The following is a 230,686-nucleotide window of genomic DNA, read 5'->3' on the forward strand; positions in this document are numbered from 1 at the left end:
CTGAACGGACATCTTATCAACGCAATGAATATCGATTGGAAAGCAGATGATTTCGAAGAGAAATCTAAAGCTTTGGATAAAAACAAACCGGTATATGTTTATTGTATGAGCGGACCGAGAAGCACTGCTGCTAGTACAAAACTGCAGGCAATGGGTTTTAATAAAGTCTATGTAATGGAAGGTGGAATGATGAAATGGAGAAACGCAGATCTCCCGGAGATAAAAAAGTCCAACACTGTAGGAATGAGTCTTGCACACTACAATGAATTATTGGATAGTAAAACTCTTGTTCTGGTTGATTTCTACGCAGAATGGTGTGCCCCTTGCAAAAAAATGGAGCCATACCTCAAAAAAATAGGATCTGAATTGTCGGACAAAGTAAAAGTCGTAAGAATCGATGCTGATGAAAACACTCAACTATGTAAAGAACTGAATGTTTCTGCACTTCCTGTTTTAAAATTATACAAAAATAAAAATGTGATCTGGGAAAATCTGGGATTTGTGGAGGAAGCAGAAGTAAGAAAACAAATTTTGCAATAAGCACCATACGATAACAATGGAAAAATCCAAAATGTGGCTCAAAAAAAACTGGAGTACTGTACTTTTCGTAGGAATATTTATTCTCCTCTTGGTCAGTCCGGATGCGAAAGCCTGGCTGATGCGACAAATCATTTCTACAGGTCTATTGAATTCAAAAATTGAGAAAAAAAGTGTTGGAAAACCCTTAGAGGAAATGAATCCATCCATCTCTGAAAGCTTTACTGTAAAAGATGAAAACGGAAAGATCATCAATGTTTCTGGACTAAAGGGTAAAGTGGTCTTTATTAATTTCTGGGCATCTTGGTGTCCTCCTTGCAGAGCTGAATTTCCTTCAATTCAGAAGTTTTTTGAAAAATACAGAAGCAGAGATGAACTCGTTTTCCTCACTGTAAATCTAGATGAAGATCTGGATGCTGGAAAAATGTATCTTGAAAAAGAAAAATTCACAGTGCCGTTTTTATTTCCCAATGGAAATATCCCAAAGGTATATTTCAATGGCTCACTTCCTACAACCGTAATTTTGGATAAGACAGGCAAAATAAGATTGCACCACGCAGGAATGGCAGATTACAGCAAAGATTCTTTCTATGAAGAAATTGATAAACTTTTGAAAGAGTAGAGATCTTGTATTAGTAATACATTTTTAAAAATGCAGTTTAACATGTTTTTAAAACAAAAAGTGTTGTATGTGTGATATTATTCCTTCAAAATAATCCAGATATCTATCCAATTTATCCCTGTTTTTCCGGTAGACGCTTTTGTTACTATTGTTTTACAGGCATTATTTGAATACTGCTGTGAGAAATATCGTTATCAGCATTATATTTAGATGGCTCTATTCCCAAATTAGTACAGCATTAGAAATAGAAATTTAATTCGGTATCATCTGTTAAATTTGATCATTTTTCAGATTTTGTTTAGATTGCAATAAAAATATAATGTACTTTTGTGCCCTCGGTTATGCAAAAATCTTTCAGAAACTTTTTTGTGTTTTCATTATTGCTGTTGTTTTTTTATAACGTCAGTGGTGTAGGTATTTGCATAGAACATGCCCAACACAGCAAAAACATTTCTGCAAAATCAAAAAATTCCAAGACCGAAAAACACTCGTCTATTTCTCAGGATGACGAATGTCAGTGTGAGCTTCACATGCAGATGAATCACGTTATTATAACGGATTCTTTCTCGCTCGAATTTCCTATAAACAATCTTATTAATCAAGAGATCCCTCATACGAAGGCGATTACCTATCGTTGTTTGCTCGACTATTTCAGTTCCAGAGCACCGCCATCATTGTCTTAATTCTGCAGTATAATATTCTGTATTTACTCCAACCAACCCATGCAGGTTTTCTGATCTGTAAGACAATATCTGTGGACTTTTTGTATTAAACCACTACAATAGCTCCTTTTACTAATAGTTGACATAATAACGATGTCAGTCTCATTCATTTATTCAATGACAACCAAAAATTGCATTAATTTGGGAATAATTTATTTTATTTCCACAAAAAAAATAAGGCTACCTGCTGCCGCTTTTATCTTCATATCTCCTTTTTTTAATGCGCAGAAATCTAAAATTGATTCGGTTTCTGCAACCATCCAAACCGTAGAGATCATCGGTCGAAAATCCAAAGGATATACTTCCGATTATTCATTCGTCGCCACCAAAATAGCGATCAAAAACAAAGATCTCCCATTAACTCTGAATACGGTCACCAAAGAATTGATGAATGACCGACAGGCTTTCCAGCTTGGTGATGTGATGAAAAATGTAAGCGGTGTTTCCCCCTCGAGTTATTACAATCAATATAATATTCGGGGAATCAGTCAGAACGAAGAAGGGCAGATCATCAACGGCTTGCGGACGAGACAGTTTTATTTTCTTCAACCGATGACCTCCAATATTGAAAGGGTTGAGGTCTTCAAAGGTCCCGCAAGTATTACGATGTCCAGCGTAGATCCCGGAGGCACGATCAATATGGTGACCAAAAAGCCATTGCTCAATTCTCTCCATGAGGTCAGTTTTTCTGGCGGAAGTTTTGATACCTACCGTGTGACTACAGATCTTACAGGTCCTATTAATAAGAGTAAGACCTTGTTCTACCGTCTCAACGGCGCTTATCAGGACGCAGGGTCATTTCGGGACAATGTAAATAATAATGGCATTTTAATTTCTCCATCCATAAGTTACGTTCCGAACGAAAAAACATCCTTAAATGTAGAATTGATCTTCAATAACCTGCACGGAAATCTTGACCGTGGCCAGCCCATTTTTGGAGCTGTGGCTGGAAAGACCGATTTGAAAAGTACTCCGAAAAGCTTAAATCTGGGTGCTCACGCTGATTATTTTAAAACAAAAGAACTGATCATTATGGGGTTTTTTGCGCATCATTTCAACAAAAACATAAGTTTCAATGCTTCCTACATGAAACAGTTTTGGAGTGAAGATCTGCAAGAGCATCGTACAACTAATGCTTTCGCTCCCGACATTGACAATCAACCAATTCCCAGTCTGGCAATGATGCAGTTTATCCAAAGAAGGCAAAGTTGGGAAGTTGACAATGTAAATTCCTACTTCAATTTTGATTTTAAGACAGGAAAAGTCGATCACCAGACCTTGATAGGTTATGACACACAGATCTGGGAAAAAAGGGATGGCGGACAACAGAATGCCGCAAGAGGTTTCCTTTTGAAGGATGGTTCTGTAGCCTCTTCTTATGATCCTACTAAGGCAGACAATTATCAACTGGTTAATTACAATGGATTACTGATGCCAAAACCCAATGTTTCACCATTTGACCTGACGCCGGGAGCACAGAATCATCAGGGTATTGATTTTTATCATATGAACGTGATGACAGCATTATCGTCTGCACTTACAACCACGCATGCAGCGTATGTCCAGCATCTTTTGACTTGGAAACGATTCAAAATACTATCCGGAGTTCGGCAGGAATGGTTTCAGGATATTACCAACTTCAAAAAGTCCGATGAAACATCTTTTGATAATGCTAAATTACTCTACAGATTAGGGATCACCTATAGCATCACAGATGAGATCAATCTTTACGGAACCTATCTTACAGGCTATCAGCCGCAGTCTAATACGGTGACACTGATGCCAAATACGGGAAGTTTTACTGGTTCGAATTCGGCTGCAAGATTCAAGCCTCTAACTTCTGACCTGAAGGAATTTGGTATGAAAGCACAATTATTTGGAAGGATCGCGGTGAATCTGGCTTTGTATGAGATCAATCAAAGGAATATTCTGATCAATGCCAACAATCCCGCAGAGCCAGACGAACTGATACAGCGTGGTGCCGACCGAAGCCGAGGTTTCGAAGCTGAATTCACAGGATACATTGTACCGCAATGGCATATCTACGGTGGATACAGCTACATTGATGCCAAGGTTTTAAATGATTCTAATGCTGACCTGAACGGGAAACGGAAAGAAAACACTTCCAAAAACTCGGTCAATATCTGGACAAGATATAATTTTTCCAATATCAAAGCTTTGAGAAATTTCGGAGTTGGATTGGGAATGTTGTATCAAAGTTCAAAGGTCCCTTGGTTCACCAGAAGTTTTGAGCTTCCTTCCTATGCAACCGTAGACGCCGCTTTATATTACTCACCTTTTAGATCAAAAGTTCAATTCTCAATCAACGTGAATAACATAACCAACACCTCCTATTGGATAGGCGCCCAAAATTATTTGAGGTTATTCCCCGGCGCTCCAAGAAATTATTTAATAACGGCTACTTATAAATTTTAAACGATGGCAAGATCCACTTTACAACTCATCATCAGAAAAACCCGGCAGGACCTGATGAAAGGACAACAAAACCTGCTGATCACCGCCACCATACTTCTGTTTTGCTTCTTGAGTATCGGAGTTGGTTTCATAAAATATAATGACACAAGTGCTCAGATTGGAAAATATAGGAAAGAAGTGCGGGAACAGTGGGAACACAGACCTGCAAAACATCCGCATAGAATGGCGCATTACGGCTATCTTGTTTTCAGACTGGGACATCCGCTGAGTATTTTTGATAACGGACTGGATGATTATTTAGGAAATGTCATATTTCTTGAAGCCCATAAACAAAATTCGGCCAATCTTTCGGAAGCAGGAAGCTCTGGAACCTTGGTGCGTTTCGGCACGTTTAGCAGTGCATTTATCCTTCAGTGTCTCGTACCGCTGATCATTTTATTTTTAGGTTTTGGGCTTGTAGCAAAGGAGAGGGAAGATGCAACACTTAAGATTCTTAGTACCCAGGGCGCATCTGGAAGAGAAATTATCTGGGGTAAGGTATTGGGACTTTGGCAATTCTCATTATTGTTCTTAGTACCGGTACTACCTGTTGTCTTTTTTGTTGCTGTCTTTTCAGAAGCCGTTGTTTGGACTGATGTTGTATTTAGGCTTCTGACCATTCTCCCAGCATATATGGTGTATTATTTTTTTATTTCCAGTTTGACTATTTTCATTTCTGCAAACAGTAGAACAGCGTCATCTGCATTGGTAGGTCTAATAGGTTTTTGGCTGATCCTGATTATTTTTTTACCGAAAGGAATTCAGTTTGCTGCACAAAATCTGTATCCAATACCTTCCAGGATCGCGTTTGAGACTGTCCTGGAAAAAGATATTCTGAAGGCCGGAGACAGTCATAATCCGGATGATCCTCATTTTAAAAATATAAAAGATTCTCTTTTGGCTCATTACAAAGTAAGCTCGACAAATGAATTGCCTTTCAATTACAGTGGTTTTGTGATGAAGGAAGGTGAGCGCATAAGTTCGCAGATCTACATCTCGCATCAAAAAGAATTGGAAAAAACCTATGGTGATCAGCAAAGGTTTTCTGATATCAGTGCGTTTGTTGATCCGATGGTTGCCATCCGGAATTTCTCGATGATTGCATCCGGAACAGATTATTATTCATATACCCAATTTCAGAAGCAGGCAGAGGACTACCGTTACAAAATGGCACAGAAGCTAAATGACCTTCAGATTAAAAAGATCAGCAATATAAAGCCTGAGAAAGGTGGTCCGCCAGCCATCATCGAAGGTGATAACTGGAAGAAATTTCCGGATTTCGAATACCGTTTTACTTCATTTTCAAAAAGTATTCAGCAACAATGGATGCCGGCTGCAGCCCTTATTTTTTGGTTGACAATCTGTATCCTGATGATCGAAATATCTGTTCGAAACTTAAAATTAATTTAAATGAAAAGTTATTTATACAAACAGTTTTATCGAAATAAAGCGTATATCATCGCTTTGATATTTTTGTTAATTGCTGGTTTAATGGCCATCTACACGGGAAAGAAGTTCCTGGACAAAAATCAGGAGATCATCTCGAAAACTGAGCAGTATCAGAAAGAAAGTATTGATAAAAATGTAAAATATCACAAAGACGATCTGGGATTGATCTTATATTACATTAAATTCAACTTCATCAATGAAACACCGAAACTAGCTGCACTTAACATCGGGATGCGTGATATCAAGCCATCAATTCAGGGCGTCACAATCAGAAATCTGGAAGAACAGCGCTATAATGCTGATTTTTATAATCCCGCAAATGCAGCAGTCGGTAATTTTGATTTTAGTTTCGTATTGGTCTTTCTATTTCCGCTCATCATTGTTGCATTCTGTTACAATTTGATCTCTGAAGAAGAGGAGAGTGGCAGATGGAAATTGCTTTCTGTCCAAAGCATTCATTTGGGAAAATTACTGGATGCGAAACTGCTGATTCGGTTTTTGGCTGTCAGTACGATCTATCTGGTATTGATAGCAATAGCAATCGTTTGGATTTCAATTCCTTTAAATTTACCATTGATAGTTTTCATTCTTTCAGGTTGGTTGTATATCTTGTTTTGGTTTGTTCTTTGTCGCTGGGTCATCTCATTCAGGAGATCATCAGCTCAAAATGCATTGATCTTATTGATTGTCTGGGTAGGAATGAATTTCATTATTCCAATGGGAAGCAACATCCTGATCCAAAAATATTATCCCGTTCAGGAATCTTTAAAAGCCGTGATGCAGCAGAGAGAAGGTTATCATAACAAATGGGACGAGGAAAAACTACCAACTATGGAAAAGTTCTACACTGCATATCCTCAATTTAATGGTTTTAAAGTAGAGGAAAATGATGAGTTTACATGGACCTGGTATTATGCCATGCAACATATGGGAGACCTGGAAGCTTCATTGTCCTCCAGGCAGTATACAGAGAAAATGCAGAAGCGAAATAAAACTGCGGAAATTTTGGGATACTTTCTACCAAATATCCATACTCAACTTACCGAAGCTCAATTGGCGGAAACCGGTATGAGTAATCAATTGGAGTATGGTATGGCTTTGCAGAAATTTCACGAGGAAAAAAGACTGTCATTTTATCCACTGATATTTTCCGGTCAAAATGCAGATGCTGTCAACTGGAGTTTACAAACCGCGAAATCCTTTGAAGAGCGTAAAAATATTGATTTTTTAAAGATCTTCTTACCGTATCTTATTCTTATTATTTTACTCATCATTCTTTCACAATTAAAATTTAGAAAACTATGCTAAAGACAATTAATCTACATAAAAAATACAATGATTTCACAGCGCTAAGATCACTTGATCTTGAAGTGGGAAAAGGGGAAATATTCGCTTTGCTGGGTCAAAACGGAGCGGGGAAAAGCACCACAATCAATATTCTGCTGGGACTTATCAAAGCAACTTCCGGAGATGCTTTTATCAACGGGATCTCTGTGAACGAAAATCCTCAGGAGATCAAAAAACATTTAGCGTACATCCCGGAAACAGTATTGCTTTATCCCAAACTCAGCGGGATAGAAAATCTGGATTTCTTTTCGAAGATTGCGGGTTTCAATTACAGTAAAGATGAACTGTCATCCTTCTTGATACGAACAGGACTTCAGGAGATTGCGCATCACAAAGATCTTGGAGGATATTCCAAAGGGATGCGCCAAAAAGTTGGAATTGCCATCGCGTTGGCCAAGGATGCAAAAGTGCTATTGCTGGATGAGCCGACCAGCGGACTGGATCCCATTGCTACGGCAGAATTTACAGAAATTGTTCGTCAGTTCGGGAAAGAAGGCAGAACGGTCTTTATGGCAACCCACGATATTTTTAATGCAGTGAGTGTAGCGACCAATATTGGTATTATGAAGCAGGGAGAATTGGTTCAGAATTTACCTTCCAGGAATTTTAATGCCGAAGATGTGCAGGAACTTTATCTTAAAACCATTTAAATAAGGGTAAAGCAGATCTTTGATATTAATACTGAGGATAGCAAGTTATAATGAAATGTGGATTAACTACATAAAAAAAAGGGATTGGAGAAATAAAGTAATCATCATTTTTCAAATAAGTCAGCATATTCTTATTAAAGATAAATAAAAATACCCACGCAGCGGCTGAATTAGAGAGGTATTTAGTTTAGATATTTAATAACCATACCTGTTGATAAAACTCTGTTCATCTAGAAATTGGTACTTTCAATCAATCTGAAATCGTTGACAAAGATGCTTTTATTATTGGTGTAACTCAGAGCAATATTCAAACAAATTAATCATAAGCGTGGTATACTTTCATTATGCGAGAATGCTACAATATTGATTTTCAGGGTAACAAAATGACTTTGTAAAACTTCGTAAAGATTGAATATTGAACAAAGTAAAATCAAAATTATATGATCGTCTACAGAGAAAGTATTTGATGTTTGATAATGGAATAATTAATCTTTACATACTGATAAAAAAAGCTAATCCTTCTTTCCGTATGGCGAATTAATCTCTGCAGCCTTATCACAAAGCAGGTAGGTGAAATACGATTTTTCACCGGTCTTCTCATCTTTATAAACTTCACTGTCCCATGTGATCTCCAGTTGCCAGCTGTCCCATTTTCTCATTTTATGGACATAGGGATTGAAGGAACATTTGATCTCAAAATGCCTTTTGTTTTTGTCACCTTCGAAACTGACGATGACGGAATTATGATCTGGACTTGTTTCATCAACGATGGTCGCTTTGAGTTTCATGTAAGAGATTGTTATTTTTTGTGTAAATATTTATTTTATATCATTTTCTGCCTTGGCAGTCCGATTTCATGTTCCTGTGGATAAGGTTTTCTCTGTGTCATGCTGACATCTTCGTTAAGTGTTCTTGCTGCTTCCAACGATTTTTCTTTATCCATAGAATACCTGGGATCCGGAATGAAAGGCATCTTGGCCATTTTATGAATGGTAATCGTAGGAAAGTGAAAATCGACTTCGACCGTTCCTAATAATAAATAGCAGCCTCCGCCCTGAAAAGGATAATCTTCAAGGCAGTTCGGAAAATGTGCAGTATCAAAATATTCGCCTTCAGCATCGATCCACGTTCCGAAAAACATGGCTCCTCTTTTCGTAGGAACATGTTTTCTTGAAATAAGGTAAGCCAGCATTTTGATCTGCTTTTTATGATGCTTTACTAAGTCTTTAGCCATTACACTGCCGCGGTATTTGGTCTGCAGCAGATCAAAAGGACTGTATGATACAGAAAATCCTAAGATCTCGATTTCATCAAAAGCATCTTCAAAAGGATTTCTGATAATGGTCGGAAGTTGATATTCTTTTTGTGGTTCATCAAGTAGAGTAGGATGTCTGAATGCTGACTGATCATTCCCAAACAGAAATCTTGCCTGAATCAGAAGCTCGTGTTTCTGTTTTCCGGTAAACCTGAACGCCCCGATAAATATAAGGATCTGCAGGGTTTCAATTCCAATAGGTATTCTTTTGACAAAGTTCTCCAGCGATGTATACTCACCGTTATTCCTTCTTTCTTCGGGAATCATCAGTGCAATTTTTCCTTCTACTTTCTCAATATGCATTATACCCAAATATACATCTGTTCCATAGACCGTAGTCTGATATTCGCTGAGATTGACGCAAGGATTCTTGATGGTTGCTCCCGACATTTTCGCTTCATGGACATAGACCTCAGTCCTGTAAAATCCGCCACCATTGTTGATGGCACATACCATAAACTCGATAGGGTAGTATACTTTCAGGTATAAACTCTGATAACTTTCTACAGCATAAGAAGCTGAATGGGCCTTGCAGAAGGAATAACCGGCAAAGGATTCAATCTGGCGGTAGACTTCTTTCGACAGCTGCTCAGGATGTCCCAATTCTTTGCACGATTCAAAAAAATGGTCTTTTACTTTCTGCAATGCAGACAGTGACCTGCCTTTACCGCTCATGGCTCTTCTTAAAACATCGCCGTCTGCTGCTGACAACCCTCCGAAATGTAGGGCAATTTTGATAACGTCTTCCTGGTACACCATGATCCCATACGTTTCACCGAGTTCTTCTTTAAATACATCGTGAAAGTATTCAAACTTTGTAGGATTATTATGTCGGAAAATATATTCCTTCATCATTCCGCTCTGTGCAACTCCGGGACGGATAATGGAGGAAGCAGCAACCAGTGTCTTATAGTCTTCACATTTTAATCGTCGGAGCAATCCCCGCATCGCAGGACTCTCAATATAAAAACAGCCGATGGTTTTTCCAATGCTCAAGTATTCATTACACTTCTCTTCATTTTTTGAAATCGTTGTGTCTTTAATGTTCACCGTAATCCCTCTTTTTTCTTTGATGAGTTCTACGGTATCTTTAATGGTTCCGAGACCTCTTTGGGATAGAATATCGAACTTTTCAAATCCGATGTCCTCAGCCGTATTCATGTCGAACTGGACAATCGGAAAACCTTTGGGCGGCATTTCCAATGCTGTAAAATTGGTAATGGGCTCCTCTGAAATTAAAATTCCGCAGGAGTGCATGCTTCTCTGATTCGGAAACTTTTCCAAGAGCTTACCGTATTTGTGCACCAATTTAAACACTGAATTGTAATCGTGCTCATTCATTGGTTTGGTCGCCAACACATCCAATTCCTCCTTCGGTAAGCCGAAAGCTTTTCCAACTTCCCTGAAAATGGATCGGTACTTAAATTCTACATTGGTTCCGCAAAATGCGACGTGCTCTTTACCGTATTTAGTAAAAATATATTCAAGAATGGTATCTCTGGTTTGCCAGCTCCAGTCGATATCAAAGTCAGGAGGGGTTTTCCTATTGAGGTTAAGGAATCTTTCAAAATAGAGATCCAGTTCCAAAGGACAGATATCGGTAATTCCCAAACAGTAACTGACAATGGAATTGGCACCGCTTCCTCTTCCCACATGCATAAAACCCATACGGTTGCTGTATTGAATAACATCCCAGGTAATTAGAAAATAACCGCTGAATTTTAACTGGTCGATGACTCCCAGTTCTTTTTCAACTCTGGTTTTTGCTTCGGGATGATCCTTTCCATATCTCGTTTCCAAACCTTCATATGCGAGTTGGGTCAACAGCTTAAAATCATTTTCCCGGCTGTCTGTGAAATGTTGCTTGTTTTTAGGAGTTGAAAAATCATAATCAAAACTACACTGATCAATAATATTTGCTGTATTGTGTATGATCTGAGGATAATGACGGTATTGATCCAGCAGTTCCTTTTTATTGACAAATGTTTCCGTGTCTCTGCAACAATCATCATCAGTCAATTTGCTGATGAGCGTATTGTAATCAATGGCTCGTAAGATTTTGTGGAGATTATAATCCAGTTTGGTTTTGAAGGTAACAGGCTGTAGGATGACCATCTTATCAATCAGCTTTTTGAAATCAGGCTTTATGAGATGGTTCAATTCCTCAGGTCTGATACCAATATATTCATGATCCTGTAAAACTTCAGGAATGTTATGCAAAGGATAAATGACAATAGCATCTTTAAGCATTGGATTGTGTTTTGGAATTTCGATTCCATTACAATTGTAACCGGTCAACAATCGGTTAATCTCCCCGACACTTTTTTGGTTTTGAGCGAGACATATATAATAGAATTCACTTTCGACTCTGATCTCAACTCCAACAATTGGTTTAATGTCATGGTCATTACAAAGTTTGAAGAAATCATAGATTCCTGTAATGGTATTGATATCCGTTAGCGCCAAGGTTCTGACTTGATGATCTACGGCTTGCTGAACCAGATCCTGAATAGAAATGGTTCCATACCGTAGGCTATGATAGGAATGACAGTTGAGAAACATAATTTTGTTTTTTTATCTTAAAAGTCCGGACGCTCTGCCCACACTTGCGGTTCCAAACCTGTTTTTGATTTTATCCATGGTCTGATACAATGAAATCAATTCCTCGGTATCTTCGAAAAGGTCCATCTGGTGACATCCATGTACCAGTCCCGTAAACTTGACTCCGATCAGACGGATTCGCATTCTTCTGGTATAGACTTTTTTAAAGAGTTCCAATACATACTTGAGCAGAGTATGGTCTGCTGAAGTGTAAGGAATTCTGCACTGTTTGGTCTCTGTATCGAAATTGGAATACCTGATTTTTACTGAGATGGTTGACGTCAGCCACTTTTCCTGACGCAATTGGAAAGCCAACTGCTCAACCATTCCTGACAAAATGCTTCTCAGGTTCTCAACATCAATCGTATCCTGAGAAAAGGTATTTTCAGTTGAAATTGATTTTCTTTCTGAATACGGAACAATCGGTGTATCATCAATTCCATTGGCTTTTTTCCAAAGTTCGCTTCCGTTCTTACCGATGAGTTGATGTAAAACTTCAATGGGGGTTTCAGATAAAGTCTGAATGGTTCTTACCCCAAGTCTTGATAAAAGCTGAAAGGTTACGTTGCCAACCATCGGAATCTTTTTAACGGAAAGAGGATTTAAAAAAGGTTTGATATTCTGTTCCTGAATTTCAAATCTACCCGTAGGCTTGGATTCTCCTGTTCCTATTTTCGCTACCGTTTTATTGGTGGATAAAGCGAAGCTTATCGGTAAGCCTGTATTCTTTGTAACCGCATCCACAATTTCATTGGTCCACTGATAACAACCGAAAAATTTGTCCATTCCTGAAAGATCGAGATAAAATTCATCGATGCTCGCTTTTTCCAAGACAGGTACTTTTTCCTGAATCACATCGGTGACCAGATGCGACATTTTGGAGTATAGATCCATGTCACCTTTGATGACTCTGGCTTCGGGACATAATCTTAATGCCATTTTGATCGGCATTGCACTTCGTACGCCAAAAAATCTTGTTTCATAAGAGCAGGATGCTACCACACCACGGTCTCCACCTCCTATGATGACAGGTTTTTTCTCCAGTTCAGAGTTTTTCAACCGTTCACAGGAGACAAAAAACGTATCCAGATCCATATGCACTATCGCTCTTTCCATGGTGTAAAATTATTACGTTTTATTGCAAAATATTGTATATTTGCTGCTATAATTTATAGCAATGTCAATTTTTTCAGAAAACATCAGGTTTTTAAGAGATAAAATGAAAGCATCCCAACAGAAGGTTGGCGATGAAATTTCGATCACGCGCGGAAGGTATGCGACTTATGAAGACGGAAGGTCAGAACCACCTATCGAGATTCTTATCAAACTTTCGAAATACTATAAAGTGAGTATTGATTTACTTCTGACCGTTGATCTCAGGAAGTATCCTTTGGAGAATATTGTCAATCTTCCTAATAACAGAATGTTGTTGCCGATGAAGGTAGATCATACTGGAGAAAACCGAATTGAAATTGTCCCTCAAAAAGCAAGCATGGGATATCTCAGCGGATATAATGATCCTGAATTTGTGGAAGGATTACAACATCTTTCACTTCCATTTTTAAGAAATGGAAAGTTTCGTGCTTTTCCTGCGGATGGTGACTCTATGCCGCCTTACAACGACGGAACTTATATTGTGGGAAAATATCTGGAAGATAAAAAGGATCTGAAAAAAGGAAAAACATACATCTTTATTACGAAAGACGGTATTGTATATAAAAGATATTCAAAGCAAAATGATTCCGGGAGTTTCGTGAGTTCTGATAATTCTTTCTATGAGCCTTATGAAATCAAATGGTCTGAAGTTTTTGAAATCTGGGAATTTGCATGCAGCATCAATACGAAGGAACTCAGAATTGAAAACTTAGAATACCAGGAAATCAAAAGCATGTTTGAGAAACTGCGACTAGAGATTAGAAGTTCTAACAAAAATATTCATTAGGATATATTTATAATTAATAGTAAAAAAGCTTTCCTGTTGGGAAAGCTTAAAAACACAAATGATGAAAAAAATCCCATTGTGGGATAGGGGTAAAATTAATAAAAATAGTTAATAAAACAATGGGTCAACTCAGTTTATTTAGCGCAGAAGAATTCTATACATTTCCAAAAGATCTTTTAGAGTTCAGAGAACATTTTCTAACGACGGAAGAATCAGATCGGCTTTTTTCTCAACTTTTGGAAAATACTCCTTGGAAACAGAGAACCCAGACCATGTATGACAAGAAGGTTCTGACTCCTCGTTTGACTGCTTGGTATGGTGATGGTGAAAAGTCGTATAAGTTAGGAGGAAGCGAATTTGAAGTGAATGCCTGGATCCCTGAATTGCTATCTTTAAAGAATAGAATTGAAGAAGCTTTTGGACATCAGTTTAATTCAGTTTTGTTGAATTTGTATCGTGATAATAATGATTCTGTAGCATGGCACCGGGACAAGGAAAGTGGGTACGGTGATAGACCGGTCATCGCATCTTTAAGTCTTGGACAAACCAGAAAATTCGATTTTAGAAAACTCAATCATCACCAGAGCAGACACAGTATACCGCTTCCGCATGGTTCTTTGCTTTTGATGAAAGGAGATCTTCAGGAACACTGGGAGCATCGTATCGCTAAGTCTGCTTTGCAAATGAAAGAACGTATTAACCTTACGTTTCGGTTGGTGAGTGAACTGTAGTAAACATCATAAATAATAAAATAATAGTTATATGTCAATCTCGTACTACGATTTTAAAAATCTATCCATGCAATCTCAATATGAATTGGCTTTTGCCGAAGGAAAGGTCATCAGTGAAACCTCTAAGGATGGACTAAGGTTTGTATTGTATGAGCTGTCAAGTTTTACCGTTGAGATCGTATATAAGACCATCAATAACAAGATAGAAGGCCTTAGTGTATTCCAGAATAAAGGTACTCGCTGACATGTAACTAATTTTTTATATATGTCAGCGTATTAAAATAGTGTGATCCGGATCAAATGAAAAAGTGATTGAGATCCTGTTTTTAAAACCAGATAAATTCCAACGTCGTATTAATAAATTAAAAGAGGTATAAAAATGAGTGAAAAAGTTTTACTTGTGCTTTTAAGCAAAGCGATATTACGTTAAAGTCAATTAACAATATCTTTGTAGATGAACTGGTCAGTAAGTTGTTTTATGGAAGATCAAGCAGTCACATATCCGGTCTATTCACCATCTTCAATTATTGGGATTTTCAGCAACGCCCTGAAAATCAATGCTACCGTCAATCTGATCTATCTTAGAGGCAGGTATGCTTTTGGAGGTGGTAAATCTTACGGAAACTATTATTATGACCTTTTGTTCTCAGAAGCTGATAACACTTCGATCGGCATTCGTATTTCTTCGTTGCTAAGAAGCAAGATCACCAATAATGAGATCTATACGCTCAGAGGGTTTATTGAGAAGAGTATTAAAAATTCTTCGATTGAACTGCGTTTTGTGGTTGATGAGATCGTACAGCAGGAAGAAAGGTCAATTTCTGAAGAAGAACTGCAAAGGTATGGGCTGATTCAGAAAAAACTGGAGACAGGATCAAAAGATCTTGAGACCCTGATCAGGGACAAAATGCTTAAAGATGAAAAGATCAGGATCGCCAATATTTACGGCAATAATGCAATTGTTCAAAAAGATTTTTTCGAAGGACTGGATGTTTCAAGAAAGTATTTTGATATTTCAGATTACAGCTGCAACATCAATTCCTCCACGGCAATCATTTCCAAACTAAATGAAATCTCCGCTTTGGATTACGATATCGTTGCTTTGGTCAGGGGAGGAGGTGTCAGGCCAGTGATCAAATCGATATAGCTTCCGCAAGAATCTTATTTTTCCCTCCAGCTTTGTTTTTATCAAGGGCTATTTATTAGAAAAGGGAGGGGAGTTAACCTCTTAATTGAAATTTTCGCTGCTCCTCTTCTTTCAGTCCTTGAATGTCCAGCGTAGGGTTTATCCACCTCGTGATATCATCGTCCTCATTAATATGTGACAATGCTATGTTGAGATGCCACGTATACTTACTTTCACAGTTTTTCTAACGTAACTCACTAATACGTTGTCTGCGACTAGCAGCAGGTTCAGCGAAACTTTTCCGAAACTATTCTTCTGAAGAGTTAGTAAGGTCTCGTTATAGAGTGCTTACGAAGATGATAATTATTTAGATTCATTTGACATTGATAAGCATTTACAACGCAAGCTGCCATAGTAGGTGCATAATCCATAAGTGTAAATCTTTAGCAAAAAGTAAGAAATTAGATATTGAAAAGTTTAGGAGTGTTTAGAAAAAAGAGTAATTTAATTTGTCTGCATATCCGAAAAAGCATGATCCGGATCACATGAAAATAGTGATAACAAAATACATTGATTGAAGAAGTCTGCAATTGGTTAAGCTTCTTTTGTAATACTTATGGAAAATATGTCTTATTACCTTTAATCCTTACGCTAATTCAGATTATTCATATTTCCGGAATTTAAGTTCAGCGTTGATATTGAACTATTTAGAAAAATCATTTTAGTCTTTGATCGGTTTTAATTGTTTTAAGTTCAAAATTTTCCTTTTTTTTAAATTAATTTTGAAATGGTCAACAGGATCTCCCGAAGAGAGTTTCATCAAAACGCTGAAAAACGTTTTTAGCTGATTTAGAAATTTATCAGCTGTATTTAATTTTTCAAAATTTTCGTGCAAAATTTTAAATTGTAAAAGTCTTCTTTCAGGAATATCCTTTTTGGCTAATTCGTCCGCAGACTGCAATTGATAAAGATTAAATAAAGCATCTTCAAAATTCCATGTTTTAAATTTGCCTGTATTTATTTTACTTGAATTTGTCGTGTCAATACTTAAGTAGAATAAATCTTCTCCTGAAAGTTTACTGGCTTTTTCAATAAAATTTTTTGGCCAATCTGAAGGAACTAGTCTAAGACGTACCAATTCTTTTAAGTGAAATAATGTAAAATCGTGATAATTTTTTGTTTTTAAAATATCAATATTCCAACTGTCTTTCGCGCCCTGGCTTTTTAAGGCGTCAAATTCTTTCTGATACAACGGAAACAGCTCGTCAAAACGTGGAACGTCAGTAATAGAAACAGTTTCTACATCAAAATCAGTGGGAGAATTTACTGTAAGAATTTTATATCCAGGAAGATAGGCTGCCAAAGAAGGTACCTGAACATTGACAAGCATTTTTCCGTTTTCAAACGTTTTGATTCCGGTGTCGTTGATGTGTAAATGTCCGGCAAAATGAAGTTTAAGTCCTGCATCAGCAAAAACTTTGGCAATGCTATCATGTGGCATTCTGTCAAGCTGCCATTTACTTTCACCTAATAAATTTTTAATATTTTCAGAAGCTCCGTCATTGTAATCAACCATCGGATAATGTGTAAATGCAATGAGAATTTTGTTATTTTTTTCTGCTTCTTTTGAGATTTTTTTCACCCAATCAATCAAGTGTCTTTTATTTGAAAGTATATTATTGTATCCAATGGAAGCACTATTAAAATTATCAGGATCTGTTGGATCGTTACTGAGATTTTTTGGTAAATAGGTATTTCCATCAAGTGCTAAAAGCCAAATTCCGTTCACAGGTTCTACTACGTAACTCAAATCAGGAATAATAAATCCCGGACTGACTTCATACATTCTTTTCGAGTATTCTGAACTTTTTAAGGCCTTTTTAAAGCTGTAATTTTCGTAAGAACTATGTTCATACGGCGATTCCCAAAACAAATCTTTTTCAGAAGGGTAGAATCCAAATTCTTCTAGCATATCCATAATTTCAAAATAACCGCACATCGCAATATCTTTAGTAATGAAGGTTTCCTGACCATTGTCTTTAACCGAATTTTTAGTGCTGAAAATATTAATCGGGCTTCCATCTTCGCCTAAAAAATCAGATTTTCCACCATTCTTCCGAAATGGGCTTACCGGATCATGATTTCCTGTAGTTATAAAAAACCTTATGCCATATTTTTTTTGATATTCATCCAAAATCTGCTTCAGTCCCCTAAGATTGTAGGCTTGTCCATCATCAGTAAAATCACCAGGAAGAGCAACGATTTTAATCCCCCGTTTTGCCACATCATCCAAAGCTGATAAAAAAGCAAAATAATTTTCATTAAAAATTCTGGTCGAATGGAGTTGAGAATTCATTGTTCTTAACAGGCTTTTCTTTTTAGTCTTTGGATTTTCTACTCCCTTGAATGCATTGTCTGAAAAATCTCCGTAAAGATCCTGAAAATGAACATCTGCCAAAAATGCTATTTGAATGCCTTTGTTTTGCGAAAATAGGTTGTTACAAAGTAGCAGAGCGACCAATAAAAAAATAGGAAAATGTTTTTTCAAAGCTGTATGTATTTTAGGCAAATAATAGAAAATTACTTTATTTTTAAAACTTTTAATATTTTATCGAAAATTTCATTATTCTCGTATACTCCAATAAAATTTTCAGATTTTGGTCCGTAAGAAAAAACAGGAATCAATGTTGCTGAATGATCATCTGTCGTGAAGTCCCCTTCGATAGTAGAGGTCTGCAAACTTCCATGAGGAATACTGAATCCCCCTGTTTCGTGATCTGCGGTGATTACGATCAAAGTTCCTGGATTTTGGTCAGCAAACTGTACTGCTTTTGTGATGGCTTTGTCAAAATCTATTCCTTCTGTCACTATGGTTCCGGTGTTATTGCTATGACCTCCGCTGTCGATGTGTGCAGCTTCAATCATCATAAAGAAAGGTTTCTTTTTTGAATTTAAATATTGTAGCCCATTTTCAACCAAGTCGGAAAGTATGTTTCCGCGACCTTTTAAAACCGAAGGCACACTTTTGTCGGAAATGTAATAGGCTACACGTTCTGCTTTATTCGTTCCTATTTCTTCAGGTTTTGGAACGACCGTAAATTGTGATAGGTTTGAAATTTTCGATTTTCCTCCTGCTGCGAAAAAAGTGAGTTTACTTTTTGTTAGATCTTCTGCAATTTCTTTTTCCATTCCGCGGTCTTTTTGATGGGCGTAGAAAGCAGAAGGTGTTGCGCCTACAATTTCGTCTGTTGTGATAATTCCTGTATTAAATCCTTTTTTTGATAGAATTTCGGTCAAATTTTCAACAGCTTTTCCGTTAGCATCTACCCCGATAAATCGGTTTTTTGTTTTCGTTCCTGTGGCAAAAGCGGAAGCTCCGGCAGCCGAATCTGTTGAAAAATTATCGGTGGAGGAGGTTTTAATTAAACCTATGTTTTTAAGTTGCGTTAAAGTCAGTTGTCCTTTATTTGCTAAAACCGATGATGAAATTTGTGAAAGTCCGTTTCCGTCGCCAATTAACAAGATAACATTTTCGACTGGAATATTTTTATTTTCATAAAGAAATTGCGGAGTGTAAACTTTTGAAAAAAGATTATTTTCAAAAGTTCTTGACTTTAAAGTTGAAATATATTCAACGCAATCTTTCGGTTTGTCAGTATTTATATAGTCAACTCCTGCGTTAACAAAAAATTCCCATGAAGTTTTTGAATCAGGGATTGCCCAAAAACGAATGGGTTTTTTAAAAGTTTTTGCTTCTTTAATAACATTTGTAACTTTTATAAGATCTTCTTCCGTCAATCCTCCTTTTCCGTTCCAGTTTGAATATTGTTTTATGTTTAAACTTACTAAAGCAACCTTTTCCCATTGCTGAGCCGTAAGGTTCGTTAGTTTTTGATAATCAAATTTAATAAAATCAGGATAAGAGGTAAATTCTTCTGGTTTTGGTTGATTTCCGGAAATTACAAAACTGAATATTTTTTGATTGACAATTTTAGGATGTTTCTGAATTTGTGAAACGATTAATTGAAGTGTTGCTTTTGCATCAGTTTTAATATCGATCAAAATCTGAATTGGTTTTTCCTCACTTAAATTAAGTTCAATCGCTTGTTCTGTTGTTTTTAAGTAAAGATTTTCAAAGGTTCTTGATTTTGAAATGTCTTTTTTATTGTGAGCGACAAATAATTCATTATTTTCAAGGAAAACATCTGCTTCTATAGATTGTGCTCCAGATCCCAAAGCATACCAAAACGGAATTTTCTGTTCATAATCATTATGTGAATGGGCTTTTGGACTTTGTGCGGAAATTTTTATTCCACATAGAAGAACGAAAAGTAAACTGATCTTGTAGTATTTAAATAACATAATGTTGAAATTTACAATTAAATATTATTTGAGCTGAATTCCTGATTTTTTCAACGCTTCTACCAGTTTGTGGTAAATTGTATTGTTAGCATAGACTCCTGAGAATAATTCTTCACCTTGTCCCATTGCAAAAACAGGAACCAGAGAAGCAGTATGTTGATTGTCAATAAAATTAATCTGCACTTTGTTTTTAATATTCTTCTCTTTTCCGATTGAATCTTTTTCAATGAATTTTCCGATACTCGCACCTCCTGTTTCGTGATCTGCAGTGACAACTAATAACGTATTTGGATTTTTTTTAATGAATTTCATGACCACACCGATGGTTTTATCAAAATCAAGAACTTCTTTCACCATCATATCACCGTCTTTTGCATGACCACCCCAATCGATAAATGAGCCTTCAACCATCAGAAAGAAAGGTTTTTTGTTGTTAGAAAAGTAATCTAACGCTCTTTGAGTAGCTTCAGGAAGAAAGTCTCCTCTTCCCTGAACTTTATTCGGAAGTTCGTCCTGTGCTAATAAGTAAAAATTGTTTTTATTCTGAATAGGCTTTGAAAGTTTCAGAGTATCTATATTATAGTTAAGTTTTCTAAATTCATTTAAAAGATTTTTTCCATCTTTTCTTTTGTTGAAAAATTTTAAACCACCACCTGCTAAGAAATTAACGTTGGATTTAACCAAATCCAGTGCAATATCCTCGTGAAGATCTCTGTCTTTTACGTGTGCATAATAAGAAGCAGGAGTTGCGTGAGTGATGCTCGTTAAACATACCAATCCGGTCTGATAATTTTTTTTCTGAAGTTGTTCTAATATAGTGGGTAATGCAATTGAATCTTTATTAACACCAATCGCACGTTTGTAAGTTTTCTCGCCGGTTGACAGAGCAGTTGCTCCGGCTGCTGAATCCGTAACCCAATCGCTGGTTGAAGAAGTTTCTGAAAGACCGACAATTTTAAATCTCTGAAAATTAGGTTCTGAATTTCCAAAATAGAATGCTGAAGTTACTTGAGAAACACCCATCCCATCACCAATCATGAAAATAATATTAAGAGGTTTTCTGGTTTGTGCTTCAATTAACGATGTAAAAAGAATCAAAGAGAACAATATTACTTTATTAACTTTGGTTATTGTGTAAATAAATCTCATGATAATTGGATTTTTGATAATTTTAAATAATGAAGAATCAGTGCGCAAAATTACTCACAAATCATGTTTGTAAAAACATCATGATAAGCTATAAATTCTATGTTAACAAGTATTTTACTGATTAAAAGTTTCTTATGAAATATGGCGGTTGAAAAGTTTATTTAAATTTAATTTTCGGCAATAAAATTCACATAGTATTAACTTTTTAATATTCATTTATTAAAGCTTAATTAACATATTCTGACATTCGGCAAACCTAATTTTGCACAAAAAAAGAATGAAACGTATTTATCTCGTGCCTACTGTTTTGATGAGTTGTGTCAGTGTAACATTTGCGCAAAAAAAAGAATCCGATACCATCAACAATGAAGCCAAATTGAAAGATATTGAAGAAGTGGTAATGGTAGGATACGGAAGTCAGAAAAGATCTGATGTTACAGGATCTGTAGGATCTGTAAAAAGTGAAGATTTTAATAAAGGACTGGTTGCAAATGTTGGTCAGTTACTTCAGGGAAAAATTGCCGGAGTAAATGTTACCAATATAAGCGGTGAACCTGGAGCTAATCAAAATATTATCATCAGAGGAGTTGGGAGTTTACGTTCAGGTACTACACCGCTTTACGTAATCGACGGTTTTGTAATCGATAACAGTACTACCGGGCCCGCTAATAACCCGATGAACTTCATTAATCCTGACGATATAGAATCTATGGATATTTTAAAAGATGCTTCTGCAGCTGCAATCTATGGAGCAAGGGGTGCCAATGGAGTTATTATCATCACCACCAAAAAAGGGAAAAAAGGGAGGACTCAGATGAATCTATCTTCCAACCTTACGATTTCCAATCTTGCCAACAAAATGAATGTTTTCAGTGCAGACGAATTCAGAAGACAGGTTATTGCTGCTGGCGGAAAGTTGGATGATATGGGAGGAAGTACTGATTGGCAGGATGAATTAACAAGAACAGCTGTTTCTAAAAATGTGAATTTTTCAACATCAGGAGCAACAGATACTTCAAATTACTATGCAACTTTAGGATATGAAGATCAGGAAGGAATTCTGTATAACAGTAATCTGAAAAGATATTCCGGACGTGTAAATGTTTCACAAAAAGCATTTGACGGTAGAGTTAATATTGATTTTAACTTAAACGGCACAAGAACTGAAAACAACAGACCCAATGCAACAGATGTAGTTTCTACAATGCTTACTTGGAATCCTACATATCCGGCTTATACCAATGATTCGCCAACGACGGTGTTCAATAATGGTGCTTTCAATCCGCTGATTCGTCGTGAAATTTATAAAGATTTTACTACAAACAACAGAATTTTAGCCAACATTTCTCCTTCAGTAGAAATTATAAAAGGTTTAACGTATAAATTAAATTTAGGAATTGATTATTCTACAGCAGAGAGAGTTATTCAAAATATTCCGCATGCTATTCCTTTAGAAGCCGGAAATTTAAATCTAAGCAATTATTCCAACAACAACACCCTTGTAGAAAATACATTAGCCTACAAGTTTGAAATCAACAGTCATGGTTTTAATATAATGGCAGGACATTCATATCAGAAATTACTGCTTACTTCAAGAGGATCATATTATCAAAATTTTCCAAACAATGGAATAGAACCGCAATATCAAATTCCCTCATTACTTCCAGCAGATTTAACGAAGGTAACATCGACAGTTGCTGCTAATAAAAATGAGCTGCAGTCTTTGTTTGGTAGAGTTAACTATAGCTATCAAGATAAATATCTCTTAACTGCAACCTTAAGAGCAGACGGATCTTCTAAATTTGGAGCGAATAACACGTATGGCTTTTTCCCTTCCGTTGCGGCAGGATGGAATATTTCTAAAGAAAGCTTTATGGAAAACATCAGCTCAATCAATAATTTAAAATTGAGAGCAAGTTGGGGTAAAACAGGAAATCAGGAAATTCCGGGTAAAGTAACAAAAAGAAGTTATCAGGCTGATTCCAACGGAACCGCACAAGCAACTTACCCTCTGAATGACAGTGGAAATTATCCTGTTGGAGTTTATTTGGTAAGAGCCGATAACCCAGATCTTCAATGGGAGGTAACAACACAAACCAATGTTGGATTAGACTTTGGAATTTTAAATAACAGATTAACGGGTACTTTTGATTTCTTCAACAAAATTTCTGATAATGTTATTTCAGTAATAAATACCGTAGATCCTGTAGAACCGGCTGCGACGATGTGGAAGAATATCTCAAATATGAAAATCAAAAATACAGGTTTAGAACTTACGCTGAATTACAATAGTGATACAAGTAAAGCTTTCACTTACAGCGTCGGCGGAAACATGTCTTTCATTAAAAACAAAGTAACAGATTCTCCATACAAAGTAATTTCTACGGGTGAAGCTCAAGGTCCGGGAACTACTAATGCCGTAATCAATGGATATGTCAATAATGAGCCAATCGGGACATTCTATGTCAGAGAATTTTTAGGAATCAATGCCAATGGGACAAATATTTTCAGAGATGTAGACGGAGACGGAATCATCACAGATAACGACAGGGTAGCGGCTGGAAGCGCATTGCCGGATTTCACGTACAACATCAATCTGAAAGCAGCTTACAAAAATTTTGACTTAGGGCTAAATTTCAATGGAGTAGCAGGGAATATGATTTATAACAACACAGCATCTACTTTATTTTCAAGAGGTAGACTGGGGATTTCTCAAAACACTACAGATGCTGCAACTCAGTTTCCTAATGAAAGCTTGAACAATACCAATGCAATCTCTACACGATATCTGGAAAAAGGAGATTTCTTAAGATTAAACAACGCTACTTTAGGGTATAATTTAAATCCTCGATTTCTGAGAATTGGTGAGCATATCAGAAACATCAGATTCTCGGTTACAGCTCAGAATCTGTTTATCATCACCAAATATTCAGGTTTTGATCCTGAAATCAATACTGGTCTTTCTCAGGGAGGAATTCAGTCATTCGGGATTGATTACGCAACGTATCCTAAAGCGAGAAGTTTTGTTTTTGGTGTAAACGTAGCATTTTAATTATTTAAAAAAATAAAAAATGAAAAATAAATTTTTAATCTCAATACTTAGTTTAAGTACTCTTGTTGCAGTAGGATGTACAAACCTTGACGAACAGGTCATCGATGAATCATTGGAGGCAATAACTGCCACGCCTGTAGAATCTTTTATTGCTGCTGCTTACGGCCCGCTTCCAGATGCATTTACCCATACCAAAAATTACGGTCTTCAGTTGATCAGTTCAGATCAGGCGATTCTTCCACCAAGAGGAAGTGGAAATGATTGGTATGACGGAGGTAAATATATCGAGCTTCACCAACATACAACCACAACTACAAATGTTGTGGTATCACAAACTTGGGATGCCATGAGATTGATGGTTTCGAGAACGGTGACGGCCATTGAAAAACTTCAGCCTTTAGCGGCAACAGATGCGAACGCGGCACGAGGAGTTGCTGAAATGCGTGCTTTGAGAGCTTATTATAATATGTTGATGCTTGATTATTGGGGGATTGCATTTAAAAAAGATAACAGCGGTCAAAATTCGGAGATATTAAGAAGGCAGGAAGCCGTTGCTTATATCGAAAGCGAATTTCTTGCAGCAGTAAATGTGCTTGACAATTCTAAAGGTCCGGGAAGAATGTCTCAGGCTTCAGTAAATGGTTTCTTAGCACAGCTTTACCTGAATGCAGGAGTCTATAGAAATCCTTACGGAACGCCGGTTTTCTCTGCAACGGAGATGGATAAGGTAATAGAATATACGAATAAGGTAATTAATTCAGGTTTATTTACATTATCTCCGGAATACTTTGCGATTTTTGATGATAACAACCATTCAAATAAAGAATTGATTTTTGCGATTGATCAGCGTCAGGACCTTAATACTTCACACAACAGATTGGGGTATTGGTCTTTGTCAGGAAGTCAATATCCACTGGCCGCTTTCCCCAAAGCAAACGGAACAGATGGTCCTGCAATTACATCTGATTTTTACCAAACCTGGGTTCAGGCATACGGAAGTACAGATCCTGCACAGGCTGACGCAAGATTTTATAAAGAAAACTTTACGGTTCCTGCAGATAAACAGAATTTAACAGGAGTAACGCCTGCAAATGATGCTAATCATTATTTCCTGGTAAATGGTACAACTTATGAAATCAATAGAGGAATTCAGAGAGGAATTCAGTGGGGATTGAGAAATGCTTCGAACGGACAGCCTTTTCAAACGGTAAACGGACAGTATAAAATCTATCCGATCATAGAACAGAGAAATGGTTTTGTAAGTTACGTGAATCATACCTTGGATATTGATCTGGAAAATCCGAATAATAAAGATTATACAGATGGGTACAGGGTTTCAAAATATCAGTTCAGCAGGACTTCTGATACAGGAAGAAACAGAGGAAATGCAGATATTGTACTTTTACGTTTGGCAGATATCTATCTGTTGAGAGCTGAAGCTCAACTCAGAAAAGGAAATGCGGCAGCAGCTCTGTTGGATGTTAATTTCGTAAGAGCAGCAAGAACGGCAAGACCTGCAGTAACTCCGCAACCTTTAACTTCTATTACTTTAAATACGTTGTACAGAGAAAGAGGTTTTGAGTTTTACTGGGAATATTCCAGAAGAACAGATATGATCAGATTTAGTCATTATGAAGATGCTTATACATCTAAAACGAATGCTGATGTAAGAAAAAGACTGTTCCCAATTCCTCAGTCTGCCATAGATGGAGCGTCAAGCGTACCGGGCTATCTGGTTCAGAACGAAGGATATTAATTTACTTTTTACTTTCAAAAAACTGTCAGCAGAATTTCTGCTGGCAGTTTTGTTATGAACCAATTTAATCTATTTCAGAATTAAAAATCAGTGAAAAATATAGTGCTTTAACTTTTTCTTAAAAATCTTGACAGGCATACAGTTAGGCGCTGATGAGAGGTCAATTGTTTTGAAAAAGATTACATATAAATAAACGAAAATTACATACATGATGATCCATAGTGATTATATTTTTTTCACCCTGTTTTTTGTTTTTACTTCAAGTTGCAAGTAGGAAAAAAGACTTTCAAAAGAATAAAAACTAAAAATTTCCTTATAGAAGGATATACCTATTTTAATTACATCAATAAGATATTTTCAAATGAGCTTGTTTTAATCGATAAGAATAATGGTGATACCATTTACGATTTTGTAAGTTGCTGAAGTTAAATTAGCTCGTAATTCTTAATTCACCTTCAAGTTGTATGTTGATAGTGAATTCTATCAAAAATAACAGGCTTCATATAACTAAATTATAATATACTTAGTTCCAAGAATTAAAGTAGTAATCCTGAAATCATTGTTTCATGATAATAAATTAAGCCCCGGTTAAGAGGCTTTATTCAAGCTTCAACTTGAAGTTGTTCAGTAGAAAACAGTCCCTGCTTCATTTTATCACCAACAAACCAAGTGCAGACCCAGAGTCCATTTTCAGGCTCTCTAACCGTCATTTTTGGTCCGCCAGATTTTAATTTAACGATATCGTCTTTTTTAATCATGATAATAAGTTTTTATGGTAGTTTAGTATATCAAAGATACTTATTTTCATGTAGGATTGAATAAATTGAAAGTATATATTGCATAGTATCTGTAAATTTGTAAAAACTAATACTGATTTAATAATCACCTATCAATCGAAAGCTCGTGTTTTTTTACTACACAAAGCTTCGTTTTATATTCATCACCGGAATTAAGACTTTGCTGGTCTGGCTGCTCCAACTTGTTCAGCGGTGAAAGTATTGTAAATAGCCGTAATCGAGCTGAAAAAGAAATTAGCTTTACCTTCCAACGGCTCATGGAATTTTAAGTGGTAAATTATTTTGTTTCGGTTCATTACTTCAATGAATATTTAGTTTTAATCCAATCATTGAAAACATTGCTTTGAATTATGGCAACAAAATTTCGAGCAGAAACTTTTTTATCATTAACAATTTTTCGAATCTCCAAAACTGTCTCAACATCTTTTAATTTTTTTAATTCCAAATCTATTGGAAAACCTAATTTTAAAAGATTTTCGAAATCCTCCATATCCATGAAGTTCTTTTTATTTATTTCGTCCTGAACTTTAACGAAATCCGTTTTATTAATTTGACCGTTTTCGCAAGTCAATGTAATGTGTTGATCTAAATTCATAGTATTAGTTTTATATGTAAAGGTAACTAAACTAATAGTACAAAATTACATTCCGGACTGTGTTACTGAATTTAATCAAAGGCTTGTAAGTAGTGCTCCTTTCCCTTGCCAAATTATAATTAGCCAATATTTGAGCTTTAGTTATAGCTTCACGTTTACTCCAGTTTCTTGCCTTTATGTCGGAATTTGATTATTTTCTTTTTAGAAAGTAAGATGTAAGCTTAAATTTCCTCGATTGATTTAAGCAGTTCATCTTTTCTTTTATGTAGATTTTTAAACTTTTCTTTTCTAACAGCTTCGAAAATATCAGTGCCGTTTTTAAAATTTTTATTTTCCCCAATTGCACTTTCGGAAGAAAGGCTCCATGTTTTTCGCTGTATTGTAATACTGATGATAGACTCGGTAATTTTTTTTAAAAAGCTGAAAATACTTTCTGCTTTTAAGTTTGCAGAAAAGATTTTATAATTTGAATTTTCCTATGATGATATGAATAACATTTACAGTTATTATTCTAGACCACTACACACTTACCGCCCTCAATTGAAGAAGATTTTATTTCATCAGTTCTGTATTGGCCGGCGATGTAATGGCTTGAGATTTTGTTTGTGGAGTTTTTTTTGTTCATTGATCATTAGTTCATTACAAATATAAGAATCCGTCTGAAAAATAAAACTCCAAAATATAAACGGTGTACTAAATTTATTTCTTTTGATCAATAAGTTCAAAAGCTTTCAGCAAAAGCAGATCGTGATTATTTCTGATGCTCTCAACGGTGAGGTGCACGACAATGTCTGGTTGAATACCGATTCGCTGGGTTTCATCGCCATTTGGATAATAAATGCCCAGTCCTGAAAAAATAATTTCATTTCCATCGGTCATTTTAATTGAGGTCTTATTCCCGTCAGCCCCTGCAGTCTGACTTCCTACAAAGATGACGTTGGGAACCTTTTTAAATATCATTGCCCAAAGTTCAGCTGCACTCTGTGTGTACTCGTTGATTAAAACAACAACCTGACCTTTGTAGGCATTGGGATTATTCCTGCCCGCAAATTTGTAGGATTTGTCAATGATATTATCAACAAAGCAGAATTTGCCCGGCTGGCTGAAATCTGCTTGCGTCATAATCCCGAAATGCTCTGGTTTACTCAGAAGATAGTCGAAGATCTTTATTAATGAGCCGTCATTATTATAGCCGCGGAGGTCGAAAACCATTCCTCTGGTATCTTGATACTTTTCCATTAATGAAGGAATTTCTGTTGCTTTTAAAGAGGCAAACTCAAAATACACTTTGTCATCAAGAGGATAAGTTGGATTTAGACGGCTCTCTTTCTCATTATAAGTGAGGTAGGTGTAGGTTTTGTTTTTGTAAAACAACTGATAATTGGGTATGCCGTCTTTGTCCCATTCGTTTTGAAAGATTCGCTCAGTCCTTTCCATCACCGTTTTGAAAGCCTTTCCATTCTTTTTAACACCTTCTATTACTGAATTCGGGTCATTGCTGCTGAAAAGATAGCTATAAGCCTCACGTAATTTTACTGCTTCATTGGAATATGCAAAATATTTGGAATTAATATTAAGCGATTCTAACACAGATTTTCCATTGATCTTGGTAATGAGATCACCAACTTCAAGGTTGGCGTTCATCATCTTTGCCTCATCTTTAATTCCGGTGATGACAACTTTGCCGTCGGCGATCTGAAAAATAAACGGAGCAGAGAATTTTCCGACTACATCGTACTGTAAAGTTTTCTTTATTTCAACATGGCTGTCCTGAATTTCAGCAGCAAGCTGCATCACCGCAGATTTGTAGTCTGTTTCTGTCTTTATTTTTTTGAATAGAGGAATGTACTTTTGTAGAACATGATCCCATTTTTCATCCAGAAGATATTTGTAGGGATAAAAATATTCGATCGCATTCCAGATTCTGAAGAGTTCCAGCATTTTAATATCTGCCGAAAACTGGGTGTATGTTTTTTCATTGGTACTGTTGAAACGAATGCTGTTTTCAACAGGATTGGAGTAGAATGATCCTACATTTTTGGGTTGAGCTGTCAGATCCAGCAAGCGTTTTCTGTTAGCAGGATTTAATTTATTGATCCACGAATCATCATAGTTACGGAGGGTAATGCTGTCACATTCCGATTTTCTCATAGCAATCTGATCAGATAAGCTTTGGTCTGCCTGATCAAGCCAGCTGGTGATTATTTCATCGGTGGAAGATTTATTTGGATTGCACAAAGATTTAAGAAGAGCGTCATCCCAATCTATTTTTCCCTGTGAAGCTGCCGGATGATAATATTTGATAAACCCCCAAACTTTAGCTAAGTCAAATAAATCACGGTCAGAGAATCTGTTGCTCTGAGCGTATAGGGTAGATGTTATAAATAACGAAAGAAAAATAAGAAATTTCATGCGATTATATTATTGTTTTTATTGTAATGAGTTTATTCTTCAAAAAAGTAAATTAAGTATAACATTCTGAATTGATGTGTAATCTTTATAATGACAGTTGCAAACGTACTAAAAGTTACAGGATTTTAGTTTTAAACTCAAAAAAAAATTCCATCGATTTATTTTAAGGCTGAGAAATTAGAAATTGATGATTTTTTTTCTGCCGTTTCAGCTGATAATTCATTGTCTGAAGTTATCGTTAGCTGTATTTTTCTGTCCACGGCCGAAAGTTCGGTTTTTAAGTCAGTTCTTTGAAAGATCATTATTTTTGAGATAATTAGGGATGATTTCTTAAAAACCAATGTTCCATCCCCTGTCAATAGATCTATTTTTTACCCAAGTTCCTAATGTAATTTCATCTACATTTTCAATTTCTTTCGAAAGTTCAGTCCAAACTGTTTGAATTATATGTTGCAGAGATTCGAAAACAAAATTATACTTTTGTATAGCTTAAGAACAAAAGATTTTATCACTCCAGGAAATAATAAATTGAAAAAGTGTTACCATTAATAACGTTTCGAACAATATAGTCAAATTTTATGATAAAAATAAAGTACGCTCACACCAACATAATAACGAAGGATTGGAAGAAACTTGCAAAGTTTTATGAAATTGTATTTAATTGCATACCAGTTCCACCTATACGAACTTATCAAGGAGAGTGGCTTGACAAAGGCACCGGTGTTGTAAATGCTGATATACAAGGGATGCAATTACGTTTACCCGGCTATGGCGATAATGGACCAACACTCGAGATCTATCAGTATTCAGAAATGATAAATGCTGAAAGACGCATAGCTAATCAAAAAGGATTTGGACATATTGCATTCCAGGTAGAGGACATTGCCGGACTTTTAGCATTAGCATTAGCGAATGGAGCTTCGAAGATTGGAGAGCTAAGCGAACATCATTTTGATAATATGGCTGTGTTTAAGTTTATTTATATTTCGGATCCTGACGGAAATATAATAGAACTCCTAAACTGGAGTTGATATTGATTTAGCAAGCGTGGAGATTGATGCCGAACGCTTTTCGGTTTAAATTCTTCAGTCATCATCCAGTTTAAATCGCATCACTATACGAGAGATTTCGAGCTATAATTCCAATAAAATGGTTTAAGGAAAGCATAAAGTAGAGGTAAGAGCTACCGATATGTATGGAAATCAATTTATAGCAGAACAGGAATTTGAGGTACAAAATCCGATAATGATTCCGTAATTTTAATGTTGATGTAAATTTAAGAAGCCGGTTTTCAAATCGGCTTCTTAAAAATTTTAAACGATATAAGGTAACTTTTCAAAGACTTTCTTTGTATAATTTTGTCAGTTGAGGCTCCCATTTGGAAGACCACTCAAGAAGAGCCATTAGAGGATCTGCTGTGCTTTTACCAAATTCAGTCAATTGGTATTCTACTTTTGGCGGAACTACTGGAAATGCTTTTCGTGTGACCATCCCATAGCCGATCAAAATTTTCAGAGTCTGGGTGAGCATCTTAGGAGATATCCCATCAATTTGCTTTTGCAGTTCACTGTTGCGCTTGGTTCCCTGCATCAATGCCATTAAAACAAGCAAAGTCCATTTATTCGCAATCAAGGTTAATGACTGATTAAGAATACAACTTTCATCCAAGTTGGATTTTAAATGCAATGCCTGCTGCAATTTAAAATAATTATCATCTTTTTTTGTTTGACTGATGTTGATTGGGTCCATTTCTAACTTTTAGGTGCTTACAGCACTTTAAGGTGCCTTCTTGCAAATATATATAATTGATCATAGCTTTGTTATTAATAAAGAGATTTAAATGGAAAAAACAGAAGGTTATAAAATTCTGAATGATTTGCTGCGCGCATTTAATCAGGATACAGAGACGGTATTGAAATTATTCAATTTAGAATCAACAATTGAGTATCCATACGCAAAGGAAATGGGTCTTCCTTATCAACTGACGAAAGATGACTATCGAAAACATCTCGATAATATGCTGGGACAAATGCCCGATATCTTGTTCACCGGTATTAAAGTGGATGCCTTACACGAAGCGGATTGGTATTGGGGAGAATTTCATGGTGAAACTACAGTGCCACACTCAGGCGCAGTCTACAAGCAAAATTACGTCGTCAATTTTAAACTGGAAAATGGAAAGTTCAGTTTTTACAAAGAGTATTGGAATGTCCTGCCGGTTTTGCAATCATTGATGGCAAAAGAAGAAGCGCATCGTATCATAGATCAACCAATAAAATGAGATTATGAAGAAAATAGCAGTTGCCGCCGCAACAGGAAATCTAGGCAAAAGAGTAGCACAGCAGATATCACTACAAGGCGCAGAAACGGTTTTGCTTGGCCAAAATCTTGAAAGATTGACACAATTAAATATCAGCAATTCAACTCCGGCAGTTGCAGATCTCAGCAACAGGGAGCAGATGATTGAAGCCACAAAAGGTGTAGATGCATTATTCATTCTTGTTCCACCGGTTTTAAACACAACAAGTCTGGAAGAATGGTACCATCAAGTTACCGATGCCGGTATTGCAGCGGTGAATGCAAATAAAATTAAGAAAGTAGTTCTCATCTCATCTCTCGGGGCGTCGACGACTCCCAATCTTGCAACCGTGAGCTACTGTGGAGCTATGGAAGTCGCTTTTGACAAACTCAGCACCAACATACTAGCATTAAGGCCGGGATATTTTATGGAAAATTTTGTACAACAGGCAAAAAGCATAATGAAAGATGGCAAATTCAGCTTCCCTTTCGACGGTGATCACGACATTCCATTTATCAGTACAGATGATATCGGTGATGCAGCGGCTCATTACTTGCTGGATGAAACCTGGGCAGGTCATTGGAAACTGAATCTGATGGGTCCTGAGAATATTACATTGAAGGATGCGGCGGCGCGACTGACAACGCTGACAAATAAACCTATAGAGTATGTACAGCAGTCTTTTGATGAACTAAAAGCTCAACTTAAGACTTTGGGTATTACAGATAAAGTACTACAGGAATTAGTCGATCTTCACAATGCTTTGGGAGATCCAAATGGCGCTTATGCTACTCCACGCACGCCGGAAGTTTCAACGTCCACAAGCTTTGAACAGTTTGCAAAACAGAAACTGTTACCTCTACTGTAAAGTTGTAGAATCTTTTACAATTAATAATAAATCATTGATCAAGATCATTAGAAGTTGTCACGTAAAGCTTGAATTTAAGATTGATTGAATATTAGATCATAAAATAAATACTTATATTTGATAATGAAAAATAGTACCGCACTTATCCTATGTCTAGCATGCGCTGTAGTGGCTTTTCTAGTCTTGGGATTTAATTATTTTGCCTTATATCATTTGCTACCAATCGCTGTGTTTTACATTTTTCAACTGACAGTTTTTAAGAAAATAAATGGTTCTAATACAGCAGCTTTTATCTGTTATATTTTGGCCGTATTGACACTGTTGGTATTTCCACTAACAGCACAAATTATGTGGTATTTTGACATCAATAATCTTGCTTCAAAATCATCTACGAGCGGCTTGCTTTTCGTTTGGTTACCAATTTACGCAGTAGTTCCCGGCATTGTAATATGTTTTGTTACCGGGATAATTAGCAGAAAAATCAGAAAGTAAAAATAGTATTTGCAATGAGCTAGCATTCTTATAAATAGCTATGAGATCATATTCCTTACAATATCATAAAGTTAATAGTAACAACTTTAATAATAAAGACTATCATCATTAGAAGGTGTTATAAAGGATTTGCTGGAGGATGCTGTAAATCGTCGGCAAAAAGTCTGCTATGTCAGGATGTTATTAAAGGGGGGTATTCACAAGAAAATAAGTTCTGAATTACTCGCTTCTGTATTGAATTGATGAATGTGGATTTGTATATCGCAGGTAAAATCAAATTGATTTAATGCAGTTTTAATTTTTTTAGAATTTGAAGTTTGTCAATACTTTGATACCAGTCATGATAGACAAAATCAAATTCTGCAACCTCAAAGGATCCAAAATAATGATCTCTGTATTTCTCTATGATTTCATAATATGATTGCGGATTCGTAAGAGGTTGCATAAACCTGGCTACCGTAAAATGTGCTGTTTTTAATGGGTATCTCGAATCTAAAGAATCTTTGATCTTAAAGTTTTTAAAAGCCTGTTGGATATTTTCCCTCATGGCTTGCAAGTTCCCACTCTCATCAAATCCTTGTATCATGACAGCACCTGTGGAACAGGTAACGCCCTGTAATGATATCGAAAATTTTTTTTGGTTTTTTAAAGCGTCGCTGATGATATTTGAATAATGGTCGATATCAATTTGTTCCGATTTGAAACCATCATATGCTGTAATGATCGATAGTAAAGTAATATGCAGGTCTGTTTTGGGCTGATAGTATTGTCTACTGTCGAGCTTTTGCATTTCGTCTTGAAATTTTTCCATTTGATTTGCCGTATTGCGATCAGGACGAAGAATAATACTTAGACCACGCCGATGATCATTTTTTTGATCAGACAAATTTTGGTCAATATCAATTTCTCCAGCCCGTACAAGGTGTTTTGAACTGTGATATAATTGATTGTAGATTTGTTGAGCTTCAGTTGTACTGTCCATATTATGATTTTATGATAAATTCAACTGTTGAATTTATTTCTCGATTATATCAAACTTTTGAAAAAATTTTTAATGTCATAGGCTAATAATTTTGGTTGTTCCATTGCTGCAAAATGTCCTCCCGACGGCATTTCCGTCCAATGAGTAATATTAAAACTTTCCTCAATATAGGAACGTGGCGGAGTAGGCAGTTCTTTTGGAAATTTTGCGAAACCGACAGGAACTTTTATAAAGTCGTTTTCTCCAAATTGTAATGGATGTTTGCTGTTTTCACTGTATATCCGCATCGATGAATGGATACTTTTCGTAATCCAATACAAGGTTACGTTCGCCAGTAGTTCGTCTTTTGAAAAAACATTATAAATATTACAATCATTATCGCTCCAGGCATTGAATTTTTCCATAATCCAGGCACACAATCCCACAGGCGAATCGTTTAATCCGTAAGCCAAAGTTTGAGGTTTCGTACTTTGAATATTGGAATAGGCACCTTCTCTGGAAGACCAAATCTTAACAAATTTTTGAAATTCCAACACTTCAGAAGTAATTTGTTTCCCTTCTTTCATATAAGGTTTGTAAGAACTTGAAATGTAATTCACATGCAGGCCGATTATGTTTTCGGGAAACTTCAAAGCCAGCCACGTGCTAATCCCTGATCCAATATCACCTCCTTGAGCTCCAAATCTTTTGTATCCCAATTCCAGCATTAATTTCCGCCAAAGATCAGCAATAAACTCAGAGTTGCATCCGTCAACAGTACTTGCGCCGGAATATCCAAAACCAATTATGGAGGGAATGACCAGATCAAAAGAGAGATCTTTATCTTCGGTTAACATAGGAATCAGTTTTATCATTTCAATAAATGAGCCTGGCCAACCATGCGTAACAATTAGTGGAATACAATTTTCACCTTTTCCCTTTACAAGTATAAAATGAATTTCGTGATCATCAATGGTACCGATAAAATTTGGAAAAGAATTTATTTCTGCCTCCACTTTCCTCCAGTCAAAATTGTTAAGCCAGTAATGGCATAAATCTTTTAAAAAGGATTGACTCGTCCCATAATGCCAATCAGAATTCCTTATCTCATCTGTCCAACGGGTGTTTCTGATTCTTGTCTTCAAATCGTCAAGAATTTCTTCAGAAATATGTGCCGAAAATGGTTCTATCATTGCAATTTTTTATCAAATTTACGGAATGCTCAAATCCCAGTGCACTTGTTTAAAATTCCATTACACTGTCAAGTCCTCTTCTTAATCCGTTGAAGGTTCCCACTTTTTCAATTGCCAAAAGTCCGCCTTTTACATAAGGTTCTGCACTTGATCCTGAATCGTGACGAATGGACAACTTTTCATCTTTTAATCCGAAGATTGTTTCGATGGAAATTACGTGACCCGGAAGCCTGACGGAATGCACCTGAACTTCATTAAGTTTTGCACCGCGACTGGCCTTCTCGCCAATCAGATCTTCTTCAGTAACATATTGATTGGGTTTCTGAACTTTTGAAAGTCGGTAAGCCAATTCTCTTGCGGTTCCACTTGGTGCATCTGTTTTGTCTTCGTGGGCGTAATCTATAATCTCAAAGTTTGGGATATATTTTGCTGCAATTTCGGAAAACTTTTGTAGCAAAACGACCGTTATAGCAAAGTTTCCAACAGCCAAAACAGAAGTGTTGTTTTCGTCTGCTGTTTTTTCAATTTCTGAATAGTCTTCATCGGTAAGCCCGGAGGTTCCGATAACCACATTTTTACCTCTTTTAAGAGAAGAGATCACGTTCTTCATTGCAATGTCTGGCTTTGTATATTCTACCAGTACGTCAAAATCTACTTCTTTTAATGCCGTTTCGATATCACCAAAAATTGGAATGTCTGCTGAAGCTAAATTAAGAACAGTACCTAAATTTTCTCCTTTATGTTTTCTTGAAATTGCACTAACCAATTCCATATTAGGGTGCATAAAAACGCCTTTGCTCAATTCAGAACCTGCCCAGCCGGTGCCGCCTGCAATACATACTTTTATCATATTCGCCGTGTTTTTTATATTTATCCTCTTTTGATTTCTTAAATGATGATAAGTGAACAGAACAGAATTTCTGCAATAATTAAAATTTAATATTTAAAACTGTCGTCTGTCGGTTCTCAAAAATAGATAAAATATTCAAAAGAGGATAAATGAAAAGTTAAGTTATCAATGCCATTTGCAGTTTTCTTTTGTATTCAGCCTTACTTTATTTTATCAACTACATTTTCTCTCATCCACTCTTTAATTGTTGTTGATGTGTAATTTGTTCGTGGCTCAGTATCGTAAAGGCCATTACCAATTGCCGTCAGCATTTCAGTTAAAGAGACTGCAAATGCTTCCGAAGTATGGTGTTGTCGCAACAGTGTTTTAATATAGTCCTCATTTGAAACCTGCTGAAAACGTATCGGTTTGCCTATCAATTCACTGAGTTGATAGGCAATGTCGTTATAGCTGATATTTTCAGGACCCTGAATAGCGTATCCTTCTACACCTGTCCAGGTTTTATCAATAAGAAATTCCACAGCTTTCTTGGAAATGTCTTTTACCGCGACTTGTGGCATTTTGTAATTTCCGTCAATGGGCAAAAAGAACATTCCAGTTTCTTTTAATGAAGCGGTTTGATACAAAATACTTTCGTAAAATATAGGACAGCGCAATGCTCTCACTGATGCACCTGACTGATTGATTATATCTTCCGCTTTGTGCAGTGCTGTGATAAGTCCTGCCTGCAAATTGCTTTCTTTTCCACCGCTTGACAAATAGACAACTCTTCGTGTACCTGCATTTATAATTGCATTTAAAGCCACGTTGGCGAAGTTTTCATAGTAGGCATTTACGTTTTCTTGTGTGTTGCTCTGAGGCACACAGAAATAAAGCGTGTCGCATCCTTGTAATGCTTCTGTAAATTCAGATTCATTCAAGAGTGATCCCGCGGCAACTTCTACTTTCTCTAAAACGGCAGCTGATATTTTTTCAGGATCTCTGACAAAAATTCTGACCTGCTGTTCTTGCTCTACTAATTGTTGCAAAATCATTGAGCCTGTGTTGCCTGTCGGCGTCGTTACTAAAATCATGTTTGAAAATTTTTATTGTTTGTTAAAGCGCAAAGATGACCAGAGTATTTTTTGTAAACATTGTCCTATGTTCACATTTTTACAGCTTTGATTTTAATCTGCTTAATGTCTGAGGTGTGAGCCCCAAATACGAGGCAACCATTTTGTTTGATAGTCTTGTCAACCATTTTGATTGATTTGTCATAACCCAACGAACTTTTTCTATGGCTTCTAAACTTTGAAAACAGTATATACGTTCCTGAGACTTAAGATATGCTGATTCCAGAATTTGTCTGTAAACGAAAGCGAACTGCGGAACCGTATCGACCAAATGAAAGTAGTCGTCGCGGTTGATGACCAGCAACTCCGAAGGTTCAATAGTCTGCATACATTCATACGATGGTTTTTGATTGATAAGACTTGGTAAAGCGGTTCCAAAAGCATCCTCAAAATGAAAATATCTTGTGCCTTCTTCTCCGTCCTTATTAATATTGAAAAGCCTTATACAGCCTTTATTGACAAAATAGAAATGTTTGCAAATTTCACCTTCTCTCAACAGGAATTCATTCCGTTTGGTTTTTTTTGTTTTGAAATAGGACGAGATATATGAAACTGTCTCACCGTCAATTTCAGTACTAGTTGTAAGATATTTTTCTAATTGTGTGTACACTTAAATATTTTTATAGTTACATCAGGATTGTGCTGATGAAGTTTCAATAGCAAATGCTGTGTCAATTCAATTAATATAACTTGAATTTTTCATGATGAAATATAGAAGTATAAAAATAGACTTGTGGTATAGACCTTTACGAATATATAAAAGAAAACGATTTAAAGCTCACCTGTTAAGAATTGTGCTTTACAAGCCCAAATGACCAATTTTCTTTTGTGTTTGCTGTAAGGGAAATAATAAGGTCTGTTGATGGAATGCCAATTTTCTCGAGCTTTTGACTCATCAATGAGTATATTTTTATCTTTTGTACCCTGTTATGTCCCTGGTGTGTAATCTGAATAATTGTTATTTTTTGAGTACGTGTATAGCCAACATCTATGTCAAAAGCTTTTATCAAACCTCTCTTGTTCTCGTGGATAATCTGGTAGCAGTCAAGTTCTGGAGCGGCAAAGGTTTCGATCAATACTCCCTGAATTACATCTGCAAGTTGGTCAAGTTCTTATCAGATCTTCTTTAATAATATCAAGGCTTACGAATGGCATAAATGTTTAATTTTTTTATTTTGATAAACTTTCAGCTTCATTGATTAAAATCTGTAAAATATTTTGAGTAGACAACTCACTTAAATTTTTTGCAGTTTTACCTGTCCAAATATTAACAAACTCTATATTATTATGAGCTTTTGCCACTTTTTTCAATTCGGCAGTTATCTTATTTTGAATAGGGAACGGAAGAATATTCGGCGTTTCATCAAGAGATTGAGTAAAAGTATTTTTAATTCCGTTGCATATCTTCCTGAAAAGCTTTTAGTGAGAACAATATCATCATCACTTAAAGTTTTGAGCCTGTTTTTTTCGGATTTGGTTAAAGCACTTTCCCGGGAGCATATTATGAGACTTCCTACCTGCTAACCTTGAACACCATGGTTTTTCAACCTTATCATATCTTGTCCTGAATAAATACCACCAGCATAAATAATGGGAACCGAAACTGCGGATGCCACCTCTGACAGGAGTGAAATACCCAAATCGTCAGTTGGTATTTCAGATAAGAAGTTTTCCCTGTGTCCACCTGTTTCTGAGCCTTGAAAACAAATAATATCAATACCGGATTTCTCGTGCAAAATCGCTTCCTCCAAAGTTGTGCATGTACCGATAAGAATGACGTTATTCTCTTTCAATTACTGTATGCTTACTTTGTCGGGCAGTCCGAAAGTAAAGCTTAAGATCTTACACCCTTTAGAAATAACAACATCAATTAGATCATGATATCCATTGAAGGTAAGTTCTTCTATCTCTGGAAGTTTAACTTCTAACTGATGATGATTTGCAAGATTCTCTACGATGTTTTTAACTCTCGTATAATTTTCTTTTAATTTTCGATCAATTTCAGGTAATTCATACACAAAAATATTTACAGCGAAAGTTTGGTCAGTATCGTTTTTAACTTTATCTATTAGTTTCAACGGCTTTATCTGAACTGATATCAGCTAAAGACAATGGTCCAAGGCACCCCATATTAGAAGCAGATATTACCATATCAGCTGTGGTAACACCAAACACCGGAGCTTGTATTAGCGGGTATTTAATTTTAAGAATCTCCGTTATTTCATTGTTCCAGTTCATTTTTTAATTTTATAAAGTTATCAACGAATTGTGTATACAAATATTTCGCTGTACGATCTCCAATAATTAACGACCAAATTTCGTCATAAATATTCTAATTTTTTTTATAATTTCATCTCCATCTTCTTCTAATGCAAAATGTCCTGTATCATAAATATTATAGTCAATTTCCTTTACATCTTTTTTGAAAGCAGCTGCTCCGCTCTCAGGAAAAAACGCATCGTTTTTACCCCAAACTATCAATAAAGGCGGCTGATTGTCTCTTAGGTACCGTTGCCATTTTGGGTAAAGTTTTAAGTTGTTTTGATAATCATAAAACAGATCCATATTCACTTGATGTGCATTTGGTCTTGAAAGTCTTAAATAATCTAAATGCCAAGTGTCTGGATTTATTGTTTCAATATTTCTTGTTCCGTGTGTGTATTGCCATTTCAAACCGTCTAATGAAAAGGATGGCAGTATGGCTTTTTCGGTTTCAGGGTTTCGGTCTTTCCAAAGTGCTCTGATTCCAGCCCAAGCGTCACCCAGACCTTCTAAATAGGCGTTGCCGTTTTGATTAATTATTGCCGTAACCCTTTCCGGATGAGCTGTAGCTATCCTGAAACCAATAGGTGCTCCATAATCTTGTATCATTAATGCATAAGAGTCAACTTTTTTCTTTTCTAAAAAGGCGTCTATTGTTTTTGCAATATTATCAAAAGTGTATTTATATTCACTTGCCAATGGAAAATCGCTGTCTCCAAATGAGGGATAGTCCGGTGCGATCAAGTGAAAGTCATCAGATAATTGCGACAAAACTTTCCGGTATTGATGTGAAGATGAGGGAAAGCCATGTAACAGCACTATTGTGGGGTTTTTCGGATTTCCAGCCTCTCTGTAAGCAATGTTGATTCCGTCAACATTAATGGTTTTAAATAATGTGGAGTGGTTGTGTGTCATATTTTTTGATTTATCGTTAGTTTTATTAACTGTCTGGCTTTTACATCCAAATAATGTGAATAAGATAATTAGTAGTAGCATTGTTTTTTTCATATTCCGTTTTTTTATAACCTACGTTCTGTCTCTTCAATTTTTAAATCATTAATGCTTGCGAACCTTTTTTTCATGAATCCATTTTCATCAAATTCCCAGTTTTCGTTTCCGTAAGCTCTATACCATTGACCATTTTTGTCACGATATTCGTACTCAAATCGTACAGCGATACGATTGTCGTTAAATGTCCATAGCTGTTTTTTAAGTTTATAATCCAATTCATTTTTCCATTTGTCAGCAAGAAAATCCTGTACTTCTTTTCTTCCGTTGATAAATTGATCTCGATTGCGCCATTCTGTATCAAGAGTATATGCTTTTGAAATTTGAATTGGGTCTTTGCTGTTCCAGGCATCTTCTGCCTTTTGAATTTTTTGTATCGCTGTCTCTTCGTTAAAAGGTGGGAGTGGATGTAATTGTGTCATAATTTACCGAACGTTTGTTAATTTAATAATTAAAATTTTTTTATTCTGTTGAATATCGATTTTCAATATTTTTTAAAGTATTTTTAAAAATACTGGTATCAGCTAAACCTTTTGTCACAATGAGACTGCCTTGCAATTCTATTAAGGTCTGAATAGCATTTTGTTGAGATTGCGTGGAAGATAATTTTATGGCAACACCGAAGATGCTAAAAGCAGCAATCCATTTATCCATACCGGATTTGACCTGTTGCGCAAATAATGACAATCCGCTGTGCATAGAAAAAGCTCTTAGAACGCAAGTTTCTTTTCCACTATCATAAAGAATTTCAATATTTTTCAGAGCTTCTCTTAATCTTAGTTCTGTTGATTTGCTTTCGTCCAATAGAGGAAAAAAAATATGATCATCAACCCACTCATCTATATTGGTCAATACACATTCTGCCATCTCCTGTTTTCCATTTGGAAATCGATGGTACAGACTTGCTTTTTTTAATCCGGTTACTTCCGCTAACTCATTTAAACTCGCTCCTTCATAGCCTTTATCTCTAAAAACTTTGGTAAGTCCGGCTATCATATCTACATCTAAAATTTTCTGTGGTCTCATACTGCAAATATACAAAAAGATTATTAATTACCTAACGTTTGGTAAAATATCTTTTTTCTTGATTATCCGCTGTCTTTCTTGATGTAAATAACTGAAATTAATATGTATTTTCTAAAAGTTAATCTCACGTGTTGAACCCATAACCGAAGAACTATCAAATTTTGATTGAAGATTTAGAATGAATATTAATATTAAACAAATAAATAATCCTGCATCAGGAGCGTTACAGCATATATTCAAATCATTTACCCGTAGTGCTCTTCCATAAGTATGCTTTTCTGTAGCTATCGAGTATATGAAAACCTGCAAAAGTTATTTTAAAAACAAAGTCCAAGCTTTTTCCTCTTAATGCTGATATATAATTACTAATAAAGTCAGCGTAAATTTTTATTTCTTCAATGTGCAGATTATATAGTTCTTTAGGAAACAACTCTTCGTCTACTTTCCAATCTACATTTGAGGTGCAATTCAATGAAAATTCACAGCTAATATACTGTTTATAATACTGCAGTTCGTAAATAGTGAGTTCAATAAACCCGTATTTCTAATGCCCTCGCCATTTCTGCATTCAATGACGTGGTTTTAAGTCCCAATCTATTATTTCAATATTAATCTCAAATAATCTTCTTGAATCATAGATTTTTTTACGGATAGTTTCCATTATTATTGAATTTTGATCGTTTTTTGAGACTGAATTTATCTTTTATGAACCAAAAAGTATTGACAAGGTGCAGTGTGTTTTCCGTTAAAAATGGAATAAAGATTGAGCGTAGCCAAATTATTTTACCTATTCGAATTTGCAATCTCCGTCTTTTTAAGAAGCCCATAACTAACAAATACGTAACTGGAGCTTCCCTTTAAAATGAGGCTTCATTTGGCTATACAAGCCCAAATAAAACTTGATTACTATCAGAAGTGTTTGTGGAATACCATGTTGCTTTACATTTTATAATTTTCCACTTTTCATTTTCTTTTCTAATCCATATATCAAACCCTTGTCCACAATGTTAACGGTATTGGTGTTAGTTGAATGATCTTTCCAAAAGAATGCAGAATATCTTAATACTGATGTTGAGTATAAAATTCTGTTTACCTCGTCTCTTGAAAGATTACTTCTTTGTAATTCTGTTTCAAAACCCATAACTAGCTTTCTCAAATCCTCTTTTGAAGGTTCATTTTCTAATTGAGACATTTTGTAAACATTTGAAATTAAGCCGGAAAAGCTTTCCTTCGCAGCAGGTGTCAGCGTAGAATTATTGATGACAGTTTTAAACTCTTCATTGATATCCGTTTCTGTAAAATTGAGTAATTGATAATCTACTTGAGTATAGCCATACGTTTGTATTAATGTTTGAAAATCTCTGTCATTTTTCAAAATGTTGCTTACATCTCCATAAATTGTCTTTATATCTTTGGCTGGATTAGCTGCAAGATATCTACCCAAAAACTCATTATGGTTTTGTCCTACAAAGTCGAATGAATTATTCGGATTTTCTTGAGCGTTGATAAAATTAGCAGAAAGACCTGCTGCAATTACAAATAGTTTTAAGTGTTTATTCATGGTTTAATTTTTTAATTAGTTTTTTATTTGAATATTTAGTTTTTCCCAATCTTCTGTTTTATTGAGGAGATTTTGCATTTCACAGAGATTTTGCGGGGTTATTATTTGGTTGTTTATCGAGGCGATTTCATCCCCTATTTTATAATGTTTTTGATTTTCAGATTTATTTATAAATATGATTTTTAATTTTTTTTGGTAAGCCGCGACGTAAAGTGAATTTCTACTAATAATTTGTGAATGAATTTTTTTTCCTGAAATAGGTTTAAAATAAATTTTCCCGTTTTTTTTATCTATTATCCAATTGAAGTTTTTTATAAAAGACAATCCCATCAAGTTATTTGGTAATTCTTTCAAATAGATAATATCTGTTTTTATATCTGTGAATTTTCCTATAGTCACAGTGTTCTCTTTAATAATATTCATCTCACTCGATTCTATACCACTAGCAGAAAAAACCAAAGTTTCAAAAGTGTAGTCGGCCTGTATTTTTTCATCTGGAACTTTCATATATAAAGATCCATCTGTAGCTCCTGTATCAAATAAAAATTTTTCTTTTCTACCATTTACAAATATTTCTATGAAAATATTTTTCACTAATAACCCTTTAAACTTCACATCTGCTTCAAAATAATCAGAGTAGTCTTTTTTAGTAAAATTGTCTAGAAGTTTTATTGTATTAGATTTATAATCCAGAAATACAGGTTTTTTAGAATCAAAGTAGAAATCCATTCCTAATATACCGTCGATCGTTTTTTCTGAACATGTGTAATTTTCGTATTGATCGGGAATAGAGAAAAATGTTTTATATTTTGTATTTACAATTGAAGATGAAAACTCATCACTTCTTACAATTTTCATGTTTACTTTTTCTCCAACTGCGGACTTTGTAGAACCATTTCCAAAAATATTTTCCAATTCATTTGACTTATTGAATATTACTGATTTAGGTGCACCAGTATCAAATAGTAAAAGTTTATTCATTCCATTTATATTCACATTTATATAGCTACCCTTCATAAGGGAATCTGTATTTTTTATATTGAATGAATATTCTGGTGGAATATAATTTTTGAAAATATTTTGTGCAGAGAATAAACTTGAACAAAAAAATAAAGTAAGAATTGTTTTCATTTTTCATTTATTTTAATGCAAGAGGAATTTGTTTCCTCTTGCATTATTTATATATTATGATGGATAATTAGGAATGTTTGCGTTTGGAAAAGCAACATTTATAACGTTAATAAACCAATTTACTGTTTTTGGGTGTCCCTCTATCCAAGCAATCACAGCATTAAATAAACATCCTACTTGATACCACTTACAGCCCCCCGCTTTAGCAGTTAAAGTCTGTTGAGTATTTTGATCATATCCGAAAACCTTATATGTTAAATCAGCTCTAGGATCATCATATTTAATTCTTTCACTAAGTGCAAAAACAGCTGCTATTTCTTGCCCATAAGTATCATCTTTTTTTGCTTTTCCTGACAAATAATCATATGCTTTGTCAATCATAACTTTCCCCTCTTTACTAGTATTACTGCTCACTTTTACAGCTTTTTCAAAGTCTCCGAGAGACATTCCCTCTTTGTAATTTGGCGAAATTGACTCTACAAAATTATCAGTGGCTTCACTAAGTAGTCTTTTGGTTTGAGCAACATCTTCTTGTGTTGCACCTTCTGGCAATTCTTGTCCGAAAGAAAAGCTTCCAATCAGTATCATTAGTACGCCAAATAGTTTAAATAAATTTTTCATGGTTAGTTTTTGTCTTCTCTGAAATTAGTTATTGTTTTATTGTAAGCTTTTTGGGAGTGAGAAGCTCTTGTTTTTCTCCCATTTTCCGCAAATGATTTCGATTTGTAAGAAACCTTCGGATTTATTTTTTTTAAGGATAATTCTTCTCAAATCTAATGCAACATATAAATTTTTTAGTTCTTCGTAATTTTGCCAAGCTTTTTCTTCTCTATTAAATTGATACAATGCAGGTAATTCACTTGCTTTTAAAAGGGTAATATTCGGTTTAATTTTATATCCTGTTAAGTCAACGAGTTGTTTTTTGCGATCAGAATCATTCCATTTAGTGTTAGATTTACTGTTTTTATGTAATTTTTTAAATTGCGTTCTATCATAAGATTGTATGGTATCATACACAGCGATAACAAGTTTTCTATTGAAAACTTCTTTTAATTGTTTTTTATATTCTATTTTAGCAACAGTGCTATTAAATGGCGGCGGAGGGGGAACGATAGTACAACTGTCAATAATTTCTTGAACGATTTGTGAATAAATTTCATTATAAGTAGCGTTTCTTTTTTTATGGCAACATATCACTAAAGATAAAATTATGAGAATATTTGCTATTCGTAGTTGTTTCTTCATAACATTCTTGATAACTTTCCAATTTACGCATTGCGTCAATCTGATCTCTCTAACTTTCTTAAAGCTATTATATTACTAAATATAACAACGTTTTTTGAGACTTAGCTTTATTTATTATTACACATTGAAGTTGAATTGGGGAAATTTAAACATATCTGATACCCTTGTTAGCAGAAGTTGTTTTTCTTACTCTTTAATATTATTTTTACGAACATATTCCTTATAAGATTTTTGCCAAATTGGGTATTTTGAAAACTCATTTTTTCGCTGAACTAATATTTTAGCACCTTGATCAAATAAATTTTTATCACCTAAAATTTTAATTCCGTCCATTATTGAAATTAGTCCATAAGCACTTTCGTTAGTTTTTACTTTTTCTAATAATATTTCTTTATTTTTCAAAATAATAATATTTTCGTTAAGAGATTCAATGAAATTATCTGTGTCCAAATCATCTACATTTTTCAAACTACTTCTAATTGCATTTTCATAACTTTCTTCAGATAATTTTTTTACTCTTTTCAATAATTTAATCAAACGTAAATCATCATTGTAAGTTAAATCATTTGTAACATTGTCAAATAAATCTGACATATCATACATATTATTTGCAATAATTTCAGGTTCTCCATTTTTTTCAAAACCTTTCATAAGAAAATTTATTGTTTCTTCTTTAGAATGATTTTTTTCATAATTGTCAAGAATATCAAAAGAAATTATTTTATCCGAAACCCACAAATTTTCAAGCATTGGATAATATAATTCACATTTGTTTTTATAAACTTGCTGATATATTACTGATAAGCAAATGTTCCCACATTGATCATTAATAAGTTCTGCCTTTTTTCGGTCAATAGCCTTTTGCATAATTTTTTTTGCTTCATCATTGCAAAAACTTGAAAGAGCAAACATAAAAGGAAATTTAGAAGAATATTGAACATTTTCATCTAAAAATGGTAGAAATGAATTGTCAGGAAATTCTTCGATAGCTAAAAATGATTTTTCTCCAAAACTTTTTATTAACTCAATGTCATTAGGATTTTTATATTTAGCCAATGCAATTAATAATTCTTCGGAGTTGCTTTTTAAAACTTGTTTACGAAGTTTTAGATAAGCGTCATTATCTGTTGGAATTTGATATTTGAGTTCTTCTAAAAGCCTTGTATTTATTTGTTTGGAGTTAAAAACTGATTCAATCATTTCTTTTTTTAAAATTTCCTTTTTCTCTATTGAAAAATGACTTTCAGTAACTATAGTTTCAAAAAAATAACTTGATAATAGTTGTTCACTCGATAAACACTCTGTTGTATATCGAAGTTCTTCAGTTGAATTAATAGCATTTTTAAAAATTTCGATTAATCTTTCATCATTTTTTTGAGCAAGTATTTTGAATGAAGTTGCTTTTACATAAGGATTTTTTCCGTGTTCAGAAAGATAGAAAAGTTCATCATTAGAACTTATTTCTAATAATTTTTTTTCAATTTTTTTTGGTTCATCATTGAGAGCGTAGAAATATATATACTTTTCTAAAGGTTTGATAATTCTTTCCGTTTTACTCGAAATTTGAGCATTTGTAATTAATGAAAATAGAAAAATTAAAGTGAATTGGATTTTTTTCATTTGTTTGTTGCGTATTTTTGAATACACTTTCTGCTAACTTCCAAATTTACGCATTGCGTCAATTCAAACTATATGATATTCGCAAGGCCATTTGTGCTACTAATATAAAATATTATTTTGATTAATTGATTATTAGTTTCATAGAGTTTTATTTCGGTCAAATCTATCTTTGGATTGGCGAACTTTTACTTTTTAATACCGTTTAATATAAAAGTTTATATCAACTGACAAACCACACTTAGTTATCATATTAAAACCTTCGGACTTTTATTACACATTCTCTTCTTTACCTGACTCATCAGTAACAAATTTATGGTAGCAGTTGCCTTTATGGTCATCCGATTTTCTATAGCAAATATATTCCGTGGTCACTGCGGAAAAAAATCTTTTTGGGTATCCGTAATCGGAGATTACAAACCCTCCGCAAAAAGATTTCAAGCATTATCAATGTTCTTTCTTATTGCTTTCAAGGTATTGATTGGAGTTTTCTTTGTGCCTGCCTGAATGGTAATCTGCATAGAAAAGTCAGAACCTCACAAGATGCAAATGCAGTTCATTGAAATTTTGATCCTTATTATTCTCTTGGTATAAATCATCTCATCAGATGTTGGTAAAAATCAATTGATCAGATTCTTTTATAAATCGATTAATCAGATTCTTATATAAACCACTTCGTCAGATGTTAGTATAAATCAATTTATCAGATAATATGACCAAGTAAAAGATAAAAAAGTCAAAGTTTCCTACAAGCTGCAAATGATAGAATCTACAGGTTTTTGTAATGTAAGTGCAGGAAAAACAGGTCTCCGCTGTATTTCTTCAACGTTGGTAGATGTTCGGATTGTGATGCACGCGGCACTTCTTTGTAATGCTTCGGGGATTATTGTTGCTCATAATCATCCCGGGAAATCTGAATCCTTCTACTTGTGATATTAAAATGACGACACAGATAAAAGAGGCTGCAAAAATTCTGAGTATGAATTTGTTGGATCATGTGATTTTGACATCGGATTCGCAATTTTCATTTGCTGATGATGGGATGATATGATGCGATACTGTAGTAGAATTTGACTCAAAATTTTTATGCAGTTAAAGAATTCTAAAAATATGCCTATAAATCAATGACAGGTAGTAAACTTGGTTAAAAGATTTTTATTTATGAAAAAATGCAAACTAACGAATGTCTATTGATTAAGAAAAAATAAAATAAAGAATTAGTAAATAAAATTATGAATATTAAAATTGTTTTTATCTTGACTCGATTGTATGAAATTATCGATTACTTTTGGATTGTCGCCATTCATAGATCTATTCTTTAAAAACTTACGCAAAGTAATATTTTACAATGAATAAATTCATTTTGTCTTGTGATTGTTATATAATGTTTACAATTTTTTTCATCTTAATTTTTCTTTATATTGTCAATGTCCAGTTTTTTTGCTTAGTTACAAACAAGTAAACTAATTGTAAATGTTATATATGCTAATCCATTATTTTATATTTATAAATCTATTCAGGAAAAACAGGAGATCAACTTCAACTGATTAAAAATCTACATAAAAAATCCCCGACAACTACCGAGGATAAAAACTAATAACCATGAAAACTCAATTAAACATGAGAATATCTTACAAATTTAAAGTATTCATTCAACAAACTTAGTATGCAAATCTTGCTTTATAATTTATTTAACACAATTGAGACAATAGGTTTTCAATTCATTGCGATATAGTAACTTTGAATCATGCATTATCGGAGGAAGAACTGCAGCGATATGAGCTGATACAGAAAAAACTTTAGATTGCTTCAAAAGACCTTTAGACTATGATCAGGGACAAGATGCTGAATGATGAAAAGATCAGTATCACGAACATCTACGAAAGCAATGCCATTTTCCAAAAGGATTGCTTTGAAGTTTCATGGCAGTATTTTGAGATCGATGACGACAGCTGTAATATTGCGTCTTCAACAGCCATCATCGCCAAGCTGAATGAAATTTCAGCTTTAGAGTATAACATTGTAACCTTGGTCAGGGGAGGTGGTGGCCGCCAAAGTATGGTAAAGTTCAATGACTTGGGTTTATCAGAATTATTTATTTCGATAAAAGCGGTTACCGTGACTGCCATAGGTCATACGGACGACGAGACCTTTTTGAATAAGTTGGCTGTCAAACGTTTTCATTTACCGCACGATTATGGATGTTTAGCTTGATATGTGATTTTAGGTATTCCAAAAATTATTTCTACCATATATCAACATACACTTTTCCACTATATTATTTCCACACTGAGTTCCTACAAGTCCGGTATGTTGTACTCTCAGCTGCCTCAGCCCTGTTTTTCTGTCATCAATGTATCTACAGTTTTCCAAATGGTTATACAAAAAATCAGTAATGTTAAAGCTGGTATAAAAATAACTAAAATTAGACTGACAAGCTAGTCCTGAAACTGGTATTGGAGTTACACTTTTTAAATCATGTTCTTTGCTGTTGGTTAGACTTTTTTGTTAGATATCTTTGTACTACTTTCGTTAAAGCTGGTATAAAAATAACTAAAATTAGACTGACAAGCTAGTCCTGAAACTGGTATTGGAGTTACACTTTTTAAATCATGTTCTTTGCTGTTGGTTAGACTTTTTTGTTAGATATCTTTGTACTACTTTCGACTGCTAATGCTTGGTTATTATGTTATTTTACAAGACTTTAGATAGAGCTTCAACTGCAATTTCAAGATCTTCTTGAGACAAAGAGCCAAAACCAATTCTTAACCCATTAACTTTATTTACATTACTGTAATTGTCAGGAGTAATGATTTTAATTCCATTTTTTTTCAATATCTTATCAATGGAAGACCAGTTAATTTCTTTCTTCGGTTCAATCCAAAATGCCAGACCGCCATCTGGAGTTGAGTAATTAATTTGATCATCTAAATATCTCTTTAACAGTTCGTCAAAGAAATTTCTTTTTACTTTATAGTGGGTTGTAGCTTTCCGGATATGTCTTTTTATCGTTCCATCGTTGATTAATTGCAGCACTGCTTTCTCCATAATCCCATCACCTTGCACATCGATGATTGTACGGAGCTCTCCTATTTTTTTTATGACTTCTGGATTACTGCTGGCAAGATATCCAATTCTCAAAGCCGGTGCCACAACTTTACTCATCGTGCCGATATAGATATAGTTTTTAAGTTCAGTGTTGCTGGAAAGTGGTAGAATAGGACGATACCCGTAATGAAATTCGTTGTCATAATCATCTTCAATAATGGTGAATCCATGCTCATTGGACAATCGAACCAGTTCATGTCTTCTTTGAAGGCTCATTGTGACAGTTGTAGGATACTGATGATGAGGTGTCGTGTAAATTGCCTTTATTCTTTTGTTCTTAGCTATATGATGGATAATATCTTCGGTTACCAATCCCTCTTTATCAATACGCACAGGAAGTAATTTTGCGCCGGCTTTTTCAAAAGCTTTCCATGCAGGTTGATAGCCGGGATCTTCAACCAATACAATATCGTCTTTTTCAAATAAACTTTGAGCAGTAAGATACATCGCCATCTGGCTTCCCCTTGTAATACAAATTGAGTTTTTGTTAATGGTCATCCCTCTCTGATGATTAAGCATATCTACGATTGCCTGTATAAAATCAGGATCCCCGAATGGGTTACTGTATCCCATCATTTTCCAGCGGGCACTCCTGCTGAATGTTTGTCTATAAGCTTTTGCCAATTCGTCAACCGGAGCAATCTTACTGTCCGGATAACCATCGTCGAAGGTGATTCGGTAGATTGTTTTCTGTTCTTCTTTGGATCCTTCACCAACAATAGTTTTGTTTTCCAATTCTGATGGGATAATGTCCGCTACAAAAGTGCCTTTCCTCTGTTTGCTGATGAGCCATTCTTCGCTCAGCAGGACATTAAGTGCCTGTATGATTGTATTTCTGTTGACACCTAAAGTTTCCGCTAAACTTCTGCTTCCGGGCAATGCATTGCCTCTAGCCAATCTGCCTGACTTTATATCTGCGATGATAGCATCAGCAATCTGAATATATATTGCTTTGTTACTCTGATGATTCAAACGTATTTCGATTTTCCATGGTCTTAACATGTGGACTATCTTTTATGTATTAATGGTCGTTGTTCTTATCCTCCAAATATACAATATATCAGAATCGGTCAATGCAACTTGTGATTGATAAAACAAATAACAGTGGTATCATACGAAATTTCTGGACCATGTGTTAATAAAAAATCTGTACCATTCATGTCATCCAAAATCATTTTACATTTGTTCAGAAATAAGGCAAATAATTAAATATTACAATTATGTCAAAATTAGAAAAACAAGAAAAGGTACAACAAGAGACTACCACGGAAAAAAAACAGTTCAGTTCTAAAGATTTTCATCAGACTTTCGCAAGACCGTCGTATGTTAAACCTTCACATCTGCTGCATAAAAATGTTGAAAATGCAGGAGTTCACAATCAATTTTCTACAGAAAGAAAACACCCTGTATTTTTTGTGGATCTACCGAGTAAAAATGTGAGCATGACCATCGGCGGATTGCTACCGGGACAAAAAACACATGTACATCGCCATACTTACGAAACAGTATTATACGTACTTGAAGGTAAAGGCTGGACCATGGTAGAAGATGAGAAGATAGAGTGGGAGGCGGGTGACGCTATTTATATACCTTCATGGGCATGGCATCAGCACCAGAATACAAGTAACAGCGAACCAGCAAAGTATATCGCGTGTGAAAATGCTCCTCAGTTGCAAAATTTAGGTGTTGCCCTGCGTGAGGAAGAAGGCAGAGATTTTTAGTGATATAACAATAGGTTTTATGATGTTTTAAAGATTTAGAAATAAAATTATATGAATAATATTCCATTTAAAGGTATAATAGCCTATCCGATCACCCCATTTGACAACAGTGAGAACGTTGACATTCCATTATTTAGGAAACAAGTGGAACGTTTGGTATCTTCAGGTTCACATGGTATAGCACCACTGGGAAGTACGGGTGTTCTTCCTTACCTTAACGATGAAGAGAAGGAAGCGGTTACCGAAGCAGCGGTACAGCAAGTTAACAGACGAATTCCTGTTCTGGTGGGTGTCTCTAACCTCACGACGGAAAAAACTATTTATCACGCACAATTTGCCGAAAAAACGGGTGCTGATGCGGTGATGATCATTCCTATGAGTTACTGGAAATTGACTGATGATGAAATTGTGACGCACTACGACAAAGTTTCATCTAAAATCTCAATTCCAATCATGGCGTATAATAATCCTTCAACCAGTGGTGTTGATATGTCACCTCCTCTGCTGAAGCGCTTGTTGGAAATTCCCAATGTCACGATGATTAAGGAAAGTAGCGGAGACATTCAAAGGATGCATTATTTACGTAAAGAATTGGGAGAGGAGGTTGCTTTTTACAACGGATCCAATCCATTGGCTTTAGCTGCATTCGCCGCAGGCGCTGCAGGCTGGTGTACTGCCGCCCCTAATCTTATACCACAACAAAACTTAGCACTATATGATGCGATACAGAATAATGATTTGATGTTGGCAAAGGAGATTTTTTACGGGCAGGTGGATCTGTTAAAGTTCATTGTTGCTAAAGGTCTGCCTAGAGCTATAAAGGCAGGATTGAATATTTTAGGCGAAGAAGGTGGTTATTTAAAAAGTCCTTTACAGCCAATGACAGAATCTGAGATCTTAGAGCTAAAGATTTTGCTGGAAAAAATTCCCACTACAGTTTCCGTGTAAAAACTCTGTAAAATGACAGCCTGATCAATGGATCAGGCTGTCACTTTTTATTATTTAATCTAATTTAAATGTGCTAAAAATGGAAATTGAGAAGGAACCGACGGACGGCAGCGATTTGACAATAAAAGACCAGATGAATAAAACAACTGTACAAGTTACAATCAATGGTACCACGTCTACGATTACATGGGAACAGAATATCTATCTCCTGGATGCCTTACTGGATGCCGGAATCACCGCGCCTTATTCATGTGGTCGAGGCAACTGCGGAACATGTGTTTGTAAAGTTGAGGATGGAGAGATTAGATTAAGACGCAATTTTATATTGACTGAAACCCATCTTGAAGAAGGATTGATTTTGACTTGTGTTGCAACTCCTGTATCTAAAAGGCTTACTATAAATTATGATCAATTTTAATGGCCACACCAAAATAAGTATTAAATTTTTTTAAAGATATTTTAATAAATTAAAAAACCTATATATATTTATACAGGTTTTGTTAAATGGAAAATAAGCCATTCCTTAACTCATATCTAACATTGGTCTCATTTCGTATCCTTCGTAATCTCTAACAATATCCATAGAGAGACCCAGTGCTTTGGCAATACCTCTTCCGTAATCGGGGTCGGCGTGATAACAATTTCTGATATGTCTGATCTGAATAAATTGCTGAGCAGCGCCTACAGCCGCCGCGGTATTACTGAATAATAGATCCTTCTGTTCTTCATCCATTATTCTGAAAAGATTCCCGGGCTGACTGAAATAATCTTCATCTTGCCTGTGATCCCAATGAGCAGCATCTCCAGTGATTTTTAATGAAGGTTCGTCATAAGATTTTTGTTCTAGCCACTGATCGAAACTGTTGGGCTGGTAAGAAGTTGTCCCTCCGTAATTTCCGTCAGTTCTCATAGCTCCGTCTCGGTGAAATGAATGATATGGGCATTTAGGAGCATTTACGGGAATTTGATGGTGATTCACGCCTAGTCGGTACCTTTGTGCATCTCCGTAAGAGAATAATCTGCCTTGCAACATTTTGTCTGGAGAAAAACCTATCCCGGGAACGATGTTACCAGGATTGAAAGCGACCTGTTCAACCTCAGCAAAATAATTTTCCGGATTTCTGTTGAGAATCAGTTCTCCGACTGGTATAAGAGGATAATCAGCATGTGACCATACTTTTGTGAGATCAAATGGATTGATGGTGTAATCATATGCTTCCTCTTCAGGCATCACTTGTACGTACATGTTCCATTTCGGAAAATTTTCTGTATTGATACTTTCGAAAAGATCTTTTTGATGACTTTCTCGGTCTGAGCCAATAATACTGTTGGCCTCTTCATTGGTCAGGTTCTGAATTCCCTGCTGGGTTTTAAAATGAAATTTTACCCAATACCGCTTTTGATCGTTGCTGATCAAGCTGAAAGTATGACTTCCAAATCCGTCCATGTGACGATAGGTTTTAGGAATTCCGCGATCGCTCATTACAATAGTAACCTGGTGCAGTGCTTCAGGCAGCAATGTCCAGAAATCCCAATTATTATCAGCACTCCGCATATTGGTTCTTGGATCTCTTTTCACTGCATGGTTCAGATCCGGAAATTTCAGAGGATCCCTTAGAAAAAACACCGGTGTATTGTTACCCACCATATCCCAAATGCCTTCATCAGTATAGAATTTTATTGCAAACCCTCTGATATCTCTTTCTGCATCGGCAGCACCTCTTTCACCTGCTACGGTAGAAAAACGTACAAATACCGAAGTTTCTTTACCAATCTCTGAAAAGATATTGGCTTTTGTATATTGAGAAATGTCATGCGTCACTTTGAAGATCCCAAAAGCTCCGGAACCTTTCGCATGCATTCTGCGTTCCGGGATTACTTCGCGATCAAAATGAGCCATTTTTTCTAAAAACCAGACATCTTGCAGTAGCACCGGACCATTTTTACCTGCAGTCATGATATTCTGATTATCCACGACCGGCGATCCGGTTCGTGTCGTTAATTTTTTATCAGACATATTTTTAATTATTTATTACTATTTGGTGGAATACTTTCATCATTGTCTTTCCAGTAATTATTTGCAGCGGCTATCGTTGCAAATTCCATTGCTACAGTCTGACCGATCTGTATCAGCATCAGGGAACTATCAGCATATTCGTTGCGCATCTTCTTCCTTTTGTTTTCATCCGGCTGCGTTAACCTAATGACCAGCCTTGCCATCTTTACTGCAAGATGACGTCCCTCTTCAGGAGTTTTAGTAAAAAGGGTATTGTCGGGTACCAATTGAATCTCTTCCATTTGAATTTATTTTTAAGCAGTTGATTAATCACAGTTTTGTATTTCAATAATGTGATAGCCCTGCAACTCAACATCAGCTTTCATTGTGGATGTTGCTTCCTCGACATGGCACAGGTTACATTCTTTGGAGCTTAATGGTTGCCCTGATTGATTCTGTTTTTCAAGGTATTCTCTTCCATAAGAATATATTTTCTCGGTATCTGTGATCTCGGTTGGTACAAGGATGTCAAAATGCATGATGGTACCATCATTTTTAGTCACATAAGTATCCCAAACAGCTATTTTCATTGTTCTTTTTTTATATAATTAAAAATGATTGTCAAAATACTTGTGCTTATAAGATGACAATCATCGTTGGCTATTTTTTATTTAACTTTATAGGGCAGAGTCAGTTTTTTAGACAATACACTGTACACATTGTAAACCCCCAACATGGGCTTGTCCATAGACATTCCGCCATCAGGAGCAGATACTTCCATGTAGCAGCTTACGGCATCATAATTAAAAGAAACTTTATTGTTGACACGGTAGGTTGGAACCGAAACACGGATTGCATTGTTTTGTGTCACCACAGGGAAACCCGGTGAATCCATATACATCGGCATATCGGGTGCCGTGGCCGGTTTCCTGATCTTGTCTGCTTTCTTATATTCTTTTACGGAAAGTCCACCTTTAACTCTTTTATCTTCAACCAGGACAACCCAGTGAGGATGCCAGATAATTCCATCATTATCAAACTTTCCATCTGCATTTTCATCCCAGATCGGACTGTCGTCGAAATCCGGATGTGACGTCAGTGCAAGGGCCACAATTCCTTCAGTTGCGCTAAAACCTATGTCCTCAGGCTTAAGTGTTGTTGGAAATACATATCCTAACACAGGAGCCATGTCTAATTTTCCTACCGGAGTTGGTACGGTCTTTCCTGCCTGACCTTCAACGATAATTTCAAATTCTAAGGTTCCGTATTTTTTATTGTGAATGACCTGGGCAGATTTTATTTTGAAATCCTTAGAGTCAGCAAATTTTTTACAATGATCACAAGCATATGCTTGTCCAAATGTTAATAGAGTGGTTATTATAATTAAAGCGATTTTCATTTTATGATTATTTTTACGTTAATGAATAACCAGCACATTTTAATGTGCTGGTAAATTATTTTTTAAGATTTTACTTCTTCCAACGAAGCTCCGAAGTTGATATGCAGAACATTCCCGTTTGGAGTGACCAATGCCGGAACTGATTTTACACCTGCTTTCTCAGCCTCAGCGATACTCTCGCTGTTTTCACCAAGGTGAATAATGTCTACGTTGTCAGCACCTACCAGAGTAACGATGTCATGTTCTGCACTTACACATACCGGACAGCCGGCGTGATAAAAAATTGATTTTTTCATTTTGATTTCTTTAAATTTTGACTTTATTGTCATGACAAAGGTGAAGAGAAATCTTAAAATTTTACTGATCCAGATTTGTGATTTGTAGCGGGTAATTGGATGGCATATGTAGTTATTTTAGAGACCAAGCTTTTGAGCAGCGTGCAGTCTATCGTTATAAAATTATTAGAGCTGTTGAGAAACTGATAAGGGGACTATGTATATAGTTAGTTGGTATTTTAAAGGATAATGACGATGTATCATTAGCTATTTTACACAAGATCTTTGAATCTGTGAGAACTACATTCTAATCAAAAACTTTATCAATATCCTATTTTCATTTGTGTTACATTAAACTCATAACTTTAAAAAGAGTTATCATATTAAAATTCTGGATATTATCACACATTCGTTTCTTTACCTGACTCATTTGTGGTGAATTTTAATGATGCCGGTTGCCTTTGAGGTCGCCCGATTTTCTATAGCAAATATATTCCGTTGTCACTGCTGAAAAAAATATTTTAGGGTATCCGGGATCGGAGATCCCAGAACCTCCGCAAAAATATTTCAAGCTTTCATCACTGTTCTTTCTTATTGTTTTCAAGGAAATTGATTGCAGTTTTCCTTGTGCCTGCCTGAATGGTAATCCGCATAGAAAAAGTCAGAAACCTCACAAGATGCAATTGCAGTTCATTGAAATTTTGATCCTTATTATTCTCTTGGTATAAATCATCTCATTAGATGTTATTATACATCAATTGATCACATTCTATCAAATCGATTTATAAAATTCTTTTATAAACTACTTCGTCAGATGCTATTATAAATCAATTTATCAAATGATACCACCAAGTAAAAGATAGAAAAAGTCAAAGTTTCCTTCAAGCTGCAATCTACAGGTTTTTTTAATGTAAGTGCGGGAAAAACAGGTCTCCGCCGTACTCGGAGCAGGAAATTATGAAATTCAATATTGTCAACGAAATTAAATTGAGCTACTCAAGAAAGGGGAATTGTGAAAGGTCTATATCGTCATCACGGGATGCGGTGGATGTTTTCAGGACGCATTTTGATGCGGAGGAAATGGATTACAGGGAGTCTTTCTTTGCGCTGTACCTGAATCAGGCGAACAAGGTGTTGGGAATTAAGAAAATATCCGAATGCGGAATCTCTTCGACATTGGTGGATGTGAGAATTATTATGCAGGCGGCACTTCTTTGCAATGCTTCGGGGATCATTGTTTCCCATAATCATCCTTCGGGAAATTTAAAACCTTCTGGTTGTGATATTAAAATGACGGCACAGATTAAAGAGGCTGCGAAAATTCTGAGTATGACGTTGCTGGATCATGTAATCCTGACATCGGATTCTCATTATTCATTTGCGGATGATGGGATGATCTGAGAAATAAAATAATAAGCAATCAAAAAAATAATAGTATCAGATAATATATTAAATCATAATCATGAACAAAATAGGAAATTATACGGCAGTTTCAGAGATCAGTACTTTATTGGTAATTCGTCACAGTAACAATTCTGTGGGAATTGTACAGGGAATCGAAAACAACGGAAATCTCATAGAAGTTCAGCCTGACAGGAACAAAGTTGATACGTTAATGCGGATAGATTCGTCGGAAGGTTCTTTTACGGACTTCTATTCAGATTTTTACCATCAGCTCAAAGATCCTTCTGAATATTCATTTTTTAAAGTGCGGGAATTCGAGGCACACGATACAGCTTTAGATTTACAAGAATACATTGATTGTTTATCGGAGGTTGAGAGACAAGATCTGAAAGCGGTTGAGGTTTCTATTGAAGCGGTCAATGCGATCAGAAATAAGAGAACCATTGAAAAGGAGACTTCTGTTTTGAAGAAGGGTTTTAGTAACGGGTCAGTTACTAGTAATAGTAGTTCTCAATACCGCTATCAGATCGAGGATGTTCCGTGGGATAAGATGGCTGCATTGGGTCTTGACAGGGAAACGTTCGAAGAAATCGGTGCGTTGGATTCTCTGTTGAAAGGCTATAAAACACAAATGTTGATTCCGATACTTTTTAATAATGGGGAAGCGGTTAGTCAGATTGATGCACGTTTGCAGTTGCGGATTGATGATGATGGAGAATTGGTTGTTAAGGTGCATCAGGTTTGTAAGAAAGTGGATTTCAGAAAGAAGTTTAAGGGTCATAAGTTTACAAAAGAGGATAGGGTCAATCTGTTGACTTCGGGGAATATGGGCAGAGTGGTGGATCTTGTTGATACGGCTACGGGCGAGATAATTCCTTCACTGATTAGTTTGGACAGGCTGACCAATGAGCTGATCTCTTTAAGGATAGAATTTGTACGGATTCCAGATGTGATTTGTGGGGTGAGATTGGATTCGGAACAGAAACAAACGCTTCGTGATGGTAAACCTTTGTTTGTAGAAAATATGTTGTCGAAGAAAGGAAGGCTGTTTTCTGCTGCGGTGCAGTTTAATACGGATAGGCAATGGGTGGAGTTTATGTTTGAGAATAAGTTTAGAAGTTCTGGTTTTAGCGGAGTGAATCATTCTGAAAGAGTAGTTCCTTCAGCTTTTAGGGGGATTAAACTTCGAAGATGGCAGATTGAGAAGTTGAAATCAGGGGAGACTGCTTATATCAAGGGGTTGGAGAGCAGAAAAGGGAAGGAGTATCAGGGATATATTCGTATGGATAAGGTGATAGGTAGAATTGTGTTTTCTTTTAAGAATCCGAAGAAGAAATAGGTGAGTCGTGAAATTGTTTTGAGGAACTGAAAAGAGGCAATAAGTAAATTAGAAATTATTTTTATAACCTGCAAGGTCGATTGACTTTGCAGGTTGCTTTGTTTGGGTTTTAAAAAGTAGATGGCTGATGAAAATCTGGCGGCAAAAATGCAATTCCTCCCTGTGGTCGGAAACGCATTTTTGCGGAAAATGGAGCAACCCATTTCAAAAACATGCCGGGTAGGGCTTTTTTATGTTTTTGAAAAAAGGTTGCGAGAAGTTTTAATACTACTATGTGTAATTAAATATAAACTAAGAGGTAGTAATTTTTATACTTTATTTAAATACAATAGCTGGAAAAATAGCAAATAAATAGCTTTATAATTAAGTAAAGCCTTAATAGATTTTTGAGAAATTTCAGTTGAAGAAATATATTTAAGGATTGTCATAAAATTTAAATCCTGTTTTAAATAACAGGATTTTGTTTAGTCATTGTATTGTTTCTTTATGTGAAAAAGCAAACTTAAAAATAATTAACTTTTAAGCTGTACTCTCACAGATTCTTTCAACCTTACATTTTGATGTATAAAATTATAACTGTCTAAAAGTTGGGTTACTTCGTTGTAAATATGCCCTTCGTTTTTAGTGTCCTTTATAGTTATAATCAGGCAAAATTCTTGACTGGGCGTGATTCTTTGTAGTTCAGCCTTTGTCTCTGTAAATTCTCTAAAAAGACCGTCGATTTTCAAATACCAATTCTTAGGGTTTTTCAGAAATTTTTCTTTATTTGAAGGTGTGAATTCATCAAGATTAACAGCCCATTTCTTAACTGGTTGAAATTTGTCACCATATGCTACCAATAGCCTTTCTTTAGTGTAAGGATTGTCGAAGTCTTTACTTGCAGGTTTACTGTAGAGGCTATGGGAAAGAAGATTTTTAGCTCCATCTTTTCCAATAGGATTTATAATTGTTGGTTTAGCTGTATCTCTATCAATTTTCTGATCATAGGTTCCTAATAAAACGTCTATATTTGACTGGCAATATTCTGCACCGTTTGAAGAGTCAAGAACAGGGGCTGTAACTAATGTAAGTGTAATTTCGCCGTGAAAGTAGCCGTCCTCATCAACCATCGATTGTGGGTAAGGGAAATCAAGAATTTCTATAAAATTTCCTTTCTCTAAATTATCTTGTAAAATTAAAGTGATTTCGTTTGGTTGATTAAATAAAATGTCTTGCGTATTTGATGGAATCCCAAATCCAACATGCTTCAATTTTTCAGCAATTGTCATTTTCATCTCCTGCGGATATTTAGCGGAATGAATTGTCAAAGCTTTTAGTAGTAGGGGATTAAATTCTTCACTTAACAGATTATTCAGTTGAGATAAAATTGCTGAAATTCTGGGTGTAGAAAAGCTTGTTCCTACAACACCTTTCCTTTCACCTGTTTTTGAAAAAGTAAAAACAGGGTTTAGAATTAGTCGGTTGTACGCATCCATTCCTGCATTTCCTCCAACATGCGAAATTTCAGGTTTAATTGTAAAAGAAGGACCAGGTCCTATTCTTGAAAAGGGAGAAGAATGGTTTTTTTCAGATTGATCTGTTGTATTTTTATTTTTTGATATCGATCCTACGACTAATCCTCTAATGGTATCCGCAGATTGAGAAATTCTACTCCTGGGGATACCGCTCTTAAAATTAGAACAATTTCCAGCGGATTTGCAAATGAGAACGTTGTGCTGTTCTTGGATTTCATCCAAAGCTTTTCCGAAATCTGAAAATTCCGTTGCATCTGCCTCCTTATTTGTTCCTAGGGATAAGTTCCATATCTTAATATGATCGTTTTCACTGATAGCCTCTCTGATATTTTCTATTAATTCATCTTCGGATAAGCCTTGTGTCGTATTATTTGGGAATACAATAGCTTCAAACAATTTCGCACCTTGAAATCCGGTGTAATTTTCCTTTTCCAACTCATCGCCGTATATAATTATTCCCGATACAGCAGTCCCGTGACCTTTATCAACATCATCGTCATGATATTTGGTAAAATTGTCCTCTAGTAACCACGGTGCTAAATGTGGAATTCCTGCAATTCCACTATCTAAAACTCCGATAATTGGATATTCTTTGTCTTGTTCTGGTATTTTAATATCAATCGCCTCGTCCCCTTTTATCTCATCTAAAGTTACGTGGTAAATTGGCATTTCGGAGATTAATTGTATACCATCAAAATCTTTTAATTCATTTAAATCATCGAGTGTTAAATGCTGAATTTTAAAAATATTTAAATCCGCAGAGTATAAGGTTCTGCTGTATTCAATTTCTCTTTCTGTGCAAAATATTTCAAATAGCCTGATTGCTAGGATATTAAGTTCTGGATCTCCATAATTGCATAATTTGACCTTGATGATGTCATTATCTAAGTTTTCGGAATCGATATCTATTTCCGGGTCATATTCTTCTATATCATCAATTGCTCCAATTCCAAGTTTAAGTGCTTGGCTGCCAAAAGTCTTTTGACCTACTGCAATTTTTTTTGAAATTTTGTCTACTTCATCCTCGTTTTCAATTTTAACTAAAACCTCGTCATTATGGCTTAAGCCGATAACATTCATTTTTTGAGTGTTAAAAATTTTGCCAATCTCTTTGCGGTAAGTTTTTGCTAATGCCTCCTCATTAATCTTTAATTTAATAACGCTAGGTAAATAATTGCCTTTCTTCCTTTTCTCTATAATTTTCTCAGAGACCGTATTTAAGGTCTGTATAAAATATTGTGCTTTCTGTGGGATGATTTCCTCATTGTACCATTTTGGGGGCGTTGAGTTTCCCCCTCCTTCAGTATTTCTTTCATCATTAGTTCTTTTCTGAAAGAACTTGATTGGTAAATTCCTTTCCATATCTATTTTGTTTTTAAGTTATTTCTTACCTGTCTAATAGAAATATTCATTATTTGGGTAATACGTTCTTGTGAGATACCACTCTCGTTTAGGAAAACTATTAATTCCTCGTTGCTGAAATCTTTGTGATTTGATTCAAATATTTCTATTAGGACATCTTCATATGACAGTGTTTCTTTTTTTCGAATAATCTTTTGCGCAAGTATATTGTTAAATAGTGTTTTTATGAAGGAAGGGGTTTTCCCTTCCAAATTATGAATAATCCTATTTAATTTTTTTTCATCACCTAAAAAGTCATTGTCCAGTCCCCGAATAAAGTTAACGACTAAACGTTCGGTTTCGTTTTGATTAGGTAATCCAACTTCAATAACAGTATTGAATCTTCTCCAGATTGCTTTGTCCAATAATTCCGGATGGTTGGTAGCGGCTATTAATAGATTAGATTTTGAAAAAGTATCAATATTTTGCAGCAAGCTATTTATAACTCGCTTTAGTTCTCCCAATTCATATTGATCATCTCTTGCTTTTGCAATGGCGTCAAACTCATCTAAAAAAAGAATACAAGGTTTTTCGTCAGCAAACTCAAATATCTTTCGGATATTTTTAGAAGTATTACCTAGCAAGGAAGATACAATAGCGTCAAACCTTGCTGTAATCAATGGTAGTCCTGTTTTATACGCAATATATTTTGCTATGGTTGTCTTTCCGCCTCCTGGTATTCCATAAAGCAATAATGAGTTAGAAATTTCAAGCCCATTTTTAATAAGTTCATTTTGATGGCTGTAAAGATTGATATAATCGTTAACTTTATTTGCAATATTTGGAGGTAAAACAACCTCGCCATCATTTTTGATTGGCATTGTAATATCAACAATGCTCATCCGACTTTCTTGATCCACAGGACTTGAAAGTAAAGAATCCATTGATACCATTGATGATGGTTTGTTATCTAATGCATTAATTATCAATTTCGCTAATTTTCCATCCCCATCCTTTTCTAATTTGTCTGCTAAAATTCTAGCGTAATTGTTTATTTTTTTAATATCCTTATTTAACCCCCCTTCAATAATTCTTAAAATTTCCGTGTACATTTTGATTGATTTCTGTTACAAATTTAATAATTATTGTAATATAAAAACCGATTAATGTAATTTTTTTTACAAAAAACGATATTATTTTAATTTAACTAGTTATATTTGTTCTAAACTTTGTAAGATGAATGGTAGATTAAAATTGATAGAACAACAGTTAATAGGTATTGATAGCGCAGCGTTTCAAAACCTATGCGATGTATACCTAAATTTTAAAGAAAACGACTTACAAAGTATTAGTAGAGCAGGAAGTCAGTTTGGTAAACAAAAGCCCATAAAAGGAACTCCTGATACTTTTTTCAGAAACGGTGAAGGGAAATTAATATTTGTTGAATTTACAACAACAAATATTGGTATAGTAAAAAAATTAAAAGGAGATATCAGCAAATGTATTGATTCAAGTTTTACAAAGATCGATTCTCGGGAAATTGAAAAAATTATTTTATTTTTTAACTCACGCTTGGCAGTAAAGCAAGAGCAAGAGATATTTAGATTTGCAAAAGATAAAAATGTATTCATTGAGCTGATAGGTCTTGATAAATTAGCTTTAGATATTTATATCAACTATCCCATTTTATCCAGAGACATCCTAGGAATAGCTTTGGAGACAGGTCAAATCCTCCCATTGTCATCTTTTATAAAAGAATATAATAATAAGGGAGGTAATCTCTCGACACCACTAGATAATCCTTTTTTAAATCGAGGTAAAGAATTATTGCGGATAAAAAATAGCCTGGCTAATAAAGATATCATTGTATTATCTGGATCTGCCGGAGTCGGAAAAACCAAACTAAGCTTAAAATCAATTGAGGAGTTTAAAGAAGAAAATATAGATTTCACGTCTTATGTTATTGTGAACAAGGATGCAGATATATGGGAAGATGTCAGGATGCAATTACAGAAAAATAAAAATTATATATTGTTAATTGATGATGCAAATAGACAACTTAATAATTTTAATCAAATTTTAGGGATTCTAAACGAGGAGAGAAGAGGTAAAGTTAAGATAATTATTACGGCACGAGATTATGCTATAGATCACTTATTCAATGCAAGTGATAATATTGATTATGATTTAATTGAAATTGAAAAATTTTCGGATGAAGAGATTAGAGAGCTTATAAGTAATGATTTCTTTAATATAAAGAATTCAAAATACCAAGATAAGATTATTGCCCTTGCCGATGGCAATAGTCGTTTAGCTATTATGGCTGCAAAGCTTGCAATGGAAAAACAATTGAATTTTTTACAAGGAGGAGTTTACAATCTGTACGATCATTATTTTCAGACATTTATTAAAGACTTTGATTTGTTCAATAACCCAATCCTTTTAAAGACAATTGGTATAGTTTCTTTCTTTTTTACCATCCAGAGAGATGACAAAGAATTTATAGAAAAATTAATTAATGATTTTGATATTAATCATATTGATTTTCACGAAGCCATAGATGAACTCCATCGGCGAGAACTCGTTGAGATAAAAGGTTCGTACGTCAGAATCTCTGAACAGGTCATGTCAACGTATTTTTTTTACAAAGTTTTTATTAAGGATAAGGTTTTGCCTTTTAAAAAATTACTTTTTGAGTACTTTGAAAAATATAATTCCCGTTTTAAAGAAACTGTTATTTTATGCAACAATACGTTTGGCTACCATGAAGTTTTGGAAAAGATCCAACTTGATATTGATTTATACTTCCAAACTCATATTAGCAATGAAGAGAAAATAATTCAGTTTATCAAATTATTTTGGTTTTATAAACGTGAAGAGACATTATATTATATTTACAATAAAGTTGTAAATACAAAGCAATTAGATGATCCTTATTATATTTCTACATATGGTACCAATGAATTTGTTTATGAAGAGGATATAATCATCTCCTTACTTAATCCTTTTTTTACACATTACACGGAAGACAGTTTTATTAGTTCCGTAGAGCTTGCATTTGAATATGTAAAGAGAAATCATGAAGCATTTCCAGAACTTATAAGAAGGCTTAAGGAAAATATTAGCTTCGATGATGATGACGAGTTCAATAATAACTTTGAAAAGCAAAAGGAGTTTTGTAATTTATTGATCTCCAGATCAAATGAAGGACAAATCCATTATAAAGAGGCTTTTTTAGGACTTGCTTCTAATTTTTTGAAACACAGCAACAGAGTCTTCAAGACAGCCCGTAATGAAAATGCCTTTACGCATTACAATTACAGTATCCCTCTAAATGAAACAGTTAAGTACATCAGGACAAATGCTTGGAAACACCTTTTTCTATTATATGATAAATATCCAGAACGAGTATTAAAAATTATCAATGACTGGAAACCCTTTTTTGGTGATATGAATAAAAAAATGTTGACTTACGATCTTTCACTTATCTTACCGTTTATCGAAGAGAAATTAGATTCAAAAAGTTTTACTGATATTAATTTTGTGCAAAATTTTGTCAGTTGGCTTCGATATAATAAGATCACAAATATAAAATATCTTCATTTAAATAAATTGTTCAGCAATAGTGAGTACGACGATTTTAAAGTGTTTGACTGGACTGGGGGAAGCCGGAAGAAAAATATTGAAAATCTGAGTCACGCTGATTACAAGAAGATGAGGACTACAGAAATATCAAAACATTTTATTTTTAAGAATACTTCAGATTTTAAAAGATTTGGCACCCTACTTAAAAATAACTTTTTAGCTTTCCAAGATAGTGGAAGAAACCTGGATTCTGTTAATGTGATCATAGAAAGTACATTTAAAAGAAATAAAAAAATTGGATTTGAACTCTTAAAATATTTTTTAAAGAATCATGCAAAAACTCGAATTTCCATTCCTTACAAAGCCGTTTCTTTGGTTACAAATGATGAAGAGTTCAGTTCTTTATTTTATAAATTTTTAAAAAGTTGGAAACACCTTGATTGCTATCGCTTAAAATTTGTATTTTTTGAAGTTTTGGAAGAACATCTTGTAACACAACTATACGTTAAGGAGCTGTACAGCCTTGTGAAAAATATCGACGATCGTATTCACTTCGGTTTCAGCTGGCTATCCAAATTCTCCAAATATCAAGAATCCATATTTACAGATTTTCTCCATATCATTTATAAAAAGAAGGTTGAGGGACTACCTATTTCTATTGACGATGAAATTTTTGAGAATTTTACCTTCCAGCTTAAAGATGATATTACTATTCTTCAGAAACTATACCTTTTAGAAATAATTGCGAATCCTAATCATTTTGATTATGAAAGGGATGGTTTGAAATCATTATTAGAGATTGATAAAGATTTTATTTTTCGCTATGTAGAATTGCATTATTACACTGCGGGCAGAAAGAAAATCAGTAGTAGCGATAACCTAGGCTTTGTCTGGGAGATGTATAATGACGATTATTTAGAAGAATTATTCAAAAGTATCATTAAAAACACTTTAAGCATTGGTTTTGGAGAAGAAGAAATAGATATGTTTTTTAAAAATATCTCAGAAACTGGCAAAGCAAAAGCCTTAGTTTTTCTACGCAAAATGATTGTGAAAAAGGCAAAAAATGTTCCTTTTGTCAATTGTGTGATCAGATTAATAAGACGTTATTATTCACATGAATTCGAAAATTTTCTATTGCTTTATGTCGAGCATAATGCTAATACAGAAGATTTTTCAAGAATTTGGTGGAGGGGGAATGGCGGAACTTATTCAGGAGATGTCAATATAGGCGAGGTTCATAGAAATGATTGGCAGAGAATTTACAAAATTATAGAAAAGGGGAAAAATCAGCTGAATCTTATTCCGATTAAAAACTCGATTAAAGAAGAAATTAACTCATCTATAGAACAAGCAGAGAGAGAAAGATTGAGGAAATTTATACGGTCAAGGTAGTACTAGAGTGTAGGTGTTTTAATATTAGCCCAAGAACTCATTTAAATGTTGTCAATTTCGTTGCAGACATTAATAATGTGATCCAATCCATAAAGCAATTCAGACTCGTTAATGTTCATCCATCTAAAAAATTGAACAATTAGATTATAGCTTTGCCTAGTATAATTAGTGTTAATTACAGCATTATTAGGAACAAAGCATATGGGTTCATGATGTGCAATCCTATTTCTAAGGTCATTTATCTTCGCTAATTCATTGAAAATAAAGGTGTGATTATACTGTATGGTTGGAGTACTTGTAGGTTTTGAAGGAAAAATCTGCAATAAATTTTGTCCTCCAGCTAAAAACTGTGGCTTAGCAAATAAATACCTCCATAATCCAAAGTCTAGTTCAGCAACCAACTTTGGATGGGTATATGAGACTCCAAGTTTTTGTTTCGTGTTGGAAATTATGTTTTTGGTTGTTCTGGATTGAACAGTGTCGAGCTGTCCACCGGCTAAGACAAAATCTTTCAACCACTCCGGTCCAAAAAGGTTCGTGTAATGACGATCGATGGCGTTTCTCAAAGCTACTTCGAAACAACTAACTATAGTGAACATTTCCTGAGATAGTTTTAAATTTTTTCTATATAATGTCATAGCTTTTCTTGTATCAAGACTAACGGCATTTAGATATCTATTGATCCGTGGTTCCGACATTATATTTTTAAAATCTTCAAATCTCATTTATAAACTTTTTTAGGAATAGTTGCTAATATAAAAAAATATTACTATATTTGCTACATATTATTCCCGATATGCCCCTGAGTTTTACTCAAGCTATCGGGTTCTGTTTTTATATACCCTTGCTTGTTCGCAGTAAATTGTGAAAGTTCAGTATTTTAACTAATACAATTTGCCAGATTTTGTGGCAAATATTTCTTTAGTGATTTCACAAATTTAAATTCTTTTCCAATTATCATCTATATTTTTTGACCAACGCTTTAAAACTAACTTCATCACCGATTGAAATTTTATTTGTTTCAGTAATATTTTCAAGTTTTTCATCATCAAAAATATTATTCATTTCACTGAAAAAATGTTGAGTAATAAAATTATTGATAACGACAGTTAAATACTCAAATGTCAATAATTTTTTTGCACAATTCGTTTTATTAAAACTATTTACATCTACTCCATGCAATATCAAGTTTCTTTCATTGTATAATTCGTTACAGAAATACGAAATGAAATGTTCATCGAAAAAATCTTTAATTGCTGTTTTATTCATTAAATCACCAATAGTAAAATTCATCATTTCTTTTCCGTTCGATTGAAGTAAAACTCTTTTACTGTTTACTGTTTTAAACAGAGGTTTCTCAAACTTATCATATAAATCTGCAAAGTCCCATAAAATTCCTTCTATCGTTGGTAGTATAGAGTACATAACACTTGAGAAAAGTCCCTGGGAATATGTCAGAATACAGTTTTGGATTATTATTGACCGTTCTGAAAAACTATTTAAGATATGATTATCAAATCGTTTTTCGATTACGTTCTTGTTGCTTTCGATGTATTGTTCGATAAAATCTGTTAAGGAGTCACCATCTTTAAATTTGTAATATAGATTGCGATATTCACCAATCGTGAGTTTATCAATAAACCATTTGAATGGAAATGTCAACCATTCACTTTCGATTTCAATATTACAAATCGATAATCGTTCAGGCTTTTCTATAATGGATGCGAGCGACTCTAATATTAGTTCAGGATTGCCATCAATGTTAATGTTCAGAAGCTTCTCATTAATCTCAAATTGGTTGATTTTTATTTGCAAGATGATCTGTTTAGTAACATCGTATTGCCTGACAAATTCTTTGTTTTCGGATTTATTAAAACAAGAAGTAATTATATTAGCTGCTTCAGCATTTTTTGATTGTTCTTTTAGATAATTTATCTGATCAACTTTACTGCTCGTAATGTTTTGATATAAGCTTTTTTTTGTTTGATAAAATTTTTTAAGCGTTTTTGTTTTGCGATCTTCAAATAAATTTTCGATTTTATCAATTCTCTTTGATGTTTTATAATTACTTATTGCTAAATAAATCTCTTTAAGTTCAGGTGTGTGAGTATACTGTCTATCATATTCTGATAGAGAAAGAATGGTAATGCCGTTAGCTAACAAAATTTTATTTGTATCTGATATTTTAGATACTGATCTTAATCTTACTTTTTCTTTAAAGTAATGCTCAACTAAATATTCTGGAGTCAACCTTTGATAATTTAAAGTTTTTAATTAGTTTGACACTTTTTCAAAGCGATATTTTTTTTCCCTTAAAATAAAAGCATCTTTACCTCCTTCAACAATATCTGCAATATGTTCTCTGATTCCCATTGATTTTAACAAATCTTTCTCTTCAGCATTTAACGATGATGTATTTTCAATAGCACCGTTTACATAATCAAATAAAAATTTACTTGAAGAATCAATGTCATTTTGACCTTTTTGGTTTGCAACGATAATGTTTTCCGAGTCTGCATTCACAACTATATTTGCGTTATGTGTTACTACAATAATTTGTCTTTCAAGCTTCTTATTTTTCAAATAAAAAACTAAATCTTGGGTTATAGATCTATTATCAAGATTGTCCTCGGGTTGGTCGATTAGAATTGGGGACTTAGATTTACTTAGTCCAATAATCAGCATTAAAATAACAAAACTTGCCTTACCAGTTGACATCTCTCCAAGTTTATCATTTTTATAGGTAATTTTCCAATAGTCAAAGAAATAATCCTCTAATAATGTTTTAATTGCTTGCTTTTTGTCAACTCTCGGAAGAATTGCATAATTTTCGTTACAAATCTCATTGAAAACTTTTTCAATTTCTACCTTAATTACATCATATTCAAAATCTGATGTTGCTTTTTTATTCTCATTAAATATTTCAGGATAATTATTATAATGCGCTTTTCTTCCATCACTAATTGCATAAATGTTTTTGTATAATTTCGCAAAATTAAATTGAGAAATACCATCTATTTTTAATCCGTCTTTTTCAAGCTCTGTTGTTCTATCTTTCAGGTCATTAATGATTTGTTGGTATTCCACAAAAACACTATCATACATTTTAAAGATGTCATCCCTACATTTAGTGATTGATTCAATTTTTTCTGTTTTGCTTTTATTTAGCTGATCAATTTCTGTGAGAAGCTTTTTATCTGACGCTATTGAATCATTAAGTATTTTAACTTGTTGTTGAATTTCTTCATTTTTTTGAAAAGGTTTTAATTCTTCGTCAGTGATTTTGATATCATTTTCAATTGAGGTAGCAAGTTCTTTATATTTATTATCGTGGACAAATATTCTAATACCCTCCTCATTAGTTTCAGTTTTAATTTCTTTAGCCAGAGAATCAATCTCATTTTTAACAGTTGTAATTATATCTAATTTTTGACGATAATATTCTCTAATATCTTTATTTTTAATTCCATCAAGAAAAGTTTGATTAGAAGCTGCTAAGTTGTCAGTGTGTTGCCCAAGTTCTTTTAATGAGTCAACAGTATGCCTATAATCATTTCTAAATTCTTCTTTTTTCTGTGTATTGAGTTCATGTTTTTCCTGAATTTCTTTATATTTTTCCAACTCTTCATCAGATAAGCCAGCTTCTTTATTTAACTCAACAACTTTTTCATCATTAGTCTTGATATTTGTCTCCAAAACCTCTTTGTTAGACTTTGTTTTAAGGTCAGTTTCTATTTTATTAATATCATCATTTAATTCAAAATACTGATTTATCAAATCTTCTCTTTCTTTATCAAAATCTCTAACATTTTTAATAAATATATCATATTTTGACCTTGAGTCAGGGTCTTCATTAATTAGTTCTCTAACTAATTTATTAAGTGGACGTCCTTTTTTATTAAGTTCAGGCTCCGCTAGTTTGACCAAATAGTTCTGAGGAATATATTTTAAGTCAGGAATAATAGAGTTTTCGTCTTCATCTCTGAACATGGACTGTGAAATGCTTGATTGTGAAGTAACTTCAAAATTAAAATGTACGTCCATTGATTTTAAATTATATTTTTCTTCATCATTTTCGTTTAACAATATTTCTTGATCAGGAAGAAGTGTCTTTGCAATTGAATACAATAAAATTGATTTGCCTGAAGATTTACCACCAATAATAACATTTAGGTTTGGATGAAGGTAAATATATTGATCTGAAAAAGTCTTTTTTGGTGAAAAAAACTTAACCCTATCAATGATGACCTTGTCTTCTTTGAAGTCTGGCCTAGATGGTTGTATTTTAACTCTTTGTTCAGGCTCAAAACATATCTGACGTAGTCCTTCAAAAGTAAGATCTGCTTTAACCCAAGTAAATTTGCTAAATAGAGTAGTCTCTGAATGAGAGTCACATCCTACAAGACAAGCTTTTAAGGACCCCCTCTGACTTATTACATCTTCTACTTCTTTTTTATAAATTTCTTCAGTGTAACCTTCAGTTCCTTCAAGTCTTTTTCCTAAAAAATAGTTTACATCCTTTGTATTGTTTGAAAAGATACATTGTGAAATTTTATATATTGAAGTTCTTAAGCCGTCTAATGAACCTTCTTCATTATCAAACAAGTCATAATGCTTTTGAATTCCTGAAGCTCCATCATTGTTAGAATTACTCACGACAAATATGCAGTTTTCGTTAAACCTGTTATTGTTTCCGATAAGTTCTTTCAAAGATTTTAAATCGATCACAAAATTATCAACTCCCTTTTTGTATCGAAGGTCATCGGTTTGTAAATTTCCATCTAACTCTCTGCCGTAGTCTGTCAAACCATGTCTGTTCATTTTTTTTCCTTCTTGGTTTTCGAGATGACCAAAGAAATCATTTTCAAGATGTACAACATAATCCGGATTAAATATACAATGTATATTGATTAAACGGGCTCTATCCGTTGCAGGAAGCATTCTCAATTCGACGTTTGGAAATAAATATATTTCTTTCAGAAAATTAATTTCATCTTCTGAAAATAATTTATTTCCCGTAGTAGGATTAATCTTAAAATCTATCTCTGCTAAGTAATTTACAGCGTCCTTATATCTGTCAATTGAAAAATAATCAGTTATTCCAATCGCCTGAACATTATTTTCAAATGCTTTTTTAAAAAATCTGTAAAAGAAATCCTCCAAAGTTGCAGAAGTAAATTGATCATTTTTATTTGTTCCTTTCGTATGAACATGAAAATTCCATTTTCTCCATTCCGAGCCTCTTTTTATCATAGTTTTTTAGTTTTAATGGTTATGACAATTGATCAATTTTTGATCAAAGAAAGTTTTTAAATGTACGGATTTGATGATAGTCGGATTTACGGAAAACCGTAAATATCAATTTCTATTACAATTTTTTACGTAACGTCGTTACTGAAATATTTACTACATATAATATTTCTAGCTATTATAAATAAATTTATCCATTTAGATGTTAAATGGTTTAAAATTTTTGGTACTAAAGTCTAAATAAACGTAGCTATGAAGATCGCTTTCAATTAAAAATCGATTTATTTTTTCGTCAAATTCTTGATTATTTGTACTAGGAAGGGGAATGTCTAATTGTACTGATTCATTATTGTCATTGACAATTCTAACATTTATATCAAGTTCATCAATAGAATACACTTTCCCTTGTTTGCAACTTATTATATCAAAAATTATTGAATAGAAATTTTGAGAACTTGTTATAGACAGATCGGAAAGATTTTTAGTTTTCCAAGGAGTAAATATTAAAGTGTTAGAATTCATATGATTATATGAATTTAAGTGCCAAATACATGTGCTTCCAAAAAATTCAAATGGTGATGATAAATAACCATCATTTGTTTCATTAAAGAACATTTCCCAGATGGCGAACTGATCTAACCAGATATGCTGTTTGCTAATTTGTTCAGAAAAATGAGACATGTTTCTCTTCGATAGATAGTCCCATGGATAATTATCCTGGGTTATTTGAGGTCTTTTGCCTTCAAATATTCCAACCTTAATGGAATTGTTGTGTCTAAAAACAAAAATTCCGTCAACACCGATTTTTTGCTCATCTTCACCCCTGATAGATTGAGAATGGCTCCTCATTCCGTGTCTTGTAAAAGCATCTCTAATAAGAGTAGTTAGGCTCGAAACATAATCTCTTTCAGAAGTAATTATATTATTTCTTAGCTCTTCTCTACAACGGCAATCTATATTATAGCAAATAATTGCGATGTAGTCAGCAGTATTGAAGTCTCCAAACATTTATTAATTTGATATGGTTATTAGTTATAACAAAAGTAATCATAAAAACATTATTTTTAGAAGTAGAAAGTAAAATCATTCTAATAATCAATGTTTAAGAAAATATTTTTGACTAATTATTTTTTCTGAATAGAATTAAAAATATAAAATATTTCTATTTTTTGTCTACAAAAAGATTATAAATAAATTCCAGGTTTGTAACTATTGCTCCTAAAACAAATGCTATAATTGAGTAGATAATATACCGCGTAAATTGTTTGTTTTGAAGCTTAAGATTTTCAACTGTTAAATCATCAATTTCTTTCTGCTTTGTTATTGCAGAATTTTGATATTCTAAATTCTCATTTTGTAATATTAGATTTTGTGTTGTTAATTCATGTAAATTTATCTGTTTGTCCTCGTGCTGTTTGAGATACGAGAATGATATAAAATTCCATCCTTTCTGTGTTAGCTTTATGGATTCTGAAGGTTTATATTCAGCATATTCTAATTGCTGAAGACGGTCTGCAAGAAATCCAGCTTCAAAATAAAAAAGATTAGCTTTGGTAAGCATTCTTTGCAATCCATAATAGTCTGAATATCCACTTCTCTCTTTTAAGAATTTTATTATTAATTCTAATGTAAATTCCTGTTTTTGAATATTATCCATAATATTTAATTTTCTCTGCTATAATTTGAATGAATCTGATTTTTCCGCGGTTGATCTTTTGAGTATGATTACTCGCTTACGCCCCATAAAAGGAAATCAAAAAAATAGAATCTCTGTTTTTATATAGATATGTAATTTAAAATAGCTTTAATATTAATATTTTCAATTCTTATATATACAACAAAAATAAAAAGCTTTCTCAAATGATGACTCAGTATTATCACTGAATCCTTATAATTTGAACAATTATTTGCAGTTATGTTAAAAAAATCTACTTTCATTTTCAATTCACAACTATTACATAACTATATTTGCTCTTTTTTATAACTTTATAATTTTTTCAATTTCATTTGACTTTATTACCAATGTTTTTAATATTCAGTTTTCCAAATGTTTTTTCGGCTTTATATTGACATCTATCATCATTGGTGAAGAAAACGTCACAATGTGAAGCATAGATTTTATTAGACTGTCATCAAACATATTATTAAAATTTGCATCACCTTTACATTGATAGTATATTTAATCACTATAATATCGAAGATAAGTCTACTTTGCTACTATTGATACATAGATAGCGCAAATAGCAACAACTAATGAAGCGATAGCAATGATAATCATTAAGATATTCATTTTCTCAGATCTTTTACTCAGATTATAAGTATGATAATTAAAGAATGATGCAGATGCTAAATTTTGTAGGGTTTGTTGTCTGAAATGGTCTATTCCGATATCAGTAATTTTGAAAATAGGATTGTGAGTATCTTCTTCAATAATTTTAACTTCAACATATCCTAGTGTTATTAATCTCTTGATAGAATACTTTATATCAGACACTGTTAAATTGAAGTACAGATTATTTGAGATGTTATTATAAAGTGATTGTGTCAAATATCTATAATCAAACTCATTTTTTTCAATAAAACATTCTATAATTGACGTCATTATGGAATATTCTCTGTAGTATTTTAACGAAATGTCTTTACTTTTAATTATTACTGATTTATCTATTACATAAGGTTCAACACTCTTCTTTAATAGATTCACTGATTGAATTAGTTGATTAACATCATTTAAATCCTCCTTGTTCCAATCATCTGGATTGTTTGTTAAATCTCGTAAACTTTTTTGTGAATTCATCATTATATATTTTAAGATTAGTAGCTAAATATACAAACTATAAATCATCGCCATAATAAATAATTTATCGGTTAATAAAAGTATAGATAACTGTGTTTGATATCAAATAATTACGGTCTTCCGTAAAACAAAAAATCCCGACTTTTCGTTGGGATGAATTTAAATTTAAGTGAAAAATCTTTAGTCTTTTTTTACTTTGTGATTCTTTACGATCACAGCCTCTGGTTGCTTTATTACTTTTGGCGCAACAACGGGTTTTGTCTCACTTTTAGGTTTTGATTTTTTGCTCATATTATTGAAAAAATATAAATTACACAGCTAGTTAATGATAATATAACACACAAAAATAAGAAATTTTTTGCATTTGCTAATTGTTCTGTTCTTTCTTTATTAATTTCAAAATTGTGTCCGGATATTTCGCATAATATCTTTTTTATGTAAGGTTCGAACTCGCTTGATCTCTTTTCAGATTTCAATTCTTTTTCATAATCATATATTTCATTTGGGTTAGCAAGTTCTTTATAATTATGATTTTTAAAAAGATTATTAAACGATTTTAGCAAAAAAAACAAACATAATATGAAACCAATTAGGTTTAGAAAAAGTACAATTTGCAAAATTTTAAACAGGCAGTCATTATAATTTTGTTTTGCAATATAAATATTCACAGTAACTAATGTCGTAAGAATGAGTATTGGAAGTTGAAATGAATTATTTAAAGTGTGTTTTCTTTCAATTTCTTTGAAGTGAATCTCTTTATAAAAATTTGTTGTATCCATAGATAGTAGTTTATATCATATTAGAATTTTAAAAATCTTTATTACAAGAACAATCAACAATATAGTCTACTTTATAAAAATTAATTAATTTTTTAACAGCTTCAAAAGAATCGTCATATTTGAATTTTAATAAATCTCTAAAGATTTCAATCTGTAATTCGCCTGTACTATCAGATTTCGTATGTATTATTTTATCACGAAGTTCCTTTAACTTATAAATATGTTGATTTGTTAATGTCTGATGCAAGAAGAAATTTTTATTATAGAATTGAGGTAAAACTTTTTTTAGCTTGTCAAAAAATGAAATATTTAATTGTATCTGTTCTCGGTTATAAATTTCAGTTTTATTATTCAGAACGTTTTTATATTCTTGATCTACAGGTAGCATAGAATTAATAAAAGATTCTATCGAAGTAAACAAATTTATAATGCAAGATGATGAATAACCATAAAAATTATATAATAAGTCACTATTTACTTCTGAAAATTTCGAATAGTCATTTAATTTCTCGAAAATATCTTTTGAAAGTTGCTTTCTTTGAGCATTCAATTTATAAGCAAAATCATAATAGACTAAGGTGAAATCAGGTATAGGGATTGTGATATGCTTTCCATTATTGTCGTAGATGAAAGCGAAGATTTTCTCATCTAAAGATGTTTCGATAATTACATTGCGACTTTTTCTCGCTTTTTTGAAATATTCGTTATTGAGATCTTTAATTTCAACTACGTCATAATCTGGGTGATCTTCCAAATTATGTTTCTTTAAATTATCTTCAAACAGGTATTTCTTTTGGATATGTTTCATAATTGGGAAACGAGATTTTGATTGTGTTCAGATTTACTCTTAGTGGTTTTTTTAGTTTTCTAGTAGAAAGTATCGGTAATTTTACTTATAAGTAGAACTGTTAACTTTCATTTAATAAAATTTTCATCGAAAATTTATCCATTTCTATTTTATGTAAATTAATCTCATTTACTATGGAATTAATTTTTTCGTTATCAAAAATTAAAGTTTGATCTAATAAAAACTGTTGTAGCTCCTTTTGTTTTTCAAAACAGAACAATAATTCTTTATGAATATCCTTTTTATGTACAGGAACAGTGATGGATTTTAACTTTCTAATTGTATCATCTAAATATGAAATTAGAGAAGTTAAATTTTCTGTAACCTTTAATAACTTTTTCCCGAGATCTAACTCATTTATAATTTCGAGCTCGCTATAAATTGATCTATATCGTCTTTCATTCATAATCTTTTTAATTTTTATTCTCCAATTTTCTGTTAAATAAACAGATTGAAAGGATTTTAAATCAATTAAGACCTTTGACAGTAAATCTTCGTGCAATTCCCGAAGATTTACCAAGTCGAAATCTGAAATAGGTCTGTTATGTGCTTCCTCTCGTCTCAATTTATTTAGCTGATCCATTGAATTTTCAAATTGAGTAGGACTCTTAAAATAAGATTTAAATAAATTAAAATGGGTTAAAATGATTTTTTTGAGTTGTAATGTAAATGTATATGCAATTAAAATATCACCGTCGGTACAATCCATCCCAAATTGATTAAAATAAATTTCCTTGACATCTTTTCCTAGTTTGCTGTTCAGTCCTATATCCCACCAATTTTCTCCATACTTATCTCTGAGTTTATCTTTTACAATTTCTCTTAATCCGTTTTCAATTTCAAATATTATTTGCTTTGCTTGAGAAAGTCGATAATCTTCTGTGTTTTCTTGAAAAAGGGTTAATTTGAGCCACTCAATTGATTTTTCTGTTCCTATGTTTTCTGCAGCTGATTTAGTTGATAGAGCGTTCAATATTTCCATATTGTTTATATCGAATGCTCGAACTGCATAATAATTGAGATTAATGTTTTCATAAGAAGTGTCTCTAAAAAAGCCGTTAAAAAATCCCATAATTGTAGCAATCTCCAATTTGATATCATTAGATCTTTGCGAAACAGGATAAAAACTACAGCAAAGAGTATCCTCATTTAACAAACTAACATCTTTGACATTTAGTTCATCACAATTAGTATTCAAAATATGAATCATTTTAAGCCCACCAGAAACAGTATTAATTAAGTTTTCAATTGTCATCATTGTCAATAAAATTTTGAAATATTCATTTAAATAGTTTAGTAATAATTTAAGTTATTAATTGCTAAATCTATTTTAAAAGTTGTATTTAAAATGTAGGCTACTTATTCTCAATTTTAGATTTTGCTACAACTGCAATAAGCCTATCTAAATCTGATAAAAATATATTCGTTAAATCTTCTGTGCCTTTAATTCTGTATTCTGCAATTGTTTTAATCTGATCTATGTCTTCAGATTCAATTATTTGGGAAGGGTTATAACTGCTGCCATTGTGTATAAATGAGTATAAACTAAGGTTTTTTAGATTATTTAATTTGTCAATTTGTTCTTTAGAGTATGTTGCATTTTCGAGTATCTCATTACTTAAAGCTCCATCTTTGGCCCAAAGTGCAAAAACGTCGATATTTGTTGATAAATCAAGTTTAATTTTGTGTTGCCTAAATTCAATATCAAATTTTTTCAGTTTTTCATCTGAATAATCGTTGGCTAATAAATATTTAAATATCACAAATACTTTTCCAACTTCCTCAATTGCCAGATGGAATAGTGTATAGGATCTAGCGTATTTTTTTTCACGTTTAAGTATTTCAGCTTCCTCATAAAGTTCCTTTGCATTAATCAATGCATTTGAAATCGCTTGTTCTAAAGTCTCTCTACCGACAGTCATCTTTTACACTTTTAAAAATTAGTATTAAAATCTACGTTTCTTTTCTAATTCAATTAGATAATCCCAATAATCTTGTCCCATTTCTTCTGGGGTAGTCAACATTATGGAAGGAACTTGTAATTCTACGGAAGCAATAAGGCCGTCGAATTCTTGCCTCAAATCTTCTAAAAAACTATAATTTGATCTAAACTCTTTACTGTAATCAAGAAGAGCGTCAAGAGCATTGTCGATAATTAACATCTTGATATATATTTTTAAATCTTTGTCCTGTAGACTATCATTTGATTTAAGCTTAAACAACTTTATATCCGAGCTATAATCAGGTCGATATATATAGGAGATAGTATATGGGTTTCCATGCTTAATACTACTTAAAACAGTATATTGCATATAAAAATTCTTTTCTTCAAAAGGACGTTTGGTTGTAATGTTTTTAATTCTACGTTCATTCTCTAAAACATCACAGACCATGTCGTAAACTCTCCAAGGTGTTTTCTTAGTTAATGCATGATCTGTATGAAGTTGAGCATTTGGAATAGGCTCAATTAAAATTTTCCTTAGGGTTAAAATACGCTCCCAACATGCAGTAGCAATTGAACCAGCACTTTCGATATAACCTTTATCCATTAAATCACGCAGTGTATGTAATAGTTCCACAATCGAACTCAAATAAATTCCACAGGTTCCTAATACCTTTTGTCTTTCTTCATTAAGATTGTCAACGTCAATGTAACGTAAGGCATCCTCGAACTGGTCTAGAATTATATCATACATTGAATTGTAAACTGTTTTGTTTTTATCGTTTACTAATAGCTCTAAGTCTCTAACTGTTATATTCATAATGCAAAGTAATTACTGATGTGCGCATTCTTTTTGCGCACTAAAAAATATTTACTAATTGTTAATTATTTTTTAAACCCTTTTGATTTGTTTTTAATTATAACCTTATTTTCTAATTAGCAACAACAAAAAGTAAGTTTTTATATTGAATAAAATTTTTTATTTAAATGTTGAAATATATCGATCGTAATTAATAACTCTTTGCGGATTTAGAGAATTCAAAATGATATTTTTCAGGTCGTCTTCAATACCATCGTAATATTTATCCAGCAATCCCAAAAATATAAATTGAAAATCTGTGTACATATAGCTGTAATGCTTGTCTGGATACACTTCCTTTCCAAAATATTTATCATTATTTTCTTCCAGAAACCTTACAGAGCTTCGCATCTCATCGTCAAAAATTTTATTTAATTCTTTTGCAGAATTTATTTCCATCTTATTTTCATATAACCTTTCAAATAACTTCCATCGTAAATCAGCAAATTGTCTCTTAAAAAAATTATTGTTTTTTTCGACTTCAATAATTCGTATATCTAATAAATTTTTCCACTCATTAAATCTGTCCTGTTTTACCTTTTCTCTGTTGGCAACCTCGGCGGCAGTTAATCTTAGTATCCCAAAGTAAGCGACGATTAGTGTTATTGTTGCAGCAAATAATTCTTTGAATTCACTAAATTCTTTAATGTAATTATTTAATCCTAGGATACTAGGATCAAAATAGTCATTACAGAGATTTGTTTGAACAATAAATAAGGCACTCGCTGATACTCCTACTAGTATTAATGATGTTGTTATAATTATTATGTTGAAAAATGACTTTATAATAGTGAATATTTTAGTTGACATTTGCTGATTAAAAGTTTTTATTATTCTCAAATGTACATTTTTTTAGAGCTATTAATTGTATAGTATTTTAATATATTTGTCAAAAACGCGTTTGTGAAAACATTTAAAAATTACAGCATTATTTCAACGATTGCAATATTTGTATTATCGATTAGTCTTTACAATAAAACTAATGATTACAACAAAACTTAAAGCAATATCAGGAGACAGAGGACGTTCTTAAACAATGTTCTGATAGATATTACAAAGAAATTGATAAATAAAACGAAATCCTAACTAAGAGCTAGGATTTCGTTTATCTATTCATCAATTTTATATTTCTCAATATCAAAATCAAAGTCAAAAAGTTCTTTAGGAGAAATACCAAAAGCAGATGACATTTTTAACATTGTTTCAATGGTAGGATTGCCTTTTCCATTTTCAAATTTATTGTAATTACTTGAATCGAAAGTTGAATTCTGCGCAACTTCGTCCATTGAGTTATATTTTTTAGCTCGAATCTTTTTCAAATTTTCCGAGAATTCTAGCATAAATAATCTTAAGACTTCTTTGCTATCCATAAATAAAATATTTACAAGCAATTTTGGATTTTCGATTTAAAAATTCGTGGTAATATATTACCAGGTAATAAATAAAATTATTATATTTGTAAAATAAGTTACAGAAAATGTAATTTTGCGATACTTCAAAGAAAAATAGAAGCTATTGCTTAGAATCTCATTCTGAAAACTGGTAATTTAAAGTATACGAGAGGATAAGTACAATAGCTCACGACCGCGGCGTGAGCTCTCTTATCTGTATACAAGGTATACCAGTACCTCAGAATGGATATGTAGAGTCTCACGCTGTTTTTATTCCAGCATTCTCATATTCTACATCCTAAGCCGCTTCCTCAAAATACAGTATCAGACTGAACGATACAATGGGGTGTACAACTCATTGCGGCTTTTGAAGCTTTTATAGGACACAATTTTCATTCATATTAATTTTTTAAGATGTGTTGGGGCAGGAGGTTTTGCTATGTTCTTACTGAGGCTTCCTCCCAAGCATCATCGCAGTAAACTATGTCTATGCTAAAAATAAAACTGAATTTTAAGAAACAGAAAGTGTAAAGAATAACTAACCATAGAAACAAGAAAGCCCTCTTAGCACTATAAGTATTGTGGAATTTACGCAGTGCAGAAGAGAGCCTAAAATTTAACGAATTAAATCTTTTCAAAAGTATGAAAAAAAACTTTTGCAGCCTGAGTCATATTCAATTGGCTTTTGGCTTCACCTTGCTCGCCTCCGGCGTAGCAATAGGACAGATGCGTGTGATTACAGGCACTGTTACAGATAATACTAATAATAAACCGATTTCAGGGGTAAGTATATTTCAGGAGGGTAGTGATGCGGTTGCTACTACCAATAGTTCAGGTATTTATAGAGTTCAGGTATCAGGTGAGAATCCTGTCCTTGTCTTTAAGCACCCTGATTATCCTGACCGAAAAGTTTCTTTAAGCGATAAAGTAGCTGTTAATGTCTCATTGGGTAAAGAGAACGACAAAGAGAAATCAATAGAGGAGGTCGTTCTCAATGCAGGATATTATAAGGTTCGGGATAAGGAGAGAACGGGGAGTATTGCGAAGATTTCTGCAAAGGATATTGAGAACCAGCCTGTGACGAATGTTCTTTCGTCTGCCCAAGGAAGAATGTCTGGGGTGTCGATTACTCAGAACTCGGGTGTTCCGGGTGGTGGGTTTGATATTCAGATTAGGGGAAAGAACAGTATTCGTAGGGAGGGGAATGAACCTTTGTATATTATTGATGGGGTGCCTCAGGCTTCTGAAACGCCTTCTCTTTATTCTGCGACGATTCTTCCGTTTTCTTCTATTAATCCTTTGAACTCGATTAATCCTAATGATATTGAAAGCTTTGAGATCTTGAAGGATGCGGATGCTACTGCTATTTATGGGAGCCGCGGTGCGAATGGGGTGATCATTGTGACGACTAAGAAAGGGAAGAAAGGCAGGACTGAGGTGAAATTGAATACAAGTTATTCTTTAAGCAGTGCTGCCAGGCGGATGAAGTTGTTGAGTACAGAGGAGTATCTGGATATGCGTAGACAGGCTTTTCAGAATGATAATATTTCTGTTGTTCCTGCTGCTAATTATGATATTAACGGGATTTGGGATCAGAGCAGATTTACGGATTGGCAGAAGGAGTTGATTGGGAATACCGCTACGGCTTCTGTGGTTCAGTTGTCATTGAGCGGTGGTTCTGAAAATATGTCTTATCTGATCAGCTATAATCATAATGAGCAGTCGACGGTCTTTCCTGCGGATTTCAGGTACAGGACGAATAATTTCAGTGGGAGTTTCAGTTACAGGACACCGGATAAGAAGTTGGAATTGAATATGACGAATTCCATTTCCTTTCAGAATAATAATGTGCAGAATGATGACCTGACCCGTAGAAGTTTGACTTTGAGTCCTAATGCACCGGCTTTGTATACTTCGTCAGGGGAGATCAATTGGGAGAATTCTACTTTTTCGAATCCGATTGCAGGGTTGAAAAGCGAGTATCTGAACAAGACCGCTTATTTTAACAATGGGCTTAATGTTTCCTATAAGCTGTTTCCTTTTCTGTCTTTAAAGATGAATGGGGGAATCAGCTATCAGAATTTTGAAGAGCAGTCTCTGAAACCGCATACGATGTATAATCCTTCATCGGGGCTTACGAGTGCCAATTCGATCTCGTCTAAAAACAAGCAGACCAACTTTTCTTATATCATCGAACCGCAGGTGGTAGGAACCTACGGGTGGAAAGAGCACCAGTTTGAGCTTCTGTTAGGAACAACCCTGCAGCAGACGGTCTCTGATCAGGGTGCAATACAGGGATTGGGTTTTGAAAGCAATGCACTGATTGGGAATATCGGAGCTGCTAAGACGAAGGTAATTCCTGACCAGGTCGTTACCCAGTACTATTATACTGCTGCTTTTACAAGGTTCAATTATCAGCTGAAGAAGAAATACATTGTGAACCTAACGGGTAGAAGGGACGGTTCAAGCCGCTTCGGTGCCAATAACCGTTTTGGGAATTTCGGAGCAGTAGGAGCAGCGTGGTTGTTTTCTGAGGAAGGATTTTTGAAAGAGAGTCAATGGCTGAGTCTTGGTAAGATCCGGGGAAGTATCGGAACGACAGGGAATGATAAGATCGGGGACTATCAGTATCTGAATACCTATATCGTCTCTGCGAATATCTATAACGGAATTACGGGGCTGAATCCTGCTAGGCTTTATAATCCTTATTTCAGTTGGGAGAAAACGGTGAAGAAGGAGATTGCCCTTGAATTGGGAATGTTTAGGAACAGGCTGGGTTTTTCTGCGGCGTATTATGAAAATACCTCATCGAATCAATTAGTGGGAATTCCACTTCCTGCAACAACAGGGTTTTCTTCGATACAGTCGAACCTTCCTGCTAAGATTCAGAATACGGGATGGGAATTTGATGCGTCTTTCCAGGTACTTCGAAGTGGTGAGTTTAAGTACAATACATCGCTGAATGTAAGTATTCCCAGAAATAAGCTGTTAGAGTTTCCGAACCTTGAAGGTTCTACGTATGCGAACCAGTATATGATCGGGCAGCCGGTAGGGATTGTGAAGTTGTATCAGTATGATAGGATCGATCCGGTGACCGGATTATATAGGTTCAGGGACTTTAACGGTGACGGGAAGATCACCAGTCCTGATGACAATAAGCTGGCTGAGCGAGTAGGTGTTGAACTGCATGGGGGCTGGAACAATAGTTTCAGGTTTAAACAGTGGTCTGCATCTTTCTTATGGCATTTTGTCAAACAACGGAATTTTAATTACAACCGTCAGATATCGCTTCCGGGTACGATGAACAATCAGCCTGTAGAGGTGTTGAATGCATGGTCGCCCTCTAATCCTGATGCGGATTATATGTCTTATACTGCTGGAACGAATGCACAGAAAAATGCTTTGAATTTATTCTTTCAGAATTCTACGGCTGCTGTGGGTGATGCTTCTTTTATCAGGCTGAAGAATGTTCAGCTGAACTACAGCATCCCGGTGCAGAAGTTTGGGTTCAGGGAAGCGATGATTTATGTGCAGGGGCAAAACCTGCTGACGCTGTCGAATTATTTCGGGCTCGATCCTGAATTCAACATTGTCGGTTACCTTCCGCCGTTGAAGACGTATTCTATGGGATTCCAGCTGACTTTTTAATGGATTTACTTGTATTCTACTTAGTAATAAATAAAATAATTAAAAGAATAAAAAAATGATCAAATATATTAAACTACCGTTCTATATCGCGTTATTGGTGGCACTGCTGCTTGCTGTGAACTCGTGCGAAAAATGGATAGAGACTGATTTTCCGAATAACCAGCTTCCTACGGAGCGGGTATTCGAAGATGAGCAGACGGCCGAAGCTGCTTTGGCGGGATTGTACGGAGCTTTATGGAATAACAGTATGCTGGCGGGTTCTTCTGACGGGACGGGGTATTTTCTGGGAAATTATACTGATGATATTACGTGTATTTTGACGACAGCCAACAACGGGATTGTTGATATTTTTAATAATCAGCAGGTTCCTACCAATACCGTTGTTAATTCGGTTTGGACGAATGCTTACCAGCAGATTTATATTGCCAACAGCATTATTTATGGGGTGGAGCATTCAAAAATTCTTCCTGTTGCGGTGAAAGACCGTATTCGGGGTGAGGCTGTATTTGTCCGCTCGTTGCTGTATTTTTATCTGTATCAGATTTATGGTGAGGTTCCTTATACGGATACGATTGACTATACTGTTAACATGAATTTGAAAAGAATGCCTAAAGAGCAGTTTTTGGTGAGGCTTGAAACGGATATGTCAGAGGCGGTGAATCTGATGCCGTCCAATTACCGCAGTGCTGAAAGAATTTATGCGAATAAGGCAGTGGGAACGGTACTGTTGGCCAGGATGAAAATGCTGATCGGAAAATGGAGTGAGGCAGAAGTCTTGTGTCAGTCCGTGCTTCAGACTTCAGGGTATGCATTTCAGAATGATATTGCGAAGGTTTTTCAGAAGAATGGTTCTCACATTATTTGGCAGTTGAAGCCAAGGAATAACAATGATCCGACGAAGGAAGCTACGCTGTATAGTTTTACAACAGCTCCTACATCTTACGTTCTGAATGTCAATCTGGTGAATTCTTTTTCATCAGGGGATTTGAGAAGGCTGCATTATTTTACGGGTGTAACTTTTAATGGGCAGACGAATTACCGTTCGACGAAATACAAGAATATCTCGGCAGGAAACAATACCACCGAATATTCTGTTGTTTTCAGACTGGAGGAGGTGCATCTGATGTTGGCTGAGGTTCTGATTCAGCAGGGGAAAGTGGCTGAGGCGGTTCCGCATCTTAACAAAACAAGACAAAGGGCGGGTTTGACCGCGTTAAGTACCGGGATTGCGGCTCCGGTGGCAATGAATGAACTGAAAGCGGAAAAAAGAAGGGAGTTCTTTGCTGAACATGGTCAGCGGTTCTTTGATCTTAAACGCTGGGGGGATCTTTCTTTATTGGTATTGATAAAACCCAACTGGAAAGCTTTCCATCAATTTTGGCCGCTGCCTCAGAAGGAACTTTTGGTCAATCCTAATCTAAATCCTCAGAATGATGGGTATCAATAGGGAGTGTGTGGAAGTTGTTTTCAGATCCGCTTTCTGTATGAGAAAGTTTATAAATATTGCATTTTCGACTATTGCTGTATTGATGGTTATGATGCCCTTTGTTACTTTGCAGGGGCAGAAATATCCGGAGCTTGATGAGTTGGTACAAAAAACGGAGAATCTCATGAGTCCGAAAATATCTGATAATGGTAAGTGGGTCGCCTGGTATTCTTCGAAAAATGACTTGCGGGAGATGGTGGTTTATGTGCGCAGTATAGATGATCCAAAAAAACAATTCATGCGGAAATCTGTTAAGAAATGGATTTTTGCGAAGGATAAAATAAGCCTTTTGACAGGCAGCAGACTTGAAGTTCTCAACTTACTTACGGGTAAATCAAGGTATTTCGATCATGTTAAATCCATGGAATATCTCAAAGGTGAGGACTTACTGGTTGTACATTATAATGAAAAAGGGGAAGGGAGGTTGGAATTGTACAATGATAAGATGAGATTGCAAGACATATTGGAGAAGGTTAGTTTTTATCTTAAAAAGGAGAATCATCTTTTTGTGATGAGAAAAGATAAAATTGTGAATGAGGCGTTTGTTTTACAAAACGAAAAATTGCAAAAGATATATTCGACATCTCATGCAATCCAGGATATTTGGTTGTCGGGAATTGCAGCTGGCGGATATATTCTCAGCGAAGTTAGGGAAGAAGGGATTGCAGCGGTCTATGTTTCTAAAGATTATGAAGCTGTTCGTATGGAGGACGACCTTGCAGGATTTCAGAATATGACTTTGGAAACCTCACAAGATGATGAAAATGTGTTCCTTGTTTTTTCGAAGATTGCGTATCCTGAAAAAGAAAATGTGCAAATATGGTATGGCGAGGAAAAGCAGCTCGGTAAATACATTAGAGGCCACTTGGAAAAACATAAATTGATATGGAATCCTGTAAATAGGACTAAAACTCCTGTTAGCAATGAGATGTATAGCAGCGAAACTCGGATCGGGAAGAAAGGTTTTTTCTTAAAATTATTTGAAGACGACTGGTTGACTGACAAAGCAGACCGTAAATCGGGAAAAGGTTACGACCAGTTGGTCTTGTGGAACAGTAGAAATGATAGTCACTCTTTACTTACAGAGTTTAACGGAAAAATGGTAATTGATCCCAAAGGTAATTCTGTATTAGTAGTCAAAGAAAATAGATGGTGGCTGTTTGATCTTGATTCAGGGATGATTCGTGATAAGAAGATGCCTGCGAGTGCTGCTCCGTATTACACATCGAAGGATCAGATACTATGGATATTTAATGGGAAGTTGATTTTAGAAAATATCCTTTATTGTAGTACAAGAATTTTGGCTGAATTTGATCAGTTCGAAGTACAGATAATCAATGCTGATGTTGAACAGACTCCATTTGGTTACGGAAAACATTTTGGTTCGGTAAATCTGGATCAATTACTGATTATAAAACTCTCCGATGTTGAAAACGCTAGATTTAAGTATGTATCTGTTGATAAGAAGGGGAGAGTAGATTTGATCGTTGCCGAGACGTCTGATCATCTATCTGAATTTAAGAAGGCTGAAAATGCAGAGGCTTATGTTTGGCTATCTGAAAACTTTAATAAAGCACCTGTACTTATGGCAAAAAGAAAATCAAAGGCTGCAATGGAGATTTACCGATCCAATAAAGAAATGCAAGGTGTGGAAAATTTAAAAAGAGTGGTAGTTCGCTATAAAGGTTCTGGTGGTGTTGATCTTTCTGGTGCATTGTATTTGCCGCAGAATTTCAATTCTTCTTTGAAATATCCTGTGGTAACCCATATTTATGAATCGCAGCATCACTTGACCAACCGTTATTTTAAAGCAAGCTATCTGAATGGATTGGGAATGAATGAAGCTCTTTTATTACATTCCGGGATTGGTATTTTTCTTCCTGATATTTCATACTCAGAAAAAGGACCAGCATTGTCAGCTTTGGAAAGTGTGAATAGTGCAATAGATGAACTGGTTAAAATCAAGGAGGTTGATAGTACAAGATTAGGATTGGTAGGACAGTCTTTTGGTGGATATGAGACTTCATTTATTGCCGGACATTCGAAAAGATTTGCTGCATATATTGCTGGGGCTGCAGTTACAGATCCGCTGCGAATGTTTTATTCACTTAATAAAGGTTTTGATGCGCCGGAATACTGGCGTGTGGAAGGAAGGCAGTATGAGTTCAAAACTCCGCTGGCTGACAATCCTGAAAAATATATCAAAAACAGTCCCATCATGTTTGCGCAGGATGTCTCATCACCAATGCTGTTGTGGGTGGGAACCGGTGACACCAATGTGGATTTTGAACATACAAGATCTCTTTTTATTGCTTTACGTAAGTATAGAAAGCCTGTTATTGCTTTACTTTATAAAGATGAGCAGCATGCGTTAATGCAGCAAGATAACCAAAAGGATCTTACTTTAAAAATGATGGATTGGTGGAGTTTTTATTTGAAGGATGAAAAGGATTTCCCATGGATTAAACATTTTGTGAAAACTAATCAAGGCGAGCTGTATCGTATTTGCGCAGATTGATGATCTTAAATTATATGCTTTTATACATTTTGAAAAGTAAGTTGATAATCTTCAATGCAGGTGTATACTAAAATATTGTTGTCATTAAACTTTACAGGAATGTGGATATCTCTAAAAAAAGCCATAATCTGTTTAATAGAAAAAGCAGGCAAAATCTGCCTGCTTCATTAGATTATTGATTAATAATTACTTTACCATCACTTGATGATTTTCAATTCCTTCGCCATAATTTATCTTCAATGTATAGATACCAGGTAATAAGCCGGTGACGTTAATGGTACCCTTGTTATTATTAAGAACTGTATTTCCTTGTCTGGCTCCAATATTATTATAGAGCTCTGCAGTGATTTTTGATGTTTTATTGGCTTGATTATTTGCAGTGATTGTAATGATATCACTTGCAGGATTTGGAGAAACAGTAAATAGTTTTTCTTCAACAACTGCAATTCTGTTACCATAATTATTAAACAAGATATTCTTCCAAGGCCCCCATCCACATTTATTTTTTGCGCGCGCACGGACTTGCATACTGCTTGCTCCTGTAGTGGGAGATAAAATAGCCATTCTTCCGGTTACCTTTGTACCATTATTGCTGACCGTTGAAATATATCCATTTCCCGAACTGACAAATGTAAAGTTACCATATACTTTTTCCCACTCGTAATCTGTGCTGATACTTGGATTACCTTCCATTCCAACACCGTCAACAACGGCATTAAATAGCTGTCCATAGCTTCCACTGTTAAAACATACCGTATCATAAGGATTTCCGCAAGAAGCGTTTGGCATTTTAACTCTTGGACCGCCAATCCATACATTTTTAGTTACCGTATTAGATCCGCCATCTCCCTGTAGAAAAGCCTGTAAGGTCACATTTCCGTTTGCATTAGGTTTAGGGGTTAATATCAATTGAGGCAAGTTCGTTGGTCCGTTGATATCTACTAAGGAAGCTCCGTCAGTAATGATCCACGTAATGGAAGGTGCAAAGCCTGTTGTATAAGCTAAAGGTGACCCTGTACCGCAAACTATATCTTCCCCACCAATTTTAATTTTATCCCCACAAAGATATGCCGAAGCACGTACCGTATTTTGAACACTCAAATTTGAAGAAAGTTGATCTTGTACAAACAACCCGCTTCGATTGCTGAATCTGATATGCCCATTATTTTCATTGACAGTTTCTGCCATAAAGTTTGCAAACGGTATTTGGTTGACATCACTTGGCTCATTAGCACTAAATGGTTTCTGATAGTCAGCTTCTGTAAGGACCGAGTTACCTCTCTTGTAATCTAAGGCACTTGGGGTAGGAATGAAACTGAACTCATTTACTGTAAGGTCATTAGATATAGATGATGGGATCTCATTCATAGCAAGCATAAATCTTCCTCCTCCATATTTGTCAAAAGGTAGAATTCCTGATGGCTGATTAGCCGACCCGTTGAGTAGTTCGACCTGGGCATTGACCAGCCATAGTATTTTTTTCTTGTATTTGATACTGCCATTATAAATTTGATTGGAAGCGTTTAACTGCGTCATGGGTTTTGCTGTAATATCAAAGACGTATTTTGAGCTACCCGGTAGAGAGGCTAAAACAATCATATCCAATCTGTGTGTTGCCACCCCGATCAGTGAACCCAATATATCAGAAAACATATGCTGGTTAGGAGTTTCTTTGTACAATCTCAAAAGGTTCGAAAATGTTTGATCGGTACCGCATTCACTACCGTTTGATATAGCCACATTTCTTGTTTGCTGAGGATATCCCTTAGTCTTAAGTGTAATCTGCCAGTCATCATGCATTGAATTATTGATTTGATAGTTCCTGTTGACATAATTAAGCAACATCTGTCTCGCAGCTGGTGTATCAGTTAAGGTCAGCACGTCCCCAACAGATATTCCTTCATTAAAGAATGGTACAACAAATTCACCAACACCCAAAGCGATCGGAGTTTTAACATATGCGCGGGTAACATTGACCAACATATTTTGGATTGATAAAGGTATATTCGCTCCGAGGTGCGGACTGTCGTGTGAAATGAAAAGTCTGGTCTGGTGAGCAATCCCGTGGTCTTCCATATCTTTTAAGGCATACCTGGCAACAAGTCCTCCCATGCTTTGCCCAACTACAACATTTTGCTCTGTACCTAGTTTGTTAGCATTCACCCAAGAGATAGCCGCTGCTAATAGTCCCGCATTATTTTGTATATAGTCTACACCGTTATTCCAGTCAACATAAATGATATCATAGTCACTGTTAATCATGCCGGCTAAAGGTCCCCCTTGTAGTAATGAATTTTTAAAAGATTGAATATCACTTAAACCGGCATCTCTTGTGGGCGCTACAATAACACCCATATCAAACCCTTCTGCAACAATAAGGGGCTTGGTCACTCTATTTCTTCCAGGTGCTAAGTGGATATACATTGTAGCCCTGTTGTTGCCACTGTAAAGAGTCCTCTTACTTTGCGGCTCCAAATTCGCATTTTTCGTAGCAGTTGAACTTGTGTCGACATAAGAGTCTAGGCTGCCATCAACAACAAAGCGGGTATGACTGTAGAGTATATGACCATTTGTCAGCGTTATTTTAAATGTCCAGGTATAGGTTCCCATCGAAGGATAGCTCACATCAAGCACTTGATTTTGGATTAACGGCTGATAAGATGCTGCATCTGAAAGCTTGTATTCTATGGATTGAATTAAAGAAGCTTGATTGCTGATAAAAAGATTGCTAGGCATCTTAATCTTGAAAGAAAGCTTGTTATGCGAGTTAACAGATGGTGCAATTGCAAAAACTTTCTTGAGCTCATAAGGATTACGCCATACACCGTTTCGATATTTATCTCGGAATTTCCCATTAACGAGCGAAACAGTAACCGGGTCTCCAAAAGTCTGAGCATTATTAACTGTTTCAGCAGAGAATTGGCTGTATTCGTAGAAAAGACCTCCTAAAGGTATTACATCAGTTGCCTGAGCAGTTTTCCAGTCCGACACAAAATCTGCTGGTGACTTAGGGGTATACGCTGAAGCATGAAGACGGCTCATTAATAAAGTATTATAAATACCGGCTATTAGTTTAGAGCTGGTGTAAGAACTGTCAGGCAGGCTACCATCGTACTTTTGTAGATTGGCAAATTCAACCGCAGCGTCCAATAAAAATCCTGATGGTATCCTATCCTTTTCTAATTCCGTGAATGCGGATTCTAAAACATTATCCTGTAGATCAAAAGGCTGTGTCTGTGCACGCAGGAGGTAAGTTCCTGTTAATAGCAACAGAATTAAATAAATCTTTTTCATAGTAATTTTAATTAATTGTAAGTTGGTTCACTATTCATAATTAATAGTAGTTGAAAGGCTGATCGAATGTTAGATTCTACTCACTTAAGGAGCGTTGGATAAATTCATTGTTGTTTGATTTATGGTGTTCTAAAGTACAAATAAACTATTGTGACAAAAGAAAAAAAATGATAACAGATTCAAGTACCAGTTATAATTTATAAATTTTTACTTCTAATAACTACTTAATTATTTACTGATACAAAGCAATTATCATGATGCGACAGAACTTGACGTGTTTAAAAGTTTTTTTACCTCAAATTTTGCAAAATGTTTTTTTTGATACTATAATCTCTATGATTACAATTTCTAGATCTGTTTTTCAATTGAGATGTTGTTAAACTTTTGTTCCCAAAAATTTTTGTAATTCTTAAATACAAAATATTGTAGCAGTTTTGTTCCATACCCAAACTACAGTAATTTGATACTTAAAAATTCTTTATTGAAGGACATAGCTATATAATCCAAACCTAATGCTGCTGCTTACACAATAAAAGTTTAGGAAACTTGTGTTTGGAAAAGATGTTTTAACGCCTGTAGAGTTTGATGGTCTTGGAAGGCGGGCTAATTATGTCGGTTGCTAAATAGGAAAAATACATGATGACAACCCATTTATGTGCATTACATATTTTCTCACCGATGGTTTGGAGGTCGTAAGCATTTGGTACTGGATGTAGATTTTGAATGCGCTCATGCTCCTTCTATTGATTATGAAGTAGTAATTAGGGAATTCAAGCAGCAGATTAACATTATAAAGTTACAGAGTACACTCTGATGATGCAGGACAAGAATAGAAATCTTACCCAAAAAGGGTGGATGGAGGAAGTATTATTTGAAAGGTAAAAGGTATCTTTTGGATTGATCAATAAATAGAGGATGCTAAAAACAACCTCTATTTATTGTAAGTTTTATGGTTTTAGTTAAAGACATAGCCTACGCCAGCCTGTAAAAAACCAATCTTAGTAGGGAGATTTCCATTGTTGATTTTTATGAAATTAAAATTATACCGAGCGTCTACAAAAAACTTATCATTAAGTTTGTATTCTGCGCCAAGAAATGGAAAGAGATTCAAGCTTTTAATGCCGTCATAGTTTTGAGAATCAGTCCCGTTAATTATTTGCTCCGTTCTTACTTTTTCCGAAACATTAAATGCTAGATTCATTCCCACAGATGCTGAAAATTTAGGGATAAAGTAATATTTCATAGAAATAGGTACTTGTATTTGAGTTAGCTGATAATCAAGTTCCATGTTGATCATCTGAGGATCATTATCAGTAATTTGAACAAAGGGTACATTTTGCTTTCCACCAATCTGAGTATAGAGCAGTTCAGCCTGAATGCCGATTTTTGAAGATACGGGTTGTTCTCCGACTAAACCGGCATAAAAATATGATTTTGAATCCAGCTTATTATCAAAAAATTTCATTGTTGATAAGGAATAACCTGCTTTGGCTCCAAATTTAAATTCTGAATCTGCAGTTTGAGCGGTGATTAATCCTGAAAAAGTAATTGCGGCAGCAACTAAAGATTTGTGTGTCATTTTTATTAAGTTTATTTTATTACCTAACGGTTATATTCTAAGGAAATTGTTTAGGAAAATAAATTGATTGAAATTATTTGGATAGATTCTGAAAAGCTATTATTCAGCTACCAAAAATAAAAATTGTTAAACTGAATTTTTGCAGTTCATAACGGTAGCTGATTTTTTCTATGTAATAGAACCTAAAATTCCATAAAAGCTAACGGCAAATTGTTTTATCTATACATATCAACAATGCATCAAAATTTCGTTTTTAAAAATCAGAGATCATATTTTTTAAGGTTTAAAACAATGATAAAAAATATAATTATTGCTGAATATTAATCTTTTTGTTGTGATATTTGATTCGTTTTAATCTTTTTAGTTGTGAATTAAATTTATTTTTAGTTATTTAAATTATTGTTTATCAGTTTTTTAAATATGTTTTTAAAAATAATTAAAAAAAATATTTCACATTGTAGATATTTAGTGTAGATTTGGCAGACCAATTTTTAATAAAATTATTATGAAAAAAATTCTAGTGTCTTCAATGGCGCTTGTAGTTGCAATGTCATGCTCTACAAACAATGACTCAGTTGAAAATTCTTTGAACGAAAATCTTGAATCTTTTGGAAAAACTACTGATTCTCCACAGATCGAAAGCAGGGAGTTTACTTCCAAACTTTTGGGAAACAATTTCATTACCAGCAATGGCGCATCGCTTTATCCGGCAAATAAGGATAAAATGATCGCTGATTTCATCTCTGTGCATAAAAAAGCTCCGGTTATTCACGGGCCTTTCACTGTAAGTATCGGAACTCCTGGTGCTAACCCAACAAATCAAAAGGTGACCTATACACAGGTAGGAAACACATATCCTACATCTGGGGTTTACATTGCTGATGTGTATAATTATTTCTTGAAGGTTCAAGTTCCATCAAATGCTGTAACTGCTTGGGTTGAAAGTGTAGATAATCCTGGATATGCAAATTACACAACACAAACTGTTGGCTTTAATACAAGTATGGCTACAGAAAATGGTAATAAATTTTGTCTGGGTAATACTTATACCATGGTATTAACACATAATATTGTTGGGCAACTTATCAATGCGGTAGTTCCGGCGGCATCGGGTGCTAAAACATTTACTTATTATTACTTAACGACATAATTTCAATTATTAGCATGCGACAATTTATTTCTGTACTTGTGTTATTCATTTCATGTAATTTGTTTTCTCAAAAAGCTAAGCTTATTTTGGGAGGTGGATTGTCAAAAATTAATAATTCAACTTTTCCTATCCTGAATAAAAACGTTTTTGTTTTTTCAGGTGGAGTAGGTCTTGATTGGCTGGAAAATGATAGATACTACATTTCTAGTGAATTAGGATATATGCAAATAGGAGGTAAAGAAACGAATCCAAGTCTTCCAAACCCGTTTAAAGAGATGGAAAAAAAATGGGGCTTTGCCTCTCTAACTTCAACATTTCGATATAAACTTCCAATAAGCAGTACCTTCTTCTTTATTGGTGCTGGTCCGAAGATTAATATTTCACTAGACTCATCATCTGCATTTGAAAATACCATCTACGATGGAGGATTAAAAATGAAAACAGTGAATTTTGGTTTAAATACAGAATTAGGTTATATGCATGATTGGGATAACTTCAGAGCGGGAATTATAGGATCATATTTAGTTGGGATCTCGCCAATTGCGGATACCGAATTTACTAAATTGAAAGGTAATCCTCTTTATATCTCTCTATCTTTTGGAGTGAATCTCTAATACCATAATTGTAAGAATTCAATAAGAGGTTTGAATATTGAACCTCTTATTGAATTCATATTTAAATAAATCCGATAAACTACTTTTTTAATATAAACTGATGCAAAAATATTTTTTTGTTCTTATATCTCTTGCCTTAATTTCTTGTTCAACTGAAGATCGTTTAGATGATTTCAGCAGTGCTGAAACTATTTACGTAAAGGATTCTTTTTCTGATACCACAATTAGTAAAGATCTTCAAGCTAAGAGATCTCCTCTTTCGGAAAAAATTTACAGGTCAAAGGAGGAGATGATTAATGATTACACCCAGACTTTTAAAAGGGCACCCACTCTTCATGGTCCCTTTACATATTCAATTCGTAAGCCTGCCTATTCGACAAGACCGGGAGGTAATCAGCCGTTTACAGAAACAATTTTTTATAATACACAATATTCATATCCTTCAATAGGTACTTACGTTGCAGAAATATATAATTACAAAATTCAAATTCTATTGCCGAATGATGCTGTGACAGGATATGTCGAATCACTAGATGTATACGGTTATTCAAACTATACAACTCAAGCAGTGGGAATGAATCAGTATACTTCCGTAGGTACACCTGCAAGTGGTGGATTTGGAGGAACAACCACTGGTCTATATCTAAACGCAAACACATATGGTGTTATACTGAAATATAACTCTGTAGGTCAGTTAATAAACTATCCAATTGGAATTACTGATACCAAAACTTTTACCTATTTTTATGTGACACCATAATTTTAAAAGAGATGATAAAGCACCTTTTCCAGTGATTTCTTTCTAAATTTTTAATCTAAGCATTGAACTATGCTTAGATTTTTTATACAATACCGAATTAAAGTCATCATATCTTTGAGTGTAAATTTATTTTAAAACCTTTTTAGATTAGAAGCAGGTGGATACACGTCATCCTTTGTAAAAAAAATAAAATCTTAGATAAAATCATTTTTATTCCTTCACAATTTTTGTGATTGGGGAAAATGATCATTGATCAAAAAATGAAAGGCGCTTCAAAGCGCCTTTCTGTTTTAGTCTTCAAAAATAATATTCTGAAAATTATTGAATTCTGTACATTACTTGTTCGCAAGGAATTCCATCCCCGTCAAATAACTGATGGGTAGTACTTCCTTCAACAACTGTACAAATATTCCCGGTATTTTCTGTAGTACAAAGTTCTTCACTTTGGATACATTTTACCCCTTGTGCATCAGGATTCCAACGGTATCCTAATTTCTCTGCGGCATCTTTTGTGCTGCTTTTTGTTACGCTTGTAGCGTACGCACTTCCTGCTCCCACGAAAAGGATTGCTAACGGCAATGCGATTTGTCTTACTTTTTTCATGATAATTGAAATTTAGTTGTGCCTACTCTTTGTTCAGGTTTTCGGCTACCCCCGAAATGAAATGTTGCGTGATGTTTTGCGCAAAACGATATTTAATAATTTCATTTTCAACGATGAGATAAAGGTTTTTGTCATCTACAATAAATTGCATACGTTGCTGCTTTTCCTTCTTTGGCAAATAAAAGCTGCCAATGTATTTCTGCTGCACGATGGAATACATATCAACGGTGACCATTTTTTTCCACAATTCCTTATGTTCATATTTTCCAATTCTGTCTGATTGAATAAATAAAATCCCGTGATGGACTGCCGATCTTTTGTTGACGGTAACAGTCTTGCCACCAAGTTTTCTTGTCTGGTTTTTTGAATAAACAATATCTAACTGGGGAACTGTTACCGTGTCAATGGTTCTGTAGGTATCTTTGAGATTTAAATTGAGATCTGTCGTAATGTATTTATTCTTGTAGAGATAGACGTACACAAGTTTCTGTAAACTGCTGTCGTAATGAAGATGTCCATCAGGGTCAAAATACCCGTCTTTAACTTTTTCAAGGAGTTTTGGGTTCCATAAAACGTGCTTTTCTCTTCCAGGATGGTAGATTCCGAGGCTTTGAATTCCCTGCTTTCTATGGTATGCAGTCACAACAAAAGAAGAATCTGCAAGATGGGAGATCTTTTGAAAAGTAAACTGAGGCTGGTCAAGAACTTTCAATTGATCGGAATGGACAGATCCTTTGTAAATGATTGGCACGGTACCGTCGCTGAGAAATATTTGATTATTCTTCACCTCGATCATCGGTGCGAAAAAGGTGTCGTCATATTTTGATGGTTTTAAAAACTGCTCCCTAAGTGTTTTGAAATCCACTAATTTGCTCAACGTGAAGGGTGCTGTTATGCTCCCCAGATAGATCGTGTCACTGCTTATGCCTGCAAAATAATATGAATTAATTCCTAAATCAAATCTTTTCTCTTCTATGACCGCATGTGGTAAAAAACGCCGTACAAATCCATTATCTTTCCTCATTATCACTTCAGACCTCTTATGGATAAAAAACATCAGCAAAACGCAGAAACATAGCATTGTTAAAAGCAGAATGATCTTAAAGAAATAGTTTCGTGCTTGATCATTATTATGAAGCAGAATTGATATCGCTGCCAGCACGAAACACGATATATTAAACCACAGGTGGGTGTGCCAATCCATTTTTTCCAGAATTCCTCCACATGAGCACGGCACGAATTCACTATAGTTTAAAATCAAATAAATATAAACGCTGAACAATACCATCAACATGAAAGATCCATATAATCCATAAATTCTGGTCTTATTCGTTAAGAGAAGAAGGCAGACCAATATTTCTGTGATTAGGATTCCATACGAACCAAACGCGGTAAACGAGCTGATCAAAGGAGATTGCCCGATCTGAGCCTGGAAATTTTCAAAATCCATTATTTTACTTACGGTTGCATAGCAAAACAACAGGATGAAAAAATAGCTTATGATGTCTACAAATCTAACTTTTATGGTTTTCATGTATTGTTATTTATCCTTTTTGAGTTAATATCCATGTTACTTTCTTCGCACAGTACAAAGGCATCAGTTCGCCTGCCCTAACATAGCATACTGTTGATATAGTTCCCTGTACTTCCCATTCGCCGCTTACAGTACATTTTTTACCTGACTGTAATATGATTGTTTCTCCGCTGGGTTTCTGCCGTTGCTGATCATTTTTTTTTATTGATGTTGTTACCAGATTGTATCTTCGGCAATTCTCCAGTGAGATTTGTCTCTTTTGGGTTCATCGTCGTCATCTCCCGTATCAATGCCGGAAATGTTTGGATCCTGCAATGACTCTTTACTATTTGTTTTCAACAGCGATTCCTTTTCGATGAACTTTACTGAATGATCTTCCGGTTTTTCTGGAATCATTTCTCCTGCTGAACCTTCGCACGACTGTATGGGTACGATTGCTGCTAAACCTAAAATTTTGATATACTTTTTCATAATGTTTTAGTGGTTGTTAAAAAGTTATCCGGCCGGTTTAATTAGAATTCTGGTTTCGAAATTAGGACGACTGATACTTGAAAAAAAGACAATGATGTGCGTGTGGATGGGAAATGACGTAACAATGGATCCGCTATTACCGGTGAATTATTAGGTATTATATTGATTTGTAACGGTTTGAAAGATGTCTCCGGAAAGTCAGGTTACAGCTCTCAAAAGATTCCAAATTATGAGGACATTTTTTTTAAATTTGAGAACACCAGAATCGCATGCAAAACTTGAATAAAATTCTGTTCTTTTTTTCATTACTGTTGCTGACAGGGATACAAGCTCAGAAACAGGCTTACTCTTATGCCCAGATATCCCATCTCTTATCTTCGTATTCAGAAAATGATGAGCGGGCAATGGTTTTCGTTAATCTGTATATAAGAAAGGCCAAAAAAGAACAAAAAGCATCGAAATTGATTGCAGGCTATGATGAAGCGGTTTATTATAGCTCTTCAGTTCATCAAAAGTTAAGGTATGCAGATAGCGCAGTGACAGTTTCTTTAAAGAGTAAAAAGGCCGATCTTATATCCTGGGCATATCTTAAAAAAGGAATTATTTACTACTATAATAAGAGGGATTACAGGTTGGCTCTTCAGCAATATCTTATAGCATTATCAACCGCAAAAGAAACGAAAGACCTGTATATGAGAAATAAAATAGTGTATCATTTGGGGATGGTACGATCATATTTAGGATATTACGAAGAGGCGTCTCGTCACTTTATGGAAACAGCAATATACTTCGAGCGAAATATTTCTGATAAAGACCATCCCAATATCAGACTCAATAACGAATCGGGATATTATAACAGCATTTACCGTCTCAGCAGTTGCTATAAAAATCTAAAACAATACCGTAAAGAAGACTCCCTGATTGCAATAGGCATTAAACGGCTCAAATCCGCAGATCATCATCCTCTTGAATTTGCCTATTTTCAGAAAGGCAAAGGGATTCAGCAGATCAGAAAGGGAGATTATAAAACAGGCTTAAAGCATCTAAAGCTTGCAGAAAATATTTTGATGAAAGAAGGAGATTTCGCTTCATTGGCTACCGTTGACTTCTACATTGGGAAAGTTTACTGGAATTCCGGAGATCGACAGACTTCCCTGGTTTATTTAAATCGGGTTGATTCAATCATTACCGAATTTAAATTTGTTACTCCCGAAATAACAGCGAACTATCAGTACCTGATTGACGATGCCAAAGAGAAAAACAATGAACGTCAGCAATTGTATTACACCAATCAGCTGATCAGAGTCGATTCTATTGTGAAAGCGGATTTTGCATTTTTGTCGGCAGGAATTTACAAAGAATATGATATTAACTCGCTGACAGAAGACCGTGACCGCCTTCTGAAAAAAAACAAGTATGGTCTTGTACTTATTTTTGTCATCATTGCAGGCAGCTTGATCCTTCTTTTTTATTTGATCAATCGCCATCGAAAGAGAGAGCACAGGCTTACTTTAAAATATCATCAATTACTGGAGAAGCTAAATAATCATACAATATCCTCACCGAGAGAATCAGAAATAGTGGTGCATCAAGCTAAGGACCTATATAGTGTTGAAGTGATAGAAAATATCAAAAAAAATCTGAAAGTTTTTGTTGAAAAGGAAAAGTTTAGAGATATAGATCTCACCTTGGAGCAGATGGCAAAATTGATTGGATGCAAAAGAAACGCATTATCTTATTTTTTAAACAACCATCTCCACACAACTTACCACACCTATATCAAGAATCTTCGTATCGAATATATTACAAGAAAGCTTATGGAAGATAAAATCTATTTAAAATACAGTATGGAGACTTTAGCCAAAGAAGGCGGAATGAAAAACAGGCAGGTTTTTTCAAACCATTTTTTGGAGATTCACGGAATAAGGCCTGCAGACTTTGTTCGGAAAAGAGCGGAAGAATTGAATCAGGAGAATGTTTAGCTAGATTTTAAATCCGATTTTTACGTTACCAAAAATATTTATACGTATGAACGGACAAAATTTCCGAAAAAAAAATGAGCAGATCTGGAAGGATCTAACAACGACTGTAGATCAGATTAACAGAAGTGATGATGATATTGTGACCAGGTCTGAAGAAATTCTCATGGAAACAGATGTTGCGATTAGGCAGTTGAAAGATAATTTAAGACAATATCAATTCTCAGACTGGAGCGACGAAATCCACTTTTTTAAAAATACCAAGCCCCAATTTATAGCAGTTTATATTTACTACTCCAAAGTGCTGGCAATAGATGCTTCGAAACCTTACGCTGATCCCGATGCACTGAGAGCTTACTATGAGAATGAAAGGGCAAATCTTTTATATTTCTATAATGAACAAAGAGAGTTTATCAGTTATTACCGCCGCAAATCTACCTATCTTGATAAAAAATATTTTGTCCGGTTTAAATTTGATTTTAAATTAAAGCTCAGTCCCGAACTGTATAGTTATGATGAAGAATTTTCAACATCACATGACCACATTGTAGCTCAGATCTTATCCAATGATCTGTTGGATCATTATTTATCGAATAAAATCGATTCCAAAGAAGTTGAGGAAGGCTCAATCGCCCACATTAAGAATCTAGAATGGACAGCCCCAAAGGTTGCATTAATTGAGCTTTTGTATGCGCTTCATCAAACAAAATGCTTCAACGGGGGGCAATCAGATCTTGCAGAAATCTTCAGATGGGCAGAAAATTCCTTGCACATCAATTTGGGAAATTATCATAAGACTTTAAGTGAGATCAGATTAAGAAAAATGGATAGAACTAAGTTTTTGTCATTGCTCCAGAAAAATTTGGATCAGTATATAGATGACTTGGATATCTGACACAGATAGGGAAGGAGCAGTAATTTTAGTGCTGAAGGAATTTAAGTAATCATATTACATTGTAGAAAGGGTAAGTTGAAAGATTTCAATCATATTATCTGCTTTTAATTCATTCGGATTAAAAGCTGTTTTTTCAAAAAATGGTTCTTTTTAAATAGGTTCTTTTTTAAAAACTGCTTAACCATAGGCATTACAACAGTAACTTTCGGTAGTACCGAAAAACTACCGAAAGATCTATTGTGTGATTTTGAAATTTTGTAAGACAAAACAATTTAAAAAATCATGGCAATTTCCATTATCACCAAAGAAGATCTCCAGCAGTTTAAAGCTGAATTGCTGGAAGATATCACGAACCTTCTACACAACAAAACAACAGAACAAAAATTATGGCTTCGCACCTCTGAGGTCAAAAAGCTCCTTAACATCTCTTCCGGAACATTGCAAAACCTGAGGATTAATGGAACAATATCACACAGTAAAATAGGGGGATCTCTCTATTATAATTATAATGATATTGAGAAACTACTGACTAATTCCAAACATTAAATCAGTAGTTATGAGACAGGATAACAAGATCATTGATTTTTTCGGGAATGTGATAAAAGATCGTCGCATGACTGCAGCGCATATCAGTATATATATTGCGTTATTTCAGATATGGAGAAGAAGTAATTATCAAATTTCAGTTCGGATAAGTAGAAAAGAGGTAATGAAGCTTGGTAAAATAAAATCTTTTGCTACCTATCACAAATGCATAAAAGAACTGGATGATGCAGGATTTATTAACTATTCACCCAATTACAATTCTTTTGTGGGGAGTTGCATTGAGATTATTGATTTTGCAAATGGAGACTGCAGGAAAAATAAGGTTGCGCCTGATTCCAGAAAAGTATCACGCGACGCGGTTTTCTTTTCTGTACCGATGATTCACGAAGTTGAACTGTATTTTAATGAGCGTGATTTAGCGTCTGCGATGGCTCATCAATTTTATTCTCTTTATCAATCTAAAAACTGGAATCTAATGGACAGTAAACCAATGAAGTGCTGGAAATCTGCTGCAAGGTGCTGGATTTTAAAGCACAAAAATAAAAATCAAACTCCACATTCATGAACATACTTGATCCTAATACACCCATCTGGAAACTGACTGTCCGCGAATTCATTGAGATTTCAAAATACATCAGTACTGAAAAGAAGTATGAATACGGTCTCAAAGGTTTGGCGAAAATTTTAGGCTGTTCCGTTTCAAAAGCTTCAGAAGTAAAATCATCAGGATTATTGGACGAGGCAATCATTCAAAACGGAAACATTATCATCATAGACAAAGAAAAGGCATTGTTGCTTTTCGGAAAAAAAAATAAAAAATGACTTATCTACAATTGATACATCAGTTCTGGGATTTTAATCATAAATATCGGATAGGGTCGACAGGTATTTCAATGTATCTCTATCTCCTTAAAATTGGATTTAAAAAAGATCAGCCTGAGTTCCAGCTTTCCGATGGGGCGGTAAGCGAAGCGTTGTCATTAACGAGGAAAACAGTGAAAGCGACAAGAGAGAAACTTTACGAGTTGGGGTTGATCGACTTTAAGTCGCGAAACGGACTTCCATGCAGCTATGTTCTGTTATTGAATTATTCCTTGTCACTCGTTCAGCCTGGAAAAAGAGAAAAAATAAGAGTTGATAAAAAATCAGCACCTCGTAATGCTGAAAACTATGAGCATCTTCCAGCTTTACCAAAATCAGGAAATTTTAGGGCTATCAAAGATATTCCCACATTCGACGAATTTACTGATTTCGCGCGAACATTATCAACGTATCGACCGGAAATAGATTCCTGCCTGGAAAAAAAGTATAAAGCGTGGTTGGAAAATGGATGGCAGAGTAATTCAGACCGGCTTATTACCAACTGGAAGTCTTCCCTGAAAAATATTCTACCGTACATTAACAATGAACCCATCGACCATCAGCTTTCGATGAGAAAATTACCTCATGTTAAACTTCCTAAAGATATAGATAGAAATAAATTATAAAAAGAAGTTATCAAGATCTTAAAATAAATTGAAAAAGAATGTCAGATCATCCTAAAAGAATCATCCGAAAGGAATTTGAAACAAGAAATAGCGATCCGGATAAAATCAGATTGGGAAATCATTTTGTGGATGATTTTATATTCGATAACCACAAAGCAGCAGATATTCCTATTAATGCATTAAGGGTAATTTTTAATATTGTCAGCATTATCAGCAGCGCTCAATTTCGACCTGAAGACAGACCCAAGCAACTATCATTATTCGATGAAGAGTTCGAGACGGAAAATAATGTATTTGCTTCAATAAAAATCAGGAATAGTAAAATTTCTCCGAGTGGCTCTACCAGACAAGTAGTAGAAGCATACGAATTTCTTGCAAAATTTAAAATGAGCTGGCACACATCAGTCAATGCAAAAGGAAAAGATATCAAAACATTTGGCGGAATCATTGCTACACCGAGCCATGATAGAAGAGGATACACAACGTTTTTAATCAGCAGTTACTGGCTTAAAAAGTTAATGGTAATTCCCGAATACAATTACGTTTTGTATAATCTTGTTTACAATGTCAGAAACAACAAACAGATAATCTTCGCCATATGGCTGACAAAAATTCCTGAAAATGGAACGGTAATCAAGCTGTCAACACTAAATGAAAAATTTGGATTAAACTATAAAACTGCAAAAGACATATGTTTTAAATTTCTAAAACCTGCAAAATTAAATTTAGATCGATTTAATACGCATTCTTTCATTTATAAATACAAAAAAGATTCGATAAACATTATACCATATCGGATCAAAATGAAAGCAGATGAAGATCTATCTCGAAATATAGGTCCAGTACAGAATCTAACAAAAGAGTTTCCTGATGAAAAGTATAAGATATCCCGAAGATTAATCTATTTCAGAAAAAGATATGGTTTACAAAAAAGTGAAATAATCCAATTGTCCCATCAATACAGACATATGCCGCAAATTAGAGCGTTAATAGAAAAAGCTTTCGAAGAGTTTATCCGCACAACCCGTTTGCAAGGAATTAAGTCGACACAATTTCGAGGAATGAACTTCTTACTTAAGATTCAAGAGTACATTATTCAGATTTATAGGAAAACGAAAATGGGGGAGTTGCTTCCAAACGGTTACCCAATCATCGTCTGAATTCGGAATTGAACGCACCCAAAACTCGGAATTGAACTCACTAAAGTTAACAAAATGTTAAAAGAAAGGAAACTACTCAATAAAAATTCGGGATTGCACTCACTCAAACATATCAGCCTTTTCCAAAATGTGAATAGCGGTCTGAAATTGTAGAAAATTTAAAAAAACAAAGGGCAATATAAATGTTAATCGGACTAGGACTCACTTCATTTTGTTAGCTTTTTCGGATTTGCACGTGCTTCAACTTCGGATTTGCACTGACTACAATTAGGATTTGAACTCACTAAAAATGCGCTTCAAATGCTTTCCCATAAGCCGGTTCGGCGTATCACTAAAAGTATTATCAAAGAAATTAAAAAGTCTTTTTTTTTATAAAAAGGAAAATGTTAAAAGAAAATTGCTTTAAAAAAGAAAAAAAATGAATTGTGAAGATTTGAAAAGAAAGGTAAGTATAAGAGCGGTTTTAGAATCGTTTAAACTTTTCCCAGTGAAAGAAAATACAAGGACTGCATTCTATTTTGCGCTAGACAGAGAGGAAAAGATCCCCAGTTTCTCTGTCGATTTTTTAAAAAACAAAGCGTATGATTTTGGAACGGGGAAAACTTACGACGTGATTTCAATTGTTCAGCTGATGAACAGATGTTGTATTTCTGATGCATTAAAATATTTGGAGAAATTTAATTTTTCTTCCAAATTGATCGATAAGAGCGAAAAATGCTCACTAAGCAAAACCTATCGTATTCTCAGTGAAGGAGAAATTCAGCATCCCGGATTGATTCAGTATTTAAAATCCCGAAAGGTTTACGAACAAAAAGGTTTGGTTAAAGAAATTTTTTATGACCTGAAAGGAAAGAAATACTTTGGAATTGGATTTTATAATAATTCAGGAGGAATTGAAATTCGAAATAAATATTCCAAAATTTGTTTGGGTACAAAAGATATTACTCTAATCAAAAATAAATTCATAGAAAGCAAGGAGGTTATCATTTTTGAAGGTTTTTTCGATTACCTGACGTACAAAAATTTAGAGAGACAGGATCATTCAAACGTAGATTATTTAATTCTTAATTCAACAGCAATGCTTTTTAAAGCTGACGATGATCTTAAACAATATAGCAGTATCTCGCTTTTTTTAGACAATGATGATAATGGAAATACTACGAAACGGTTAATCAAAGGAAGGTATTCATATGTTGACGATTGTTCATTAGTGTATGGCGGTTTTAAAGATTTAAATGAATGGTTCTGTACTGGTCAATAGATTATGAAATCTAAATCTATACTATTCGATACTTCTATAAATTTTCTAATCAACTGTAAAAATTCGACTGAATATTTATAAAATGTAGTCTCTGCTTTCCCAATATTTAGTAAAACCTAAAATTGTTTAAACGGTAATATTTTGAGATTTTGGAATATGTGGATTTTAAAATCTTAATATTTTAATTAACTCTCTTAAAATCTCGTATCATTAAACAAAATTTCATAAATTTATGGAGTATGAGTTTAATGTAACAAAATTATTAAAATAGGATATGCCCGGGTTTCGACCAAAGATCAAAATTTGGATTTGCAAATTGAAGCTTTAGAAAAAGCAGGTTGTGAGAAAATTTATCAGGAGAAAATATCGGGTGCGACAAAGAATCGCCCCGAACTTGATAAAATGATAGAACAGTTCAGAGAAGGTGATGAATTTTATGTTTGGCGACTTGACCGTTTAGGTAGAAGTTTAAAAAATATTATTGATCTTGTTTTAAGTTTGAGTGATAAGGGAATTATAATAAAAGGTCTTGTAGATGGTGTAGATACATCAACTATTAATGGGCGACTATTTTTGAATCTCATGGCTTCTTTGGCCGAATATGAAAGAGAGTTGATAAGAGAGAGAACTAATGCAGGACTGCAATCTGCAAGGGCTAGAGGTAGGCTTGGTGGTAGACCTAAAGGTTATACAGCTGAAACAATTTCAAAGCTACTTCTTCTACGCTCAATTTATAAAGATCCGACTCTACGGCCGGAAGATATATACAAACCATTTGGATTAACCAGGGCAACATTTTATAGATATGCTAAAATTCTTGACAATCATACGGATGAGGGAATAAAGAATATGCAAGTTAAAAAATAGTTATACTGTTATTAATAGTGTTTTTTTAAAAGAAATGTCCCTTAAAATAGAGGTTTAATAAATTTTGTTTAATTTAATTATCAAGAATTAGATAAAAAATTGAACTCATACGGGAACAAGATATTTCTACAAAAAAGACTTTGGCGTTTTCACAGAAATCCAGCTTCCAATTGCAAAATACAATAACGATTCTGACAACTACAGACTTCTGAACAACCAGTTTGCTTTCATGGCAGGTATTTCTTTTGATTTGTAATCAGAGAAAATTTTAAATAAGAAAAGCGATTTCGTTACATGAAATAGCTTTTTTTTGTGAGTTATCATCAGCTTTCAAAATATTCTTTTGGTGATTTACCATACTTTTCCTTGAATGCTGTTGCGAAAAATTCAGGACTTCCAAACCCTAATTTGGAAGAGATTTCTTTAATCTTTTGATTTTTAAATTGAGAATCAATTTTAAGTTTTTTATCAAGATATTCAAATCTTAAATCGGTAAGATATGTATTGAAAGTTTTACCAAAATATACTTTAATGACTTTGCTCAAATACTTGTCATTGGTGTTAAATTTCTGTGCTAAAGCGGTAAGTTTAAGATCCTGCTCTAAAAATCCAAAAGATGATTCGAAATTTTTCATCGAAGCGAGAATCTGATCGACTGTAAGTTTGTTAATCGGTCGGTATAAACTGTAATCTATTTCGGCATTTTCAAAAACTTCATTTATTTCTTCTTTTGTTTTTGGCTGTCGAGAAACCTTAGTAATAGTGTTTCTAATTTCCAAAATTTCTTGGCTGTTTTTCTTTTTGTTGGCTTTAATTTTTCGATACCCAAAATAAACGACACCAATCGAACTTAAAGAAATAATAGCGATACTCAGCCAATCGCTAAACTTTTGCTCATCTTCAGACAGAGCCTGTTCTTCTGTTTTATGTTTATCGTCAAAGTCTTTTAGCTTTAATTGAACATAGTTTTTAACATCTTTTTCAAACTTGTCAAACTCCAGCAAATCATTTAATGATGCCAATTGCTGTTCTGTAGTTCCGTTTTTCTTGTAATATTCTGTAAAGAAGTCGAATGCGGGACGGAAGGCTAAAGTTGTTTTCTTGGTTTTGAGAAAATTATTTTTTATTTTTTCAAAGATAGGAAAAGCTTGATCTATTTTGCCGGTTTTCCAATAGCATTGGGCTAAAAGAAAAGTTACATTTTCAGATACTTGAATATTTGTTCTACCCATCATATCTGTTGCAAGATTTATTTTTCGTATTGCAGACGTATATTTTTTCATATAGAAATCGTTGTAAGCATCTGCAAAAATTGCTTGATAATTACTTAAACTAATTTCTTTATTTGTCTTATCAAAATTGTAAGACTCCTTGATAAGAAATTCATTTTCTTTATGTTTTTGAAGTTTTGCATTTGTCATTATCAAGGAAGTCAGGTAAAACCGATACCATAATTTATTATTAGGTGGCGTTAAATTTTTCTTGAGATGCTGATACTGTTCGTTTAACAGTTTTTGGGCAGATTCATCCTCATTAATCAAAGACTTCAGTTTTGCTATCGTAAATATAGATTTTACAATTTCCTCCGGCTTTTGTGTTAGATAATATTCGTATGCAATCACTGAAAATTCTGAAGCTTTTTTATAATCACTTATCATTAAACTTCTTGTAGCTATTGTGTAGTAAGAATTTCCAATGGCAACCTGATCTTTCAGTTTTACTGCCAAAGTTAAGATGCTGTCTCCGTACTTTAGACCGATGCTATCATTAGCCATACCCGAAGCACTTTCATAACCATTAAGTAATTCCTGAGTGTCGTCTTCTTTTTTAGCTAAATCAATGTATTTTTTGCAAAGAGCGAAAGCTAGATCTCTGTTTTTAGCAGTTATGATTTCTTTGTGAATTTTTTCAAATTTTGAAGATTCATCGGTTAGGTTTTGTGCTCTCATAAATTCCGAAAAGAAAATAAGAGTTAAAGTGAGAAGTAAAAACTGACAATTTTTGGTCATTGAAAAAGTGAATAATCTGCCAAATAACGGAAATATTTCACAAAAACACAAATGCATGTCAAGCAATTGTTAATCAGAGTATTAATTTTTAAGTTTTTCTATTCAAAAAGATTTTTTTCCCATTGAGAAAGATAATTTTTCTACCCAAAAATATAATTTATCCTTTTAGATAGCTTGAAAAGTTAGAGGATTTGGAATAAGACTTTTTACTAATATATATTTGCCACAGAAACAAAATAAAATTTAAAATAAATTATGAAACAAAAAACGACATGGGTAACAAATCCAACAAAAAAACAATTAATAGCTGTTTTAGCTTGGTACACAACAAGCTTTGTTTTAATAGTAGCTGTTATGACAGAACTTTTTGAAAAAGCACCGGCCTTCAGAGAAAACTATATGCTTCTGGTTGTCCTCATCTTTGCAACGATTGCAGTTGCAAAAATTTTAACAAACTATTTCAAAAAGCTAAATAATTAATAAGATGAATAACAAAAGTAACTGGCTTGAAAACCCAACAAAAACACAATTTCTAATAAGCATGATGCTCTACATCACGAGCTTCGCAATATTGTTAGCAGCGTTAACAAACTTCTTTCAAGAATCTATTGATTTTAAGAGAAACTACGTGCTACTATTTTTAAATATACCAGTATTTATATTGATGATAAAAACTATTAATTGTAAAGATATTTTTTAAATCTTTTACATACTCATAAGGCGGGGTAGCCACTGTTATAATTCAGATAATGTTGTATAATATCTGTAGAAAGATTAAGCCCAATTGTATTTTCAAATTCTGAAAGCTCAAATTCAGTTAGTTGTTGTTGTTCTGTCTGTTCAAATTCCATAATAATTTTATTTATCAAGTTTTTATCATATGTTTCATGTTTCATAATAACTCTTCTAACTGTAGTCTACAGTTTTATTAATATTTAAAAATTAGTTCATCGTATAAAATTCATATCTGAACCGATAAATAATCGTTTCTATCGAAATTAATTTTTTTTTGCTTGTGCCTGATATACTTTTGAAGTATAAAATTTAAATAAACAAAAATAAATAACTAATAATCTTAATGAAAACAATGTTTAAGTCACGAAATTTTAAAAACCACATCAACTATTCTCTTATGATAAAACCACCATGAAAATATAGGAATTCTAATTCCGTAAAATAATAAAATACTAAAAGCCAAGACAGTGAAGTCTCTAAAATCACAACCAGAAACCCGGTAAAGTTTCCAAAAAAACGAAAGACTGATCCCGTAATATCAGCAAACTAAAACTAATAACCAAGACAGTAAAGTCTTAAAAAATACAAACAGAAACTCTTAATATTATCTTTCAAATATTCTATCTCATGAAAAAAATAATAACACTATTTGTATTTGCATGTACAATCATGTCTTGTAAGGAGATTGCAAACGCTTTTAATCAATCCTATATCTATGAAAAAGGGATTGAACTAAAATTTAATAATGACAGTAAAAAAACAGTTACTGCAAATATAAATGGTCAAGATTATAACTTGTATTTTGATACCGGTAGTGGAGCAGATGTTACAATAAATGAAGCAAAATTTGCTCTGAAACAAGATAAAATTTTAAGACAGCGGGATATTTCCGGTTTTGATAAGCAGAGTAAAATATCTTCGGTTTATTATGTATCCGATTCTATTTCTTCAAAACTTTTTAGACTAAAGAATATTCCTATTTTCATTACTGGAAGAGAAGAAGAAAATTGTTTTCGTAATGATGAATATGAAGGTCTTATAAATGTACTGACGGATTCTGACTTACCTGTCGAATTAAATTATGAGAAAGGCTATATAAAAATATTAGACAAATTACAAACTTCCCCATTAGGATATACTTTTTTAGAAAGCAAATTCAGCTCTATGTCTTCCGTTTTTAAAATTAAATTGTTTGCGTTAGGAAGAAGTGATTTTTTCATTTTTGACACCGGAAATAATGGACCTATCTTACTTAACGAAGATATTTATACTCCTGGAAAACTGATGAACTCCATAGATTATATTGGAAACAGTGTTGGAGGAACAAAAATAGTAAATCGACTGAAGATGTATGATGCAGACTTTCAGATGAAAAACACAAAGTTTGTGCAATATGTAGGAGTTTCACAAGGATCAAAACGTAGCATTGTCAATTTCAATTTTATAAAAAAGTTCAATTGGATCATTGATAGAAAAAATAAAAAGGTTTATTATAAAATAATAGACGTTGAAAAATTAAACAATCCATATAATAAAAATCATGCTGTGCATGCAGCAAGTTCATACCAAGGAAAGCTCATTGTAAGCTATTCCACCAGTGATTCAAAATTCGGAATTAATTCAGAAATAATTTCTATAAATAATCAAAATATAACTCCCAAAAATATCTGTGAAATGCTAAAACTACTCAATACCACAGAAAATTGGGACAAATTAAACATTCAAATAAAAAACTAGTTAAAAAAAATTTAAACCATGAAAAAATTCTTAATACCCTTCTTATTGCTATCTGCTTTTTGTTTTTCACAAAATAAAACTTATGCTTCTATTGGAGCAGGAGTAGTGACACACAAAAAAATAACAGAATTTGATGTTGATGCTGCATTAGGTTACCAATTTAAAAACTATTTTCTAGAAGTAAATTCTATTTATTCCAAGCCTAATTCTACGAGTCTAAGTGTTTCTAACGTTGTTTTTGGATTAGAAAACAAATCAGATAAACTTTTAAAAATATCTGCATTTACTGGTCTTGGAGTAGCAGTTATCGATGGAAACGGATCTTTAAACTTTCAGCTAGGAGTTAATTTGGGTATTAAGACAACAAAAAATTCTTCTGCCGGACTTAAAGTTTCAAACAATTTTAACAATCAACTTTCCTTTACAGCGATGAATTTATATTACAAATTTAATTTGTAGAAATCTGATAAAGTTTAATCAAACTTTACTTTTCAGAAATTTTATAACAATTATTATTATTTAGCTAACCTTCTAATATACATCAAATAAAATTATTAGGGTGATTACAATATTTAAAAATTATAAACAATATTAAAATAAAATATGAACACTAAAAAACTATCTCTTTATACAACAGAGTTTTTTCATTGACAATTAACCAATAAACAATAAAAACCATGAAACTATTATCTTTATTTTTGGCAATCCAGGTATCTGCCATATTCTTTACAGAGAATTTTCGGGAAATTTCTACAATTTCAGCTATTAGTCTGATTAGTTCATAATGGTGATTTCGTTCAAGTAAATAAATGTACGTCGAATTGAGCTAGTACTCATAATCTCACAAAACGATAAATTTGCTCTTAATTATGCCGATCTTTCGAGGTATGATTTAAGAACCAACACTGGTTCAATTATCTTAACAGATTTGAACTACGATAACTTTATTCATTCACAAATAACTATCGACCGAGGCACTTACACAAAATATGAAAGCAAAGGATTATCTGAGCAGTTAAAAACTAAATATGACAGCGTGGCAAACAGAAGAGCTCCAAAAAATGTATCGTGTGACGGCAATGGGAATGGAAATGTTTCATACAGTGAGTGCTATAGATGTATTTCAGTTGCCATTGAGATGAGCTCTACATCATCAGCAATCTGTGGAATATATGAAAGTTCAGGACTACCTTGGTGGGGAGGTTGCAACATTTCAACAGCTGCAGCTTGTGTAATAATTTCATCAATCTACTAATTATTTAAACAATGTTTGAAAATCCATACATTCTAATTGTTTTAGTGTTAATATATATAACAATAAATATTATAACTATTACGGACATTCGTAAAAATAAGAATCTGTCCTCAAGACAGAGATATAATTACATTCTATTACAATTTTGGATGCCATTAATTGGAAGCTTCATCTACTATAGTCAGAAAAGAAGTTCATACTAAAAAACATGGACATCAAATTAGCTATATAGAATCCGTCTCACAGTTGAGACGGGTTCTATTTTTGGAATGGAAAAGACTCGGATTCAGCTGTAGCTATATAGTTAAATCCCTCAAAAAATAGAATTAAAACAGATTGTAACGAACGAAAAAAGTACAATAATGATAAAAGACCAATACCAAATATCCGACATGAGCACAAAATTTATTGCTCTTGATTTCCTTAATTTTCTAAAAAAACCTAATGACCGGCAGATTAAAACCTCTATAAAAGATAAAATCATTCTGCTTTTTAAATTCTTGTTATTCGAACTTATACTTACCTGTATCATCGTTTTTCCTCTTGATTATTTCATCAACAATTTTATCAAAGTTAAAAGCGAAAGTTTAGATTATAAGCAAAATACCATCTTTATGGTTTTTATTCTGGTTGTTCTTCTGGTTCCCTTTATTGAAGAGGTCATATTCAGATTAGTTTTACGATACAATTCGATATTCAAAAAAATAATCATTCGTGATAAATGGAACAGGCTCTTCCCTTGGCTCGTCTATGCATTCAGTATTGCTTTTGGTTTGGTTCATGCTGGAAACTACTTTAATAACAGTTCTACATTTTTTCTTTTATCCCCTCTTATTGTTTTAAGCCAATTATCAGGAGCATTCGTTATCAGTTTTATCAGAGTTCGTCTAAATTTTTATTACGGATTTCTCTACCATGTCCTTTGGAATTTTATTGCTGCGATTTTAATACCGACCGTTATGATTTTATTTGCGAATCCATATATTGATGAGACAGCAAATTATACATTAAACATTCAGGAGAAAGTATTTTTTCATATGAAAGAAACCCAGACTAGCAGTTTGGATGTGAGAAAAAATAAAATATATAAAATAGAAGCAACTCAATTATATCTTCAGGATATTCTTAATCTGATTTATGGGAAAGATAAATACTATGTTGATGAAATTATTATTAATATGAATTTTTCTTCAAAAAATGGTCTCTCAAAAGAGGAATTCAAAAGAGTATTGGAAAAGGAATATGAGATTGAAAGTTTTAATTAATAGAGAAAAAGATAGTCTTTGGTAAAATCAAATTTATAATTTAAACTATCAGATTTGATAGATTAAGATTTATATAGTTGGTTAAATGTGCAAACAATTTAACTCTTGACGAAAATTTTATCTGTAAACATACTGCATCGTTAATTTTATTTTCTGAAAGAAAAGGAATGCAATTTTGAAAATTTCTCGTAAATCGAAATACTTTTGATAACTCTTTTTTTTAAAAAACAGTAATGCTCAACGTAGATGTCTCTGCAACACATAAACTTACCTTAGACGATGTTTCAGGTCTTTATTCTATGCAAAGCAATCTGGGCGTTGAAGTCATAAATAAATCCATTGAAAAAGTGATAATCACCAATGTCAAGATAGTTTCTAAAAAGAAATCTTTCCTGTCATCTAAAATCCAGAATGTGTTTTCAGAAAACAGAAATGACACTATATATCCTGAATTTTCTTATCAGTTTAACATCGCAAAAGTACCATTCGAAGAACGTAGAAAATATACCTTAATCATCAATGGTCAGTTTATTTCTAATGAATTTTAATATAATTTATACTGAAAATTTTAAGTCAGTAACTAACATTCAAAACTAAAATATTTTACATACTTCTCTTTGTAAAAAAAGTGTTTTTTTCTTAGTGAAATTAGCTCTTTTCATAGAATTATTTATATTTGAATGTTAGACAAAACTAAAAAACCACGCAATGGGAAAGGAAGATACTATAGAAAGTAAAACTGCAAGACTTTATGTGTTAGCCAATTCATACTTGCCAACGTTTGTAATATTTCTAATGGTTTTGCTTAAAGTCGAAAGCAATTACACAACAGTATTAAATCCTATCATCCTTCCAGTATATGGACGACAAATTATGAATAAAGAAATTAGCAACATAAGATCATGAATAGTATCCTTTTAGAAATCTTGAAAGAATCAAAAATAAACTTGACAGACATGACCTTGCGGACTACTTTTGGAACAAGCTTTAATGAAAAGACGTTTGACATTTCTCCAAAAGATTTTCTGAAGTTTGCAAAAGAAGATCTAAAGGAAGGAAATGAAAAAGGTTTTATAAATAGTATAACAAATTCAAAAAGAGCGATTGACTGCCAAATCGATCAAACTTTCGAAACTTTAATTTCAAAGTATGAAAATTTTAATCCTATCATACATGATTTTTTGCAAAATTTTGAATTTGAATCTGATATTCCGTTTAAGTTAAGAATGATTCATGCCTTTAACTTGGCTCCAAGTCTAATAATTTCAAAATCGCGAACGTTAAGGAATAAGTTGGAACATATGTACCAGAAACCTGAAATTCACGATGTAAAAGAGGCGTTAGATGTCGCAGATCTTTTCCTACGGTCAACTAGTGGTAAACTTGGAATGCTTTGGTCAGAATTTGAGATCGTCGACTGGAAAAATAATGAATTGAGCTTTGAGTACTCGGATAAAAAGTTTAAAATAGCCCACAAAAAAGAGAACAAGCTTATTAAAACCTACTCTATTAATCCGGATAATTTAGAGTTTTATGGGCTTCTTAGACTAATGATTTCTTGTGAGGATGAAATAGAAATTAAAGAAACTTTTAAAATTATTCTAAAACAAATAAATCATCCGATGCCTATCGATAAAATTAGAATATGTCAAGGTGATTAGCACGTCGGCTGTGATTGATTGTGCAATGTAGTGTGAAATTGAAAATTTAACGGTAGTTGTTAATTAAATTTTTGCAGAAAATTAAAGATTTGTGCTTCGATTGCCCGATCATTGCAGAGCCCCCTAAAACGTTAGTTATGGATAAAACTTAATCTCAAAAAACGATAAATAACAAAATTAATAAATATTAAGAAAATGGAAGATTTGACAAAATTGAAAAGACTAATTAGTATTTCTTACGGAATACAAGATTTAATTTTTGCAGGGCACCACAATGATATTGAAGCTGGTCAAAAAGCACTAATAGAAGCTTTAAGTCTTGAATTGGGATTTGAAGAATATTCAGAATTACATAGAGAATTTTGTTAAGTAAAGAAGTTCATTCGGAACATTTAAACGAACAACTGGAAAACGTCAAAGATTTATCCCGATATTTTACACAAGATTAATCTCACAAAACGATTAAAAAATTTTAATAGGTAGTATAGGTTATGAAAGTTAAATAAATCAGATTTGCTCAATGCGTAAATTTTAAAGTTGTACTACATTTTATATAAACAAAAAGCAAAGAATTGAATATACAAATTGACAAAAGAGAAATAATTCCCTTGAGTGATTTCGAATTAGGATGGAGGTTTGACAAAGGTCATAATGCTGATATTTTAGATTACGACAAACAAGAAATTTTAGCTCTATCGGAAATTGAATCTAAAAGACTTAACAAAGTAATCGATTATTATGAAATTGAATCAAACAGAATTGGAAAATATTTAGAAACAGATTGGCTTTCTGCAAATTCTGAGAATGAGGACAAAGTTGAGAGATTTAGAAATCAGGTAGAAAATTATTTAAAACCATTTAATGAAGATATAATAATTTCCTGGGAAAAAAAGCTAGCATTAAAAACAACGAAAAAAATATTCATAAAATATTGGACTGACTTTCTATATCCAAGTTCAGATGATGTGACAATAATATCTGAAAGAACAAATTGGATATTATTTTATAATCATTGTGAAGTTGCAAATATTTGGATAAAAAATAAATCTTAAAAACCTCGTACAGCAAAGGCTTGACAACAGCGGCAGAAAGTCTTTAATTCATGTTTTGTCCTTAGTTGGAAATTTTAAAGTTCCTGCTTCGAAATGCGCGCCCTTGTCAAGATCCGAAACGATACCTATAAATAAGCGGGATCTCAAAAAACGATGGCACTTTTAAGATTGTTACAAAAATAGTATCGCAAAATAATTTTGGTTTGCTCCTGAACCAACTAATTGTCACACAAAAAGCCTGAAAATATTTCAGGCTTTCGATTTAATAACTACTTCTTTCCGGAGTTTCCACTTTTGGGTGACGGTGTTGATTTAGGACTATTTCCCCTACTTCCTCCAGATGATTTCCAGTTCTGCTTGGGTAGTTTGGATTTGTATCTTTTGACGTGCTCATGACTTGTAATTTAATTTAATGCTATTTTTTATGTCTTTACGGATTTTTCTGACATTTATCTGTAATCCTAATTATGCCAAAAATTCTAACAACTGTAAACTCATTATTCTTCCGAACGGTAAACTTTTATAATCATAGAATTATACAAATAATGACCAAGTGAAGGAAAATTAATTGTCTGAATTAAATATTTAATAATTATTAGCATAAAGAAATGTGACTTACTGACAAAAGAAATTTAGCACTAAAAGGTAACATATATATCTAAAATTAAATTATCAAATTTCCCTTGTAATGCTACTTAGCTTTTGCTTCACGGTATGTTATATAGTTCCATTTCTTATTGTTTAGTGAAAATTAAATCTGTTGTTAAAGGCAGATAGACCGTTTTATTAATATTTGTTGGGCAGTTATCTCCCACAACAGTGCTGTTTGGTTCATAATCCCATGAAATTTGAGTGGGATTAATATATTTAAGTTTGATTTGTCCCCATCCAATTCCACAATTTGTACCGCCGTAATAAAGTAGAAGAGTGTTGCCATTATTTTCTACCCATTGGCTGTAGATGGTATGCTGTAATTGATTACTTGGGAAAACTAAATTTTCAGTACTTTGGAGAATTGTTCCAGATGAATTACTTACAGTATATTTCAAAGACAATATATCCTGATAGTATTTATATTGACTTCCATCGAAGAAGTGATGGATTATCTTGCTAATATTAATACTAATATTTCTGCCTTGAAATTGACTGGTGTAATTTCCTACAAAAAGATCTAATTCATTATTTATATCTTTTAAATATGAATTAATTGGCACTTCACTATAATCTGTTTTTAATGGATATATTTGTGCTTTACAAGTTATAAATAATAGAAGTATAGTTAATGTAATGATTTTTTTCATAATATTAATAATTTAAATTAAGGGCAAGGAACTGCGTTTATTGTTTTATCACTATTTTGTGTTATTATTGTTACAGCACCGTTATCTTCAATTCTCTGTAAAATAATCTTTCCTTCTAGCCCCATATCTTTGATAGACTTAAATAACAATTTTTCTAACCCTTCATTACTACTGCTGGAATTATAAAGTCCTGCTCTTGTTTGATATGTCTTTTTGTGAATATCCAATTCATTTTGAGAGAAAGAAGTAGTAGCATCAGAATAAGAGCCGTTAAATCTTATAACATAATGATACATTTTAAATCCACCCGTACAAGTTGAACAAACTTTTTTAACAATCATACCAAAATAGGCGTCATTATGTTCACCCGCAGGTTGGGATCTTGCAAATTTCAATAAACCGTTATCAATATCTGGAGGCGAATGAATAGGTATGCCTGTAACTGTATGATTATGATATCCACCTTGCCAGCCGGTTCTATCACCTAAATCTACTTCATGAGCACCGCCATCTATAATATCAGATGTTGTGCCATCTTTTTTAGTTTTAAATCCCATTTCTCCACCAATAAGAGATTTGTCTTTAAGACTATCTAACTTTTCCTGTACTGCTGGATTTTCAATGATCTCTTTTGTTTTCTGACAGGGACTTTTTCTTACAGGTAAATTTGGCTGTGTAGGTACTCCGGTTCCACAACCATCAATCCCAAGGTCAATTGATGGGTCTAAGGGACCTGAAGGAACTTGAGGAGTAGTACAAGGCTCCGGAGTATATTCTCCCGGTGGACAATCAGTGCAAGGTTCACCACCTCCACCACCTCCTGTGCCTGGCCCAGTGCCGCCACCGCCGCCACCGCCGCCGCCATCGTCTGTTCCGGAGCACACTAAAGCAACCATTGTAAAACTTTTAGCTTGATTTTTTGGAGGTAATTTACAACCACTTTGTCCAGGCATATGGTGACCTGAGGTACAAGATATGTTTATTGTAACAGTTTCAAAGGAACACGATTGACTTTTGGATGAAATATTAGAATAATTTCCTGTTGAAAGCTCAATCACCTCTGTTTTACCTTTTGTATCTACAAATTCGTTGTTTTGAATTTTTAGTTTTTCCTCTTCAGTCAAATTGTAGAGTACTAAAAATTCTTTATAGCTACCATCAGGAAGTGGTGTAAGTAAAAGATTTTCTACCAGTCCGTTTGCAGGTGTGTTGTCTCTTATAATTCGGAAGGTGTATGTATGGTAATTAGGCCCGTTTTCTATATAAATTATATTCTCAGTATCAATAGAAAAATTACTCCCATAGCTAGTATTCTTACTCTTTGTTTGCGCAAGAGTTTTTAAGTGAGTTTTTGCTTTATCAAGTTCTGTAATAACCTCATTTTCATGTTTGCTTTCTTTAAGGGAAATAATTTCTGACGTGAGTATAAAGGCACTACTATTATTAGATAATTCTTGATCTGGGAATTGGTCAGTTCGACAGGAGTTAATTAAAAATGCTGCAATCAAAGTTATGCAGAGCCTTAATATTAATTTTTTTTTCATAGAAATTAGTAATTTTTGTTCGCTAAAGATAGAATTAAATTAAATAATGAGGATGAACTATTGTTAAATTTATTAAATGATATAAATATTCATAATATCTTTTGCTGGCCTTGATGCACCGGTGTAACTATATGTTAATCTGTATTGGAGAAATGTAGTAATTGCATATTCGGAGTTGGCTTATAATTCAAGTTTTAGGAAATATTTAAAATTATAAACTGAGATTACAAGTGTTGGAAACAGAGTATGCAAAATCATTATCTAACTCTGGAAAGAAATTGGAAAACTATGAAAGTGTCAGCATTAATTCACTTGATTTTCTTTTCTGATTGTCTGTCATTTGGAGATTGTCATTTTCAAAAAACATTGGATTTCGCATCATGAAGCCAGATGAAAAAACAATCCACCGAATTTTGAGAAAATATCTAAAAGACGATCTTTACGATATAAAATTACAATTTAAGGATCTTGATTTACAAAAAACTAAGTATAAAATATTACGTGTCTCTGAATTTTCAAAATCAAATTCCACATTATTATTTTGTGATTCTGTAAGCAGAAAACCTTTGTCCTTGTGCACAATGGAAAGTAAAAGGCGAAAAAGAAAATATCTATTTGGGAAGAGTAAACGAAAAAATTCCAGACGTAAATAAACTTTGGGATGGTAAAAAATTACCGTTTAAAGTTTATTTAAGGTAAATTTAAATCTGAAAAAGGTGTTCCAAAAGGTTTTAAAAATAAAGAAGCGCAAAAACTAGCCAAAATTTTTGTCTACATTAAACTTGAAGTGCTGAAATAATAGAACATTGCCTAAAAACTATTTACATAGATTTGAATTTTGACAATAGAAAAGTTTAATTTGAATCTGCCAACAGAAGAGTGAAAGTTTGTGGTATAATTGAAATCTATAAAAAAACAAGCATTCGGTAACAAACATTATAGTTGATAACAAGTCTCAAAAAACGATAAAAAATAGGAATAGTACCGTATAATACAAAATACCAACATTTTTATTTAATGGGATATGCGATAGTCCCACGGAGCAATTGCATTTTCTTCAGACCATATGCCAAGCTTTTGCTCCTTTGCAATATTTTGATATTTTTCTAAATCATTATTTTTAGAATATTTATAATACCACCAACCGTATCCGGCTTTAATTATTTCTTCAGATAGGTATTTATTGTTGTCATAAAATATTTTAGCTATTGTTCTACCATACCTATCTTTATTGATTTCGTAAAATTCAATATTCTTACCAAAAACTTGTGAGCTGGTAAACTGCTTAGCGTGTTTTCCAAAGGATTGACCACTTTCAGGGCAGTCAATATCTGCTAATCATAGGACATCCTGTTTATTGCCTTCTAAATAGCACTACTACTGTATCACCATCTTTAATCTCTACAACTTTAGCTTTTATCTGAGATAAAAGAAAATTTGAATGAAGGCATAATATTATGGGTATAATTTCTTTCATCGTAACAAAATTAAGAGATTTATTTGACAAACGAATTTTCTTAAAATTTAATTTTTGCTATTGGTATACAGTGTGTTACAGGAGTTTATGAAAAAATAAAAATTTCATTTTAACACGTCAAGTTTTGTCGTTTTCAGGATTGATATTTGCATCAAGAGAAATACAGAAAATGAAGCTTGCTATTAAAACTTTTGGTGGACATCTTGCCGGAAACCACCTAAAAAAATAAGGCTAAAACCTGAAGTAATTCTAATAAAAAGAAGCTTCAAATTTTAACCTAAAAAAAATTCAAAACAAATTTACAAAAATGTCTACAACAACCAATACATCGCAGACACTATTCCGATTCATTAGTATGAGAAACCCTCAGCTTACGGAAACAAAAAAAGAAAATTTAGGATTTATTCACAGATCAGGCTTAAACACTGCTTTTGATCAGGCAGTGAGTAACAGAGTTGGAATCTCTAAATTACAGGCATTGGAAAACCAATGCAGGTCATTCTCTTCTCCTTTAACGGAAAAAGATCTTGAAAACAGCCAATACGCTGCACTTTTGAAAATAGGAAGGAAGATCACAAAAAAGGAAGTTCTTTCAAATGATGATCTCATCAAAACAAAAAGTGCTTATTCTACGGGACAAATGGACTTGGGAAAATTATGGGATAATCTGATTTATCAAGTCTTTACCCAAAAAGATTTTTATGCTAAAGAAGCTCTTGTACATATTTTAAAAGCTTTGCATATAGGATACGTACAGACTCTATCTCCAACAGTTGAACTGACAAAAATTAACGGATCTGATCTGATTGCTAAAGCATTAAATGCAAAGGTGGTGATGCCTAAAGAGCTTTTCGTTGAAGAAGAGATTTCTGGTTCGTCTACAGTCAGTAGAATAGCATCATCTGAGACATCAGAGCTTTCACAGAAAACACAGGAAAGAATAAAAACTGATGCTAAAAGAGATTTGGTAGTCACTCAGGCTCTTCTTAAAAAAGAACAACTTGAAAAACTAAACAAGGAGTTAGAGAAAATTCAAAAATCGTATCACAATACCCACTCTAAAGAATATCAGTCTGCTTATGATGATTACATGTCTAAGTATCAATATCAAAGGGAAGAATCTGCAAGGATTTTAGAAGAAATTAACTATTTAATTGAGCAAAAAGCATCTGAGGAAGAAATAAGAAAATTGTATGAACAATTAAAAGGACTGGAAGTACCTCCTTTTGAGTTTTCTCAGCAAAATGAGATTAATATTTACGAGCTTCAGAAAAAATTATCTCCGGAATCATTTGAACTTTTTATGAGTTTGTTTGCTTCTCAGGAAATCAATCAAGAATTCTATTCCAAAGTATCATCTACCGATAAAGCAGAAGCCGTTTCAGATACTCAGTTAAGAGTAGGAACACAAACGCTTCAGATTGATGAAAGTTTTCAGACGTATGATGATGTAATTTCTCAGGTACAAAATCATGCTTCCCTGACTATCCAGACAGCTTTGGAAAATACAATTTTAGAACAAACACAATATGCTAATATAGGAGGTGCATTAATTCCTATTGGAAGCTCTTTAACCAGAACTCACTTAGCATACAGCGTATTGGCTAACTGGAATAGATCTGCCTTTATTCCAAATAACGGATTTATTAATTTCTCTTTTGAAGTTCAGGATAATTCATGGAACGTTGCCAATGCCAGAGTTACATTAGAATCCAATACCGGAAATCATGAAGAAGCATTAGGAAATGTTGATGTGCTTAACGGAACCGTTAGTTTTCCTGCACTAATGGTTAATAAATTCTCATCCATTAGCAAGGTAAGGATAGACGTTTATTTCAATAATGGCAGAGAAGCTTATTTAGAGCTGCTTAAGATTCCTACTAATGAACTTCAGGTTGGGTTACTTACCTTAAAGCCGGGTAAGGAAGGTCCGAGAGAAGAAGAACCGGGAGAAGAAATGTCAACCGCAAGAAAAATGTTCGGACTGAAGAGACTGGGTATTGCAGAATACATGAAGGTTGTTCAGAGTACCCACGCCTATGTACCTGGAGATGTTACGCATATTGAAAACATTATGGCAAGGGAATTTAAGCAGAAATCAACCAGAAGGCTTAGAAAAACCGAACTCCAAAATACATCTACAAAATCTACAGAACGTGAAACTCTTACCGATACGACAACGACAACAAGGCATGATATGCAGTCAGAAGTTGCCAATGTGATCATGAAAGACACAAGTGCACAGGCATACGCTAACTGGAGTAAAGACACTGAAGTTTACGGAAGATTTGAAGTAGGTGGAAGTCTTGCCACTCATAACGCTAAAGAAAACAGTGTACGACAGGCAGTAACGCAGTCTCAGGAAATTACCAATAAAGCTACCGATAAACTCCTTACCAAAATTTCTGAGGAAAGAATTGAAAAGATAATCGAAGAGTATGAAGAAAATAATGCGCATGGTTTTGATAATCGAAATGGCGATAAACATGTCGTAGGTGTTTACCGATGGGTAGATATGAAATACAAAAACCAAATCTACAACTACGGGAAACGTACCATGTTTGAATTCATGATCCCCGAACCGGCAAGATTACACAGATTGGCTTTGGCAGTAGCAAAAGCAGATGTATTGACCGCACCGATAGATCCTAGAAAAGCACCGGCTCCTTACACGATGCCGAACCCAAAGGCAGCCACAAAAACATTATTGCAATACTGGGCAGATGTTTACGGAGTGACACTTACCGATGAAATGCCGGGCAAGGAAGTCATTCTTAATGCCAATGCAAGCCCTCAAACTGAAGGAGAAGGAGTATTCTTTGATGCCAATTTAGAGATTCCTGACGGATATAAAGCTACTACTGCATCTGTTGTATGGGCTTATAATAAGCAAAGAAACAGATCAGGGTTCTTTCAAGGGAATTATATATTGTCTTCCTATTTGTCTTTCGGTAACCTGAAGGGAGGAAGTTTTTATAAAGAAACCAGAAATCAGACCCTTAACGGAACTGAAGGAGTAAGTGGATTGAATCTTACAGGAGTATTCAATTACAGAATATCCGGAAAAAACATAGGGGGATTTAATATCGCTTTAAAATTCCCATGTGTTCCTAACGATACTAATGTTCTGGCGTGGCAGACAGAAAACTATAATGCCATTATCGAAGCTTATAAAGAAGCTTATGAGAAATTTAAAGAAGAACAGGCTAGAATAGACAAAGAGCAGAAAGAGAAAGAAGCAGAAGCTAAGGATAAAATAGGGAATTTCTACCGTTACATGGAGAACGATGTTCTGAAACATAATTGTATTGCCTATCTATTGCAAGATTATCTGTCTCCAAATACCATCGGGCAAAACTTCACTGATGGTGATAAGATGGAAAACTTCCAGGTATTCTTAAACGAGAATCTCGATAAATACACCGCTCTAGCCAAATTCATGGAACAGGCTTTCGAATGGAGTGTCATGAGCTATAGTTTTTACCCATACTATTGGGCAAACAGACAACACTGGCAGGAAATGTACATCAGCGAAAGTGTAGATCCTTTGTTCAGAAGTTTCTTACAATCAGGTATGGCAAGAGTCATTGTTACGGTAAGACCGGGATTTGAAGATGCCATCCAATTCTTTTTAAGTACGGGAAAAATCTGGAACGGAGAAGAAGTTCCCGTAATTGGAGATCCTATGTATATGAGTATTGTAGACGAAATGAGAGAGCCTGTGGGACTAAAACAAGGAAAACCTTGGATTACGAAACTTCCTACTACCCTTACTATTCTACAGCAAGATTCAGCAGGTTTGAAAACGGAAACCGCATTACCGTTTAGTTATGAAAACCCGGAAGAGTTTGAAAATCCTGAAGAAGTGGTTACCAAATCGGAATTTATCATTACCGATGCACAATTGAGTGCAGGAAAACACCGTTTTGTAGAAAATATTGACATCAAAGATGGTAATCTACAGCTTACCACGGATAGTGATCCTAGAAAAGTAGTTGCACAGATCTCTATGCAGAGTATCAAAAACAATCTTCCATAATGGTATTGTTGATTAATGATTATTAACAGGCTTTAGGCAAGTGGCGGTTGGAAAATAACCAGCCGCCATAAGCCAAAAGCTAAAAACAAGAAATTATGACTTACGAAGAATATTTAAATGAAATAGAAGATTTTGACGATGTTACAAAACAAGAGCTTTTAGCAGATTTAGAAAATCATCTTCCTTTGGATAATGCAGCTATTATGCAGCAAATGGGCTATGGTGGATTTCAGGATTTTCTGAAGATGAAGAGCTCAGCCAATACCATGCAACTCGGGGAAACCAGACGGGGAATGCATAATGTGAGCCCTGTTTTAACCATGGGAGCTATTTCAGGAAGTAGTACTTTAGCAAAAGACACGTATTTCATCGACTCAAAATCTATTGACTATAATGGAATTATAGTAATTAGCGATGCCCGAACAGACCCTGATGAAATAAAAATTGTAGAAAAAGATTTTTACTATTATCCCAAAAGTAAGAACAAAAAATTTGCTTATCATGTGAAGATTTTTATTTCTACCAGTGCAAAAAAGCTGGAAGAAGCATATAAACATACCTTAGGGGGGGAAAAAGAATTACTCATTTTTGTAGAAGACAATTCTACAGATAAAGCAAGTTTTATCTACGGCGCAGTAACTGTAGGAAGTAAATTGAGAGAAAATCTTCTGTCAACCTACGAAAGCCATGTGACCGAAAACAAAAACCTTATCAGTGGGATTTTAGACTCTTTTGTAATGGAGACAGGTTATGTAATTGAAGAGGATTTTGTAAAAGAACTTTTAAAAAATGGAAAAGCAGAATATCCTGCACTAAAAACAATTTCTATCATCTATACAATAATTGACTTTATTTCATTCGGAGCATTTACAGAAGTTTCCAACTATGGCATAAGTTTATTATTAGATGAAGCAATAGAGTTTATCAACAAAGGAAAGATAGAAGACCATCGTTGGAATCCAAAGGCACAAGAAACTTTTGATCCCAAGTTTTACCCAATTGCTTTGGAGCAATCGCTTGATAAGTTAGATGATAATGAGCTGAATAAAAAGATAAGAACCGTTATTCAGGATCTTACCAATAGTCTGCAAGAATACGACTCCTATTTCAGTACACTCTTCAATATTCCTGTTGAAACTAAGAAAAATCCTAAAAATATAACTTTGAATGAGGTTGTGTATGATGCATTCAAACAAGTTTATCAAAAATGCAAAAACATAATTGATAATTTGGAGAATATTGATGTTTACGATGTATTGAAAACAGGCATCAGAGCTTGGAATGCCTTTGTTTGCGGAGTATGGAACTCTCTGGTAGATGCAGTTACGAGTCTTCTGGATATGATCAAGATGATTATCAATATCAGTACTTCCAGCAAGGAACTGATGAAAAACCTGGATACTCATCTGCCTAGATTGGTAGAACGTGTGGAAGAAGGTCTTCAAAACATAGAGAATTTAGATCTTGGGCAACTAACATTGCATTTTTTACAAAAAGCAATTTCAGCTTCTATTAATATAGATTTAGTTCATGTAGCGTACTTTATAGGTGGTTTTTACGGATTTATCATCTCTTTACTTATAGAAGTAGTGATAGGTATTTTGATAAGCGGAGGCGTTCTTTCGGTGGCAGAAATTGTCCGCAGATTAGGACAGGAACTTTTTGGCTTTTTTACTACATTTGCTAGAGGGGTTAAAAAAGCATGGCAAAAAAGTGTAAAGTTTGTAGGTAAAGCTATAGATGAGTTTATAAGAATCTTAGATGCTCTCATTGATTTTCTGAAGCAGGGCAAAGATGAGATGCGTAAAATGATAGACGAAATCTTTGATGCCTTTAAACTTTATTCTAAAGAAACACGAAGTTCTTTGAATATGCAGCTTCCTTTTTTAGGACCGGCAGAAATTGCCTTACAGAAAAGATTGATGAAGGCATTTTACACAGGTTTCAAAGATTTGTTGCTGAAGTACGCAGATGTTGCCAAAGTAATGAAGACTTGGAAAAAGCTGAAGCCTATGGGAGACCTTTCTAAAAAAGACATGGAAATGATGTTGGAATGGAGACGAAAGTTTGTCGGTGAAAAGAAAGCCTCAAACGTTGCTATTATGAGACAAAAAGTGAGAGTCAATGGTGAAGTAATTGAATTGGAATATAAAGCTTTTGCGACTGAAAACGCCCCAGGATTTTGTGGAAATCCTAACAAAGATTATATTGCCAAGCAACTAGAAATGTCCATGGACGAGTTGGATCTTCACTATGAGACGTTGGAGGAAAAAGGTAAAATGATAAGATTTAAGGACTCTGAGCACAAAATTTTCGCCCAAAACGATCATGATTTGGCTACATTAATGGCAAAACACGGCAAAGAAAATGTACAGGTATTGGAAAATAATTTTAAATCACTCTACGAACCCTGCCCCTCTTGTAAAAAGCAGATTATTATTCGGCAGGAAATGTATAAAGTAGAAAAACTGAGTGTAGAAGCAGTAAGATTTAATAAAAATCGATATGTAGTGGGAAATATAGAATTTTTAGAAGCAATAAAAAATTTAAAATGAATTATTATGAGTTATACATATATGCAAAAATTGGCAAATGCGCCTAAGTTAAGAGATCAAAAAACACGAGGTGTTTCTGCATCCGAAATCATAAAAGTAGAACAAAGATTAAATATCAAATTTCCATTAGCATACAAAGAGTTTTTATTGTTAGCCGGTGAATATACAGGAGGATTACAACTTTTTGATGGTCATTGTACTTTAGATATGTTGGCAGACGATGAAGTATTAGGCTATTTAAAACAAGCTTTAAAAGAAAATAAGCTAAACATAACGAGACCATTTTGGGTAATATCAGAATATGGTAATTTTGATCAATTTACTTTCTTTTATCTTGATGAGAACACAGAGAATCCAAATGTTTGGGGAGTAACGTATCGTGGCAATGATGAATATTATATTTATTCTTTAAATGAAAAATTTAGTGAATTTATAGAAAGTGTAATAGACAAATCGATTCTTTTTTCAAAAAGAGGATATTAATACAAAAGCCGTTAGCAATAGCGGCTTCTTTGGTTAAATGATTCTGAACATATAGGTTTTTTTCTGATTAAGATCATTTTTATACGTGAAACTATCCTCTAAGTAGTTCATATGTTGCTAAAACAAAGGAAATAAAATATGAAAAACACTCATCTTAAAATATTATTTATGATAGCAGAAAAAATTATGAAGTACTATGTTGCATTACACCTAAAAAATATAGATTAAAAGCATTAGACCAGTAGACATATGATCCAAAAAAAATGGATATTTTTATCAGAAAATTTGCGCTGCAAATAAATTAGAAATTACACGGAAAATTAGTGGTGCATTCTCAGTAGTTAGATAATAATTTAGACTCGGAAGAATTTTTGGGGTGAATAAATCACTATCATCATAACATCGGGAAGAGAATATCTGATTGAATGTGAAACTGTGAAAAAAGATAAAATTATTATCTTTCTCCATCAAAAAGATTCAATCGTTAAAATGGAATTAACCTTCTTTCTTAAACTTTTATCTGTAAAATCTCATTAAAAAAATCAAATATATTTCCAAAGCTAAAGTAACATTATGAGTACTACAGCTACCTATTAATAAAACCAAAATGACCAAAACTTTCTTTTTTCTTCTTTTCACGTTTCCATTTATCTTAAGTTTTGCTCAGCAAAATCAAAAATTTGTGGATGCTGTAGTTAAAAAGCGTCTTAGTAAATTTTCCGATGTAGGCCTTGTGATTGGTGTCCATCAGAAGGGTAAAACACATTACTATTCTTATGGAACACTTCACGTAGCTGGAAAAACTAAAATCGATAGCAGCACAGTGTTCGAAATTGGCTCAGCTACAAAAACATTTACTGCTCTTTTGCTTGCTCAGGAAATTGAAAAAGGGACAGTTAAGCCTTTTGACTTCTTTGATAAATATCTTCCTAAAGATGTTGATATAAGTTGCCAGATGAAAAATAAAATTTTAATGACCGATCTGGCAACACATCAGTCAGGATTGCCAAATCTCAGCAATGATCAGTATTTTGAAGATTTAATGGCAAAAGATCCAAATAATCCTTTCCGTTTTGTTGACAGTCCATATCTATATAATATTCTTAGTAAAACAGATTCGCTGAAAGGTTACCGACAATATCAGTATAATAACTTCGCTTACTCACTCTTAGGAAATCTGCTGGCTCTGCAAGCAAAAATACCTTTTGAAGAAGTAGTTACAAAAAAAATTCTGGAACCTTTGAAAATGACTTCAACCACGTTTTCTATACCAAAAAATAAAAACACCGCCGGATTATACAGTCAGCGCGGCGTGCCGCAAAAAGCAATGATTTTAAATGCGGCAAATCCTGCAGGAGGTTTGCACTCCAATGCCATAGATTTAATAAAATATCTTAAATCCTATCTCTATAACCCAAATTTTTCACTAGCGGTAAAGCGCATTGAACAAACATATTACGAAGATTCTAAGAAAAAATTAGGCTTAGGTTGGGAAATTGGTGAAGGTTTTCTCGAAAAAGATGGCGACACCTTCGGAAACTCAAGCCTTATGAGATATTCTGAACAAAATAAGGTCGCGGTAGTTGTTCTTTCCAATCATCAGAATGGTCAGTTGGTACGCGATATTATTAATGATATTTACGCGGAAGCTATTCGAAAAAATTAAAGTTGCATTTTGAAATGACTTCTATATTAATAGTTTTTTTAGATTATAATATTTAGTTCTTTTGACACAAATGTCCTATTGTAAACAGAATTAAGATTTTAGCAAAAACATTCACGAAATGTTTTTTAATATTTTTAAAGAAAATTATATATAAATCTGCAGCTCCCTTAAAATGAACGGAAGGCTCAAAAAGAATATTAATATTATTCGTTTGAGACGATCTGCCAAAATCTTCAGGTCTTCTTTGGTAAATACAACTCCAAAATCTAACACTATTACATCGTGACCATTTATGGTAGTGATATAGCTGTTTTCGTTCTGTGGCGTGATAATACCAAACTAACTGTTGACCGTATAAATTTAGATCCACCCAATTACTTTAGTCTCAAAAAACGACTGCTTATATTTAACGGATATCACTGGGAATTTGGGTGGATATGCGCTATTGTATAGCGAATATAAATAAGTTACTTGTAATGCTATGAAAACAATTAGCCAAATAATTATATGCTCAATTTTAGTTTTTTCTTCCAACAAGAAAAAGGAAACATACCACAAAAATATGAAGCAATATTGATGAAAATTGGGTATTATCCGAGTTTTCACCAACCTGTCGAAACTATAATAAATTTAACAGATGGTTATTTAGTTTTTTATAGTCCTTCCTCATACAGTCCGATTCCACCACCGCCTCCGATAGAAAACGGCGAAAAACTTTCAATTGAGGAAGAAAATGAATATAAAGATTTTCAGAACGAAAGACCTAGACTAAAACCATTTAAGATGAATCTAAGTAACGTTGAAATTGATAAAATAAAACAACTTTCGTTTTCTTTAAAATCCGATGATTTTTCTGATAGAAATATGATTCCCGCATTTGATGGAATGTCAACGAATATTGTCGTCTTATATACTAATGTCAATCTTATACAGATAAATCCGCTAAATGGACCCGATGAAAAGCAAAGAAAACTTTATACAGTAGTTCTGGATCTTTTAATAGAAAAAAATAAGAATAAAAATGATTCAATTATTTTACAAAAAATAAAAGACTACCACTGAAAAGCACTACAGAGAAAAAGATATTTCTACAGGCGGGTATGAAGGTTTCATCTAATATTTTAGCGGTTAATCAACTTATTAGCAAGTGGAAAGTTTTCTTATTTTTATACCGCCTCTAAAAATACACAACCGTTGTAGTTGTTATTAAGATCTCAAAAAACGATTAATTAGCATCGTACATTATTTTGAAAGCTTTATCTTAAATTATCAATTCTATGCGACAGATTAAAATATTTTTTGGATTTATTTTTTTGTTATTGTTATTTGGCTGTTCAATTCCGACAGAATTTTTTATTCAAAATCTTACTTCATCAAAACACATAATAAAGATTAATTACAAAAAGAAAATCTCGAATTATCTGTTTAATGATGATTATGGACGGTTGAGTTTCAACTATGAAAACGGAATTTTGAAGCCTGGATATTTCAATAGGAATAAAAATGATCTTAAGTCTTTAAAAAAAACGGTTACCAATGATACAATCATAATGATTGAAGTTCCTGCAAACTCGACCACTAGGATTGAAAAAACGCATAATTATAGCTTGCATTGGACCATAGAAAGTGTTGAGATTGACAATTAAGAATATTCTATGAAAGAGTTGGGGATGAAAGCTGATAAGATAAGAAATGATTATATCTTTAAAATAGAATGATCATTGCAAAACTAGGCGTTATCATAATGAATTTCTTTTCCAAGTCATCAGGTTAATAATATTCCAGTAAATATTATGAGCAGTTTTTTAATCGTTAGGCGAAATTGTAAAAATAAATCTAAAAAATTTTGGATTATTGATTGAATTTATTCTAAAATCCCTGCCGTCCGCAAACCCCAAAATATTAGACAAAATATAAATAAGTCTCAAAAAACGATTGACTTTTTAAATGATATAGACTTAACAAATGATTTGGACAAACTTTTGAAGAATTCGACTAGAATTAATGTTAGCATAATTAATATCTGAAAAATTACTCAAATGCAGAAAACGATTTAGAAATAAATTCGTTCAATGATAGACTAAATTATTTGAAGAAAAATCCGGATACAAATATTATTGGATTGGTTAAAGGTTTACGTGCTTATGAAAAAAAGAAAGATGAAAAATACGGAGAATGCTGGTTTCCGATGATACTGAAAACAAACGCTCAATTAAATAACTGGATTGATTAAACTATAAAATAACTCTGCCAAACAAAAGCAGTGTGGGAATAGCGGGTTTAGTGCTAATTCAACAGAATTTTTTTGATTGAACTATTGTGCAATACTGAACATTTGTGCGTCGATTTCCGGGAATTCATCAAGCTGCAAACCGTTAACACTCGAGGAAATGCAAAAATTAACACATTCACTTCAAAAGGAAATTTCGAACCAACATCAGAACAAACAAAAAGTGCTTGCGAAGATTTTAATAAAGCAATTTGAAGTGTCGACAAAACAATCGGAACCGAAGACATGAATTATTTATAATGTGAGAAGAAAGGGAAAAATAACGAGTGCTAAGATACGTTTGGCAAGATTGTTAATTTTGTGGTAAATTAACGGTTATTCTTCGTAAGAAATTTTATCTTTAACAGAAAATAATTCGTTCCGTAGTTCGCAGCTGACAACAAGTGGTGGAACGTTTCCATAGATAAAACTTAATCTCAAAAAACGCTATTTAATAAACGTAATGAAATATATCTTTTTTATTGTATTCCTCTTTTTTGGTAGAAAAGTATTTGGTCAAGCAGAATATTTCAGTCATTATACCATACATGATCATAAACTAAAAACAATTCAGATTCATCTTGCTACTTCTGATAGTACTGCTAAAAAGCCCCTGCTGGTCTATTTAGATGGATCAGGAAATTTTCCTATTTATTATAAAAAGAAGTCTGGAAATTATTCAACTTCTATTCCTTTAGATATAAAGAAATATGCAAAGGACTTCCATATCGTGCTTATCAGTAAACCAGGAATACCTTTTAAAGATTCCCTGCAGACTTCACCGTCGGGAAGACGTTTTTATCCTGAAAATGATGCCTATACAAATTTATACAGTTTAGATTGGAGAGCCGGTGCAGCAGCAAAAGCAATAGATATGATCAGTAAAAAAGTTCCTGTCGACAAATGTAAAATTGTCGTGATGGGTTATTCTGAAGGCTCCCAGGTAGCACCGCGCGTGGCGGTTATTAATAAGAAAGTTACCCATGTGGTCTCGATTGTTGGAAATGCAATGCCACAGCTGTATGATTTTCTAACCAATGTAAGATTGCAGATCGAAAGAAATAAGATATCTGCCAATGAAGGACAAAAAGTTATTGATTCTCTTTATACAGAGTTTGATAAGATATTTGCTGATCCGCTATCGGTTAAAAAGAAATGGTATGGAGAGACGTATTTAAAATGGAGTAGTTTTAATAAAAAATCGCCGCTTGAAAATATGCTTGAATTAAATATTCCCATACTTTATATTGCTGCCGGAAAAGATAATAATCAGCCTATATTCGGAATGGATTATGCGAAACTGGAATTTATACGTATACAAAAAAATAATCTTACCTACAAAGTATATCCGGACAGCAATCATTATTTTCAAGATCAGCCTGTTGATCGGGACAATCCAAAAAATGACCGGATTGATGAAGTTCACCAGTTTGCAATGGATTGGATAAATGCACACCCTCATTAATTTATTATTCACTTAAATAATAAGGCTATTGTTTAAAATCTGTTGAGAAGAAATTAAATTAAAATCTCAAAAAACCATCCGATGCCTATCAATAAAATTAGACTATATCAAGGTGATTCAAACGGTTGATTTCGTTAGCAATTTTGTTTTTAAGGTGAAAGTGTTATCTTGATAGAATCAGTCCGTTTGAATTGCAACTTCACTTAAGCTGCGAAAAGTTGGCAGCTATAAAAAAAACTCAAAAAATGATAAAAAAGTAAACATGAATTATTATAACTATTTATTTGCTCTTGAAGCTAAATTTCAATTAATATCTTCATTCGTTGAAGTTGACGAGCGCAATTATCAGACATTTTCTACTGAAATTTCACTCATTTTTTTAGCTTCGTGTTCAGAATTTGAAGTGGTAGCAAAGGAACTTTGTGAGATATTTGAACCGGGATTTAAGAATGGACATCCTAAAGCAAATATATCTGATATAGCAGATGTAATTCTTAGACATTGTCCAACGATTATAGATCATGTTGTCGACATACAATTTTTTGATAAACATTATTTGCCTCTTCAAGGATGGCGAAGGGATAACTCTCCAAATTGGTGGTCTGATTATAACAGTTTAAAGCATAACAGATCCGAAAACTATCATTTGGCGCATTTGGAGAATCTTTTAAAGGCTCTTTCAGCTCTTTCAATAGTAAACCATTATTATATTTGGAAAAAGTTTTGTCCAAATAATCAAATACATAGTGCTTCCTTACACCTTAGCCGTCTACCTACTTATTTTAGGATAAGAGATGTTCAATATGATGGTCTGAGGTATAATGATGACTTTGATATTTAATCTCAATTAAAATTTATTATCAAATGACTGATTTTAAATTTATTCAATGAAATAATCTCAAAAAACGATTAAATTATCTCAATCAATTAGTGTAGATAAAATACATTAACAAACCTTTTTCTATTAAATTTGTATTTATACATAAAAATGAATCCACTCATTAAAAAATTCAAGGAATACGGATTTGTATCACCGGAAATTGAAAAGAAACTTGAAGAACGTATTGTAACCCAAGTCAAAAGAAAAGGTGAATTTTTTGTTAAAAAAGGTCAGGTGACATCAAGTTTATTTTTAATCGAAAATGGCCTGGTCCGTTCATATTATGAAAAGGATGATGTTGAAATTAACACATGGTTCGGTTTTGAAAACATTATTTTGGGTGCCACTTTACCTCTCTTTTACAAAGCACCTTCAACTGAAAATATTCAATTTATCGAAACTACCGTCATCCATTACATTTTCATAAACGAATTGGAGGAAATCTACAGGATAAATAACGATTTCAACACCATTGGCAGGAAAATGGCTGAAGAATATTGCGTTATTTTGGAGGAAAGAATAAATTCTCTTCAAACACAAACAGCGGAAGAACGTTACCATACTTTGCTGAAGAATGAACCTTCAGCTATACAGAGAATTTCACTTGGTTATATAGCTTCATATTTGGGAATTAAACAGGAGACTCTAAGCCGCATCAGAAAAAAACAAACGTAATTTGACTTTTGTCAAATCCCTCAATTCATTTTTACACTTTATTTGCACTGTTTATATTAGATCACTTTCAAAGTTTTCTTTTATCAAACACAGCAAATTTTTAAAGTATGAATGAAAAATTTATCCACAGCCCGTATTTACCAGTTGATGAAAATGTAGCAGATTATAACAACGCATTTGGACATTTATCGCCTTATCGTTTTTCTGATTTTAAGACAGAATCGCTTTCATGGAAGAAGTCGTGCTATCTTCACGCAGGTCTAAATCCGGCCTTTCCATATCTACTAAGAGGTAAAGATGTTTTAAGATTGTTGTCCGATACCTGCGTGAATGATTTTAGATCCTTTCGCAAAGGAAACACCAGACATGCAGTTATGTGTAATGAAAATGGCAATATCATGTCTGACGGAATAATTCTAAGTCTGGGAAATGACGAGTATATCAGTTATTTTTTAAGTCCCTACATTAATTATTTTGTAGATAGCGGCAAGTATGATGTTCAGGGATTTGACCTGACAGGAAAAGTTTTTCTGTTTCAGTTAGGTGGGATGTCGTCCCTGAATATATTGGAAAAGGCTACTAAAAGCAGTTTGCGTCATCTGGATTTTTTCAAACATATGCAGGCCACGATTTACTCGAATGATTATTCGCATAAAAAATATGATGTCAGAATTTTGAGAATGGGTGTTGCCGGAACATTAGCGTACGAAGTTCACGGAAATATTGAAGATGCAGAAAATGTATATAATGCTCTTTTAAGCGCGGGTGAAGAATTCGGTATTGAAAGATTAGGGATGGAGGTTTATGGAATGAATCATACAGAAAATGGGTTTGTACAATCCTATATTCATTTTACCTGTGCATTTTACGAAGATAAAAAATTTATGGAATATCTGGGTGATAGCTACAATCCTGTTCTTAACAATGTGGCAGGAAGTGCAGGTGAAAATATTCCCCAGCGGTACTTAAATCCGGTAGAAGCGGGTTGGAGCAATCGAATTCATCTTGATCATGATTTCATTGGACGTGAAGCCATAGAAGAAATCTTACAAAATCCAAAACGACAAGTAGTAACATTAGTTTGGAATGAAGAAGATATAGAAGATGTATATGCTTCTCAGTTTAGAGAAGGTGATGAATATCAGTATATGGACTTTCCTGCCAACCCGATTTGGACAGCGAATAATACCGCCGTGCATACCGATATCGTTCAGAAAAATGGAAAACAGATTGGACTGTCCAGTGGGAGAATCTATACCGTGTACTACAAAGCAATGATTTCTTTAGGAATATTAAATATATCTGATGCTGTGACAGGAAATGAAGTAGAAATTATTTGGGGGGAGCCGGATTCAAAACAGAAAATCATAAGAGCGACCGTTGCAAGATTTCCCTTTCTTGATCTTCCTAAAAACCGTGAAATCGACGTTAAAAATATTTTGTAATACAATAAATTCGACACATTCGTATCAGAAAATATTTCTATTTTGACTTTTGTCAAAAACACCAGCTTTAATTTTATCTTTCTTTGCATGGTAATTTTAATTTAATAAATAATGATATTAATAACAGGCGCTACAGGAAATTTAGGAAATAATGTTATCCACAACCTACTAAAAAAAGTTCCCGCTAGCGGTGTAGCAGCATTGGTACGCAATACCGCGAAAGCAAAATCTTTGGAAGAAAAAGGAATCAAGATTTGTATTGGTGATTATAACGATAAATCTTCCCTCGTAAAGGCTATGCAGGGTATTACAAAATTATTTTTGGTAAGTATAGAAAGTGAAAATTCATTTTCAGACCACAAAAACGTTATTGATGTTGCCAAAGAATCTGGCGTTAAACACATCTATTATACAGGTGGTGCATTAAATAAACAGGTAACTCGATCTATGCTGGGATCTTTAACGGATTCTTATATTACTACAGAAAATTATATCATCAACAGCGGTTTAACTTATACTATTTTTCAAAACGGGTTATATGCCGAAACTATTCCATTTTTTATTGGTTATGATGCGGTAAACACCGGAATCACATTTCCGGCAGGGGACGCAAAAGCAACATTTGCAAAGAGCAGCGAAATGGCAGAGGCCATTGCCAACGTTTTAGCCAGCAACGAACATGACAATAGAATTTATCTTTTAACAGGATCACCCACATATTCGTTTCAGGATATAGCAGAAATTCTCTCAGAATTGTCAGGAAAATCAGTTTCTTACAACAGTCCACTGCCAGAGGATTACGAAGCAAAATTGAAAGAATATGGAGTTACTGAAAATGACATTTACTTTTCATCACTTTTAGCTGCCATCATTAGAAACCACGAGTATGATGTTAGAGAATCAGACTTAGAAGAACTTTTAGACCGCAGACCTACCGACTTGAAAATTTATTTGGAGGAGACATTTTTAGCATAAAAAATTATGAAATACGTATTTCTTTCCTTAGCAATCATTCTTGAAGTGATAGGTTCAAGTTTTATGAAAGCCTCCAATGGGTTTACAAAAGCAGGACCCTCGGTCATTACAGTGTTAGCCTATCTTATTTGCTTTTTCTTCCTTTCACAGGCTTTGAAATCAATCCCATTAGGAATTGCATATGCCATTTGGGGAGGTTTAGGTATTGTGCTTACGGCGATTGTCTCTGTTGTCGTATTCAGGCAGACATTAGATATCCCTGCAATAATTGGAATTACATTAATTGTTGCCGGAGTTGTAGTTATGAATTTTTTCTCCAAATCAGCCGCTCATTAAAAAATACCAGCTTTTTAATAATAAAATTTAAAAATCTTCTTTTGCAAATGTTGGTTTTCCAACAAAAAATTCTGCCAAAGGATACAGTTTTTCTGTCACCATACAAACTTTGTCATATTGATTTTAAGTTGTAATTATGATGAATTTTAATTGTGTTTTTTTGACCCTTTTTATTCCAGTAAAATTGAAGATTTATTATGAGCTTGTTCTTAAAAGGAAGCGGTCTAATGGCGATCAACGCTATTAGACTTTCTTCCTGATACTGTATTGCTAAAGCCTGAAAGAAATTTTATAAATCTAATTGGGAAGTGTATTTAAAAACTTTAAGATTTCTTCTCCTAGTTCTTTGACGTGAGTTTCTAAAGCAAAATGACCGGTATCATATAACTTCACGATAGCTTGCCTTGTTAAGATTGAGGGAAAGTTACCTGGTGGAAGAAACGACTTCTGCCACAAAATATAAATGTTAAATATGTTAGGTTCTGTATTTTATAATCTTATTATTCATTTAAAAAATCTCAAAAAACGATATATTAGCTCAGAAATAGCATAAACTTATAATATGGTTTCACGAAGAATAGAAAAAATTTTATTAGGTGCGTTTACAATGACGGTAATTATATTTCTAATGGAAATTAACTTCTATGATGATACTAACTACACGACAAGTAAATTAAACGAAATATTGTTTTGGTCATTTATAAAAGGTCTAGTAATCTCTGGAAGTGTTAATATAGCAAACCATTATTTTTCAAAATTAAAAGATAAATAATACTGCATTTGCAATCTCAAAAAACGATTCGATGAGAAATAAAAAGCTACTCTATACAACATCTATTCTATTCTTAATAGTGTTTCTTTTGTGTTTTATTTTAATACAGATAGAAGTGAGAAATTTATATTTTGATATTATTTACTCAGCGGTTATCTTATCAACTATGGTTACTAGTGTAGCTTTATTTTTTATACTGATACTAAAGCTAAAAGATGAATCTAAAAAAATGTACAAATGCAAGAAAAGCAAATACTTTTAGATTATTTATCTCAAAATGGATTTTCAAATGAAAGTGCAACACTTTATGTAAATAGTTTATAGAATTCGGAAGAACCTACAGGGCTTAAAATTTCAGCAATTCTAAATATTATAAAGTTTACTCTAAAGCTAAATACACCAGAACTCAAAACTTTAGAGTTAACAGAGCCAGTAAAAATTCACTGAATAAATCCTTTATCGAATCTACTTGATGATTTTATTGATGGAAAATTAAATGAGGATGAAGTTAATCAACTCATAACGCAATTTGATAATATTAAAAAACAGTATACTACCAAATAATCTCAAAATACGATCAATTTACTTTCTTAAGTAAATCAACATTATTTCCTAAATTTACTTAAATTTTTACTATGCTAAAAAATCAAGTTTTGATTTTCTAAATGGTTTGTTCATCAACAATAATAAAAAATGGGTTGATGAGCATCGCATGGAATACGATCAAACGCTGGAGGATTATACATCTTTCAATCAAAATCTTATCAGCGCCATCTCAAAATTTGATCAGTCCATTGCTAGGTCTGAATTTCAGGCGAAAGACTGTATTCCGGGACTAAACCGGGATTTAAGATTTACAAAAGATAAATCGCCTTATAAAACATACCTATATTCCATTATTACCGAAAGCGGTCGAAAAAGTGGTAAGTCGGGTTACTTTATGGTGATGAGTCCCGGTGAATGTTACATCGGAGCTGGTGCTTTTCAGCCGGAGCCTGACCGCTTGAAGAAAATCCGTGAAAAAATTGATCATAATTTCAATGAATGGAAGAAGATTGCTGAAGATACAAAATTGCTCAAAGCTTTTCCTGAAGGTATTGTTGCGCAGGAAAGTCTACAGAAAATCCCCAAAGGTTTTGACGCAGATAGTCCAGCAGAGGAGTTTTTGAAAATGAAAGGATTCTTTGTAAGAAATTTTCATCCTGATACTTTTTTTCGTGGAAAGGATAATTTTTCAGACATGGTTGAAAGTTTTAAGGCTTGTCAGCATCTTAATCAATTCGTCAACGACATTTAATTATAATAAGTAAAACTATGAAAGAGATAATTAAAAATAAAAAGCTTAAACTCCAATATATTCCCGGCAATGGTGCGTGGACCTATCATCTTGTAATTCCTGACACCAAAGATATTGATGGAAGTTGGGGAGCGCTAAAAGTATCCGGATTGATCGATGATTATGAACTGAAAGTAATGAATCTGGCGCCCAGAACAGACGCAGATAAAATGATCTCTATTAATGGAGACATAAGAAAAGAAATTGGGAAAAGCGGTGGCGATACCGTCAACGTTACCCTATTCCTTCATACCAATGAGAAAATTGATAACAAGGCTGATGTTCTAAAATGTTTTGAAGATGCAGATGTTTTGAAATCATTTAAAGCATTAAGTAAAGAGGAACAGGATGAAATAATTGATGACATCATTTTACAAAAGACCGAAGCGAAACAAATTGAAAAAATAAATCACTACGTAAACCAATTATTCAATTGAAAGACCTTCTAACAGTACGGTCAAGCTTACAAAAGAAGCACTTAAAGGATTAAAGCAAATTTATAAACCGGGATATCGATATAAAAAAGTGGGTATAAATCTTTTGCATTTAGTCCCTGATGATGAAATACAAACTAGTTTGTTTGAGACGAAAAGTAAAAGTGAAAGCAAAGAAATTACAGATGTAATTGATACTTTAAATAATAAATTTGGGAAGAATAAAGTTAAAGTTGCAACAGTAGGAAATAGAGAAAAAGAATGGGCTTTGATTAAGGAGCATCGAAGCCCAAGATATACAACGAATTGGGACGAGTTATTAATTATAGGAAAAAAGTCTGTTTAAAAAAACTTTCGCCTACATTTAGATAGTTAAAATTTGCTTGTTTAAACAAAATCTTAGGTTCTCATTTATAACATTTCCCTTGATCTATAATTTCTTTTTATGATAAATTGATGAAATTTGACTTCATCAAAAATTTTATAATTAATCTCAAAAAACGATTTATAATTGTTTTTATCTTTAAAGTATGAAATTTTGAATTATAACTCTATATGAAAACATGCATTTGGTGTAGCCGAAATGATAGTGATATAAATTTTAATACTTTAGCGCATACTTTTCCACAATCACTTGGAGGAAAAAATATCTGCTTAAATGTATGCGACGATTGCAACTTTGCATTTGGAAAAAAACAAAGCTTTCAACCATCTGTGGATTTAGCTATCAAGGAGATATTTAATCTATCAAGATTTTTAATTTCAGATAATAAAAATATTTCTTCTTATAAAAGGTTTAGCTCAGAATATTTTAAAGTAAATCTGCAACAAAGAAAGGTTAGTATCAAAATGAAGTATAGATTTCAAAGCAAATTTCAAGAAAATTTTGCTAGAAGTTTCAAGCGAGGGATATATAAAATATTCTTAGAAGAACGAGAAAGAATATGCGGAGATTCTCATTCTGAAGAATTTAATTTTATCAGAGAGTTTTCTCGTTATAACCTAAACGACATTCCTCTATATTACTTAAAGCCTCGACATCCTTTGATACTCATTGATCAGGAGCAGTTTGATAATCCTAAACTTCACTTCTTGAAACCTCATTTAGAACTTCATAAAAACTATCGATTGTATGAGTTTTATTATGGAGGATATACCTACTTGCTTCATACTAATGCATTTATGCAGGAGTTACACATCAATAATTACAATGCTGAAGTGGTTTTAAAAAATAAAAATAGTATGAATTTATCAACATTGGTACAAATTCATAAAATGGAAGATTTAGATTTTAGATATAATCTATTCAATCAGAGATAAATTAGTAAAAAAGATAAATCTCAAAAAACGATCAACTTTCAAAATATTCTTTAGGTGATTTACCATATTCTTCCTTGAATGCTGTCGCAAAAAATTCCGGACTTCCAAATCCTAAATTTGATGAAATGTCCTTGATTTTTTGGTTTTTGAACTGAGAATCTGTTTTCAATTTTTCATCAAGATATTTAAATCTTAAATCTGTAAGGTAAGCATTGAATGTTTTTCCTGTTTTTATCTTAATTATTTTACTTAGATATTTATCATTTGTATTTAATTTCTGGGCAAGAGAGGTCAGCTTTAAATCTTGTTCAAGAAATCCAAAAGATGATTCAAAACTGTTCATTGCTTTTAAAATTTGTTCAACAGTCAGTTTGTTGATGGGTCTGTAAATATCGTAATCAATTTCCTCTTGAGCAAAAACTTCTGTGGTTTTAGGTCGTTGAGTTTCTTCGTCTATTTTTTCTTCACTAAAATTTTGAGTATTGGAAATATTATTTTGTTCACGGGTTTTGTTAGATTTTACTTTCTTAAAAACATAATAAATTATAGCGAGAGAACTTAAGCAAATAATCACGTAACTCATGATTTCACTCAGAGTATTACTTTCTTCATCTTCTTCTATCTTATATTTTTCGTCAAATTCTTTTAGTTTAGTTTGGATATATTTATGGATTTCTCTTTCATATTTATCAAATTCAAGAAGATCGTTCATTGAAGCTAATTGCTGTTCAGTAGTTCCATGCTTTTTGTAATATTCTGTAAAAAAATCAAATGCGGGGCGAAAGGAAGGAGATGTCTTACGGTTTTTAAAATAGTTGTCTCTTATCTGTTTAAATATTGGGAATGCTTTTTCTGTTTCACCAGATTTCCAATAACATTGCGCCAAAAGAAAACTAACATTTTCAGGAACCCGATAATTTATTTTATGCATTATATCTAAAGCATTGTTAATTTTAATTATCGCAGATGAATATTTTCCCATTGAAAAGTCATTATAAGCGTCACTAAAATATATATGAAATTTATAAAAATTGAAATCTCTGTTTTTACTGTAGAAACTGTAGGCTTCTTTTATAAGTAAATCATTCTCTTTATGTTCTTTTAATTTTGCATTTGTGAGAATCATAGCAGTTAAAAAAGTACTGTACCACAATTTGCTATCGTTATTGATTTGATGTTTTTTAAAATATAAATATTGATTTTTTAAAAGTTTTTTGGCCTCTTCATCCTCACCAATTATTAGTCTAAGTTTTCCGATTGTAAAAAGGGATTTTCTTGATAATTCATCAGAATTTTGATTTCTAAAATAATCGTAAGATGTTATTGAAAATTCTATCGCTCTCTTATAGTCGTATATCATTATACTTCCATTTGCGATTGTGAAATATGAACTTCCTATTGCGACTTGATCATGCAGCTTAATAGCTAAAGTTAAAATACTATCTCCATACTTTAATCCTGAGCTGTCCGTAGCTGTGCCAGAGGCAAAATCATAGGCATCAAGTAGTTCTTTAGAATTTCCTTCTTTTTTGGCTAAAGTCACATAATTTTTTGAGAGCAAAAAAGCCTCTTCCCTGTCTTTAGTACTGAGGATCTTAGTTTTAATTTTTTCAAATTTTGAAAACTCCTTGACTTCCGTCTTTTCTTGTCCATTTACACAGTAAGAAAAAAGAATAAAAAGTAATAGAAATTTATAAAGTCGTCGAAATTTGGTCATGAAATAGTCGATTAATCTGCCAAATAACGGAAATATTTCACAAAAACACAAATGCATGTCAAGCAATTGTTAATCAGAGTATTAATTTTTAAGTTTTTCTATTCAGAAAGATTGTTTTCCCATTGAGAAAGATAATTTTTCTACCCAAAAATATAATTTATCCTTTTAGATAGCATGAAAATTTAGAGGATTTGGAATAAGACTTTTTACCAATATATATTTGCCACAGAAACAAATAAAATTTAAAATAAATTATGAAACAAAAAACGACATGGGTAACAAATCCCACAAAAACACAATTAATAGCTGTTTTAGCTTGGTACACAACAAGCTTTGTTTTAATAGTAGCTGTTATGACAGAACTTTTTGAAAAAACACCGGCCTTCAGAGAAAACTATATGCTTCTGGTTGTCCTCATCTTTGCAACGATTGCAGTTGCAAAAATTTTAACAAACTATTTCAAAAAGCTAAATAATTAATTAAGATGAATAACAAAAGTAACTGGCTTGAAAACCCAACAAAAACACAATTTCTAATAAGCATGATGCTCTACATCACGAGCTTCGCAATATTGTTAGCAGCGTTAACAAACTTCTTTCAAGAATCTATTGATTTTTAGAGAAACTACATGCTACTATTTTTAAATATACCAGTATTTATATTGATGATAAAAACTATCAAAAACTTTCACAGAAACACTAATAAAACAAGAGAATAAGAAATGACTCCTAACACTAAAAACAAATTTATCAATGCAATTCCGCTCATCATTATTGCATTCGTTATCTCTAGATTTTTCAGCTCCTCAGTTTTCGATACAATGATCTCTGATGGGAATGAAGAAATTAAAGACTTTGTAAAGAAATCCTTTAATTGGGGAATCTGCTTCGGTGCTCTTATCATAATTTTTATAAAATATCTTTCAAAGGTTCTAAAGACTAAAAATAAATAATTTAAAAAATAAACTATGAAACCAATCGCTATTTTATTTGCTGTTCAGGCTTCTGCAGTATCATTCGTAAAATATTATCAGGATTTTTGGGATCTTCCCTCTGTTCTGAGTCTTGGAAGTCTTTTGGCTTTCTCGGGATATTTAATTGCTCATCTTGTGAGCTTTAGGAAATAATACTATTGAATTATTAACCAACTTAAAATTTAATCTAAACCATGGAAATATTTGCTTTCATTTACATAATAATTATTTTAGCAGCAATCATAATGGGATTAGTTACAGTAAAAAACAATCCTAAGTTAACAAAAAGAGAACGGGTGAACTATTCATTACTTATTGTTATGTTTCCAATTTTGGGTAGTTTTATCTACTATTTTTTGAAAACAAAAAAGTAGTATGGTGTATTCAAAATAAATCTTATGATTAATCAAAAAAAAGGGATAAGCTTTTTTGGTTCTCCCTTTTTTATTTTAAAAACTCTTCAAAATCCTATCCAGTTCCTCTTCCAAAATCTATTGCGAAGTTGAGAAACAGATGCTAACATGACCTTCAGCTCCTTTTCCAAACCATCTTTCGGAGCCTGGAACAATGGCTACTTTGCCTTGTTTTAAAACATGCTGGGCAAAGTCATCGCTCAACATTCCGTTTTCTATTTTTGGGAATGATTATGAGATTCAAATTTGAAAAATAATCACAACATCACTTTTTTTCCGTAATTTTAAGTCTCACAAAACGATTAGTTTTTAAGGTGTTATTATTAAAGCACACCTGATAATTTTCTTTTACATCCCTGATGTAGTCACACCCTGTTGAATATAAGTTGAACCATACACGAAAATATTTGAATTTTCGTCTGAGTCAACACATAAGAATCATAATCATTTCCCGGAAGAAAAGTTTTCCAGACGATATTTCCAGCTATATTTTTTTTGTATAACAAAGAATGCGGTTGTCCTGGAGCGATGACGGGGTCACTCCAAACCATGCATTAGCAGTCGATATATCAGTAAAAATATTACATGATGATTTCAGGAAATACTGGCCCCCCGCGTTATCTGCATGATCTAAATATTTAGTCTGAAACACATTGTTTCCGGCTGAATCACCACGGAAATCAGACTTTGTAAACTTTAGGTATTGTTAAAGTGACCATAGATAACATTTGTACTAAATGCCATGTTTACGTCCTGCCCACCGATAGTTACATGCTGATTGTAATATGGAGCTGAAAGGTTACTATTGATCTGCACACCTCCCTAAACATGATGGTGGTTTTGCAAATTTAAATTCAAATGCATATCTGACAAATCAGATCCTGCAGGTCCATAATATGTTCCACAGATTCTTTCATAATCAAAAGATTGTGATGCTAGATAATATCATGAAACTTAGCAAGTAAAAAACTGCCTTAATATAAACATAGGACATGCAAACATATATTATGTTAATTTTTTGACGTGAATTTTGGTATAGAATCTCACATGGAAGCTGGATAAATATAAAATTATTTTAAAACTTTAAAATTTTATAGAATATTTAGAATAAACTCGCAACAAAATTCGATTATGAATAATTATCTTACAATAAATTAGAAAAAAATTGCTGGTTTGTAAATTTGTTTTTTTACATTTGCAAAGAATTCAACTGTAAGTGACATTCAAATCACACCAATAAAATCATTAATATGAGAGATGCAATTATTAAAAAATGTATCGGGTACAGGCTATACGAAGCCGAATACAACCATACGAAGTCATATTTTTTCACAGCTTCATGCTCTTGACTGCTTTTTTACTCAAAGAATCCATGTAAACATTTAGATGTTAATTATTGACACTAAATCTAATACTTAAAACACCAAATTTTCCAAAAACCAATTCTGAAAAATTTGCCTATTTATATTTTAAAAACAAATCTAAAAAAGTTATTATATGACAAAAATTATTATCACTGTATTATTAAGCAGTAATTTATTTATTACTTCATGCGCTAGCGAAAACGCAGTAATAAATTCCGTGGAACAAGTTAACCAAAGTACAAATCTAACAGCTAGAACAAAAGAAACAATTAATTTTGAGAATGCACTGAAGGAAATATTAAAACCAGAATATCGTCAACCTTTAATTGGAACGGGCTCAAGAGAAAATCCACAAGAATTAAGTGACGCAAGAAAGCAAATACTTTTGCCGGCGGCAATTGACCTTCTAAAAGCTGCAGAGAAATCAGGACAAAAAGCTTCCGTGGAACCTTATGGAGATCGAGATGCAACGATTAATTTGGCTATGAAAATCTATATACAATCTTCAGGTAAAAAAACAAATTTATAAATATTATAATTATGAAAAAAATACTTTTCTTATTTACATTAATCTCATTTCAGCTATTTTACTCACAAGGAGAAATAAATATATTTAATTTTTCTTCCTATGATATGCACTTTACATTATTAGCTAATAACCCGGGAAATACAGCCGGCGGTTGTACTCCTAACCTTAACACGTGGGGCAGTCCAACAATATTATCTGGAGATCCTGTAACAGGAAATCCTCTTACGTATACTAGTTATAATAATGCATTAGTTCAGTCTCCAATTGTTGTTTCGTGGAGTAATGGAACGCAAGTTTATAATGCACCAGGTCCTTATGGAATATTAAATGTTTATTCTGCCTCAACAAAGTGGTTGGGATCTAAATTTTCCGTCAATGATCCAGCTACGGGCAATGGTATACCAAATGGTGGATTTTCAATAGGTGGCATAGGATGCGGTTCTTCTAATATATTTGTTCCTAATGTTGGAGGTACAGCCCCTTATCCAATTTTTGGTCAATGGTTTACTGTCGGCAGCGTGACATACTTTGTTATTCAGTAAAGATGAGGAATTCTTATTACTACATTCTAATATTTTGTGCAGGATTATATTCTGCACAAGTTTCTCAGGTCTATGAAAGAAGCTGGGGAACTTATTTTGGTGGAGTTCATACCAACGGAACTACGGGACCCACTAGTTATAAAGCAATAGAGGTTAATGATGGTAATATTATCATTGACAGAGAATACAATAGTAGCTCAAATACCAGTTATTACAACCAATTTATCACTTCAGGTATGCAAGGATTTACTCCCAGCATACTCAATCGGTTAGAAGGAAAGATTAATAATAATGGTTCTTTGCTCTATTCAAAATATGCGATTCCTAGTGCTGCATTAAGCACATCCGAAAGTGAGAGAATAATATATCGTGATCAGGATGGAAGTTATTATATAAACGAATCAAAAAATGTACTAAATGCTTCCGCAAGTACAGGAGTTTGGCTTACAAGTTCTATAGTAGAAGATATAGAAAACAACAGAACATCACTTTTAGCAAAGTATGACGCTAACGGTATATTTCTATGGAGAACATTCATTCCTGCAGGTATTTCAGATCTAAGCTTTACAACAGACGATGCAGGAAATATATACTTCTCAGGACTTACCAAAAAACAAGACTTAGCAGATACGGGAAGTTATCAAAGCAATTTTGTACTAGATTACATAAATGGAAACATTAGAAAGAATGCTTATCTCGTAAAACTTAATTCTTTGGGACAAAAAATATGGTCAACCTACTATCCTGCTGAACAAATATTTTCTCTTGATGAATATAATGGAGATCTGTACTTAGTTACCAGTTCAGATTTCTTAGGGACAAATACACAACTTGCCACCAACGGCACATTTCAGCAAACCAAAGCGCTCAGTGCTATTTCGAGATTTAGTGCCAATACTGGCCAAAGAATCTGGGGTACATATTATGGACCTTCTGATAATTATGGAAATGTTGGCATAATAAAAGTAACAGAAACCGGCATTTATACATTAGGTTTGTCTTTTGAAATTTACTCACCCAATAATACCAACTATTTTGCAACTGCAGGAGCGTATCAGGCGCAACCGATGGGAAACCAAGACAGTGTGATCAGCAAATTTAGTTTTTCCGGACAGCGAGTTTGGAGCACTTACTTTGGAGGCATAGAATCAGATGATTTTTCTAGTCTGGATGTAAAAGGCAGCAAAATATTGATTTCTGGGTCAACATCCAGTCAGAATCTTGCCAGCGCAAATGCCTTCGTAAACGTAAAGCCCAACCTGAATGTGCCTGATATTTTTTTTGCAATGTTTAATACATCTGGAGAATTGGTTGTTTCTTCTTATTACGGAGCTACTGACGTTTCTTTAGGAACATTCCTTGGTGGATCTGTAAAATCCTTTTTTTCAAATAATTCAGAGTCATTCTACTTGGCTGGAATTACTGCAAACCACAACGGGTTCTCAACAGAAGGAGCATTTCAACCCGCAATCCTACCAATAACAGGACCAAGCAGTTCAGACTACACTTTTTTTATTGCTAAGTTTGCGCCCAAAAACCTTTCAACATCAGAGAGTATAAAAGCTGATCAAATTAAGCTTTTTAATAACCCGAATAACGGGAATTTCAACATAACTGGAGATTTATTAAGCACCACAAATTGCAAAATTCATATTTTCGACATTTCCGGAAAACTAATCTATAAAGCAAACTTACCCAAAGGTAAAATTCACAAATTCTCTTTAGAAAATCTTATTATATCCGGAACTTATATTCTCAACTTATCTTCAGATAATGGGGAAGTACTAAAAACATTTAAACTCATTGTAAAGAAATAATAATTTCACTAGACATCTCATAATAACCGAATCTAGAATCATCTAAAAATATGATAACCACAAACATTACGTGTGTAGAAATATAAGTTGCGAAATGAATTACATCCATGAGGTCAAACGTATTTTCTATTTTTAGCGAACCACTAACCAACACTTGGTTGCGTTAAAGATCTACTTAGTCATTCCTTTAAAATTGCAATAATATATTGACTTATCTGAAAGAGATGTTATCGAAAAAGGTTTTAAAATTCATCAATATTCTTTTTATTTTATAATAATTTGAACTATTTTAATAAATTTTTAACACACAAAACAATTTTACGTATGAAAAAACTCATTTTTATTTTCATTATGTCAGGTGCTATGGTTGCCTGTCAAAATGATGAAAAAGTTTCTTCTCAACAAGAAGAATCGATGATGCATCAAGAGATGGTGCAAAAAGTCAATAATTCTAAGACTAAAGAAATGACCGATTTTGATGCTGCTCTTAAAAAAATCGGAAAAGATGGACCGGAAAAATACATAGATCCAAATGGTCAGCTGAACCAAGCAGGCTTCAATCTATTAGCACCACTTGCCAAGAAAATTATTATTTCCTCTGGAAAAACAGAAGCCGATTTAAGATCTTTAAGCGATGGAGATTTAATTAATGACGCTTTTAGGGTGTATCAGCAAAATATGTCAAAATATAGATCTTCTTTATCATTAACTAAATAAACTCAAAAAATGAAAAAAATACTTACCACTCTACTGATGTCTTTAGTCTTTGGCTTTGCACAGGCACAATATAGTACTGAAGACGAAATGCATATCTATAATTTTACCGACCCTACTTCTCCTAGCGGTGGATATAGGTTTTTTACTGGTATAGTTACCGCTATAAATCCTAATAACTGCACCCCAGTAGTGCAAGGTCAAACTGCAGCATATATATATCCGGGTGAGTCCACTGTCTATAAAAAGTTTCAAGGTTCCGGATCTTCTTATATTCCTATCAATTCGTGGACGGTTTATACTGGAACATCGACACAAAACTATAATCAAAGTAGCAACGTATTAACAGTATTTGAGCCACTATCCAGATGGGGTGGTTTTCTTGCGGAGTATTTAGACGCCGCTACTTTGAGCTATGGAGAAAATATAGAAATTGGGTATGGTTACAACGGTTATAATTGTTATAATTATGGTCTTAACCATACAGATTCGTATATTAATGCTTATTCTTTTTATGTTCCGAGTACTAATCCTAATGCGGAAAATTATTATGTAATCATACAATAATTATGCTTTATTAGTGCGGATTCACGAAGAAAGCATCATAATGTTTAATCAACCTTATATGAAAATATTATTGTATTTATTTTTAGTCTTTTCGTCTTTGCACCAGTCGCAAAGTTTTGATTACGAAAGAACGTATGGTACCTACTACGGACCTACAGTTACCGAGCTTAGCGGTCCCAATAATATGGGCTATGTATTTTTTAACCCTTCACTTCCCAATAATATTTATATTAATGGAACCGTTGCTTTTGGGTATGCTCCCTTAACGGATACTCAGTATAATCAATACGTAGTTAACAGTACCAATTATGTAGATAGCAGTACATCAGAGAATACGATACACGGAGTTTTTAACAGTACCGGCAACGCACTGCTTAGCGAATATTTATCTCCCAATGACAACAACGACGAGTATCAATGGGCTTTTGACGGAAGCGATAATGGAATTTATACAAAAAAATTTGATGCGCCAGCAGATGCCGCAAGCAGTAATGTATGGTTTGCTACAAATCCCAATAATGCCTCTTCTACAGAAACGAAAATGCTGTTTAAAAAAGGCAGTAACGGGACCTTACTTTGGAAAACGTTCCTCCCAGAAAATGTAGAACGTATTCTGCAGGACGATAGCGGAAATATATACGTGCAGGGGTCAACACAGCTTCAAAATATTGGTACAGTAGGTACTTTTCAGCCTAATTATACTGTAGAGATAGATCCCACCACTAATCTACCGTATCGCAATGTATTTATTACAAAACTATCTTCTACCGGGCAATTGCAATGGACTACTTACTTTTACAATAGGTCAGATGTTGTTGACATTGCTTATTACAACAATCATCTGTACATTATGTCTAACGGTGCGAATTTGCAAATGGCAACTCCCGGAACATGGCAAACAACAACTACAAATAACGCGTTAACCAAAATGGATACTGCAACAGGAAACAGAGTATGGGGCACCTATATCGGTGATCCGTCGTCAACAGGTGATGTTCCCACAATGTTGAGAGTAAATGCCACCGGAATTTATTTTTTTGGCATTCAGTTTCTTTTTACAGGTGTTAGCAGTTATTTTGCTACTACGGGAGCTTTTAAAGCGACACCCACAGGAGATACCGATTATTTTTTGGTTAAAATGGATGAAACAGGAAACAGGGTATGGGGAACGTATTTTGGAAGTAATGGTTATGACCATGCTCTGGCTCATGGACAGTTGGCGCTAACGGACAATGGTATTTTTGTTACCGGAGCTAGCTACGGACAAACCAATAACATAGCAACCCCAGGAGCCTATCAGGAGACCCATCCGGTAAGTACCTCAAACGGAACCGCATTGTATTTTGCTAAGTTCGACACTACGGGAAATCAGCAATGGTGTTCCTACTATGGAGGAAGTAATAGTCCTGCAAATTTAAGTGTCCCGGTGATTTCCATTTATCCCCTAGCTAATGGGCATTTTTATTTGGTAGGTGCTACTAATGCTTCCACAGGTATTTCAACAGCAGGAACCTACCAACCGCAATTGCCTCCTCAAACCACAAATTTTTATACAGGTTTTATTGCGAGATTTAATTACAAAGGCGAATTGGGAAGCAATGAGGTAGCCGATAGTAAAGATTTACAGTTATTTGATAATCCTAATAATGGTAATTTTTCGTTGCAGGGAGATATTTTGACAAAAGAAAATTGTAAAATGAAAGTTTTCGATGCATCAGGAAGAATTGTTTATCAGCAAAACCTTTCAAAACAAAAGAAAATTAATTTTGAGTTAACTGGTTTTTTAACTTCAGCAAGCTATATTTTAAAAGTTTCTGATTCCAAAAATGAAATTTTAAAGTCTTTTAAAATGATTGTACATTAAGCCTTAAAATCATCCTCAAAGTACTTTTGAGGATGATTTTTTTTAAGTTCTATTTGTTCAGAAGTCACCTCTCTTTCGAGTTATCTTTTCGAAGAAATTACTCAACCTAGTTTTTATTTTATGGATGCTGAAGATATGGCATTTCAAAATGGTAAGCTTCGTGCAAAGTATGGTAAATCAGTCTTGAAGAATCTTGCTAATCATCTATTAGTAGAATATGAAAAAGATTTAATGATCGAAACCTTAATAATATGCGAGCTTTTTTCATCGCATTTCCAATTTGGAACGCTGTGCGTACCGAATTGAGCTGGACTCACTACCGAATTATTAGTAGAATTGAGCAAGCTGAACACAGAATACTGTCTTATCAACTATTTTTTAATTTTCTTCATGAAAGGTCTACAATAGATATAGTCATAACATTTCTGTTATCAGGAATGTTCCATATAGTGGTAAAAGGATTAGGATATGATCGAAGCAGAAATGACGTGGAATACCGTTTCAATGATTACATTACTGCTCTAAAGCAGACCAAAGATGATGTTGAGATTATTTTTGCAAGCGGAAGTTCCGAAACTTTTGATCTGGTCATCTAAGCAGAAGGAATTGGTTCACATACAAGAAAACTGATTTTCGGCAGACGGCCTGAATTTAAGTTTTTGGGATTATACACTGCGTATGTTACAATCAGTAAAGCATTAACAGATAGCAGCTGGGCGCGGTGGTGCAACGCTCAAAACGGGATTGTTTTTCTGATCCGACCGGATAACTATGGCAGCACCTGGGCTTCGATCACATTTACGGCTGAAGAGGATGAGTACTAGGGTCTCTCCGTTGAAGAACAAAAGACTGCACTAATCAAGCGGATAGAGGGTAGTGGCTGGGAATCTGAACGTTTGATCAAAGAAATTGGTAACACCACAGATCTTTATTTTGACCGGATTAGTCAGGTGAAGTCACCAAAATGGAGCGAGGGGAGAGCTGTTATTGTCGGTGATGCCGCTTATTGTGCGACACCTATAGCCGGTAAAGGAACTGATTTGGCTATGTCAGGAGCCTACATTTTAGCAGGCGAAATTTCTACTGCGAATTCATATCAGGAAGCATTTGAAGCTTATGAAAATAAGATACGACCATATGTTGAAAAATGTCAAAAACTGCCTCCTGGAATACCTAAACTGGTTATCCAAAATCCAAGCTAGGGGTGGGAATTTTAAACGGGTTGGTGTCTGTAGTCGGCAGTAAAGGAAATAAGTGGTTGATGGGGCTTTTTCAAAATGATCAGGAGACACCCAAACCCGAGATTGTTCTTCCAAACTATGAGTAAGAATATGGTTAATAATTATTTTGATATTCAGAATGATTATAATAGTTCAGAATTACCAGGTTGATATCATTAAGAAGTTTAAAAGATTTGTAACCTTTCCAGTATTTAGTATTTTTCTGTTTTTCAATTCGATAGCAACCGACCAATATTTGAGCATGATAACAATTCAGTTTTAAATTGGTGCTCAAATGCAGTATGCTTAAAAGCAGCAGAACACTGCATGAAAATGTGAGCAAAACCCAAAGAGAACGTAATCTTTATAAATAAACGTAAGACTAGAAATCAGTCATTTAATTATAAAAAAATTGCTACTATGATTGAGAAAGAATTTAATGAAAGCTTACTAGTAGATCGCAATGGGAAGTTCAGGGAAATAGATGATATATTTCATAAGAAAATGGGTGAGGGGATCAGTTTGAGTAGGTTTAAAATTTATATTTCAAAACTTTCGTCAAATTTATACTTTAATTATGACAAAGGGTCATAGCTAAAGGTTTTAAAAAAAACTAGAAAAAATATAGGCTATGTAATAACTACAAATTATGATGATTTAATTGAATAGTTGTTGCATCTTGGCATAATTTAGAATTATCCATACTTGTAGGATTCTACCTGATTAACAGAATTATACCAATACACTTCTTATCAATTAAACATAAAAGTGATTCAGAATATTGACAGCTTAGAATTTGAGTGATTTAACTTCTGATTTACGTTTGTATATTTTAAAAGGCTTCTTTAGCAGACATAGTTACTCAATAATGCTTCTGAAATATCCTTTAGAATTAGTTATTGAATCAGTTGGATTAAATTTTATCTGCAGTTCTATTTTTCCAAAAATACTGTCACCTTTTTTATATTGAGATTTATCGAGTGTTAATTTCTGTTTCTTCACAGTGTATCTTTCGGATTCTAAAAAATCAAGCATACTTTTGCTATCAGTATAATATTCGGATGATGTGTAAAAGAAATTTCCGAATTTTGATACTTTTAAATTAACTCCCGTAAACCCATCTCCACTGTTAAAATTCAAAAAATAAATGTGATCAGATCTCAAACTTTTGGTGATGTTTAAGTTGAAAGATACCGTATCACCCTTTCTTTCAAATATTTCTAGGTCAGTACGTATTTTTGCAGGGTCGTACATGATAAAAGCCGGATCGAAAACTTTGGAATTAAGATTGTTTACTTCCCTTGATTTTCCGATATTTTTATCAATATCAATCTTATTCCATTTTGAAACAAAATAGACTGTTCCAAGAAATAAAATAGTTATTATGATCCGGAAAATATATTTTAAACTTTTCGTCAATTTAGAAAGTTGGGTTTGAAGATTACAATTGACCAGATTTTCGCAGTAAGGTAACAATAAGTCATATTGTACCACTGCTTAAATGGTTTTAAAGACTTGTAGATTACAGGTTGAGGCGATAATTTCCGCCAACCATGTTGTAAAAATATTCTTTTTTCTGATATTGAAAGTAAATTTCATTGCAGCGTTACTAATACAGATCTGCTAATTAAAATATCATACCTTTTTTACTTTTAAATATATTTGAGCAGATAATCTTTTTCATGTAAATTCATTTAGGTGACAACAAATTCAAATCTATTGTCAGAAATGTTATTCCCTTTGATACTTGTAATTATTTGGATAAAGACGCATTGCCCTTCTTCGAATTCCCTATCCTGAAAAGTTGCAAAAGAATCAAATGAATAGATACCTTTTCTGTTAAGTATAATATCAACTTCTAATTCATAACTATCAGTCACGCTGTTGTAGACCGGAGACGAACTGAAATCATCAATTTTCTTTCCTTTTACAAAGTTGACGTTATTGTCCTGAAAAAGCTCAGAAAGATTTATTCTCAAAATTCCAGTGGATTGTTTTGTTGCCTGAAAAATATCAATATACTTTGAATTGACTTTCATTTTCGATGGGATTGAAAATTTCAACTTTATTGATTCACTCTGTGCATATGACAGCTTGGTAGGAGAAATCAGTATCAAATCCTGCTCATTTAATACATTGGTGTATTGATCACACGGATTCTCACCTCTGTTGTCACACTGCATCATCAGAGGAATCAAAAATACTGACAAAAAAATATTCAAGAAAGTAAATTTAAACATCACGTCTTTTTAAACTTTATTTATTAGCGAATAATATTTCACTATAGGATTTACAATATAAATTGCCCGTCAAATATATATAAAATATTGAAGCTGTTTTATAAAAACTGTTTATTAAATAATTATTTATTCTAATTACAGAATAATTCACAATCGAAAAAGTGAATTATTATGAATTGAAAAAAAGTTATCTGATATTAACATATTTTTTATAAATACAAAAAATTATGTAATGTTTGTCCTCCAGCTTTCAGAGTGTTGAAATAGGTATGTTCAAGAGCAGCCTTATTCATCATCCTACACTTCAGGGTTATCAACATGCCTATATTGCAATACTGTTTTTGAATACGAATAATCTGATGCTTTGATTGACTACGATCAGACCTAATTTGAATGCATACAAAATAATATCTAGAGATTCTGTGTCTGCAGAATATTCGACTCAGTAATGATTTTTAGATGGGAGAGGCCTAAAGCAGGAAATATTTTACATCATTCAACAAATTTGTAATTAAAATACATTATAATTTTAACAAAGGATAGAATTCTCAAACATTAATCTGTAAAAAACTACATTTAGATTCGAAAAATAAATCATTATAGTAGGAAAAAAGTTAAAATGAGATAATTCACTGATTAAATAGTGAATTATCTTTCTAATCTAAAATTATTTATCAAGTTTTCAGTATTTTTATTGATATGATAACAAATAATACTTAATATTGTCTCCAATAATCAAAACATCCATAATACTAATAAAATTTTTAATTTATTGATTTTCAATTATATAAACTTGATAATATTGAATTGTGAATCATGAAAATAAAACTATTTCACTAGAAAATGAAAATAACTCATCTTTTTTTTGCATTTCTTTCAGTAGTGAAATAGGTGTTATTGACCTTCCAATACATTTTTTACATGACTCAAATCTCCCCCTTTCATTACTTTATTAGTACTAATAAAAAGGATTTTTCGATCACCGGAACTAGTAATTTTGATCATTCTGATTTGAAGATCTGCATTCACCCTTCTAATAATGAAAATTTAGTTTGTTTTAAGAACATTATCTTTTTTGGCGAATGTTTCGATTATGTGAATACATCTCAATGTAATCAAGAAATCGTAGAATCTCTTCAAAAATTACAGTCTATTGACAAATTAAAAAAAATTGAAAAGCTGTCAGGATTTTTTATTATAATTTTATTGGAAATTGATAATACTTACATCCTTAATGATGCAACTGGTCAATTAGAAGTTTTCATCTGTCATGATGAGACTGACTTGTATATCAGTTCTCAACCCAATATCATCGCAAAGATTTCCGGAAACAACGACTTTCACGATAATTTACCTCCTTATATTGCTGATAAAAAAATAAATATTTTCAGCAGAACACCTTATAGATCTATTACAAAGCTTATTTCAAATTTTTATTATAACGTCATTGTGCGTAAATACAACAGATATTCCCGAACAATGATCACTCAAAAGCTTGATAATCGGCAGGTGGCTTATTTGGTTTTGAGAATCCTTAAGAATACGGTGAGCAGTATGGTAGAAAGAAAGAATTTAGGAATAGCGATAACTGCAGGTTGGGATTCAAGAGTATTATTGCATCATCATTATCTATTCAAAAAATATCAATTATTATGTATTAAATCATCAATCAGAAAATAGTAAGCAAGATGTTATAATAGCTCAGAAAATAGCTCAACATTTCGAAAAAAATTTAACTGTGATAAATTATAATTTAGCTTCGATAAAATTAGATGATAAAATTACGGAGCTTTGGAAAGATGACGAGAAAATTCGTAAGATTTCAACTGTAATGAATAATTACTATCCAGACAATTATCTCATTAACGGCAATGTCAGCGAGGTTGCGAGAAACTTTTATGATCCTCTGCCTGGAAAGATATCGATTGATGATATTTGTTATTTTATAGGAGTTAGATGTGGAAACTATGAAAAAGAAGCTTTATCTCAGTGGTTCAGTGAAACAGATGATAAAGTTGATCTGTTAGATTCTATTTATTGGGAGCACAAAATGCCGAATTGGGCAGGAAGCAGCAAATCGATTTCGAATATTTACAATATCGTTACTTCTCCTTTTAACAATAGATACTTGCTGAATTTGCTTATTGCAACGAACAGACGTGATAGAGACAAATATTTCCACACCATTTATAAGCTTTTATTAGAAATAATTGATGAAAAATTAACCAGCATACCGATAAATCCCACCAGAAAAAACCTTAAAATCAGAGTATTGAAAAATCTACATATATATCCTGCTTATAGATATGTATACTTTAAATGGAGAAAGCTTAAATTTTAATTTTATATCAAAATCCCAGAAGACTGAAATATGCAAAGCATTTAATACTGATTAATTTCAAAACGTAATCATTTAGAAATTCTACTTCATATAAAATTATTACAGTTTAAGCAACTCTTTATTTTTATAGTTTAACTGATTTAAAATTGTGTTAAATAAAATAATTCCCTACATAAAAAAAATCCTTATAAATTATCATGAAATCAAAAAAAATCTTAATTTCAAACATCCTATTTTTTTCGTCATTTATTTTCGCACAAGAAACACAACAGCAGAAATTTAAAGTTGATGCCGGATTTGAGTTTAGAATTGTTCCATTTAACTTTAAGAATGCGGAAGGTCTGTACACCACCAATAAGTTCTTTCTATACAACAGGGATAAACATTTGTCCGGTAACAGTATAAATTTAAGCATAGAATATTACTTCCTTAAGAACACGACAATTGGTATTAATCAAAGTTTCAGGTATGATCAGTTATATTCTGATAATAACCTGAATAATCCAAATAATTATTTCACAACTGATCAGCATATGAGAATTATTGCAGATACAGAAATTCAGTTAAAACAATATTTTCCATTAAAAAACATCAATCATCAGATTATCGCAAGTTTAGGTTATGGATTTATGAATAATAATACACTGTTCCACGTAACAGAAGTTTATGACCGAGATCCGAATGATCAAATTAATTTTAGTAGAACCAGTGAAGTTGATTTTCAATTTCAAGCTTATAAAATAGGTGTGGGCTATCAATATAAAAGATTTGAAGCGATGGTAGGGATTTACATCGTTGAAAAGGACAATTTTGATGATTATTCCAGTGCATTCGGCATGCCTTTTCTAAAGTTGAGCTACAATATTGTGAAATTTTAGGTACTATTGCAGATTGATTGTTACAAAATAAACAACCATACTTCAATAGTGCTGTTACTGGATTTAATTTATTCCTTAAAAAGGCAGTATCAAAGTCGGTAAGTAGACAACGATACGACCTACCTAACGGTTGATACACTTGTTGGCTTAATTACATAAGTGAACCAATTCAATATTTTTTTATAATTTACTTAAAGTTGTGAAATATATTATGATAATTGTTTATATTTAAATAATTTTGTTTTTGATATGTTAAATTATACACTTTCTGATAATGAGTTAGAGCGATTGAAAAAATTAGAATATTTTGATCTTCTGAACTTAGGAAAAGATCCTCAATTCGATATTTTTGCAGAAACGGCATGTCTAATAGCCGATTGTCCAGTTTCTTTAATTTCGATTATGGAAAGCGAGATGCAGACTGTTCAAAGTTGTGTAGGTTTGGAAATCGACTCTGTAGCGAGGGAGAATACAATTTGTCAATATTCAATCTCCACTGGAGAAATTATCATTATCAATGATACTCTTTTGGATGAAAGAACCCGTTTAAATCCATTAGTTTTACAAGGAGGAATACGATTTTATGTAGGAATACCATTTTTTGATGACGAACGTTTTGCGCTAGGAACAATCTGTGTAATTGATTATAAACCCAGAGCAATCACAGACAGTCAGATTACTGCACTTAAAAAGCTTTCAGATGTTATTTCTAAACTTTTAACAGCAAGGAGAAAAACAATTTATGCAGAATATTTTCAGCAGATCTTCAATATATCTAATAATCTGATCTGCGTTCTGGATGACAAATTGAAGTTTAAGAATTTCAATCCGGTAGTCGAGAAAATATTCCTATTAAAAAAAGCAGAGGTGATAGGGCGTAGCTTTACCGAGATTTTCGGTGAACCGAACAAAGATCTTTCAACGATGAAAGATTTGATGAAGGGGGCCCAGGAGGCATCTTTTACTACGTATAAAAATAGTGATGACGGAAGTTCTGTTATTGTAGAATGGGTTTTTAAACTCAATCAAGAACTTTCTGAAATTTTCTGTTTCGGAACCAACATCACCAAGGAGAGTGAAGAAAAACGTCAGTTAGAAAGCTCGGAGCGACGTTTCAGGAGTTTCTTTGAAAATGCTATTGGCTTAATGAGTATGCATGATATGGACGGTAACATTCTTGCGGTGAATGAAAAAGGGAGAGAAATGCTGCATTATTCTGTTGACGAGGTGGAAAATTTAAACCTTAAAGATCTTGTTCCGGAGCATAACTGGCCTTCTCTACAAGAGTATTTAAATCGTATCAAAAAAGAAAGGGAAGACTTTGGAACCATGATTTTAAAGGCGAAAAATGGAGTGGAGCAGGTGTGGATGTATCACAATCTTGTTGAGTTAGACGAGGAAGGAAAGCCTTACATTATTAGTACGGCCTTGAACGTCACTGAAAGAATGACTTTAGAAAAAGATCTCGTTCATACAAAAAAAATTCTTGAACAAACAAGCTCTGTAGCTCAAGTAGGTGGTTGGGAAGTGAATTTGAAAAAGAATACCCTCTTCTGGTCTCAAAGTACTAAAGAAATTCATAAGATTGGCAACGACTATCAGCCTGATTTGGAAACTGCTATTGGTTTTTATACAGACGATAGCAGAGAAAGAGTTGAATTTTTATTCAACAGAGCAGTAAATGAAGGGATTCCGTATGATGATGAATTCCAGCTCGTTCGCAATGATGGTGTGACAATCTGGGTAAGGGTGAAAGCAATTCCGGAATTTGAAGATGGTGTGTGTATCAGAGTTTTTGGCATCATTCAGGATATTGATGTTTTCAAGAAAATGTTTCTTGATATTGCTAAAAAAGAAGCAATGATGCAATCTTTTGTAACGTATGTTCCTGTTGCAGTTGCGATGTTCGATAAAGATCTCAACTATATTTCTGTAAGCAGCAAATGGAAAGATGAATTCAAAATGAATGAGAATGATATCATTGGAAAGAATCTTTTTGCGGTATCACCAAACATTCCTGTGGAACGAAAAGAAATTTATCATGCTGCTTTGCAAGGTAAAACATATATCAATGAAGATTTTGCAATTCATCTTAGTGGTACAGAAGAGATTCAGCATTTGGATCTGAAAGTAGGACCATGGTATCTTTCGGATAACGAAATCGGAGGAGTTATTGTCTCAGTTCAGAATATTACCACAGCTGTAAAGACCAACGAAGAACTTAAAAATGCAAAAAAAATGGCTGATATTGCAAGTAAAGCAAAATCAGAGTTTCTGGCTAATATGAGCCATGAGATCCGTACACCTCTGAATGGAGTGGTAGGCTTTTCAGATCTTCTTTTAAGAACCCCTCTTAATGATATTCAGACGCAATACCTTAATTATATCAATGAATCCGGAGAAAATCTTCTAAATATTATTAATGACATTCTTGATTTTTCTAAAATAGAATCCGGTAAAATGGAACTTTTGATTGATCAAAGTGATGTTTATGACATGGTGAGTCAGGTTATCAATGTCATTCTTTACCAGTCTCAGAAAAAAAATATTGAACTTCTTTTAAATATAGAACCAGGACTTCCAAAAACTATCTTACTTGATGAAGCTAGATTAAAACAAATCCTTATTAACCTTCTTGGTAATGCCGTTAAATTTACTGAAAAAGGAGAAATTGAACTTAAGGTGGAAAAACTCAGTATGGATGATGAGAATATTGTTCTGAGATTTTCTGTAAGAGATACAGGTATAGGAATACCTTTGGAAAAGCAAAATCATATTTTTGATGCTTTTACTCAGGAAAACAGCTCTATAAGTAAACGTTATGGAGGAACGGGTCTTGGTCTTACAATATCAAACAATATTCTGGGATATATGGGAAGTCATCTTTCATTGGTCAGCACCCATGAAAAAGGCTCTGAGTTTTTCTTCGACATTGAAATCCCTTATGAAATATCAAAATCCAGTGAGTACGACGATCTTACAATAAAAAAAGTCCTTGTGGTGGATGATAATGAAGCAAACAGAATCATTCTTCAACACATGCTAACCTATAAAAATATAGAATCTACATTGGCTTCCAACGGAATGGAAGCTTTACAGATTTTGCTAAGGGGTGACCGTTTCGATGTGATACTGATGGATTATCATATGCCGGTAATTTCCGGTTTGGAAACAATTACTAAGATCAGAGAGCTATTCAATGAAAAAAAAGAGACCTCACCACTGGTGATTCTTCATACTTCTTCAGAAGAACATGATGTTATTAATTCTTTCCGCAAGGAAGATGATTCTTATTTTCTGCTGAAGCCTATTAAGTCTGATGATCTTTACAGAACTCTTAAACGTCTGTCGCAAAGTAAAGTGACGGAAGTGGCGGCTCCTGAACATTTGGAAAAACATTGTTTTCCTTTTATGGAAAAGCTGGAAGTTCTTTTAGTAGATGATAATCCCGTAAATATGGTTCTTAATAATAGAATGATGAAATCACTGATGCCTGATGTGCATCTTACAGAAGTGGTAAATGGTTTGGAGGCAGTGGAAGAATGTAAGAAAAAAGATTTCTCTGTAATCCTAATGGATGTACAAATGCCAGTGATGAACGGTATTGAAGCTACGAAACAGATTCGCCTTTTACCAGGATATGAAAATGTACCAATTATTGGAGTGACAGCTGGAAACGTATTGGGAGAAAAAGAAAAATGTCTGGAATCTGGAATGAATGATTTTTTACCAAAACCTTTGCGTCAGGCAAATCTTTCAGAAATGCTCAAAAAATATATTGCCATTGAACAAGATATGGGTGTTGAGGGCCAAGCAGTAATTGCAACGGAAAAATACATCAATATGGATATGTTTAGAGAGCAGATAGGTGATGATGATGATTTTAAAACAATATTTTTAAACCTTGTAATTAAAGAACTTATCCAAACAAAGGATGATATTGGTAATGCAGCAGCAGTAAAAGATGCAGTGTCTGCCAAAATAATTCTTCATAAACTTAAAGGCACTGCAGGAACTACCGGTCTTTTCAGACTTTCAGAATGTGCATTGAGATGGGAGAAAAAAGCTGATGAAAATATAGATTTTTCAGATATGGAGAAAGAAGTAAATGAAGAGATCACTATTGGATTAAATATAATAAAAAGTTTATAAATAAAAATTGAAAGCTGTGTTCGTTAGGAACACCGGATATGTCGAACTAATTATGTATTAAGATAAATTATTAAAAGTATCCTAAGTTTTCTTGACCAGAATAGCAAAAGAAGCTTTTGAAACATTAAAAAAAAATATTGATCCGGTATTCACCATATCAGACCATTAATGTAAAGTTTTTTACTGTTAAGATTTCATTGACGATCTAAGTCAAATGACAGTTTGAGCATGAACAATACCAGTCATAAGTATTTACCATGATTAAAAGCTGCGGACGTATATTGTTAATTGTTTAATTTAATTAAATTCAAATAAAATCTTTGGTTATGTGAGATAATGGTACTACATTTGATTTATCATATTTGTTAGTATAATTAATTTTAATAACATCTTTTATTGCAGTTACGTTAAATATTTCCGATTATGAAAAAACAAATGGTTATGGTTGTATTTTCTTTAGGATTGATATCTTTAGGAAGCAGCCAGGTCTCAGCACAAAATTCTGACCATGTGGGTACATCAGTTAATATCGTTTTGGCAGATGTAATTTCAATTGACCAAGGAAGTGTTGCTTCAGGAGGCACTGTAGATTTTAATTATGTTAATACAACAGATTATAATTCTTCAAAAAGTGTAACGGTGCCCAATAGTTTAATTATTAATTCCTCCAAAAATTTTGATGTAAAAATAAAATCTGACGGCGCAAATTTTATTAACGGCGCAAATCTTATTCCTGTAGATGTATTACAGGTTAAAGCAATATCCGGCGGAAGTTTAATGGGAACTATGAATGAAGTTACTTTATCTACAAATGATCAGGTTCTGGTGAGTAATGCAAGTCTAGGTGCAAAACGAATTTTAAATATTGCTTATTCTATTTCGGCAGAAAAAGCGTCAAAAGTTCTTTTAGGAAAACCTAAAGGAACATATACGCAAATAGTAACTTATACTGCGACCGCATTGTAATTAAAACAAATAATTATTATAAAAGCCCTCAACATGTAAATGTTGAGGGCTTTTCGTTGAAATAAGCCGTGTAGTTATTTAACTACAACAACTTCCATTTTCAACTACAAAGAAATTTTTATTGCCGCTGTAAATTTGCAGTGTTCAAAAGAGAACAATTAAACAAAAATAAAAAATAAATAGAAATATCATGAAAAGACAAATAGTAATGGCAGCCTTAACTTTCGGAGCAATCATATTAGGAACTAACGCTGTACATGCACAGAATACTACTGCAACAACAACCGTAAACATTACCCTGAACGATGTCATCTCTATCGATGCGGGAAGTACTGCAATCGGAAATACGGTAGACTTCAACTACGCTACTGCAGCAGATTATAACTCTGATCAGACGATTACTAAAGCAAACTCTTTAAAAGTGACCTCAACGAAGAACTTTAACGTTAAAGTAAAAGCAGGAGGTGCAAATTTCATGAATGGAACCAACTTGATCCCTGTAAATGTTTTGACGATCAAAGCCGCTACAGCTGCCGGAACAATGGGCGGAACAAAAACCGCTGTCGTTTTATCTGCAACGGATCAGACTTTAGTGTCAAATGCTCCTCTGGGAAGCGCATTAACCTTGAACCTGGATTACACGATTCCTGCATCGAAATCATCATCTGCAGATATTTTAGGTAAACCAGCCGGAACGTATACTCAAACAGTAACTTATACTGCAACAGCTTTATAAGTAAATTTTTTCATATTAATATTTTGTGATTTGGTGTTTCGAAGGCTTCCTACAAGAGGCCTTTGATTTTGTATGTATTCAATATTACAATAGCTCTAAAATAGAAATAACAGTATTTGTAGAAAAGCCCTCAACACTTAGAAAGCGAAGGATTTTCTTTTTGATCAAATCAATAAACCGTGTAGTTATTTTACTACAACAACTTCCATTTTCAACTACAAAGAAATTTTTATTGCCGCTGTAAATTTGCAGTGTTCAAAAGAGAACAATTAAACAAAAATAAAAATTAAATAGAAATATCATGAAAAGACAAATAGTAATGGCAGCCTTAACTTTCGGAGCAATCATATTAGGAACTAACGCTGTACATGCACAGAATACTACTGCAACAACAACCGTAAACATTACCCTGAACGATGTCATCTCTATCGATGCGGGAAGTACTGCAATCGGAAATACGGTAGACTTCAACTACGCTACTGCAGCAGATTATAACTCTGATCAGACGATTACTAAAGCAAACTCTTTAAAAGTGACCTCAACGAAGAACTTTAACGTTAAAGTAAAAGCAGGAGGTGCAAATTTCATGAATGGAACCAACTTGATCCCTGTAAATGTTTTGACGATCAAAGCCGCTACAGCTGCCGGAACAATGGGCGGAACAAAAACCGCTGTCGTTTTATCTGCAACGGATCAGACTTTAGTGTCAAATGCTCCTCTGGGAAGCGCATTAACCTTGAACCTGGATTACACGATTCCTGCATCGAAATCATCATCTGCAGATATTTTAGGTAAACCAGCCGGAACGTATACTCAAACAGTAACTTATACTGCAACAGCTTTATAAGTAAATTTTTTCATATTAATATTTTGTGATTTGGTGTTTCGAAGGCTTCCTACAAGAGGCCTTTGATTTTGTATGTATTCAATATTACAATAGCTCTAAAATAGAAATAACAGTATTTGTAGAAAAGCCCTCAACACTTAGAAAGCGAAGGATTTTCTTTTTGATCAAATCAATAAACCGTGTAGTTATTTTACTACAACAACTTCCATTTTCAACTACAAAGAAATTTTTATTGCCGCTGTAAATTTGCAGTGTTCAAAAGAGAACAATTAAACAAAAATAAAAATTAAATAGAAATATCATGAAAAGACAAATAGTAATGGCAGCCTTAACTTTCGGAGCAATCATATTAGGAACTAACGCTGTACATGCACAGAATACGACTGCAACAACAACCGTAAACATCACCCTGAACGATGTCATCTCTATTGATGCGGGAAGTACTGCAATCGGAAATACGGTAGACTTCAACTACGCTACTGCAGCAGATTATAACTCTGATCAGACGATTACTAAAGCAAACTCTTTAAAAGTGACCTCAACGAAGAACTTTAACGTCAAAGTAAAAGCAGGAGGTGCAAATTTCATGAATGGAACCAACTTGATCCCTGTAAATGTTTTGACGATCAAAGCCGCTACAGCTGCCGGAACGATGGGCGGAACAAAAACCGCTGTCGTTTTATCTGCAACGGATCAGACTTTAGTGTCAAATGCTCCTCTGGGAAGCGCATTAACCTTGAACCTGGATTACACGATTCCTGCATCGAAATCATCTTCTGCAGATATTTTAGGTAAACCAGCTGGAACGTATACTCAAACAGTAACTTATACTGCTACCGCTTTATAATAAAATTTTTTAAGTTTATAAAGGTTCTTTAGTACCGTTTTCAGTAGTTTTGGGAATCTTTTATTTTTAAACAATTTACACCATGCACAAGTTTATTCACCTTTTCGTTTTCCTTATCTTCACAGCTGCTTCTCAATCTCTGGCACAAAGTATCTCGATGTCGCCTACACGTCTGTTTTTCACAGGTAATCCAGGAGAAAAAGTGACACAGACAGTAACGCTTCAGAACAGCTCAGACAAGGATTATGTTTTTAATCTTAATTATAAAGATTGGATTAGAGATGAAACCGGAAATAAAGTTTATCTTGACGCAGGCAGTTCAAAAACTTCCAATGCCGCTTGGGTGTCCACCTTAGAAAACTCTGTAACAGTTCCTGCCAAAAGTACAAAAGAGATTGTAGTAACCATGCAGATTCCGGCAGAGGCATCGAAGTCAGGTGTTACAAACTGTATGCTGTTTTTCACGCAACTTCCACAGCAGGCAGATCAGGCACGTATTCAAAACGGTATTGGTATTATTACCTTATTTGAGGTTGGGCTTCATATTTTTTATACACCATCTGGGAACCAGGTAAAAAGCCTGGATATTACAAATATTGCAGAAGTTTCTGGTGAAAATGCAGGAAGCAGAAAAGTCGCAGTAAGCATCCATAATGATGGAAACACGATCAATGATGCGACCGTTGAATTTGAACTGACCAATACAGACAGTGGTAAGGAAATAAAATTAACTGCACTTTCAATCTCCATGCTTCCCAATACCGATCAGGTCGTTCAATTTTCTTTACCTGAAGGCATCTCAGGGAATTTCCTTGGCGTGGCTATTATCAAAATGGCAGGATCCAATGATTTACGGGTAGGCGAGAAAAACTTTAAATTTTAAAATTAAGTCTTGAAACCACAGAATGGAATATCGATTTTCATCCTAAGAAGAACAGTCTTCCTTATTGCATTTGTTCTTCTGCACTTCTCGTTTGCCTTTGCACAGGAAAAGAAGGATATCAAAATCTATTTTGAAAATGACAGTGTAGCTGTTGAAAAAGGTTCTACGTTTACTAATTTCCTGATCATAGAGAATAAAAGCTCTGAAGCGGTTAGTATTCAGAATATCATGCCTCATGAGAATTATCCGGGAATTCTTTTCTATCCTAAAAATGACTTCATCTTGGGCGCCGGTCAGTCTAAAAAGCTTCCTGTAAAACTGATCGCCAATGTGGATTTTATGAAACTAAAATCGAATGAGATTAAATTCCAGCTTTCATACATTACCTCAACGGTCACAAAAACTGAAAGTGACTCGTTTTTTGTTCAAAAAGATGAGAACAAAAACATAGCAATTTATACGGAGGCTTACGAAAATTTCATTAATCCTGCAGCGCCAAACTCTTCAATTCTAATAGTTGTAGAAAACCAGGGCTACAGCAAAAGAACCGTAAAAATTGATTTGCAATCTATTCCTGATGGCTTAGAAATGATGCCAAAACAACAGAATGTTTCTCTGGAAGCTTTAGAAAAACAAACGGTCGAGATCAAAATTGTGATCAGAAAACAAAATACGCTTTTTCCGGAATTTAATATCAACGCAATCGCCACTGACTTGTTGAATAATGAAATCGTGGGAAGTAATACGCTCCGCTTACTGATTTTATCAAACAACAGACAAATTGCCAAGGGAACCGAATCGGTGAGCGGAAGCAATTTTGCGGAAATGAGCTATAACGAAAACAGTTCAGGTTTCAATTATCTTCAATTGAGAGGAAACACAGCGTTTCAGATGACAGAAAATGTGAAATCACGGTTCAACATCGGTGCAGATTACTTTTCTGAAGGCGGCCGTTATAATCTATATGATACCTGGCTGGAACTGGAGAGAAAAAATACTAAATTACGTTTGGGTAACGTAAATAGTAGTGATTATGAATACCCGGTTTTTGGAAGAGGTGCGAAATTTTCAACTCAAATTGCTAATAATAAACAAGTTGAAATTCTTGCACTCGAAAATAATTATAATCTGTATGGTACTTATTTCCAACAAGTTCAGGGATCTTCTATTGTGGGTGCAAAATATGGTTTTGGGAATACTAAATCTTTCAGTGGAAAAGTGTCTTATATATTCGATCATGATCCGCGTTTACACGTAGATACCCAGCTGGCGAGCACGGTAACATCATTTTTAATTAACGAAAAACACACAATCCGCACAGAGGTGGGTTTGAGCCACGAAAAAGGTCTTTTGAACCAAGATGAAAATGCAGGAGCCTTAATGGGAGCCAATTATGAGGGAAAAATAGGGATATGGGATGTACAATCCATTAATTCTTTTGCTACCAAAAGTTATGCAGGGATCAAAAGAGGATCTTTTTTCTCAAATCAACGAATCAGTCGTCAGTTTTCTGATTCTCAGCGTGCGTTTTTACAATATCAGAATTCGCAGGTGGATCCTGAATTCCTGAGTTACCAGAGTTCACCAATCCAATCTGAAACAACTAATTTGCGTTATTATTTTAACAGTACAGAAGCGTTGGCATCAGGGTATCAGTTTTCTGCAAAGAATTGGAATTTTCTGGTTTCTCCTAAAATTGAAAAGCAAAAAACAGCTAATTTTCAGACATCGCACGAACTTTTTTCTTACCGATTGGAGGCCAACATCAGTACAATAATGGGATCCCATGGATTAAACTTGACAGCGGAATATTCTTATTCAAAAGAGGATAATAAGACAGATTGGTTTAACAGTTTGAAAACAACTTTATCTTACAGATATAAATCATTCTCCCTCAACGGAACAGCCCAATGGAACGCGACCAATGTTTTTGATTTAAATTCTTATTACGACGTAGACCGTAATTTTGCCAACTACAATGTATACGCCTCTTATAATTTGCAGATGTTTAATGATAATCTGATCGGGTCTTTCTCAGCCGGAACTTTCTATTCTGAACTTTATAAAAATTTAAATACCAATGTCACAGGTAATCTGGAATATAAGATTTCGCCTTCATGGTCAAGCACAGGTTATTTCAATCTTTCCGGGTATAAATCTACGGCTGAATATGCAAGCAGTGGAAGCTATTACCAGTTCAGATTGGGGATTAAAAAATATTTAACTACAGCCACGGCTTTGGGAAATCATAAAGTGACCTTCCAGTTCTTTGAAGATAAAAATTTCAATGGACTTCTGGAGTCAGGCGAACCGGTATTCGCCAATGAAATTGTAAAGCTGGACAATTATGTTGCGATGACGGATAAAAATGGAAAAGTAATTTTTCAAAATGTGCCTGAAGGTATTTACACACTGAAGGTGAACGAAAGTGCGGGTGCAAGATTGATGATAGATCCTGTAATGATGGTTACCAGCAATATCAACCGAAAAGTGGGCTTGGTAAAAAACCTGAGAATAAGTGGTAAATTAAAGGAGATCAAACAAGCCTACGATGTTTTGGAGACTGATGTAACGGGCATAATCGTGTATGCAAAAGGTGAAGATGGAGTGATCTCTACCGCCGTGGTCAACCAAAAAAATGAGTTTGAGTTTTTCTTGAAAGACGGAAAATACGAACTTTATATTGAAAACGATAAATACATCTATACTCAGCCCAGCCAGACTATTCTGGTTACGAAAGATGGCTATTCAGCAACTGTCATTTTTGAATATAAGAAGAAAGACACCACCATTAAGGTGAAAAAGTTTTAAATTTAGAAGTATGAAAATGAGGAGTTTTTTTTTAGCAGCAATTTTTATCGTGAGCTTGGGATCAGTCATGAAAGCTCAGGATGTGTATCTCTCTATCCCGGAAAATAATATTTTTAACAGGGTTGAATTTACCTCTGTACCTACAAGGTTAATGACAAATGCAAATAGAACAAACTGGGATTATACATTTTTTGGATTTGGACCGATAGCTCCAACATTTACCTCTACCTCCGGACCAACTTTTACGCACTCTTCTTCATTACTTACCTTACCAAGTTCTGTTCTTCTTTGGCAGTTAGAAAGTATGGGTGGTCAATTGCCATCTGTAGGACTTTCGGGTTCTTTACCAGGTTTTCAGTTCTTCAGTACAAGTTCTGTAAAATGGTTTGAACCGCCATCCACCAGTTTTGGGGGAGGATTCAACAGGGGAAATATCAATTTTACATTTAAAATTCCTGCCTCACAATTTGCATCCAATGCCTTCAAGGCAGGGAATTACTCCATGGATATTGCTCAGAATTATAACGACTTCACCCCACGTAATTTTAAAACAATTTTAGTCATTTCTCCATCCATAAAATGGGTCACAACCTCTTTAACGAAATATATAGAAATATCTTCTTTGAATGACTATCGCAGTACAGGCACGCGGGTGTGGGATCTAGGGAATACGGAAATCGCACATACGGTCGATTTTAATTTTTGGGCAAAAGCTGCGTCCAATAACGTTCAATTCACGTCTTCTAAAGGTGTTCCTGCAACCAGAAATATAGCAAGCATCAAATTGGGCAGTAATGGACCTAGTCTCACGACCAAGGCCTTATCAGCCAATTTTCAGAATTTTTCGGCGGGTAATCTAAATGTTGTAGAAGGAAATAGGAGTAGCTTCATTCCAGAGCTTTACGTATCTGCGGATGATTTTAAGAACTATTTTTTTGAAGCCGGAACGTATACATTTGAATTGAACCTCAATGCCAGAAGTACAGATAATTCAATCAACAGTCTTCAGAATACTGCTTTTCAGTTGAAGGTGCTTCCCCGGTCGGAAATCACCATCCCCAGCTCCGGACGAAATGTAAACTTCAATTTTAATACAGCAACCCTTTACGCCAATGGTCAGACCCAAATAATTCCAAACCAAATTACATTATCCAACAACGAAAGTTTTGAACTGTATGTAAAATCGGATGAAAATTATTTTAAAAAAAGTGGCCTCCAGACCAGCATCAATTCCAACATTTTACAGATTGGAATTGACGGAAGTTCTGTAATTGCACCCTTATCCAAAACTCCCCAAAAAATACTTTTTAACGGAACACCTGTTTTGGACCGGCAACTGAATGTAAGATATACCGTATCTCCTGCGGATGCCCAAAGTTTAGTGGGAAAAGAAAATAGTACGTACTCTATCAATGTCTATTATAGCTTTACCGCTATCTAATAATACTTTTTTACCCACTCTTCATGATAAACCATTTTAATAGCAATAATCATTTTTTGGATCAGCAAAATAATGATAAATTGACTTCCTTCGAAAAAAAATATACCGATATTTTTGAACTATTGGTGTATGCCGCTGCTAAGATGACTGGCACAGAGCTTTGCACCATGAGTATTATTTCGGACGGGCAAGTGTATGTTCTGGCTTCCAGTGATGCTTCCCATAACCAGATTTATCTTCAGAATCTTCGCTTTCAATTGGGTGATGAGACTTCAGTTTATGAGTTTAAGAGCGCGGAATTTAAATTTCATAGAAGTTATTCCATCCCGGATCTTGGAGACAATCTTGTTGCTCATTTAAATTTATTTGACAGGGAAAAGAAAAATTTGGACATAGCAGAGGAGGAGTTATTGAATAAGATACTGAATCAAGCGTCAAAATGGTATTTGTGTAATTCAGACGATGTTACCGCAAGAAAAAAAACGGAGAGTGAGATCTTACCCGCAAAAGAATCAGCAGATCAAGCTTATGTTTTGAAATCTGAGTTTGTGGCCAATATGAGTCACGAGATCAGAACCCCGTTAAATGGAATTATCGGTTTTACCGAGCTCCTTCTGGAAACCAGCCTCGATGAAACGCAGAGGCAGTACTTGGATGTTATCAACCAATCCGGAGTATCGCTATACAGCATCATCAACGATATTTTGGATTTTTCAAAATTAGATAAGCAAAAACTTCAGCTGAACCTTGATAAAGTTGAGATAGAGGAACTGGTTTCAGAAGCTTTCAATATTGTTTCGTATCACAATAATAAAAAACGGTTAGAAATACTCATTGATATTGATGATGCCATCCCAACGTACATCTGGACTGATACAATGCGCTTAAAACAGGTCTTTGTAAACCTTTTGAGCAATGCCCTAAAATTTACCGAGAAGGGGGAGATCGTATTATATGTTAAAGTTATAAACGATTTAGGAAAAGGAAAAAAGCTCATGCGGTTTGGAGTTCACGATACAGGTATTGGAATTAATAAGGAAAAACAGTCTGAAATTTTCGAAGCATTTTCACAGGAAGATATCAGTATTACCAAAAGATATGGCGGTACGGGTCTGGGACTGACTATTTCCAACCAAATCTTAGCACTTCTAGACAGTGTTTTACAGGTAGAAAGTGAACAAGGAACGGGGAGTGACTTTTTCTTCGATTTGCAGTTGGATACTGGGGAAGAGGAATATGATTTAAGCTTAAGCGGTATCAAAAAAGTTCTGATAGTAGACGATAATGAAAACAATCGGAATATTCTGAAAAGGATGCTGGAACGAAAAGATATTGAAGTAACGGAATGCGATAGCGGCTTGAAAGCAATACTTCTGATCATGGATAAGTCTGAATATGATGTGATAATTATGGATTATCATATGCCAATTATGGATGGGATTGAAACAATCAGAAAAATGAAAAATATAATTCCTGCTACTACTGATGCAGCGCCGTATATTGTTTTGTATAGTTCTTCTGATGATACTAATTTACAGGATGCGTGTGCTGAACTGGAGATAGAAAATCGACTGGTTAAACCGATTCGTATGAAACAGATGTACCAGATTTTGTCTACCTTAAAAAGTTCTCAAAAGAAAAAACCGGAGCAAATAAAAAATGTGGTAAATAAAGTCAGCACTCACGAAATAAAAATTTTGATTGCTGATGATAATGCTGTTAATTTGCTGCTTACTAAAACCTATTTAAAGGATATTCTTCCTCAGGCTATAATTATTGAGGCAAAAGATGGAGTAGAAGCAGTTGAAGAATACCAAAGAAATAGTTTAGATCTTATTTTAATGGATATTCAGATGCCGCAGCTCAATGGCATTGAGGCTACCAAAAAGATAAGAGGGATGGAAAAAAATATTGAAATTCCTATTATTGCGTTAACGGCGGGCAGTCTTCCTGGTGAAAAAGAAAAATGTATGCAAGCCGGCATGTCGGATTTTTTAACTAAACCTTTACTGAAGCAAACCCTGACGTTTATGATTCGGAAATGGTTTGGTAAAGAAATAGATAAAAAGTAAGGCAAATATCTGGCCTGAAAAAAAATATTCAAGTAAAAATTTTTATAGCGATACTTACGTGATGGATGATCTTACTAACGAACTACAGATAAAAGTAGAAAAGCTCGAAAACGAAATCAATTTCAAAAACGGACTGATCTCAATAATGTCTCATGACTCAAAGGAGATGTTTGGAAATTTTCTGTGGCTTATAGAAGCGCTGGAAGAAAAGACTATAAGTGAGGAAGATTTTCATAAGATGTTGCCCCACCTGAAAAAAGATGCTCAGAAAAACCTACGGACTGTGCAGGATAGCACAGCTTGGTTAAAAACACAATATGGCGACTTTAAAATTAAGCCTGTAAAAATCATGGTGATGGATCTTTTTCACCAGCTAGAAGAAAAATATGCTACATCATTAAAAGAAAAAAACATTAATTTTCTTTTCAAAGGAGATCAAAATGCAGTTCTTACAACCGATCGCCTGTTGTTAGAATACGTTTTAGATAAAATTTTCAATAATGCGATAAAATATTCGTTTCCTGGTCAAGATATTTATTTACAGCAAGTTTCGGTAAATAATCAGATTGTACTTTCTGTGGTTGATTCCGGAACGGGAATCGAACAAAAGTACTTATCTACGATTTACAGCTATGATAATCCCGTATTTCAGGGTACTGCTGGAGAAAAAGGTGTAGGATTGAGTTTGAAAATTGCAAAAAATTTCATATCCTTGATGCAGGGAAATATTGACATCATATCATCTGAAAAAGGAACCACTGTTTCCCTATTTTTACCTAACTTTAGTGAATGAAGGCTTTAAAATTAAATGTTCGTATTGTAGTAGCAGATGATCATGGTATCGTTCGGATGGGTTTGATTCAAACGGTCAAAAGACTCAAGCCGGAAGCGGTTATCTTCGAAGTGGAGGATTACAAATCATTGTATAAAGTAATTCTGAACGAAGAATTGGATTTGGCTATTATGGATGTTAATATGCCTAACGGTACAGTTCAGGAAGCGATAGATTATATAAAAATACATCAACCTGATTTAAAAATTCTCATATTCTCTTCGCAGGATGAAGAGTTGTATGGGATGAGATATTTAAAAATGGGTGCTGGTGGTTATCTTAGCAAGCAGAGTTCCACTGAGGTGATTGAAACTGCTTTGACAGCGATGCTCAGTACCGGCCGATATGCAAGTAACGATGTGAAGGAAGCTATCTTTTTAGAATCAATAAATGGTTCAACAAAAAAAACAGCTCTTGAATCTCTTTCAGATCGCGAGTTGCAAATTGCTAATAAGCTTGCAGAAGGTATACCCCTCAAAGAACTTTCAAATCATTTAAATCTCCACCAATCTACTGTTAGCACTTATAAAAACAGGCTTTTTGAGAAGCTGAAAATACGATCCATACCTGAACTGGTCGAGATACTAAGATTGTATAATCATTAAACATTTTTTTAGACGATAATCTTCCTCTGATAGTATTTTTGCTTATTTAATAACCAATAGTGCATCTGCAGGACACTCAAATGTTACAATCTATATAAAAAATAATAACATTATAATTTAAATTTTAATATTATTTAAAAACTTGTAAATCAGTTTTTTACATTTAAGCATTGCTCAATGTACTAATTTTTCATTAAAACAAATATTCTTTTTTAATGAGTAATAGATGTGTATAGAGAATTTCTCTGAATATAATTTGCATCAACTGGTAGAATACTTTTAAATGAATTTGAGTTTGTTAGCATCTTCTTCCAATACTGAGAAAAAATATTAAGGCATCAAAGCATATATACAATTTATGAAATATTAGTTTCGTAAATTTATTACAAATAACTAAAAGAACACCAATGATTAATTATTTGTGTTTTAGCTTATTATCTCAGTAATTTTAATTTGTAGGCGCAAGTTTCTTATTCGGTTTCAATGTAATTGGAGTAAATAAGTTGACCAAATTTCCATCAGGATCTCTAAATAATAGAGAATTATTTCCCCAAGGCATTATCGTTGGCTTTTGGACAATAAATGGTTCTAAAAAAGGTGCTAATCTATTATATTCTTTTTCTACATCCACAACCTTAAAATCAATAATTGCTGTACGGTTTTTAGCCGCCTGAGCTACACTATCACCACCGAAAAACTGAAGTGTATTAATACTTCCAATAGACAAAGTAGCTGTTTTCGTCTGTAATTCTGCGAAGTCAGGAGTAAAGCGTTTAATAGTCGCTTTTGTGATGTGTTCATAAAATTTTATTAAGGCCTCTACATCTGCAGTAATTATTCTAATAGATACTAAATTCATAATGTTTAATTTTCTGAAACAAAAATAAGGTGACTTTGTGACAACAGTCTGTCAGCATTTGGTGTTGTATTTGAATTAATGTAAAAAATATTTAAAAACATTTATGTAATATGGATTGCCGATATTTCAAAGATATTCTTACGAAAAGCAATTTTTTGATTGCACTTAAAATCGTACTTTTATTTCATTATGCGTTTAAAAATGATAGTCGGCATTCGGAAGGCAATATGGATTTTTAAAATTTAAAAAAACTGATATTTTTTTCTGATAAACATTATATTTACAAGTAAATAACAGTATCAAAAAAACGATTGCTTATATTTAGTGCATAAGACTAAGGATTTGGTGGATATGCGCTGTTGTATAACGGATATAAATAATTTGTCATTTTAAATGAAACGTGTACAAAAAAGAAAGAACTAAAAACCTAATAATGAAAAAAACTTCTATATTTATTATTCTTTTTATCTCAATACAGTATATATCTGCACAAAACATTACTGATTTCTTCTATATAATGCCAGCTGAATATTTAGACGACTTAAGCTATATTGAACGAAAACATTTAGTTTTAAATGGCTCATTGACCAATGATGATATGCACTATTCTTTGAATATTGATAAGAAAAATGGATATTTAAGACTAGAGCAATCATATACAGAAGGACAATCTGGTTATCAAATATTCGAAATCACATATTGGAATATTAAAAACAAAAAATTGATTGCTATTTCTTCTATCGGCGGAAGCAATGGTGGCTTTTCTCAAAATAATTTCAAATTCTTTGAGTATAGAAATAAAATACTTACAGAAGTGAAAACAGGATATTTAAAAAGTTATACAAATAATTTTGACGTATTTATGAATAATCTCGTTGGTGAATTCTGTATAAAATCTGTTAGTCAACATACAAAAGAGGAATTGGTAACATCACAGTTTACAATTGAATTGCCAAAGACCGGGAAAAATATTAATATATCATTTAAAGATAATTATATGTCAGCACCTGATTATTTTGAAAAAACTTATTCAAAATTTATAAAATTTAAAGAAAAAATATATGTTTGGAATATTACAGAAGAACAATTTGAATAAATATCGAACGCACAACAATAGTTTTGCGTCAGGCGGGCTTTTCTGCATCTATTTAAACCCGAAATCAAAGCCCCAAAACGTTATTAATGCTATCAAAATCTCAAAAAACAATTCGATATGTGCGTCCATTTGAGTACTTCGAGCTGAAAGTAATTATGCATCAAAATAATTTATATTTACTCAGTACCTAAATTGTACTGTTAAGATAATGATCCAGAAAGTGATAAATAGATTTACCAATAGCTATATTGTAATCACTTATAATTTTAAAAAATCTAAAGTTTCTACTCAAAGTCTAGAAAACTTATTTGATTTAATTTATGATATGGAAAATATAGAAAAGAATCTTGATGAAACAATAATTCTTTGTGAGATTTATAATCTGATTGGTTTAAATATAAAAAATAGAATACTTGACTGATTACCTCTAACAAAAAAGAAGATAAGATAAAGGTGGAAGTTCAAATCACATTAGATAGGGAGAATAGATATAAAAAACACTCGATATTATTACCGTGATTTGAGGGAAGCTAAAATTATAAAAGATCTTGAAAATCTCTTGGTTGCAGATTTTGTAATTTTGAATGAGGAAAAAATATTTAAAATAGAATTTACGAAAACAAGCCAGTTAAACATTTTCAACAAATATGTTAAGACAAAAGATATCTCTATTTATTCTGATGCAGCACCTAATAGAATCTGCCAGACAGCTTGATTTATTTCTTTCATTGGTAATAAGGTTGTAGAAAAGAGCTTATTGATTTTTACAATACAACTGAAAAAGTTCCGTGCTTGTACATCTTAAGTTTCATAAACTGACCCGCGCAAACATCGAACAATTAAATGGACAATCAGAACTGATAAATAATCGGTATAAATTGACTCTTAAAATCTCCTAAAGGATCACCAGGAATAGAGAGAAAGATTAAGACTTTGATCACGAGCCGGACGAGAGAGATTTAAAGAAGATGAAATTAGGTTTTACGCTTACATCTAAGTTTTTTTTCCAGTACTCCTTATAATGTATCAATCACTAAACCAACAGTTTTAGAAAGATGTCACTTTCTATCCAAATACTAAAACATAATGCGAATATAAGACTGTACCATAGGATATCAATTTGTTTACTTGGTTTTATCCAAAAAACTATAATGAAAAACAAGGGACAAGTTAAAAAATAGATTAGAATCGCTAATCCTAACGCAGCAAAAATATCGTGGTTAAAGTCATCCAATAACAATGTAATAATGTAAAGTAACAAACATACAATCAAAGGTAAGCTTAAACATAGAAGCCACTTCCATATTGTTTGAATTTTTAGCTTTTGCGGCGACTTGCGTCGATTGATAATGATCATAAAGACGACACTCACAAGCAGCAAAATAAGGACGCTTATTTGAATGCCCTTATTTCTGATGGTATCTGCGCGGGTATCGATTTTTTCAGATTTAATATATGTATTATTTTTATAATGTCGAATTTTTGTACGCTCTCCATTTACGAAGGTTATTTCGCGAATTGCCTGTCCATCACTATTTCTAAAAATCCAGACAGAATCTTCAATACCCATTTTATATAGACCTTCGATGATAATCTTTCCATTCTTCATCCTGATAAATTTTCCATCCAAACGCCCACCGTTGAAGGTGACATCATCCTCACCGTCAGAAGCTTTAATTTGTAAGGATGTTATTTGACCAGGAGTTATCAGATGTGTTGTATTGCCAAGCATCTGAGAAACCTTTTGATCCAAATTTTTAATTTCTTTATTCTTGTTGTAATCATCATTTTTTGAAGGTCTTTGAGAGATGCTGAGCTCATCGATTCTTACAACGAGTAACGAGCCAAATTTGTAGTATTGTAAACCATCAAAGTAGGTACTATCTGCAGGTACTTCTGAATTTAAAAGTATATACTGCGGTTGTTCTAGCCTTTGGATGTCTCGTGGCTTGCTCGTGGAATAAAATGAAAATAAGGAAACGGCTGCAATTAAGTAAGGATTTAACTTGTTTTGCCATTCCGAAGCTTGCAAACTTTTCATGTTACCCTTTAGACAGAACCACGCTTGAACTAAAACAGGTAATGTCAGAAGATCAGTACTATCTACGGTACGTTCAATTTGAAAAAAGTTTCTGCTGAAAAATTCAATGAATGATTGTGAATATCCACTCTTCCAATAAATAAAAAGTAGAGCAGTAGATATGAATATTCCTGCTTTATATTTTGGTAGTAGAGAAGACCAAAAAATTGAGAATATGAATAATCCACATATATCCGAAAGCTTGCCGGTGATAACATTATGATACGCGCCTTTTAGAAAAAAGTCATTCAGCAGCAATAGCCCCAAAGATAGGATAAATGGCAATGAGATAAGGGGGCTTAACCTTTCTTGCACAACGGAATATCTGGTTGGATTTTTCATTTTGAGATTGCAACATTATTAGTTGGTTTAAAATTAAGGTAAATTACTGATATTATTAGTGACGAGGTTAATATCTATAATCATGAAAATGCGTGTTTATCAAAGAGAAAATAGTAATTTTAAATGCAGTATATATTATGTTTACTGATTAGATTAGCTTTTATCTCTTTGCTGCCCATTTTTCATTTTTTTGCTAAGTATTGAGATAATACACTTTTTCAATGATTTGCTGATGAGCTTTTTTAATGCTGTGGTGTATAGTTTTTGGATTTAAACCTGAACTCTTTAACGAGCGATCAAATCTTCGGCTTTATTACTAATGATATAAAAATTAATAAAATATTCTTATAGTACTCACAGAATACTTCAAGAGAGTTTGTCTGAATCAGATTGAATTAAATCGTAAATTTGAAGGTAGGAATGACCTAAACAGAAGGTCGTGATAAATTTAAAAATCATTCTTAACCATAAGGTTAGATAAATTTACAAGGTGACTTATGAAGAAGAAAGACTGTATGTGACGGTGTAATCATGGCCTAAGTTATCACATATAAATCTTATGGGATTAACGGAATTCTAAATGAAATATTAATCGAACGTAAAAGTTAGCTATTCATAAAACTTAATCTCAAAAAAACACTCGATTTGTCTTCATAATTTAAATATTAAGATTAGCTTCACAAAAAGTTTAAAAACCAAATTGTCGCACTACGTAATTCTGAAAAATGTGTGTACACTAAACCATAACCTGCTCAAAAAAAAATAGAAAATAAATGAAAAAAATAGTTACATTTCTACTGATAATCTTAATACCTATTTCACTTTATTCACAGGAAACAGTAGTATTATCCCACGCACTCAAAATGTCTGACTTCATTGAGATAAGTTTAGAAATTGAAAATAAGCCAAATGGTAATTTTCACCTAATCAAAATTGATACGATTACTGTCACAGATCAAGTTGGACAACGACTTCCCGATAATTATATTCAAACCTTTTACAGAAGAGCAAACGTGTTGGCAAGGTACGAAATTGATAAAAAGAAAAAATACAAAGATTTTAATATTAAAGGTGTGATCAAGTATTTCAAGCCGTCAGAAAACAAAAAATCATATTTCAATTTGGGCAAAATTAAAAATTTTAAAAAAAATATTAATTTAATAGATAAAAGTATTACCAATAAAAACCCTAATATTTTATTTAGTATTGTAGATTCTGCAACTGTTGAAAAAGCACTTCCAAAATATCAATATAGAACAAATGATAGAGAAGGGTATAAAAGCATTAACTTTAGGAATTATGATCTGATTTATGCTTATAAAACTGACAAAAAACAAGACTTTGTCGTAGCGTTGAATGGAGAACTTGAGCCTGGTTTTGAAAGACTAACATTGTTAGATGAAAAGACGGGGATTCTTTATAAACTTATAAGGTTAAAAAGGGATATGACTAAGATCGAAAAAGATGAAATCACAATCGAATTGATGATTGAAAATGAAAATTCGATTACATTGATTCCCTTCGATTTCAGAAATGTTGAAGCAAAAAATTTATGAAAAAGCAGCTGCTTATCGTATATCTCTATAGTTCTGGTCAACAGTGCATTGTAACATCATTTTTTTCTGATTTAATTTGAAGGAAATTAAAAATTGATGCTTCGGATCGTCATCAGGGGGTGATCGTTATGCTATTTATATTGTTGGAGAAATACCACCTGAACCGCAAATTAAAAATCTTCATATATCGGCGACAGTTCAAGATACAATCAATATTTCTAATTTAAAACAAAATATTGGGATTAATGTGTCCTGAAGCCTCGTTAGCAAGAAGAACTACTTTACGGTTTAGCAATTTTGCTTTTTCTAATATTTTTAGTGCTCTCTGACGTTCAATTTCCTTCGGAATAACAACAGTGTTTTCTAATTTAGTAGTTTTGTTCATAGGTCTATTGCAAGGTATTGTCTGAAGCAATTAGTAATATAGTGCATAAAGCAGGCCAATGATCAATAGTTCGTTACCCTAAAAGATTTAAACTGCTGGTCATTTTTAAGACCACCAGTTTTTCTGTCATATTTTATATACTGGCCTTATTGTTTAAAATATCAATTTAAAAGTAAGGCCTTGCCATTTCATCAGCAGCAGCAAGGTTCTGAGCACGATTGCTGATGTCTGCTACTTGTAATGCGATTTTCAATTTATCCCTATCCAAATCCTGACAGTAAGCAGGTTCGCCGGGTTGCTGTCTCCAAGATTCAGATAGCGATCCACCGTCAATTGGATCAAATCCAATTTCATCAATAAGTTTCATCACCATACGTTTTTGTTCATTATTATCGCCGGCAATAGACAATGCTATCCTGTTTGAACTTTCCTTCGGTGAAGTTTTCTCAGCCAGACTTTGGGCAACAATATTATTAAATGCTTTGATCACCGGGTGACCGATAACTTTTGAAACCCATTCGCTGTCTGTTTTTCCATTGGAAATCTCAGCAATTTTTCCATCACGAGACGGATAATAATTTCCCGCATCGATAACTGTTGCTGTAGATGCTGATAGAATGTGGGACGGCAAATGTACCATTGCTCTAACAGGGATAGCGATGATAACAATTTCTTTTGCACTTGCTGCTGTCTCTACGGTAACTGCTTGGGCTCCTGTTTTCGATTCTAGTTCCGTTAAACTTTCCGGTCCACGTGAATTGGCAATTGAAACTCTGTGACCCAATTTAGTCAAATGTCCGGCCAGGGCACTTCCGATGTTACCAGAACCAATAATTCCTATTTCCATATTATTTTTATTTATTGTGATAATTTATTTAAAATTTGAATAATTTCATTTTTTTTGTGAAATTATTAATCTATTGATTGAATTTGAATTGTAAATATTTCGTTTTGAATTTTATTTCTTTCCGGACATGCTATTGATTGAACAAAGGTATCTTGTACATGGTCAAATTCGGGGATCAATTCCATATTGATCTAAAGCACCGAGATGCTCACGTAAAGTTTTGCCTTGATAATCATGATGAAAAAGTCCACGTTCCTGTAAAATGGGAACTACCTGATCAACAAAAGCATCGATTCCATCTGAATTGACATCTGGAGAGATCCAGAAGCCATCCGCTGCACCTGCTTCAAACCATTCCTGCATATGATCTGCGGCTTCGATACCGGGACCAACAATGACAGGATGATAATCGATCACTCCGTGGGCAAGGATATCACGGACACTCCAGCCTTCTTTTGCTATTTTTAATGCATTTACCGAACGAGGATCATAAGGCGATGGTCTCGCATTATCCAATAGTATTTTTAAGATCGGTTCGTCAAGCTGAGCCGCATTAAGGGGGATACCCAACATTTGTTGAAGGTAGCCTAACCTTTGTTGCAATGAATCCCCAGCTAACTGAATCCGACGGTCAAGTGCCGTACGCCTGTCTTTCGCAATGGTTGTCATCAATCCTGGAATATATTTTATTTCATTGGGATCACGGCCGAAGCTTTTTGCAGCTTCCCTGAAAGCATTTCGTTGAGCCCGTGCATCTTCAATCGTAAACGCCGCCCCAATAACTGCATTCGCATATCGTCCTGCCAATTGATGTGCATTTGGACTACCACCTGCATGAAATATGATAGGCTGCCCTTGTTCTGATGGTGGAATATAGAGTGGACCTCTTGAGCCTACAAATTGGCCTTGTAAATTAATCGGGGCAATTCGCTCTGTTTTTGCAAACTCTCCACTTTCCTGATTGTGCACCCACGCATCTCTCCCCCAACTTCCCCAAAGTGCCTGAACGAGCTGAACAAATTCGTGAGCTCTTCCATAGCCGTCTTTGCTTCACGGAATCGTTGTACCATAATTGGCGGCAACATCATTCCCGCTTGATGTAATGGCATTCCAACCAGCTCTGCCGTGGCTCATCACATCCAAAGCTTTGAACTGTCTTGCTAAATTAAAAGGTTCATTAAAGGTAGTGGATCCTGTAGCGACCAATCCTATGTATTCTGTCTCTCTGGCAACTGCTGCGAGGGTCATCATTACTTCTAAATTAAAGGCAGGAGATTCAGTTGCAATATCAGTAATTACTGCACCAGGGCCGTCCGGCAGAAATATAAACTGAAATTTACCACGTTCTGCAGCCTGAGCCTGTTTTACACGTGCATCAAAGCTTGTATAACTTTCGGGATCAACTCCAGGCATACGCCAGGCACCAGGTTGTGAACCGTAGCCGTTTCCGAGATGCAGACCGATAAGCATTTGCTTTATGCCGACAGAACGGTTATCTATTTCTTCTTCTACTGATTTCATTACCTAATTTTTGAAGTTAGATATACAGAGCACGGCTTAAACGTACTCCAAAATCAGCATCCGGGTTTGATCTGGGATCACTCATGCGCTCCATGATGGCTGCAACAGCTAAATCTCTTCGTAGCGGCAGACGCTCCCTCTCTGCTTTATCGATAATGTATTTCATCTGCGGTCAGATCTGTACAATAAACAGGAGCTCCGGGTTGCTGTCTCCATGAATCAGCTAATGAGCCTGTGTAATAAGCATCAAATCCAGTATCCTCTATCAATTTCTTTGTAATGTCCCGATCATGATCACGGTCAGCCGCAAAAGGGATTGCAATACGATCCGAAGCTCCGGAAAGTTTTCCATTTTTCTCGAGGGATTGAGAACCTATCGCATTCCAGGCTTTGGCGATCAAACGTCCTAACTGTTCTGTTACCCATACACTCTCTACTGACCCTTGGTCTATATTATCAATTATCATGTCTCTGGCAGGATAGTAATTAGAAGTATCTATTACCGTAACTTCTTCCGGCACTGATGCCAAAAGCGGTGCAATATCCGGTATCCTGTTTAAGGGCACAGACAGAATGATCACGTCCTTGTTGTGTACAGCATCTTGCGCTGTCAGAGCTTTTGCCCCTGTCTCTAACACAGCTGCATCAATATTTTCCGGGCCACTGGAATTAGCAACTGCCACGTTGTGCCCTGCTGCTGCTAATTTTAATGCTAAAGTTTTTCCGATATGGCCTACGCCTATAATTCCTATTTCCATACTATTTTATTTTATTGATGAATTTGTTATACAAAATTAACTTAAAAACGCTTTACTTTGTATAGTAGTTTCTTAAAGGAAAGTACATTTTTTCAAAAAGAATTTTTTATGGCAACAAAAAAACCTTACTTATCTTGCTTGGACAGCGTAAAACCAGTGCGTGATGCATTGGATGTAATCAATGGAAAATGGAAATTACCGATTATCATTTCTGTAGGTGTAGGCAATGAGCGATTTACAGATATTCAAGACAGTATCCCTGGGATTACACCCAAGGCGATGGCAAAAGACCTGAAAGAATTGGAACAACATAAGTTGATTGAAAGAATTGTTACCAACGATTATCCTGTAAAGATAACTTACAAATGGACGCCCTATGCGAAAACTTTAACACCCATCATTGATGCGCTTAAAGATTGGGGGACAAAACACAAGCAGGAAATAATGAAAGGTTAATAGAAATTAAATTATTTTATGCGCCTTCCAATGAATATTTTTATACTTTAAAAAGTCTCCAAAAAGGATTTTCTGTCAGATGAGTATGAGTAAAAAAAATCAGTATAAAATATGAAGCAGTTAAAATTTTAACATATGTTTTTTGCGTCACATCATATTGCAATAAGATCATACAGCTTACTGCGTAAAACAATTCAAGCTCGCCTTTGAACCACTTTAGAGTGGCAAAGAGTAATCATATTTAAAATCGATGAAATGTGCTAAATATGTTACAGGATCATTTTTATTCCAGCGTAATATAGCATTATGTAATATCTGCGTAAAAAGATAAAGGCATCAAACGAACTTGCTTAAAAAGATTACAGCTTGCTTCGTAAAATAGTGCAAGGTTGCACTTCAGCGAGTAGGAAAGTGGCCAATATTGCTTTCGATATTTTACAATACATTCTTAAGTTAGAAAAATAGAACTACTTTTTTGCAAGATGTGTGTTTGTACGTACAAACTTTTCAAGTTGTACTACAAAGACGATCTTGCCTTTTTTGCAAAAGGGGTGAAAAAACTGCGGAACTTGTTTTTTATTTTTATCAGAATTCTTATTAAGATTTCAGATTCACCCAAATCATTCGTTTTTAATCTTTAATATCTACACCTTAATCCAAACTGTTAGTTTTTAGACCAAACGCTTTGATTGCTATTGCTTTAAAGGATTTTATGACTCAATTTTGTCCAAGAAATTTTAATCAAAATACAAATGAGAAGATTCATTTATTTAATGTTGATGTTATTCACTATATTAATCGAGGGACAGGTCGGCATCAATACCCAGACTCCAGAAACAACTTTAGAGGTTTTGGGAAAACCAAATGATATCAATCATTATGACGGTATAATTCCCCCAAGAATTACAGGAAACCAACTCGCTGTAAAATCGTATTCCTATGCTAAAAAAGGAGCTATAGTATTTGTGACGTCTCCACCGACTACTCACTCAGGACAAGTTGAATATATTGTAGAATCTGGATTATATTTCTTTGATGGGATGTCATGGAGAGATTTTTCAAAAGAAAAGCAACCTGTTGAATATTTGATTTTCTTATCATTTGACCATAACAGTACTGCAGGAATTACATCGACGTCCAATTGGTCGATCCCGTTAAATTATTGGGGAAATAGTAATGCGTATCTGACATCTTCTAAAAACTATACAATAGGTACCAAAAACTTCGGAGGTTTAAAAGGATCTGTACTATTCAGAAAAGTTAATGGAATCGTTAATGTGAGGTTTCAAATATACAGGTCAAATGATTCATATCCCATAACCGGTAATGCTTTTATAAATATTCCGGACATATACATTGACATAGGTTATATTCCAAATCAGGTAGTATTACTTCATACAGAAAATTCAACACAATTTTTTCCTGCATTGCTTGAGAACTACGCTATTCAAATTCCTCAAAGTTCGTTAATAGCTATGTCCACATCGTACTACACTTATGGAGAAGTTCAAGGATATTCTAATTGGGCAAAACCATATTTACCATAAACACTTTTTTAAGTGCCATGGAAAAAGAAGTCCGCATTTTCATAAGAATTCAAAAGTATCGTAAAGAAAAATGGAAAAAGCTCTGTCTTACAAAGAAAATTTCTTTAACAACTTTAATCATCGATTCAGTTGAGAGCAGGATTTTAGATGATGAAAGAAAAACAATTTTACAGTTCATTGAAAAGCAGGACAACATCTTCAGGAAGATTGAAAACAATATCAATCAAGTTGCAAAAATAGCAAATGGACAAAAGTTTATCAGCGAAAAGGAACTCAGTTATTTTTCAATTCAGCTCAATGAAATAGCTAATTTAAAAGTACAACAGAATGAAATTTTTTTTAAAATCTATTCGTTGATTGCTGATGATCATTAAAATTTTAGGTTTATCTGGATCTGATTTCCACGGGGTAAAGTACAATGATAAAAAAGTAGAGAATGGGAAAGGAGAATTGATGTTATTGAAAAATTTTCCTTCGTTCATTAATGAATCTAGCAATCAACAACAAGTTAGAGATTATTTAAAATCAGTATCAAAAAATGAGAAGGTAAAAAAGCCGCAATTGCACGCTGTTATTTCAACCAAGTTTCAGAATCATAGCAAAGATGAATTGACCAAAGTGGCGGAAAATTTTATGGAAGAGATGGGATATGGAATGCAACCATTTATGGTAGTTTTTCATAATGATACAGATAATAATCACATACACATTGTTTCTACCAGAGTCGATAAACAGACCGGAAAGAAGATCAATGACAGTTATGAAAGGCTTAAAGCACAAAAAGCATTAAGCATTACAATGGAAAAATTGTATGGTCAGAAACCGGAAGAAGAACTGGAAAAACTGCTGAACTACAAAATAAGTTCGCTTAATCAGTTGGAAACTCTACTCAAAAGAAATGGATATAAGATAGGCAAAAACACAAATGATGAAAATTCTTTTAACATTTTTAAAAATGGGGTAATACAGCAAAAACTGGCAGCAAATCAGATTGTTTTCGATAACAGTCAAAATGATAAAAGGGCAAAACAGATCAAAGCCATACTAAGCAAATACAAAGAATTGTATTCCAATAAGGTTTTTAAAGTGGAAGATAAAAGATATCAAGAATCTATGCTTCCAAAAGAAAATTTACGAGAAAATGATTCAAATATGAAGATTGCCTTTGAAAGCGAGCTCCAAAAAAAGCTGAAAGATGTTTTCGGGATCGATATGGTTTTTCATCAAAAAGAAGATAAAAATCCTTTTGGCTACACCGTAATCGACCACAAAACAGGAAAAGTATATAAAGGAAGTGATATTATGAAAATAAATGAAGTATTTGAATTTACTTCTGATAAGCTAGATAAGAAGACTTTTGAAATACTGAAGGATTATAATATTCGTAGCCAGGAAACAAAAAAGATCCTGCTTGAATTTTTTAAGAAGAATAATACGGAAACACAGATCAAGGACTTTATGCTATTTGGAAACCGCGGTAAAAAAGATCTGGAAACCTACCGAAAAGTCCAGTTTGAAGTAAAGGACTTTATTAAAAATAACAAAAACACAAATGATGAAAAAAATATTTCAATTACCAAAGGAGAGGACGGAAAGATGTATGCGGTTCATACGCGGTTCCATTATATCGGAGAGCTACAATCATTAATTGGAGAAAAGGAATATCAAAAATTTCTGAATCCGATACAAGCAAATGAAAACCGAACTGAAAATAATGAAAGAAATGCTTTAAGCAAAGCTGTAAACGAAATGTTATTTGAATTATTAAACAGTTCAAGAACAGCAAAAGACCCTGCTGAAATAGAACTCAAAAAACGAAGAAAAAAAAGAAGATAAAGTTGGTGGTTGTCTGTTGATATAAAAAGAAGCAAACCGATCGCCAACAACAGGCAACTAACAACCAAACTTATGATTATCACATTTGCTACACAAAAAGGAGGAACCGGAAAAACAACGTTAGCCATTGCTTTTGCAAATTATATTTCTACGATTTCGGAAAGAAAAATCAATGTATTTGATTTTGATTACCAGAAATCCTTTTACTACAAATGGAAAGATGATGAATTATCAGAAAATCCGAAATTGTATGAAGTGGAAATTATTGGTGAAGAGGATCAACAACCATTTGCAGACTTTGAGACCCTCATTAATTTAAAAGATAGCGATGAAATCAATCTCTTTGATTTGGCTGGAACATTAGATGTAAAATACAGCGATCTGCTCATTTACAGTGATTTTATCGTGATTCCGTTTGAGTATTCAGATGTTTCTGTCAAGTCCACCTTGGTCTTCATCAATATGTTGGGGCTATTGGAAAGTGAGGCTGAAAGAGTATTTATTCGTTCCAAATATGATAAGGGCTACAAGTATCTGAATCAGGAAGGAAATGACAACGAACTAAAAAAATTCGGATTGCTACTGGAAAATCCTGTATTCAAAAAAAACTGCCTACAGAAGATTGATACCAGAAAGCTGACCTACGAACAAAAATACGGGGTAAGAAAATCATTCGATGAACTGATAGAATATATTAATCAAACCTTGAAGATCACCCTTTGAAATAAAAACAAGAAATAAAATCTATTTCCTCAATTCAAATCCATACAACTTATTAAAATGATAAAAATCTCACTTTGCATCTTGGCTGTATATCTGACCTATTACGCCGGAAATATCTTTTACGATCTGTTTCTGAAAAAAGAAAAGGAAATCTTTAAAGAAGAGACGGAGGAATTTTCTTTGTCCGAAATATCCGAACAGTACGAAGATCTTACTAAGAATGTTGGGATTGAAGATGTAGAAAATCTCAACACTCCCAAATCTTTTAATAAAAATCCAATCTATTCTGGTATCACTGAAGGAAACGAAGAAAGACAAGATTTGGAGTATTTGAGGGAACTATTTGAATTTGAACAGGATTTAAATGAATTCGACAATCTATCAAAAAAGGATGTTGCCGAAAACGAAAGTTTATCATATCCTGAAAACACTGAGTCAAGCGAAGCGTCTTTTGATCAGAAAGGCAAAATACCAGATGAAAAAGAAGACGAGAAACCTAACGAAAGGGATAGCTTGGAAACTATTTCCAACATCGATAAAGAATCAGTCAGAATAAAAGATTGGAAGGCGATGCTTAATCTTTCTGAAACCCTAGTTCAAATGGTTGCGAACTACGACGGATACAAAGTTTATCAATCCATTATGTAGTTAGCCAACTTAAACAAAATCTAACGAACTGATTATTAGACTTAACAGTGGATTTCCATCCGTTGTCCGGGACTTCTATGTCCAAAATTTAACACTCAATTGATTATTAACCCTTTATAAATTTTTTGAATTATGATGAAAAATGTGACAACAAAAAAAGTTCTAACCCTAGCCTTGGCAATTATGGCAATAAACCCCGCATTTGCACAAGGGGGAGCCACTGCGATCTCAAATGCTGCAAGTGATATCACTGATTATTGGGATCCTGTCAAGCTGATCTTAAAAGCAGTAGGAGGATTGGTCGGTTTTATCGGAGGTCTCCGAGTGTATAATAAATGGACGAATGGTGACCAGGACGTCAACAAAGAGATCCTTGGTTATGGAGGAGCAATGATTTTCTTGATTGTCGTTCCGGAATTTGTAACCGCATTCTTTGCCTAATATGGGATTCTATCTCTACAAGGGGCTGAAAAAGCCTCTTGTATTCTTCGGACTCAAAGGAAAATACATCTTTTACGCAGTCGGCGTCATCGGAGGCGGAGTCATATCAGCATTGGTACTCTCAAAGTTCGGTCTCTTAGGCTCTTTACTTGGTCTTGCAGTCACCGCAGGAGGAGTTTATCTCATCTTCAGAAGACAGGACAAATATGGTTTGTATGACAAAACCAAAAACTTCGATCAGATCTTAATTTTTCCAAAAAGGTTACATAATAATAAACTTCTAAAGAATGGCAACAACAAAAAAACAAGCCTTTAGCATCCCATTTATTGGATACGATTATGGAAAAGATTTCAATTGGGATTTTGATGTTCTTTTCGGACAATATGGAAACCCCATTATTGGGATGAAGATAAAAAATATTGTCGAACAATATTCTGCAGATCCTGATAGCTATCTCAATTTCCACACGGTGTTAAATCAGGTGGTGTCGATCATTGGAGAGGGAAGAATTGTTCAGAAGCTCGATATTTTTTCTAAGAAGAAATATGCTGCAGAGCAATCCAACCAGTTTCTACAACAAAAATATTCAGAACATTTTGACGGGAGGCTTTTCAAAACTATTGAGACCGTACTTTTCTTTACCGATATTATTGATGATAAGCTGAAAAAGAAAATGAAGAATTATCATTTTTCTGACAAAAGCTACAAAGAATTAAGAGATAAATGCCAGAAGGTAATGATGCTTTTAAAACAGAATAATTGTGAACCTGAGTTTTTATTCGAGAAAAATTTTGAGTACTACATTTCCGGAGTTTTGTCGATGCAGTTTACCGAATCTTCGACATTTGATAATATAAAAAGCACCAACGAATTTTTACAGATCGGAAACCGATTCGTGAAAAATATTTCTTATGTAGATGTGGAAAATATTGATCTGCCTTCAGAAATCGAGCCTTACTCTATTCTTGGAGGAAATGGAGCTGCAGCTGAGACAGCCGTAGATAATTTCAGTTTTATCAATGAACTGGAAGACTATGAGACCATTGTCTACAATCAGATCATTACTATTCCGCTTCAGGCACAACAGCAAAGGGAGCTTGATAAAAAGAAGAAAAAGCATGAAGGAGCGGCCAATAACTCTCCGTCCAATGCGATTATAGCAGATGAAATTCAGACCCTGCTTCATAACATTGCCATCGATGGGCAGTTGGTAGTTAATGCCCATTTTTCCATCCTTTTTTCATCGGACTCACTGGAAAAGATGGAAAACATTCAGTCGATGATTGACAATAAGCTATTTACAAAAGGAATCATTGTTTCAAAAAATGCCTACAACCAACTGGAACTCTTTCGGGCAGCGATTCCGGGCAATGGAACCGAGTTGAGAGAATACGATTTATTTATGACGACAAGCGAAGCGGCCTTGTGTTTTTTTTTTAAAGAAAGTTACCCCGTCAATGAAGAATCCAATTTCTACCTGAGATTCACCGACAGACAAGGCGTTCCGCTGAAAGTAGATCCTTCAGATTTACCGATGAAAACAGGAAGGATCAATAACAGGAATAAGTTTGTTTTAGGTCCTTCTGGTTCAGGGAAATCATTTTTGATGAACAATATTATCGAACAATATCTGACTTACAATTATGATGTAGTGATTGTTGATACGGGAGATTCCTACTTCGGTACCTGCAAATACAAAGGAGGAAGATACATCCAATACACCGAAGAAAAACCAATCACAATGAATCCTTTTCTGATGGATCAAAAGGAATTTAATATCGAAAAAATAGAATTTTTGGTTAACCTGATCTTTTTGATCTGGCAAGGTCCTGATTCTTCGATGTCTTCAGCACAAAAGTCCATATTAGATAATGTATTGATGTCTTATTACCACGGGTATTTTAATTCGGGAACGCCGTGGTACGAAAATAAAACTTCTGAAGAACTAATTCTATATCTCTGTAAATATAACATTCACGAAGAAGACCTATTCACAGAATATGAGAATGAAGCCAAAGGGCAGCATACTTACTATGACATTTTGGGAATTACTTTCGATGCCAGTTCCGATGAAATAAAGGAAGCGGGAAGAAAATTATTGAAATTTTATCATCCTGATAAGAACATCAATAATCCGGAATATGAAAGTGACAATTTCTATAAAGTGTATGAAGCGTATGACACACTGAATGATGAAGAAAGAAGGAAAATATACAATGAGACGCAGTTGATTTTAATCAAGTCGAATGACATCATCAGGCAACCCAGGTCAGCTGAAGAGTGGGATGAAGCGTTAAGAAAGGCCATTATCAGGAAAATAAAAGAACTGGAAGAAAAGTTGATCGTAACAGAACTTTCGTTCAATGGGTTTTACGATTACTGCGATCAATTTCTTCCTACTTACCTTAATAATAAGAAACATCATATCATAGAAAAGGAATTCAATCTGCGGACATTTTTGTTTGTACTGAAAGACTTTTACAAGGGTGGAAGGTACGGCACTACGTTAAATGAAAGTGCAGATAATACGCTGTTCGACGAATCTTTTATTGTTTTTGAAATTGATAATGTTAAGGATAATCCGAAACTGTTTCCGATTGTCACGCTCATTATTATGGACACTTTCATTCAGAAAATGCGCCTTAGAAAAGACCGCAGAAAAGCCTTAATAATTGAAGAAGCTTGGAAGGCTATCGCAAGTAAACTGATGGGAGGCTACATCCTTTATTTATATAAAACGGTGAGGAAATTTTGGGGAGAAGCCGTAGTAGTAACGCAGGAACTGGATGATATTATTGGCAATGCTGTCGTAAAGGACAGTATCATCAACAACTCGGATACATTCATTTTGCTTGACCAAACCAAATTCAAAGACAACTTTGATAAAATCGCTTCATTGCTATCGCTCAATAAAGTAGAGCAAAACAAAATTTTTACCATCAACAATCTCAACAACAAATTCGGGAGAAGCCGATTTAAAGAATTCTATTTAAAGAGAGGTTCAAAAGGAGAAGTCTATGGAAATGAAGTTTCGCTTGAACAATATCTCACCTACACTACAGAAAAACCGGAAAAATCGGCAGTTGAATATTATGTGCACCAATACGGAGACTATGATGAAGCATTGCGCAGAATAGTTGGTGATCTCAAAACCTTCGGAGACAGTGTGGAAAACTTAGTGTCACTCGTGAACTTATATCAAAATCCATTGGATGATAAAATCAACTCTTTTTACAGGATGATGAAAAAGGAACATAAAGGGAAGAATGTTTTCAAAATCATATCACAGGAATTAGAAGACCGCCAAATAAGTTTTTCAGAATTAATCACCAAAAAATATCATTATGAAAAAGTTTAGTCTACTATTTATAGGATTCGGTAGTTTTTTATATGCTCAAAATACCTACATAGACCCAACTGTAACGGCGGCAATGATCCTCTATTCAGAAAATCTGAAAGCCAAGCAAAATCAAGTGATAGAAGAAACTTCAAAATTAAAAGACGCACAAACCTGGGTTGGAACTCAGATGGTAGCAGCCAATGACATTCAGAACAAAATTTTAAAAGGCCTGAAGGAGGTTTCCGGTACGCTACAAAACGGAATTCAGGCACAGGAAATCTACTCGGAACTCGATAAATGTTACAATTATTCATCACAAATTGGGCAACTAGCGTCAGTGCATCCGCAATACGCCATTTTCGGGGTTAAAGCATCCCAAAAGACTTATGAGCAAAGTCTAAAGATTGTAACCGATGTGTTTGATATTCTCGCATCCGGAGAACTGAATTTAGCTACTGCAGGAGACCGGTACAAAATTCTGCATAATATTGCGGGTAATGTGAAAAATCTGAAGCTTTGGCTTTTGGCGATAAAATTACGATTGGAAAAAGCCAACCGATTGGGATTCTGGAATTCCATTAATCCATTTGCAGGCTACATCAATACCGATAAAGCTATTGTTGAAAATATAATGAACAGGTATAAACGGAATTTTTAATACCAAAAAGATGAAAAAGAAAATTGTTGTCAGTTTGTTTATTCCTGTAGTTTATTTCGTATTGACATCCTCCGGTGGTGGTTCTACACCAGCTTGGCAGCAGGAAAATGTTTCATTTCCAATGATGGATATAGAGATCAATGCCACAATGAAAGAACATGACCGACAAAAGGAAATGCGGCAAAAGCAAATTGCCAATGCTACCGTAGAAACAGCCAACAGAACCCAGTGGAACCAATTCAAAGACAAGATTACCAAGGTACAAGACAGATTGCGAATTGTTTCATTTGCCATTCAAGCTATACCAACCGGAATTGCAATGAGCAGGGAAATAACCAAAATAACCAACAATCAAACTGCTATTATCGACGAAATTAGTGATGCACCTTATTCCATTATAGCCGTTTTGCCTTCTCAGGTTCAGTTTGTTGATGATCTGCAAATGGTAACACGGCTTGTAATGGGAATCGTGATTTCTTATGGAGCAATAAATCAAATGGAAAAATCGGAACGTAAAATTTTGTTGGATTATGCTTTGGGAGAAGTCAAGACAATTAGCAGAAACTCTACACATATTCTTTTGAAAATAAGAGATATAAAAGCCAAAGTGAAACGTAACAAAAGAGCTTTTCAATACTATGTCAACCGAGATAAACAGGTTGTGGAAAGCATAATGGATAATATCAAATCTTTTAAAAAATGAAGAAATTAATGACCATTGGAATTGTTGTGTTTTCTGGAATCACTTTTAATAGTCAGCAGATAGTTATCAACGACAAACTTCTGTCACAAATTACCGTAAACCACGGCGTCCGATTAGGAAGTGAGCAAACTTTTCTGGATTCCTATGAAAAGCAAAAGGAACTGTATGATGATGTCAACAATAAAATTACGCAGATTATAGCCATCCAGGAGTATATCTATCAGCAGTTGAAAAATGTGAATTCAGCCCTGACCCAGAGCAAAAAACTCGTTTATCTCTATCAGTATTTGGGTAAAATAGTGACGAACTCCAATAAGATGCTGGATCTATCAGCACAGCATCCTGAATATTCCTTCTTGATATCAAAATATTATGTTGAGATAGGCAAGCAAACGATCAAACTTCAGCAGGAAGTTACCCAGGATATTCTAAATGAAGACAAAGATTTTCTGATGGATGCTATGGATAGGGAAATGCTGATTGAAAAGATTTTTACCCGTGTCAGAAATATCAACGGAAATATTCTGTACATCAATCTACGATTGGAGAATGCCAGGAAGATCCCTTATATGTATCAAGTACCTATTCTCCGCAATTACATCAATATCGACAGAGCTATTGTTTGCGACATCATCACTAAATACAACCACATCTTTAATTAAAAAATCATGGAAAATTTATTAAAAAAAATCAGCCTGTTTCAGTTCCTCTTGATTGCGGTCACTGTGTTTGGGCAATTGAGTGTAAAGAGATTGAATGACCCTTCCATTGTTGCCCAGCATAAGAGAATGGTCTTTCAAGATTGGGGAGATTGGAGACCTTATCCCAAATATTTTTTAGGCATTCAAACCAATTTTGCCTATGCTACTGTTTGGGGATTATGGGCTCCAAAAATCAACAGGGATTATAAAGATGGCGAAGATATCAGACCATTAAAACCTACCGGAGTACAAAATCAAAGATTTGCTAAATTGAAGTTTCAGGAGGAAGAAGCACAAAAAATAAAAGCAGCTTCCGATACGATTCATAAAAGAAGCGTTCAGGATTTTGCCCATTGGACGTCCGCTACGGTGGATGCCGATCCTCTTTGGTTATTGTACTACAAACGAATGCTAAAACCCATTACCGAATTCCCTAATACACCTCAAAATTTTCTAGAATGGAGGCTGAAAGACCAGCAAACGTTTGAAACATTGAGTACTACAGGTACAATAACGAGACTTCAGGAAGAACTTGATCTCATCAAAGAAAAATATTCAATGTCCAGAAGTATGGATATGCCAAGAGGAAAACGGTTCATTATGTACCACGAAACCCTTATCAAGTGGAGAAAATTTGTAACGGAATTAAGGATGCACAATAACAAGACAACACTTCTTACAGATTATAAAAATATTTTAAAGAACCATTCCAATTATGCTTTACCACAAGCTTGGGCTCCGGCATCAGACCAGCAAATTGTTCAAAATATGATGAATCATTATAAACACCGATTTTAAAAATGAATAAAACAACCTTATTATTTTGCCTTTTGACAATATTACTGCCAATTATTGGCTTTGCTCAAACAGATGGCGATTACAGTAATCTGCTCCAATTTTTGAAAGGGGATGGCGCTTTTGAGAAATGGTTTATGGAAGTTTTCACAAAACTGGACAACAGTGTGCAAGATAGCGCTACAGGATCTGCATTAGTAGGAAAAGCAATAGGCGGTTTAGGTGCTCTAATGTACCTCGGGTACATGGGTTGGCAAATGGCAGCCGGAGATAGGGAATGGGAAATCACACCGATGCTGAAACCAATTCTTATCGGATTTACCCTTGTTTACTGGAGTGGATTTGTCAGTATGATTCAAGCACCATTTGAGGCCATTGCCGAACCCGGAATCTCAATTTTCAGCGAAATAGAATCTGAAGTTAACGACTTACGTGTTGAGAGATTTAAAAAGCAACAACAATTACTCGATGCTGTCATCAAATTAAAGGCGGAAGAAGATGCCAAACAGGAAGTCATTGAGAATACTACTGAAGATGCGGATGATTCGTGGTATGACATCAGCGAAGGATTGGATAAACTCATTCAGCCCATCAAAGAATGGTCGATAAGAATGGAGTTCCAAATGCAAAAATTAGTAGCAGAGCTCATTGAATTTTGTTGTCTTTCCATTCTTAGGATTTGTGTATATCTCATTTTCTTTATTCAAAAAATATGGTCTTACATTTTAGTTATTTTGGGACCGATAGCTGTTGGAATGGCTCTTATTCCGGGATTTGAAAATTCATTATACAGTTGGGTCTCAAAATTCATCAACATTAATCTTTACACTTTTGTTGCCTATACAATCATCAACATCGGTCAGCAATTGATCGCTTCTGGTTATACAATGGAGATCGAAAGATATGATACCTTATTGTCCAACGGAACGATTACCAATTTAGATGCTTTAATGGTCTATGTGAGTAATTCCGGAATGATCTACAACCAGCTCTTTACCTGTGTTGCATATGTTGTTACAGGTATCGGAGTTTTAATGACCCCTACAATTGCAGACAGTATTGTTTCAGCCGGAGGGGCGGGGGCGATGACCAAAATGAAAAGTGCAGCAGGAAAAATGGCAAGCAGTGCAAAAACAGCAATATTGGCAGCTAAAACAGGTGGTGCATCTGTAGCAGCAGCCACAGCAAAAAGTGCAGCAGCAGGTTCAGCATCGGGAAGAGTTCAAGGAGCGATGAAAAATGGAAAATAACCTCAAAAAAATACCAAAACAAAATGCTTATCAAAAACATAGAACAAAGAATTAAAATCAACAAGGTCATTTCAATCTCAACCATTGCTTTTGCTGTTTTCATTGTCATTGCCGGATTTTTCTTTGCGTACAGAATGATTGAGGATTCCAGAAAATCAATTTACATTTTAGACAATGGCGTTCCGGTTCTTGCCAAGCAAACGGACGTACTACTGAATCGACCTGTTGAATACAAAGCGCAAATAGAACTTTTCCACCGATTGTTTTTCACGCTCGCACCAGATGATACCTATATCAAGGATAATATTCAAAAGTCATTGTATCTCATTGATGACAGTGGTAAAAAAGAATATACCAACTTAAAAGAAAAAGGTTTTTACAATCAGATCATCGCCTCCAGTTCGATGGTAAGTATTCATACCGATTCAATTGCGCTGAATATGGAACAGAATAAATTTCAATTTTTCGGGAAACAGATGATCACAAGAAAATCTTCTGTCATTACCAGAAAGCTTATTACGGAAGGCTTCTTTGAAGACATCATCAGAAGTCCCAATAATCCTCACGGTGTGATTCTTAAAAACTGGCGAATCATCAATAACGAGGAACTGTCCAATCAAAACAAAAACTCTTATTAAAAATGGAAAGTACATTAAAAAAAAAGGGTCAGAAATGGCTTCAGTGGGCAGTTCAAAATCCAAAGAAATTCTTCACGTATTCAATGATTCTATTGTCGGTTTCATTTATAGGATCTCTCATCCAAGGCATATTTTTTACTTCAGAAACAGCATTTAAAATAAGGCCTCCGGTTTTATACTCTAAAAACAAGACCACTCAAAATCTGACCGCAAACAATGATAAAGAGATGGAGAAAATAGTGAACGAACTGAAAGCTTTAAAAGTAAAAAGAGATCAAAACACTCTGAAAAAAGAAGACAGCTTACGAATTGACTACCTGTTTAACCAATACCAAAAATTAAAAAATGGACATTAAAAAAATAAATTTTAAAGAAAAAAAATATGTTTTGCCACTTCTGGCTTTACCGTTTCTTTTTCTTTTCGGCTATGTAGGAGCGCAGTTTGTCAAAGAAGACACATCTGAAAAAGATAAACCAAAAGAATTATCTCTTTCACTGGGCGATACGCAGGATTCCATTATGACAAAAAATGATGCTTACGATGCTTTTTTCAAAAAAGAGGATAACAGAACGATGCTTGGTGGTTTGGATAAAGAAGAAGATAGTTTATTGAACTATGATGACCAATTGTCACTGGACCAAAAAAGAAAAATTGACTCCTTAAAAGCAGAAAACGGAAGACAAAACAGATACCAGGCAAAAGGAAATCAGTCCTCGTATTACAGACCAAATCAAGACCGAAGGGATGATAAAGATTACAAAAGATCTTCAGAAATCATTAAAATGCTGAATGACAAATCATACGGAAATGAAGGTAATAAATATACTGATTTCCAAAAAGAAAAACCTCAGACCGCCCAACCTGACCCTGTAAAATATCTCAAGGAACAAATGCTGGTAATGGATTCTTTAGAAAAATCTCGTGATCCAGAGTATCAAAGTAAACTCGCCGCAGAACAGAGATTGAGATCCAATAGGGATAAGATGGAAGATTTTCTCAATTCAACTTTCAATGTCAGCAAATCCGGAATCAACAGTGGTTTCAATGCTTTCTACAAGGAGAAAGAGAACAGTTTTATCAAAGCGGTCATTGACGAAAATAACAAAGGCTTTCTGGGAAGCAGGATCAGATTTCGATTGTTGGAAGACATCTTTGTCGGGAACAAAAAAATAACCAAAGGTTCGATATTATACGGACAAATCTCAGGATTTTCAATGCAGAGAGTCAATCTCAATATTGTATCTGTATACACAAAAGGAGAAATCTATCCTGTCAATCTTTCGATTTATGATGTTGACGGTATGAAGGGATTGTACGTTCCTCAAAGCGTTTTCAGAGATATGATGCGGGAAATGGGAACCAACTCTATCCAGGGGACACAGATGGATATGGGCGGAAAAGGATTTTTCTCAAGCATTGGAACCAGCCTGTTTACATCAACATCCAAATCTATTGCTAATCTCATCAAAGAGAATAAAGCAAAGTTGAAGTACAATTCCTATGTCTTTTTAATCGACGAAAAACAACTGAAAGATTCACAAAACCAATAAAAGAAATAAAATAATGAGAACTTTATTATACAGCCTATTAATATTCACAGCTCAATTTTTGACAGCTCAAACAGCAACCAAAGAGCAAATTATTTCCGACTTACCGGAGATTGAAATTACTGAAGGTATCAACCTGCATATTATTTCACCAGAGCCCATTCAGTACGTGGATTTGTCGACAGAAAAACTGACTGGAGATTTGCCCACTACCAACATTGCCAGAATAAAAATCACAGACCATCCTGATTCGGACGAGAAGGGAAAAATCAAAACACCTTCCGTTTTTTTTAATGGACATAATATAGATATAATAACCATTGTTGCGCAGTCTTTCATCGCACAGTATAAAGTGGTGTATAGAAACCAGGACAACCTCAATACGATTACCAATATCCATATTCAACCCGAAGCAATGCAGCCTATAGAATTCGATAAAATGGTTTTCTCAAATCTTGAATTAAGAAAATTTGCGATGGATATTATTCAAAAAAAATCTGAGAAAAATCCAATTAGAGAAGAGAAAAATCTAAAACTCAGCTTTCAACTCAATAATGTTTATGTGATCAGTGATTATATCTTTTTAGATATGACCATCAAAAACAATTCTAATCTGAGCTATGATATTGAGGATTTGAAATTCTCCTTAGAAGATAAAAAAATCTATAAAGCAACCAACAACCAAAGTGTGGATCTGACTCCAATTTTACAACTCAATCCTCAAAAACACTTCAGGAAAAATTTCAGGAACATCTATGTTTTCAAAAAATTCACTTACCCAAACAGTAAAGTAATGATGATTCGTCTCATTGAAGAGCAACTCTCTGGACGCACCATTGAAATGAAGGTGAACTATTCTGAAATTCTTAAAGCTGATACCTTCTAATTATTAATACAATGGAAAATTCTTCAATTAAACTGTGCTTCGCACTCATTCTAATAAGTTTTACCTACCAGTCTGTTTTGATAATCATTTTCGATAAAAAGCGAAAAGTGCTCATCAATGACTATGAAACGCTATTAAATCTTAAAGATTGGTATGAGAAAATATCTGAAGAGGCAAGTCGCTTATACATTATCGAAAGTGTCGACAAAAGAGGAAATGAATTAATCGATCAATTGAATCTGTTGAATTCCAATCTTATTGAAATACAGGAACAGCATAAAAAATTGCAGGAAAAGCAACAAAAGCTGCACAGTAACCTATTAGAAGAACACAAATTACTAAATCAATATTTCGAAAATTATTCATAATGCAAGAACAACAACATCAAATCAAGATCTATGGCTTTTTACAAAAAGCAGTTTATGCAGTCGTTGCACTCGATTGTGCTTCGCTTTTCTACTTTAATGCTGATGTTCCGGTAATATCCAACTTGTTGAAAAATTTTTCAAAGCTGAGTTTTATTTACCCACCTATCAATGTCAAATTTGCAACATTAATTCTAATCGGATTAGTGGCTGTCGGAACAAAAGCCAAAAAAAAGAAAGACCTTAATATTAGTAAAGAGATTATTGCCCCTATGATATTGGGATTGCTGATGATTTTCTCTTCATTGGCTTGGCAAAATGAGGCAAGAAATGCAAAGCTTCCAAAAGTTTTTCCCGGCTTCAATCTCTATCAGGTCATTTATGCGGTTTTTTCTTTTTTAGGAGCAGTTATTCTTCAAATGGGAGCAGACAGTATTTCAAAACTGATGCAGCAAAAAATGGGAAAAGACCGATGGAATGTTGAAGAAGAATCTTTCGACCAAAATCAGGAATTGGTAACATCGGATGTCACAATCAATATTCCATACTTGTTCCGTTACAAAAACAAAAGCAATAAAGGTTGGATGAACATCAATCCTTTTAGAGGAACAATGGTCATCGGAACACCGGGAAGCGGAAAATCTTTCGGAGTCATCAATCCTGCAATCCGACAGATGATCGCCAAAGGTTTTTGTCTTTGCATTTATGATTTTAAGTTTCCGGATTTGGCACAGATTGCATACTATCATTACTTGTTGAAAAAAAGTAAAGAATCAGATTATCATTACAATTTCCACGTCATCAATCTCAATGAAGTTGAAAAATCAAAAAGAGTAAATCCATTTCATAAAAAGTACATTCAAACTTTAGCAGAATCCCAGGAAATGGCAGAATCGATGGTTTCATCTTTGCAAAAAGGTGGTTCCACTTCCGGAGGTGGTTCTGAAGCTTTCTTTACCCAATCTGCGATCAATTTCCTTTCGTCCTGCATTTATTTTTTTGCAACATTCGAAAACGGAAAATATTCTGATCTGCCCCACATTCTTTCCTTTATGAACAGGAGTTACAAAGAGATTTTCGATACTCTTTTTACCAACGAAGAAATTTTTTCTTTGCTGTCACCTTTCAAGACGGCTTATGACAATAAAGCATTTGACCAATTAGAAGGACAAATCGGAACCTTGAAAATATTCCTTTCCCGATTGGCTACTAAAGAAAGTTTCTGGGTGTTTTCCGGAAATGAAGTAGAATTGAAGATAACCGACAGAGATAATCCTTCCATTATTATTCTGGCATCAGACCCTGGAACACAGGATATTAATTCTGCATTGTATTCTTCTGTATTAAACAGGACTTTAAGATTGATCAATTCCAAACATAATTTACGGGGAGGAATTATCGCGGACGAATTTCCGACGATTTATATTCATAAAATTGATAACATCGTAGCCACTGCAAGAAGCAACAGAGTTGCTGTAATGCTTGGACTTCAGGAAATTCCACAGCTCAGACAGTTCTACAAAAAAGAAGTTGCTGATACGATTTCTGCCATTGTCGGAAATATTCTTTCCGGATCTGCCAGAGACAAAAATACATTGGATTGGTTGGAGAAATTATTCGGAAAAATAAAACAAAAATCTTATTCCCAATCCATTTCACAGCAAGGAACGACCACCAGTATAAATGAAAAGATGGACAATATGATTCCGGCAGGTAAAATAGCAGCCTTGAAAACCGGAGAAATGGTTGGAATGATAGCGCAGGGAGAAGAAAACGATGCTGCGGAATATAAAACTTCTGCGGTTAGCGGTAAAATTAATTTAGATATGAACGCGATTCAGGAAGAAGAAAAAAACTATGTTAAAATGCCCACTTATTACTCTTTTCTAGATAAAAAAGGAGCTAACCGCAAAGAAGAAGTGCTGATGACCAACTTTAGAAAGATCAACAAAGAAGTGGAACTCATTGTGAATGAAAATATCAACGCTGCATAAAATGAAAAAAATACAATCAAAATACGCATTTACTTTGATGCTGTTATTGTTCAGTTACCTATCATTTGCACAGTTTAATACACTTAGACCAGCAGTGCCAAAAAAATCTGAAAATCAAAAAGCTTCTGAAAAATCTAATATCGAAGAACCGCTCAACCAAAAAAGGAATAAAAAATCTTGGAAAGAGCTTTTAAATATGACCACAAAATCAGATTTAATAAGTCAAATCGATTCTTTGAAAATGATGATTAAAGATTATAAAATTGTAAAAGAAGTACAGAGAAATGAGTTTGAAAAACTCAAAGATTCTTTGCTGCTGCAAGCACACAATAGAGTAGAAGAAACAAAACAGACATCAAAAAGACACAAACCTTCCACAACGTATGACTTTGTTGATGAACCTGCGGCATATTTTTCAAAAATCGTAATGCCTCTAAATAACAAAATTACAGTCACCTCTTCTTATGGAACAAGAACACATCCTATTTTCGGAACAAAAAAAATGCATAATGGGATTGACTTAAAAGCCAGATTCGAAAATGTGTATTCCGTTTTGGACGGAATTGTTACTGCAACAGGCTGGGATTCTAAAGGCGGTGGAAATTTTATAAAAGTAAAACATTTTGACCGTTTCGAAACCTCTTACCTACATCTCTCAGAAATATATTATCGAGCTGGAGAAATTGTAAAAGCCGGATTTATCATCGGAAAAAGTGGGAATACCGGAAACTCCACTGGACCACATCTGCATTTTTCGGTAAAAGAATTCGGACAAAACATCAATCCTTCTCATTTTTTAAATGACCTTATACAAGTAAACAATTTAATAGCAAACCATTATGAACACTAATACATTACCAACGGACGAACTGAAAAAATACGGAATTATCAATGAAGATCGGTCATTCTCCAAAAAACTGAATGCAGATGATCTTCAGAAATTTCTGCAAGGATTTACCATCGTTGCAGACCACGACAAAAACAGGGCGACTTTTCAACTAACTGATAATAACACCAAACTGAAGGTCATCTTTTTGGAAAGAGATAAAAGTATTTCTGACATCCTCGAAAACAGTAAAAATAATATTCAATATACTGATATCAAGAATGTTTCTAAATCTGCAAATGAACTGAGTTTCGAAAAAAAAGCCTTCATTTTTGACAAAGAAACCGAAAAAGTAGTTGAATTTGATTTCATTAAAAATGCAAGAGAATTGACCGCAATTATTGCGGATAAAAAGAATACGGAAGAACTAAACCGTTACATAGCAGAACTTCTAAAACTTAAATCTTTTCTGCAAGATAAAATTGTTCAGTTCCCAGAAATGGCAAAAGAAATTACGAATGATTTGAATATTGTGTCCAAGGAATTCAATACAGTTGCTGGAATCTCTGAAAAGCAAAATCACTCTCAGAAACAGGAAAAATCAAACGTACAACTGAATGTGAATGACCCCGATGTTTATCAGTATGCCAATCAAAGACGAGACGATGAGCAGGAACACGACAAAGAAGTGGAGAAATCAAGAAAGTTTAGAAGGTAAATAAAATGGAAGATAATCTTACCTGGTTTGATAAGAATATAGTTCCGAGAACGAAGGCTTATGAGGATTTTGTATTCAAAATGAAAAACACTTCACCTGAAAATTTTTTCCAAGATGGTGAAAGAATTTTCACAAAGAAAGAAAAGGATTTTATGAAAATTTTTGATTATAAATCTTCTAAAATCAAATTTACCTCATCTCATGCTGAACAAGAAAAATTCACACAAAGCCATATTAGTAAAGAACAAAATGCAATTCTTTTTAATGAGCTTAAGAAACTGATTTCTGAAAAAACACCTGCTTTTATTATCAATAATCCTCATATAGAAAATACAATTGAGGGTTATAATACAGATGAATTGATAAAGCTGCCCATTGAAGCATTAGAACATTTATTACACTTAAAGGAAGAAGAGTTTAAAGCACAGCAAGAGAATGATGATTTGAATAGCATGGCTTTCATTGACAGAGAAATAAATGAACTTAAATTAATTATTAACAATCAAAACCCAAACATTATGGAAACACAAAACGAATATGATCCAGCTCAGTATCCGAAACTCCAATTAAAATATCTAGGTTTCGGAGAAGGCGAACAACTGCACAAAGATTTAGAAAATGGAATCAATGCTCCCGAAAAAGAGTTCGAAATTAAAACAACTTCCGACAAAGCGATGCCCGGAAATGAAATGGAATTCACATTAAAATTCAATAAGATAGAAAATGGGAGTGTCTTTATGAATTTTTATAATGCTAAACTCACTAAAGAAAATGGAGACATTTTATCTCATAATTTCCCGGTTAACAGGGTGAATACATTTACTGCCAAAGAAGCAGTCAATCTTTTAGAAGGGCGTACAGTAAAAATGGAATTTCACAATCCGAAAACAGAAAAAATAGAACCTGCATTTGCTAAACTGAATTTTAGCGAACCCAAAACTGAAAAAGGAAATTATAATTTCCAGAATTTTTACAAAAATTATGGAGTTGATACGGCTCAGATCGTAGAAAAATCCAAACTGATCTTTGATAAACCGGAATGGAAGGAAAGTACCATAAAATCTTTGGAAAAAGGAAATATTGTCAAGGTGAAATTTGAATTAAATGATAAAGTGATAGAAGGCAAAGCGGTGCTGAATCCTCAATATAAAAATCTAAGCCTTTATGATCAGGATATGAACAGAATCAATACCAACAAGCCTTTAGAAGGTTTGGAACAAGACAACAAGCACGAAAAAAATAACGTGAAGGAACAAAGTATTAAACGATAGATAACACGTATAACCAATCATTTATTTCCCAGTGGTAAGTCAAATTAATTGGGCTGCCGCTTTTTTAAACCCTATATCTATGAAAAAACTTTTAACACTACCCAGCTTGTTTTTTCTTTTTGTAAGCACTTCCTGCCACAAAGAAATCAAATCGGAAAAAGGAGGAATCGATGTTGTCTCCAATGTATATTTTGATGTTTCCAAAAGTCTGGATAAAATCCAAAGTTTTCATTTGTCAAGCCTTAATTATTCGGGAGATTCTATTATAGAAAGGATTCCGGATGCTGATGCTCCCGAAATAACCCAACAGATTTATTTCATTAAAGATTCATTGTGCTATACCATTAAAAATGAAAATCCCGGCAAAATTATTCTGTCAGACATCATAAAAAAACAAAAGCCGCTTTCGGTTGAAGAGAAAAAAGGAGGAACATTGTTTTCTCAGGAAAAAATCCCCAATTACAGAAACAGAAAAAATCTGAGTGATACGGTTCTGTTTAAGAAAAAATACAAACGATTTGAAATCAACTCACCTTGGATGTACACCCGGTTTTACATTTATCCAACGGATACTATTTTACCATACTCTATTTACAAACACGCTGAAAAGGACTACCACGGAAGGCTCGAAAGGATTGATTCTTACAATAAAAAGACGGACATATTCGTGACGCTTCAATTAATATCAAGAAAAAACTGGGACAGTGAAGCCAAAGAAATTTTTGAATTTAACCACTTCATAAAAAACAGAAAAAAGTGAAAGATGAAGATTTTTTTAATGAGATAAATGATGACATTTCTGTAGTTGAAGGAAATAAAAAGGAACTTATTGTTTTCACAAACAGTAAGGATACGCTTTCATTCTTGGAGCTTCTTCAATTGAACAAGCAAGTCAATAATAGAACATTGATTACCCTTAATTCCGGTTCAAATAGCAAAAAGTTCCTCAATAGATATCAGAATTATGATGGTAAAATGTTTCTTTGTCTTACCGGGGATAGAACGGGAAATGCAATAACCAGGAAAATTCTTACAGAATTTAATGACAAAAATATCAAAGACGTTCGTCCGTTGTATGAAATTTCTGAAAATGGGAATCAAGACCTGACCGAATATTTAGAGAATAAACTCAATCTTCAAGATAAAAATACTAATTTAGTTGAACCAAAAATTTCTGAAAATGAAAGCAATGCATTTGAATCCGGAAGAACATCCGATTCTCAGCAAGTGGGAAACGGAACACCTGAACGCAACACTGGAGAACTTAGACATAAGATCCAATCCGAGCAAAACGGAAGTTACGGAAGCGGACAAGCAGTGGGCAGCAACAATGCTGGAAATGGACTTGCAGGCACAGAGCGGCGTAATTTGGGAAACCGAGAACGAGGAAGAGTATCCTATGACAACTCACAACAGAATAATGTTGGAGAGACTCAAGGACGTTCCGTGGGCGGAATCGTACCCGGGAGAACTGTATCCGATAGAAGAAGACCCGATGGAGGACTTTCCGAGATAGGTGAGGAGTCAACAAATAATGTAGAGTTAGATGCTCTTATTTCAAAATATAAAGGACAAAAAGTGTCCAATGAACAAGTTGCGGAAGTAGTTTCCGCAGCTTGTTTTGTTTACGAGAATCACAAGGTTATTCTCACAGAAAACCTTAAAATCACCGATGATTTAAAAGAGATCTGCAACCAATTCCAAAGTGGCGGAACGGCAAAAGAAGGAAGAGGGATTTTAGACGAATATTATACGCAGGATAAAATTGTTGATGCAGTTCATAATTTAATTAAAGACCATTTTAAAACTCAAAAAGAAATTTCCGTTTTAGAACCAAGTGTTGGAACCGGAAATTTTATTTATGCTACTCACGAGCTATCTGTAAATTCTAAAATTACAGGTTTTGAAATCAATGAAACCACAGCAAAAATTGCTAAACTTCTACATCCCGAAGCTGACATCAATCTTCGTTCGTTTGAAACTGAATTTATTGATGAGAAAGGAAACAAAAAGGACTTTTCTCAGCAATACGATTTGGTAATTGGAAATCCGCCCTATGGCGAACATCGAGGATTTTACAAGGGATTGGGCGAAGAACCGCAAATTTCAAAGTATGAAGATTATTTTGTTAAACGGTCATTAGATTCCTTGAAACCCAACGGCGTTTTGGCGATGGTTCTTCCATCAGGTTGGCTCAACCGACAAAAGAATTTACAAAATGTTAGTGTTTTGGAAGGTTTCCGTTTACCCAATGGCGCTTTTGCAGGAACACAAATCGGAACCGACATTATCATTCTAAGAAAAAACACTCAAAATATCTCTACTGATATTTCTAACTATTTCGATAATAACCCAGCAAGAATTTTGGGTGAAACCCGAGAAAAAACCAACCGTTTCGGTCGATTAGAAAAATATATTCACGGAAATTTAGATGAAGCTTTATTTAAGATTGAACAGTTTGAAAATAGGAAAGAAACCCAGCGGATCGGAAATCTGTTTGAAGATTTGTTTTTAGAGGAAAAACCTAAAGGTGAAAATAAAATTCCTGTACCCAAAAGAGGAAGTGCAGAAATCGAAGATTTTACGAGGATTGAAAACCAAAATGAACAAGAACTCAATGTAACAAAAACTCAAGAAAAAATTGAACTGGTACTTTCTAAACTCAATAACATTAAGTTTAAATCTCCAACAATTACGACTGAAATAAGCAAGTATGAAAAGCTGCGAGAAGATCTGATCACAAAACCAGCATCATTTTCGGAGGAAAAATTAACAGAACTTATTGAGAAAAGTGATAGGATTATTTCTATTCACAATACAAAAAATCAGAACGAGTATAAAATTCAGTCAAAACCCGAACTCAAAAAAGGTGTTTTAAAATATCAATTCTCCAAGCAAGATAAAATTGTCAATACTTCATTACAAAACAGTTCTGATATTAGCAAGGAACAAATTGAAGCGTTTAGAGATAGCAATTATGACGGTACATTAAATAATCGCGAAAAGCATTATCAATTTGCCAACTTCATTGATGGAAACTGGGTTCACGATTTTTATTACACCGAAGGAAATATTTATGCGAAACTGGAACAATTGGAGCGGGATTTTTCTGATACAAATGCATTCGGAGGAACAGAAAACCAATACGAAAAACAAAAAGCATTATTAGAAAATGTCCTACCAAAAGCGAAATCACTGGATGAAATTTATATCAGTCCGAACCACGAGTTCGTACACAAATTTGGTTTAGGTCAAATAGAAAAAGACCAATACAATCATATTACAAAACGTACCGAATCAGTTATCGTAGATTACAATCTTGCCGAAAGATTCAAAGATTTTGTAGGCACTTTGTCAAGTGAAGCCTTTGCGGGTTCTTCAGCTTGGGAAGTGCGAAGCTTTGTAGATAATGAAACGTTTACAGGAAGCGATAAAGAGAGAAATGCTTTAGTCCGTGAAAGACGAAAAACTGCAGCGAATGACTTGTTCTACAAGTTTGTTCGGGAAGAACTTTCCGATGATATTAGAACTCGTTTCGTAAAAGATTTTAACCGCAATTACAATAACATCCACGTTCCGGATTATTCTAAATTCCCATTGTTTTCAAGAATCTATCTGCATTTTAAAGGTCAGGAATTGCGTTTGACCGAAGTTCAGAAAGCTGGAATCGGAAGACAAACTACAAAAGGAGTAGGCCTCTTAGCGCACGAAGTGGGTTTTGGCAAAACATTATCAGGAATCCTTTCAATGCACGAAGCTATGGGGAGGGGAAATGCGAAAAGACCAATCATTGTTGTCCCGAATGACACTATTTTGAAACAATGGGTGGAAACGATTTTTGAAACGATTCCCAATGCGAAAGTCAATGTTTTAGGGAATTTGGGGAAAGATTATGACCTTTCAAAATTTGATAATAAAGACGGAGAAATTACCATTGTTACTTATGAAGGCTTTAATAATATCGGATTTTCATCAGAAATAACCGAAGAACTTTCTTCAAAATTCAGTTACATCTCTGCAAGCGAAATGAAAGGAGTTACCAATACGGAAAGGGATCTCCAAATTGAGTTGCAGAAAGAAAAGGAGATTGAGGGAAAAATGAAGCGTGGTAAAATCTACGATTGGGAAGATTTTGGATTCGACCATTTGACCTATGATGAAGTTCATAATGCGAATCATATTGTAGGAAAAGTAAAAATTGAAGACCGAAGATTTGCTTCCGATTTTAGAAGTCAAAACCAACAGACTTCCAAATTGGGAATTAATACCTGGATGGCAGCTCAGTACATTCAAGACAAAAATGACGGCAGAAATGTAACTCTACTTTCCGCTACACCTTTTACCAATAGGCCATTGGAATATTATTCTATTCTTTCTTTGATAGCAAATAAAAGATTAGAAGAATCGGGATACTTCAACGTCAATACATTCTTCGAGACTTTTATGGAAGCGGATAATGATATGGAGATTGATGCAAAAGGTGATGTGATGTTTAAAAACAATGTTCGAAGATTTAAAAATAATTCGCTGTTTCAGCAATTACTTTCGGAATTCATTGATATAAAAGGAGAAGAAGACAATCCTGAACTGATTCGTCCCAACAAAATTAACAAAGAGTATAAAATTGAGCAGAATGATCTGACAAGAGAACAATATGACTTGCTCAGTGAAAATTTTTCTGAGACTGAAAAAGGAGCCATTCTAACGTATATTCTCAATGCCCGACTGATTGCAATTTCGCCATATCTGTCACCTTATTATGAAAGTGAGGAACCTTCTGTAAAAGAATTTGTTGAAAATTCTCCAAAGTTGAAACAGACGATGGATTTAATTTATCAGAATAAAAAAGATCTTCCTGAATCCGGACAAATCATTTATTCTGAATTAGCGGTTGCTCAATTTCCAAAACTGAAAGAATATCTCATAACAGAAATTGGTTACAAACCCAAAGAAATCGGAATTATTACCGGAGCTACCAGTAAAAATCAAAGAATTGCTGTTCAAAATGATTTTAATGAAGGAAAAATAAAAGTAGTTATTGGTAGTGAAGCCATTCAGGAAGGAATGAACCTTCAGGAGAATACAACAGATGTATATATGCTAACATTACCCTACAATTTCACTTCTTTGCGACAGGTGGAAGGACGGGCGTGGAGGCAAGGAAATAAAAACGAAAATGTGAGAATAAATTTTATGCTGACGAATGACAGTATTGATGTTTTTATGCTTCAAAAACTGCAATCCAAACAGGCCAGATATTTAGAAGCGATGAAAAAAGGAGCCGATGTTTTGGATATTTCGGATATCAGTACACAAGAGCTTAAAACGTCTATCATTACAAATCCAGAAACCAGAGCCAACATTGAAATCGAATTAATGAAAAGAAGGATCGAAAGTGAGAAAAATAAACACCTCGCAGATAGTGCATTTGTTCTGAGGAAATATGAAGATTTTCTCAAAGTAAAAGAGTTGGTGACCAAAGCTGAACATTCTTATAACAGGATTGAAGGCTATGCCAAAAATGGCGATGAAAATTCTGACTACTGGAAAAATCAGCTTCCTTCTTATCAGAAAACAATTGACCTGCACAAAGCTCAAGTTCAAGAAGTAGTTGAAAATTTAGCGCAGAAAGGAATAGATATTACTCAAATTGAATATCAAACCAAAACTACCGAAGATAAAATTGCAGAACTGGATAAAAAGCTGAAAGAACTTCCGGCAGTTAGAGAAAATTTAGTAGTTCAATATAAAATTGAAAAGGAGGAACAACTAAAAATTAATGAGCAAAGAAATTATTTGAAAGAAAGAACCATTGAGAATAAAACTCTTTTTGGTGCTAACCAACTTGAATCAGGAACTATGCATAAAGGAAATCAATTGTTGCAGCAAGAGGATAAATATGAGCAAATTTTTTCGACATCATCTGGGAGAAAAAGATAAATAATACTAAGCAACAATATATTTAATGTATTGTAATCTTATGCCTTATTAGATATTTCTTTGGCACCGAGGCAATAGTTATTGACAAAAAACAAACGTTATTAGTTTATACATCTTTTTAAATACTCCATATTCATCTTATTTAGTCCAACACTTTAGAGTACTATTGTTTTTGCTATTTATATACTTCAACTTTACTTTAATTTTTAATCAATAACAAAGTGAAAACAAATAGTTATGAAAGTAAATATCATTACCAAAGAGGATCTTCAAGAATTTAAAAGTGAATTACTGGAAGAAATTAAAAATCTATTTAAAAGCAAGACTTCAGAACAGAAATTATGGCTGCGCTCATCAGAGGTCAAAGAACTTTTAAAAATTTCCTCTGGAACCCTACAAAACCTTCGTGACAATGGAACCATATCCTACACTCGTGTCGGTGCTACATTATATTATAATTATAAGGATATAGAAGAATTACTAAATAGCAATGGTTAATTGTATTATATCACGATTTGGCTGGCATTCTGACGTACGAGAAATTTCTATCAACTAACAATGACTATTCGCAATGACTTACATTAAACATTTAACAGGTTTTTTTGAAAAAGTAGCTCAGGACAAAACATTAAATCCAACACATATTAGCTTATACATAGCTTTATTTCAATTTTGGAATTTCAACCGTTTCAGGAATCCGATTAGTATCTCGAGAGATGAAGTTATGCGGATAAGTAAAATATATTCAAGAGCGACATATCATAAATGCCTAAAGAATCTACATTCTTTAGGATATATAGATTATCAACCATCCTATAATCCATTCAAAGGAAGTCAGGTCTTCATGCTGGATTTCACAGAGGAATTAAAACCTCAATTGAAGCAACAAAAAATAAAAAAATAGCTAAGTATGAAATGACGAAACACCGTCTCGTAATTTCATACTTAGAGATGTTTGAAAGTGAGTAAATTTTCAAAAAAAATTTTGCTAATCCGAACGAAAATTTCTATTTTTACTACGTAAAATTATTACATTGGATTTTACCGCTTTTTGCAAATGTCCTATTTAAGGCCCTTCACAAGATGCTACAGCGAAAACGCTTATCAATAAAAGGATGAGAAGAATTACAAAAATCCCTCTCTCTCCGCTGGTTGAGAAACTAAATTTAAGCAAACCCTTGTTAATTAAATAATTAGCAAGGGTTTTTTTGTTTTTATTAATATCAAAATTATTCATTTATGTATAACGAAAAGGTCAAATTCGGGTACCATAAATAGCTAAAATTCTTAATAAATAAATTTTTAAAAGACTCAATGGAGCGGTACTTTAGAAGTAATCTAATTGACTTATTCAGTATTTAAACATCTTGTGGAGTGAAGAAGTTAAAATTAGATTAAAACATTTAAAAAGTTTGTTTCTAAATAGCCATTGACAATTTTTGCAGATACATCAAGAAAAATGTTCTTAGCTAGAAACCAACACTTTAAGAAATCTTATTTAGAAATCTTTTTTTTATTTCTTCTTTTATGTAATGTTCATCATCTCTATCTAAAAATCCCAGAGGTGCGTAATCGGTATATTTCTTTTTAAAATCTGAGGCTATTTTATGATAAACGTTATCCTTCTTAATGTATGGCGAATGGTATCTGTTTATTTTATCAAAATCTCTTTCAATATCATTGAAAAAAATTTTAAAGTAGCTTTTGTCATTGATTTCTTTTTTCCACCTGATAAGCCAGTTAATCTGACTTGCAATGGTATTAGTATTGTCGGGATATCTTAGCTCTTGCCTTAAGAAGAAACGAGGATTTTGATCCTTAAATGTAAATATAAGGTCATAATTTTTACCCATTCTTTCGTTAAAATCTGAAAGATTAAGCTGAGCCATTTTTAGAATTTCTGCATTTTTTTCGATTATTTGCTCAGAGATGTCTTTTTCGATTACTATTATACCCACAAAAAATATTTTAACTGAAGACAAATATACTGAAGAATTTTCTTCTTGGTTTACAGATTTTAAAGTAGATAAAAAGTCAAATGACTATTTAGTTATGACTTTATATCAAAGCATAAAGTATTCAAGCATGACGTATCAGTTTTTCTGTAGTTTAAAATAATGTATAGGTAAACAAATCACACGCTTAACATTTTATAGAGACTGTCGGTTTCTTAGAAATCTACTACTTTTATCAACGGAAAAATATTTTTGTATTTCTGAACGGATTGAATCACACCAGCTAACAGTCTTTACAAATGATAAATTAAAAATGTATAATCTTTTTTATTTAATGTAATCAAGTACATTTTTCTTTTCTAAAGTGAAAGTTGCTTTAGATGCAGTTTCTATAGTGACGGATGAATTGCTGTCAAGTAATGTCTTCACTATACAAAAAGTTTCCGAACTGACCTTAGAAACATCAATTTGATTAACTTTTACAATTTTTTCATTTAGACTCAATGCAGATAATTGAGGAATTTGTAATTTGTTGACGATGATCAAAGCGTCTTTCACAGGTGCTAAAGAGATCCCGAAAGATGAGTATTCTGGTAAACCTCCATTTGGATATAGCATAATATTTTTATGAATAAAGTCAAGCTGAACCTCGTAGTTTTTCATAAATCTGGTTCCTAAAAGGTTTCGTGAATCGAAGCTGCTATCCACCATCTGCATTCTTAGATTTGAATTATTAATTTGAACCTCCATTAAATCTACATACTTTTTTCCTGTGCTTACGCTGCTGATTGATTGAGCTAACATTCCTTCGAAAGTTAAAAACTGATCGTCCCTTACTCGATTATATGAATTTTGATCGAGCGTAAATCCCATTGCTGAGCCAGTATCAAAAATATACTGCAAGTTCTGATTTCTAATTTTAACGTTTATCCGTGGGACACCGGTAAAGTCCTCCTCGGAGAATGGAATCTGTAGAAAATTTGATGATTTTATGTCATTACTTTGATCAGATATTGTTATTATCTTGTTCATAAAATCAAGTTTCCAAATCTTTCCTTTCATCATGTTGGCACCAAAAACACCGCTTATTTTTTGACACGCACGAGAACTCATCCAACTGACATCGGCAAAAGAGAAATTTACTTTTTTCAGATCCAGACCTCCTATTTGTAGTCTATTTGTAGAGAATACATCCATCTTGGATTTCGAATTGTTTGCATCGATTCCTTCAAATATGATGTTTGTTTTTCTTGCGTCGAGTTTATCCTGCAATTCAGGTGAAATAATAGTGAATGCTCCGGTATCAAAAATAAATTGATGCTGATCATTTTTGATTTTTACTGCAATCACAATTTTTCCGTCAATTAATTCAAAAGGAATTACTGCGGCGTTATAAAATAGAGGAAAAAGTAAGAAGACAATCCTCAAAGAGTGAATTGTGTAAGTTTTCATTTTCTTGTTTTTGGTCAAAACAAATATAGGACTTAAAATGAAGACTGCCTTTTAATTAGCGGTGTTAATGCAATATTTTTATGTGCATTACAACGCTTAAACGCTCATTTTGTATGATACACAGTCTTATAGTACAAGCATTTTTATCGTCGTTACTATTGTTGAAAGTCTTTCATCTTCCTTAGATCTGCCAATGCAGAAAGAGTTGTCATGTCCTGCATTTCAACAGGAATCTGTTAAATGAATCAGGTTGCTCATTTGGAAGCTCTGTTTATCAATTTACGAATTTCCTAGACGGTATTAATTTTGCATTTTTATTTTATCACCAAAAATATTCAAATATGTTAGCAATGAATTTTCGCGGATCTTTCCGCGTGCGTGCAGACCGCAACATGCCGGAGCCGCAAATAGAACATCCGGAAGACGCTATTGTGCGGGTTTTGAGATCCTGCATCTGTGGTTCAGATTTACATCTTTATCATGGCCTTGTTCCCGATACGCGTGTGGGAACCACCTTTGGGCATGAATTCATCGGGGAAGTGGTAGAAATCGGTTCTTCCGTACAAAAACTGAAAGTAGGCGACAAAGTAATGGTGCCTTTCAATATTGCATGTGGAAAATGTGCTTTCTGTAAACAGGAACTTTTTGGGAACTGCCACGAATCAAATTCAATGGCTACTGCAGTAGGAGGTATCTTCGGCTACTCCCATACGGCGGGTGGCTTTCAAGGTGGGCAGTCCGAATATGCGCGCGTTCCGTACGCAGACGTGGGACCAACCGTAATTCCTGACTGGATGGATCCTGACGATGCAGTGCTGCTCACAGATGTCGTTCCCACCGGCTATCAGGCAGCAGAGATGGCTGGTATTCAGAAAGGCGATAACGTAGTAATTTTCGGTGCCGGGCCTATTGGTATTATGGCTGCGAAATCTGCGTGGCTTTTCGGTGCGGGTAGAGTGATCGTAATCGACCATCTGGAATACAGGCTTGATTTTGTAGCAAAATATGCACAATGTGAAGCTTATAATTTTAATAGTATTGGCGACCCGGTTGTGTTTATCAAAACCCAAACTGATTCCATGGGTGCAGATGTCTGTATAGATGCTGTGGGTTGCGAAGCAAAAGGAAATTTGACCAACACGGTTCTCGGAACGAAGCTGCTTTTGCAGGGTGGCTCTACAACCGCACTTCATTGGGCAATTAATGCCGTGAAAAAAGGAGGTATAGTGTCAATTGTAGGTGTTTACGGCCCGATAGATGCATTGGTGCCAATAGGAAATATAGTGAATAAAGGAATTACGATTCGTGCAAATCAGGCCGCTGTAAAACGCCACTTGCCCAAGCTCATTGAGCATGTGAAAAACGGAGTTCTGGACCCTAAACAAATCATTACCCATCGAGTTCCGCTGGAAGAAGTGGCAGACGCTTATCATATATTTTCACGAAAGCTTGACGGCTGCATAAAGACAGTGCTTATTCCGCCAACCGCATAACGAGTTTTAACTAAAAAAATATTACGACATGCTTACAGACGAAACAAAGCCTTCCGATTTTAAAAAAAGTCAACAGGCAGATTATACTCATATAAAAGGTTGGGGAATAGATGCCGATTCGAAAAACGACCCCACCTATCCTATAAAAAAACGTACTAATGAAGAACATGAAGGTTACACGTGGGAACGGCCCGCACTACAGACCCAAGAAGTTGAGATTTTAAAGTCCGTTGAACGTCCGAACTTAACTGCTGTTTTTGGTACTGCTTCACCACCGGAAGGTATCAACGGAGCCATCAGAAAATTTGCTTTTCGCTACAGTGAATCTAGCTATGGCAGATGGCTTCCACTTGTACTTGCTGACCGTGTAGGTGCAGTTGAAGGTATTATTGAGGATTTAAAAAAAGGATATGTGCCCAATATCTTCGCAGAGCGCGGCTGGGGAGCTGAATGGAAGTACAATAAAAAGAATTTTCTTTTGAAAATTGCCGTTGTAGGTGCAGTGACAGCAGTCGCCTTTACCTTAATATCATCAAAAAGAAAAAAATAATAATTAATCTATTTATGGTCGGGATTTCCCGACCTTTTTTGGCTCTAATAACTTTACTATAATACTTGTTACAAAACGGCAAGGATATTGAGTGATTTCTGAAATGTGATTTGAATCACATATAAATAGTGATTTTAATCCTCTTTTTAAAAGAATAAGATAGCCACCTTTGCATTACAAATTAAATAAAAATAAATGAGTAAAAAAGTTTTATTCGTGCTTACGAGTCACGACAAATTGGGAGATACCGGTAATAAAACCGGATTTTGGACAGAAGAATTAGCAGCCCCTTACTATGCATTATCTGATAAAGAAGTAGAAATTACTTTGGCATCACCAAAAGGAGGCCATCCACCGATTGATCCTAAAAGTGAAGAACCTTCATCGCAGACCGATGCTACTCGCAGAATGGATAATGATGAGCTATTACAGGATAAATTAAAAAATACACACCAATTATCAGAAGTCAAAAGTGAAGATTATGATGCCGTGTTTTATCCTGGTGGTCATGGTCCGTTGTGGGATTTGGCTGAAGATAAAGTTTCACAACAACTTATTGTTGATTTTTATACCAATAGTAAACCTGTCGCATTTGTATGCCATGCTCCCGGAGTTTTGAAGGATGTAAAGATAAATGGCGAGTATCTGGTAAAAGGGAAAAATGTAACTGGATTCACCAATACTGAGGAAGAGGCGGTACAGTTAACTGATGTTGTTCCTTTTTTGGTTGAAGATATGCTGAAAAAGAATGGTGGTGTGTACAGTAAGATCGAAGACTGGAGTCCTTATGCGATAGTTGACGGAATATTAGTAACGGGACAAAATCCTGCGTCTTCCGAAAAGGTGGCAGAGGAACTTTTGAAACTTATTTAGAAAAATTCCACATAATAATTTATTAGGAAAGCGGCTAAAGCCGCTTTTTTTAATTTACATACTTTCTTTTCTGTTACTTATTAATAGATAATCTTTCGTCTTCATGCTGTCTGTAGGTTTAGGTTGAAATTTCTATTGGCATAACAGAGAATATTTCGAACAGTTAAAGTGTTAAATATGACTCCAAACGAAGTTTATGAATATATCCTTATTGTTAATATAAAAATAGGATAGCCGTTCCCAAGCAAGATCATCAAATATTTTCACAAGCAGTTTTTATAATTTTTAGAAAATCCTGAATAGGAATGTCACACAGAACCTATACAGTTAAAGTAAAGATATATTTCAATATGCTATCAGGGATAATTTTTTTTTGGAAGCTACTTGACTTTAACAAACTTAGAATCCTTCACAAAAAATCGCAAAGGTAAACTGGCATGTTCCTGTGCATAGGCAATACCGATTCTTGGTACGGTGCTTACCTGGGATGTATGGAAGGAAATTGCACGATCTTCAATCCAGATGCGATCTCCTGTCAGGATATCTTTATTAAAAGAAGAGTCGATTCCCAGAGCCTTGGTCACTGATCCGGGACCGGAAGAAATAGCCTTCTGATCTGCCGGCATTTTTCTTCTCATTTCCATGATCTCCAGGCCTTCAAGTGGTTCGATGCTTCTGATGAGAACACATTGCGGATCGTCTTTTACCGATGTAACTACATTCAGCAGGAAATGGATACCGTAGCAGAGGTACACGTAAGCAACGCCTCCTTCAATGTACATGGTTTCCGTTCGCGGCGTCCGGCGGTTTCCATAGGCGTGAGAAGCTTTGTCGAGAGTACCGAAATATGCTTCTGTTTCTACAATAATACCTGAAGTGATGCCATCATCTGTTCGGGTACAAAGTATTTTTCCCAGTAAATCTTTTGCTAAAAATTCAGCACTCGGATTTGTATAATATGATGATGATAATTTCATGATTTTGCAGGATTATTTATTATTATTCTTTAGAAAAGCTGTATTTCTGATCTTTCAATATGGCTGAAATTGCATCTGACAGTTCAAAAAGTTTTCCGTTGTGGTTATTTCCTAATAAGATGACCGTGAACTGTTCATTTAAATCAGAAACTAATATCGCTTCATAACTTCCGGCTCTTCCATCGTGTGAATGCGCGGTTAACTTTTCATTATTAAAGGTCGCTTTTCCCAGTGCTGATTGAGTTTTTGGCAAATTAAATTGTTGTCCGAGCTCATAGACAGATTTAGAACTCATTATCTTGTTTTTGTGAAGATAATCTGTCCATTTTAAAAGATCTACCGTTGTTAAATAGGTTCCTCCGGTTATGTCTAGATCAGCTTTATCCGGAACTAAATCATTATTAAATCCGCGGGCAATATTTTCTTCATTTTCGAATGGTGTCAGAATCGAGGAATTCATTTCACAAGGTTTAAATATGAATTTTTCAGCGTACTTTTTAATAGGCATTCCTGTTATTCTTTCCACAATAAACTGTCTCAGGAAAATGTTATTGTTATTATAGTCATAACGTGTGCCGGGTTTAAAATCAAGCGTGTCAACGAGCATTAAACCATCAAAAAGGTCTTTGTCATTTTTAATCTTTTTCCAGTTGACATTAGGGATTCCACTGGTATATTGCAACAGATCTTTGATGCGAACCTCATTAGCCCATTTGGGTAATTCTGGAATAAATTTAGAGACTTTGTCAGTTAATTGTAGTTTGCCTTTTTCTTTCAAATGCATGATTGCAGCGGCACTGAATTCTTTGGTTATTGAGCCAATATTAAAACGATAGTCGAGCGTTAATTTTTTAGTTTTTGAAGCATCGGTAAATCCAAAAGAAGTATGATAAATAATTTTATTATTTTTTGAGACGAGCACATTTCCATTAAAGAAACCGGCCTGATGTGACCTTTTCATAAGAGAATCAATTTGATTAATCTTCTCCGATTGCGCGAATATGCTATGAACGGAAAGTAAGAAAATCACAAAAATGGAGAATAGTTTTTTAGAATGTTTCATATTTAAATAGGTATGCTTATTAAGAACTGAATTATCTTACCATACAAAGATATGCTTATTTTAATACTATGCAATACAAAGTAGTGGAAAATTTATTTTTACTACTTGGGGGTGTCCTAATGTTCCCATTAAGAAAGAAGCCATATATAATTTCCGGTTGAGAATAAAAAAGAAGGCCTTCAAAAGCCTCCTTTACAGTAACAATTTTTATCACCATTAATTGTCTCTGATAACGTGCCCTGTTACGGAAAGCGTGTGAGTTCCGGTCGAGTTGATGTAGGTGCCGTTGATTGTAAAATCAATATATTGCCCTACGGCTCCAAAATTTATAATCTGTAATGTTAAAGTACTGCCTAAAGAAGGAATTCCACTCGGTGATGAGCCGCTTCCTATTACATCCAGATGATTGAAAGTGGTGTACGTTCCAACTCCCGATATATTTGAAACGACCATTTGAAAACCTCCAAGTCCCGAATTGGGAGGATAACAGGTAACCACCATAGCATTCGTGCCTGTAGAATATTCTGCACCGATTGGAGGAAGCAGATTCTTAGGTGATTGGCTGTCAATTTGATAAGTTATATATTCATTGACTGCAGTACAAAGCGTGATATTCCCAAGATTAGTAACAGGGCTCACGCCCGTGAAACTGATTCCGCTACTGGTCTGCATATTGGCAAAATCATAACCTTCTAAGCTAAACTGTTGATTGGCATTACAAGAAAGAATGTTGATCGAAAACATACCATTGGTAACAATCGCAGTACTGCTCTGAAAATAATTGTTTGAACTGCCTCCAGTCTGTACAACAGCAACTCCGTTAGTTACGTTTGCTCCAGCACAGTTCTTTAAAGTTCCGGTTACTGTAAATGACGTATTGGCAGAAGCAGGGATGATAATATCCGGTAAAGTATGAAGATTTCCTGCCGTAAAAGGTCCTACATTGGCCGTATAAAGCACAGTACCGCAAAAATTATATACTTTGAGAACCAGCGTTTCATTTGCAGGAACCAATCCTGAAACTGAACCCGTATTATCCGTCATGCCGTACGTTTCATAAATCTGCGTGCTTCTCTTTAAGCCAATTTTTAAATTACTCAATGGTTGCCCGGCAGAGTTTTTTACATTCACTTTCAAAGTTGCAAGCGGTAACTGTAGATCACAATTCCACCATGAAAAATGGCTTACGTTTCCTACATAGGTATTTCCGACTTTCGTTGCAACGCCTTCTTCCTGCCATAATCCTGAGGTTTCATTGAAAGCCCATAGCGGAATTGCTGCAGGAGCTGAAGTAGACTGAGCAGCATCGATTGCTAAAGTTATTTCTGCTGTATGATTTGTGGCAATCTGCAGTTTTTGCCCTGAGGAACCGGTTAATTGTACGTGAAGCATACCAAAAGTTTCCATAATTCTGGAGTTCCCGTTAGAGTTGGTAGCCAGGAATGAACCAGGCATCAATTCGTTTAGATACATATTGGACGGTGCTAAATGAAACATCGCGACGTTTACATTTCCAGTATAGTTGCCACCACTTTCATCTTTAAAACTTCCGTCAAATTTCACTTTTGTGCCATTTGGCAGAGAAACAGTAGAAGGGATTCCCGAATTTACCGTCATCGTATTGGTAGCAGGAATCATCATGATATTGATTCTATTGTTCCCTGTGGTGGGAACTAATGTTCTGGTCCCATTTAAAAATCCTGCTTTGGTCACTTTAACATAGGCGAAGTTTTCTTTTACATCTGCATCACTGATTGCGAAGAGACCTTTAATATTTGTCTGTGTTGTCTTTGTACCAACTGTAACGGTAGCGCCAGAAACCGGAATTCCATCTGTAGACAATACCAGACCGTGAAAATTTCTTTGAGCCGAGTTTCCAAAACTGAAATCGCCCGCAGCATTTGTCTGATCGACTTCTTCTGTATTACTATCAGTTTTACAAGAAACTAACAGAAAAATTAAAGCTAACAAGGTGTATAGTTTACTCATATGTGAATAATTAAAAGTTTTGGCTAATTTAATTAAAAATACATGATGAAAACGTTTTTTTTAAGTAGTAGCTGCAAATTAGCAGGTAAATTGTATAAACATCGTATTTTACACGGTCAAATACGAATAGCCAACAAAAAAATATAAATAAGTAACTGATCGTTTTTTACCAAATGGTAAATATGTCAAGGTAAGTATTGTTTAATTTTGTAATAATGAATGAACTAATAAACTATATTTTGAAGTTTGGAAATTTGAACCAACAACAAATAGAATTTATCAAAAGCAAAACAACTGAACTGGAATTCAATACAGATGATTTTTTTTCTGAAGCAGGAAAAATTCCGATGCACATAGGTTTTGTTCTTGAGGGTGTCTTTCGTTGTTATTACTACAATAACAGAGGTGAGGAGGTCACAAACTATTTCATTGATGAGTACAGTTTTGTTTCGGACCAGCAAAAATTCGATGCACAAATTGCAGCGTCAGAATATGTGCAAGCTGTTACACCTTGTAAGTTACTTGTTTTCACAAAGAAAAGTTGGGACGAACTTTCAAATACAATTCTTGATTGGGATAGAATCGCTGCAAAAGTGGTGCAAAAATGTTTGATGGATGCGATGGACAGAAGAAGTCCATTAGTTTCAGAAGATGCTACAACGCGATATTTATCGTTTCTGGAAAAATTTCCAAAAGTGGCCAATCGCGTTCCGCTTTCATATGTCGCCTCATATTTAGGAATTACGCAACAATCATTGAGCAGAATAAGAAAAAATATTCGATAAGATGCTTTTTACCAAATGGTAAATGCTCCTCTAACTAAAAAAGCAACCTTTGTATCATTAATTTAAATAAATAAAAAATGAGCAAAAAGATTGTACTAATCACGGGAACAAATAGTGGTTTTGGTTGGCTTACCGCAAATACAGTAGCCTCTTTAGGGCATCAGGTGTATGCGACTATGCGAGATACTGAAGGAAAAAATGCCGAAAAAGCAAACGAGTTGTCAAAAGTAAAGAACATTATTGTTTTGGATGTAAACCTGACTGATGAAACCAGTGTGAAAAATGCGGTGGAGAGAATTATAGCTAAAGAAGGCACAATTGATGTTTTGGTAAACAATGCAGGTTTCAGCAGAAATGGTGTCGCAGAAAGCTTTACCAAGGAAGATCTTCAGGAAATGCTTGACATCAACTTGATAGCACCTTGGAGTTTGATCAAAGCGGTCTTACCATCTATGCGTGAGAAATCTGAAGGCCTGATCATCAATATTACAAGTGGATTTGGAAGATTTGGATTCCCGTTCGCTGCAATGTACAGCTCTTCAAAATTTGCATTCGAAGGATTGAGCGAAGGGCTGCACTACGAATTAAGACCTTTGGGAGTAGATGTGGCAATAGTTCAACCGGGCGCATTCCCAACCGAGATGTCTCAAAAATTGGCTTTTGGCTCCGATTCTTCTGTTAATGAGGGGTATTCAGCGATTGCTGATTTTCCAAATAAGATGGGAGCCGCCGTTGGACAAATGTTTGAAACTTTAAAACCGAACCCGCAAGATGTTGCCGATGCAATAGTTGGCCTTATTGATTTGCCAAAAGGACAGAGGCCGTTAAGAACCGTCGTTGATCCATTTACGGGAGCTTTTGTAAAAGCCGCTAATGATGCGGTAAAAGCAGAATATGAACAGGGCATCGTCGAATTTGGAATGAAAGACCTTCTTATTTAATTATTGTTGTTTCATCAATGGATCAAAACATTGAAGCCCTCATCAAAATGAGGGCTTCTGTAATTTTATATTGAATTGTAAACGTGGAATTTATAAATATAGATAAGTTAAAACGATTAGCTTTCCAAAAACGAAAAATAAGCAGAAAAAAAAGTTATTGAGCTTCAGAAAAAAGGCAAGTTCAAAACTTTTTTTAAAATTATCTTATTGGATTAAAAATGGTCACGATTCATATGATCTTTTTCGTGACCCATCCTGAAAATTCGGAAATAGATCACTAAAAATTCTCAGCTACAGAGTAGAGACAATCGTTAAGCTTGAATTCTCATATGCAATATTCAAACGACTTTGTCTATTTTTTGCAACTTCCCAATTTGCTGTCAATAAACCGGTTGTAGTTGACGAAAAGTATTAAAATCATGACTATGGATTTTCCAAATCTATAAAATATTACGTTTTGTTGCAAAATTTTGTATATTTGTTGATACGATTTATAGCAATGTCAATTTTTTCAGAAAATATAAAGTTCTTAAGAGATAAAATTAAAGCATCTCAGCAGAAGGTTAGTGATGAAATTTCAATAACCCGCGGACGGTATGCTACTTATGAGGATGGGCGTTCAGAACCACCGATTGAAATTCTTGTCAACATTTCAACATACTACAAAGTGAATATTGATTTGCTTCTGACCGTTGATTTAAAGAAGTATCCGTTAGATGAGGTGGTCAATCTTCCCAACAACAGAATTTTGTTACCGATGAAAGTTGATCATACAGGAGAAAATAAAATTGAAATTGTCCCTCAAAAAGCAAGCATGGGATATCTCAGCGGATATAATGATCCTGAATTTGTGGAAGGATTACAACATCTTTCACTTCCATTTTTAAGAAATGGAAAGTTTCGGGCTTTTCCTGCGGATGGTGACTCTATGCCGCCTTACAACGACGGAACTTATATTGTGGGAAAATATCTGGAAGATAAAAAGGATCTGAAAAAAGGAAAAACATACATCTTTATTACGAAAGACGGTATTGTATATAAAAGATATTCAAAGCAAAATGATTCCGGGAGTTTTGTAAGTTCTGATAATTCTTTTTATGAACCTTATGAGATCAAATGGTCTGAAGTCTATGAAATTTGGGAATTTGCATGCAGCATCAATACGAAGGAACTGAGAATTGAAAACTTAGAATACCAGGAAATCAAAAGCATGTTTGAGAAGTTGCGACTAGAGATCAGAAGTTCTCATAAGAATATACAGTAACAGCTTTATTTTAAACTGAATAAAAGCTTTCCAGCTATAAGACTTAAAACACAAATAATGGAAATTCCCAAATGGGATTTGTAACATTAATTTATAAAAGTGAACAGCATAATGGGTCAACTCAGTTTATTCAGCGCAGAAGAATTCTATACTTTTCCGAAGGAATTATTAGAGTTCAGAGAACATTTTCTAACGACGGAAGAATCAGATCGGCTTTTTTCTCAACTTTTGGAAAATACTCCGTGGAAACAGAGAACCCAGACAATGTATGACAAGAAGGTATTAACGCCACGTTTAACAGCTTGGTATGGTGATGGTGAAAAGTCGTATAAGTTAGGAGGAAGCGAATTTGAAGTGAATGCCTGGACCCCTGAATTGCTTGCTTTAAAAAATAAAATTGAACAGGTTTTCGAACATGAATTTAATTCAGTTTTGTTGAATTTGTATCGTGATAATAATGATTCTGTAGCATGGCACCGGGACAAGGAAAGTAGGTACGGTGATAGACCGGTCATCGCGTCTTTAAGTCTTGGACAAACCAGAAAATTCGATTTTAGAAAACTCAATCATCACCAGAGCAGACACAGTATACCGCTTCCGAATGGTTCTTTGCTTTTGATGAAAGGAGATCTTCAGGAACACTGGGAACATCGTATCGCTAAATCTTCTCTGTTGATGAAAGAAAGAATTAATTTGACTTTTAGATTGGCGAACGAACTTAGCTAATGACAATTGTGTCGTTTTCAGATAAGGCGAAAATTTCTCTTTTTGTCATTATCTGAAATCTGAGAATGATGAAATTCATCAAATCTCCATCTCAACTCAAAATCATTTAACGAAATTCTTTCTTTTGTCAATTTGAATATTCAACCCTTTAAATTTTTTTTTAAAATAAAATGTCTACAGTTTTTAAGTGTAAAATTTTCGATGATTTGAATAGTCTTAATTTATAAAACCTTATTATCGGAAATTTAAAATTATTAATAAAAAATTATCTTCAATTTATTTTATTCTTCTAAGATTTAATTTCCATGTCAATTAAATGTGCTTTATTACCCGTTTCAAATAAAAAGTGAGAAAATTATATCAATTACAGCGATTAAGAATACTCCACAATAATGTCATCCACATAACAATACATCCATTGCTCACCGGCCGCTGATGAGATTACGACAGGATGTAATTCTTTTTTACAATGGTGTGACATATGTTGCATAGGAGAAGAGTCACAACATAACGTGGTGCCGCAAGTTTGACAGGTACGTAAATGTACCCACTGCGTGCCTTCTTCTATACAGCTACTGCACTCGTTTTTCTGAGCTGTCTTCAGCTTTTTTACTGATGTGATATGATCACACAAATTATTATTTTCCATAATTATAATTTTGATAAATATTGATGTACCTGTGTTACCGCCATCGCACCTTCCCCGACGGCCGATGCAACTCTTTTCACTGAATTAAACCTTACATCACCTGCTGCAAATGATCCCGGAACGCTCGTCTCCAAATGGTAGGGTTGTCTGTCTTCGCTCCAGCAGCTTGTAAATTGATCTTGGCCAATCAGATCGCTTCCGGTGTAAAGATAACCATTGATGTCCCGGCAAATTGCTGTTTCAGAAGCCCATTGCGTATTGGGTTTGCCTCCGATGCATATGAATAGTTTGGAAGTCTCATGCCATTGTTCTGTTTCTTCTTTAGAATTGGCAATTTTGATTTGCTGCAGATGATCATCACCGTCAAGCTCAATAACCTGGGAGTGATATAAAACTTCTATATTACCGATACTGGAAATTCTTCGGATCAGGTAGTCAGATAAGGTGTCTGAAAGGTTTCCTTTTCTGATAACCATAAACACTCGTTTTGCAAAACCCGAAAAATAAACCGCAGCCTGACCGGCAGAATTGCCTCCTCCAACAATATACAGATCTTTATCCTGACAAAAATATGCTTCGCTGGCACCAGCACCGTAATAGACACCTTTGTGAAAAAATCTGTTTTCATCAGGAAGATTCAGACGCGCATATTCTACTCCGGTAGCACAGATATTGGTTTTGGCAACAAGTTTTTCACCCGTAGCAAAGTCTACATGAATTTTTTTGTCGTAAAATGTACCTTTTACGCCTTCTTTCAAGAGCAGTATTTCCACACCGAACTTTAAAGCCTGCTGCCTTGCGCGCTCAGCTAAATTGGCACCCGAAATACCGTTTGGGAAACCTAAGTAATTTTCAATCATAGAACTTGTCCCTGCCTGACCGCCGACTGCCTCTCGCTCTATTAAAATCGTTTTAAGACCTTCTGAAGCGGCATAAACGGCGGCACTTAATCCAGCAGGCCCGGCACCGTAAATTGAAAGGTCATACTCTTTATATTTTGGTTTGGTAATCCATCCAAGAATACTGGCAATCTCTTCCAGTGAAGGGTTTACGATCAGTTTTCCGTCTGGAAATTCTATCATAGGATGCGCCTCGGGATTCAAAGTGTATAGGTCTCCTTGTTCAGATTCATCAGTTTTCAGATCAACCCATTCAAAGTCGACAACACTTCGGTTTAAAAAATCTCTTATTGGATATATTTCCGAGGAATCTGGCCTACCGTACAATTTTAATTTATTCATAAGTTCATTTATGTAATAGGATATGATACCGTAATTTATAAAAATAAAATGTATTTAAACATCATTTGTGTTGATAATAAGTTGCAATATTATCTTGTTACATCAAAGACTTCTGCAATGTCTTATAAGTACTAATTTTTATATTTTGATTGTTTATTCTCTTCTAATTTAATAAGTTTAAACTATATTTTGTCAGTTATTTTCAGAAATCTTTAACTATAAGTTGAGGTTTTAACTTCATAAAGTTATTGGAGTTTTAGAGCTTTAAAAGTATTATGTATCACAGTAGTGCAAAAAAAATATCTTAAAAATTAGACTTCGACTTTTCTATGCTCTTAATATTCTTTTGTCGAGAGTAAATTTTATAAGTTTTCCTTTTGTAATTTTGGATGAATTGTTTTTCAAATAATACTTCGAAAGCCAATCTGTGTGGGGAAAAAAAGCTTAATTATTTAAGGAAGGGAAGGACTGTGGATTTTAGATGAAATGAAATCTCACAATGATTAATATGTTTTTATCCTTTTATTTTTCAGGCCAATTATTGTGTAGGTGTAATCCTGATCACGGTGATAAAAGATGATCGTTAGCGGAATCCCAAAAGTGTATTCGGTGATACAAATATTATAAATCCTGTTATTTTTAATAAAAAAAGTAATTTCATCAGTTAGTAGAAATTTACATCTGCTATGGTGATAAAAAACAATGTCCTCATTAATGGTACTTTGAATTTTTAAATCTGATAAAACCATTTCCTTGGGCATATCCAAATATCTCTTAAGGTATAACTCAATTTTTTTTAACTTTCCTATCATTAATATTATAGAATTTGTTTGATGCATTCTTATATTCCGGAGTTTAAAATATGTAGAAATATCCAACGGCTGTAACAATACTACGCCAGTCTCAGAACTGTAACAAATAGATATAAGTTCATTTTACTGAAAAAGGGTATGTCTTTTTTCTAACAATATTGCACGTCATCAGTGCGATGCGATCTTGAGATTGTTGATTTGTTGACTGTGTTAAATTTAAGAATTAAGAGATCTAATTTATTATGTGATGTTCTTTTGATTTTGAAGGAATTGCGATGGCGACACATCTGTAACTTTTTTAAAGGCGTTGGCAAATTTGCTTTGTGATGAAAATCCGGCCTCCTCAGCTAAACTTGCAATTTTATACTTAAGGTACTTAGGTTCGGATCGTATCTTAGCAATAATATAATTGATCCTCAGTTCATTGATGTAATTGTTAAAATCTTTTTCTGTGAAGCGATTGATTACGTATGAGAGATATTTCGTATTCGTCTCGCAATACGTTGCTAAATATGGAAGTGATATAGTATTACGGGTATATAGTGTTGTTTTTTCAAACTTTTCCAGTTTTGCAAGAATTTTTAGTTCAGTGGCGACTGGCATCATGGGTAGCTGCTCTGTGTTGTTTACTGCTCTTTGACCATCAGTAATTTCTTTAGTTTCGATCTGCGTTTTAAGATCGGAAAAGCTTTTCTGTACATCATTGAAATGAATGATGGTGTATGTTACAACAACCAATCAGTTGGCACTGTATAACGGCAGAGAATGGTCTTTTTGGACCAAACCTTAAACAATACTATTTTTTTAATGCAATAGCCACTTCCTAATGAAGTGGCTATTTTTTACAGTCCTATCCCGAACTCTTTTACTTCGTTTCATATTTTAAAATCATGGTTGTGCTAAACTTTTATTAAAAGCTAAATTACAATAGAAGTGGCAACGACATATCAAACAGCGCGGGTTTGTCAAAAAAAAATCTTCTATATCAAATTTGACAGTAATCATAATAATCTACAAATGATCGATGGGAAAACCTTATATGGTGAAGATTTACCTCGACGTGATACAGTTTCTTTAGTGTTATTTGTCTCTTAAATTCAGAGGAAAGTTTGTTCAAATTTCAGTGTGAAAAAGTGAATTATTATTTTCAATTACGTAGTTTTGTGGTCTTAAAAAGTTATTAAACACTAAATCAACCATGCCTGAACGTATTAAAATTTCTGAGAATTTACAAATTCTAGTAAGTGTAATCGTTGGAGGATTAGGTGGCATTCTCGCAAGATTAGCACTTATTAAACTAAAGATTAAAAATCAAAAAGAAGATGAGAAATCTTAAATTTGATATTTTCACCCTTTTTATTTGATCCCATTTTGGATATTTAATAACATTTTATTAACGTCTTATAAGTAATTCAATTTTTTCTTGCCACATTTTAATTGGTCATTATTAATAGTCTAATGGTGATATCCTATCTTCATATAATAAATCATGATATTTTCATTAATATTAAAATAAAAACTTTGATAAAGGCTACTATCGATGTAATTTATAGGCTTATATGACATAGCATTATACTTCTAATTATAAAATATTTAATTTTCAGGAATAGATCCAGCGCCCATTTTTGTTTACAGATCCCCCGATTCTGTTATTTTATTTCCCTCAGCTTGACGCAATTTTGTACTCATAAAATAAGTACAATGAAAATCGTAAATACAGGTTCTTTAGGGAACATCGGGAAACCACTCACAAAATTATTAGTTGCAAAAGGACATCATGTAACTGTGATCAGCAGCAAGCCTGAAAGAAAATCTGAAATAGAGGAATTGGGAGCGATCCCTGCTATTGGAACTATTCAGGACGTAGAATTTTTAGCTGAAACATTTACAGAAGCTGATGCTGTCTATCTGATGGAAGCCTGGGAAGGAATAGGAAGCCTTTTTGATCAGGATATTAAATTTTTAGATGAATTTAAAAAAATAGCGAACAACTACGTTCAGGCTGTTCAAAAGTCAGGCGTTACCAAAATTATTCATCTGAGCAGTATTGGCGCGCATTCGGATAAGGGAACAGGAAGTTTGCAGGTTCATCATCATGTTGAAAATATTTTGCGAACACTTCC

The 230,686-nt window shown here is 34.0% G+C and carries 202 protein-coding genes and 4 pseudogenes (2 of these 206 running past the window's edge); 127 read left to right on the top strand and 79 right to left on the bottom strand.

Annotated features, from left to right (window positions below):
• The 7 genes from PGH12_RS01010 to PGH12_RS01040 all read left to right on the top strand — a co-directional run.
• On the top strand, positions 1-540 hold the 3' portion of the coding sequence (locus PGH12_RS01010) for a thioredoxin domain-containing protein (protein ID WP_267597829.1). Its footprint begins 165 nt before the window's first position; only the last 540 of its 705 coding nucleotides appear in the window; its start codon lies off the left edge, out of view; it ends in the stop codon at positions 538-540.
• Positions 541-556: 16 nt separating this feature from the next.
• The gene (locus tag PGH12_RS01015; protein ID WP_267597828.1) at positions 557-1,159 is read left to right on the top strand and encodes a TlpA family protein disulfide reductase; all 603 of its coding nucleotides are present in this window, start codon (positions 557-559) and stop codon (positions 1,157-1,159) included.
• Positions 1,160-1,527: 368 nt separating this feature from the next.
• Positions 1,528-1,842 carry a hypothetical protein gene (locus PGH12_RS01020; protein WP_267597827.1) on the top strand — a complete coding sequence of 105 codons (315 nt, stop codon included), beginning with the start codon at positions 1,528-1,530 and terminating at the stop codon, positions 1,840-1,842.
• Between the two features lie 180 nt (positions 1,843-2,022).
• Positions 2,023-4,317, top strand: a complete 2,295-nt coding sequence (locus PGH12_RS01025; RefSeq protein WP_267597826.1) for a TonB-dependent siderophore receptor — start codon at positions 2,023-2,025, stop codon at positions 4,315-4,317.
• A 3-nt stretch (positions 4,318-4,320) separates the two neighbouring features.
• A complete protein-coding gene (locus tag PGH12_RS01030) occupies positions 4,321-5,766 on the top strand; it encodes an ABC transporter permease (RefSeq protein WP_267597825.1) in 1,446 nt (481 codons plus the stop codon).
• On the top strand, positions 5,767-7,113 hold the full coding sequence (locus tag PGH12_RS01035) for a DUF3526 domain-containing protein (protein WP_267597824.1): 1,347 nt from the start codon (positions 5,767-5,769) through the stop codon (positions 7,111-7,113).
• Positions 7,107-7,802, top strand: a complete 696-nt coding sequence (locus PGH12_RS01040; RefSeq protein ID WP_267597823.1) for an ABC transporter ATP-binding protein — start codon at positions 7,107-7,109, stop codon at positions 7,800-7,802. The genes PGH12_RS01035 and PGH12_RS01040 overlap by 7 nt, the downstream gene beginning before the upstream one ends.
• 512 nt (positions 7,803-8,314) lie before the next feature.
• On the opposite strand, the gene PGH12_RS01045 is transcribed toward PGH12_RS01040, so the two are convergent.
• The 3 genes from PGH12_RS01045 to dinB are packed head-to-tail and all read right to left on the bottom strand — an operon-like array spanning position 8,315 to position 12,834.
• Positions 8,315-8,590 (bottom strand): hypothetical protein, encoded by a 276-nt coding sequence (locus PGH12_RS01045; protein ID WP_267597822.1) that lies wholly within the window; start codon positions 8,588-8,590, stop codon positions 8,315-8,317.
• A 35-nt stretch (positions 8,591-8,625) separates the two neighbouring features.
• Positions 8,626-11,679 (bottom strand): DNA polymerase III subunit alpha, encoded by a 3,054-nt coding sequence (locus PGH12_RS01050; protein WP_267597821.1) that lies wholly within the window; start codon positions 11,677-11,679, stop codon positions 8,626-8,628.
• Between the two features lie 12 nt (positions 11,680-11,691).
• Positions 11,692-12,834 (bottom strand): DNA polymerase IV, encoded by a 1,143-nt coding sequence (gene dinB, locus PGH12_RS01055; protein ID WP_267597820.1) that lies wholly within the window; start codon positions 12,832-12,834, stop codon positions 11,692-11,694.
• 61 nt (positions 12,835-12,895) lie between these two features.
• Here dinB and PGH12_RS01060 point away from each other — a divergent pair, with 61 nt between their 5' ends.
• The 4 genes from PGH12_RS01060 (at position 12,896) to PGH12_RS01075 (ending at position 15,538) form a co-directional block, all read left to right on the top strand.
• Entirely contained in the window at positions 12,896-13,660 is a 765-nt protein-coding gene (locus PGH12_RS01060; RefSeq protein ID WP_267597819.1) for an XRE family transcriptional regulator, read from the top strand.
• Between the two features lie 119 nt (positions 13,661-13,779).
• Positions 13,780-14,391, top strand: a complete 612-nt coding sequence (locus PGH12_RS01065) for an alpha-ketoglutarate-dependent dioxygenase AlkB family protein (protein WP_267597818.1) — start codon at positions 13,780-13,782, stop codon at positions 14,389-14,391.
• 31 nt (positions 14,392-14,422) lie between these two features.
• Positions 14,423-14,635 carry a hypothetical protein gene (locus tag PGH12_RS01070; RefSeq protein WP_267597817.1) on the top strand — a complete coding sequence of 71 codons (213 nt, stop codon included), beginning with the start codon at positions 14,423-14,425 and terminating at the stop codon, positions 14,633-14,635.
• 210 nt (positions 14,636-14,845) lie between these two features.
• Positions 14,846-15,538 (top strand): hypothetical protein, encoded by a 693-nt coding sequence (locus PGH12_RS01075; protein ID WP_271286783.1) that lies wholly within the window; start codon positions 14,846-14,848, stop codon positions 15,536-15,538.
• Positions 15,539-16,238: 700 nt separating this feature from the next.
• Here PGH12_RS01075 and PGH12_RS01080 read toward each other — a convergent pair.
• From PGH12_RS01080 to PGH12_RS01090, 3 genes are read right to left on the bottom strand one after another with little or no spacing between them, the layout of a single operon-like run.
• Positions 16,239-18,065: a metallophosphoesterase family protein gene (locus PGH12_RS01080; protein ID WP_267597815.1), complete on the bottom strand. Its 1,827-nt coding sequence runs from the start codon at positions 18,063-18,065 to the stop codon at positions 16,239-16,241.
• 32 nt (positions 18,066-18,097) lie between these two features.
• Positions 18,098-19,879, bottom strand: coding sequence for an alkaline phosphatase (locus tag PGH12_RS01085; protein WP_267597814.1), 1,782 nt, complete (start codon positions 19,877-19,879; stop codon positions 18,098-18,100).
• Positions 19,880-19,903: 24 nt separating this feature from the next.
• Positions 19,904-21,028, bottom strand: coding sequence for an alkaline phosphatase (locus PGH12_RS01090; RefSeq protein WP_267597813.1), 1,125 nt, complete (start codon positions 21,026-21,028; stop codon positions 19,904-19,906).
• A gap of 277 nt (positions 21,029-21,305) precedes the next feature.
• Between PGH12_RS01090 and PGH12_RS01095 the strand changes: the two genes are divergently transcribed.
• Both PGH12_RS01095 and PGH12_RS01100 read left to right on the top strand, forming a co-directional pair.
• Positions 21,306-24,080, top strand: a complete 2,775-nt coding sequence (locus PGH12_RS01095; protein WP_267597812.1) for a SusC/RagA family TonB-linked outer membrane protein — start codon at positions 21,306-21,308, stop codon at positions 24,078-24,080.
• Between the two features lie 19 nt (positions 24,081-24,099).
• Positions 24,100-25,836 carry a RagB/SusD family nutrient uptake outer membrane protein gene (locus tag PGH12_RS01100; protein WP_267597811.1) on the top strand — a complete coding sequence of 579 codons (1,737 nt, stop codon included), beginning with the start codon at positions 24,100-24,102 and terminating at the stop codon, positions 25,834-25,836.
• A 602-nt stretch (positions 25,837-26,438) separates the two neighbouring features.
• Here PGH12_RS01100 and PGH12_RS01105 read toward each other — a convergent pair.
• The 3 genes from PGH12_RS01105 to PGH12_RS01115 form a co-directional block, all read right to left on the bottom strand.
• Entirely contained in the window at positions 26,439-26,594 is a 156-nt protein-coding gene (locus tag PGH12_RS01105; protein WP_267597810.1) for a DUF2158 domain-containing protein, read from the bottom strand.
• A 334-nt stretch (positions 26,595-26,928) separates the two neighbouring features.
• Positions 26,929-27,228, bottom strand: coding sequence for a hypothetical protein (locus tag PGH12_RS01110; RefSeq protein ID WP_267597808.1), 300 nt, complete (start codon positions 27,226-27,228; stop codon positions 26,929-26,931).
• Positions 27,229-27,927: 699 nt separating this feature from the next.
• A complete protein-coding gene (locus PGH12_RS01115; protein ID WP_267597807.1) occupies positions 27,928-29,640 on the bottom strand; it encodes a S41 family peptidase in 1,713 nt (570 codons plus the stop codon).
• 578 nt (positions 29,641-30,218) lie between these two features.
• Between PGH12_RS01115 and PGH12_RS01120 the strand changes: the two genes are divergently transcribed.
• Positions 30,219-30,671 (top strand): VOC family protein, encoded by a 453-nt coding sequence (locus tag PGH12_RS01120; RefSeq protein WP_267597806.1) that lies wholly within the window; start codon positions 30,219-30,221, stop codon positions 30,669-30,671.
• A 304-nt stretch (positions 30,672-30,975) separates the two neighbouring features.
• Here PGH12_RS01120 and PGH12_RS01125 read toward each other — a convergent pair whose 3' ends face one another.
• Positions 30,976-31,389, bottom strand: a complete 414-nt coding sequence (locus PGH12_RS01125) for a winged helix-turn-helix transcriptional regulator (protein ID WP_267597805.1) — start codon at positions 31,387-31,389, stop codon at positions 30,976-30,978.
• A gap of 91 nt (positions 31,390-31,480) precedes the next feature.
• Here PGH12_RS01125 and PGH12_RS01130 point away from each other — a divergent pair, with 91 nt between their 5' ends.
• Positions 31,481-31,921, top strand: a complete 441-nt coding sequence (locus PGH12_RS01130) for a nuclear transport factor 2 family protein (RefSeq protein ID WP_267597804.1) — start codon at positions 31,481-31,483, stop codon at positions 31,919-31,921.
• 4 nt (positions 31,922-31,925) lie between these two features.
• On the top strand, positions 31,926-32,807 hold the full coding sequence (locus PGH12_RS01135) for an NmrA family NAD(P)-binding protein (protein ID WP_267597803.1): 882 nt from the start codon (positions 31,926-31,928) through the stop codon (positions 32,805-32,807).
• Positions 32,808-33,582: 775 nt separating this feature from the next.
• Here PGH12_RS01135 and PGH12_RS01140 read toward each other — a convergent pair.
• From PGH12_RS01140 to PGH12_RS01220, 18 genes are all read right to left on the bottom strand, one after another.
• Positions 33,583-34,281: a 2'-5' RNA ligase family protein gene (locus PGH12_RS01140; RefSeq protein ID WP_267597802.1), complete on the bottom strand. Its 699-nt coding sequence runs from the start codon at positions 34,279-34,281 to the stop codon at positions 33,583-33,585.
• 44 nt (positions 34,282-34,325) lie between these two features.
• Positions 34,326-35,453, bottom strand: a complete 1,128-nt coding sequence (locus PGH12_RS01145) for an epoxide hydrolase family protein (RefSeq protein WP_267597801.1) — start codon at positions 35,451-35,453, stop codon at positions 34,326-34,328.
• 49 nt (positions 35,454-35,502) lie between these two features.
• On the bottom strand, positions 35,503-36,303 hold the full coding sequence (gene dapB, locus PGH12_RS01150) for a 4-hydroxy-tetrahydrodipicolinate reductase (RefSeq protein WP_267597800.1): 801 nt from the start codon (positions 36,301-36,303) through the stop codon (positions 35,503-35,505).
• A gap of 200 nt (positions 36,304-36,503) precedes the next feature.
• Complete coding sequence (locus tag PGH12_RS01155) at positions 36,504-37,376, bottom strand: NmrA family NAD(P)-binding protein (protein WP_267597799.1); 873 nt, start codon at positions 37,374-37,376, stop codon at positions 36,504-36,506.
• A 79-nt stretch (positions 37,377-37,455) separates the two neighbouring features.
• Complete coding sequence (locus PGH12_RS01160; RefSeq protein ID WP_267597798.1) at positions 37,456-38,025, bottom strand: Crp/Fnr family transcriptional regulator; 570 nt, start codon at positions 38,023-38,025, stop codon at positions 37,456-37,458.
• Between the two features lie 175 nt (positions 38,026-38,200).
• On the bottom strand, positions 38,201-38,491 hold the full coding sequence (locus PGH12_RS19075) for a tautomerase family protein (RefSeq protein WP_420710263.1): 291 nt from the start codon (positions 38,489-38,491) through the stop codon (positions 38,201-38,203).
• Between the two features lie 94 nt (positions 38,492-38,585).
• A complete protein-coding gene (locus PGH12_RS01165; protein ID WP_267597797.1) occupies positions 38,586-38,717 on the bottom strand; it encodes a hypothetical protein in 132 nt (43 codons plus the stop codon).
• A gap of 218 nt (positions 38,718-38,935) precedes the next feature.
• Positions 38,936-39,208 carry a nitronate monooxygenase gene (locus PGH12_RS01170; RefSeq protein ID WP_267597796.1) on the bottom strand — a complete coding sequence of 91 codons (273 nt, stop codon included), beginning with the start codon at positions 39,206-39,208 and terminating at the stop codon, positions 38,936-38,938.
• Positions 39,209-39,493 carry a nitronate monooxygenase family protein gene (locus PGH12_RS01175; RefSeq protein WP_267597795.1) on the bottom strand — a complete coding sequence of 95 codons (285 nt, stop codon included), beginning with the start codon at positions 39,491-39,493 and terminating at the stop codon, positions 39,209-39,211. It abuts the gene before it with no gap.
• Entirely contained in the window at positions 39,477-39,653 is a 177-nt protein-coding gene (locus tag PGH12_RS01180) for a hypothetical protein (protein WP_267609677.1), read from the bottom strand. Before PGH12_RS01180 ends, PGH12_RS01175 begins: the two co-directional genes overlap by 17 nt.
• A 66-nt stretch (positions 39,654-39,719) precedes the next feature.
• Positions 39,720-40,592 carry an alpha/beta fold hydrolase gene (locus PGH12_RS01185; RefSeq protein ID WP_267597794.1) on the bottom strand — a complete coding sequence of 291 codons (873 nt, stop codon included), beginning with the start codon at positions 40,590-40,592 and terminating at the stop codon, positions 39,720-39,722.
• A gap of 104 nt (positions 40,593-40,696) precedes the next feature.
• A complete protein-coding gene (locus PGH12_RS01190; RefSeq protein WP_267597793.1) occupies positions 40,697-41,107 on the bottom strand; it encodes a nuclear transport factor 2 family protein in 411 nt (136 codons plus the stop codon).
• Positions 41,108-41,147: 40 nt separating this feature from the next.
• On the bottom strand, positions 41,148-41,711 hold the full coding sequence (locus PGH12_RS01195; RefSeq protein ID WP_267597792.1) for a TetR/AcrR family transcriptional regulator: 564 nt from the start codon (positions 41,709-41,711) through the stop codon (positions 41,148-41,150).
• A 946-nt stretch (positions 41,712-42,657) separates the two neighbouring features.
• On the bottom strand, positions 42,658-43,272 hold the full coding sequence (locus PGH12_RS01200; RefSeq protein WP_267597791.1) for a hypothetical protein: 615 nt from the start codon (positions 43,270-43,272) through the stop codon (positions 42,658-42,660).
• Positions 43,273-43,287: 15 nt separating this feature from the next.
• Positions 43,288-44,403 carry a hypothetical protein gene (locus PGH12_RS01205; protein WP_267597790.1) on the bottom strand — a complete coding sequence of 372 codons (1,116 nt, stop codon included), beginning with the start codon at positions 44,401-44,403 and terminating at the stop codon, positions 43,288-43,290.
• 54 nt (positions 44,404-44,457) lie between these two features.
• A complete protein-coding gene (locus PGH12_RS01210) occupies positions 44,458-45,024 on the bottom strand; it encodes an ATP-grasp domain-containing protein (RefSeq protein ID WP_267597789.1) in 567 nt (188 codons plus the stop codon).
• A 36-nt stretch (positions 45,025-45,060) separates the two neighbouring features.
• The gene (locus tag PGH12_RS01215) at positions 45,061-45,648 is read right to left on the bottom strand and encodes a hypothetical protein (protein WP_267597788.1); all 588 of its coding nucleotides are present in this window, start codon (positions 45,646-45,648) and stop codon (positions 45,061-45,063) included.
• 186 nt (positions 45,649-45,834) lie between these two features.
• Positions 45,835-47,268, bottom strand: a complete 1,434-nt coding sequence (locus PGH12_RS01220; RefSeq protein WP_267597787.1) for a hypothetical protein — start codon at positions 47,266-47,268, stop codon at positions 45,835-45,837.
• 846 nt (positions 47,269-48,114) lie between these two features.
• Here PGH12_RS01220 and PGH12_RS19080 point away from each other — a divergent pair.
• Positions 48,115-48,316 (top strand): annotated as a pseudogene (locus tag PGH12_RS19080) (JAB domain-containing protein).
• Between the two features lie 776 nt (positions 48,317-49,092).
• Entirely contained in the window at positions 49,093-49,479 is a 387-nt protein-coding gene (locus PGH12_RS01230; protein WP_267597785.1) for an exodeoxyribonuclease VII large subunit, read from the top strand.
• 480 nt (positions 49,480-49,959) lie between these two features.
• On the opposite strand, the gene pdxR is transcribed toward PGH12_RS01230, so the two are convergent.
• Positions 49,960-51,375: a MocR-like pyridoxine biosynthesis transcription factor PdxR gene (gene pdxR, locus PGH12_RS01235; protein WP_267597784.1), complete on the bottom strand. Its 1,416-nt coding sequence runs from the start codon at positions 51,373-51,375 to the stop codon at positions 49,960-49,962.
• 218 nt (positions 51,376-51,593) lie between these two features.
• Here pdxR and PGH12_RS01240 point away from each other — a divergent pair, with 218 nt between their 5' ends.
• From PGH12_RS01240 to PGH12_RS01250, 3 genes are all read left to right on the top strand, one after another.
• A complete protein-coding gene (locus PGH12_RS01240; RefSeq protein WP_267597783.1) occupies positions 51,594-52,094 on the top strand; it encodes a cupin domain-containing protein in 501 nt (166 codons plus the stop codon).
• A gap of 51 nt (positions 52,095-52,145) precedes the next feature.
• Positions 52,146-53,042, top strand: coding sequence for a dihydrodipicolinate synthase family protein (locus tag PGH12_RS01245; protein ID WP_267597782.1), 897 nt, complete (start codon positions 52,146-52,148; stop codon positions 53,040-53,042).
• 79 nt (positions 53,043-53,121) lie between these two features.
• Positions 53,122-53,460 (top strand): 2Fe-2S iron-sulfur cluster-binding protein, encoded by a 339-nt coding sequence (locus PGH12_RS01250; protein WP_267597781.1) that lies wholly within the window; start codon positions 53,122-53,124, stop codon positions 53,458-53,460.
• Positions 53,461-53,565: 105 nt separating this feature from the next.
• On the opposite strand, the gene PGH12_RS01255 is transcribed toward PGH12_RS01250, so the two are convergent.
• The 5 genes from PGH12_RS01255 to PGH12_RS01275 all read right to left on the bottom strand — a co-directional run bounded on the left by PGH12_RS01255 (position 53,566) and on the right by PGH12_RS01275 (position 56,733).
• Entirely contained in the window at positions 53,566-55,059 is a 1,494-nt protein-coding gene (locus PGH12_RS01255) for a catalase (RefSeq protein WP_267597780.1), read from the bottom strand.
• 8 nt (positions 55,060-55,067) lie between these two features.
• Entirely contained in the window at positions 55,068-55,340 is a 273-nt protein-coding gene (locus PGH12_RS01260; RefSeq protein WP_267597779.1) for a hexameric tyrosine-coordinated heme protein, read from the bottom strand.
• Positions 55,341-55,364: 24 nt separating this feature from the next.
• A complete protein-coding gene (locus PGH12_RS01265; protein ID WP_267597778.1) occupies positions 55,365-55,628 on the bottom strand; it encodes a DUF2024 family protein in 264 nt (87 codons plus the stop codon).
• Positions 55,629-55,705: 77 nt separating this feature from the next.
• Positions 55,706-56,437 carry a hypothetical protein gene (locus PGH12_RS01270; protein ID WP_267597777.1) on the bottom strand — a complete coding sequence of 244 codons (732 nt, stop codon included), beginning with the start codon at positions 56,435-56,437 and terminating at the stop codon, positions 55,706-55,708.
• A gap of 62 nt (positions 56,438-56,499) precedes the next feature.
• The gene (locus PGH12_RS01275) at positions 56,500-56,733 is read right to left on the bottom strand and encodes a thioredoxin domain-containing protein (protein WP_267597776.1); all 234 of its coding nucleotides are present in this window, start codon (positions 56,731-56,733) and stop codon (positions 56,500-56,502) included.
• A gap of 936 nt (positions 56,734-57,669) precedes the next feature.
• On the opposite strand from PGH12_RS01275, the gene PGH12_RS01280 reads away from it, so the two are divergent.
• A complete protein-coding gene (locus PGH12_RS01280; protein ID WP_267597775.1) occupies positions 57,670-58,113 on the top strand; it encodes a JAB domain-containing protein in 444 nt (147 codons plus the stop codon).
• Positions 58,114-58,174: 61 nt separating this feature from the next.
• Positions 58,175-59,455, top strand: coding sequence for a DUF3945 domain-containing protein (locus tag PGH12_RS01285; RefSeq protein ID WP_267597774.1), 1,281 nt, complete (start codon positions 58,175-58,177; stop codon positions 59,453-59,455).
• Between the two features lie 512 nt (positions 59,456-59,967).
• On the opposite strand, the gene PGH12_RS01290 is transcribed toward PGH12_RS01285, so the two are convergent.
• Entirely contained in the window at positions 59,968-62,331 is a 2,364-nt protein-coding gene (locus tag PGH12_RS01290; protein WP_267597773.1) for a S8 family peptidase, read from the bottom strand.
• A 2-nt stretch (positions 62,332-62,333) separates the two neighbouring features.
• Positions 62,334-63,422 (bottom strand): AAA family ATPase, encoded by a 1,089-nt coding sequence (locus tag PGH12_RS01295; protein ID WP_267597772.1) that lies wholly within the window; start codon positions 63,420-63,422, stop codon positions 62,334-62,336.
• Between the two features lie 124 nt (positions 63,423-63,546).
• Between PGH12_RS01295 and PGH12_RS01300 the strand changes: the two genes are divergently transcribed.
• Positions 63,547-67,290 (top strand): nSTAND3 domain-containing NTPase, encoded by a 3,744-nt coding sequence (locus tag PGH12_RS01300; RefSeq protein ID WP_267597771.1) that lies wholly within the window; start codon positions 63,547-63,549, stop codon positions 67,288-67,290.
• A 41-nt stretch (positions 67,291-67,331) separates the two neighbouring features.
• On the opposite strand, the gene PGH12_RS01305 is transcribed toward PGH12_RS01300, so the two are convergent.
• The 13 genes from PGH12_RS01305 to PGH12_RS01365 all read right to left on the bottom strand — a co-directional run bounded on the left by PGH12_RS01305 (position 67,332) and on the right by PGH12_RS01365 (position 81,134).
• Positions 67,332-67,889, bottom strand: a complete 558-nt coding sequence (locus tag PGH12_RS01305; RefSeq protein WP_476384933.1) for a hypothetical protein — start codon at positions 67,887-67,889, stop codon at positions 67,332-67,334.
• A 358-nt stretch (positions 67,890-68,247) separates the two neighbouring features.
• Entirely contained in the window at positions 68,248-69,540 is a 1,293-nt protein-coding gene (locus PGH12_RS01310; RefSeq protein WP_267597769.1) for a hypothetical protein, read from the bottom strand.
• A 24-nt stretch (positions 69,541-69,564) separates the two neighbouring features.
• Entirely contained in the window at positions 69,565-72,543 is a 2,979-nt protein-coding gene (locus PGH12_RS01315; RefSeq protein WP_267597768.1) for a TrlF family AAA-like ATPase, read from the bottom strand.
• 195 nt (positions 72,544-72,738) lie between these two features.
• Positions 72,739-73,548, bottom strand: coding sequence for a hypothetical protein (locus PGH12_RS01320; protein ID WP_267597767.1), 810 nt, complete (start codon positions 73,546-73,548; stop codon positions 72,739-72,741).
• A gap of 154 nt (positions 73,549-73,702) precedes the next feature.
• Positions 73,703-74,197 carry a hypothetical protein gene (locus PGH12_RS01325; protein ID WP_267597766.1) on the bottom strand — a complete coding sequence of 165 codons (495 nt, stop codon included), beginning with the start codon at positions 74,195-74,197 and terminating at the stop codon, positions 73,703-73,705.
• Between the two features lie 549 nt (positions 74,198-74,746).
• The gene (locus PGH12_RS01330; protein ID WP_267597765.1) at positions 74,747-75,337 is read right to left on the bottom strand and encodes a hypothetical protein; all 591 of its coding nucleotides are present in this window, start codon (positions 75,335-75,337) and stop codon (positions 74,747-74,749) included.
• Positions 75,338-75,624: 287 nt separating this feature from the next.
• Positions 75,625-76,116, bottom strand: coding sequence for a hypothetical protein (locus tag PGH12_RS01335; RefSeq protein WP_267597764.1), 492 nt, complete (start codon positions 76,114-76,116; stop codon positions 75,625-75,627).
• Between the two features lie 28 nt (positions 76,117-76,144).
• A complete protein-coding gene (locus PGH12_RS01340) occupies positions 76,145-76,924 on the bottom strand; it encodes a hypothetical protein (protein ID WP_267597763.1) in 780 nt (259 codons plus the stop codon).
• A 100-nt stretch (positions 76,925-77,024) separates the two neighbouring features.
• A complete protein-coding gene (locus PGH12_RS01345) occupies positions 77,025-78,221 on the bottom strand; it encodes a Swt1 family HEPN domain-containing protein (protein ID WP_267597762.1) in 1,197 nt (398 codons plus the stop codon).
• Between the two features lie 97 nt (positions 78,222-78,318).
• Entirely contained in the window at positions 78,319-78,885 is a 567-nt protein-coding gene (locus tag PGH12_RS01350) for an AbiV family abortive infection protein (protein WP_267597761.1), read from the bottom strand.
• A gap of 24 nt (positions 78,886-78,909) precedes the next feature.
• On the bottom strand, positions 78,910-79,725 hold the full coding sequence (locus PGH12_RS01355; RefSeq protein WP_267597760.1) for a hypothetical protein: 816 nt from the start codon (positions 79,723-79,725) through the stop codon (positions 78,910-78,912).
• 159 nt (positions 79,726-79,884) lie between these two features.
• Entirely contained in the window at positions 79,885-80,574 is a 690-nt protein-coding gene (locus tag PGH12_RS01360) for a hypothetical protein (RefSeq protein WP_267597759.1), read from the bottom strand.
• Positions 80,575-80,873: 299 nt separating this feature from the next.
• A complete protein-coding gene (locus tag PGH12_RS01365) occupies positions 80,874-81,134 on the bottom strand; it encodes a helix-turn-helix domain-containing protein (RefSeq protein ID WP_267597758.1) in 261 nt (86 codons plus the stop codon).
• 663 nt (positions 81,135-81,797) lie between these two features.
• Here PGH12_RS01365 and PGH12_RS01370 point away from each other — a divergent pair.
• The 3 genes from PGH12_RS01370 to PGH12_RS01380 are packed head-to-tail and all read left to right on the top strand — an operon-like array spanning position 81,798 to position 88,807.
• Complete coding sequence (locus PGH12_RS01370; RefSeq protein WP_267597757.1) at positions 81,798-84,803, top strand: SusC/RagA family TonB-linked outer membrane protein; 3,006 nt, start codon at positions 81,798-81,800, stop codon at positions 84,801-84,803.
• A 55-nt stretch (positions 84,804-84,858) separates the two neighbouring features.
• Entirely contained in the window at positions 84,859-86,250 is a 1,392-nt protein-coding gene (locus PGH12_RS01375) for a RagB/SusD family nutrient uptake outer membrane protein (protein ID WP_267597756.1), read from the top strand.
• Positions 86,251-86,287: 37 nt separating this feature from the next.
• Entirely contained in the window at positions 86,288-88,807 is a 2,520-nt protein-coding gene (locus tag PGH12_RS01380; protein WP_267597755.1) for an alpha/beta hydrolase family protein, read from the top strand.
• 186 nt (positions 88,808-88,993) lie between these two features.
• Here the strand turns inward: PGH12_RS01380 and PGH12_RS01385 are convergent, their stop codons facing one another.
• Together PGH12_RS01385 and PGH12_RS01390 are read right to left on the bottom strand one after the other, a co-directional pair.
• Positions 88,994-91,231 (bottom strand): T9SS type A sorting domain-containing protein, encoded by a 2,238-nt coding sequence (locus PGH12_RS01385; RefSeq protein WP_267597754.1) that lies wholly within the window; start codon positions 91,229-91,231, stop codon positions 88,994-88,996.
• Positions 91,232-93,056: 1,825 nt separating this feature from the next.
• A complete protein-coding gene (locus tag PGH12_RS01390) occupies positions 93,057-93,680 on the bottom strand; it encodes a porin family protein (RefSeq protein ID WP_267597753.1) in 624 nt (207 codons plus the stop codon).
• A 505-nt stretch (positions 93,681-94,185) separates the two neighbouring features.
• On the opposite strand from PGH12_RS01390, the gene PGH12_RS01395 reads away from it, so the two are divergent.
• From PGH12_RS01395 to PGH12_RS01405, 3 genes are all read left to right on the top strand, one after another.
• Positions 94,186-94,830, top strand: coding sequence for a hypothetical protein (locus PGH12_RS01395; protein ID WP_267597752.1), 645 nt, complete (start codon positions 94,186-94,188; stop codon positions 94,828-94,830).
• Positions 94,831-94,844: 14 nt separating this feature from the next.
• The gene (locus PGH12_RS01400) at positions 94,845-95,444 is read left to right on the top strand and encodes a hypothetical protein (RefSeq protein ID WP_267597751.1); all 600 of its coding nucleotides are present in this window, start codon (positions 94,845-94,847) and stop codon (positions 95,442-95,444) included.
• Positions 95,445-95,544: 100 nt separating this feature from the next.
• Positions 95,545-96,204 carry a hypothetical protein gene (locus tag PGH12_RS01405; RefSeq protein ID WP_267597750.1) on the top strand — a complete coding sequence of 220 codons (660 nt, stop codon included), beginning with the start codon at positions 95,545-95,547 and terminating at the stop codon, positions 96,202-96,204.
• A 318-nt stretch (positions 96,205-96,522) separates the two neighbouring features.
• Here PGH12_RS01405 and PGH12_RS01410 read toward each other — a convergent pair whose 3' ends face one another.
• The 3 genes from PGH12_RS01410 to PGH12_RS01420 all read right to left on the bottom strand — a co-directional run bounded on the left by PGH12_RS01410 (position 96,523) and on the right by PGH12_RS01420 (position 98,812).
• Positions 96,523-96,807 (bottom strand): DUF6520 family protein, encoded by a 285-nt coding sequence (locus tag PGH12_RS01410; protein WP_267597749.1) that lies wholly within the window; start codon positions 96,805-96,807, stop codon positions 96,523-96,525.
• Between the two features lie 22 nt (positions 96,808-96,829).
• Positions 96,830-98,341 carry a MauE/DoxX family redox-associated membrane protein gene (locus tag PGH12_RS01415; RefSeq protein WP_267597748.1) on the bottom strand — a complete coding sequence of 504 codons (1,512 nt, stop codon included), beginning with the start codon at positions 98,339-98,341 and terminating at the stop codon, positions 96,830-96,832.
• Between the two features lie 213 nt (positions 98,342-98,554).
• Positions 98,555-98,812 (bottom strand): hypothetical protein, encoded by a 258-nt coding sequence (locus tag PGH12_RS01420; RefSeq protein ID WP_267597747.1) that lies wholly within the window; start codon positions 98,810-98,812, stop codon positions 98,555-98,557.
• Between the two features lie 278 nt (positions 98,813-99,090).
• On the opposite strand from PGH12_RS01420, the gene PGH12_RS01425 reads away from it, so the two are divergent.
• The 10 genes and pseudogenes from PGH12_RS01425 to PGH12_RS19085 all read left to right on the top strand — a co-directional run.
• On the top strand, positions 99,091-100,794 hold the full coding sequence (locus tag PGH12_RS01425; RefSeq protein WP_267597746.1) for a helix-turn-helix domain-containing protein: 1,704 nt from the start codon (positions 99,091-99,093) through the stop codon (positions 100,792-100,794).
• Between the two features lie 46 nt (positions 100,795-100,840).
• Positions 100,841-101,686, top strand: coding sequence for an RteC domain-containing protein (locus PGH12_RS01430; RefSeq protein WP_267597745.1), 846 nt, complete (start codon positions 100,841-100,843; stop codon positions 101,684-101,686).
• Between the two features lie 282 nt (positions 101,687-101,968).
• Positions 101,969-102,232, top strand: a complete 264-nt coding sequence (locus PGH12_RS01435; RefSeq protein WP_267597744.1) for a helix-turn-helix domain-containing protein — start codon at positions 101,969-101,971, stop codon at positions 102,230-102,232.
• Positions 102,233-102,242: 10 nt separating this feature from the next.
• Positions 102,243-102,797, top strand: a complete 555-nt coding sequence (locus PGH12_RS01440) for a hypothetical protein (RefSeq protein WP_267597743.1) — start codon at positions 102,243-102,245, stop codon at positions 102,795-102,797.
• Positions 102,794-103,054 (top strand): DUF3853 family protein, encoded by a 261-nt coding sequence (locus tag PGH12_RS01445; protein WP_267597742.1) that lies wholly within the window; start codon positions 102,794-102,796, stop codon positions 103,052-103,054. The genes PGH12_RS01440 and PGH12_RS01445 overlap by 4 nt, the downstream gene beginning before the upstream one ends.
• Positions 103,051-103,719, top strand: coding sequence for a hypothetical protein (locus PGH12_RS01450; RefSeq protein ID WP_267597741.1), 669 nt, complete (start codon positions 103,051-103,053; stop codon positions 103,717-103,719). Before PGH12_RS01445 ends, PGH12_RS01450 begins: the two co-directional genes overlap by 4 nt.
• Before the next feature lie 38 nt (positions 103,720-103,757).
• The gene (locus PGH12_RS01455; RefSeq protein WP_267597740.1) at positions 103,758-104,879 is read left to right on the top strand and encodes a hypothetical protein; all 1,122 of its coding nucleotides are present in this window, start codon (positions 103,758-103,760) and stop codon (positions 104,877-104,879) included.
• A 418-nt stretch (positions 104,880-105,297) separates the two neighbouring features.
• Positions 105,298-106,140 (top strand): DUF8464 domain-containing protein, encoded by an 843-nt coding sequence (locus PGH12_RS01460; protein WP_267597739.1) that lies wholly within the window; start codon positions 105,298-105,300, stop codon positions 106,138-106,140.
• 267 nt (positions 106,141-106,407) lie between these two features.
• Positions 106,408-107,007, top strand: a complete 600-nt coding sequence (locus PGH12_RS01465; protein ID WP_442867866.1) for a recombinase family protein — start codon at positions 106,408-106,410, stop codon at positions 107,005-107,007.
• 115 nt (positions 107,008-107,122) lie between these two features.
• Positions 107,123-107,263 (top strand): annotated as a pseudogene (locus tag PGH12_RS19085) (DUF6646 family protein); the annotation flags it as partial.
• A gap of 67 nt (positions 107,264-107,330) precedes the next feature.
• Here the strand turns inward: PGH12_RS19085 and PGH12_RS01470 are convergent.
• The gene (locus PGH12_RS01470) at positions 107,331-108,956 is read right to left on the bottom strand and encodes a helix-turn-helix domain-containing protein (protein ID WP_267597738.1); all 1,626 of its coding nucleotides are present in this window, start codon (positions 108,954-108,956) and stop codon (positions 107,331-107,333) included.
• A gap of 315 nt (positions 108,957-109,271) precedes the next feature.
• Here PGH12_RS01470 and PGH12_RS01475 point away from each other — a divergent pair, with 315 nt between their 5' ends.
• Positions 109,272-109,496 (top strand): hypothetical protein, encoded by a 225-nt coding sequence (locus tag PGH12_RS01475; protein ID WP_267597737.1) that lies wholly within the window; start codon positions 109,272-109,274, stop codon positions 109,494-109,496.
• A gap of 233 nt (positions 109,497-109,729) precedes the next feature.
• Here the strand turns inward: PGH12_RS01475 and PGH12_RS01480 are convergent, their stop codons facing one another.
• On the bottom strand, positions 109,730-109,912 hold the full coding sequence (locus tag PGH12_RS01480; RefSeq protein WP_267597736.1) for a hypothetical protein: 183 nt from the start codon (positions 109,910-109,912) through the stop codon (positions 109,730-109,732).
• A 466-nt stretch (positions 109,913-110,378) separates the two neighbouring features.
• Between PGH12_RS01480 and PGH12_RS01485 the strand changes: the two genes are divergently transcribed.
• The 8 genes from PGH12_RS01485 (at position 110,379) to PGH12_RS01520 (ending at position 116,721) form a co-directional block, all read left to right on the top strand.
• On the top strand, positions 110,379-111,488 hold the full coding sequence (locus PGH12_RS01485; protein WP_267597735.1) for a hypothetical protein: 1,110 nt from the start codon (positions 110,379-110,381) through the stop codon (positions 111,486-111,488).
• A gap of 18 nt (positions 111,489-111,506) precedes the next feature.
• Complete coding sequence (locus PGH12_RS01490; RefSeq protein ID WP_267597734.1) at positions 111,507-111,947, top strand: hypothetical protein; 441 nt, start codon at positions 111,507-111,509, stop codon at positions 111,945-111,947.
• 469 nt (positions 111,948-112,416) lie between these two features.
• The gene (locus PGH12_RS01495) at positions 112,417-112,743 is read left to right on the top strand and encodes a hypothetical protein (RefSeq protein WP_267597733.1); all 327 of its coding nucleotides are present in this window, start codon (positions 112,417-112,419) and stop codon (positions 112,741-112,743) included.
• 392 nt (positions 112,744-113,135) lie between these two features.
• Positions 113,136-114,008 carry a CPBP family intramembrane glutamic endopeptidase gene (locus PGH12_RS01500; RefSeq protein ID WP_267597732.1) on the top strand — a complete coding sequence of 291 codons (873 nt, stop codon included), beginning with the start codon at positions 113,136-113,138 and terminating at the stop codon, positions 114,006-114,008.
• Positions 114,009-114,241: 233 nt separating this feature from the next.
• The gene (locus tag PGH12_RS01505) at positions 114,242-114,556 is read left to right on the top strand and encodes a hypothetical protein (RefSeq protein WP_267597731.1); all 315 of its coding nucleotides are present in this window, start codon (positions 114,242-114,244) and stop codon (positions 114,554-114,556) included.
• A gap of 354 nt (positions 114,557-114,910) precedes the next feature.
• Complete coding sequence (locus PGH12_RS01510) at positions 114,911-115,669, top strand: hypothetical protein (protein WP_267597730.1); 759 nt, start codon at positions 114,911-114,913, stop codon at positions 115,667-115,669.
• A gap of 195 nt (positions 115,670-115,864) precedes the next feature.
• Positions 115,865-116,038: a hypothetical protein gene (locus tag PGH12_RS01515; protein WP_267597729.1), complete on the top strand. Its 174-nt coding sequence runs from the start codon at positions 115,865-115,867 to the stop codon at positions 116,036-116,038.
• A gap of 203 nt (positions 116,039-116,241) precedes the next feature.
• Positions 116,242-116,721 (top strand): DUF2947 family protein, encoded by a 480-nt coding sequence (locus tag PGH12_RS01520; protein ID WP_267597728.1) that lies wholly within the window; start codon positions 116,242-116,244, stop codon positions 116,719-116,721.
• A 262-nt stretch (positions 116,722-116,983) separates the two neighbouring features.
• On the opposite strand, the gene PGH12_RS01525 is transcribed toward PGH12_RS01520, so the two are convergent.
• The 4 genes from PGH12_RS01525 to PGH12_RS01540 all read right to left on the bottom strand — a co-directional run bounded on the left by PGH12_RS01525 (position 116,984) and on the right by PGH12_RS01540 (position 120,895).
• Positions 116,984-117,115: a hypothetical protein gene (locus PGH12_RS01525; RefSeq protein WP_267597727.1), complete on the bottom strand. Its 132-nt coding sequence runs from the start codon at positions 117,113-117,115 to the stop codon at positions 116,984-116,986.
• Between the two features lie 340 nt (positions 117,116-117,455).
• A complete protein-coding gene (locus PGH12_RS01530) occupies positions 117,456-118,022 on the bottom strand; it encodes a DUF6705 family protein (RefSeq protein ID WP_267597726.1) in 567 nt (188 codons plus the stop codon).
• A 17-nt stretch (positions 118,023-118,039) separates the two neighbouring features.
• Complete coding sequence (locus PGH12_RS01535; RefSeq protein WP_267597725.1) at positions 118,040-119,566, bottom strand: hypothetical protein; 1,527 nt, start codon at positions 119,564-119,566, stop codon at positions 118,040-118,042.
• Positions 119,567-120,580: 1,014 nt separating this feature from the next.
• Positions 120,581-120,895 carry a thermonuclease family protein gene (locus PGH12_RS01540; protein WP_267598288.1) on the bottom strand — a complete coding sequence of 105 codons (315 nt, stop codon included), beginning with the start codon at positions 120,893-120,895 and terminating at the stop codon, positions 120,581-120,583.
• 455 nt (positions 120,896-121,350) lie between these two features.
• Between PGH12_RS01540 and PGH12_RS01545 the strand changes: the two genes are divergently transcribed.
• The 16 genes and pseudogenes from PGH12_RS01545 to PGH12_RS01615 all read left to right on the top strand — a co-directional run bounded on the left by PGH12_RS01545 (position 121,351) and on the right by PGH12_RS01615 (position 141,693).
• Positions 121,351-125,082 carry a hypothetical protein gene (locus tag PGH12_RS01545; protein WP_267597724.1) on the top strand — a complete coding sequence of 1,244 codons (3,732 nt, stop codon included), beginning with the start codon at positions 121,351-121,353 and terminating at the stop codon, positions 125,080-125,082.
• Positions 125,083-125,177: 95 nt separating this feature from the next.
• Positions 125,178-127,637 carry a phage tail family protein gene (locus PGH12_RS01550; protein ID WP_267597723.1) on the top strand — a complete coding sequence of 820 codons (2,460 nt, stop codon included), beginning with the start codon at positions 125,178-125,180 and terminating at the stop codon, positions 127,635-127,637.
• 6 nt (positions 127,638-127,643) lie between these two features.
• The gene (locus tag PGH12_RS01555) at positions 127,644-128,120 is read left to right on the top strand and encodes an SMI1/KNR4 family protein (protein WP_267597722.1); all 477 of its coding nucleotides are present in this window, start codon (positions 127,644-127,646) and stop codon (positions 128,118-128,120) included.
• 607 nt (positions 128,121-128,727) lie between these two features.
• On the top strand, positions 128,728-129,786 hold the full coding sequence (locus tag PGH12_RS01560; protein WP_267597721.1) for a serine hydrolase domain-containing protein: 1,059 nt from the start codon (positions 128,728-128,730) through the stop codon (positions 129,784-129,786).
• Between the two features lie 507 nt (positions 129,787-130,293).
• Entirely contained in the window at positions 130,294-130,848 is a 555-nt protein-coding gene (locus tag PGH12_RS01565; protein WP_271286786.1) for a hypothetical protein, read from the top strand.
• A gap of 1,670 nt (positions 130,849-132,518) precedes the next feature.
• On the top strand, positions 132,519-133,520 hold the full coding sequence (locus PGH12_RS01570; RefSeq protein WP_267597719.1) for an alpha/beta hydrolase family protein: 1,002 nt from the start codon (positions 132,519-132,521) through the stop codon (positions 133,518-133,520).
• Positions 133,521-133,782: 262 nt separating this feature from the next.
• Positions 133,783-134,361, top strand: coding sequence for a hypothetical protein (locus tag PGH12_RS01575; RefSeq protein WP_267597718.1), 579 nt, complete (start codon positions 133,783-133,785; stop codon positions 134,359-134,361).
• 147 nt (positions 134,362-134,508) lie between these two features.
• Entirely contained in the window at positions 134,509-135,075 is a 567-nt protein-coding gene (locus tag PGH12_RS01580; protein ID WP_267597717.1) for a Crp/Fnr family transcriptional regulator, read from the top strand.
• Positions 135,076-135,182: 107 nt separating this feature from the next.
• Positions 135,183-136,520 (top strand): aminomethyl transferase family protein, encoded by a 1,338-nt coding sequence (locus tag PGH12_RS01585; protein ID WP_267597716.1) that lies wholly within the window; start codon positions 135,183-135,185, stop codon positions 136,518-136,520.
• Positions 136,521-136,631: 111 nt separating this feature from the next.
• Positions 136,632-137,495, top strand: a complete 864-nt coding sequence (locus PGH12_RS01590; RefSeq protein ID WP_267597715.1) for an SDR family oxidoreductase — start codon at positions 136,632-136,634, stop codon at positions 137,493-137,495.
• Between the two features lie 6 nt (positions 137,496-137,501).
• Positions 137,502-137,831, top strand: coding sequence for a DMT family transporter (locus tag PGH12_RS01595; RefSeq protein ID WP_267597714.1), 330 nt, complete (start codon positions 137,502-137,504; stop codon positions 137,829-137,831).
• Between the two features lie 1,388 nt (positions 137,832-139,219).
• On the top strand, positions 139,220-139,900 hold the full coding sequence (locus PGH12_RS01600; protein WP_267598287.1) for a DUF2461 domain-containing protein: 681 nt from the start codon (positions 139,220-139,222) through the stop codon (positions 139,898-139,900).
• A gap of 17 nt (positions 139,901-139,917) precedes the next feature.
• Entirely contained in the window at positions 139,918-140,376 is a 459-nt protein-coding gene (locus PGH12_RS01605) for a DUF1905 domain-containing protein (protein ID WP_267597713.1), read from the top strand.
• Positions 140,372-140,458, top strand: a pseudogene (locus PGH12_RS19060) (hypothetical protein); the annotation flags it as partial. The gene PGH12_RS01605 and the pseudogene PGH12_RS19060, both read left to right, overlap by 5 nt.
• Positions 140,459-140,464: 6 nt before the next feature.
• Complete coding sequence (locus tag PGH12_RS01610; protein ID WP_267597712.1) at positions 140,465-140,719, top strand: DUF4113 domain-containing protein; 255 nt, start codon at positions 140,465-140,467, stop codon at positions 140,717-140,719.
• Between the two features lie 209 nt (positions 140,720-140,928).
• Complete coding sequence (locus tag PGH12_RS01615; protein ID WP_267597711.1) at positions 140,929-141,693, top strand: HNH endonuclease; 765 nt, start codon at positions 140,929-140,931, stop codon at positions 141,691-141,693.
• Positions 141,694-141,724: 31 nt separating this feature from the next.
• Here the strand turns inward: PGH12_RS01615 and PGH12_RS01620 are convergent, their stop codons facing one another.
• Positions 141,725-143,236: a helix-turn-helix domain-containing protein gene (locus PGH12_RS01620; RefSeq protein ID WP_271286788.1), complete on the bottom strand. Its 1,512-nt coding sequence runs from the start codon at positions 143,234-143,236 to the stop codon at positions 141,725-141,727.
• Between the two features lie 428 nt (positions 143,237-143,664).
• Between PGH12_RS01620 and PGH12_RS01625 the strand changes: the two genes are divergently transcribed.
• The 3 genes from PGH12_RS01625 (at position 143,665) to PGH12_RS01635 (ending at position 144,536) form a co-directional block, all read left to right on the top strand.
• A complete protein-coding gene (locus PGH12_RS01625; RefSeq protein WP_267597709.1) occupies positions 143,665-143,889 on the top strand; it encodes a hypothetical protein in 225 nt (74 codons plus the stop codon).
• Between the two features lie 242 nt (positions 143,890-144,131).
• Positions 144,132-144,362 carry a hypothetical protein gene (locus PGH12_RS01630; protein ID WP_267599910.1) on the top strand — a complete coding sequence of 77 codons (231 nt, stop codon included), beginning with the start codon at positions 144,132-144,134 and terminating at the stop codon, positions 144,360-144,362.
• A 15-nt stretch (positions 144,363-144,377) separates the two neighbouring features.
• Positions 144,378-144,536: a hypothetical protein gene (locus PGH12_RS01635; protein ID WP_267599911.1), complete on the top strand. Its 159-nt coding sequence runs from the start codon at positions 144,378-144,380 to the stop codon at positions 144,534-144,536.
• Positions 144,537-144,874: 338 nt separating this feature from the next.
• Here PGH12_RS01635 and PGH12_RS01640 read toward each other — a convergent pair whose 3' ends face one another.
• A complete protein-coding gene (locus tag PGH12_RS01640; RefSeq protein WP_267599912.1) occupies positions 144,875-145,003 on the bottom strand; it encodes a hypothetical protein in 129 nt (42 codons plus the stop codon).
• Between the two features lie 1,290 nt (positions 145,004-146,293).
• Between PGH12_RS01640 and PGH12_RS01645 the strand changes: the two genes are divergently transcribed.
• From PGH12_RS01645 to PGH12_RS01680, 8 genes are all read left to right on the top strand, one after another.
• Positions 146,294-146,689 (top strand): hypothetical protein, encoded by a 396-nt coding sequence (locus PGH12_RS01645; protein WP_267599913.1) that lies wholly within the window; start codon positions 146,294-146,296, stop codon positions 146,687-146,689.
• Positions 146,690-146,700: 11 nt separating this feature from the next.
• A complete protein-coding gene (locus tag PGH12_RS01650) occupies positions 146,701-147,231 on the top strand; it encodes a hypothetical protein (RefSeq protein WP_267599914.1) in 531 nt (176 codons plus the stop codon).
• A gap of 2 nt (positions 147,232-147,233) precedes the next feature.
• Positions 147,234-149,048 (top strand): T9SS type A sorting domain-containing protein, encoded by a 1,815-nt coding sequence (locus PGH12_RS01655; RefSeq protein ID WP_267599915.1) that lies wholly within the window; start codon positions 147,234-147,236, stop codon positions 149,046-149,048.
• 324 nt (positions 149,049-149,372) lie between these two features.
• A complete protein-coding gene (locus PGH12_RS01660; RefSeq protein ID WP_267599916.1) occupies positions 149,373-149,765 on the top strand; it encodes a hypothetical protein in 393 nt (130 codons plus the stop codon).
• A gap of 9 nt (positions 149,766-149,774) precedes the next feature.
• A complete protein-coding gene (locus PGH12_RS01665; RefSeq protein WP_267599917.1) occupies positions 149,775-150,329 on the top strand; it encodes a hypothetical protein in 555 nt (184 codons plus the stop codon).
• A 58-nt stretch (positions 150,330-150,387) separates the two neighbouring features.
• Positions 150,388-152,193: a T9SS type A sorting domain-containing protein gene (locus tag PGH12_RS01670; RefSeq protein ID WP_267599918.1), complete on the top strand. Its 1,806-nt coding sequence runs from the start codon at positions 150,388-150,390 to the stop codon at positions 152,191-152,193.
• A gap of 251 nt (positions 152,194-152,444) precedes the next feature.
• Complete coding sequence (locus PGH12_RS01675) at positions 152,445-152,789, top strand: DUF1016 N-terminal domain-containing protein (RefSeq protein ID WP_267599919.1); 345 nt, start codon at positions 152,445-152,447, stop codon at positions 152,787-152,789.
• A 300-nt stretch (positions 152,790-153,089) separates the two neighbouring features.
• A complete protein-coding gene (locus PGH12_RS01680; protein WP_267599920.1) occupies positions 153,090-153,395 on the top strand; it encodes an FAD-dependent monooxygenase in 306 nt (101 codons plus the stop codon).
• An 876-nt stretch (positions 153,396-154,271) separates the two neighbouring features.
• Here PGH12_RS01680 and PGH12_RS01685 read toward each other — a convergent pair.
• Both PGH12_RS01685 and PGH12_RS01690 read right to left on the bottom strand, forming a co-directional pair.
• On the bottom strand, positions 154,272-154,907 hold the full coding sequence (locus tag PGH12_RS01685; RefSeq protein WP_267599921.1) for a hypothetical protein: 636 nt from the start codon (positions 154,905-154,907) through the stop codon (positions 154,272-154,274).
• 200 nt (positions 154,908-155,107) lie between these two features.
• Positions 155,108-155,635, bottom strand: coding sequence for a hypothetical protein (locus PGH12_RS01690; RefSeq protein ID WP_267599922.1), 528 nt, complete (start codon positions 155,633-155,635; stop codon positions 155,108-155,110).
• 939 nt (positions 155,636-156,574) lie between these two features.
• Here PGH12_RS01690 and PGH12_RS01695 point away from each other — a divergent pair.
• The 14 genes from PGH12_RS01695 to PGH12_RS01760 all read left to right on the top strand — a co-directional run bounded on the left by PGH12_RS01695 (position 156,575) and on the right by PGH12_RS01760 (position 175,064).
• Positions 156,575-157,333: a hypothetical protein gene (locus tag PGH12_RS01695; RefSeq protein WP_267599923.1), complete on the top strand. Its 759-nt coding sequence runs from the start codon at positions 156,575-156,577 to the stop codon at positions 157,331-157,333.
• A gap of 58 nt (positions 157,334-157,391) precedes the next feature.
• Positions 157,392-157,994, top strand: a complete 603-nt coding sequence (locus tag PGH12_RS01700; protein WP_267599924.1) for a hypothetical protein — start codon at positions 157,392-157,394, stop codon at positions 157,992-157,994.
• Positions 157,995-158,191: 197 nt separating this feature from the next.
• Positions 158,192-158,872, top strand: a complete 681-nt coding sequence (locus tag PGH12_RS01705) for a hypothetical protein (protein ID WP_267599925.1) — start codon at positions 158,192-158,194, stop codon at positions 158,870-158,872.
• A gap of 249 nt (positions 158,873-159,121) precedes the next feature.
• Positions 159,122-163,024, top strand: a complete 3,903-nt coding sequence (locus PGH12_RS01710) for a response regulator (protein WP_267599926.1) — start codon at positions 159,122-159,124, stop codon at positions 163,022-163,024.
• A gap of 423 nt (positions 163,025-163,447) precedes the next feature.
• Positions 163,448-163,990 carry a peptidoglycan-binding protein LysM gene (locus PGH12_RS01715; protein ID WP_267599927.1) on the top strand — a complete coding sequence of 181 codons (543 nt, stop codon included), beginning with the start codon at positions 163,448-163,450 and terminating at the stop codon, positions 163,988-163,990.
• Positions 163,991-164,180: 190 nt separating this feature from the next.
• Positions 164,181-164,726: a peptidoglycan-binding protein LysM gene (locus tag PGH12_RS01720; protein ID WP_267599928.1), complete on the top strand. Its 546-nt coding sequence runs from the start codon at positions 164,181-164,183 to the stop codon at positions 164,724-164,726.
• Positions 164,727-165,027: 301 nt separating this feature from the next.
• The gene (locus PGH12_RS01725; RefSeq protein ID WP_267599928.1) at positions 165,028-165,573 is read left to right on the top strand and encodes a peptidoglycan-binding protein LysM; all 546 of its coding nucleotides are present in this window, start codon (positions 165,028-165,030) and stop codon (positions 165,571-165,573) included.
• Positions 165,574-165,874: 301 nt separating this feature from the next.
• Positions 165,875-166,420 (top strand): peptidoglycan-binding protein LysM, encoded by a 546-nt coding sequence (locus PGH12_RS01730; RefSeq protein WP_267599928.1) that lies wholly within the window; start codon positions 165,875-165,877, stop codon positions 166,418-166,420.
• An 82-nt stretch (positions 166,421-166,502) separates the two neighbouring features.
• The gene (locus PGH12_RS01735) at positions 166,503-167,303 is read left to right on the top strand and encodes an Fn3-like domain-containing protein (RefSeq protein ID WP_267599929.1); all 801 of its coding nucleotides are present in this window, start codon (positions 166,503-166,505) and stop codon (positions 167,301-167,303) included.
• 9 nt (positions 167,304-167,312) lie between these two features.
• Positions 167,313-170,114: a hypothetical protein gene (locus PGH12_RS01740; RefSeq protein WP_267599930.1), complete on the top strand. Its 2,802-nt coding sequence runs from the start codon at positions 167,313-167,315 to the stop codon at positions 170,112-170,114.
• A 10-nt stretch (positions 170,115-170,124) separates the two neighbouring features.
• Positions 170,125-171,555, top strand: coding sequence for a hypothetical protein (locus tag PGH12_RS01745; RefSeq protein WP_267599931.1), 1,431 nt, complete (start codon positions 170,125-170,127; stop codon positions 171,553-171,555).
• 23 nt (positions 171,556-171,578) lie between these two features.
• Positions 171,579-173,627, top strand: a complete 2,049-nt coding sequence (locus tag PGH12_RS01750) for a response regulator (protein ID WP_267599932.1) — start codon at positions 171,579-171,581, stop codon at positions 173,625-173,627.
• Positions 173,628-173,688: 61 nt separating this feature from the next.
• Positions 173,689-174,420 carry a sensor histidine kinase gene (locus tag PGH12_RS01755; protein ID WP_267599933.1) on the top strand — a complete coding sequence of 244 codons (732 nt, stop codon included), beginning with the start codon at positions 173,689-173,691 and terminating at the stop codon, positions 174,418-174,420.
• A complete protein-coding gene (locus PGH12_RS01760) occupies positions 174,417-175,064 on the top strand; it encodes a response regulator (RefSeq protein WP_267599934.1) in 648 nt (215 codons plus the stop codon). Before PGH12_RS01755 ends, PGH12_RS01760 begins: the two co-directional genes overlap by 4 nt.
• 448 nt (positions 175,065-175,512) lie before the next feature.
• Here PGH12_RS01760 and PGH12_RS01765 read toward each other — a convergent pair whose 3' ends face one another.
• Positions 175,513-175,923 carry a VOC family protein gene (locus PGH12_RS01765; RefSeq protein WP_267599935.1) on the bottom strand — a complete coding sequence of 137 codons (411 nt, stop codon included), beginning with the start codon at positions 175,921-175,923 and terminating at the stop codon, positions 175,513-175,515.
• A 433-nt stretch (positions 175,924-176,356) separates the two neighbouring features.
• Here PGH12_RS01765 and PGH12_RS01770 point away from each other — a divergent pair, with 433 nt between their 5' ends.
• A complete protein-coding gene (locus PGH12_RS01770; protein ID WP_267599936.1) occupies positions 176,357-177,019 on the top strand; it encodes a hypothetical protein in 663 nt (220 codons plus the stop codon).
• A 1,033-nt stretch (positions 177,020-178,052) separates the two neighbouring features.
• Here PGH12_RS01770 and PGH12_RS01775 read toward each other — a convergent pair.
• Positions 178,053-179,441 (bottom strand): toxin-antitoxin system YwqK family antitoxin, encoded by a 1,389-nt coding sequence (locus PGH12_RS01775; protein WP_267599937.1) that lies wholly within the window; start codon positions 179,439-179,441, stop codon positions 178,053-178,055.
• An 863-nt stretch (positions 179,442-180,304) separates the two neighbouring features.
• Here PGH12_RS01775 and PGH12_RS01780 point away from each other — a divergent pair.
• The gene (locus PGH12_RS01780; RefSeq protein WP_267599938.1) at positions 180,305-180,997 is read left to right on the top strand and encodes a hypothetical protein; all 693 of its coding nucleotides are present in this window, start codon (positions 180,305-180,307) and stop codon (positions 180,995-180,997) included.
• Between the two features lie 223 nt (positions 180,998-181,220).
• Here PGH12_RS01780 and PGH12_RS01785 read toward each other — a convergent pair whose 3' ends face one another.
• The 5 genes and pseudogenes from PGH12_RS01785 to PGH12_RS01805 all read right to left on the bottom strand — a co-directional run bounded on the left by PGH12_RS01785 (position 181,221) and on the right by PGH12_RS01805 (position 184,508).
• Positions 181,221-181,382 carry a hypothetical protein gene (locus PGH12_RS01785; RefSeq protein WP_267599939.1) on the bottom strand — a complete coding sequence of 54 codons (162 nt, stop codon included), beginning with the start codon at positions 181,380-181,382 and terminating at the stop codon, positions 181,221-181,223.
• A 166-nt stretch (positions 181,383-181,548) separates the two neighbouring features.
• Entirely contained in the window at positions 181,549-182,253 is a 705-nt protein-coding gene (locus PGH12_RS01790) for an NADPH-dependent F420 reductase (RefSeq protein WP_420710347.1), read from the bottom strand.
• A 138-nt stretch (positions 182,254-182,391) separates the two neighbouring features.
• Positions 182,392-182,802 (bottom strand): LLM class oxidoreductase, encoded by a 411-nt coding sequence (locus PGH12_RS01795; RefSeq protein ID WP_271286828.1) that lies wholly within the window; start codon positions 182,800-182,802, stop codon positions 182,392-182,394.
• Positions 182,803-182,853: 51 nt separating this feature from the next.
• Positions 182,854-183,750: pseudogene (locus PGH12_RS01800) on the bottom strand (LLM class flavin-dependent oxidoreductase); the annotation flags it as partial.
• 146 nt (positions 183,751-183,896) lie between these two features.
• Positions 183,897-184,508 (bottom strand): NADPH-dependent F420 reductase, encoded by a 612-nt coding sequence (locus PGH12_RS01805; protein ID WP_267599941.1) that lies wholly within the window; start codon positions 184,506-184,508, stop codon positions 183,897-183,899.
• A 108-nt stretch (positions 184,509-184,616) separates the two neighbouring features.
• Here PGH12_RS01805 and PGH12_RS01810 point away from each other — a divergent pair, with 108 nt between their 5' ends.
• From PGH12_RS01810 to PGH12_RS01935, 26 genes are all read left to right on the top strand, one after another.
• Positions 184,617-184,964: a winged helix-turn-helix transcriptional regulator gene (locus tag PGH12_RS01810; RefSeq protein ID WP_267599942.1), complete on the top strand. Its 348-nt coding sequence runs from the start codon at positions 184,617-184,619 to the stop codon at positions 184,962-184,964.
• A 752-nt stretch (positions 184,965-185,716) separates the two neighbouring features.
• Positions 185,717-186,511 (top strand): phage tail-like protein, encoded by a 795-nt coding sequence (locus tag PGH12_RS01815; protein WP_267599943.1) that lies wholly within the window; start codon positions 185,717-185,719, stop codon positions 186,509-186,511.
• Between the two features lie 17 nt (positions 186,512-186,528).
• Positions 186,529-186,885, top strand: a complete 357-nt coding sequence (locus PGH12_RS01820) for a hypothetical protein (RefSeq protein ID WP_267599944.1) — start codon at positions 186,529-186,531, stop codon at positions 186,883-186,885.
• Positions 186,875-188,347 (top strand): relaxase/mobilization nuclease domain-containing protein, encoded by a 1,473-nt coding sequence (locus PGH12_RS01825; RefSeq protein WP_267599945.1) that lies wholly within the window; start codon positions 186,875-186,877, stop codon positions 188,345-188,347. The genes PGH12_RS01820 and PGH12_RS01825 overlap by 11 nt, the downstream gene beginning before the upstream one ends.
• A 72-nt stretch (positions 188,348-188,419) precedes the next feature.
• Positions 188,420-189,070: a ParA family protein gene (locus PGH12_RS01830; RefSeq protein WP_267599946.1), complete on the top strand. Its 651-nt coding sequence runs from the start codon at positions 188,420-188,422 to the stop codon at positions 189,068-189,070.
• A 57-nt stretch (positions 189,071-189,127) separates the two neighbouring features.
• Positions 189,128-189,718, top strand: a complete 591-nt coding sequence (locus PGH12_RS01835) for a hypothetical protein (RefSeq protein WP_267599947.1) — start codon at positions 189,128-189,130, stop codon at positions 189,716-189,718.
• Between the two features lie 132 nt (positions 189,719-189,850).
• Entirely contained in the window at positions 189,851-190,159 is a 309-nt protein-coding gene (locus tag PGH12_RS01840; protein WP_267599948.1) for a DUF4134 domain-containing protein, read from the top strand.
• 1 nt (position 190,160) lies between these two features.
• Entirely contained in the window at positions 190,161-190,475 is a 315-nt protein-coding gene (locus PGH12_RS01845; protein WP_074231894.1) for a DUF4133 domain-containing protein, read from the top strand.
• Complete coding sequence (locus PGH12_RS01850) at positions 190,447-193,518, top strand: TraG family conjugative transposon ATPase (protein WP_267599949.1); 3,072 nt, start codon at positions 190,447-190,449, stop codon at positions 193,516-193,518. Before PGH12_RS01845 ends, PGH12_RS01850 begins: the two co-directional genes overlap by 29 nt.
• Positions 193,505-194,158, top strand: a complete 654-nt coding sequence (locus tag PGH12_RS01855) for a hypothetical protein (RefSeq protein WP_267599950.1) — start codon at positions 193,505-193,507, stop codon at positions 194,156-194,158. Before PGH12_RS01850 ends, PGH12_RS01855 begins: the two co-directional genes overlap by 14 nt.
• A 10-nt stretch (positions 194,159-194,168) precedes the next feature.
• Positions 194,169-194,861, top strand: coding sequence for a hypothetical protein (locus PGH12_RS01860; RefSeq protein WP_267599951.1), 693 nt, complete (start codon positions 194,169-194,171; stop codon positions 194,859-194,861).
• Positions 194,858-195,523: a hypothetical protein gene (locus PGH12_RS01865; RefSeq protein WP_267599952.1), complete on the top strand. Its 666-nt coding sequence runs from the start codon at positions 194,858-194,860 to the stop codon at positions 195,521-195,523. The genes PGH12_RS01860 and PGH12_RS01865 overlap by 4 nt, the downstream gene beginning before the upstream one ends.
• Positions 195,524-195,529: 6 nt before the next feature.
• Positions 195,530-196,360, top strand: coding sequence for a hypothetical protein (locus PGH12_RS01870; RefSeq protein WP_267599953.1), 831 nt, complete (start codon positions 195,530-195,532; stop codon positions 196,358-196,360).
• Between the two features lie 2 nt (positions 196,361-196,362).
• Positions 196,363-197,607 carry a TraJ family protein gene (locus PGH12_RS01875; RefSeq protein ID WP_267599954.1) on the top strand — a complete coding sequence of 415 codons (1,245 nt, stop codon included), beginning with the start codon at positions 196,363-196,365 and terminating at the stop codon, positions 197,605-197,607.
• 23 nt (positions 197,608-197,630) lie between these two features.
• Positions 197,631-198,245 (top strand): conjugative transposon protein TraK, encoded by a 615-nt coding sequence (gene traK, locus PGH12_RS01880; RefSeq protein ID WP_267599955.1) that lies wholly within the window; start codon positions 197,631-197,633, stop codon positions 198,243-198,245.
• 2 nt (positions 198,246-198,247) lie between these two features.
• Entirely contained in the window at positions 198,248-198,601 is a 354-nt protein-coding gene (locus PGH12_RS01885) for a hypothetical protein (protein WP_267599956.1), read from the top strand.
• On the top strand, positions 198,597-199,796 hold the full coding sequence (traM, locus tag PGH12_RS01890; protein WP_267600045.1) for a conjugative transposon protein TraM: 1,200 nt from the start codon (positions 198,597-198,599) through the stop codon (positions 199,794-199,796). The genes PGH12_RS01885 and traM overlap by 5 nt, the downstream gene beginning before the upstream one ends.
• Positions 199,797-199,809: 13 nt before the next feature.
• A complete protein-coding gene (locus PGH12_RS01895) occupies positions 199,810-200,679 on the top strand; it encodes a DUF4138 domain-containing protein (RefSeq protein ID WP_267599957.1) in 870 nt (289 codons plus the stop codon).
• An 11-nt stretch (positions 200,680-200,690) separates the two neighbouring features.
• Positions 200,691-201,047, top strand: a complete 357-nt coding sequence (locus PGH12_RS01900) for a hypothetical protein (RefSeq protein ID WP_267599958.1) — start codon at positions 200,691-200,693, stop codon at positions 201,045-201,047.
• The gene (locus tag PGH12_RS01905; RefSeq protein WP_267599959.1) at positions 201,047-203,038 is read left to right on the top strand and encodes a type IV secretion system DNA-binding domain-containing protein; all 1,992 of its coding nucleotides are present in this window, start codon (positions 201,047-201,049) and stop codon (positions 203,036-203,038) included. Before PGH12_RS01900 ends, PGH12_RS01905 begins: the two co-directional genes overlap by 1 nt.
• A gap of 1 nt (position 203,039) precedes the next feature.
• Entirely contained in the window at positions 203,040-203,888 is an 849-nt protein-coding gene (locus PGH12_RS01910) for a M23 family metallopeptidase (RefSeq protein ID WP_271286789.1), read from the top strand.
• The gene (locus PGH12_RS01915) at positions 203,878-204,582 is read left to right on the top strand and encodes a hypothetical protein (RefSeq protein WP_267599960.1); all 705 of its coding nucleotides are present in this window, start codon (positions 203,878-203,880) and stop codon (positions 204,580-204,582) included. The genes PGH12_RS01910 and PGH12_RS01915 overlap by 11 nt, the downstream gene beginning before the upstream one ends.
• Positions 204,583-204,587: 5 nt before the next feature.
• Positions 204,588-205,853 (top strand): hypothetical protein, encoded by a 1,266-nt coding sequence (locus PGH12_RS01920; RefSeq protein ID WP_267599961.1) that lies wholly within the window; start codon positions 204,588-204,590, stop codon positions 205,851-205,853.
• A 79-nt stretch (positions 205,854-205,932) separates the two neighbouring features.
• Positions 205,933-206,613 (top strand): hypothetical protein, encoded by a 681-nt coding sequence (locus PGH12_RS01925; protein WP_267599962.1) that lies wholly within the window; start codon positions 205,933-205,935, stop codon positions 206,611-206,613.
• Positions 206,610-211,793 carry a helicase-like domain-containing protein gene (locus PGH12_RS01930; RefSeq protein ID WP_267599963.1) on the top strand — a complete coding sequence of 1,728 codons (5,184 nt, stop codon included), beginning with the start codon at positions 206,610-206,612 and terminating at the stop codon, positions 211,791-211,793. Before PGH12_RS01925 ends, PGH12_RS01930 begins: the two co-directional genes overlap by 4 nt.
• Before the next feature lie 237 nt (positions 211,794-212,030).
• Complete coding sequence (locus PGH12_RS01935; RefSeq protein WP_267599964.1) at positions 212,031-212,291, top strand: helix-turn-helix domain-containing protein; 261 nt, start codon at positions 212,031-212,033, stop codon at positions 212,289-212,291.
• 986 nt (positions 212,292-213,277) lie between these two features.
• On the opposite strand, the gene PGH12_RS01940 is transcribed toward PGH12_RS01935, so the two are convergent.
• The gene (locus PGH12_RS01940) at positions 213,278-213,751 is read right to left on the bottom strand and encodes a hypothetical protein (protein WP_267599965.1); all 474 of its coding nucleotides are present in this window, start codon (positions 213,749-213,751) and stop codon (positions 213,278-213,280) included.
• A 324-nt stretch (positions 213,752-214,075) separates the two neighbouring features.
• Entirely contained in the window at positions 214,076-215,200 is a 1,125-nt protein-coding gene (locus PGH12_RS01945) for an aspartyl protease family protein (RefSeq protein WP_267599966.1), read from the bottom strand.
• A 392-nt stretch (positions 215,201-215,592) separates the two neighbouring features.
• Here PGH12_RS01945 and PGH12_RS01950 point away from each other — a divergent pair, with 392 nt between their 5' ends.
• The 3 genes from PGH12_RS01950 to PGH12_RS01960 all read left to right on the top strand — a co-directional run bounded on the left by PGH12_RS01950 (position 215,593) and on the right by PGH12_RS01960 (position 218,116).
• Positions 215,593-216,693 carry a zinc-dependent alcohol dehydrogenase gene (locus PGH12_RS01950; protein WP_324290991.1) on the top strand — a complete coding sequence of 367 codons (1,101 nt, stop codon included), beginning with the start codon at positions 215,593-215,595 and terminating at the stop codon, positions 216,691-216,693.
• A gap of 28 nt (positions 216,694-216,721) precedes the next feature.
• Positions 216,722-217,243, top strand: a complete 522-nt coding sequence (locus PGH12_RS01955; protein ID WP_267599968.1) for a hypothetical protein — start codon at positions 216,722-216,724, stop codon at positions 217,241-217,243.
• Between the two features lie 195 nt (positions 217,244-217,438).
• Positions 217,439-218,116: a type 1 glutamine amidotransferase domain-containing protein gene (locus PGH12_RS01960; RefSeq protein WP_267599970.1), complete on the top strand. Its 678-nt coding sequence runs from the start codon at positions 217,439-217,441 to the stop codon at positions 218,114-218,116.
• A gap of 380 nt (positions 218,117-218,496) precedes the next feature.
• Here the strand turns inward: PGH12_RS01960 and PGH12_RS01965 are convergent, their stop codons facing one another.
• The 3 genes from PGH12_RS01965 to PGH12_RS01975 form a co-directional block, all read right to left on the bottom strand.
• Entirely contained in the window at positions 218,497-219,093 is a 597-nt protein-coding gene (locus PGH12_RS01965; protein ID WP_267599971.1) for a DNA-3-methyladenine glycosylase, read from the bottom strand.
• Positions 219,094-219,115: 22 nt separating this feature from the next.
• Positions 219,116-220,054 carry a serine hydrolase domain-containing protein gene (locus PGH12_RS01970; RefSeq protein WP_267599973.1) on the bottom strand — a complete coding sequence of 313 codons (939 nt, stop codon included), beginning with the start codon at positions 220,052-220,054 and terminating at the stop codon, positions 219,116-219,118.
• Between the two features lie 318 nt (positions 220,055-220,372).
• Positions 220,373-222,145, bottom strand: a complete 1,773-nt coding sequence (locus PGH12_RS01975; RefSeq protein ID WP_267599974.1) for a carboxypeptidase-like regulatory domain-containing protein — start codon at positions 222,143-222,145, stop codon at positions 220,373-220,375.
• Positions 222,146-222,360: 215 nt separating this feature from the next.
• Between PGH12_RS01975 and PGH12_RS01980 the strand changes: the two genes are divergently transcribed.
• The 4 genes from PGH12_RS01980 (at position 222,361) to PGH12_RS01995 (ending at position 225,861) form a co-directional block, all read left to right on the top strand.
• Complete coding sequence (locus PGH12_RS01980; RefSeq protein ID WP_267599976.1) at positions 222,361-222,930, top strand: Crp/Fnr family transcriptional regulator; 570 nt, start codon at positions 222,361-222,363, stop codon at positions 222,928-222,930.
• A 77-nt stretch (positions 222,931-223,007) separates the two neighbouring features.
• A complete protein-coding gene (locus PGH12_RS01985) occupies positions 223,008-223,871 on the top strand; it encodes an SDR family oxidoreductase (protein WP_267599978.1) in 864 nt (287 codons plus the stop codon).
• Positions 223,872-224,370: 499 nt separating this feature from the next.
• On the top strand, positions 224,371-225,135 hold the full coding sequence (locus tag PGH12_RS01990; protein ID WP_267599980.1) for an XRE family transcriptional regulator: 765 nt from the start codon (positions 224,371-224,373) through the stop codon (positions 225,133-225,135).
• Between the two features lie 111 nt (positions 225,136-225,246).
• Positions 225,247-225,861 (top strand): alpha-ketoglutarate-dependent dioxygenase AlkB family protein, encoded by a 615-nt coding sequence (locus tag PGH12_RS01995; RefSeq protein WP_267599982.1) that lies wholly within the window; start codon positions 225,247-225,249, stop codon positions 225,859-225,861.
• Positions 225,862-226,234: 373 nt separating this feature from the next.
• On the opposite strand, the gene PGH12_RS02000 is transcribed toward PGH12_RS01995, so the two are convergent.
• The 3 genes from PGH12_RS02000 to PGH12_RS02010 all read right to left on the bottom strand — a co-directional run bounded on the left by PGH12_RS02000 (position 226,235) and on the right by PGH12_RS02010 (position 229,301).
• Positions 226,235-226,510 carry a UBP-type zinc finger domain-containing protein gene (locus PGH12_RS02000; RefSeq protein ID WP_267599984.1) on the bottom strand — a complete coding sequence of 92 codons (276 nt, stop codon included), beginning with the start codon at positions 226,508-226,510 and terminating at the stop codon, positions 226,235-226,237.
• A 2-nt stretch (positions 226,511-226,512) separates the two neighbouring features.
• Positions 226,513-227,751 carry an NAD(P)/FAD-dependent oxidoreductase gene (locus tag PGH12_RS02005; protein WP_267599985.1) on the bottom strand — a complete coding sequence of 413 codons (1,239 nt, stop codon included), beginning with the start codon at positions 227,749-227,751 and terminating at the stop codon, positions 226,513-226,515.
• Between the two features lie 1,052 nt (positions 227,752-228,803).
• A complete protein-coding gene (locus PGH12_RS02010) occupies positions 228,804-229,301 on the bottom strand; it encodes a helix-turn-helix domain-containing protein (RefSeq protein WP_267599987.1) in 498 nt (165 codons plus the stop codon).
• Positions 229,302-229,761: 460 nt separating this feature from the next.
• Here PGH12_RS02010 and PGH12_RS02015 point away from each other — a divergent pair, with 460 nt between their 5' ends.
• Positions 229,762-229,899, top strand: a complete 138-nt coding sequence (locus tag PGH12_RS02015) for a hypothetical protein (RefSeq protein WP_267599989.1) — start codon at positions 229,762-229,764, stop codon at positions 229,897-229,899.
• A gap of 365 nt (positions 229,900-230,264) precedes the next feature.
• Positions 230,265-230,686 carry the start of an NmrA family NAD(P)-binding protein gene (locus PGH12_RS02020; protein WP_267599990.1) on the top strand. 490 nt of this gene lie beyond the right edge of the window, so the window shows 422 of its 912 coding nt (coding positions 1-422); it begins with the start codon at positions 230,265-230,267; its stop codon lies off the right edge, out of view.

It is taken from the genome of Chryseobacterium sp. CY350 (assembly GCF_027945075.1).
Lineage (GTDB): Bacteria > Bacteroidota > Bacteroidia > Flavobacteriales > Weeksellaceae > Chryseobacterium.

Coding starts and splice junctions, on each gene's coding strand:
- PGH12_RS01015 (WP_267597828.1), top strand. CDS start 557: ATGGAAAAATCCAAAATGTGGCTCAAAAAAAACTGGAGTACTGTACTT.
- PGH12_RS01030 (WP_267597825.1), top strand. CDS start 4,321: ATGGCAAGATCCACTTTACAACTCATCATCAGAAAAACCCGGCAGGAC.
- PGH12_RS01035 (WP_267597824.1), top strand. CDS start 5,767: ATGAAAAGTTATTTATACAAACAGTTTTATCGAAATAAAGCGTATATC.
- PGH12_RS01040 (WP_267597823.1), top strand. CDS start 7,107: ATGCTAAAGACAATTAATCTACATAAAAAATACAATGATTTCACAGCG.
- PGH12_RS01045 (WP_267597822.1), bottom strand. CDS start 8,590: ATGAAACTCAAAGCGACCATCGTTGATGAAACAAGTCCAGATCATAAT.
- PGH12_RS01050 (WP_267597821.1), bottom strand. CDS start 11,679: ATGTTTCTCAACTGTCATTCCTATCATAGCCTACGGTATGGAACCATT.
- dinB (WP_267597820.1), bottom strand. CDS start 12,834: ATGGAAAGAGCGATAGTGCATATGGATCTGGATACGTTTTTTGTCTCC.
- PGH12_RS01060 (WP_267597819.1), top strand. CDS start 12,896: ATGTCAATTTTTTCAGAAAACATCAGGTTTTTAAGAGATAAAATGAAA.
- PGH12_RS01065 (WP_267597818.1), top strand. CDS start 13,780: ATGGGTCAACTCAGTTTATTTAGCGCAGAAGAATTCTATACATTTCCA.
- PGH12_RS01070 (WP_267597817.1), top strand. CDS start 14,423: ATGTCAATCTCGTACTACGATTTTAAAAATCTATCCATGCAATCTCAA.
- PGH12_RS01075 (WP_271286783.1), top strand. CDS start 14,846: ATGAACTGGTCAGTAAGTTGTTTTATGGAAGATCAAGCAGTCACATAT.
- PGH12_RS01085 (WP_267597814.1), bottom strand. CDS start 19,879: ATGTTATTTAAATACTACAAGATCAGTTTACTTTTCGTTCTTCTATGT.
- PGH12_RS01090 (WP_267597813.1), bottom strand. CDS start 21,028: ATGAGATTTATTTACACAATAACCAAAGTTAATAAAGTAATATTGTTC.
- PGH12_RS01095 (WP_267597812.1), top strand. CDS start 21,306: ATGAAACGTATTTATCTCGTGCCTACTGTTTTGATGAGTTGTGTCAGT.
- PGH12_RS01100 (WP_267597811.1), top strand. CDS start 24,100: ATGAAAAATAAATTTTTAATCTCAATACTTAGTTTAAGTACTCTTGTT.
- PGH12_RS01105 (WP_267597810.1), bottom strand. CDS start 26,594: ATGATTAAAAAAGACGATATCGTTAAATTAAAATCTGGCGGACCAAAA.
- PGH12_RS01110 (WP_267597808.1), bottom strand. CDS start 27,228: ATGAATTTAGATCAACACATTACATTGACTTGCGAAAACGGTCAAATT.
- PGH12_RS01115 (WP_267597807.1), bottom strand. CDS start 29,640: ATGAAATTTCTTATTTTTCTTTCGTTATTTATAACATCTACCCTATAC.
- PGH12_RS01120 (WP_267597806.1), top strand. CDS start 30,219: ATGATAAAAATAAAGTACGCTCACACCAACATAATAACGAAGGATTGG.
- PGH12_RS01125 (WP_267597805.1), bottom strand. CDS start 31,389: ATGGACCCAATCAACATCAGTCAAACAAAAAAAGATGATAATTATTTT.
- PGH12_RS01130 (WP_267597804.1), top strand. CDS start 31,481: ATGGAAAAAACAGAAGGTTATAAAATTCTGAATGATTTGCTGCGCGCA.
- PGH12_RS01135 (WP_267597803.1), top strand. CDS start 31,926: ATGAAGAAAATAGCAGTTGCCGCCGCAACAGGAAATCTAGGCAAAAGA.
- PGH12_RS01140 (WP_267597802.1), bottom strand. CDS start 34,281: ATGGACAGTACAACTGAAGCTCAACAAATCTACAATCAATTATATCAC.
- PGH12_RS01145 (WP_267597801.1), bottom strand. CDS start 35,453: ATGATAGAACCATTTTCGGCACATATTTCTGAAGAAATTCTTGACGAT.
- dapB (WP_267597800.1), bottom strand. CDS start 36,303: ATGATAAAAGTATGTATTGCAGGCGGCACCGGCTGGGCAGGTTCTGAA.
- PGH12_RS01155 (WP_267597799.1), bottom strand. CDS start 37,376: ATGATTTTAGTAACGACGCCGACAGGCAACACAGGCTCAATGATTTTG.
- PGH12_RS01180 (WP_267609677.1), bottom strand. CDS start 39,653: ATGAACTGGAACAATGAAATAACGGAGATTCTTAAAATTAAATACCCG.
- PGH12_RS01185 (WP_267597794.1), bottom strand. CDS start 40,592: ATGACACACAACCACTCCACATTATTTAAAACCATTAATGTTGACGGA.
- PGH12_RS01190 (WP_267597793.1), bottom strand. CDS start 41,107: ATGACACAATTACATCCACTCCCACCTTTTAACGAAGAGACAGCGATA.
- PGH12_RS01195 (WP_267597792.1), bottom strand. CDS start 41,711: ATGAGACCACAGAAAATTTTAGATGTAGATATGATAGCCGGACTTACC.
- PGH12_RS01200 (WP_267597791.1), bottom strand. CDS start 43,272: ATGAATAAACACTTAAAACTATTTGTAATTGCAGCAGGTCTTTCTGCT.
- PGH12_RS01205 (WP_267597790.1), bottom strand. CDS start 44,403: ATGAAAACAATTCTTACTTTATTTTTTTGTTCAAGTTTATTCTCTGCA.
- PGH12_RS01210 (WP_267597789.1), bottom strand. CDS start 45,024: ATGAAAAATTTATTTAAACTATTTGGCGTACTAATGATACTGATTGGA.
- PGH12_RS01215 (WP_267597788.1), bottom strand. CDS start 45,648: ATGAAGAAACAACTACGAATAGCAAATATTCTCATAATTTTATCTTTA.
- PGH12_RS01220 (WP_267597787.1), bottom strand. CDS start 47,268: ATGAAAAAAATCCAATTCACTTTAATTTTTCTATTTTCATTAATTACA.
- PGH12_RS01230 (WP_267597785.1), top strand. CDS start 49,093: ATGATCAGGGACAAGATGCTGAATGATGAAAAGATCAGTATCACGAAC.
- pdxR (WP_267597784.1), bottom strand. CDS start 51,375: ATGTTAAGACCATGGAAAATCGAAATACGTTTGAATCATCAGAGTAAC.
- PGH12_RS01240 (WP_267597783.1), top strand. CDS start 51,594: ATGTCAAAATTAGAAAAACAAGAAAAGGTACAACAAGAGACTACCACG.
- PGH12_RS01245 (WP_267597782.1), top strand. CDS start 52,146: ATGAATAATATTCCATTTAAAGGTATAATAGCCTATCCGATCACCCCA.
- PGH12_RS01250 (WP_267597781.1), top strand. CDS start 53,122: ATGGAAATTGAGAAGGAACCGACGGACGGCAGCGATTTGACAATAAAA.
- PGH12_RS01255 (WP_267597780.1), bottom strand. CDS start 55,059: ATGTCTGATAAAAAATTAACGACACGAACCGGATCGCCGGTCGTGGAT.
- PGH12_RS01260 (WP_267597779.1), bottom strand. CDS start 55,340: ATGGAAGAGATTCAATTGGTACCCGACAATACCCTTTTTACTAAAACT.
- PGH12_RS01265 (WP_267597778.1), bottom strand. CDS start 55,628: ATGAAAATAGCTGTTTGGGATACTTATGTGACTAAAAATGATGGTACC.
- PGH12_RS01270 (WP_267597777.1), bottom strand. CDS start 56,437: ATGAAAATCGCTTTAATTATAATAACCACTCTATTAACATTTGGACAA.
- PGH12_RS01275 (WP_267597776.1), bottom strand. CDS start 56,733: ATGAAAAAATCAATTTTTTATCACGCCGGCTGTCCGGTATGTGTAAGT.
- PGH12_RS01280 (WP_267597775.1), top strand. CDS start 57,670: ATGAAATTCAATATTGTCAACGAAATTAAATTGAGCTACTCAAGAAAG.
- PGH12_RS01285 (WP_267597774.1), top strand. CDS start 58,175: ATGAACAAAATAGGAAATTATACGGCAGTTTCAGAGATCAGTACTTTA.
- PGH12_RS01290 (WP_267597773.1), bottom strand. CDS start 62,331: ATGGAAAGGAATTTACCAATCAAGTTCTTTCAGAAAAGAACTAATGAT.
- PGH12_RS01295 (WP_267597772.1), bottom strand. CDS start 63,422: ATGTACACGGAAATTTTAAGAATTATTGAAGGGGGGTTAAATAAGGAT.
- PGH12_RS01300 (WP_267597771.1), top strand. CDS start 63,547: ATGAATGGTAGATTAAAATTGATAGAACAACAGTTAATAGGTATTGAT.
- PGH12_RS01305 (WP_476384933.1), bottom strand. CDS start 67,889: ATGTTCACTATAGTTAGTTGTTTCGAAGTAGCTTTGAGAAACGCCATC.
- PGH12_RS01315 (WP_267597768.1), bottom strand. CDS start 72,543: ATGATAAAAAGAGGCTCGGAATGGAGAAAATGGAATTTTCATGTTCAT.
- PGH12_RS01320 (WP_267597767.1), bottom strand. CDS start 73,548: ATGTTTGGAGACTTCAATACTGCTGACTACATCGCAATTATTTGCTAT.
- PGH12_RS01325 (WP_267597766.1), bottom strand. CDS start 74,197: ATGGATAATATTCAAAAACAGGAATTTACATTAGAATTAATAATAAAA.
- PGH12_RS01330 (WP_267597765.1), bottom strand. CDS start 75,337: ATGAATTCACAAAAAAGTTTACGAGATTTAACAAACAATCCAGATGAT.
- PGH12_RS01335 (WP_267597764.1), bottom strand. CDS start 76,116: ATGGATACAACAAATTTTTATAAAGAGATTCACTTCAAAGAAATTGAA.
- PGH12_RS01340 (WP_267597763.1), bottom strand. CDS start 76,924: ATGAAACATATCCAAAAGAAATACCTGTTTGAAGATAATTTAAAGAAA.
- PGH12_RS01345 (WP_267597762.1), bottom strand. CDS start 78,221: ATGATGACAATTGAAAACTTAATTAATACTGTTTCTGGTGGGCTTAAA.
- PGH12_RS01350 (WP_267597761.1), bottom strand. CDS start 78,885: ATGACTGTCGGTAGAGAGACTTTAGAACAAGCGATTTCAAATGCATTG.
- PGH12_RS01355 (WP_267597760.1), bottom strand. CDS start 79,725: ATGAATATAACAGTTAGAGACTTAGAGCTATTAGTAAACGATAAAAAC.
- PGH12_RS01360 (WP_267597759.1), bottom strand. CDS start 80,574: ATGTCAACTAAAATATTCACTATTATAAAGTCATTTTTCAACATAATA.
- PGH12_RS01365 (WP_267597758.1), bottom strand. CDS start 81,134: ATGGATAGCAAAGAAGTCTTAAGATTATTTATGCTAGAATTCTCGGAA.
- PGH12_RS01370 (WP_267597757.1), top strand. CDS start 81,798: ATGAAAAAAAACTTTTGCAGCCTGAGTCATATTCAATTGGCTTTTGGC.
- PGH12_RS01375 (WP_267597756.1), top strand. CDS start 84,859: ATGATCAAATATATTAAACTACCGTTCTATATCGCGTTATTGGTGGCA.
- PGH12_RS01380 (WP_267597755.1), top strand. CDS start 86,288: ATGAGAAAGTTTATAAATATTGCATTTTCGACTATTGCTGTATTGATG.
- PGH12_RS01385 (WP_267597754.1), bottom strand. CDS start 91,231: ATGTATATCCACTTAGCACCTGGAAGAAATAGAGTGACCAAGCCCCTT.
- PGH12_RS01390 (WP_267597753.1), bottom strand. CDS start 93,680: ATGACACACAAATCTTTAGTTGCTGCCGCAATTACTTTTTCAGGATTA.
- PGH12_RS01395 (WP_267597752.1), top strand. CDS start 94,186: ATGAAAAAAATTCTAGTGTCTTCAATGGCGCTTGTAGTTGCAATGTCA.
- PGH12_RS01400 (WP_267597751.1), top strand. CDS start 94,845: ATGCGACAATTTATTTCTGTACTTGTGTTATTCATTTCATGTAATTTG.
- PGH12_RS01405 (WP_267597750.1), top strand. CDS start 95,545: ATGCAAAAATATTTTTTTGTTCTTATATCTCTTGCCTTAATTTCTTGT.
- PGH12_RS01410 (WP_267597749.1), bottom strand. CDS start 96,807: ATGAAAAAAGTAAGACAAATCGCATTGCCGTTAGCAATCCTTTTCGTG.
- PGH12_RS01415 (WP_267597748.1), bottom strand. CDS start 98,341: ATGAAAACCATAAAAGTTAGATTTGTAGACATCATAAGCTATTTTTTC.
- PGH12_RS01420 (WP_267597747.1), bottom strand. CDS start 98,812: ATGAAAAAGTATATCAAAATTTTAGGTTTAGCAGCAATCGTACCCATA.
- PGH12_RS01430 (WP_267597745.1), top strand. CDS start 100,841: ATGAACGGACAAAATTTCCGAAAAAAAAATGAGCAGATCTGGAAGGAT.
- PGH12_RS01435 (WP_267597744.1), top strand. CDS start 101,969: ATGGCAATTTCCATTATCACCAAAGAAGATCTCCAGCAGTTTAAAGCT.
- PGH12_RS01440 (WP_267597743.1), top strand. CDS start 102,243: ATGAGACAGGATAACAAGATCATTGATTTTTTCGGGAATGTGATAAAA.
- PGH12_RS01445 (WP_267597742.1), top strand. CDS start 102,794: ATGAACATACTTGATCCTAATACACCCATCTGGAAACTGACTGTCCGC.
- PGH12_RS01450 (WP_267597741.1), top strand. CDS start 103,051: ATGACTTATCTACAATTGATACATCAGTTCTGGGATTTTAATCATAAA.
- PGH12_RS01455 (WP_267597740.1), top strand. CDS start 103,758: ATGTCAGATCATCCTAAAAGAATCATCCGAAAGGAATTTGAAACAAGA.
- PGH12_RS01460 (WP_267597739.1), top strand. CDS start 105,298: ATGAATTGTGAAGATTTGAAAAGAAAGGTAAGTATAAGAGCGGTTTTA.
- PGH12_RS01470 (WP_267597738.1), bottom strand. CDS start 108,956: ATGAGAGCACAAAACCTAACCGATGAATCTTCAAAATTTGAAAAAATT.
- PGH12_RS01475 (WP_267597737.1), top strand. CDS start 109,272: ATGAAACAAAAAACGACATGGGTAACAAATCCAACAAAAAAACAATTA.
- PGH12_RS01480 (WP_267597736.1), bottom strand. CDS start 109,912: ATGAAACATGAAACATATGATAAAAACTTGATAAATAAAATTATTATG.
- PGH12_RS01485 (WP_267597735.1), top strand. CDS start 110,379: ATGAAAAAAATAATAACACTATTTGTATTTGCATGTACAATCATGTCT.
- PGH12_RS01490 (WP_267597734.1), top strand. CDS start 111,507: ATGAAAAAATTCTTAATACCCTTCTTATTGCTATCTGCTTTTTGTTTT.
- PGH12_RS01500 (WP_267597732.1), top strand. CDS start 113,136: ATGAGCACAAAATTTATTGCTCTTGATTTCCTTAATTTTCTAAAAAAA.
- PGH12_RS01505 (WP_267597731.1), top strand. CDS start 114,242: ATGCTCAACGTAGATGTCTCTGCAACACATAAACTTACCTTAGACGAT.
- PGH12_RS01510 (WP_267597730.1), top strand. CDS start 114,911: ATGAATAGTATCCTTTTAGAAATCTTGAAAGAATCAAAAATAAACTTG.
- PGH12_RS01515 (WP_267597729.1), top strand. CDS start 115,865: ATGGAAGATTTGACAAAATTGAAAAGACTAATTAGTATTTCTTACGGA.
- PGH12_RS01525 (WP_267597727.1), bottom strand. CDS start 117,115: ATGAGCACGTCAAAAGATACAAATCCAAACTACCCAAGCAGAACTGGA.
- PGH12_RS01530 (WP_267597726.1), bottom strand. CDS start 118,022: ATGAAAAAAATCATTACATTAACTATACTTCTATTATTTATAACTTGT.
- PGH12_RS01535 (WP_267597725.1), bottom strand. CDS start 119,566: ATGAAAAAAAAATTAATATTAAGGCTCTGCATAACTTTGATTGCAGCA.
- PGH12_RS01545 (WP_267597724.1), top strand. CDS start 121,351: ATGTCTACAACAACCAATACATCGCAGACACTATTCCGATTCATTAGT.
- PGH12_RS01550 (WP_267597723.1), top strand. CDS start 125,178: ATGACTTACGAAGAATATTTAAATGAAATAGAAGATTTTGACGATGTT.
- PGH12_RS01555 (WP_267597722.1), top strand. CDS start 127,644: ATGAGTTATACATATATGCAAAAATTGGCAAATGCGCCTAAGTTAAGA.
- PGH12_RS01560 (WP_267597721.1), top strand. CDS start 128,728: ATGACCAAAACTTTCTTTTTTCTTCTTTTCACGTTTCCATTTATCTTA.
- PGH12_RS01565 (WP_271286786.1), top strand. CDS start 130,294: ATGCTCAATTTTAGTTTTTTCTTCCAACAAGAAAAAGGAAACATACCA.
- PGH12_RS01570 (WP_267597719.1), top strand. CDS start 132,519: ATGAAATATATCTTTTTTATTGTATTCCTCTTTTTTGGTAGAAAAGTA.
- PGH12_RS01575 (WP_267597718.1), top strand. CDS start 133,783: ATGAATTATTATAACTATTTATTTGCTCTTGAAGCTAAATTTCAATTA.
- PGH12_RS01580 (WP_267597717.1), top strand. CDS start 134,509: ATGAATCCACTCATTAAAAAATTCAAGGAATACGGATTTGTATCACCG.
- PGH12_RS01585 (WP_267597716.1), top strand. CDS start 135,183: ATGAATGAAAAATTTATCCACAGCCCGTATTTACCAGTTGATGAAAAT.
- PGH12_RS01590 (WP_267597715.1), top strand. CDS start 136,632: ATGATATTAATAACAGGCGCTACAGGAAATTTAGGAAATAATGTTATC.
- PGH12_RS01595 (WP_267597714.1), top strand. CDS start 137,502: ATGAAATACGTATTTCTTTCCTTAGCAATCATTCTTGAAGTGATAGGT.
- PGH12_RS01605 (WP_267597713.1), top strand. CDS start 139,918: ATGAAAGAGATAATTAAAAATAAAAAGCTTAAACTCCAATATATTCCC.
- PGH12_RS01615 (WP_267597711.1), top strand. CDS start 140,929: ATGAAAACATGCATTTGGTGTAGCCGAAATGATAGTGATATAAATTTT.
- PGH12_RS01625 (WP_267597709.1), top strand. CDS start 143,665: ATGAAACAAAAAACGACATGGGTAACAAATCCCACAAAAACACAATTA.
- PGH12_RS01630 (WP_267599910.1), top strand. CDS start 144,132: ATGACTCCTAACACTAAAAACAAATTTATCAATGCAATTCCGCTCATC.
- PGH12_RS01635 (WP_267599911.1), top strand. CDS start 144,378: ATGAAACCAATCGCTATTTTATTTGCTGTTCAGGCTTCTGCAGTATCA.
- PGH12_RS01640 (WP_267599912.1), bottom strand. CDS start 145,003: ATGTTGAGCGATGACTTTGCCCAGCATGTTTTAAAACAAGGCAAAGTA.
- PGH12_RS01645 (WP_267599913.1), top strand. CDS start 146,294: ATGACAAAAATTATTATCACTGTATTATTAAGCAGTAATTTATTTATT.
- PGH12_RS01650 (WP_267599914.1), top strand. CDS start 146,701: ATGAAAAAAATACTTTTCTTATTTACATTAATCTCATTTCAGCTATTT.
- PGH12_RS01655 (WP_267599915.1), top strand. CDS start 147,234: ATGAGGAATTCTTATTACTACATTCTAATATTTTGTGCAGGATTATAT.
- PGH12_RS01660 (WP_267599916.1), top strand. CDS start 149,373: ATGAAAAAACTCATTTTTATTTTCATTATGTCAGGTGCTATGGTTGCC.
- PGH12_RS01665 (WP_267599917.1), top strand. CDS start 149,775: ATGAAAAAAATACTTACCACTCTACTGATGTCTTTAGTCTTTGGCTTT.
- PGH12_RS01670 (WP_267599918.1), top strand. CDS start 150,388: ATGAAAATATTATTGTATTTATTTTTAGTCTTTTCGTCTTTGCACCAG.
- PGH12_RS01675 (WP_267599919.1), top strand. CDS start 152,445: ATGCGAGCTTTTTTCATCGCATTTCCAATTTGGAACGCTGTGCGTACC.
- PGH12_RS01695 (WP_267599923.1), top strand. CDS start 156,575: ATGACTCAAATCTCCCCCTTTCATTACTTTATTAGTACTAATAAAAAG.
- PGH12_RS01705 (WP_267599925.1), top strand. CDS start 158,192: ATGAAATCAAAAAAAATCTTAATTTCAAACATCCTATTTTTTTCGTCA.
- PGH12_RS01710 (WP_267599926.1), top strand. CDS start 159,122: ATGTTAAATTATACACTTTCTGATAATGAGTTAGAGCGATTGAAAAAA.
- PGH12_RS01715 (WP_267599927.1), top strand. CDS start 163,448: ATGAAAAAACAAATGGTTATGGTTGTATTTTCTTTAGGATTGATATCT.
- PGH12_RS01720 (WP_267599928.1), top strand. CDS start 164,181: ATGAAAAGACAAATAGTAATGGCAGCCTTAACTTTCGGAGCAATCATA.
- PGH12_RS01725 (WP_267599928.1), top strand. CDS start 165,028: ATGAAAAGACAAATAGTAATGGCAGCCTTAACTTTCGGAGCAATCATA.
- PGH12_RS01730 (WP_267599928.1), top strand. CDS start 165,875: ATGAAAAGACAAATAGTAATGGCAGCCTTAACTTTCGGAGCAATCATA.
- PGH12_RS01735 (WP_267599929.1), top strand. CDS start 166,503: ATGCACAAGTTTATTCACCTTTTCGTTTTCCTTATCTTCACAGCTGCT.
- PGH12_RS01745 (WP_267599931.1), top strand. CDS start 170,125: ATGAAAATGAGGAGTTTTTTTTTAGCAGCAATTTTTATCGTGAGCTTG.
- PGH12_RS01750 (WP_267599932.1), top strand. CDS start 171,579: ATGATAAACCATTTTAATAGCAATAATCATTTTTTGGATCAGCAAAAT.
- PGH12_RS01755 (WP_267599933.1), top strand. CDS start 173,689: ATGGATGATCTTACTAACGAACTACAGATAAAAGTAGAAAAGCTCGAA.
- PGH12_RS01760 (WP_267599934.1), top strand. CDS start 174,417: ATGAAGGCTTTAAAATTAAATGTTCGTATTGTAGTAGCAGATGATCAT.
- PGH12_RS01765 (WP_267599935.1), bottom strand. CDS start 175,923: ATGAATTTAGTATCTATTAGAATAATTACTGCAGATGTAGAGGCCTTA.
- PGH12_RS01770 (WP_267599936.1), top strand. CDS start 176,357: ATGAAAAAAACTTCTATATTTATTATTCTTTTTATCTCAATACAGTAT.
- PGH12_RS01775 (WP_267599937.1), bottom strand. CDS start 179,441: ATGAAAAATCCAACCAGATATTCCGTTGTGCAAGAAAGGTTAAGCCCC.
- PGH12_RS01780 (WP_267599938.1), top strand. CDS start 180,305: ATGTCTGACTTCATTGAGATAAGTTTAGAAATTGAAAATAAGCCAAAT.
- PGH12_RS01785 (WP_267599939.1), bottom strand. CDS start 181,382: ATGAACAAAACTACTAAATTAGAAAACACTGTTGTTATTCCGAAGGAA.
- PGH12_RS01795 (WP_271286828.1), bottom strand. CDS start 182,802: ATGTTGGGTATCCCCCTTAATGCGGCTCAGCTTGACGAACCGATCTTA.
- PGH12_RS01805 (WP_267599941.1), bottom strand. CDS start 184,508: ATGGAAATAGGAATTATAGGCGTAGGCCATATCGGAAAAACTTTAGCA.
- PGH12_RS01810 (WP_267599942.1), top strand. CDS start 184,617: ATGGCAACAAAAAAACCTTACTTATCTTGCTTGGACAGCGTAAAACCA.
- PGH12_RS01815 (WP_267599943.1), top strand. CDS start 185,717: ATGAGAAGATTCATTTATTTAATGTTGATGTTATTCACTATATTAATC.
- PGH12_RS01820 (WP_267599944.1), top strand. CDS start 186,529: ATGGAAAAAGAAGTCCGCATTTTCATAAGAATTCAAAAGTATCGTAAA.
- PGH12_RS01825 (WP_267599945.1), top strand. CDS start 186,875: ATGATCATTAAAATTTTAGGTTTATCTGGATCTGATTTCCACGGGGTA.
- PGH12_RS01830 (WP_267599946.1), top strand. CDS start 188,420: ATGATTATCACATTTGCTACACAAAAAGGAGGAACCGGAAAAACAACG.
- PGH12_RS01835 (WP_267599947.1), top strand. CDS start 189,128: ATGATAAAAATCTCACTTTGCATCTTGGCTGTATATCTGACCTATTAC.
- PGH12_RS01840 (WP_267599948.1), top strand. CDS start 189,851: ATGATGAAAAATGTGACAACAAAAAAAGTTCTAACCCTAGCCTTGGCA.
- PGH12_RS01845 (WP_074231894.1), top strand. CDS start 190,161: ATGGGATTCTATCTCTACAAGGGGCTGAAAAAGCCTCTTGTATTCTTC.
- PGH12_RS01850 (WP_267599949.1), top strand. CDS start 190,447: ATGGCAACAACAAAAAAACAAGCCTTTAGCATCCCATTTATTGGATAC.
- PGH12_RS01855 (WP_267599950.1), top strand. CDS start 193,505: ATGAAAAAGTTTAGTCTACTATTTATAGGATTCGGTAGTTTTTTATAT.
- PGH12_RS01860 (WP_267599951.1), top strand. CDS start 194,169: ATGAAAAAGAAAATTGTTGTCAGTTTGTTTATTCCTGTAGTTTATTTC.
- PGH12_RS01865 (WP_267599952.1), top strand. CDS start 194,858: ATGAAGAAATTAATGACCATTGGAATTGTTGTGTTTTCTGGAATCACT.
- PGH12_RS01870 (WP_267599953.1), top strand. CDS start 195,530: ATGGAAAATTTATTAAAAAAAATCAGCCTGTTTCAGTTCCTCTTGATT.
- PGH12_RS01875 (WP_267599954.1), top strand. CDS start 196,363: ATGAATAAAACAACCTTATTATTTTGCCTTTTGACAATATTACTGCCA.
- traK (WP_267599955.1), top strand. CDS start 197,631: ATGCTTATCAAAAACATAGAACAAAGAATTAAAATCAACAAGGTCATT.
- PGH12_RS01885 (WP_267599956.1), top strand. CDS start 198,248: ATGGAAAGTACATTAAAAAAAAAGGGTCAGAAATGGCTTCAGTGGGCA.
- PGH12_RS01895 (WP_267599957.1), top strand. CDS start 199,810: ATGAGAACTTTATTATACAGCCTATTAATATTCACAGCTCAATTTTTG.
- PGH12_RS01900 (WP_267599958.1), top strand. CDS start 200,691: ATGGAAAATTCTTCAATTAAACTGTGCTTCGCACTCATTCTAATAAGT.
- PGH12_RS01905 (WP_267599959.1), top strand. CDS start 201,047: ATGCAAGAACAACAACATCAAATCAAGATCTATGGCTTTTTACAAAAA.
- PGH12_RS01910 (WP_271286789.1), top strand. CDS start 203,040: ATGAAAAAAATACAATCAAAATACGCATTTACTTTGATGCTGTTATTG.
- PGH12_RS01915 (WP_267599960.1), top strand. CDS start 203,878: ATGAACACTAATACATTACCAACGGACGAACTGAAAAAATACGGAATT.
- PGH12_RS01920 (WP_267599961.1), top strand. CDS start 204,588: ATGGAAGATAATCTTACCTGGTTTGATAAGAATATAGTTCCGAGAACG.
- PGH12_RS01925 (WP_267599962.1), top strand. CDS start 205,933: ATGAAAAAACTTTTAACACTACCCAGCTTGTTTTTTCTTTTTGTAAGC.
- PGH12_RS01935 (WP_267599964.1), top strand. CDS start 212,031: ATGAAAGTAAATATCATTACCAAAGAGGATCTTCAAGAATTTAAAAGT.
- PGH12_RS01945 (WP_267599966.1), bottom strand. CDS start 215,200: ATGAAAACTTACACAATTCACTCTTTGAGGATTGTCTTCTTACTTTTT.
- PGH12_RS01950 (WP_324290991.1), top strand. CDS start 215,593: ATGCCGGAGCCGCAAATAGAACATCCGGAAGACGCTATTGTGCGGGTT.
- PGH12_RS01955 (WP_267599968.1), top strand. CDS start 216,722: ATGCTTACAGACGAAACAAAGCCTTCCGATTTTAAAAAAAGTCAACAG.
- PGH12_RS01960 (WP_267599970.1), top strand. CDS start 217,439: ATGAGTAAAAAAGTTTTATTCGTGCTTACGAGTCACGACAAATTGGGA.
- PGH12_RS01965 (WP_267599971.1), bottom strand. CDS start 219,093: ATGAAATTATCATCATCATATTATACAAATCCGAGTGCTGAATTTTTA.
- PGH12_RS01970 (WP_267599973.1), bottom strand. CDS start 220,054: ATGAAAAGGTCACATCAGGCCGGTTTCTTTAATGGAAATGTGCTCGTC.
- PGH12_RS01975 (WP_267599974.1), bottom strand. CDS start 222,145: ATGAGTAAACTATACACCTTGTTAGCTTTAATTTTTCTGTTAGTTTCT.
- PGH12_RS01980 (WP_267599976.1), top strand. CDS start 222,361: ATGAATGAACTAATAAACTATATTTTGAAGTTTGGAAATTTGAACCAA.
- PGH12_RS01985 (WP_267599978.1), top strand. CDS start 223,008: ATGAGCAAAAAGATTGTACTAATCACGGGAACAAATAGTGGTTTTGGT.
- PGH12_RS01990 (WP_267599980.1), top strand. CDS start 224,371: ATGTCAATTTTTTCAGAAAATATAAAGTTCTTAAGAGATAAAATTAAA.
- PGH12_RS01995 (WP_267599982.1), top strand. CDS start 225,247: ATGGGTCAACTCAGTTTATTCAGCGCAGAAGAATTCTATACTTTTCCG.
- PGH12_RS02000 (WP_267599984.1), bottom strand. CDS start 226,510: ATGGAAAATAATAATTTGTGTGATCATATCACATCAGTAAAAAAGCTG.
- PGH12_RS02005 (WP_267599985.1), bottom strand. CDS start 227,751: ATGAATAAATTAAAATTGTACGGTAGGCCAGATTCCTCGGAAATATAT.
- PGH12_RS02015 (WP_267599989.1), top strand. CDS start 229,762: ATGCCTGAACGTATTAAAATTTCTGAGAATTTACAAATTCTAGTAAGT.